Here is a 230686-nt window from a genome sequence, read left to right on the forward strand (position 1 = left end):
GCAAGAAACGCCTGCATGTAAGGGTTGGTTTCAGGAGTATTTTTTTCCGGCTTGCGCGCCACCAGACTCACAGAAAAGAAGCCATTGGCCTTACTTTCCAACTGCTGCTGATGTTGGCGAATATAGTCGAACACGGCAGGATTGTGCTTGCCGTGACGAATACTGGCTCCAATGGCGACCCGATCAAAATCGGCCAGATCCGGCGCATCATCTATCGCCGCCATGGTCACTTGCTGCCCCAAAGCGCCAAGTTGCTTTGCCATAACGTCACAGATCTTGCGGGTCTGACCATGCACGCTGGAATACAGCAGAAGAGTCTTGCTCACCTTAACCCCTAGTAGTTCAATCTCTTAGTACTGATGCCATCTTAGGTGATCCATTAGCTCATTTACATGAAACAGATCACGGGCAAAGGGCGAAACGCTATCCAAGCCGCGGAAATACCGAGTAGTTCACAAAAAATAACCGCTGTGGGAACCTAAGGATCACCGCCACCCAAGAAGCCGTTATGGCAGTGGAACCTTGGCGCTACAGCAGCTTTACAGCCGGATAATATTTTTCAACAAAGTTTTCTGGTTATCTCCAGGTTCTGGTATTAGCATAAGCTGATACTCTGCAGCCATTTTCGAAACAAGATGCAGCAACCAACCCGCAATCCCGAGGCCTTGCTACTGTGGATGACCTTTGTCATGTCCTTGGTATTTGCCGTCTGGCAGGCCCTGCTGAACAACTTTGTTATTGAAAGAGCACTATTCACCGGCGCCGAAATAGGCATGCTGCAAAGCCTCAGGGAGGTTCCCGGGTTTCTGGCTTTTAGCGCCATTTTTGTGCTGCTGTTGATTAAAGAACAGGCCTTCGCCCTGTTGTCGCTGGCGCTGCTGTGCATCGGGGTGGGCATTACCGGTTTCTTTCCCCAGGTATTGGGGCTCTATCTGACGACCATTTTAATGTCGGTCGGCTTTCACTACTTTGAAACCATCAATCAATCGCTGACCCTGCAGTGGGTCGACAAGTCCCAGACAGCAGGTTTCATGGGAAAGGCCATGTCATGGCGCGCCGCGGCCGCCTTGGGCGGCTACGGCAGCATCTGGTTGGTGATGACAGTCTTCAAGCTGGACTATGTCTGGATGTACAGCCTTATAGGGGCCTTGGGGCTTTTGATGGTAATCACTCTCTACTGCTATTTCCCCAAGTTCGATACCGGCGAAGTCCAGCACAAGAAAATCATCCTCAGAAAACGCTACTGGCTCTATTACCTGTTGACCTTTTTCTCGGGAGCCAGAAGGCAAATCTTCATGGTGTTCGCCGGCTTTATGATGGTGGAGAAGTTCGGTTACAGCGTCAGTGAGATCACGGCTCTGTTTCTGATCAACTATGTAGTCAACCTGCTGTTTGCCCCGGCCATAGGTCGCTTTATCGGCCGCATAGGAGAAAGGCACGCCCTGACCCTGGAATATATAGGCCTGGTGCTGCTGTTTATCAGTTATGCCCTGGTGGAGGACGGCCACATGGCAGCGGCGCTCTATGTGATAGATCACCTGCTGTTTGCCATGGCGATTGCCATCAAGACCTATTTCCAAAAAATTGCCGATCCCAAAGACATTGCCGCCACCATGTCGGTCAGCTTTACCATCAATCATATCGCGGCCGTGGTGATCCCGGTATTGCTCGGAGTGCTCTGGCTCAGTTCACCTGCGGCAGTGTTTTATATCGGTGCCGGACTCGCCGCCTGTTCGCTGTTGCTGGCACGCCTGGTGCCCAAGGCCCCGGCCCCCGGACGAGAACTCAGTTGGCACAAGGCCCTCGTTGCAGAAACCCAACAGCAGGAAGCCGGCTGAACTGCTGGACAACTAACTGAAAATTATGCATAAAGAAGCATAGTTTTCGCGAGAAGATAATCAGAATGGCAGAGGAAAAACTCCCCAGAGAAATAGAAGAGCCAGGTCAGGCATCGGCCCGCAAGAAGGCACTGCGCCTCGGGCGCCTGCTGGGACTCGCCTCTGAACAGGACTATAAACCTGCCAACGCCAGCGTTGCCGAACGGGCGGCCTTTCGCATCGACAAACAACAAGCCCAGTACCAACGCAACCTGGAAAACATCTACGCCATGGCACTGAGCTATACCCCGTCCGATGTGACCGGGGTGGAGCTGGATCCCGACTGGGTACATCAGTTCTTCCAAATGGCCGAGCAGATCCACAATCGCAAGATGCAGGATCTGTGGGCTCGGATACTCTCAAGTGAAATCATCAATCCAGGTAATTTCAGCCTGCGTACCCTGGCAACCCTGAAACAGTTGACCTTGAGAGAGGCACACATACTGGAAAAAGCGCTGGGGATGGCGGTCAAGGTCAACAATGAGAGCCGACTCAAGCTTATCAGTGGTTACAGAGTCAGCGGCGGCATAGGCCAGTATTTTCGTAAACACAGCGCGGTCAACCTGGGGTTGTCGCAATTCGGCATGCCCTACTCAAGCATACTCACCCTGGTGGATGGCGGCATACTGCACAGGGGCGAGTTCGAGACCGGCATATTGGACAGCAAGAGCCCGCTGCAACTGCAGATCCAACAGCAACACCTGAAGCTAACCCCAAAATCAGGCCACCTGCTGTTCAGCTACTACCGCTTTACCCCAGTGGGCGATGAACTGGCACTCTTGGTGCGTCCAAGGGAAGACGAAGCCTATATCAAGGCGCTGAAGGCCTTGTTTACCAAAGACTTCAGCATTAGCTAGGCATCAACTGAGCCTCAGGCGCTGGCCTGTAATCGCGTCGACGGGATCACTTCCAAGGCAGAGAGGTAATCCAGCAATGCCTGCACCTGGGTATTGAGATCGCCCTTGCTGGTATCTATAGTCAACTCGGCAGCCAGCGGCTCTTCGTAGGGCGCCGAAATCCCGGTAAAGTCACGGATCTCCCCCTTACGCGCCTTCTGATACAAGCCCTTGGGATCGCGGGCCTCACACACTGCCAGCGGCGTGGAAACATGCACTTCAATAAAACGCCCCGCAGCAAACCGGCAGCGAATAGCATCACGCTCGGCCCGGGTCGGCGAGATAAAGGCCGACAGTACCAGCAAACCGGCATCCACCATCAGGTGCGCAACTTCGCCCACTCTTCGCAGGTTTTCATCCCTATCGGCTGCGCTGAAACCAAGATCTTTGCAAAGACCATGACGCACATTGTCGCCATCGAGCAGATAGGTGTGAAACCCCGCCTCGAACAGTGCCCGCTCCAGGGCGCCTGCCAAGGTCGACTTGCCGGCGCCGGACAACCCGGTGAACCAAAGCAGCACAGGTTGTTGGCCCTTCTGGGCTGCCCTTGCCGCCTGATCGACAGCATGCTGATGCCAAACGATATCGGCATTGGGCTGGGTAGAATTCTTCATCGTCACTCCTTAAAGACCCGCATCAAAGGGGAACAGCATGGGCACCAGAAACAAAACTATCGCCGAGTAAAGCAACGACAGCGGCAGCCCCAAGCGCACAAAATCAATAAAGCGGTAATTACCGGCGTTGAACACCATCAGATTGGTTTGGTAGCCATAGGGCGAAATAAAGCTGGCGCTGGCACCAAACACCACTGCCAGAATAAAGGGCCGACTGTCGACCCCGAAGCTGGTCGCAATCGCATAGGCCACGGGAAAAGCCAGGGCCGCCGCCGCGTTGTTGGTGATGAGTTCGGTCAACAGCAAGGTCAGCAAATAAACCCCGACAAAGGCGCCAAAGACCCCAAAGCCGGAAAAGGCGCCGAGCAGAGTATCGGCCATCCCTTTGGCCAAGCCGGTATCCAACATCAGCTTGGCCAGACTTAGGGCGCTGCCGACAATCAACACCAGCTCCAGCGGGAACCGCCGTTTGAGCTCGCCCAGGGTCACGGCACCTATCGCCAGATAACTGAGCAACAAGAGCACCAGCCCCTTGGCCAGCGGCAGCCAGCCCAGCAGACTGGCAGCTATGGTGAGCACAAAGCCCGCCAGCACCCACTGACTGCGGCGACTGTCCAGCCTGACACTCAGGTCCAGGCCGCTGACGGCGGCAAAGTCGGTACTGAGACGCGGATTACGACCAAAGCCATCGCCCGGGGTCAACAGCAACACATCTCCGGCCTGCAGCACTATGTCGCCCAAGCCGCCCTTGAGTGGATGATGGCCGCGGCGAATCGCCATTACGGCGGCATCAAACTGCTCCCGAAATCGCGAGGCCTTGAGCGAAGAGCCCACCAAAGCCGAAGACGGCGCCAGCACGGCTTCCACCAGATTCTGGCCCCTGGCCTGCTGCTTGCCGAACCACTCCAAACCATCGAATTGATGCAGCAACTCCACCGACTCCACCGCGCCGCTGAAGCGCAGCACATCCCCCGCGGCCAGCACGAGTTGCGGCGGCACAGGGCAGATGCGAATGCCGCTGCGCTCGAGCTCAGCCAGATAGAGCTTTTTCAGGGCCCTGAGTCTATTGTCCTGCACGCTTCGGCCCACCAGGGTTGAGCCGGGCAACACCTTGGCTTCCAACAGATAGGGCAGACTTTCATCACCATGTTGCTCATCGCCATCGGGCAACAGGTGTGACAGCAATACCAAAAGCGCAATACCGGCCACCACCACGGCCAGGCCAATCAAGGAGAACTCAAAAAAACCCAGGGGTTTCAGCCCGGCGTTTTCAACAAAGGAGTTCACTATCAAGTTGGTCGAGGTGCCAATCAGGGTCAGGGTGCCGCCCAAAATCGCCGCGTAGGATAAGGGCAGCAATAACTTGGCCGGTGCATGCTGCTGATTGCGACGCACCACGCCAATCAACGAGGCCACCACGGCGGTATTGTTGGTGAAAGACGACAGCAACGCAGTGGAAAACCCCAGCTTGGCCATGGTCAGCCCCAAGGAGCCTGAGCCTATGACCTGGCTGAGCCTACCGAGCAAGGGCGTCTTCTCCAGTGCCGTGGTTGCCAGCACCAGGAGCACCAGAGTCACCAGACTGGCGTTGGTAAAACTGCCCAGCAGCGACTCAAGCTCCAGCATACCCAAGAGGTAACTGAGCAGCGCCGCTATGGTAAACAGCATGGCCGGTGATGCCAGACCACTGACGAGTCCGGCCACCAGCGCGAGCAGTATTAACCCCAGGATCCAGGTTTCAGACAATTCAGTCTCCCTGAGCGCGGATATCCAGCGCCTGCCAATGGGGGAAATGCTTACGAATCAAGGCATTGAGTTCCAATTCAAACTCACTGAAATGGGTCGTTTTTTCAGTTTCCCCAAGCGCCTGCTGCACCATACCGGCACCGACAGTGACATTGCTGATGCGATCGATAAAGATAAAACCGCCGGTATCGCGATTGTCATTATAGGCATCGAACACCACGGCCTCACTCAACTCCAGTTCAACCAGGGCTATGGTGTTGAGGCTCAGCTCGGCAACACTGTCCTGTGCCAGGGTATTCACATCTATGCTGTGCAGTATGCGGCTGACACTGGCTGGCACCTTTTTGGTTCCCAGCTTGATGTTGTATTGCTTGCCGGGTGTCAGCGGCTGTTCGTGCATCCACACCACCTTGGCCTGCAACCGGTTGGAAACGCCCACAGGGCTCGCCGCCGGCACTATCACATCGCCGCGGCTGATATCAATCTCATCACTCAGGGTCAGGGTCAGTGCCTGGCCGGCATAGCCCTGCTTGAGCTCACCATCGAAGGTGACAATCGAGGCGATAGTCGACTCTTTCCCCGAGGGCAGCACCTTGACCCTCTGGCCAACTTGCAGACTGCCGGAGGCCAAGGTACCGGCAAAACCGCGGAAATCCAGGTTGGGACGGCTGACATACTGCACCGGGAAGCGGGCATCGAAGGCGTGGTTAAAGCCGGTCACAGGCGCACTCTCCAGCATGGCAAGCAGGGTTTCGCCCTGATACCAAGGGGTGCGCGCCGAGCGGTTCACCAGGTTGTCGCCATCGAGTGCCGACAGCGGTACAAAGTGGATATCGTCCAACTGCAACTGGCCGGCAAACGCCAGATAGTCGGCCTTGATCGCCTCGAAACGCTCCTCACTGAAATCCAGCAGATCCATCTTATTGACGGCCACGATGAACTGCTTGATCCCCAAGAGAGAGCAGATAAAGCTGTGTCTGCGGGTCTGGGTCTGCACCCCGTAGCGACCGTCGATCAGAATAATCGCCAGATCGCAGTTGGAAGCGCCGGTCGCCATATTGCGGGTGTACTGCTCATGCCCGGGAGTGTCGGCAATGATGAACTTGCGTTTCTCGGTAGAGAAGTAACGATAGGCCACATCTATGGTGATCCCCTGCTCGCGCTCGGCCTGCAGGCCATCCACCAGCAAAGCCAGATCCACAGCTTCGCCCGTGGTGCCATGGCTCTTGGAATCCTTGTGCAGTGCCGCCAGTTGATCTTCATAGATCTGGGCGCTGTCGTGCAGCAAACGGCCTATCAGGGTCGACTTGCCGTCATCCACGGAACCACAGGTCAGAAACTTCAAAAGCGATTTATGCTGCTGATTTTTAAGATATTGCTCTATACCCTGCTCATTGACTTGTTGTGCAACCGACATTAGAAATACCCCTCACGCTTTTTCTTTTCCATCGACCCGGACGAATCCCTGTCGATGACCCGTCCCTGACGCTCACTGGAGCGGGACAGCAACATCTCTTCGATAATCTCTGCCAGTGTCGCGGCACTGGACTCTATGGCGCCGGTCAAGGGATAACACCCCAGAGTGCGAAAACGCACCCGGCGATACTCGGGCACTTCGCCTTCATTGAGCGGCATCCGCTCGTCATCGACCATGATCAGGCTGCCATCGCGCTCCACCACCGGGCGCTGCTCGGCAAAATAGAGCGGCACTATGTCGATGTTTTCCTGATAGATGTATTGCCAGATATCCAACTCGGTCCAGTTGGAAAGCGGGAAGACCCTGATGCTCTCCCCCTTGTTGACCTGACCGTTATAGGTGTGCCACAGCTCGGGGCGCTGGTTCTTGGGATCCCAGCGGTGATGGCGATCGCGAAAGGAATAGACACGCTCCTTGGCGCGGGACTTCTCCTCGTCGCGGCGGGCACCGCCAAAGGCGGCATCGAAACCGTATTTATCCAGGGCCTGTTTCAGGCCTTCGGTCTTCATCACGTCTGTGTGCTTGGCCGAGCCGAAGGTAAAGGGGTTCATGCCCATCGCCAGGCCTTGCGGATTCTTGTGTACCAGAAGCTCGAAACCGTACTTCCTGGCCGCCTGATCACGAAAACGTATCATCTCGCGAAACTTCCAGTCGGTATCCACATGCAGCAAGGGGAAAGGGATCTTGCCCGGATAGAAGGCCTTGCGCGCCAGATGCAACAGCACGGAAGAATCCTTGCCGATGGAGTACAACATCACCGGGTTGTCGAATTCGGCGGCAACTTCGCGAAAGATCTGGATACTCTCGGCTTCCAACTGTTCAAGGTGACTCAACACTGGCCCTGACATCTTATTTCTCCAATTGATTCAAAGTGCTGTAACAGCATCATGTTGTAGTTGCAGGCCATTGTTCGCCGCCTCGGGTTCAAACCAACTGAGGCTGTCTGCCAAAGCGACGACTTCGCCTATGATCATCAGCGCCGGCATCACTACCCGCGGGTCTTGAGCCAGAGTTTGCAACTGCTCCAGGGTGCCAATAACACGCTGCTGCTGCCTGGTCGTGGCCTTGGATACTATGGCCACCGGCGTCTGCGGGCTGCGACCATGGGCAATCAGTTGTTGCTGAATGAGCCCGGCATTGAGGATCCCCATGTACACCACCAGGGTGTTGGCCGGGTTGGCGTAGCCTTGCCAATCCATGGGGCGATTTTGCAGCTGGCAATGACCGGTAATAAAGCTGACCCCCTGGGCAAAATCCCTGTGGGTCAAGGGAATACCCGCATAGGCTGCGGTACCGCTGGCGGCTGTGATGCCAGGCACCACTTCGAAGGCGACGCCGGCCTGTGCCAGAGTCTGCAACTCCTCGCCGCCGCGACCGAAGATAAAGGGATCGCCCCCTTTGAGCCTGACCACGGTTTGGCGGGTAAAGGCCTTGGTCAGCAACAAACGGTTGATTTCACTCTGGGAAGCACTGTGCTCACCGGCCCGTTTGCCCACCGCGATGCGCTCGGCACCTTCGGGGATCAGCGCCAGGATCTCGGGACTGACCAAGGCATCAAACAGCACCACATCGGCGCGCTGCAGCAGGTGCCACGCCTTGACGGTCAATAGTTCAGGATCGCCGGGACCGGCTCCAAGCAGATAAACTTTGCCTTTGGCCCGCTTGCCGGGCAGTGTCAGTAATTCCATGCGCTATTCCCCATCTTGCTGATGCAAGCAATATAGCGGCTACACATATTCCACTATAAATAGAGAATCATTAGCTGTTATTACTTTTAGATATATAGAGGGAAATCGCGGTAACGGGAAAAATATCTGGGACTGAGAAATCTGTTAATAAAAAACATTACTTTTTATTTTCAATGGATTACAAAATAATAGCCGAACTGGGTTAATGAATTTTTTTATTGTTTACTACCGCTTTTAGCACTAACTTATGGCAAAAAATTATAGTTTTATCTCGGTGACAGCAGCTTGGGATGGGAATGTGCAGGCTAAAGCCAGGATGTTACACTCTCAAGCCGAAACAACAGCCGGGCACTCCATCAAGCCTCAGAGACAACAGGGAAGAATATGTATACCAAAATCCGTTCCAGCCTCAGCGGCCTGACATTGGCCCTGGTAATATTACCGTCCAGCCAACTCTCTGCCGCCGAAGACAATGGCCCTTCGCTGGTCGATCAAAGGGTGCAAGAGGAGCTGGAAACCTCAGAGCGGCCCTTTGTAATCACCCCGCACAAGGTCAATTACATACTACCGGTCACCTATAATCCTTCACCCAATATGGCCCCTTTTGAATCGAAAACGACTTCAGAAGATGAAACTTTGGATAAATATGAAGCCAAATTCCAAATAAGTTTCAAATTCCCACTGATGTACAACGTGTTTGGCGACAATGGTCACCTGTTTTTCGCCTATACCAATCAATCTTGGTGGCAGGTGTACAACAAGGACATCTCCTCGCCGTTTCGTGAAACCAACCACGAGCCCGAACTCTTTATGCTATTCAACAACGACTGGAAAATAGCCGGTTTCACCAACTCCTTCTGGGGCTTTGGTGCCGTACATCAGTCCAATGGCAAGTCGGGCGACCTGTCCCGCAGTTGGAACCGTATTTATGGCACCATGGTGTTCGACAAGGGCCCTATAGCGCTGGCGGCCAAGGTGTGGTGGCGGATCCCGGAAAGCGAGAAGGACTATGAGGGAGATCCCCGCGGAGACGATAACCCGGATATCACAGATTACCTCGGCCACTTCGAGCTGACCGGCGTCTACGGCATAGACGATCACAGATTCAGCCTGATGTTGCGTAACAATCTTCAGAGTTCCAACCGCGGCGCAGTGGAGTTTACCTGGAGTTACCCCATACTCGGCAACCTGCGCCTATATGCACAATACTTCAATGGCTACGGCGAAAGCCTTATTGACTATAACGATCACAATCAGCGTATAGGTATAGGGGTCGCCATCAACGATATCCTGTAAGCTATCAAGGGCGAGCTTAATGATTGCCTCTGTGCCATTTATAGGCCCTGAGGCTGGTATCAGGGAGAGATATGAAGCCGGGATTCCGTGAAATAGTTAGCTGCTTTATCCTGCTGTTGTTGATCTCCTGTCTGCAGTTGGGACGATTCCTGCTGCCTGAGCCTGCGAAAAAAGAGCTGTTGAGCCAAAGGCAGATGAAGACCGATCTGACTGTACTAGTCAAACAATTGCAGCAGCACTCAGCCTTTCTGGTACTGGATCCCGACATTGAATCCCGACTCGAGAAAAGACTGCAACGGCTGAAACAGGAATACCGAGACAGCATAGCTATCAATCGTTTCACCGCCGAAGTCAATAAGTTGCTGGGAGAACTTAAAGACCCCGGGGTCAGGGTCAGTCAAACGGCGCTGCCCTCCGGCGTCTTGCCCCTCAGGCTCAAGCCCATGGAAGACAAATGGCTGGCGCTCAATGACAAAGACGAGCCCCTTCAAAATGATACACCTTTTATCAGCCATATCGATGGCCTGCCCATCAGCCATTGGCAGAAGATTGCCAATCACTTTTTGCCGCCGGAGCAGCGAAATAGCGTACCTATGCAGATGCCTTGGCTGCAACAGCTGGATCTGCTAAGGCGGGAGATGGGGCTTAGAGTAAAAGATGAGGTGCTGCTGACGCTCTATGGGGCTGACCTCCAGCCGCAAAACATAGAGGTGAAAGTACCGCAGCAGTTTCTCAGTGCCCCTCTATCTATTCTGGCCAGTTGGCAGCAACTGGCGCCTGAGATTGCACTGTTTACCTTGACAGATCTCAATGCGATAGAGACTGACCCTCAGCTGCAACAAGATTTGCTGCGCGCGATGAGTCATCACATCCTGGTGCTGGATCTGCGCCATGCCCACGGCTTCAGCGACAGCCTGTTGCAGTTTCTCGGCAACTATCAGGATGGACTCAGCAGCCAACCACTGGGCTATGGCCGCTACCGCCGTTCACCACAGCTACGGCGCGACTTTCTGCGGCCGCTGCACTTTGAGCCGCTCACTCAATTCGCACCATTTCCGCCGGTACAGGCCGCACTGGACAATCAGCCACAGCCCAACCTGAGTCACTGGTATGCCCGCCCGATCCCCAAACTGGTTGCAGCGACCGTCCCTGACTCGGGACGCCTGGTACTGCTTATCGGCCCGGACTGCCGCCAGGAGTGTGAATGGATTGCCTATGCAGCCAAACGTTGGCGCAGAGCGCTGTTGGTGGGCGAACCGACCCGCGGCGATCTGGGGCGTTTACATCATTTTACCCTGCCGGCCAGTGGCCTTAAACTGAGTATCAGCGCTTCGCTTGGCTATGATGGCTATGGCCAATTGCTTTCAGGAATCGGCACAGAACCGGATCTGCAGCTCCCCACAGATGCCCCCTTGCAATGGCAGGGATTGCTGTCTCTCATCTCCCCGGAGCAGTGTCTGCGAAAGCCTACGGATGCTCAATCAGAACTAGCATTACCCAATACTCAATTAAGCTCGGCTACGCCCAGGTCAGCTGCTCGGCAGCACTGAACTGACGTATTGTTACCATTAGTTGACTCATTCAAAAAGTTGCTCGGCGAAAAACTGGGGGAGTGGAGACACAGATGAAGTTGAAGTTTGGAACAAACAATTCCCGGATAGCCCCATGAAAGGGTGATCGGGCTATCCGGGACACGGAGAGTGCTTTGAAGCTGCGCCAGCAAGCCAATCAAAGCTCGGGGTCACTCGCGACCGACTGCTGAAAAAACGGGGCAACCGATGCCATAAGGGCGAGCCGTCTTGATGTGTATTGCCGACTGCACTGCCTGCCGCTAAGCCGATGTTCCATAAAAACACCCGATACAGAATGGCATATCACACTTCCCCTGCGGGAACTTTGGATTATAAACCAGAAAACCACCCTGTGCATAACTCTGTGAACAAATATGTACTAAAGTATGAGTCCAGATTATCTAAAGGCACTAACAATCGACATTGCCAAAACTAACGCCCCAAGATGACCACAAGATGACAAGCCGGGCAACTTGTCCACAGGCAGAAAAAAGCCGCTGATGACAGCGGCCACAAATCAGATCTCGTAGTGCAATCCGCACTCACGTTTTAACCCGTTGAAACGTGTCTCTTCCTCTGTCATCCCCAGCTCCAGGGGTTTGCTCGAATGGGTATCCCCCACAGAGACATAACCCTGCTCCCAGAGGGGGTGATAGGGCAAGTCATAGCGCTTGAGATACTCATGCACCTGTTTATTGCTCCACTCGATAATCGGCAGCATCTTATAGCGCTTGCCGTGGATAGCCAAAATCGGCAACGCCTCCCGGGTCGATGCCTGGGAGCGGCGCAACCCGGCAAACCAGGTGCCAACATCCAGCTCAGCCAGTGCCCGCTGCATCGGCTCTACCTTGTTGATGCGGTTGTATTGCTCCAGCCCCTCAAGCCCCTGCTGCCAAAGCTTGCCGAATCTGGCCTCCTGCCAAGCGGCGCTCGTCTCGGCCCGATAGACCTTAAGATTGAGTCCGAGCCGCTCTGTCAGTTGATCGATAAATCGATAGGTCTCGGGAAACAGGTAGCCGGTGTCGGTCAAAATCACTTGTGTACCTTGCTGCACCGAGTTCACCAGATGCAGCATCACCGCCGCCTGAATGCCAAAACTGGACGACAAGGCATGGTTCCCCGGCAGATAGGCCAAGGCCCATTGGATCCGCTCCTCGGCACTTAATCCGCCAAGATAGCCATTGATGGCAGCCAGGGCGCTTTGCTGCTCAGAGGCCGGCGCATCCAGCAAGGCCAGCAGCGCTTCGGCGCTGTGCAATAAACTTGTGGTATCAGCCATGAAAGTCCCTCGCCGCGTCCAATACAGGTTTCACTATCCCGGCGCGCACCGTGAAATCACCGAAGCTCTCGCCGGTTTCGCGCTCGGCGGCGTAGCGACCAAACAGGGTATCCAGCTCACTGAGGATTTCGGCTTCCTGAATATTCTCGCGGTACATCTTGTTCAATCGGGTGCCTTCGAAGCTGGCGCCCAGATACATGTTGTAGCGCCCAGGGGCCTTGCCCACAAAACCAATTTCGGCGGCAAAAGGGCGGGCACAGCCGTTGGGACAGCCCGTCATGCGCACGACTATCGCCTGCTCACCTATGGAGTGCTTGGCCTGCAGCGCATCCACATGGTCGATAAACTCGGGGAAATAACGCTCGGCTTCGGCCATGGCCAGGGCGCAGGTCGGCAGCGCCACACAGGCGATAGAATGACCACGGGTTGCGGTGATTACCTGCCCCATCAGGCCATGCTTACGTGCCAGCGCTTCGATTTCAGCCCTATCCTCATCCGCCACTTTGGCGATGATGATGTTCTGGTTGGAAGTCATCCGAAAGTCGCCCTTATGTATCTTGGCGATTTCCCGAAGCCCGGTCTGCAACAACTTACCCTGGGTATCCTTCACCCGGCCACCTTCGATAAACAGGGTCAGATGCCAGTGGTTGTCTATGCCTTTAACCCAGCCATATCTGTCGCCGCGATCCCCAATGACAACCTCACGCTTGGGGGCGAACTTAACCCCGGCGCGCTTTTCAACCTCGGCCTTAAAGGCCTCAAAGCCGTGATCCACTATGGTGTATTTGAGACGGGAGCGTTTACGATTGCTGCGGTTACCCCAATCGCGCTGCACTGTCATCACGGCCTCGGCAAACTTAATGGTGTCTTCGGCCTTGATAAAACCAAAGTCATCGGCCAGCCGCGGGAAGGTTTCCACTTCACCATGGGTCGAACCCATACCGCCACCGGCCACCAGATTGAAGCCCACCAGCTCGCCCTCTTGCGCCACGGCAATAAAACCCAGGTCATTGGTGTAAACATCCACGTCGTTGTCCGGTGGCACAGCTACTGCCATCTTGAACTTACGCGGCAGGTAGGTCTTGCCGTAAACAGGCTCAACCGCGGCCGGCTGCTCGTCCTCTGTGCTGAGCAGCTTCTCCTCATCGAGCCAAATTTCGGCATAGGCACGGGTGTGCGGCAGCAGATGATCCGACAGCTTCTTGGCCCAGAAATAAGCCTGCTGATGCAGCTTGGACTCTACCGGGTTGGGGTTACACATGACGTTGCGGTTCACATCACCACAGGCGGCAATCGAGTCCAGCGCTTCCCTGTCCAGCCCCTGAATAATGGTTTTCAGGTTGCGCTTGGGGATGCCGTGATACTGGAATGTCTGCCGGGTCGTCAAACGTATGCTGTTGGAGCTGGTCAGCTCCGAGGCTATCTTGTCCACGCCCAGCCACTGCTCTGGAGTACAGACACCACCCGGCACCCGGGCTCGCAGCATAAAGCTGTACAGCGGCTCGAGCTTTTGCTCCTTACGTTCGTTGCGCAGATCCCTGTCGTCCTGCTGATAGAAACCGTGAAACTTGATCAGCTGCTGATCGTCGTCGCTGAAGGCGCCTGTCACGTCTGTGCCCAGGCCCTCGCGTATGGTGCCGCGCAGATAGTCACTGTCGGTCTTGATATGCTCGTTGGCGGATAATTTCTGCTCACTCATGGCCTTATCTCTTTATTCCTAGGTTCTTCAGCTCAGTAGACATCTTTCTGGTAACGCTTGGCGCTGCGCAGTTCATCGAGAAACGCTTCGGCGGCCTCGCTCGTCAAACCCCCTTGCTCCATGGCCACTTCCAGCAGTGCCTGGTGCACATCTTTGGCCATTCGCTCGGCATCGCCACACAGGTAGATATGGGCCCCGCGCTCAAGCCACTGCCACAGCTCTTTGGCCTGTTGTTTAATCTTGTGCTGAACATAAACTTTCTCCGCTTGATCCCGGGAGAAGGCCAGCGAGATCCGGCTCAGGGCGCCACTCTTGAGGTACTGTTGCCACTCGGTCTGATAGAGAAAATCCTGCTCGAAATGGGGATTACCGAAGAACAGCCAGCTGTCGCCGGCCACGCCCTCGGCCACTCTTTGCTGCATAAAGGCCCGAAATGGCGCGACACCGGTTCCCGGCCCTATCATGATCACTGGCGTCTGGGGGTCTTCGGGCAAGCGGAAGTGCTTGTTGGGTTCCACATACACCCGCACCTGGGCGCCCTCCTCGGCCCGAGCCAGGAAGTGAGAAGCGGCGCCGAAACGGCGTTGGCCATCACGCTCCTCTTCCACCAGCGCCACGGTAAGATGCACTTCAGACTCCACTTCACTCTGACTCGAGGCGATGGAGTATAGCCTTGGGGTAATGGGGCGAAGCTTGTCCAACAGAGCCTGGGCCGAATCCAGCTTGGCGCCATTGAGAGGGTAACGTTTCACCAGGTCCACCAGTTGGTGGCTGAGAATAAACCGCCGGGTCTGCTCCTTGTCTTGGCTAATAGTAAGCAGCTCGCCGCTCTCTACTGTTTCGGCCCAAAACTGCACCAGACCGGGATAGAGTTGAGTCAGCTCTTTGTGTTCAATCAGGGCATCACGCAACTCCAAAGACTCGGCGCCAAGCTGAACCCGGGTATCCGGCGCCAGCGCCAGCACTTCGAGAATTTCAGCCACCAGAGCCTCATCGTTATGGAAATAGACCCCCAGCGCATCACCCGCCTGATAGCTGATGGCCGACTCGCCCAAATCGATTTCCAGATGACGGATATCCTTGAGTGAATCGCGGCCCGTCAGTTTCTGGCTGACTATCACTTCAGCGCTGTAAGGGTTTTGCTTGTCATATTCCTGGCCGATATTGCCATTGATACCTGGATTGACGGTATTGATGGACACCACATTGGTCGCTGCGCCATCGGCCACCTGCAGCAGAGGCTTAACCCGCTCAAGGAGTTCGGTTTGCCAGTTGTCGCTCTGTGACTGATAGTCCACATCACAGTCTACTCTCGGCAGTAAAGGCTTGGCCCCGAGGGCACTCAGGCGGGCATCGAAGTCTTTGCCTGTCTGGCAGAAAAACTCATAGGAGGAATCTCCCAGAGAGAGAACCGCATACTGAAGCTTATCCAGCTTGGGGGCGCGTTTGGAGCCGAGAAACTTGTGCAGCTCAATGGCATCATCGGGGGCTTCACCTTCACCATGGGTACTCACTACGGCCACCAGCAGGGTTTCCTGCTTGAGGTTACGGACATTGTATTCGCCCATAGATGCCAGATTGACCCCATAGCCCAGACTCTGGGCCTTGGCGGCCAACGCCTTGGCGACACCCCGGCCATTGCCCGTCTGGCTGCCATAGAGTATGGTCAGAGTTTGCCCGCTCTGTTTTTTGGGGGGAGCACCCTCCTGCCCCTGAGCGCTGGCGGCCAGATAACCACTGACCCATGCCAGCTGCAGCGGGCTGAGCTCGGCGGTGAGTTGTTTAAGCTTATCCACTTGTGGCGCTGAGAGTGGCGAAGCCAGTGAAGTGAGTTCTTTCAGTAACATTGAGACGGCCCAGTGACAGAGTAATGTCAGCAAGCTTAGCCCCACCATCGAAAAGCAAAAAAGAATAATATTTAATTTTTTATATCAATAAGGAATATGCATGGTATAAAAATTAAGCTACAAAAGTGTGGCCTGGCGCAAAGAATTTGCTCTGACCAGTGGAGAAACACACCACATGAAGAATATGAGCTTGTTTCCATTGAAAGACTTGCGACAATGCCAAAAGCACGCTAGGTGCCATGAAGGGAATATCTGTACCCCACACCCAGGATTTCATTCATGAGCGGGCTTGGTTCCTGAAATTATTTCAGGAAGTCCCCAATGGAAAGGGAAAGACCAGTCCCCCGAGTCCAGGTCAACAGACTTGCATTCTTTCACTCTGCCAGCGGAGTTTTGGCGGGGTGAATTTTGTTTATCAACCATCAGGGAATAGTCATGCAGATTGGAATACCGAGAGAGAGTCTCGCCGGTGAAACCCGGGTCGCTGCGACCCCGGCAACGGTAGAGCAACTTAAAAAACTCGGCTTTGAAGTGGCGGTGGAAGCAGGCGCGGGTGCGCTGTCCAGCTTCAGTGATGCCGCCTTCGAAGCCGCCGGTGCCAGTGTGGTACCGAATGTATGGCAGGCCGACTTGATCTTTAAGGTCAACGCGCCAACCGAAGATGAAATCAGCCAAATCAAAGATGGAGCCACCCTGGTAAGTTTTATCTGGCCGGCCCAGAATCCTGAATTGGTGGAAAAGCTGTCACAGCGCAACATCAACGTGATGGCAATGGACATGGTGCCGCGGATCTCCCGCGCCCAGTCACTCGACGCCCTCTCCTCCATGGCCAATATCGGCGGTTATCGCGCCGTGGTGGAAGCTGCTCATGAGTTTGGCCGCTTCTTTACCGGCCAAATCACTGCCGCGGGTAAAGTCCCACCTGCCAAGGTGCTGGTGATAGGTGCCGGGGTTGCCGGTCTTGCCGCCATCGGTGCCGCCGGTTCATTGGGCGCCATAGTGCGCGCCTTCGATACCCGTCTGGAAGTGGCCGAGCAGATCGAGTCCATGGGCGGTGAGTTCCTCAAGCTGGACTTCGGCGGTGAAGACGGCTCTTCCAGCGATGGCTATGCCAAAGTAATGTCTGATGAATTCATCAAGGCTGAAATGGCGCTGTTCGCCGAGCAAGCCAAGGAAGTGGATATCATCATCACCACCGCACTTATTCCAGGCAAACCTGCGCCCAAGCTCATCACCAAAGAGATGGTCGACTCCATGAAGCCGGGTTCAGTGATCGTTGACCTGGCGGCCGCTACCGGTGGCAACTGCGAATACACCCAAAGCGGTGAACTCTTTGTGACCGACAATGGCGTTAAAGTCATAGGTTACACAGATCTGCCAGGCCGTTTGCCGGCACAATCCTCCCAGCTTTACGGCACCAACCTGGTGAACCTGATGAAGCTGATGTGCAAGGAGAAAGACGGCAACGCCAACATAGACTTCGAAGACGTAGTGATGCGCAACATGACGGTCGTCAAGGCCGGTGAAGTCACCTTCCCGCCACCACAGATCTCTGTGACCGCGGCGCCCAAGAAACCGGCAGCCAAAGTTGAGCCGAAAAAAGCAGAAGAGAAAGCGCCATCCAAGCTCAAGTATATTTTGGGCGCTCTGGGTGTGGCCGCCTTCGGTGCCGTGGCCTCGGTGGCTCCGGCTGAGTTCCTGTCGCACTTTACTGTATTCGTGCTCGCCTGTGTGGTGGGTTACTACGTGGTTTGGAACGTGACTCATGCGCTGCATACGCCATTGATGTCTGTCACCAACGCTATTTCCGGCATTATTGTGGTAGGTGCACTGCTGCAGGTTGGCCAGGGCTCGGCCCTGATGACCGCACTGGCATTTATCGCCGTGCTGATTGCCAGTATCAACATCTTCGGCGGTTTTACCGTCACCCAGCGCATGCTGAAGATGTTCCGTAAGGATTAAGGGGGTATATCGTGTCTCAAGGACTGGTAACAGCAGCCTATATCATAGCAGCCCTGTTCTTCATCTTAAGCCTCGCCGGCTTATCGAAGCAGGAGTCTGCAAAAAATGGAAACCTGTTTGGGGTTATAGGGATGGCGATCGCTTTGATCGCTACCATACTGAATCCCGAAACCAATGGGGTTCACTGGATCATTCTCGCCATGGTGATAGGCGGTGCCATAGGTATTCGTCTGGCGCTCAAGGTTGAGATGACAGAAATGCCCGAACTGGTCGCCATTCTCCACAGCTTTGTGGGTATGGCCGCCGTATTGGTGGGTTTCAACTCTTTCCTCGGCCTGCATCCACAGGCGATGAATGAAGTGATAGTCACTGTCGGTAATGACCTCAATGCCACGCTGGAAGCCGCCAAGGTTGCCATTGAACAGGCCGCCGCCTCGGCAGCGCATGAGCCCATGACGGGTGCCATGCTCAACATCCACCTGGTGGAAGTCTTCCTGGGGATCTTCATCGGTGCCGTGACCTTCACCGGCTCTGTGGTGGCATTCGGCAAGCTCAGAGGCATTATCTCCTCCAAGCCGATGATGTTACCTCATCGCCACAAGCTCAACCTGCTGGCGGTTGTGGTATCCCTGCTGCTGATGATTTACTTCGTCAACGTAGGTGGCAGCATCTGGCCTCTGCTTATCATGACACTGATAGCCTTTGCCTTTGGCTGGCACCTGGTAGCCAGCATAGGCGGCGCCGACATGCCGGTTGTGGTATCCATGCTCAACTCCTACTCTGGCTGGGCGGCCGCAGCGGCGGGCTTTATGTTGTCCAACGACCTGCTGATCGTTACAGGTGCCCTGGTAGGTTCTTCCGGTGCCATTCTGTCTTACATCATGTGTAAGGCGATGAACCGTTCCTTTATCTCTGTGATTGCCGGCGGTTTCGGTACCGATGGCGCCGTTTCCAGCGGTGATGAAGAGATGGGCGAATACCGTGAAACCACGGCCGAGGATGTGGCCGAGCTGCTGAAAAACTCCAGCTCAGTGATCATCACCCCCGGATACGGCATGGCAGTAGCCCAGGCACAATATCCCGTGGCCGAGATCACCCAGAAACTGCGTAATCTGGGGGTTAAGGTGCGCTTCGGTATCCACCCGGTTGCCGGACGTCTGCCGGGCCATATGAACGTGCTGTTGGCCGAGGCCAAAGTGCCTTATGACATAGTGCTGGAGATGGATGAGATCAATGATGATTTCGAAGATACAGATACAGTGCTGGTAATAGGTGCCAACGACACGGTTAACCCGGCGGCCACTGAAGATCCTTCCAGCCCAATCGCCGGCATGCCGGTACTGGAAGTGTGGAAGGCCCGCAACGTCATCGGCTTCAAACGCTCGATGAATACAGGTTATGCCGGGGTGCAGAACCCGCTGTTCTTCAAAGACAACACCCAGATGTTGTTCGGCGATGCCAAGGCCAGCGTAGAAGCGATTTTGAAATCGCTCTAAATAGCCAGCTAAACCCATAGTCAAAGAGGGAGCCCGATGGCTCCCTCTTCTTTTGCCGGCTCTACAGGTTTGAGCACTCAGGCCGTTATCTACTGCCACCAAGCTGTCTGTCTTTAGGGAAGGTGCGAATAAGTCCTCGTGACACTGAGGGGAGATTCACAAGGATAAGCTCAGCGTTGAGAATGGCATTAAACGCAATCTGGCAATGTGGCATCACTATACCTAAACAACCACTATGCCCACCTGCACCTCTTTCTCTTTCTTGCCAAGCTCCTTCAGGCTTCGCTCAACGCCGTTTTCGGCGGCTTCCTGCGCATAGGATCCAGGAAGTGCATACCTGCTGCTAAGACAGGTTATAATGGTCTCAAGCCCACCGAATCCCCGCCCGTTTGCTGTTTAATTTATAAACAACTCAATCATTGACCCTGCATGTAACGTCTGTTAGATCTACTCAGATTAGAAAAACGTAAAGGAGATGTGAAATGAGTATACGGATCTTACTTGCAATTCTGTTATTGGGGTGTTGGTCTCAAAACGCGATTGCGAAACCAGAAAGCGATGTGAAAAAAAAATACAAGCTCACGCTCAGTACTTTGGTTTTCAAAGTCCAGAGGCTTATCTGCACTTTTCGGCTGAATTAAATCAGCTGATGTCCGGCAAGAAAACCCTAGGAGAACCTCTTTTAAAAACGACTACTTACATCAACTCTTTGGGAGCTGGAACTACTTATTCCACACTTTCTGTTGAGCAAAAGAGTGAACTCTTTGCTTTGATAAAAGCACGTAGGCTAAACATGGCTCAAAGTCTTGGTATTCCTGAGTCTTCAATGGATAGACTTATCACTCAATATGCAACCTACTCTAGACTGAATGCAAAGTTGCATAACATTTCTTTGGATAAGGTATTTCAAACCACATCAGGTGAAGATGATGAAATTGAGCGGATAGAAGTCGAGGGACGTCTACTACAAAGTTGGGGAGGTTATGGCTCACTCATGATGTACGTAGGAATCACCGAGATGGCAATGCAATCGGGTATTTCTCAATACACTCCTTTCGTTGTTCGTTTTACCTCAAGAGAGTCTGAACAAACTTTTATGTATAACAATTATTCTGGTTCATGGAGTATCTCAAACGAAACTCCATGTATACAAGATAGTTGTCAAGGGTATCCTGTTCTAAATCCTTAACGAAAAGGATTGCAAAAAAGCCCCAGTAGAATTAATTACAGGGGCTTTTTTGTACTTAGAATTTCACCTGGAGGAACCAGTCAGAAGTTGTCTTAATTACTCTAGTGCGAGCCTTCGGCTCTCCCTCCGCTGCAATAACTTTACCTTGCACTTGGCACTGAGGGGAGATTCACAAGGACAAGCTCAGCGTTAAGAATGGCATTAAATGCAATCTAGCAAGGTGGCATCACTATGTCGAAACAGCCACTATGTCGAAACAGCCACTATGCCAAAACAACCACTATGCCAATTTTGCTCTGGGACTGACAAATCTTGGTTTCCATTCAGGCATGGAACAACCGGTTGTTGATCCATTTATCCCCCAAGGGTTGGTGTGGAAGAATCCCCGTTCAGGGCTCACGCACACTCAGTAGTCCCAGCTTGGCCTGCTCACCAAGCAGGGCCGCAAATATAGCTGCCCTACTTAGTTTCAGCCGTTAACCACCGAGGATCCGTTTCCACCAAGGCAAAGGTTCACCACAGTTGGGTGCCGGGTGATAACTGTCAGCCAGCGCAGGCACCGCCACCACATTACGGCAATCGGCTTGTTTCGCCGCACCTGTATCCCGGTCGAAATAGCCCTGCACCACGCCGTTGACCGGCGGCAATCTCAGCCCCAGCGGCGGCCGCTCGGCGAGGAAACGTTGATAAACCGTCATGGCACCACTGCTGCCATAGAACTGGGTCTTGCCGTTGTCATCACGGCCAACCCAAACGGCGGCAACGTTACGCTCGTCAAATCCGGCAAACCAAGAATCGCGGCGGTCGTTGCTGGTGCCCGTCTTGCCCGCCAGCATCACTCCGGGGAAGGCCGCCCCCAGGCGCGAAGCCGTACCGGACTCCACCACCTTGGTCATGGCGTACTGCACCAGATAGTTAGCCGCCGGCGTTATCGCCTCATGGCGTGGCATACTGGCCACAGGCAGAGGCTGGTTGTCGCTGTCCAGCACGGCAGTCACCGCATTGAGCTGACGATAACGGCCGCCGTCTGCCAGGGTCTGATATACCTGTGCCACCATCAAGGGGGAACCGTTTACGGCGCCGAGCAACATGGAAGGATAAGCCGGTACAGCCTCATTCCAACCAGCCTCCTTCAGCGTTGCGGCCACGGCATCGACGCCAACCATCATACCCAGATTTACGGTCGGCACATTCATCGACTTCTTGAACGCCGTCAACAGTGGTACCTGGCCGCGGAACTTGCGATCCACATTCTGGGGCGACCAGGTCTTGCCCTGCTCATTCTTGAGGGTAATGGCCTCATCTTTGAGTGGGCTGGCGAGATTAAACTTGTTGCCCTGAGCCAGCGCAGTGGCATAAACAAAGGGCTTGACCAGTGAACCTATGGGACGGCGAATTTCCACCGCCCGGTTGAACCCCTCGTAGCCCGGCACCTTGTCGCCCACCATGGCGGCGATCCCGGCGCTGTACTTGTCGGTCACCACCATGCCCACCTGCACCTCTTTATCTTTCTTGCCAAGCTCCTTCAGGGTTCGCTCAACGGCGTTTTCGGCGGCTTCCTGCGCCATGGGATCCAAGGTGGTATAGACCTTGACGCCGGACTGCTTCAGCAGCATTGCACCATAGCGGTTCTTGAGTTCCTGTTTGACCACGGCAAAGAAGGCCGGCAGTTTCTGATGCACAGGTTTGTCCGAGCGCCTTAATCCCAGCGGCGACTCTGCTGCCGCCTTGTATTGATCGACAGAAATTTTGCTGCCTTCCATCAAGAGCCTGAGCACCAGATCGCGCCGCTCCTGAGCCCTGTCAGGATAGCGCCAGGGGTTGTAGTAAGATGGCCCCTTGATGGCGGCGACCAGGAAGGCTTGCTGCGCCAGGGTCAGCTCTCCGACCGGGCGGCCAAAATAGAATTGCGACGCCAGCCCCATGCCATGCACGGCTCTGGATTTGTCCTGTCCCATGTAGACCTCATTGAGATAGGCCTCGAGGATTTCATCCTTGCTGTAACGAAAATCGATAATCAGCGCCATCAAGGCCTCTCTGGCCTTACGGATTAAGGAGCGCTCGCTGGAGAGGAAGAAGTTCTTCGCCAACTGCTGGGTCAGGGTCGAGCCGCCCTGTACCGTGCGACCGGCGCTGATATTGACCAGCAGGGCACGAGCGATGGCAAAGGGGTTCACTCCGTGGTGCTCATAGAAGCTGCGGTCTTCCACCAGAATAAGCGCTTCGACTATGTGCTCGGGGATCTGTTCGGTTGGTACAAATAGCCTGTCCTCACCATCGCCGGCGATGATCCTGTCCAGCAGTACAGGTTCAAGATGAAACACCGCCAGTTGTCGTTTGTCGCTCATGCGCGCCACCGAAGTAACGCCGTTGGAGTCAAAACTTATCATCACCCGCTGCTCTGCCTGGCTTCCCTCAGGATGCAGGAAGGGGCGGCGCCACAGCTCGATTCGGGTACTGGAGGCAGAAAACTCCCCCACCTGGCGCGGATTGGCCACCTTGCGATAGCCCAGCAGCTTAAGTTCGGCCATCAGTTGGGCGTGGCTCACCGCCGCCCCTGGATAGAGTGCCATGGAGCGACTGAACACCTGCGCCGGCAGGTGCCACTTCTGCCCTTCAAACTTGCGGGCGATGATCTGATCCAGGTAGATACAATAGATAGTCAACGCCGCTACCAGAATAAGGGTCAGCTTCCAGGTTATCGACCATAACCTGCGCCACAACCCGGGGCTTTGCTGCGCCGGCTTGCTCTTGCTGCTGGTTTTTCTGGTACTTTTTTTCGTGGTACTTTTCTTGGTGGTCATGCTTATCCCAAAATTTACTGCTGGATATTCAAGGTCTTTTTCTTGGTGAACTTGGTCGGCAAAGTATTGGCCGGATCGTCGGGCCACAGGTGTTTAGGGTAGCGCCCACGCATCTCTTTTTTCACTTCGACATAGGGCCCTTGCCAAAAACTGGCCAGATCGGCCGTCAGCGCCAAAGGGCGCTGCGCCGGAGACAAGAGTTCCATGGTTACGGTCAGTTCCCCTTGCAGCAGCCGCGGGCTTTCGGCCATGCCCAGCGCTTCCTGCAAGCGAACACTCAGCAGCGCCCGCCCGCCGGCATCATAGCGGATCGGTGCCCGGGTGCCCGTGGCCATTTTCCAATGGCTCGGCAGCCATTCATTCAACATCTGCTGCGCCTGCCACTCGAGGCGATTGAGCAGCAGCTGCTTGATATCCAATGCCATTAATCCCTTTAGCTGCTTGATATCACTCAAAAACGGCTCCAACCACTCCTCAAGAGAATCCAGCAGCGCCGGATCGCTGCTGTCCGGAAATAGGCTCGGATCTTTGGATCTTGCCAGTGCCAGCCTGAACTGGAGCTGCCTGACATCCTCATCCATATTGAGCAGCGTCAAGCCTTTACTGCGCAGCAGCGCCATAATCACCTGAGCCCTCAGCTTGGGATCCGCCTCTTTCTCGGCCTCCCGTTTGAGCACTATCTCCCCCAAACGCAGTTGGCGCTCGGCAAAGAAACGTCCCTTGGACTCATCCCAGCCCGCCTGCTGTTGCCAGGTACAGAGAAAGGCCAGCTCATTTTCCAGCAACCCCGCCGGTAACTCGGCCGCCAGGTAGATACGGCCGGCGCTGCGGCCCTCGGTTTCCTGGTAGTCGGCCACCACCAGAAACTCGCAGCCGCTGAGGCTGTCACCGGCATCGAGCACCACGCCGCTGCCATTGGCCAGTTGATAGCCCTCAACGCCTCTTGCCTTGGCTATCCTGTCAGGAAATGCCAACGCCAACAACAGGGCGCAATCGGCACGATTCGCCAATTTCAGAAAATCCGCCGCCTTGCCGTTAAGCCCCAAGTGTCTGAGCCAGTTGCCGACTTGTCTGGCCTCAAGGCCTTGAGTGGCCTGAGAAAGTTTATCCATGATATCGGCGTTGTTGCCCGCAAGGCTTCTGGCCTCCAATAAGGCAGCCAGCAGACAAGCCAGACCGGCGAGTTCGGGTTCGCCGCGCGCCTGCCCCAAACTCTGCGCCCGAAGCAGCATGTGCGCCAGCCGCGGCGCCGCCCCCAGTGCATAGGCCGCGCGGCCATGGGCGGTAAGCTTACGTTGCGGGTCTACCAATTGCAGCGACTGCAACAGCTGCCAGGCCACCGCCTCATTGGCTCTGGCCGGTGGTGTCAGTAAAGGCAAATCACTGAGGCTGCGCACGCCCCAACAGGCCGCATCCAGGGCCATGGAGAGCAAGTCGGCATGCAAGATTTCCGGTTCATCCGCCTGCGGCAAGCGGCCGTGCTCCTCCTGGCCCCAAAGCCTTAAGCAGAAACCCGCACTGGTGCGCCCCGCCCGCCCGGCTCTTTGAGTGGCCGATGCCTGGCTGATGCGCTTGAGTCCCAAACGGGTCACGCCGCTGCGGGGATTGAAACTGGCCTGGCGCTTGTAACCACTATCCACCACCAGAGTAATCCCCTCTATGGTCAGACTGGATTCCGCCAGGTTGGTGGACAGCACCAGTTTACGCTCACCGGCATTGGCTGGGGCAATCGCCGCATCCTGCTCTTTGGCACTCAATGAACCATAAAGAGGACAAATGCGCACATTGGCCGCAACCCTGGATTGCAGATAGTGCTTGAGGCGCTGAATTTCCCCCTGTCCCGGCAGGAAGGCGAGTATCGAGCCCTGTTGCTGCGCTTCGCTAACCCCCAAAGCGCAGGCCTGCTGAGGGTCCAGCAGCGCCAGCAACTGCCGCCCCATGTGTTCAAGCCAAGGCGCCATGCCTGTGCCGGCCCCCGAACCGCTGCGCCTCTGCGCCGAAGCGGCGCTGTAGGCGATAGTCACAGGGTAGCTGCGGCCCTCACTGGCAAGCAGCTTGGCATCCGGCATCAAGGTTTGTAACAGCAAGCCTTCGAGCGTTGCCGACATGGCCAACAAGTGCAAATCGTCCCGCAATGAGGCCTGCACTTCCAGTGCCAGCGCCAGACCGAGATCTGTGCTCAGATGGCGCTCATGGATCTCATCGAAAATGATCATGGCAACGCCCTTGAGCTCAGGGTCCTGCTGGATCATGCGGGTCAGTACCCCCTCGGTGATGATCTCGAGTCGGGTGTTACTGCTGACCTGACTCTCACCACGAACCCTAAACCCCACCTCTTGCCCCAGCGCCTGCCCTCTTTGGCGCGCCAAAAAGCCAGCGATGGCCCGCGCCGCAACCCGTCTGGGCTCAAGCATAAGGATCTTGCCGTCGATTTCCGGCCAGTCGAGCAGTGCCAAGGGCAGCGCGGTGGATTTGCCGGCTCCGGTAGGCGCTTCGAGGATAACTTGCCGACAACTGGCCAAGATTTGGCGCAGTTGAGGCAACAGGGATTGAATGGGTAAGTCGTTCAAGATTCAGGGCATGGCTTACAAAAACAGGCGCTCAGTGTAACCAGTTTCTGCCGCCGTGGCTAACCTAACGGGGGTGACTCGCTCAGCGCCAATAAGGGCCTGGGCTTGCCTATGGCGTAACCTTGAGCATAATCCACCCCCAGCTCCCGCAGTTTCGCCACTATGGCCTCGGTTTCCACAAACTCGGCAATAGTTTGAAACGCCATCTGCCTCCCCAACTGGCACATGGCGGCAATAATCGCCTGATCTGCCTTGTCTTCACAGAGATTGACCACAAACTGGCCATCAATCTTCACATAATCCACCGCCAACTGTTTCAGGTAAGCAAAAGAGGAAAAACCGGCGCCAAAGTCATCCATCGCCAGCTTACAACCCAAAGGTTTAAGCAGTTCAATCAACCTGTGGGCCTGCTCGAGCTGGCTGAGTACCGATGTTTCGGTGATTTCGATACACAGCTTATCGACCAACTCCGGCTCGGCCAGCAGACGCATCTCAAGCCAGTCCATAAACTCCTCATCCTCAAGCGAGGACGCCGAAAGATTCAGCGACACCAAAGACAGAGATTGCCACAACTCAAGATGCCGATTGCCCCAAAGCAGCAGATGATCTATCACCCAGCGATCCACTCTGGACGCCAGGTTATAACGCTCGGCCGCCGGCAAAAATATTGCCGGTGACAACATCTCTCCCTCCTCCTGATACATACGCAGCAAGATCTCCAGGTGCATACCACTATCTGTGGCTTCCAGCGGGCGGATCTCCTGGAAGTAAAGCTCAAATTTGTCGTTGGCCAGGGCACCTAGGACATCGACCGAGGCGGTCATTTCGCTGTAGAGCCGCTTGAGGCGGGGATCGCTGCTGTCGTAGAGTAACCAGCCGTTGCGCCCCTGCTCCTTGGCCAGTCGGCAGGCGGCATCGGCCTGGCCCATGACGGTATAGATGTCCTGCGCCAATGGTTCCAACTGGGCTATGCCTATGCTGGCCGAGACCCCGTGTTTGCGGTTTTCCCAGTTGAATTCATGATTAAACAGCTGCTGACAGATACGCTCGGCGATATGTTTGGCCGACTCTGGGTTACAAAAATGCATCAGGATCCCGAACTCATCGCCGCCGAGTCTGGCCACCAGATCCCCCTTGCGCACCAGCTGCTTGAGCCGCTGCGCCACCTGACACAAGAGCCTGTCACCCGCGATATGACCGCTGACATTGTTGATCACCCGAAACTGATCCAGATCCACGAAGGCAATACACACAGGTGGCGCCTGCTCCTCGCCGAGCACTTTGGCCAGCAGAGCTTCGAAATGCACCCGATTGGGCAGGCCAGTCAGCGCATCATAATTGGCATGGAATGACAGCTCGCTGGCCAGCCTGTGACGTTCACTGACATCTTCGGCCATCAACACCAAGGTACGCTTATCAGCCTTGCTGCGACTGATACTCAGCTTTTGCCAGGAGAGCTCCTGTCCATGCAGAAAACCAACCTCACACCAGGCCTGATTCAATACCCCATCGCGCACCACGGCCAGGGTATCGAGCAAAATCCCCTTGTCATCCTCACGCACCAAGGTCAGCAGATCCTGGCTATCAGCGGCTACCAGTGTCTGTTTGGCTATCCGGTTCATCATGGTCAGTTGGTTGCTGCTGTCCAACTGACCACAAGCCAGGGGTAACTGTTGGAACAGCTCCTGATACTTGCACTCACTGGCCAGCAGCGCCAAGGCGATACGGGTCAGTTCCATCGCCGAGCCTATCATGGCGGCCGCATGGCTAAGCTCATTGACAAAGTCCTCCTGCCAGCGCTTTTCACCACCGCATTGCAAGGCGCCTACGGCGATATGAGTATCCCCCAGATGCAGTGGCGGCAGAACCAGCAGGCTACGTACCTGCCACTGGCGTAAGAAACGTTTCTCTTCCTGAGCTTCCTTGGGAAGCTCCTCAATACTGTCCAGGGTCAGGAGTTTGGGATGGCGTAACAGATTGCGAAAAAAAGGCATGTTCCCTAATCCCCACTCACGGGTACCTTGCAGAGTATTGAATTGGGGTTTGAGGTAGAGATTACGGGTCTTGAGCCGCCCTGGCGCCTTTCCGGCCGCCAGCACAAACACCCCGTCACAATCCAGTTGCCGGGTAATGATCTCCAGGGCACGATCAACATTCTGCTCCAGGGTGATCAACGGAGAATCGCTGAAGACATCCACCAGGGCATGTTGCAATTGATTGGCTAGACTCACGGGCATAGTGGGGTCATTTCCTTACGACTGTTCCTGAACTGAAGAATCCATCTGATACCATTATGCTTCCATTTTAACGCAGTGAGTCAACTCTAATGCAAAATGGTATAAGCCACAGTATAGGTCAAGCACCTAACCGGAAACGAAAAATGAGCCCAATTACGCCTAAAAGACTATTTCTCGGATTTGCGCCAACCGCGGCAGAAAAAACCAGCCTACTGAAGTTGCAGCAAGCTTGTGAACAAGCTGATGAGCAGTCAGGCCCCGGTCTAAAAAAAGTGACTGCGGCCAATCTGCATTTAACCCTGGCGTTTCTCGGCCAGGTGACGGCAAAACAGCAGAGGGATTTACTCGCCGCCATTCCCGGCTTGCCCCTGAAACACTTTCGGGTGCGGCTCGAGCAACTCTGTTTCTGGCCCGGGCCGAAAATACTCTGCCTGACCGGCACAGCCGAAGATCCGGCACTGATGGCGCTCGCCAAGGCGGCGCAACAACTGGCGGACGACCTTGGGCTGCATAGCAGCGAATATGATTATCGCCCCCACATCACCTTGATGCGAAGGGCCGGCAACCTACCGAAACTCGAACATATTCCAACGCTCGATTTAACGCCAAGCGAGCTGCAACTCTACGAGTCTTTGAGTACTCCAACCGGCGTCGAGTACCGGATATTGGCCAGCTGGCCTTTAAGCGACTGAATCACTTAAGCGGCTTGTGCATCACCACGCAGTCAAGCACTATGCCTCTTGGGGAGTGGTATTGGCTTATCCCCTCACCGCAAAAGCCACAGCTACGATAGAAGTCGGCGGCATTGAGGGTAGACTCCAGCGTCAGCGCTGTCACGCCTCTTTCACGCGCCAAAGACTCGAGATGAGCGAGTAAGTCACGCCCGAGCCCTTGGCCCATGGCTTGTGGATGCACGAACAGGGCTTCAATTCGGTCGTTATCCAGCATGCCGGTCGCCAGTATTTTTCCCTGATGTTCGAGCAGATAAAAGTCTCTCTCCACCATAGTGAGAAAGGCTTGGGGCATCTCACCCTGGGTCCAAATTCTGAGCTCTTCCTCTGGGTAAAATCTCCGGCAACCGGCTTGAATCGCCAGATTGCGGATATCCCAGGCCGCTTGCGCGTCTTCCTTTCTCGCCTTGCGTAACTTCATCCTGCACTTCCCTTTGTTGAAAAAATAGCGATACACCTGCATTAAAAAGCCGCCCAGTGGGCGGCTTGGTTAGGACGTTAATTCCCTAAGGCTCAGTCCGCCAACAGTTCGGCTATGGTCAACATACCGTGAGTCGTGGCCCCAGCAGCCCAGAGGGCCGAAGCGTTGTCTTCAAATGCGGCGGCCAGATCGATATGCAGCCAATCAACCCCTTCATTGACAAAACGCCACAGGAAACCGGCGGCATTGGAAGCGCCACCGGCGCCGCCACCTTTTACAGGGCGGCTGTTGGCGGTATCGGCATAAGCTGATGGGCACATCTCTTTATGCCAAGGCTCCAGCGGCAAAGGCCAAACATTTTCAGCCACTAGAGCCGCCTTTTGCTGCGTCAACGCCAGCAATGGCTGGCTGGGGGAGAAGATGGCGTTGTAGTTGCGGCCAACGGCCATCACAGCGGCGCCGGTCAGGGTGGCGGCATCAATAACCCGAGTCGCACCGCTGGCGCAGGCGGCCTGCAGACCATCGGCCAGCACCAAGCGTCCCTCGGCATCAGTATTGACCACTTCAACCGTGGTGCCATTCTTGTAAGTCAGAATATCGCCCAGCTTATAGGCACGACCACTTATGAGGTTCTCGGCGCAGCAAAGGTAGAGTTTGACCCGCTTGTCGAGACCATTCTGAATCGCCAGCCCCAGCGCCGCAGTAACAGTTGCCGCGCCGCCCATATCTGCCTTCATGCCCAGCATGCCTTCGGAAGCCTTGATGCTGTATCCACCTGAGTCAAAGGTGATCCCCTTACCTACCAGCGCCACAGACACGGGAGCATCTTCCCCCAGAGGGTTGAAGTCCAGTTCCAGCAACGCAGGTGGCCTTTCGCTGCCGCGGCCAACCGCATGAATGCCTATCCACTGCTCCTGCAGCAAGGCTTCTCCTTCAACTATCCGGTAGCTGACCTTGTCACCACCGAGCTCGGCCAGCCAATTGGCCGCCTGCTGCGCCAGTTTCAGTGGTGGCAGGTTTTCCGGGGTTTCATTGATAAGGCTGCGGGCAAACGATGCACTGTAAGCCCTGCTGGTCAGCGCGCCCTTGAGCGCCTCATCACCGGCCCACTGGATCTCATGGCCGCCTTTGGCAGTGACAAAGCCCTGGGCAAAGGCCCACTGACTGTTGAGGTCCCAACCCTCTCCCGCCAAAGACACCTGATTGATCCCCTGGTTACGCAGCTTGCGGGCGGCCATCTGAATTTGTCGCAGGACATCGTTTCCCTGCAGGTGGATCTGAGCCTGCTCAGCATTGTAGGTTACATCGGCCTTGCCCCAATGGGCCGCTGGGGCCTCATGGGTCAGCACTATCTTCATGGATTGACTCATTTCGATTCCTTCTTCTTTTATATGTAGTGAACGCAAGGCGTCACAATTGCGTCCAGTGTACTGCATTCCTGCCCGGCACTTGAAGCCCCGCGCCGAGTGAGAATTGTTGCCAACTGTAAAGCCTGCTAGGCTTGGGAGTTTTCAATCACTTCAGGGAGATGGGGATGGAGTTTATCCCGCCACTGCAATCCGGCATTTTGATCCAAAGGTATAAACGCTTTCTGGCCGATGTCAGGCTGGATGATGGCACTGAAATTACCCTGCACTGCCCCAATACGGGTTCGATGAAGAACTGCCAGTTCCCCGGCGAGCGGGTTTGGTTCTCCTTTTCTGACAATCCCAAGCGTAAATACGCCCACACCTGGGAGCTGATGCAAACCCCTGACGGCGACCTGATTGGAATCAATACAGGCCGGGCCAATGCCCTGGTAGAGGAAGGGATCCAAACGGGTGTCATCAAGGAACTACAGGGATACAAGGGCCTCAAACGGGAAGTGAAATACGGTGATGAAAACAGCCGTATCGATATCTTTCTCAGCGAAGGGGCTGAGGCTGATTGCTATATCGAAGTGAAGAACACCACTCTTTTGGAAGAGGGACACGGTTACTTCCCCGATGCCGTCACCAGCCGAGGGCAAAAACACTTACGGGAACTGATGTCCGTGGTCAAAAGTGGCCAACGAGGGGTATTGGTGTTTTTAGTGCAACATACCGGCATAAAAACCGTATCAGCAGCCCGCCATATAGATTCAAAATATGCTGAATTATTGAACGAAGCCATAGATACCGGGGTAGAAGTGCTGGCCTATGCCACAAGCCTTGCCCCAGAAGGCTTCAGGGTGGAATCCAGGCTCGAATTTATCCGCTGAACCAGCTGTAAAAAGTGATAAAAAGTTGATTTAATCGGGTTTAGCAGACATATTCAAATAATTAGCAATAAGTAAATCGAAATATTTGCCTAGGTAGAGAGATTCTGATATAGATAGCGGCCGTTCATAAGAACGCCCTACGACGCAAATGGAAACAGGAGATGCGTTATGCCTGAAGGCACTAAAAAACTTGGTGTACTCGCTATCGCTGGTGTAGACCCTTACCAGGAAAAACCCGGTGAGGAGTACATGAACTCGGAACAACTGAGTCACTTCAAAACCATTCTTGAAGCATGGAGGAATCAGTTGCGTCAAGAGGTGGATCGCACTCTCACCCATATGCAGGATGAAGCTGCAAACTTCCCGGATCCGGTTGACCGTGCCGCCCAGGAAGAAGAGTTCAGCCTCGAACTGCGCGCCCGCGACCGCGAACGTAAGCTGATCAAGAAGATCGAAAAGACACTGCAGAAAATTGAAGAAGATGACTTCGGTTTCTGCGAATCCTGCGGCGTCGAAATCGGCATCCGTCGTCTGGAAGCCAGACCGACAGCCGATCTGTGTATCGACTGCAAAACGCTGGCAGAGATCAAAGAAAAACAGATGGCAGGTTAATCTCATCTGCCACAGCGCGGGGCCAAGTGTTACACTGGCCCCGCGATTTTTTTGTCACTCAGCCCTTGATGAACAACACTTCCTACATAGGCCGTTTCGCCCCCTCGCCTTCAGGCTCTTTGCATTTTGGCTCTCTTGTTGCCGCCCTCGGCAGTTATCTGCGCGCCCGCTCAAAGCAAGGGCAGTGGTTGCTACGAATAGAAGATATCGACCCCCCGAGAGAAGTCAGCGGCGCCGCCGATGACATAATGTATACTCTGGAAGCCTTCGGCTTGCACTGGGATGGCAAAGTGCTGTACCAGAGCCAGCGTTTGCAAGACTATCAACAACATATAGATGCCTTGCTGAAATCCAATCAAGCCTACTATTGTCAGTGCACCCGCAAACAGATCCAGCAAAGAGGCGGCATTTATGATGGCCGCTGCCGGGAATTGCAACTCAAACAAGGCGCCATTCGCATTCACAACCAAATGGCGGTTGCCCGGTTTATCGATGACCATCTGGGTGAAGTTTGTGTCGACCCGGCCTTCGCCGCAGAAGACTTTATTATCAAGCGCAGCGATGGCCTGTACGCCTATCAACTGGCGGTGGTACTGGACGACGCCTTTCAGGGCATCACAGAAATCGTCCGCGGCGCCGATCTCTTGGAGGCCAGTTGCCGACAGATAAGCCTGTATCGACAATTCGGGTTTCAGGAACCGAGCTTTTTTCATCTGCCACTGGCCAGCACCCAGGCAGGACTCAAGCTCTCCAAGCAAAACCATGCCACGCCGGTGGATAAACGCCATCCACAGCCGGCGCTGCTGGCGGCACTCGAGTTTCTCGGCCAGGCTGCTGTCACGCCCCAAGCCGATGTGACTCAGATGTTGGCTCAGGCGGTGGCTCAGTTTGATCCAGACTGCATTCCCAAACAGACAGAGATCCTCATCGGCCGCTGATATACTCATCGTCCGCTATTTGGTATATCATAGCCGCCAGTTTTTAACCCTTATTTTGCGTTAACGTTCCGAGGTGTCCCATTTTTCGCCGTATCAGTCAGTTTTGTAAGCAGTTGTTTGACGATAGTCAGACAGCCAAGGCTCAACAAGAAGACAACACAGACACAGGTTTAAGCCTGGAGGTTATTCCGCGCGATGGCCACAGCATTTCCCGCAGACAGATTAGCGAGAATGCGCTCAAGGTTTTGTACCGCCTGCATAAGTCTGGCTTTAACGCCTATCTGGTTGGTGGCGGCGTACGCGATCTGCTACTGGGACTGGAGCCGAAAGACTTTGACGTGGTCACCAATGCCACTCCGGAAGAGATCAAGAAGCTGTTTCGCAACTGCCGCCTGGTTGGCCGTCGTTTCCGCCTGGCCCATATCGTCTTTGGTCGGGATGTTATTGAAGTGGCTACCTTCCGCGGCCACCACGGCAACAGCGAAGAGAAGATTTCCAAGGTCAATTCGGCCGGACGACTGCTGCGCGACAATGTTTATGGCGACATAGATGAGGACGCCGAGCGCCGGGACTTTACCGTCAACGCCCTCTATTACAATATTGCCGACTACTCCATTCGCAGCTATGGCGGCGGTATTCATGATCTTAAGGCCAGAAGCCTGCGACTGATTGGCGATCCCGAAACCCGTTACCGAGAAGACCCGGTACGTATGCTGCGGGCCGTGCGCTTTGCCACCAAGCTTGGGATGTCCATCGACAAGCGCACCGCGGCCCCGATCAAGAGCCTGGCTCCGCTGCTGAAAGATATTCCGGCGGCGCGTATGTATGAAGAAGTGCTCAAGCTGTTCTTCGCCGGTAAGGCGCTGAACAACTATCAGATGATGCGCGAATACCAACTGTTTGCGCCAATATTCCCTCTGGTGGAAAGCCTGCTGCGGGACGATCCCAAGGGCCCGGCCGCCAGACTGTTGAGCGAAATGATGCACAACACAGATGTGCGCGTCGGTGAAGACAAGCCTGTGACTCCTGCCTTCTTCTATGCCGCGCTTCTTTGGTATCCGCTGCAAAACCGCGCCCAGGATATCGCTCTGGAAAGCGGTCTCAGCCCCTATGATGCCTTCTTTGCTGCCATGGGCGATGTGCTTGAGCAGCAGTGTCGCTCGGTAAGTATCCCCCGCCGCTTCAGCACTCCGGCGCGGGATATCTGGCAGTTACAGATGCGCTTTGAACGCTCTCAAGGGGGCCGCGCCTTTAAACTGATGGAGCATCCCAAGTTCCGCGCCGCCTATGACCTCTTGCTGCTCAGAGCCAATGCCGAAGGCGGCAATCTGGCCAAGCAAGCCAGTTGGTGGCAACAGTTTGTCGAGTCTGATGATGATAAAAGGCAACAGCTGATACGTAGCGGCAACAAAACCGGCGGCAGCCGCAACCGTAACGCCAATCAACGCCGGCGCCGTAAGCCTCGTCGCCCAAGCGAAAAACCACAGGCGGCCGAGTAAGATGACCGGAGTCTATGTGGCGCTGGGCGCCAACCTGGACTCTCCCGAGCGCCAGCTTGATAGTGCTTGCATGGCGCTGCAACAACTGCCGCGGCAAAACAGCTTTCGCGTTTCATCCTACTATCGTTCGGTTCCCATGGGCGATGTTCCCCAGCCTGACTATGTCAATGCGGTGGCCTATTTCGAAACCGAACTGGCGCCGCTGGAACTCCTTGACGCCTTGCAGGCAATCGAACTGCAACAGGGGCGACAACGCCTGGTGCGCTGGGGCCCCAGAACCCTGGATCTGGACTTGCTGCTCTACGGCGATGAGCAGATACAGACCCCAAGGCTCACAGTGCCCCACTACGGCATCAAGAGCCGCGAGTTTGTCCTCATTCCACTGGAAGAGCTCAATCCTTCACTGGTGCTGCCTTGCGGCACCGGCATAGCCACACTGATCACCGATGCCATGCGCCAATCGCTGCAACTGATCCATCCCTCAGGCTGAGAACCTGAGCCGGATCGTTGCAGTTCAAAGCCTCATGGCATATAACACCACTTCACTCGGTTAATAAGAAGAGCATTATGTCTAAAATCACCACAGCTACCCTGCGTAAATTCAAGCAGGAAGGTAGAAAGTTTACCGCTCTGACCGCTTATGACGCCAGTTTTGCCGCCGCTTTTGACAGCGAAGGTGTAGACGTCCTGCTGGTAGGAGACTCACTGGGAATGGTTCTGCAAGGGCACGATGATACCTTGCCGGTCAGTGTCGAGGAGATGGCCTATCACACCCGTTGTGTTCGCCGTGGCATCAGCCGCAGTTTGTTGATGGCCGATCTGCCCTTCATGAGTTATGCCACTCCCGAACAGGCGATGACCAATGCCACCAAACTGATGCAGGCCGGTGCCAACATGGTCAAGATTGAAGGTGGCCAATGGTTGCTGGAAACGGTTTCCATGTTGACCGAGCGCGGTATTCCCGTCTGTGCTCATATAGGACTGACACCACAATCGGTGCACGTATTCGGTGGTTTCAAGGTGCAGGGCCGCGATGCCGATAACGCCCAGCGGATCCTGGATGAAGCCAAGGCGCTGGAAGCGGCCGGGGCCCAACTCTTGGTACTCGAATGTATCCCGGCAGCATTGGCAAAACAGATAACCGAAGCGCTGCAAATTCCGGTAATCGGCATAGGTGCCGGCAAGGATACCGATGGCCAAATCCTGGTAATGCACGATGTACTCGGGATCTCCAGCGGCTATATCCCACGCTTTTCCAAGAACTACCTCAAGCAGACAGGTGAAATCCGTGAGGCCGTAAAGGCCTATATCGATGAAGTTCAGCAGGGACAATTCCCCGCAGAAGAGCACACCTTTAACTAAACCGGGGAGTTTCGCCAGATTATGCTGACCACAGCCAAGATAGATGAGATCCGCACCCGGGTGCGGGAGTGGCGCCAAAAGGGGGAAACCGTAGCCTTTGTCCCTACCATGGGCAATCTGCACCAGGGGCATGTGAGTTTAATCCTCGAAGCCGCGCGCCGCGCCGATCACGTGGTGGCCTCGATTTTTGTCAACCCATTGCAGTTTGGCAAGAATGAGGATCTCGATGCTTATCCCCGTACTCTGGGTGCCGATCAGCAAAAACTGACCGAAGCCGGCTGCGAGCTACTGTTTACCCCAACCCCTGAGCTTATCTACCCCAAAGGACTGGACGCCCATACCTTTGTGGAAGTTCCAGGGATCTCCGATGAGCTTTGCGGCGCCAGCCGTCCAGGGCATTTTCGCGGGGTCGCGACCATAGTCTGTAAGCTATTCAATATAGTGCAGCCGGATATCGCCCTGTTTGGTCGTAAGGATTACCAGCAGCTTTTGGTGATCAAGACCATGGTGAGCGACCTGTCGCTGCCCATCGAGGTCATAGGGGTAGAAACCGTTCGCGAGGATTCCGGCCTGGCGCTGAGTTCGCGCAACGGCTATCTCACAGAAGCCGAAAAGGCGCTGGCGCCCAAGCTCAAGGCCGCCATGGATAAACTGGCCGAGGCGATTGTACTGGGGCAGGATATCGACCAGGCCATCAGCGATACCAAAGAGTTCCTGCGCGCCGCCGGGCTTGAGCCCGACTATCTGGAAGTGCGTGAAGCTTCAAGCCTCAAACCTGTAAGCAGCGATGACAAGTCGCTGGTGATCCTGGCCGCCGCTTATCTTGGCAAGGCTCGCCTCATAGACAATATGACGCTGTCACGCTGATATCTTTTCTTTAGGGAGGGGAAATCTTCCCCTTTCTTCCGAAGACCTTTTCCAGGTCGCCAAAAAAATTTCCTTAGTCAAAAACTGGTCTTCAATAAAGGTTTGAGTCATATTGGTTACACTTGTTTTTGATATGTGACGAAAGGATTCCCACCCCAATGTTGCCCGGACAGCCCAGACTCTGGCTCTTTGCTGCGTTGCTGCTCGCTTGGCAAGTTCAGGCAGGTACCGTCTATAAATGTATCAAAGAGGACAAGGTGGTATTCAGCCAGCAACCCTGCCCGCAAGCCTTCAAACAGCACAGAATTGAATACCAGTATGGCGTGACCACGGAAACGGCCGAGGGAGAAAGCCTTGATCCGCTGCAATCCCTTTTAGAGAACGACAGCCTGCCCGAAGACAAGCTATTACAGCGACTGGAAGCCGAAGTCTATCGGCTACAGCAGGAAAACAGCTATCTGGAAATACTGCGAACCAGCGAGCTACAAAAGCAGGAGCGGCAACGCTATTGGCAGAAGCGGGAGCGGGAAGATCCCGCATTTGTTGAGCAACGCAGCAAAATAAACGCCCACTTTGATGAGCTCAAACGCGCCAATGATGACAAGATAGCCAAGCTGCAGCAACACAGACAGTTGCTGCAGCAAAAAAACTAGGCTCAGCCCTGAGTCAGCTGCGCAGCCCTATCCCACGAGAGATCAGATAATAGGCCAGCAACCACAGACCCGCACAAAACCCCAGCATCACCCCAATCGACAGCGGCACGCTCATATCGGCAAATCCCAGGAAACCATAGCGAAACACGTTGATCATATACACCACAGGGTTCAGCGCCGATACGCCACGCCAAAAGTCAGGCAGCAGCGACAGCGAGTAAAACACCCCACCAAGATAGGTCAGCGGCGTCAACACAAAGGTGGGGATGATGCTGATGTCGTCGAAGCTCTTGGCAAACACGGCATTGATAAGGCCGCCAAGGGCAAACAGCACTGAGGTCAGAAACACTGTGACTATCACCAATCCCAAGTGCTGCACACTGAGATCGACAAAGAACATGGCTACCAGGGTTACTATCAGGCCTACCAGCAAGCCACGGGCGACACCGCCACCGACATAGCCGGCTATCATCACATAATGAGGCACAGGCGCCACTATCAGCTCTTCCAGGTTACGTTGGAACTTGGCACTGAAAAAAGAAGACGCCACATTGGAATAGGAGTTGGTGATCACCGACATCATGATAAGACCCGGGGCGATAAACTCCATGTAGGACACACCGCCCATCTCACCGATGCGACTGCCCACCAGATTACCGAAGATCAGAAAATACAGTGTCATGGTGATCGCCGGCGGTACCAGCGTCTGTATCCAAATGCGGGTAAAGCGGGTAATTTCCTTGATTAAAATACTCTTGAAGGCAACCAGATACAGACCTCTCATACCTGGCCTCCTTGGGCATTTTCAACCAGTTTCACAAACAACTCCTCCAATCGATTGGCCTTGTTACGCATGGATAGCACCTCAACCTCCTGCTCAGTCAGTAAACCGAAGACGGCGTTCAGGCTATGGGACTTCAGCAAATCTACTTCCAGGGTCATTGGATCGGTAAGCCTGACGCTAATATCGCCAAGCTTGGGTACCTTAACAAGCGGCTGCTTGATATCCAACACAAAGGTTTCCATATCCAGTTTCGACAACAGGGATTTCATACTGGTGCACTCCACCAGCACGCCCTTATCGATAATGCCTATGTTGCGGCAGAGCATTTCCGCTTCTTCCAGATAGTGGGTCGTCAGTATGATGGTGACGCCCTCAGCGTTGATTTTTTTGAGAAACTCCCACATGGAGCGCCGCAGCTCTATATCCACCCCGGCGGTGGGCTCATCGAGGATCAAAAGTTTGGGCTCGTGCATCAAGGCCCTGGCTATCATCAAACGCCGCTTCATGCCGCCGGAAAGCTGCCGGGATTGGCTGTTGCGCTTGTCCCAGAGATCCAGTTGCCTGAGGTATTTCTCGGCCCGCTTGTGGGCTTCGGCTCTGGGCACACCGTAATAACCGGCCTGGTTAACCACGATTTGCAGCACAGTCTCAAACTGGTTGAAGTTGAATTCCTGCGGCACCAGGCCGATACACAACTTGGCCTGCTCCAGCTCTTTATCCAGATCATGGCCAAAGACCCGCACACTGCCGCCACTCTTGTGCACCAGCGAGCTTATGATGCCGATAGTGGTGGACTTACCGGCACCGTTGGGGCCGAGCAAGGCAAAAAAGTCGCCCTGAGCCACATTCAGGCTAATCCCTTTGACGGCTTCGACACCGCCCTTATAGGTCTTCTTAAGATTGTCCAGCTCCAACGCCAGAGCTTTGGTCGTCATAGATGTTTCTCCTAAAGAGCCTCCAATACCTGAGGTATCGGCAGCGGCCCGGGACGCAAAAAGCAAGACTCCCGCCGTGGCGGGAGTCTGTCTTACTATACAAACAAAGCCGAAATCACAGCTTGCTTACTCCTGCGGGATCACCTTGGCGATATAAGGCAGGTTGCGGTACTGCTCGGCGTAGTCGATACCATAACCGACCACGAATTCATCAGGAATAGTAAAACCGACAAAGTCTACCGGTACGTCGACTTCGCGGCGGTCCGGCTTGTCCAGCAGAGTACAGAGAGTCAGGCTCTTTGGCTCACGCAGCAGCAGCATTTCGCGTACCTTGTTGAGCGTGTTGCCCGAGTCAATCAGATCTTCGACGATCAACACATCACGATCGGCGATTTCCGACTGAACATCTTTGAGTATCTTCACGTCTCTGGAGCTGGTCATGGCATTGCCATAGCTGGAAACAGACATAAAGTCGATCTCTACATGGCCCTTAATCCGACGGCAGAGATCGGCCATAAAGACCACTGAGCCCTTGAGCAGGCCGACCATCAGCAACTTGTCGGCATTGGCATAATGCGCATTGATGCGCTCGGCTAATTCATCCAGTTTCTGGTTGATCTCTTCTGCCGAGATCATCACTTCGGTGGTGTGTTTCATATCACTCTCAATTGTCGATCTCACTGTCTTTGGGTTTGTCATAACCCCAGCGATCCGTTAATGCATGTTCGACACCCAGATGATCAAGGATCCGGGCGACCATGAAGTCTATCAGATCTTCAATGGATTTGGGATGGTGATAAAAGCCGGGTGCGGCAGGCATTATGATGGCGCCCAGTTGGCTGAGTTTCAACATATGTTCAAGATGAATGGCGTTGAAAGGTGTCTCTCTGGGCACCAACAACAACTGACCGCGCTCCTTGAGCACTACATCGGCGGCCCGCTCCAGCAGGCTGTTACTCATGCCGGTGGCCACCGCAGCCAGGGTGCCGGTTGAGCAGGGACAGATCACCATCTGCTTAGGCGCCGCCGAGCCGGATGCAGGCGGAGAGAACCACTCATCCTTGCCGAGCACCCTCAGCTCACCGCCATCGGGAAACAGTTTTCTGAGCTGCTCGGTGGCCTTGTCCGGCGCGCTACTGAGTTTGAGCCCATGTTCCGTTGCCAGCACCACCCGAGCGGCGCTGGACACCATCAGAAAAACCCGAAACTCGGCCTTGAGCAAGCACTCCAGCAGCCTCAGCCCATAGGGCGCCCCGGAGGCGCCGGTCCAGGCGAGGCTGATACTCTTAATCTGCTGATATTTCACGCTTTGACCTCGCCACTTCTGGCTTTAAGGGCCTGGAGCAACTTTTGATGCAGGCCGCCAAAGCCACCATTGCTCATGATCAGCACGGTATCGCCGGGCTTGGCTTCACCACTGACCTTGGCCACTATCTCATCTATGTCGTGCAAAACCTGCACCGGCAGCGGCGCCGCCTGCATGGCCGCGGCAATATCCCAATCGATATTATCCGCCTGATACAACACAGCCTCATCGGCCAGGGCCATGGAGTTGGCCAGTGTGTCTTTATGCACCCCTTGCTTCATGGTGTTGGAGCGGGGCTCGAGCACGACGGTGATTTTGCCCTGGCCCACCTTGGCGCGCATTCCCTGAAGAGTTGTGGCGATTGCCGTTGGGTGATGGGCAAAGTCGTCATAAACGCTGACACCCTCTACGCTGCCCAGCAACTCGAGACGGCGCTTGGGCGGGGTAAAGTCTGCCAGCGCCTTGAGTGCATCTACCGGCAAGACCCCGACATGACGCGCCGCGGCTATCGCCATAGTGGCGTTGTCTATGTTGTGACGCCCAATCAGGCCCCAGCTCAAAACGCCCTGGGATTCACCGCGGAAAAACAGTTCAAACTCGTGACCATCGTCTGCCAGCATCTTGGCACTCCAGTCACCCAGGCCCGCTTCATGGCTCAAGGTTTCCTGCTCACTCCAGCAGCCCTTGGCTATCACGCCGGCAACCACCTGGCTATCTTGCGGCCAGATCACCCGGCCATCCCCCGGCACGATTCTGAGCAGATGGTGAAACTGCTTCTGTATCGCCTTGAGATCGTCGAAGATGTCGGCATGGTCGAACTCCAGGTTGTTGATCACCAGGGTTCTTGGCTGGTAATGCACAAACTTGGATCGCTTGTCGAAGAAGGCGCTGTCATATTCGTCGGCCTCGACCACAAAGAAGGGCGACTCGCCCAACCTGGCCGAAATGCCGAAATTCTGCGGCACCCCACCAATCAAAAAGCCAGGTTGATAGCCGCAGGCTTCGAGGATCCAGGCCAACATGCTGGCGGTTGAGGTTTTGCCATGGGTACCGGAAACGGCCAATACCCAGCGTTCGGGCAATATATGGTCATGCAGAAACTGCGGGCCCGAGGTGTATTTCAGGCCGCGGTTGAGTACGGCTTCCACACAGGGGTTGCCGCGGCTCATGGCATTGCCTATCACCACGAGATCCGGCTCGGGATCAAGCTGTGACGGGTCAAACCCTTGAATAAGGTCTATCCCCTGCTGCTCTAGCTGGGTACTCATGGGTGGGTAAACATTGGCATCGGAGCCGGTGACCTTATGTCCCATGGCGCGGGCCAGCAGCGCCAAGCCCCCCATAAAAGTGCCACAGATCCCCAGAATATGTACGTGCATTAAGGCCATCCTTCTGCAGTGAGTCCGCTCGCCCCACGTTGGGCGAGTTTGCATGCCGCTCATTGTACCTATGCCACCGGCAAGACGCGAGAGGCCTCTGCCTGCTGTTCAGTTTTCTCTCATTTCCGCTAAGCAATGTGATTAATAGATAAAGGAATTTCCCAAAACCTGAACCGGTCACTGGTCAGGACAAGTCTGCGCGTTTAAAATGCCCGCAGCCTACGCAAATGCGATTAGCATCAGGAAAGCAGCATGCAGTTAACGGAAGAACTCCAACATCTCAGGCGCGAGCTTGAAGATCTCAAACTCAAAGAGACGAACCTGGAAATCAGGACAGATATCCGCCTCGACGCAATAGAGCAAAGAATCGATGCTTTGTTTATAGCGCTCAATCAGCTTGCCGAAGAGCAAGCTCAGCCTTTGGCGCATGAAGTTGCTGAGCCGTCAGCAATGCCTGGGCCCAATGAGCCTCAGGCCGAGCCAAAAGCTGCCGACTTCTCCTCGGAGTCACAGACCCAGCGCCAAGATGCCTGGCAGCGCAGGGCCGATATTCAGCCTATCGAGCACCCCAAGCCGGCACCAGCTGATACGGCAGCAACGCCAGTTGCAACCCAAGCGCAAACCGCATCAAAACAAACCGCCGCCCAAAGAGTACCGCCCCAAACACAAGAGGGGCGAGGACAGCAGACTCCCAACTGGGGGCGCAAGTTTGATCAGGCTGTGGCCGCTTTTTTTGCCGCTATGCTGAGCCCGCTGCTGGGGCTCTTCGCACAAGCCAAAGATTTTTATCAGCACTATCAAGCCAAAGGTCAGGGCCCGGTGTTTATGATGACCCTGGCCGGGATCATCGCCATGACCCTGGGCTTTGGTTATCTGCTGCAGTATTCCATGAACCACTGGCTGTCGGACACAGGAAAGGCCTTGACCGGCTTTGTCTGCGCCAATGGCATTCTGGCCTTGGGGGCCTTTATCCGCAAACGGCAACGAGCGATGGCTGATTTCGGCTCGGGTCTGGTGGGCCTTGGGCTGATTATCAACTATCTGTGTGCCTATTTTGTCGGCCCCTACTTCGAGCTGGTACCGGATGGCGTCAGCTATCTGCTGCTGTTGCTTATCACTGTGGCCGGTTACAGTCTGGCGCTGAAACTGGAAGCCAGAGTCATCAGCATAGTCGCCTTGCTGGGTGGATCCCTGGCACCACTGATGCTGCTTTCCGGCAGTCAGGCGCCTTTGATGTATCTGCCCTTCCTGCTGCTGATTGGTGGCTGCTCTTTACTCTTGAGTCACAAGATACGCTGGCCTGTGCTGCTGGAAACGACAGCCATACTGCACATCGCCTGTATCGAGAGTCTGAGTTTCTTTGTCGAGCTGCCGCTGCAAGGGCAAGGGATATTGGGAGTTCTGGCGCTCATCTCCCTGCATGGCCTCTTCTATGGTTATGGCCTTGGCAGCCTTTGGCTGTTTGGCCGGGAACGCCTCAGCCACAGACTGCTGGCTCTGCCGGCGGCCTTGCTGGCCTTTTTGGTCTATAGCCTGAGTCAGTTCAGCCCCCATGCCGGCGAGCTGCTGCTGGCCAACGCCGCCGTGCTTATCGGACTGTCGCTCTGGCTTAAACAAGACAAACAGCTGCAGACGCTATTGTGGTTGGCGACCGGTGCCTGTCTCGGTTTTGCCGCGCTCAGCCTGCTCAGTGGTGAGCTGCTGGGGCTGGTGTTACTGCTCGAAGCCTTGCTGTTGATGTGGCTAGGTTGCCGAGAGCAGCAAGCCTCGCTGCGAATCGAGGCCATCACCCTGCTGGTTCTGGGACTGGTCATCAACCTATTGGCCCTTGGCGATATGATCAATGAAGCGCCGGCGCTCTTGTCACTGCCGCTGCTGGCTTGGGGGCTAAGCACGCTTACCTTGTTTGGCTTTAACCAACTGCTGGGCAAACAGCCCGAACTCAGCCGCTGGGAGCAACAACTACTGCAGCTGGGACGCGAGCTGGCCAACGTGCTGCTGGTGTCTTTAGCCCTGGTTAGCGCCTGGCTGATAAGTGAAAGCTACTTCCTGGTGATCATTCCCGGATTGAGTCTGACCTTGCTGCTACTCGCGCGCAGGCAACAACTCAGGGTCAGCGAGGCCTTGGCCTGGGCCTTGTTGTTACCGCTGGCGGCACAGGTCATCTTCGCCGTTGTGGATGTGCATAGCCTGAGTTTCCGGGCTCAGCCGCTGTATGCGCAAATCGCCAGGGTAGAGCTGTTCCTCTGTCTGTTACTGGCCTGGTATGCATACCGGCGCTTCCATCCCAAAGGCGAACTTAGGCGTTTGGCCTGGTACGCTCGCCTGGCCTGCCTGGTGCTCTTGCCACTGCTGTGGCTGCCCAAAATCGCCCTTCGTTTTGAAGATTGGCTGGCCCCGGCCTTGTGGTTATCCTGCTTTGTCAGCTTAGTATTGGCCCGCAAGTTCAGGCAGCCGATACTGAAACGCGAAGCGGATGTACTGCTGGTGCTGGCTATAGCCCAAACCGCTTTTGCCTGCCTGACAGGACAATGGCCCGGGCTTATCGCACTGCTGCTGGGCAGTCTCTATTCTGGTCTGCTGCTGTGGCGCTATCCATCCTTGCCAAGGCTCTGGCAAGGCCCCTGCCGACTCGGCTGGCAGTTGTCACCCTTCTATGGCGCGCTGCTGCTGGCGGTGGTCAGCCACAGCCTGGAGGTCTTGTTCAGCCACACGTTGGCACTGAGCAGTGTGGTGCTGAGCGGCTACTTCTTTATCCTGCTCAGCCGCAAACCGCTCAAAGCTCTGCGCCCGGGTTACCTCTTTGCCTTTGCCAGCTTCTTTATCGCCTTGCTGCTGCCCTGGCTCAGTTGGCTCGACAGCCTGCAGTCGTTGCAGCTCGATGCCCTGACCCGGCCCTCTGAACCTTGGCTGATGGCGCTGGCACAAGCTTGCAACCTGGCCTTGCTGGCGCTGTTTATCCGTAAACGACCATTGGCCATGAGACGCTATCGTCAGCAATTGCCGACCAATATGGTGTTTATCGCCTGGCATGCCCTGTTGCTGCTGGCCTATCTGCCTCTGGCCTACCAGATGCCAACCGGATTCGATGCCACCTTAAGCACAGTGCTCATGGTGTCCCACGGCTGCTGGCTGATGTTCCTCAGCCTGCGTCCCGGCTGCCAGATTATGCTCAAACTGGCCGCGGGTCTGTTTGCCATCAGTTGCCTCAAGGTATTGCTGCTGGATATGGCCGCCGCCGATCTGCTGCAAAAGATCATCGTCTTTATGCTGATTGGTGCCTTGCTGCTCGGGGTGGCTTACTTCTACCAGAAGTCCAGAGCCCGGTTGCTGTCACAATAATGGCTTATATGACGGCTCGCGCGACAGCCACAAAGGCGCAAAGCCATTAACAAAAACCATTAAGAAAAAGCCATTAAACAAAAGCCCCCGTATTGGCGGCGGGGGCTTTTCAGACAGTTAGTCTGTGCTTACAACAGATCGGCTTGCAACAGATGTGTTTAGCGACCGACTCCCCCCTGGGAAGCTTCCAGCGCCTGGGCTACATCGCTGATGATGTCGTCTATATGCTCAATTCCCACAGAGATCCGGAGCAGATCTTCACTCACCCCGGCGCGAGCCAACTCCTCGGCGTTGAGCTGCCTGTGGGTCGTGGTGGCAGGGTGACAGGCCAGTGACTTGGCATCGCCTATATTCACCAGACGCAAGATCATCTGCAGCGCATCGATAAAGCGCCCGCCGGCCTCTTTGCCCCCCTTGATACCAAAACTGATGATACCGGATGCCTTACCTGAGGTGATTTTGTCGCAATTGGCCTTATAAGGGCTGTCTGCCAGGGCGCCATAATTGACCCAGCTCACCAGCGGATGGGACTGCAGGTAACTTGCCAGCGCTTCGGCATTACTGCAGTGGCGCTCCATCCGCAGGCTCAAGGTCTCCAGCCCCTGCAGCAGTAAAAAGGCGCTGTGTGGTGATAGAGCCGCGCCGGTATTACGCAGCGGCACCACCCGGCAACGGCCGATATAAGCCGCCGCGCCGAAGGCTTCGGTATACACCACCCCATGGTAGGAAGGGTCCGGCTGATTGAGTACTGTAAATCTGTGTTTATTGGCGACCCAGTCAAACTTGCCCGAATCGATGATCACCCCGCCCACTGTGGTGCCGTGACCACCGACATACTTGGTGAGCGAGTGGACAACGATATCGGCGCCATGTTCGAAGGGGCGGCACAACACAGGGGTCGCCACTGTGTTATCCACCACCAAGGGCACGCCATGTTTATGGGCAATTTCTGCCAAACGTGCAATATCGACAATATTACCGGCGGGGTTGCCTATGGATTCACAAAACACCGCCTTGGTGCGTTCATCGATAAGCGACTCCAGGGTATCGAAGTCATCAAACGACGCCATGCGCACCTCAACCCCCTGGCGCGGCAGAGTATGGGCGAACAGGTTATAGGTGCCGCCGTAGAGCTGGCTGCTGCTGACTATGTTGTCGCCCACTTCCGTCAGCGCCTGCAGCGCATAGGTGATGGCCGCCATTCCCGAGGCCAGTGCCAGCGCGCCAATGCCGCCTTCGATGGCCGCCATTCTGGCTTCGAGCACGGCGTTGGTGGGGTTCATGATGCGACTGTAAATATTGCCGGGCACCTTGAGGTCAAACAGATCGGCGCCGTGTTGGGTATCGTCGAAGGTATAGGACGTCGTCTGATAGATGGGCACCGCCGCCGACTTGGTGGTGGCTTCCGATTCATAACCATGGTGCAACGCCAGGGATTCCAGTTTCATCTCGCGCTCCTTGATGACAGATAATGCTGACTGAATGAGTGAGCAATCAAATTAACAGACAGACATCCAGATGTCCAAACAAAAAGAAACCACCCCTGAGGGTGGTTCTTGCCAGGCGCGATTAGCTGTCTTTTATGGCTTGGCCTTGAAGCTCGCCAGCCAACCCACTATCGCGCCGCCCAGACCGATGGCAAACACTGAATAGGCTATGATGCAATAGTGCGCCATATTCATGCCAAACAGTGACCAGTCATCTTCACCACAGCCGCCGGTAGGCGCGAACTCAAATGGCAGCCACTTATCCAGCGGCAAGCCCAGAGGGAAGTGTGGCTCGGTGGAGCAGGCAGAGCCTGCCGCCGAACCCGCCTCGGCAAAGAAGTCCATCGACTCATTCACTACCAGGTGCGCGGCGTCGTGGATATTCATCAGTTGAATCGACCAGGCCATTCCCTGGATCACGCCGTAGAGTGCCAGGGCAACCCCCAAGGCCTTGAGTAAATGATTCTTCGGATTGATCAAAATGATGGCACCGGCCAGCACTATGCAACATTGGCTGAAGCGTATGTAAACGCACAGTTCGCAGGGATCCATCTCCAGAAATACCTGAAAATAGCCCATGGCGGAAGCGAGCAAAAAAACCGCCGCGCCCAGCATTATGCTCCAGAGTATTCGCCCCTGTTGCCAGCGGGCCAGTGTGGGAACGGGAGCCTGGGTAAACTCCCGAAACAGCATACTCAATTTATTCATCAGTAACTCCTTACTTGGCGGCCAGTTCAGCCACCAATTCATCGAGCATCTGCATGCTGCGAATAGACTTGGTGTTGATCAAGTACTTGCCATTGACCACCAGTGCCGGGATCCCCTGGATCTTGGCGACGTCCACACCTCTGTCCCATTTGCTCAAAAGTTGTTGCACCTCAGGGCTATTCTTGGCCGCATCAAAACCGGCGCGATCCAGGCCGGCAGCTTTGAGGCCAAAGTCGATGACTTCATCGGCAGAGGCAAAGCGGGCCTTGTCGTCATGATACTTCTTGTACAGTGCCATCTTGACTGTCTTTAAAGCCTGCTCGGATTGGGTTTGGGCATAAGCCAGCACCAAGGCTTTTTCCATGCCGAATGGCGGCTTTGTGGTGATGTGATAATCATCGAAGGTCACTCCCTTGGGCAGATTTTTCACCATGCCGGGGATCACTGCCTTGTCGTACTTGTAGCAGAAGGGGCAGTTGACCGAATACACCTTCACCACTTGATTGGGGGCATCAAAGCTGGCGGCCCCCAGCAGTTGATAGTGTTCGCCTTCATTATATTTGGCGGCAGAAACAGAGCAGGACAATAACAGGGCACTCAGTGCCAACAGACTTTTCTTCATCATGATACGGACTCCAAACAGGCGGCAGCCCGGCTGCCGCCACAACAATAATTAACGATTAAACATGCTTTCAGGGTGAACCACAGTAGAGCGATAGCCAGGCTCGTGTTTCATCAAAGTCTTAACCTTGATTTCAACCTTGACCTCATTGCTCTTGGGATCCACTTCGGTGATCCAATGTTCGGGAGCCTTATCCCCTTCCAGCAGTCCGGCAGAAGCCGAGGCCATAAACATGGTCTTGTGATCTGCTTGCCACTCTGTGATGGAGGTGATTGGGCTATACCACTCGTACCCCCGCTCTTTGCCGTACTCCCAGGTCTGCTGCACTGTCATCTTGCCCATGTCGACTTTGTACTCGACGCCACGGGAATACTTCATGGTCGGCAGCGCAGGTTGTTCCAGACCGCGGCCATCGCCGTTGTCAAACACTGTGACTGTGCCTCTATCCGGTACCGGCCAGGCGGTGTGCTGAGTCCAGGTCCAGTCAAAGTTGCCTTCGCAGCCCTTGGCGTCACACTTGAGTGCCCGACCTTTGGTATCAACGGGTTTCAGTACCTTGGCGGCAAGTTCTCCTTTCCAGCCTTCGGGGGTGCCGAGGATCCACTTGACCTTATTATCACGGCCAACCTTAATCACTGCAGACTGGTGGCGTGAGCTGACAATAATGCTGTCATCGGCCGGGTCATAACCTATGGAGTTGATATGCAGCCAGTTGCGGCCGGTTCCGACCCCGGCAACATCGCCGTAGGGTTCGCTGGCCAGCTCTTCGGCGGTCTTGGTTTCACCGGCCTTGGAGACATCCACGTTCAGGCAAACCGCCCCCATATCCAATGACTTGAGCACAGTGTCACGCATAGGGTCGAGTATCTTGTTGAAGTCCCAAACCTTAACAACATCACCGTTCTGATCCACTTCAATCACATGGTCGCGCACTGTGTCGACCTTGAGGCCATCCGGCGTGACATAATCACGCTTACCCACCCTCAGCAGCAGGTGACCATTGGGCATTTCGGTGATCTCATGGGAGAAACCGTTGAAGCCCCGCGGGAGTTCGCGCTTGAAGATAGGCTTGCCGATAAAGTCATACTTGGCGTAGTAAGGCACCTGGAACCCTTGATGCAATTCAAACATCAGCCCCTGACCAAAGATCAGCTTGCCATCACGGGTCTGCTTGAAGGACATGGAGCCGCCCGGACGGTCATAGATAACATCGCTGTTCAGATGCCAACGCACATCGCCGTTGGTATCTATGATGTTCTGGGTCGGGATCCAGTCCCAGTGGTCACGGATATTGGGTGGGATCACCTGACCATCAACCAGATAGAATCTGTCTTCAAAACCTTTGGCGACTTTGACCGGCTCATACTCATACTGGGTGCGGGCATTGCCGTCGATATGCAGGTGAGGCAGTGCGCTGGTGCGGATCTTGTATTCCTCGGTCACTGACTTACCGGCCAGTTTGTAGCTGACCTCAACCCGGTTCAGATAATCGGGATAGAGGCCAAATACCGGAATACCGCTGTGGGTGTTGAGTTGAGTCAATCCCACAGGGTACTGAATATCAATCCCTTTCTTTCCCTTACCTTTTACTGTGACCTTGACGTCACTGATGGACTTGCCACCGAGATCGATCACCGCCACCAAAGGGCTGAACTTGTAAGGATCCACATAGACATATCCCAACTGTCCCTGAGGTATGGCACTGGAACTGGTACCCGGCAGATCGCCGCCGGCAATCACCTGGGTTGAGAAACCCGTCAATGTCAGACTGGATGCCGCCAACATTAAATAACACAGTCTCTTCATTTTCATCTTGTCACCTTCCAATTAGAGTTGATATTGCAGGGAATAAAAAATAGCGTCGTGATATCCTTGTTTTCCTAAGTTATTTTCTGCATACCGATAACTCAGGATAAAACTCAGATTTTTGGTAAAAGACCAATTAACAGATAAAGCTCCATTAAAACCAAAATCCTTTCCATCACCAGATAACACCAAATAATCATCTTCGCGATTAAAAAAGTGCTCTTGCCACCAGGTTAATTTAAAGTCTTGCTTAAATAGATTTAGCTTATGGCTTGCCAGAAAATAAACATAGCCACCGTTGAAACCACCTTCAAAGTCGGCATCAAAGCTTTTATAAGTGGCATCGACAAAATGTCCGGCCAGAGCAACTTGTAGATAGGTATCGCCATAACTCTTATCCCAGCTCAGTCCCAACATGGTGTTGGTTTCGCCCCAACTGGGTTTACTCTTATCAAACACTTGGCCGTAGAGGTTCCAATCTGTTTCCCCTAAGTTAATCTGACCTATCACATTGATCTCTGTGCCGTAGTAAGCTCCATCGTCCGGATCTTCCCACTTTACATGGCCATAAATATCACCATACTCGTTGCCAACGGCACCTTTCAGAGTGATAAAAGGATTATTGTCTTTGGCCTCGCCAAAATAATCCGATGCTTTGGATTGCCAATCCATCATCCCGGCTTCGACCGCCAACATAGCCGCCTGACAGTTGCCCCGAATTCAGATAATAAGTGCACCACTCATGGTTAAACGGTGAGGAGAGATCAACTGCCTGTTGGTGATACTCTGTAGTCGCCAAACAAACATGAGTAGTTACCATGAATTACAAGCAGTTGATCGAGGGACAACGATACCAGATTGAGGCCTATTTACGCGAGGGTTTCAGTTATCGGGAGATAGGAAAACGTCTGAAAGTCAGTCACAGCACAATCAGCCGGGAAGTAAATCGCAATCGAATTCGGGATAACCATTACTTGCCGGAAGTCGCTCAGGCGAAGGCACTAAAACGCCGTTGTCAGTCCGCGAAGTCTAGAATATCTGGACTGACCATCACCTTTGTTGAGTTCGGTCTCAATGAGAAATGGAGTCCGGAACAAATAGCCGGTGTCGGTAAAATCATCGGATATAACGTCAGTCACGAGTGGATTTATGGCTATGTCCAGCGTGATAAATTATGCGGCGGCAAGTTGTACAAACAGCTCCGCCAGAGTCACCGAAGATACCGTAAAGGTAACCGTGCGAAGCGTGTGATTATCCCGAATCGCGTAGGCATAGAGCATCGTCCCGCTATCGTGAACAAGAAAAAGCGGTTCGGAGACTGGGAAGCTGACACGGTTCTGGGCAAGCAAGGTACGGGCGCGATTGTCAGCCTGGTTGAGCGAAAAAGTAAGCTGTACCTGATACGCAAAGTGCCAGCGAAAAGCGCAGCCGATGTGGCCCGGGCCATGGTTGGTATGCTGTGGAAATATCGAGGTTATGTTCGAACTATCACTGCGGACAACGGCAGCGAGTTCTGTGACCACGAACAGGTCGCAGAAAAGCTTAAAACGGATGTCTACTTCGCTAACCCTTATTCGTCCTGGGAACGCGGACTGAATGAAAACTTCAACGGTTTGCTGCGGCAATACATACGGAAAGGCACCGATTTGCGGACGGTAACAGATAAGCAAATTAGTGAGATTGAACGGGCATTAAATGCCAGACCGAGAAAGTGCCTCGGCTTCAGGCAACCTATTGCGGTATTCAATGAATTACGCAAGGCAGCCTAATTTAGCGAGTGGTGCACTTCGGAGTTGAATTCGCGGCCACCAAGACAGACAGAAATAATTAATGGGCATAACAATTTATTGTTCATATTCAATCCTTCCTTCCCGACTCAAGTTAATTATTTACAGAAGCAGAAATGAATAGGTGAACTAAATCACATGAAAATGTGTATTTTATTTTTTTGTTAAAGGATTTAATAAGGATCATCAAAAAATAAAATTTTATTTTTTGATGAGCGGGATCACAAAGAGCTAATTAACACACAAAAACTTTTATTCTCCAACTTATAATAAACCAACACTTTCTTGAGTATTGTAAAATGGATAAGCCCGAGCATAACCGTATACGGGAAGCTATTTTGGATTTGGCAGAGTCTGTTATTGCCAAAGAAGGATTATTGTCACTAAAAGTATCAGACATCACCAAGGGATTGGGCATATCCACAACTCTGTTCTACAGCATCTTCAAGACCAAGGAAGATATTCTGGTAGCTCTCACCTGTCGCGCCTTTGACCAGGTACTTGGGCTTCGCTGGTGGCTCAATCTGGAGGGTTACTCAGGATTGGAGAAATTTATCGCCTATATTCTCAATGAGATCCAATTTACCGAGACCTACTGCCTGCGCAGCTCCATCTCCACCATCTCCTGCAACAGGTTGATCTTCAACAAGGCCAGTGCCACTTATCTTCGTAACCTGAATCGACTGGCCATGGATTATTGGGAAACTCCGCTCCAACTTCTGGCTCAAGCAAAAGAACAGCAGGAGATCTTGGCCAGTGATGTGCAGATCCAGCAGTTTTGCCATCTGTTATGCACCTATCTGAGAGGCCGAGAGTTAGTGGGAAACACCTACGCCGGTAAAGAATACAGCCAGGATGTCAGGTTTGATAATGCTCGGCTGCTCACTCAACTACTTAAAGAGTTGTGCCCTGGCAAAAGGCTAAATCCCCAAACCCTTGCCAGGGCGCAGCAGTTGCGTCGCGAATTACCCCAGCACAGAGCTCAACGCCAACAGCAGCTGAACACTTGAGCTAAACCAAAGTTCTTCGGTAATAGCATCGCAACCGAGATTTAAGCCGCACAGTGCACAAAATCAACATAGAAGTAAAAACATCTAGACGTCTAAATTGACAGGCGACTGGCTATCCCCTATTCTTTCGCCTAATTTGTCAGGAGATGATGCCGTTAAGACAATGCAATTCAGCGAGTTTGGCTGCTGCGGAGGGAATCCCCGGCCGAACGTGATTTACAGAGAGTAGATTTTGACCCAGAACAACACTTCTCCAGCCGTTAAAGCTCCGGCCTCATTTGTGGCGCTGCTGCCACTATTTCTGTTTCTGGCGCTGTTTATCGGTGCCGGGGTCTATTTCCAAAGCCAAGGGGTAGATTTTGCCTTTTATCAGTTGCCAAGTCCGATAGCGATATTACCGGCAATTGTACTGGCCATTTTACTGTCCAAACAAAAGCTCAACCAGACCATGAATACCTTTATGGCGGGGATAGGCCACAACAACATCATCGCCATGTGCCTCATCTACCTGCTGGCAGGTGCTTTTGCCGCAGTGGCCAGTGCCACTGGCGGGGTTGATGCCACAGTTGCCCTGGGGCTTAAGCTGATCCCGGCTAATCTGTTGTTGCCCGGCTTTTTCATTATCGCCGCCTTTATCGCCACCGCCATGGGCACCTCCATGGGCACGATCGCCGCCGTGGCTCCTATCGCCCTTGGGGTTGCCGATCAGGCAGGGATTGAGCTGCCACTGATGGCCGGCTCTGTAATGTCCGGCGCCCTGTTTGGTGACAACCTGTCTATTATCTCGGATACCACTATTGCCGCCACCCGCACCCAGGGCTGCGAAATGAGAGACAAGTTCCGCGAAAACCTGATCTTTGCCATTCCGGCAGCCATTGTGACCCTACTGCTGTTCGGTTTCCTCTCTTCCGGTCAAGCCGAACTGCCTCCGCAGGAGGTCGACTTTGTTAAGGTGTTGCCTTACTTGAGTATTCTGGTGCTGGCCGTCGCCGGGTTAAACGTATTTGTGGTACTGGCCATAGGTATTTTGCTGGCCGGAACCACGGGGTTTCTCACTCAGGACTATTCGTTGCTGACCTTCGGCCAAGACATCTATAAAGGCTTTGGCAATATGCAGGAGATCTTTATCCTCTCCATGCTGGTTGGTGGTTTGGCGGCCCTGATGCAGCAGCAAGGTGGTCTGAGTTTTGTCAGCCAACAGATTGAGAAACTGATTGCCCGTTTCTCCCGCGCCAAAGGCCAAGCCTCATGCCGCGCCGCCGAACTGGGTATGGCCGGAATTGTCGCCTTGACTAACTCCTGCGTGGCCAACAATACCGTCTCTATTGTGGTCAGTGGTGATATCGCCAAAGACCTGGCCGCCAAACATGGGGTGGCCCCCAAACGCGCCGCCAGTGTTCTGGATATTTTCGCCTGTATTATTCAAGGGCTTATTCCTTACGGTGCCCAGGCCTTGCTGATAGCTTCCCACTTCAAGATCTCGCCCCTGGAAGCGGTTGCCAATACCTGGTACTGCATGATCCTGGCCTTGGTCGCCGTGGTGATTGTGATACTGCGCCCCCGCAGTTAAACTAATAAATGCAAAAACCAAACCGGTCCCTGCGACCGGTTTTTTGTCGCTGCCGTTTGGCAAGCATTATTGAATACTGATGTTCAAACGAGCCACTGCATGCCCCCTTACGAGCAATATCACAAACAAGATCCGCAGCGCCTGGCATTTATGATGTCTCTGGTGGGCGTCAGTATAGCGGCACTGGGTATGGCCTCCTCCTTTTGGGCCGCTTATGACAGTGTGGGCAGCGCTATTTTCAGCATGCGTATGGACAGACTGGGTGATTACTTGAGCTCGCCGCTGGCCTATGTCTACAACATCTCGCTGCTGCTGGGCGGTGCCTGCTTCATCTTGGCCATGGGTGGCCTCTGGTGGCAAAAACACAGCGCGGCGGCCGGCTTGTTGTCAAGGTCAGGGATAGCGGTTGGCTTAGGGATAACAGCGCTTGGTGTGTTTCCCTACAATGAACTCTTTGCTCACCAGTTGGCGGCCATCTTCTTCATTACCAATACCTTGGTGATGTTTACTCTTTGCTGCTACTGCTTTGTTTCTCATCGAGCACTGTGTAACCTGCCGCTGTGCCTGTTTAGCCTTCTGGGAATAGTATCTGGTATTGGCCTATTATCTCAGCTGCAATGGCCATCAATGAATTATGCCTTTTGCCCGGCGCAAACCCTCTGCCTTTCGGTATGGTTTATGTGGCTGCACTCCATTGCCACTGTATTTGCCGGCCTCAGCCTATCAGCCACGGTTTATCGACTGTGGCACTGGTCGCAGCCGCTCAACGACTGATGACTGAAAAACCGTATAGGGATGACGCGACAGCGCCAAACTCATCTCAACAAGCCACAATCCGCCTCGCCCACTATCTGGCGCAATCCGGCCTATGTTCAAGGCGCGAAGCCGCCAGGCGCATCGAAGCCGGAGAGATTTTTCTGGGTGGCAAACTCGCCAAACACACAGACAGAGTCACCCTCGCCGCCGGGCAGCGACATTGCCTCGAAAAGCTGTTTTACCAAGGTGAACCCATATCGCCCCCTGAGCCGCACTCGTACCTCCTATTCAATAAACCCGTCGGCATAGATTGCCGCCTACTCAAAGATGACCCGAGCAGTCTATTGCATCTACTGTCCCAGGATAAACGCCTGTATCCGGCCGGAAGACTGGATAAAGATTCCCGCGGTCTGCTGCTGCTCAGTAACGATGGCGAGCTGACCCATAAACTGATGCACCCGGATTTCTGTCACAGCAAGTGTTATCGGGTTACTGTGGAGCGGGCATTTACTGACGAGTTTATCCATGCCTTGAGAGCGCCTATGGATTACGGTCATGGCCAGGTGCGGGCATCACAAGTCACGCCAGTTTCAGCAAACAGTTTTGAAATTATTCTGACTCAGGGCAAGAAGCGGCAAATTCGCCGTATGTGTCGGCATTTGGGCTACAAAGTCACAGATCTCTGCCGTACCCGGATAATGGAGTTAACACTTGATAGGCTTGCTGAAGGGGAGTTTAGGGAGCTCAGCCGCGCACAAATCGCTGCGCTCAAAGACGCAGTACAACTTTGACTAAACAGCAGTATATCTTTTTACGACTCTAGATTATTGGGCAAAACTAAGCGCCTGGTTAACTGTATCAGCTCAAAACAACCGTGTTTGTGGCAGCATACCCTCCCCAGACTCACTCCAACAAACCAGCACTCTCAGCCGAGTCGATAAAGCGCATTTATAGCAACCCATGGCACCACTTAGTTGAACGTGCCACAGGCGGCTTACTGGTCAGTCTGGGGTTAGCATTTTCCTCTGAGGGATCTTCCTTAGCAGCTTCACAACGAAGGCTGTCAGGGCTGACTGCCTTCGCCATTTTTAGGCTCGCTTGCCCGGGAGGTGACGGCTTTATCTTCCTTCTCACCGCCGGGTTGCAACTCGGACAGAAGATCGGCGGCCTGCGTCACGGCCGCCAGATTCGCCTGATGTTCTTCTTCCTCCACAGTCTTGGATTCGGCGCGCTCTTCTTTACTGCGCCTGGACTCGCCATTGGCCTTGACCTCGGAGTCATAGGGCAGATCCTCAATTCCCGGCAGTAAATCAGGAATATCACTGGGGCTGACATCCACTATCTGTGAGCGGTTCATGGTGATCTTGTATCTGGCATAACGCGGCGCCTGCTTGCCCTCTTTGAGTACGGCGACCAGATTTATCTGATAACGCCGCTCCACCGACTCGTTAGTGATCCTGCCATCAGTTTCGCTGTAAATTTTGGCCTTACCCCGCTCCAAATAACGGGCAAAGGGCACTAAGCTGAACACCACCTGCTCCTGCAATGTATTGTAACCCGCAAGAAATTCGGTATCTGCCACCTTGGTCTGAATACCATAGTGAAGAATCTCAGCGTCGACCTTATTTTGGCTATGGCGCCGCCTGAGGATCTCTTTGACATCATCAGGGAGATCCCGGCTGCGCATAAATTCAAGCCAAACCAACTGTTTGGCAATAAATTTCTGGTTGGTAGTATCCCTCAATATCCGGCTCCAACGGGGGCGTCCCCGTTGGATATAACGCCACAACGCATTACGGACATCATCTTTAAAGATCTCGCGCGCGCCGTAAATCAGCGCCAACACCAACACCAACACCAGGGTCACGCCACTAAATATCCCCTGCGCCTTAATAATCAAGGCAGATACCACCAACATCACCAGGGCGGTAGCCAATCCTGTGGTCAGCTTTTTAAGCCCTGTATTCAGGGGCTTAATCTCCTCTTTGAGCACCACCCCTTGCTGGATAAGCCGCCTGAGCAACAACATCTTGTTGGCAATACGATTGGGATCTTGCAGGGTTTGCGCCGAGTTATAGAGTCGCTCTGCCCGATAGTTATTCTCGACCCGGCAGAGGGTGATCACCTTATCCGAAACATGGTTGAAATCACTGTTTCTGGGACCATGGGCCAACAGCTTCAACAACTGCTGTTCACAAAACCAGGATAAGTAGTTATCGGCATTCTCAAAATAGTGTTTCCATCTGGCATCAGCCGGTTCGTTACGGCGAAACTTCTTCAGCAAAATCGCTGTCTGCTCGGTTAACTCCTCCAGCAAGGGATAAAAGTTTTCCGGTTCGGATTGCCGTGAAATCTCCTTGGCATCATTCTCCATCGCCACAACAAACTGGTAGGCAAACAGATTCAGATAAAGACGAAACTCTTCGACGGTACGCTTCTTCTGGCTTACAAACCTGGATTGTACCAGAGGCAGATGCAGACCATCCGAGTAGTAAGAACGCCGTCCGAGAATGGCGCTGAAGTAGTATTCCTCTTCATTCAGACTCTGCGGCCCTATGCCCATCTCCTTAGGCAGGGAAAAGTAGAGATCCAGCTTGCGCTGCTCCCCAACACCCATCAGATGACTGAATTTGATGGATAGATTTTCTTCCTGCTTGATACGTAGTTTGGACACAATAATGGAACACTATCAATGAATTGATGAAAGAACCTGACTATAGCCCAAGCAACACGGGAATGGGATAGCGCACAGGCGTTAACTGAAAGGAAACGGTGAAATCGTCAGCAAAAATTCAGCCGTCAATGGATCAAGCGGCAGCCACATACTGTGTTACTCGGTTGGAACAACACAATAGCATAGTCTTTGGCTTCATCGGCATCGAGAATTTCCAGTGCCAAATGATGCAGACCTTCATTACTGAGGTTGAAGCTGGAAACATAGGAAAGGTATTGCATATGGGCGGGCCTTTCGCCCTTGCCGGAGAGTTCCTGTTTATCTGTGACCAGGATTTGATAACGCCCTGCCTCTTCCGAAGCCAGTTGCCCCTGCATCAAAATACTACCGGCAGGAGTGCCATCCATATTGAAGTAGCGATAGTTAACCAGGGCTCGCTTGCCTTTGGTCTGCAGATCCAGCAGCAGGTAGTGCTGCGCATCTTCACCTTCGTTCAACTGCCGGTCGTAGAGTTCGGAGCTGCAATTAAGCGCCAAAGCGGGCGCGGTTTGGCTGAAACGATAGATCACCAACAAACAGCCGAGCAAAAAGATCAGGATCAGCAGATTTATCACCCAAAGCCAACGTCTAGCCACAGAGATCAACCTCCTTAAGCCAAGGTACACTGACAAATTCCTTGACCTGACGTCCATCGCTTATTTTGAGATTGCGTACTACAGACTGTCCCAGATACTCGCCTCTCAGTGTGAGGTTAAGGACTTGTTTGTCATGGGAAAGAGACACATATAATTTACGCCAAGGGCTGCTCTTGCACTGAGCCAATGCCGAGGTCAGCACCTTGCCCTGTTCGGTCAGCAACTGATTGTTGGTACGGGAATTGGAGTAGAAAAACAGCTCCATTCTCTGACCAGATAGCAGTGTCAATTCCTGCTTGTTCAGTGGGATGGTGGGTACCACTCTGGGTAAACGATACAGATAGAAGACACTGAGACCAAGCATGAGTATCAGTACCAAGCCCACCAGCAGTTGCTTGGGACCGGCGTTTAACCTGGACTCCAGCACTCCTGGGGGTTTACGGGCCACAGATGAGCGCAGCAGGTACCCCTGCCCCTTGACCGTTTCAATCAAAGACTCATATTCTGGCCCCAAAAAGGCACGCAACATACAGACAGCACGGGCTACAGACGAATCACTCAAAGGGGGATGATTGTCATCACCGGCGCGCAACTCAATACGGGAGACCAAACGTCCCTGATTAGCAAGCAGGAGTTTCAGCACCTGCAGCTCCGCCCGAGGAAGATGCCAACTGTCTCCCCTGCCTTTGTGTTGTAACTCACCGCTGGCTTCATCAAACCAGCAGTCGCCTATCTGCATCATCTTCCTCCTGTTTTATATGAACATGAGTGTATGCAAGAAATCTAATCACTACTGTGATCCTCATAACCCTGACACAGGAAAAAGTTTAAAAAGTGATCCTCCTCAGACAAGGAGGCAAGCAAGAGGGAAGCAAGTAGCGTTTTGTGAACCAGTTCCCATGGTTGAAGGCTTCGAAAACAGGCTTGAAGGTTGATAAACCAGCCGTTAATTAACATGAATAAAACAAATAAAGTGACCTTGCTCAACCACTAATCCCCAAAAAGGATTAAAAACATCAATGCTAATCACCTAAAGGAGTTCAAACCCCAGTCTTTGACAACTCAATATTCATGCGCGCTAAATCACAACCTTCATATCTTATCCCCCTAATCTGAATGCAACCGACCCGGTCGGGAAAAACAAAGACAACAAAGGGTGATAAATATGAGCATTAACAGACGTCAGGCCCTGGGCCAGATTATCGGAATTAGCGCCGCAGCAGCCGGAGCCAGCCTTACGGCCACTTGCGCCTTTGCTGCCACGGATGAGTCAGGAAACTATCGCCTGGAGCTGGGTGAAAAACTCAAATATGCTCCATTGGATCCTATGGAGACAGCCAAACTGGCTTATGAAACCGGCGGTGGCTGTATGCATCAGGTATTTCACGCCACTGTAACCATGCTGGCTAGGTCTGCCAGTGTCGATGCCGACAAGTTTGCCACTATTCCAACAGCGCTGGCCGGCTACGGTTTTGCCGGTGTTACCGGCCAAGGCACGCTTTGCGGTAACCTCAATGCGGTAGGTATGTTGGTTAATATTCTCGATGACATCAATGGCCAAAATGCCGCCGTCATAGGTTCCCTGTTCCGCTACTACGAGAATACCGAGCTGCCGCTGTCCAGCGATGAGTTCGTTGCCGGTATCGGCTCCACCGCCGAAAAGACTGCTCTGGTGGTCAAATCCTCGGTTGCCAACAGCGTACTGTGTCACTCCTCTATCAGTAACTGGTCCAAGGCCTCAGGCAAGACCTTCTCTGAAAAAGGTGAACGTTGCTATCGTTTGTCGGCCTCTATTGCCTATCACTTAGTGGAACTCTTGAACCGAGCCCACAAGGGTGAAGACTTGGGCGCCCTGCCTGAGAGTAAACCCAGCTCAGAAGCCCAGAGCTGTCAGAGCTGTCATGGCTCCACAAGTACCATGGGACCTGCCGCCAGTGTCAAGACAGACATGGAATGTACCACCTGTCATACCGGGCACTTTAACTGAGGATTATCCAATGAAAATCAGCTATCTGAGCCTGCTGCTCGGCTCGGCCCTGCTCTTGGGAGGCTGTGGCAGCGATGATGACAATAATGGTGGCGGAGAGATCACGCCACCGCCACCACCACCTCCGGTTGAGACCCCAAGCTTGGATATCGGCGAGGCCAGCAGTATTGAGTTGACCCTCAACAGCTTCGATCCCGACTCGGGAGAAGTTATCTTTGCCCTGCAAAACGCCGAAGGCAAGGCGCTCACCAATGCCGCTAAGTACCAAATCACCTACTTTGGTTATCCGGCAGAAGAGCAAGCTTCCACCAAGCCCAAGGCCTGGAAACGCTGGCATGTGACCTATGGTTACAGCTGCGATCCGGCAACCGAGTGCGCCGAGCCGCTGCAAGCTCTGGACAGTGCCGGCAGCTACAGCTTCAGTCCATCAGGGCTGGATTGGGATGCCAATGCTGCCACTGGCGCGGTTACCCGTTACAAGGTAGCCATAGAGGTGTTCGGGGCTGAGATCAGCAATGAAGTGACGCTCTATTCTCCCACTACAGACATAAACTAAACTTCACTAATCCCAAATGCCGCTGATCAATGAGAGCAACGGCATTTGGGACTCATCCTCTTCAAACTCAGTCATACGACAGGCCCAAAGGTGATTGCCTGGGCTCAGTTGAATAAGTGAATAGTCAGCCAAAATATCCATCTCAAGAACATGCAACCTGAGCTCCAATTTGCCCGACTGAGCCAAGGCCTTATTGATAGTCTCCCGCATTGCCATCAAGTACGGAGGGAGTTCTTCTTCAACTAATAGCAGTTTATCCTGATAGGGCTCAAGACTCATCAGATAGCTTAGTGAACCAAGCTCAACCTCTTCTATAGTGCCGGCCAGCTCAATAGCCGCCCACGGCTCATTATCATAGCGATAACTGACCTTCAGTCTGGTCTGCCCATTTTCTGTGGTTATCCCAAGCCTAAGTTTCTCTCCTCCCCCCGGTTCTTCGGCTTTGCCGGGGCTAATTAAACTCGCTTCACAATTGAAGTTTGGGTTTAGATATTTGGAAATCAAGGTGTCGACAGCCAGGATACCTGCAATAAATAACAGCAGTAACAACAGCAATATCCAGCTCCGATTTTGGCGTAAGCGCCGCGGTAGAGGCGACTCAGTCACAGCGCAGTGCCTCCTTCAACCAAGTATGCTCGGGGGCACAATCATTCATCTGGGACATGGTCAGCTTGTAAGCTTTAAAGTACTCCCCTTGGTCACTTTCTCCCTTGAGCACCATACTCAATACCTTACTGTCATCACTGAGGGAAATAGAAATTGTATGCCAGCTGTCGGGGCAAGGCGCCAGCCAGCCTTCAATGCTCTGAGTCAGTTCTTTCAATGCCGCCAATGCCTTGGGTTCGCCATAGAGACGCAAAAAGGTAGTACTGCCCGAAGGATGCACGAGTTTAATCACCTCATCCGGCGTTTCCAGATAGCGCAGCGGTCCGACTCTGGACGATAGAAAAAACAATACCAACCCACTCAGCAGTAACATCCAAAAAAAATGATACCAGGGTGCCTTTCCCTTTAAAAACAGAGAGATTGGTTTACTTTTTCGATTTTTGCTGTGCAACAAAAAACCTTGCCTGTCTATGGGCTCCAACAGGCGACAGTGCTCAGGTCCCAGGTATTGGCGGATACGGGCCACAGCTTGTTCCAATAAATGCTCTTGGTTGACGGGAATGCCCGCCTCCTGCAGCAATTGCATTCTGGAAACCACCTTGCCCTGATGGCTCAACAAAACACTCAACACACATTGTTCTATTTCAGACAAGACCCAAATCTTACCGGACCCAGTATGTTTGAGCGTGCCGGTATCGGCATCAAACCAACAGCAACCTATCTGCATGGCATTGCTCAGCAGCAAATGAATGGCGGCAGTATAAGGGAAAAAAACACCCATCCAGAGTGATCTGCATGGGTGTTTTTAGGCTTTTAAGAAAAGCGTGAACCGTCTCTCAGACTTTTCTCACGATTAAAACTTTGTTAATTAACAATATGATACATGCTTTTCTAGAATGTAGAACTGTTAAGCCAGAGATGTATCAGAATACTGGCGATATAACCCAGGGCGATAACAGGCGTCCACTTGAGATGAGCCCCAAAAGTATAAATGCCCCTAGCTTGCCCCATCAGAGCGACCCCGGCAGCACTGCCGATAGACAGCAAACTGCCCCCGACTCCGGCAGTCAGGGTTACCAGCAGCCATTGGCCAAGAGCCATATCCGGATTCATGGTCAATACGGCAAACATCACAGGAATGTTGTCTATGATAGAAGACAACACCCCGATGGCGATATTGGCATAAGTGGGATCCCACTGGGTGTACATGGCGTGAGACACCATATTCAGATAGCCCATAAAGCCCAAGCCGCCAACACAGAGCACCACGCCATAGAAGAACAGCAAAGTATCCCATTCGGCTCTGGCAATACGACTGAAGACATCGAAAGGCACAACGTTACCCAGTTGTTCCAAACGCTTTTCATCCTGCATCAGGCGCGCCTTCTCCTGCGCCCTTGCCAATGCTTTAGGGAAATTCTTCCTCAGGAAGAAGCCAAAGAACTGCAGCAGTCCAAGACCTGTCATCATGCCAAGCACAGGTGGCAGCCCCAACAATGAATGAGCACATACAGCCATAGTAATAGTAAACAGGAACAGCAGCACTATCCGCTTGGCGCCTGTCTTGGTATAAACTTTTTCAACCAAGGCATCGGATTTTTCCCTGGAAATAAACAGGCTCATAATCAGCGCCGGCACCAGGAAATTCACCAGTGATGGCAGGAACAGCTTAAAGAACTCGGAAAAGTGCACCATACCCTTTTGCCACACCATCAGAGTGGTGATATCCCCAAAGGGACTGAAGGCGCCACCGGCGTTGGCGGCCACCACTATGTTGATACAGGACAGGGTGATAAAATGGCGATTATCGGCGCCCATTTTCATCACCACGGCACACATCAATAATGCCGTGGTCAGGTTGTCGGCGATAGGTGATATAAAGAAGGCCAATAAGCCGGTAAGCCAGAATATCTGATACAAACTGAAGCCCTTGCCGACCATCCAACAACGTAAAGCATCAAACAACCTGCGCTCTTCCATCGCATTGATATAGGTCATGGCTACCAGTAAAAACAGCAACAGTTCGGCATATTCAAGCAAGTTATGCTTGAAAGCTGCCTCGGCCACTTCCGACATACCGTTTTGAGTATAGACATAACCTATCATGCCCCAGATGAGACCGGCGGCAACCAATACAGGTTTGGACTTCCTCAGGTGCAACTTCTCCTCTCCCATCACCAGCAAATAGGCGATGGCAAATAGGGTCAGTGCCAAATACCCCACGGTTGAGTCCGTCAGGTTCAGATTATTTACGGCTTCCGTGCTAGCCAGGACCGCAGGCGAAAACAGTCCGGACAAAATTCCTCCTAAGGCTGCGCAGCCCCCATGCAAACGCATCAACTTCATTTCAATGATCTCTCGGTAGGAAATTAACTAAAACCTAGCACAGAGACAAGAAAGCAAATCTTGATAAAACGCAAATTTCTGTAATTTAAGTGAGCAAGCCCAAGCCTTAAGCGGCAGATAACCGGAGAAAGATTGCCAAGGACTGGTAAAAAAACACCATAGATCACAAAAGCGCCCGTAGGCGCTTTTATCTGGTTCACACTTTTTTATCTCACGACTTTTTAGAAGGAGTACAGCAGTGTCATGTTGGTTTCAGTGTCAGTGCTCTTTTTATCGTCCAGCGGATCGCTGTTATAACGCACAATCACAGCAAACTTCATTGCCAGGGCGCCAATGATGTTGGCGGTCAGCGAAGTCTCGGAGCGGGCGTCTAGCTTGTCACCATAGTCGGCAATAAACATTTGACGGAATTTGGAGGTCTTGCTGATCTCCAGCTCATAGTTAATCACCCCGTGAGCCACCCAGCTGGCATCTGAGTTGTAACCCAAAATAGCCCGCTGCTCGCTGTCCAGGCGCTGATACTGGTAACCAGGACCTATCTCGGCATCCAGGAAGCTCTTGCTGCCCTGGAATACACGGTAGCCGTAACCGGCTGCGCTGTTAAATTTATAATCATAACCAGTAAAGGGATCGGCTTCGTAACTGGTGTTGGCAAACAGATAACTGCGCTCATCCAGACGGTAGTTGCCCTGAACGCCACCAAAATAACGCTTGGCAGTAACTTCTTCAGAATCTTCCTTATACAGACCTTCGAGCAGATACTGGTTTTCCCAGTTACCCAGTTCATGTTTCATCGCCAGGCGGGCCTTCACCGAAGAGGTATCAGTGTTACCTGTGGTCAGGGTGGCCCCCAACTCCGCCTCACCGGCAAATGTTTTATCACCTTCGACAAAGTCGGCCCCTGCGTGAGCAAATGGTGCGACCAGCAGAATGGCTGCAGCGCTAAGCAGTTTTTTCATTCTTGTGCATCTCCGTTCAAAGCAATCCCTAAAAAAACGGGCGCCATCTTAACATCTACAGCGAAAAATACGAAACAGCTCGCATTTTTCAGCCGAAAAACCTGATTGCGTACACCATATTGATAACAATGGCCCCCAATCAGGCCTTCAACCCGGCCGCAGACATCAGTAGTCGCAACAGCGAAGAGACGCTCAGCAAAGAAAGCACACTCAAGCACCAGAGCAGCAGCATCCAGCAGCCTGGACGGCTATCGAGCCAAGCCTTAGCGGGGGCCAACAGCCGGATGGCCCGGCCCCTCAAAGCATTAATGATAGGCATCATCGGCGCTCACCTTGCCGCGGAACACATAATAGGTCCAGCAGGTATAAACCAGAATAATCGGGATAATAAACAACGCCCCCACCAGCATGAAGCCTTGGCTCTGTGGCGGCGCCGAAGCCTGCCAGATGCTGATGCCCGGTGGAATAATATAGGGCCAGATGCTGATCCCAAGACCGCAAAACCCCAGTAACACCAAGAGCAGCGTCATCACAAAAGGTTGGTAAGTATCTTGCCTTTGCAGGCCCAGGTACAGATTCCAGCCCAGCAGCGCCGTCAATAAAGGCACGGGTGACAGGAAAATAAGGTTCGGCAGCGAAAACCAACGCTCGGCGATTTGGGGATGTGCCAAAGGCGTCCAGATACTGACCAGCACTATGGCCACCAGTAAGCCTATGAGCAAAGAGCGGCTCAGCAGAAACATCTGTTGCTGCAGATGCCCCTGGGTCTTCATGATCAGCCAGCTGCTGCCAAGGAGTCCGTAAGCGACCACCAGCCCGACACCGCATAAAAGCGGGAAAGGCGCCAACCAATCGAGCTGCGAGCCGGCAAAGCTGCGATCTATGACGGGGAAACCGGATATCACAGCCCCCAGCACCACCCCCTGGAAGAAGGTCGCTGCCACAGAGCCGATGGCAAATGCCCTGTCCCAGGCTTTTCTGTGGCCTTCAAACGCCTTGAAGCGAAACTCAAACGCCAAGCCTCGAAAGATAAGTGCCACCAGCATAAAGGTCAGCGGAATCGCCAAGGCATCGATAATCACCGCATAAGCCAGCGGAAAGGCGCCGAACAGTGCAGCCCCGCCCAGTACCAGCCAGGTTTCATTGCCGTCCCACACAGGTGCCACCGAGTTCACCATGATATCTTTGTCATGCCTGTCTTCAACCAAGGGCAACAGTATCCCCACGCCCAGGTCGAAACCATCCATGACTATGTACATCAAGGTGGCGAAAATAATAATCACAAACCAGATAACAGCCAGATCGATACCCATACTCAGCTCTCCTTATGCAACTCGTCGCTGTGAAACTGTGAAATTCGCCCGACCAACGCAGGGCTTTCGGATAAGACTTCCTCGACCTTGGGCCCCTGACGGATAAGATTGAGCAGATAGAGATACCCCAAACCAAACACCAGGCTGTAGACCACAAAGAACCCCAGCAGGCTAAGGCTCATATGCAGCTCGCCATGGGCGGAGACCGCATCCTGGGTGCGCATTACCCCATGAATGATCCAGGGTTGCCGCCCCACTTCCGTGGTTATCCAACCGGCCAACAGCGCTATGAGTCCCGATGGTCCCATGAACAGACTGAAGCGCAGAAACCAGCGGCTCTGGTACAGGCCACCACTGCGTCTGAGCCAAAGGCTGACGACACCGAGCAGCAGCATCAATATGCCCAGTCCGACCATGACCCGAAATGACCAGAAGACGATAGGGACATTGGGCCTGTCTTCCACGGCAAACTCCTTCAGCGCCGGCACCTGGGCCTGGCTGTCGTGCATCAGGATCAAACTGGCCAGCGCCGGGATCTTGAGAGCATAGTCAGTGGTTTCTGTCTCCATATTGGGCCAGCCAAACAGGATAAGCGGTGTCGGCTCCCCTGAGCTGTTGTCCCAGTGCCCTTCCATGGCGGCGACTTTGGCCGGCTGATGCTCCAGGGTATTGAGCCCGTGAATATCCCCAAGCAAGGCCTGCAAAGGTGCACAGGCGAGGATCATCCACAGCGCCATGGAGAACATCTTGCGCACCGCCGGGTTGTCGTTGCCTTTAAGCAAATGCCAGGCGCCCGATGCCGCCACCATCAAGGCGCAGCAGATAAAGGCGGCCACCGCCATATGCGAAAGACGCGGTATAAAGGAAGGGTTGAAGATGACCGCCAGCCAGTCTGTAGGTACCACTTGGCCGGCTTCAATGACAAAGCCCTGGGGCGTGTGCATCCAGCTGTTGGAGGCCAAGATCCAGAACATGGACATTAGGGTGCCGAGGGCGACCATGCAGGTGGAGAAGAAGTGCAGCTGATCGCCGACTTTTTTCCAGCCAAACAGCATCACCCCCAGAAATCCGGCTTCGAGGAAGAAGGCGGTCAGCACTTCATAGGTCAGCAAAGGGCCGGTAATACTGCCGGCAAACTCGGAAAAGCCGCTCCAGTTGGTGCCAAACTGGTAAGCCATCACCAAGCCGGAAACCACCCCCATACCAAAGTTGACCGCAAATACCTTGGACCAAAAATGATACAGCTGCTTGTATACCGGATTACGCTTTTTGAGCCAAAGCCCTTCCAGTACCGCGAGATAACTTGCCATGCCAATGGTGATGGCCGGGAAGATAATGTGAAAAGAAACCGTGAAGGCAAACTGTATGCGTGCCATTTCGAGTGCATCCAGTCCAAACATGAACCACCTCAAAGGGTCAATAAACCTGGCTGGCATCTTAAGGACAGAGACAAAACTATAATAGATACAGAAAATACGATTTTATATATAACAGATTGAATAATTGTTATGCTGGGTAAGGGCAATAAGGCAGAGTAAACCATGGCCAAATATGAAACCCTGATCCAGCAATTGAGGCAGCAGATACAGAGCGGTGTCTGGCAGGTGGGTGACCGCTTACCTTCACTCAGGGAGCAGACTCAGCAGAGCCAGATGAGTTTAATGACAGTGATGCATGCCTATCAGGTATTGGAGAGCCAGGGCTGGATAATCTCCCGCCCCCGCTCAGGTTACTTTGTCGCCCCTAAAGTGGCTGCGCCCAAGCCTCAAGGCCTGCACCAGTCCAGTGCTGTGACCCGCGCCGAGTCGGTGGATATCAACGCCTTTATCTTTGAAGTGTTGCAGGCCAGTCGCGATCCGGGGATCACAGGGTTTGGCTCTGCCTACCCGGATCCCGGGCTGTCGCCCCACAAACAGTTGAACCGGGCCTTGATTTCAAGCGCCAAGACCCTGGATTCCGCCAGCGCTCTGGACAATCTGCCACCCGGGAACCCGGCGCTCAGGCATATCATAGCCCAGCGCTACGCGGCGCAGGGAATGAGCATCTCGCCGGATGAAATAGTGATCACCGCAGGGGCTCTGGAGGCATTGAACCTGAGCCTGCAAGCGGTCACCCGTCCCGGGGATTGGGTGGTGATAGAAAACCCCGCCTTCTACGGCGCCCTGCAGTCGCTGGAGCGCCTCGGCCTCAAGGCGCTCGCCATTCGCACCCATCCCCAGGAAGGGATAGATCTACAGTCTCTGGCCCAGGCGCTGCAAACTCACAGGGTCAAGGCCTGCTGGTTAATGACCAACTTTCAAAATCCCTTGGGCTGCAGTATGAGCGATGACAAGAAGCGTCGTTTGCTGAAACTCCTGCAGGAACACGACTGCTTTTTGATTGAAGACGATGTCTACAGTGAACTCTATTTCGGCAAGGAGAAGCCCCTGCCGGCCAAGGCCTTCGATCCGGACGACAGAACTCTGCACTGCGGCTCCTTCTCCAAATCTCTGGTGGGCGGTTTTCGCGTCGGTTGGGTGGCCGCCGGCAAGATGGCGCTCAGTATTCAAAAACTGCAACTGATGAGCACCCTGGCCACCAGCACCCCGGTGCAATTGGCGCTGGCCCACTACCTGTCGACCCGCAGCTATGAGACCCACCTGCGGCAATTGAGACGCACTTTGGAACAACGAAAATTCGCCACCTGGCAGGCATTGAAGAGCCGCTTACCCGACAGTGTCAGAGTGCATTATGGCGATGGCGGCTATTTTCTCTGGGTAGAGTTACCCGAGGGGCGGGACACCACAGAGCTCTATCGCCAGGCACTCTGGCAAGGAATAAGCCTGGCGCCGGGGCAGATGTTCTCGGCGCACCGGGAGTTCAGCCACTGTTTTCGCATCAATGCCTCACTGCCTGGCGGACCAAAGTTGGAGCAATCAATCGCCAACTTGGCCAAGCTTATCAAAAAGGCGTTGTGATGACTCAAGAGCCATCCGGATAACACTCCGCCAACCTCAGCCCTATCATCCGAGTGTATCGTGGCCGCCAAAGATCAACACCAAGCATCCACCTCAGGTTTACACTCTGGAAACTAAAAGTAAAAAAGCCCGCGAAAGCGGGCTTTCAATACAGAGAACGGAATTACAGGTTGATCTGTGGGTCCAGTTCGCCGGTCTGATAACGCTTGTACATGGCCTGCAGTGACAGCGGCTTGATCTTGGAACCCATACCGGCACAACCGAAGGCTTCGTAGCGCACGGTACAGATGTCGGCCATGGCTTCCATGGAAGCCTTGAGGAATTTGCGTGGATCAAACTCAGTTGGGTTTTCGGCCAGGAACTTACGTACCGCACCGGTAGATGCCAGACGCAAATCTGTGTCGATGTTAACCTTACGCACACCGTGCTTGATGCCTTCAACAATCTCTTCCAGCGGCACGCCGTAAGTTTCAGGGATCGCGCCACCATACTGGTTGATGATCTGCAGCCACTCCTGAGGTACAGAAGAAGATCCGTGCATAACCAGGTGAGTGTTGGGGATACGGGCGTGGATCTCTTTAATACGGTCGATACGCAGCACATCGCCGGTAGGCTTGCGGCTGAACTTGTAAGCACCGTGACTGGTACCTATGGCGATGGCCAGGGCATCCACATGAGTGTCGGCCACGAAGCGGGCGGCTTCTTCCGGGCTGGTCAGCATCTGCTCATGGCTCAGAGTGCCTTCGGCGCCGATACCGTCTTCTTCACCGGCCATACCGGTTTCCAGGCTACCCAGACAACCGATTTCACCTTCAACAGAAACACCACAGGCGTGGGCAAACGCCACTGTCTTGCGGGTGACATCGACGTTGTACTCATAAGAGGCAGGAGTCTTGCCGTCAGACATCAAGGAACCGTCCATCATCACAGAGCTCATGCCGAGCTGGATGGAACGCTGACACACGTCAGGGTGGGTACCGTGATCCTGGTGAATACACACAGGGATATCCGGATACTGCTCAAGGGCAGCAGCCATCAGATACTTGAGGAACTGAGGACGGGCATACTTACGGGCACCGGCAGAAGCCTGCACAATCACAGGGCTGTCAGTGGCTTCGGCGGCCTGCATGATGGCACGCATCTGCTCCAGGTTGTTGACGTTGAACGCGGGGACACCGTATCCATGTTCGGCGGCGTGGTCCAGTAGTTGGCGTAGGGAAATAAGGGCCATTTTTTACTCCAGTAATAGGGTGAATTGCTTCACCGAGGTCGCTATCGCTTGGATTTAACTTGATGCTCCCGGCAAAGCCGGGAGCGGTTTCTTTATAATTCTTTTGCTGTTGCTCAGTTACCGCGGGCCTTGAGCATGGCCACCGCCGGTAACTCTTTACCTTCGAGGAACTCGAGGAAGGCGCCACCGCCGGTAGAGATGTATGACACCTTGTCGGCAATACCGTATTTATCCACGGCGGCCAGAGTATCACCGCCACCTGCGATGGAGAAGGCCGGTGACTCGGCGATCGCCTGGGCGATACGCTTGGTACCTTCGCCGAACTGGTCGAACTCGAACACCCCAACCGGGCCATTCCAGACTATGGTACCGGCTTGTTGCAGGATAGCTGCCAGGGCTTCGGCGCTGTCCGGGCCTATGTCGAAGATCATCTCATCGTCGGCAACCTCGGCCACTGGTTTCAAGGTAGCCACGGCGGCTGGGCTGAACTCCTTGCCAACCACCACATCGGTAGGCACGGGGATATCGCCGCCACGGCTCTGGGCATTGGCCACCAAGCGCTTGGCTTCATCGATAAGGTCGGCTTCATAGAGCGACTTGCCCACAGGATGGCCGGCGGCGGCAATAAAGGTGTTGGCGATACCACCACCCACCACCAGTTGATCTACTATGCCGGAAAGAGATTCAAGTACTGTCAGCTTGGTCGACACCTTGGAGCCACCGACAATCGCCACCAAGGGACGCGCCGGGTTATCCATCGCCTTACCCAGGGCATCCAGCTCAGCCGCCAGCAATGGGCCGGCGCAGGCTATCGGGGCAAACATGCCGACTCCGTGAGTCGAGGCCTGGGCGCGGTGAGCGGTACCGAAGGCATCCATCACATAAACATCACACAGGGCCGCCAGCTGCTTGGAAAGCGCCTCGTCGTTTTTCTTCTCACCCTTGTTAAAGCGGACGTTTTCAAACACCACCACTTCGCCTTGGGCAACTTCAACGCCTTCCAGATAGTCTTTTTCCAGACGCACAGGGCAGTCCAGCGCTTTAGCCAGATAATCCACCACAGGCTTGAGGGAAAACTCCTCATTATATTCGCCTTCGGTTGGTCGTCCCAGGTGGGACATCACCATCACGGCAGCCCCTTTTTCCAGTGCCAACTTGATGGTGGGCAGTGACGCCCGCAGACGCGCGTCGCTGGTGACCACGCCATCGGCCACAGGCACATTGAGATCTTCACGGATAAGCACACGCTTGCCCTGAAGATCCAGCTCTGACATCTTGATAATTGCCATTTTTACGCTTCCTTCTTAATCAAAAACAAATCTGTTTCACTAAGGGCGGCAGCTTCCCTGCCCCCTGAAATAATCTGTTGCAGCCTCTCAGGCGCTGCGGGCCTTGATCATCGCCAGCGCCGTATCCAACATACGGTTGGCAAAGCCCCATTCGTTGTCGCACCAAAGCAACAGCTTCACCAGTTGGCCATCACTGACCCGGGTCTGGGTGCCATCGACCACGCTGGAGCGCGGATCATGATTAAAATCGCATGATACCAGAGGCTCATCAGTATAGCCCAGAATGCCCTCAAGCCGCCCGTGGGTCGCCTGTTCCAGCACTTGGTTTACCTTGGCAATATCCACTCTGTCGTTGAGGGTCACAGACACATCTATGGCGGTGACATTAATAGTGGGCACCCGCACTGAAATGGCCTCGAACTTATCCTTCATCTGCGGCAGGATACGCTCTATGCCGCGGGCCAGCTTGGTGTCGACCGGAATGATCGATTGCCCGGCGGCGCGGGTGCGGCGCAGATCGTCGTGATAGGCATCTATCACCTGCTGATCATTCATCGCCGAGTGGATAGTGGTAATAGCACCGCTCTTGACTCCGAAGTGCCGGTCCAGCACATCGATGACAGGGACAATACAGTTGGTGGTACAGGATGCATTGGACACCACAGTGTGCTCGGCGGCCAACAGTTCCTGGTTGACGCCATAGACTATGGTGGCATCAACATCCGCCGAAGAGGGATGACTTATCAATACCTGGCGGGCACCGGCCTGAAGATGAGCCTCGCAGCTCTGTCTATCTGACAGGGCGCCAGTGGCTTCAAACACCAAGTCGATATCCAGCTCGCCCCAGGGCAGTTTGTTTGCCTCCGGCTCGGCCAACAGTCTGATACTGTCATCCCCCAGTTGCATCATGCCATCTGCAAGACTCGCGCGGCTATGGAAGCGACCATGGGTGGTATCATAGTTGGTGAGGTGAACTATGGCCTCGGGCTTAGCCAGTTCATTGATAGCAACGATCTGAATTTGCTGCCTTTTACCCGACTCGTATAAGGCACGGAGAATTGAACGGCCGATGCGGCCATAACCATTGATTGCGACTCTGATCATGGAGATCCTGTTCCTCTAATGAGGGATGCTGATTGGGTAACGGCCTGTCTTCCTGACAGGCCGTTGCACTTCCTGTGCGGCATTCCATTGCCTGGTTGCCGCACAGTCATTTCCAATCAGGCAGGCGCGGCTCAGGCGAGCAGAGCCTTACCGGCTTCAACCACTTTATCGACAGTGAAACCGAACATCTCAAACAACTGATTGGCAGGCGCTGACTCACCGAAAGTCGTCATGCCAATAATGCGGCCATTCAGGCCGACATACTTATACCAGTAATCGGCAATGCCCGCTTCCACTGCCAATCGTTTTGTGACATTGGCTGGCAGTACGGCTTCTTTGTAAGCCGCTTCCTGCTGCTCAAATACGTCGGTAGATGGCATGGAAACCACACGCACCTTGGCGCCAGTAGCGGCCAGCTCAGCCTGGGCCTTAACTGCCAACTCGACTTCGCTGCCGGTGGCAATGATGATCAGCTCAGGCGTGCCTTCACAATCCACCAGCACATAACCGCCCTTGGCCACATCGCTCAGCTGCTCGGCGCTACGTGGCATCTGGGTCAGGTTCTGACGCGAGAAGATCAGTGAAGTTGGGCCGTCTTTGCGCTCAATGGCGTACTTCCAGGCGATGGCAGATTCTACCTGGTCACATGGACGCCAGGTGCTCATGTTGGGAGTCATACGCAAAGAGGCAATCTGCTCAACCGGCTGGTGAGTCGGGCCATCTTCACCCAGACCAATGGAGTCGTGGGTATAGACTTGAATATTCTGCACCTTCATCAGCGCAGCCATGCGCATGGCGTTACGGGCGTATTCCATAAACATCAGGAAGGTGGCGCCGTAAGGTACAAACCCGCCGTGCAGGGCAATACCGTTGATGATGGCGGTCATACCAAACTCACGCACACCATAGTGCAGGTAGTTGCCGCTGGCATCTTCGGCCGAAATAGGCTTGGAACCTGAGTACATGGTCAGGTTGGAAGGCGCCAGGTCAGCACTGCCCCCTAAGAATTCCGGCAGTATTTTACCGAAGGCTTCCAGCGCATTTTGCGAGGCCTTACGGGAAGCGATATTGGCAGGATTGGCCTGCAGCTGCTCTATATAGGCGTTGGCATCGGCGTCAAAGTTGGCTGGCAGTTCACCGTTGAGGCGACGCTTGAGCTCGGCGGCCAGCGCAGGGTGAGCGGCTTCATAGGCAGCGAACTTGTCGTTCCAGCTGTTTTCGGCGGCCTTACCGGCTTCCTTGGCATCCCAGGCGGCATAGATTTCAGATGGGATCACGAATGGGTCGTGCTTCCAGCCCAGGAATTCACGGGTGGCGGCAATTTCAGCATCACCCAGTGGCGCACCGTGGCAATCATGAGAACCGGACTTGTTGGGAGAACCGTAACCTATTACGGTCTTGCAGCAGATCAGCGATGGACGCGGATCGGCCTTGGCGGCTTCAATGGCGGCGTTAATAGCTTGTGGGTCGTGACCATCGACACCGGCAACCACGTGCCAGCCATAGGCTTCAAAGCGCTTGGGAGTATCATCGCTGAACCAACCTTCAACATGACCATCGATGGAGATACCGTTGTCATCCCAGAAGGCGATCAGTTTGCCAAGACCCAGGGTACCGGCCAGTGAGCAGGCCTCATGGGAGATACCTTCCATCAGACAGCCGTCACCCATGAAGACATAAGTGTGGTGATCGACAATATCGTGACCGTCACGGTTAAACTGAGCCGCCAGAGCCTTTTCCGCAATCGCCATACCTACGGCATTGGTGATGCCTTGCCCCAGAGGCCCAGTGGTGGTTTCAATACCGGGAGCATAACCATATTCAGGATGGCCCGGAGTGCGTGAGTGCAGTTGACGGAACTGCTTGAGATCTTCAATGCCCAGATCATAACCCGCCAGATGCAGCAGTGAGTAATGCAGCATGGAACCATGGCCGTTTGACAGCACAAAGCGGTCGCGGTCAGCCCATTGAGGGTTCACAGGGTTGTGCTTGAGGTGATCCCGCCACAGGACTTCGGCGATATCTGCCATCCCCATGGGAGCACCGGGGTGGCCGGAATTGGCCTTTTGGACAGCGTCCATACTTAAAACACGGATAGCGTTAGCGAGTTCTTTACGGGAAGACATGCTCTCTCCTGCTTGATCTTAGAGGTCTTGGGCAAAATGGAGTCATATTTTCCCCTACCGGGCAGAAGGACGCAAATAAAATTCACCCTCTCACGACGGCAAAAGCAGCCCAGGCTTTGCTTTGTGTTTACATTTGCACCTCATTTACGAAGCTTACCGCTCACAAAGCTGTCAACTTGCCTATCCGCTGATCGCTTTCAATGCGGCTGCCTGGGTTAAAGCGCCATAGGAAAAACCCCATCCAGATACAGATGAACCTGATACATTTCAGCAAAATAGCTGAAAACAGTGGAAAAAGCTCTTAGTCATTTGGGCCGATTCCTGCGCCATGGCGCACAAATATTTGCGACAAGGGGTGTCATCCCCGTCGAATTCCACTAAAATGGCCGTCTAGATGTAGATGCTTCTACACGTTTGAATTCCACAGACGAGATTTTCCGAATTATGGCAAAACACTTGTTTACCTCTGAGTCAGTCTCAGAAGGACATCCAGATAAAATCGCCGATCAGATTTCTGATGCGGTACTCGACGCGATTCTGGCTCAGGATCCCAAGGCCCGTGTAGCCTGTGAAACCTTGGTCAAGACAGGTATGGTACTGGTAGCCGGTGAAGTCACCACCTCTGCCTGGGTCGATATTGAAGAACTGACCCGTAAAACCGTTCGCGAAATAGGTTATACCCACTCGGATATGGGTTTTGATGCCGACAGCTGCGCGGTACTGAACGCCATCGGCAAGCAGTCCCCCGATATCAACCAGGGTGTAGACCGTGCCGATCCCAAAGAACAGGGTGCCGGTGACCAGGGTCTGATGTTCGGTTACGCCAGCAATGAGACCGACGTGCTGATGCCCGCTCCTATCACCTACGCTCACCAGTTGGTTAAGCGCCAGTCAGAAGTACGCAAGAGCGGCGCTCTGCCTTGGCTGCGTCCCGATGCCAAGTCTCAGGTGACTTTCGCCTACGAAGACAACAAGATTGTCGGTATCGATGCCGTGGTACTTTCTACCCAGCATTGCGAAAGCGTCAGTCAGGCGGATCTGGTGGAAGGCGTGATGGAAACCATCATCAAGCCGGTATTGCCAGCCCAGTGGCTGAACAAGGACACCAAGTACTTCATCAACCCAACCGGCCGTTTCGTTATCGGTGGCCCTATGGGTGACTGTGGTTTGACCGGTCGCAAGATCATCGTTGATACCTATGGCGGCATGGCCCGTCACGGTGGTGGCGCTTTCTCAGGTAAAGACCCATCCAAGGTTGACCGTAGCGCCGCTTACGCTGCCCGTTACGTTGCCAAGAACATAGTGGCTGCCGGTCTGGCGGATCGCTGTGAAATCCAGGTGTCTTACGCCATTGGTGTGGCCGAACCGACCTCCATCAGTGTGGAAACCTTCGGTACCGGCAAAGTCTCGCAAGAATTGCTTATCCAGTTGGTACGTCAGCACTTCGATCTGCGTCCATACGGCCTGACCGAGATGCTGGATCTGGCGCGTCCCATCTATCAAGGCACCGCCGCTTACGGTCACTTCGGCCGTGATGAGTTCCCATGGGAGCAAACCAACAAGGCTGAAGCCCTGCGTGCCGACGCAGGTCTGTAATAGACTCAGCTTGTAAAAACCGCCTCAGGGCGGTTTTTTTATATCTATTTATCAGGCGATATCTCAGTAGCAGTGATCGAAATGGGCCGTTTCCATACAGAGGTAACCCAACTGCTCGGCCGATAGCGGCGTGATATCCAACACTTTCATTGGAGTGAATTCGGTGTCGGTCAATAGACGGATCTGCACCTGATAACTGTTGCTGCGCCCACAGTCGAAACAAACGCCCAAGGCTTGCAGCAGATAATGCGGCTTGCCATCGATTTGGGCTTCAAAGGCCTTTGCCTGTTCGCCCTGCAGCGCCAAAACAGACACCAGGTATCTAACATTATCCCAGGCAGAGAGCCTTAGCGACTCACAGACTTGCAATAGGGTTTCTGGCGTGTTTTGCATCTTGCTCTCCCGCGTCAAAGCGGCTGTTAGCCCTGCAGCAGATAGAAATCCCGGCCGCAAAGGGTGACAAAGTCCAGGGTGCGCATGCGGCCATCCCGGCTATGGGCACGTATAGACGCCTCGTTGTCCTCGGCGATCAGCGCCAGCCAAGGCGCACTGATGTTGGCTCTGGCGGCGCCGTAAAGCTTATCAAACACGCCCTTGCCACGATAATCAGGATGCACCCAAACCGGGCCGTAATTCAGAGTCTGCTGCCAGTTCAGCCCCAGGTCAAAGCGATTCTGGGCCAGTTGCCGACAGAGGGCCTGACACAAAGGCGAATGCTTGAGTTTATCCCAACTGCCGCTTATCAGATAACCGACTACCTTAGTCGCGTCCAACGCCAGCCATACATGACCGGAAGCCACCAGAGGTTCAAGCTCCTTGGCCGAAAAACCCTGCCCTTGCATGCCCTGTGTACGCTCTCTGGCACTCAATTCATCCTGGCCGAAGCGCTGCTCCAGACAAGCTATCGTCTCAACATCGGCCGCCTCGGCCTGGCGGTATTGCATGGTTTTCGGCATTAAAAAGACTCAGCAATAAAAGAAGCCGCATTATAGCCAAAGCAGGTTTGAGCCGCACTCGATTTGCGAAATTCCCATACTGCTTCCACACTTAAAGTTGAACTTAAGCCACTTCACTCAGGAAGAGACATGCTCCCGGATACCATAGACCCAGGCAAGAGCCTATTGGAAAATGAAAGCCACAGACTCAACCTTATTCGCTGGATGCATCAATGTGAGCTAATGAAACGTTACTACCAGGCCGACAAAGTCTTTGTGCTGCAAAAGACAGATCAGGGATTCGAAGTCATTGTCAGCGCCGCCGATGCCAGCCACAGGTTCCCGCCCGGCAAGGTATTCTCTGCAGATGAAAGTGTATTCCAGCGTATGGTCGATAGCCCACCCGAGGGCGTCAATCTGGATCTCACCCGCTCCACCAATGATGACAACCCAAAAGAGTTCAGCAATGTCCTGGGAATTCTATCCCGGCCAGTGCTCTGGCCCGACGGTTCAGTATTCGGTTGCCTGTGTGTCATCAATGCCCATGCCAGCGAGCAGCAGCACATAAGCCCTTATATGCTGGAACCGTTTCAAATTCTGCTACAGCAAGACTTGGCGCTCCTATGCCAAAGCCATAGAATCGAATCGCTATCCATGCGTGACCGGGATACCGGCATACTCAACCGTTATGGTTTCATTATGATGGCGCCCAGACAGCTCAATCTCGGTCGCCGCTTCGGTGCTCATTCAGGCATTATTTTTTTTGAGTTGGTACCTGGTGTGAATATGGATGCCGAAACGCTGGCACGTCATCATAAGGAACTCGGCAACCTGATCCTCAGTACCATAAGAACCGCGGATATTGCCGCCCACTACAACGACAGCCAATACGTCTTGCTGGTGTTTGTCGACCTGGAACGGGATCTGGAACACATTATCAAACGCCTTGAACGGCAGATGAACCAGTTTTCGGCACCATTGCAGTTGGACTCCAGCAGTTGCTTTTTCAGCCCGGATTCAGCAGCCAAGCTGGCACCCATGCTGGAAAGTGCCAGAGCAGGACTCAAGTCATCCAAACAAAAGAAAGAAACAGAAAAGCCTTGATTCAAAGCACAGAACAAGCATTAAAAAGACTTAGATCCAATAACCGATTCTTTGCATTTCATTAACGAGAACGGTTAGGTATCCTGAGGCAATCCCAGCCATCAAAAATACGATAACTATATGCATGCGCCACTGACGGAGAAAACCACTGGCTTAAGAGACCACCCCAACGACCCTTTAAAGCTCAGCCATTGGCAAAACCGCTTAACCACTGTCAGAGAAATATTTCATGCACAAACCGTATTACTGCTGCAGTATATGCCTGATACTCAAGTTCAGGTATTGAGCTACAGTTCGGCGGCTGAAATCCCAACTGAATTTGAAGATATTGCCTCTATGCTGCAACACTTTGCTGCTAACCCGGCCAAGACCATCAATTACCCACTTCATTGGTCCGATGGCAAGCTGTTTGGTGAATTACTGATCCTCAATGGCAAACCCAAGGTGGCGATAGAGCAGTTGCAGTCTTTGCTGGAACCTATGTTGGCGCTGCTCAAAAGTGAGCTTGGACAGTTGCAATTGATGGAGCAGATGGAGTCTCTGTCTTTGCAAGATGAACTCACAGGTATGCTCAATCCCAGGGGCTTTAATCTACTGGCACCAAGGCAGTTGAGTCTTAGTCGCCGTTTGGGCTCCCATGCCGGACTTTTACTGTTGGAAGGCAAGGAACTTAACTCAAACCGTATTGCCGGACTACAACAAGATAAGGCCCTGAAAATACTGGCAAGGGTGATACTGGAAAACATGCGTGAAGCCGATATCTGCACCAGGTTGAATAAAAGCCAATTCATTATCCTGGCATTTGTAGACAACCAAGCGCATTTGGATATTCTCACCAGCCGCCTAAAAAAGCAGGTCAGTCGCAGCGATTGCGGCCTACAACTGCTGGTTGGGAAAAGCTTCTTTGCACCTGACTCCCACTTCAAACTTTCACCTATGTTGGAACAGGCAGAGCAAGATCTACTGCAATATAAAACTTAACGCCAATCCGGCATAAGCCGCTTATGTTGAGTAAACCAAGCTACGAACTTGGGCGATTATTGCGGTTTTTGATCCTGTGCCTTGGCCCATTGGATAAAGATAACCACAGGATATGGCGACATAAATACCAAGCCCAAGCCTATCAGCGAGGCAATAGTCAACATTCCGCTGACCTCTAGCGCCATAGTGGTCAACATATAAAGCCCAATACCGCCAAGCAGCATTAACACTCCCATCCAATGTAACAACTTTAGAAGGCCTATCACTGAGTTAGCATTGGATATCACCCTTCTCCCCCTTTTTAATCCGCGTTATTCTTGTCACACTATAAAGGCTTTATAGACTAATGGAAAAATGACCATGATTAAGAAAACTCTCGTAGCTGCTGCGCTGCTATTTGGTCTGGCTGCCTGCCAAACCACCCCGGATACCCAAGGTCAGTTTCTGCCACTGGAAGGCAGCTGGCAAGTAGAAAGCATTATGGGACAACCGACAATAGATTACAGTCCCGCCCAGCTGGTTTTTACCAAGGATGGCAAATTGTCAGGTAACAACAGCTGCAATAACTTCTTCGGCACCTATTCCCAGGAAGGCTTGAAGTTAAAGCTCTCCCCCGCCGGCAGCACAATGAAAGCCTGTGTCGATGCACTGATGGCCCAAGAACAACTGGTGATGCAGGCCCTACCTCAGGTGACCCAAGGTGAAATCAGCAATGGCAAACTCTTGCTCAAGGGGGTTGACGGCCAGGTTCTGCTGCAACTCAGCAGCCTCTGATTTTTCCCTTCAGTCATAAAAAAACCGCCTTCAGGCGGTTTTTTCATTTATGTAACTCATATCAATTACGGCCATGCTCTATAGTGTCAACGGCATTCTGTTCAGCTATCAGAGCACTCTGCTGCATATCGGCATTGTAGTGTTCGATATCCAGTTCATTTTCCGACTTGGCAATCACTGTGGTAGCCACCAAGTCGCCGGAGACGTTAACCACAGTGCGGGCCATATCCAGAATACGGTCGATACCGGCAATAATCGCCACCCCTTCCAGCGGCAAACCTACTGTGGTCAGCACCAGCGTCAACATCACCAAACCGGCGCCGGGCACACCTGCAGTACCTATAGAAGCCAGCGTCGCTGTCAGAATAATAGTGATGTAGTCCACCCAGGTGAGGTCTATGCCAAAGGCCTGAGCCACAAACAGCGCAGTCACCCCTTGGTAGAGTGCGGTGCCATCCATATTGATAGTGGTACCCAGCGGTAGCACAAAACTGGAGATCTTCTTGTTCACCCCCAAGTACTCACTGGCACACTTCATACTGGCCGGCAAGCTCCCCGCCGAGCTTGACGTGGTGAAGGCGACAGCCATGGCATTGCTTATACCCTTAAAGAAATGCAATGGATTGAGACGGGCAAAGACACTCAAGACCAAGCTGTAGAAGCCGACAATATGCAGGAAACAACCGATATAAACGGCAACAATCACCTTAATGAGCGGCAACAACATCTCCATGCCATACTCACCGGCGACCCAAGCCATCAAGCCAAACACCCCGTAGGGCGCCAGACTCATCACCATATCGGTCAGTTTATACATAGCTTCTGCCAGGCTCTCGAATACCCGAATCGCAGGCTTGCCATGTTCCCCTATCAACACCAGGGCAATCCCCAGCGCTACCGCAAACACTATCACTTGCAGTATCTGCCCTTCGGCCAAAGCCGATACTGGATTGGTAGGCACTATGTTGATCAGGGTTTCCATCAAAGAGGGGGCCTGGGCAACCTTTTCGGTACCGATTTCAGGTGTCATGCTCAAGCCGGATCCCGGACGTATGACAGAACCGACAATCAACCCCAGGCTGATGGCAATGGAAGTGGTACCCAGGTAGAAAGCAAAGGATTTAAAACCTATCCGCCCCATCTTGGCGGTATCCTGCATTGAGGTCACCCCCACTATCAGCGAGCAGAACACCAAAGGCACTATCAGCATCTTGATAGTGTTGACGAACAAAGTCCCTATCGGCTTGAGATAGATGGCGTCTTTACCCAGCATCAGTCCTGTGCTCATCCCCAGAACCATACCTATCAGTATCTTCAGCCACAAAGGCAGCCCCGACCAGCGTGACCACAGACGGCCGATGCGTGAAGGTTCGTGTTTTGACATGTGTAAACCTTGATATTTGAAAAAGAGAGGGGCCATTTCCTTGGCAGATGGCCGAGATCAGACATCAAGGCCGGTGCGCGAGTTTAGCACAGAGCACCTTCCGCAAGGATGATCTGTATCACGCTGCCCGGTTCCTGAGGGAGTAACCATGAGTTGGCACTTGATAATCCGAGCAAAGCCGGAAGTGACACTTTTGATCCAGTCCCCTTTGCGCCTACACCTGACTGCTGATAAATTGTGCCCCGCCCCACAAACACTCCGAAGCAAACAGAACTCAAAGGAATAATTATGCTGCTAAGAAAAGGTACCCCAAAAGACACCGAGGCCCTGGTGGCCTTCAACCAGGCGATGGCACAGGAAACCGAAGGATTGGCACTGGATAGCGACACCCTGAGCCGTGGCGTCAGCACTCTATTGGAAAACCCCGCCAAAGGTTTTTATCTGGTGGCGGAGATCGATGGAGAGATTGCAGGCTCCTTGATGGTTACCTATGAATGGAGTGACTGGCGCGCCGCCGACTACTTCTGGATCCAGAGTGTCTATATCAAACCCGAGCACAGACGCAAGGGGATCTACCGCGCCCTGTATCAGGAGGTCAAAGCGCTGGCAGAGCGCCAGGGGGGCGCCGCCAGCTTCAGGCTCTATGTCGAGCAGGAAAACTCTCGTGCCCAGCAAACTTACCAGTCACTGGGCATGAGTCAGAGCCACTACTTGATGTATGAAGAAAAGCCCACCTAAGTTCAGGCGCAGATACTGGTAACCTTAATGGCCAGGCCACCCTGACTGGTTTCCCGGTACTTGGCGCTCATGTCCTTGCCGGTTTCATACATGGTGGCTATCACCTTATCCAGGCTGACTCTGGGCTCACAGTTACGCCGCAGCGCCATTCGGGCCGAGTTAACCGCCTTCACGGCGGCAATGGCGTTACGCTCAATACAGGGCACTTGAACCTGCCCGGCGACAGGATCGCAAGTAAGCCCCAGATTGTGCTCCATGCCGATTTCGGCCGCCATACACACCTGGGCTGGGCTGGCTCCCATCAGCTCGGCCAAACCGGCCGCCGCCATGGAGCAGGCAACCCCGACCTCACCCTGACACCCTACTTCGGCACCCGAGATAGAGGCATTACGCTTGTAAAGCCCACCTATGGCCGCGGCGGTCAGCAAAAAGCGACTGTACTCCTTCTGCCCCAAAGGACGAATGAACTTGTCAAAATAGGCCATCACGGCCGGAATAATCCCGGCCGCTCCATTGGTCGGCGAAGTCACTACCCGACCACCGGCCGCATTTTCCTCACTGACCGCCAGGGCAAACAGGTTCACCCAATCGACTATGACCATAGGATCGCTGGAAAGACGCTCCCCGGTTTGCAATTGCCGCAACAGTGCCGGTGCCCGCCTTGGTACTCTCAATGGCCCGGCCAGAATCCCTTCGGTATGACATCCCTTGTCGATGGCTTGCTTCATTGTGTGCCAGATATTGCCAAGACCACGGTAGATGCGCTCCTCTGGAGCCAACGCCTTTTCATTGGCCAGCATCAGCGCACTGATACTCATGCCGTGTTCGCGGCACAGTGCCAGCAACTCTTCGGCATTGGTAAAGGGGTAAGGTAAGCTCTGCTCACTCGCAACTTGTTTACCAAAGTCGGCCTCTTCCACCACAAAACCACCGCCGATGGAATAGTAGGTCTTGCTGGTCAATACCAGCTCACCGGCCCAGGCGGTGAGCCGCATGGCATTTTCATGCAGCGGCAGGGTCTCACTATGAAACTGCACGGCATCGGCCGGAAAGGCCACCTTGTGCCCGTGTCCGAGCACGAGTTCACCACAGGCCTGCACCTGCTGGATAAATGCCGGGATCGCATCTATATCCACAGCCTCCGGACTATTGCCCGCCAACCCCATAATGATGGCGATATCTGTATGGTGGCCCTTGCCGGTCAGCGACAGTGAACCATAAACATCGACACTTACCCGGGTTAGCCGACTCAAACGTCCTTCAAGATGCAGCTGCTCGACAAAATCCCGCGCCGCCTTCATAGGGCCTACAGTATGAGAGCTGGAAGGGCCCACACCTATCTTGAAAATATCAAAGGTACTGAACATGCTCACCTCAGTAACTTATCCTTGGAAGAAGGAGTAAAAAATGGCGGTCATGGACATCAAACCGGCCACTATCACAAAGATGTTGCTCAAACGACCGCGATAGGCTTTGAGTGCCGGTACTTTGTAAACAGCATACATAGGCATCAGGTAGAGAATGGCCGCGATCACTGGGCCGCCCAGAGCTTCAATCATCGTCAGGATACTGGGGTTGGCGATTGCCGCGCCCCAAACAGTCAGAAACATAAACAGCTGAATACCGCGATTCAGCCCCTTGTCGCTGCAACGCTCTCGAACGAATGGCAACTGTTTGGAGGCAATTCCCTTCAACCCTTCAGTGGCTCCCAGATAGTGGCCAAAGAAAGAGGAAACTATGGCCACAAACGCAACAACCGGCCCCACATAGCTGATAAACGCACTATCATGGATATTGGCCAGGTAAGACAAAATCGGCAAGTTGGATGCCTTGGCTTGTGCCAGCTGTGCCGGACTCATGGCCAGTACACAGGAAAACACAAACAGCATCACAAACCCCAGCAACATCATGGCAGTATTACGCAAGATCATATCGGCCTTCTTGGCCGCATTGGCGCCATGTTCCCGCTTCAGTGATACCGCAAACTGGGAAATTGCCGGAGAATGGTTAAAGGAGAAGATCAACACAGGGATGGTGACCCAAACAATACCGAGAAACTCTCCGGCCGAAGGAACCTGCATCAAGGCATCCAGCTTCCAATCGGGAATGAGATAGAGCGACATAAACAGCAAGATGCCAACCAGAGGATAAACCAGGAATTGAGTCACTTTGAGCATCAGCCGCTCACCGGCCACCATCACGGCCATCATACCGGCAATCAAAGCACCGGACAGTAACCAACGCGGCAAAGATGCCATCCCCAATTGATGCACCATAAAACTGTCAACCGTATTGGTAATACTCACGCCATAAATCAACACAATGGGGTAGATGGCCAAAAAATAGAGCCAGGTAATGGCGCGACCTGCGCCAACACCGAAGTACTCCTCGACCACTTGAGTGATATCACTGCCTTCAATCTTCGAGGCACAAACAAAGCGAGACAAGCCCCGGTGAGAAAGATAGGTCATGGGACCTATCAAAATGGTCAGCAACAACAGCGGCCAAAAACCACCGAGACCGGCATTCATAGGTAAAAACAGGATCCCGGCGCCCACGGCAGTGCCAAACAGACTCAGCATCCAGGTGGTATCCTGGGCCGTCCAGGCCAGTGAGCCTGACACTTGTCCCTTTCCCGGTGTGGTGGGGGTCAGTACTGCGTCTTGAACCTGCGTACCTGTGATCTCTTGTTGCATAAGGATTACCTTAACTTCGGCTTTAATTGGCGGCAAGCATAGCCAATCGCCCACCAAAGAAATTGATCTGAACCGCCATTCACGACACTGAACTTGAGCTCTACGTCATAACTGGGATCCAGATCGGCCTTTGGCTGTAATAAAATTTCAATTAAGCAACAAGTTGATTCCACCCCGCAAAGCCGTGGAAACACAGACGCTACCTTGAATGTCAGCCGGTAAAGCATCAGGTTTGCAGAGAAAAACAGCAACAGAGATCACCGGCACGTTCGAGATAAAAATATGACATGACTCAACAAGGCTGAATTAAAACCCGACAGTGGTCACGGTCCAAGTTGTAATTTTATTAACAAACCGGCAGCAGGCAAAAAAAATGCCGCTCATCGAGATGAACGGCATTGAAACTGAAAGAATAGCGCTTAACGCTCGAGCGTCAGTTCCATCTTGGATACGGTTGCCGCATCAATATCCGCTTCTTTGAACAGCAAGGGGCGGAAACGTTTCTCACCGGAGTAGAGCGCGGTCTGATCGGCAAACTCAGGACGCAGAATATTGCTGGTCTCTGAATAGGTCAGTATTCCTCTCGCCTCCGGGCCCTCATCGGTAAAGCTCACCGCCATCATCCAGCTGGAGCCATAACGAACCTGATAGCCCTTGGCGCTCAGACCGGAATCCAGCGCTTTGCCGCTCAGAATATCGGTTGCCGGTGCGTACGAATGCTGCGGGATCAGCGTATCATCACCACTGGTCTTGGTGGAAAATACGTTGAAACCACCCTCGGCATGATGACTGCCGGGCCAGGGCAAACGCACACCACTGGCGCTGCCATCCGGCAATGAACGCTCGACAAACTGTACACTGCCAAGGGGCGCATCAACGGCAAAACCGGCCGCTTCCAGGTTGAGCGCGGCATGTGCCAGCGCGGTGAGCGCCGAACCGTCAGAACTCAGCCCTGTGGGAGTGGTCGCTGGCTGCAAATAATCAAAGCCTTGGGTCAACATGGTTTTGTCATTGAACAGGTGGGCAAATTCCCGAAGCAAGGCGCCGCCTTTACTGTCGTTGTCCTGATGACCATTCCAGGCCTTGAGCGCCGTGCAGGCAGCGCTGATATCCTTGGCAAGGGTACCGACCATGACAGGTTCACTGCCCTTGGCCTCGCACTGGGCAATCAGATCATCCAAAACCATTTCGGCCAGATAGCTGCGGTTGTTGAGCACTGCCGCCTCCAGTTCATCCAGGTTGAACTTCTCATCACTACCGGCGGCATCACCAAGCAGCTTGAGCCCCATACGGGTTCTCATACTCAGTTGGCCACGCTCCGGGCCGTACATGGGGGAGAAATACTCCAGCGGCTCGGCCGGGTTAGTAGACCAGAAGGAGTTGTTGGAGTTTTGTACAAAGTCTGTGCGTTCCAACTTGGGCGCCCGCTCGAAAGGCGTGGGGCCATCGAAGGCGAACAGCGAGGTATTGCCCGGCAATATGGTAAAGCCCGCCTGCGCCTTGGCCGCCTTGATCTCAGGGGAGGTCTTCAGCAATACCACAGCCGCCTCGGATAATCCCGGCACGGTAGAGTCATCGATATAGAAGGCGTTGCCTTCCCTGTCGGCATACATGGTGTTGTTGAAGATCATGCCGTCATAGTCTTTAAATGCCTGCACAAACTCCTGCTTGTTAGCGGCCATGTTCATCGCCAGCCAGTGATCCACGGGATCCATGGTCGCCATGTTGGCATCCTGCAACATAAAGGCCTGGCCATCGTCCCAACCAAAAGGTGCCTGGGTGGCAGGCGCTTCTACTATAGGTCCCTTGGGAGTGGTATAGATATCTTTTTCGGCTACCAGCATACCCGCCGGACCGGCATTGACCAGCACCTGCACGGTTTCCTTGCTGATAGGCATAGGCTCACCGTCAAACAGATACTGCATTCGGTCGCCGGAAACCAGCTCCAGGTTATAGACCACAAAATGTTCGGCGGTGGAGAAGGTATGGGTCCAGGCGAGATCTTTGTTGAAACCAATATTGATTGGGCCCGGCATGCCTACCAGAGAGCCGCCCATCACATCCAGGTGACCGGGAATGGTGGCATGGGACTGCCAGAACCTCAGGTTACCCGTATGCGGGAAGTGCGGGTTCCCAAGCACCATGCCCTTGCCGTTTTCCGTCTTGTCTTTGCCAAGGCCCCAGCCGTTGGAGCCCAGTTCACCCGGGTTGGTCTCCGGGGTTGAAATATTGGCGGCTCTGGCAATCAGCTTGCTGTTGATGTCATTGACAAAAGCGGTCTGGGCGGCAGAGGCCGGAGCCGGGCCGACTATTCGCGGCAGATATTCATCACCATCACCCGGATTGGCGTAAAAAATAAGATCCAGGAAGTTGGCCGCCCCCGGTAACAGGGCAATTGAAAACAGGTAGGTCACCACATCTTCAGGTTCAATAGGCTTGACCCAGGGTTGCCCGGCACAGAAGGGCTCGGCCTGTTGCTTGCCTTCGGCCACATCGCTTAAATACCGGTTATAGCCGGCGACAAACCCGCTGATCAGTGCCCGGGAGTTTTCGCTGAATTCAGGCCATTTGACCTCGGCCTGAGCTCTGACCTTGAGCGCCTTGTAGGCAAAGTCGGAGATCAAGTTGCCATTGTCTTCCCGGGCCGGGATCCCTGTGGTGAAGTCCAAGCTGGCATGGGGGCCGAAATACATGGAACGCTCTGAGTTGGCCTTAACAAAACCATCGGCCAGGATACACAGATTATCCTGAGCCTGCACATAGCCGTTACCGAATCCCAGGCTTTCCAAATTGTCGGCTTGAATATGAGGTACACCGAAACTGGTGCGCCGAACGCTGACTGAGAGCTTGCCGTCCGGTGCAAATGCCTGCAGTGTGTTATCGACCGGAGGCGGGTTCTGATCGTTGTCGTCATCCGAACAGCCAACGAGTGCCAGGGTGCCTGCCAGCCCCATGGCGTACATGAGTTTGTTGAATTTCATTATAATTATCTCTTTTTTAATGCCATTTATCCGACAAGGCCCAGCCCCTTGAACAATACAACTCCCCAAAGCCATACGGGTTTGTCGTGGCGCCTATGTCGTGTCCCTCGGTGCATCTTGCGTTGTGATTTATGGCGCGTCACAATGACGCCCAACTCAAGGTCACACCTCCGACCATTTAAACAACGATTCAAACGCCCGTCTACATTAAAGATCCATTAAAAAAACAAATATGAAACAAAAACAGTTACAGATAGTGGTGGGTTCCACCAACCCGGTGAAAATCAAAGCCGCCGAGAATGCGGTTCGCGCCCTGCATCCCGACGCCGAAATCCACTGCCAAGCCATGAAGGCGCCATCCGGTGTGGCGGAGCAACCCATGACAGATGCCGATACCCGCCAGGGAGCCATCAACAGGGTCGAATGGTGCAAAGCTAATGCAGATGCCGATTACTATCTGGCAATGGAAGGTGGGGTGGATGATTTCCCCCAGGGGCCGGCCACCTTTGCCTATGTCGTCATAGCCACCAAAGAACGCCTCTGCGTCGGCCGCAGTGCTCACCTACCCCTGCCGCCCAAGGTTTATGCCGCGCTCAAGGCCGGTGAAGAGCTGGGGGATGTGATGGATTCGCTGTTCAATACCGTCAATGTCAAACAGGCAGGTGGCGCCATAGGGCTCTTGACCCAAGGGCAAGCTACTCGCGAGAGTATTTATCACTCGGCCTTGCTGCTCGCATCGGCGCCACTGCGTTACCCGGAGCTTTACTGATACCAGTCACCACTGTTATTAATAGGTGCTGTTACCAATGAGCAGCGCAATCAATCACAGTGGTGTTTACATTGACCGGCTTCCGCTCATTTCTTCCTATTACCTGTGAAGATGCCCGGCCCTTGCCCACCCAATCCATGAAACAAGCTGTTGCAAATAGATACAGACTGAGCTAACTTGAACTTAGCATTAGTTGCTTGTCGCAACCAATTTATCTTTTTGCGAGGTAACCCCTTAGATGTCCCTCAACATAAAGCCTCATGTCACTGAAACCGGCAATCAGCAAGAATCACCTCAGGATGATCTGACCCAGGTCAGTCCTGTACTTAGACAACTGTCACGTCACCTGGTACGGCAACTGGGCATGTTATCCGGCGCCTGTGGGCAACTGCCGCTGACCCCGGTGCAGGCACACACACTGCTGGAGCTGGGACAAAAAGATCTCAGTATCAAGGAGCTGGGAAACCTGCTCAATATCGATAAATCCAATGCCAGTCGTGCCGTCAGTCACCTGGTCAAGAAACAACTTGTGCAAACCAAGGCCAATCCCAGAGACAATCGCTGTCTGCAGGTCAGCCTAACCCCTGCCGGTCATAAGATGCTGAAACAGTTGGATACTCAGCAAGATAACCAATTTGCGGACATTCTTGCCCAGTTGGCACCGAGCGAGGTGACCCAACTGGAAGCCAGCCTGCGCTGCTACAACAAGGCGATTACCAAAGCCAAGAGCCAACAGGGGGTGGTCATCAGGGCACTACAGGCAGCAGATGATGCCGAGTTGGCCGCCGTGATACGCGCAGTATCGGCCGAGTATGGCCTGACTCCCGATAAGGGCTACAGTGTAGCCGACCCGACCCTGGATCACCTGAGTCGCCAATATAGTCAGCCAGGCAGCCAATATTGGATAATTGAAAAACAGCAGCAACTGCTTGGCGGTGCAGGTATCGCACCATTGCCCGGCGAAGAAGGCATTTGTGAGTTGCAGAAGATGTACTTTATGCCCGCACTGCGAGGCCTGGGGCTCTCCCGCCGTTTGGCACTGCAATGTCTCAGCTTTGCCCGCGAGCAGGGATATAAGGCTTGCTATCTCGAAACCACCCAACTGTTGCCACAAGCGCTTGGCCTCTACGCCAGCCTGGGCTTTACCACCTTACCCAAGCCCCTTGGCAATACCGGCCACAGCGCCTGCGAAATCCCCATGTTGTTGACGCTGTAACGAACTCAGCTGCCTAGGCGATCTTGGATGGCCAGGGTAATAATGCTGGCGCCAAAACCATTGGCGTCGGCCCAATCGACTATGGTCTTGCCGTCAGCTTCCACCACTTCCAGTTCGGTTTTTGACAAGCGCTTGGCAATAAACTCGCCGGTATCTTCGGCATTGCTGTGATAGGCAGTACGCAGCAGGCTTTCGCCGTCACAGGAGAGCCCGGAATAGATATTACGCAGCTTCACTCGGTTCTCTTTCAATTTCTTACGCAGGCGATTTTTGTCGTTGGACTTGACGTAATCACAGATACTGGCAGCCAAAAGATCTTCGGCTTTAGCAGTTGAAGGGGTTGACACTGAAGATACAGCAATCAGTGCAGCAATGGCCACGGGCAACAGACGCATCTGACACTCCTTTTTGTAATAGTTATTAAAACCAAGAGTCCCCGGCAGACAAGTCTGCCGGGGACTCTTGGCATAAGGATCGCTTCGTGGCCGGTGCCACTCACGTTTCAGGGTTCAAAAGTCTGTTACAATTTAACATTTTCTAATCATATTGATAAAGCGAAAACTCAACCCATTCACACTACTGCCACTTTCCTCATAAACTTGCTGCCAGCTGCCATCGTCCCATTCAGGAAAACGAGTGTCCCCTTCCACTTGTAAGTCTATCTCTGTCAGATACAGCCTATCAGCCTGAGGTAGGATTTCACGGTAGAGCTGACCACCACCTATTACCACCAACTCTTCGCAGTTTCCTGCCGCTTCCACTGCCTCTTCAAAAGAAGAAACCCGGGTAACACCTTCCGGGGCGTAGTCGCTCTGACGGCTGATCACTATGTTATGGCGTCCGGGTAGAGGACGACCTATTGATTCGAAGGTCTTACGTCCCATCACCACTGGCTTTCCCAAAGTCATCTGCTTGAAATGGCGCAAATCTTCCGGCAAGTGCCAGGGCATTTGGTTATCTTTGCCTATGACTCTGTCATGGGCCATGGCGGCAATCATGGCGATGCGCATATACGCTCCTTGTTAATATTGGATTAAATCACCGGGCGGGTACGGAAATACAACAGGCTGGGCATGGCAAGACCAACAGACAAAGCACCGAGAATAAACACGGTTTTCAGGCCATTGGTAACCACCTGCTCCCACAACTCAGTGCTGAGCTGTGACTGGGCGGTCAATTGCACCAGGGCAATCACAGTGTTGTAGGCATAAGAACCCGGGATCATAGGGATAATCGCCGCCACGGCATACAGCAGCGGCGGTGCCAGATGACGCCTGGCAAAGGCTATGGTCACCATGCCTATGATGCCGGCAGCGGCAAAAGTGGCCCACTCTATCGGCAAACCAAACTGCAACATCAAGGTCCGTGAGCTGTGGCCTATGGCTCCGGCCAGAGCACAATAAAGCAGATAACGCCTGGGAACATTGAACAGCATGGCAAAGCCCATGGCGGGGATAGCCGAGAAAAAGGCATCATTCAGCAGCAACAACAGAGTATCCATCACAGGAAAATCCCCCCAAGCTGCATGGCAATGGTAATGCCTATCACGGAGGAGACTGTCATCAAGGTCGCCTGCCCCCAGCGGGAGATCCCCACATTCATATGCCCTTTAACCATATCCGATATCGAGTTGATCATCGGAAAGCCGGGAACCAGCATCAGCACAGAGGCCGCCATCGCCAGCTCAGGGGTTTGGGTCACAGGATAGAGATACCCCAACTGGGCTGCCAAGCTGGTGACGAAGGCGGTCACGGCAAAGTTCACCAACACATTGAAGTGACGTTGCGCCATGGCCAGGCGCACAAACATGCCAATCACAGAAGCAAAGAAAGTGATAAAACATGCGGCCAGATCACCACCGAATAGATGACAAAAACTGCCGCAAGAGAGGCCTATCATGGGGATAAGCAGCCACTTGGGGTAGGTTTTGGGTTGCAGTCTGGCGAGGCGCTTGCGGACTTCATTGGGGCCATACAGACCTTTTTCGGCCAGCAGGCAGATGCGCTGCAGCTCGCACACCACTGTCATATTGATGCCGTGCTCGCGAATGCGTCGGGTGGTGGTGATACAACGACCGGAAACCAAGCTGGTGAGCACCAGCGAATTGGAGGAGATGGATAGCTCGACACTGGCCAAGCCAAGTGCCCGGCCCAGACGCTGACTGATCTCTTCAACCAGTTCAGATTCAGCGCCATAGGCCAGCAATAGCTGAGCAACCCGGACGACCTGCCGGGTGATATCGTTTTGGGTATCAGCGTACACAGGTGTTCAGGCTCGCTCAGATATTATCTTTGGTAAATAACCTCAACATCATAATCATCGTCGTCGAAGTCATCGTCGAACTCATCATCATAGTCTTCGTTGAGATCTTCCAGGCTATCCTGATGGTAGTTGTCCCATTTGAACTCAACATCGGCGTCAGGATCTTGTTGTTGCTCTTCCGCCGGCAGACTGCTGATAAAGTCATAGAGCTTTTCAGCCAGTTCCTTGGTGCCTTCACGGGTATAAGCCGAGATGGTGTAAACATCCCCTTCCCAGCCCATCTCCTTGACTATGCTGTCGACTCTTTCCTGCAGTTCTTCTTCCAGCAGCAGATCTGTCTTGTTGAACACCAACCAACGTGGCTTGGAAGCCAGCTTGGGCGAGTATTTCTCAAGCTCAGTGACAATCGCCTTGGCCGCTTCGGCAGGACTCGAGCCATCAATAGGCTCAATATCCAGGATATGCAGCAATACACGACAACGCTCAAGGTGTTTGAGGAAGCGAATACCTAAACCGGCACCTTCGGCAGCACCTTCAATCAACCCTGGAATATCCGCCACCACAAAGCTCTGCCCTGGGCGAGGATTTACTACACCGAGATTAGGCACCAGGGTGGTAAAGGGATAATCGGCCACTTTTGGTGTCGCGCGCGAAACCGCCCGAATAAAAGTCGACTTACCGGCGTTTGGCATACCGAGCAAGCCCACATCTGCCAGCAGCATCAGCTCAAGACGCAAGCTGCGCACTTCACCTGGCGTGCCCAGCGTTTTTTGTCTGGGTGCACGGTTCACACTGCTCTTGAAGCGGGTATTGCCAAGACCGTGGAAACCACCTTTGGCCACCAACAGCTTCTGACCATGCTGGGTCAGGTCACCGAGTACTTCGTCGGTTTCTTCATCAACCGCCCGAGTTCCCACTGGCACCTTGAGCACCAAGTCCTGACCACCTTTACCGGTACAGTCGCGGCCTCGGCCGTTTTCACCGCGCTCAGCCATATGGAAACGCTCAAAACGGTAGTCAATCAGGGTGTTGAGGTTTTCGTCAGCTTGCAGATAAACACTGCCGCCGTCGCCACCATCGCCACCGTCTGGACCACCATCCGGCACGTATTTTTCACGTCTGAAGCTGACGCAGCCACTGCCACCATCTCCAGCTTCAACTCTGATCACTGCCTCATCGACAAACTTCATACATACTCCTGGCACCACGGAATGAGGCAATTATACTGCCTAACCCTGCAAGGCGCCAAAAAACAGAAACTATGGCTCTCGCCCAAAACAAAAGCCCCACCAATGGCGGGGCTCAAAGCAATTCTGGTTTGAAGATTAATCTTCGATGCTAACGAACTTACGGTTGTTAGGACCTTTAACTTCAAACTTAACTTTGCCGTCAGTCAGGGCAAACAGAGTATGGTCACGACCGATACCTACGTTAACACCTGCGTGGAACTTAGTACCACGTTGACGAACAATGATGTTACCAGCCAGAACTGATTCGCCGCCGAAGCGCTTTACACCAAGACGTTTGCTTTCTGAATCGCGGCCGTTACGAGTAGAACCGCCAGCTTTTTTGTGTGCCATGAGTCAGACTCCTATTAAGCGTTGATAGCAGTGATTTTAACTTCAGTGAACCACTGACGGTGGCCCATTTTCTTCTCGTGGTGCTTACGACGGTTGAACTTTTGGATAGTTACCTTTTCACCACGGCCATGGCTAACAACAGTAGCCACAACTTTACCGCCTGCTACCAGAGGGGTACCCACCTGGACGTTTTCACCATCAGCGATCAGCAGAACTTGATCGAATTCGATAGTTTCACCAGTGGCAACTTCAATTTTTTCCAAACGAACAGTATGGCCTTCAGCAACACGGTGTTGCTTACCACCACTTTGAAAAACAGCGTACATAGCTATTTTACTCCGAAATTCTTAACACGCCGGCTCATCTCTATGAGGCTGGGTGCTACAAAAACTTTAATGACAATGGGCGCGGAGTTTACGCGAATAATCCCTTACAGGCAAGCCCTAATTGAAGCTCAAGAAAAAAAGACCGGATTAACTCGCACATTACTCCCTCTGCTACTGTCTTGTTCATTAATTTTAGGTAAACTTCGGTCTATTACAATACTTAAGCTTATCGGGAGCTGCCGATTCGGCGTTCCTTCATACCTAGAGTCTACTATGGATTTAACTGCTATCCGTCAGCTGGCTGACGCCGACATGCAAGCCGTCAATCAACTGATCTACAAACAACTCGAATCTGATGTTGCCCTGATCAATCAATTGGGGTTCTACATCATCAACGGTGGCGGCAAACGTATGCGGCCGTTACTGTCGATTCTGGCAGCAAGATCGCTCGACTATAGTGGTGAAGCACACCTGAAGCTGGCCGCTATCATAGAGTTTATTCATACAGCTTCACTGCTCCACGACGATGTGGTGGATGAATCCACTCTGCGCCGTGGACGGGAGACAGCCAATGCCCTGTTTGGCAACAGCGCCAGCGTGCTGGTCGGCGACTTTCTTTATACCCGCTCTTTCCAGATGATGACAGAGTTGGAGTCGATGAAGGTATTGCAGGTACTGGCCAACACCACCAACGTACTGGCCGAGGGTGAAGTGCTGCAGTTGATGAACTGCAACGATCCGGATACCACAGAAGCCAGCTATATGCGGGTAATCTACTGCAAAACAGCCAAACTATTTGAAGCCGCAACCCGTCTGGCCGGTGTGCTGGCCGGTTGCGACAGCGAAATGGAAACGGCGCTGGCCGACTATGGCAAATACCTGGGCACCGCCTTCCAGTTGACCGATGACCTGCTGGACTACACTGCCGACGCCGAAGAACTGGGTAAGAACATAGGTGACGACCTCGCCGAAGGTAAACCCACACTGCCGCTGATCTACGCCATCGCCCACGGTACAGAGCCACAGCGCCAGATGATCCGCCAGGCGATTGAACAAGGTGATGGCACCGAGCATATCGAAGAAATTATCAATGCACTCAACACCTGTGGCGCACTGGAATATACCCAGCAAAGGGCCTATGAAGAGGCCGATAAGGCCGTAGCGGCCCTTTCGGTACTGCCTGAGTCCGACTACAAGCTGGCGCTGATAAGCCTTGCTAAAATCGCCGTAGCCCGCAGTCACTGATAGGCTAAAGACGACGGATTAAAACCCATCAGTTGAATTTGTCGTTTAACCCAAGCAAAAAAGGAGCGCTCAAAGCGCTCCTTTTTGTTTTTGGTTTGTTGTTTATGGTGTGATTACTGCTCAAACACCAAGTTGTCGTCGCGATAGTCCACCTTGATCGGCTGACCTGGCAGCAACTCGCCTCTAAGCAGCTTTTGCGCCAGTGGGTTTTCCACCTCTTGCTGCAGTGCCCGCTTCAACGGCCTTGCACCATACACTGGGTCGAACCCGGCTCTGGCAATAAAGCTCAGCGCGGCATCTGTGATCTCCAGCTCGAACTCTTTCTCCGCCAAACGTTGGCGCAGCGACTCGACCTGAATCGCGGCAATACTCTTGATATGCTCGCTATCCAGCGGGTGGAACACCACGGTTTCGTCGATCCGGTTGAGGAACTCGGGGCGGAAATGGTGCTGCACCACATTCATCACCTGAGCCTTCATCTCATCGTAACTTTGGTGACTGAACTGCTCCTGGATAATGTCGGAACCCAGGTTCGAGGTCATAATCACCACAGCGTTACGGAAGTCAACCGTACGCCCCTGACCATCGGTCAGGCGGCCATCATCCAGTACTTGGAGCAGTATGTTGAACACATCCGGGTGTGCCTTTTCCACCTCATCGAGCAGGATCACTGAGTAGGGACGACGGCGCACCGCTTCGGTAAGGTAACCCCCTTCCTCATAACCCACATAGCCCGGAGGCGCCCCGACCAACCTGGAGACTGAGTGTTTCTCCATAAATTCGGACATATCTATCCGCACCATGGCGCTCTCTGTGTCGAACAGGAACTTGGCCAGCGACTTACACAGCTCGGTCTTACCTACCCCGGTCGGGCCGAGGAACAGGAAGGAGCCTATGGGCCGGTTAGGATCGGCCAGACCCGCGCGGCTACGACGAATAGCGTTGGCCACGGCATCGACCGCCTCATCCTGGCCGATCACCCGCTCATGCAGCGCATCTTCCATATGCAGCAGTTTTTCCCGCTCGCCTTCGAGCATCTTGGAAACCGGGATCCCGGTCGCCTTGGAAAGTACCTCGGCAATTTCAACATCCGTGACCTTGTTACGCAGCAAGGTCATATCCTGCATCTCGGCCTGAGACGCCAGATCCAGCTGTTTCTCCAGCTCGGGGATGCGGCCATATTGCAGCTCGGACATCCGGGTCAAATCACCGGCGCGGCGCGCCACTTCCATATCCAGTCTGGCTTGCTCCAGATCCGCCTTGATATGCTGAGTGCCCGCCAGTGCCGCTTTTTCTGTGTGCCAAATCTCATTAAGTTCGGCAGCCTTCTGCTCCACTTCCACCAGCTCGCTGCGCAGATGTTCGAGACGCTTACGACTGGCCTCATCGTTTTCCTTCGCCAACGCCTGCTCTTCCAGCTTGAGCTGAATGATTCGGCGTTCGAGGCGATCCAGCGGCTCCGGCTTGGAGTCTATCTGCATCCGAATGCTGGAAGCGGCTTCGTCGATAAGGTCAATGGCCTTGTCAGGCAGCTTACGATCTGACACATAACGGTGGGACATGGTCGCCGCCGCCACAATCGCCGGATCGGTAATTTCCACATGGTGGTGCAGCTCGTAGCGCTCTTTCAGACCACGCAGAATAGCGATGGTATCCTCGACACTGGGCTCATCCACCAGGACTTTCTGGAAGCGCCGCTCCAGCGCCGCATCTTTTTCAATATACTGACGATACTCGTCCAGGGTAGTGGCACCGACACAGTGCAGCTCACCGCGGGCCAGTGCCGGCTTGAGCATATTACCTGCATCCATGGCGCCATCGGATTTACCCGCGCCCACCATAGTATGCAGCTCGTCAATAAAGAGGATCACCTGGCCCTCTTCCTGAGCAAGCTCGTTGAGCACAGCCTTGAGTCTTTCTTCAAACTCACCCCGGTATTTGGCACCAGCCACCAATGCGCCGAGATCCAGCGACAATACTCGCTTGTTCTTGATGCCTTCAGGCACCTCGCCGTTGACGATACGCTGCGCCAGCCCTTCAACAATGGCGGTCTTACCCACACCGGGCTCACCGATAAGCACAGGGTTGTTCTTGCTGCGACGCTGCAGTACCTGCACCGTGCGACGAATTTCATCGTCACGGCCAATAACAGGATCCAGCTTGCCCTGCTCGGCACGCTCGGTCAGATCTATGGTGTATTTCTTCAACGCCTGGCGCTGATCCTCAGCATTGGGGTCATCCACCTTCTGGCCGCCACGCACGGCTTCGATGGTTTTCTCCATCAGCTCTTTGGTGGCACCGGCCTGCTTGAGACACTGTGCCAGGGTGTCGTTACCTTCCAGTGCCGCCAGAATAAACAGCTCACTGGAGATATATTTGTCTTTACGCTTCTGTGCCAGCTTGTCGCACAGATTCAGCAAACGTATCAGCGCCTGGGATAACTGAACATCACCGCCTGTTCCTTCCACCTGGGGCAAGCGCTCCAGTTCCTGACTAATCAAGGAACGCAGAGTGCTGACCTGGATACCAGCTTGGGTCAACAGCGGATGAATTGAACCGCCATCCTGATTCAACAAAGCCATCATCAGATGGACGGGTTCTATGAACTGATGGTCACGGCCAAGCGCCAGAGATTGGGCATCCGAGATAGCAAGCTGAAATTTATTGGTCATACGATCGAGTCGCATACAGCCTCCTGAAACTCTCAAAATGAGGTATTACTTCGTTAGCTTAAATATGAGGATGCTTTAACCGATTTCAAGTCAGACGAATAAAATAACCACTCAATCAGTAAGCCAAATCAACGAGGCCATGCGGCCGGTACGGCCATCGCGGCGGTAGGAAAAATAGTCTTTGTTGTTATAGGTGCAGATATCCAAGGCATATACCTGCCGGACACCCGCCCGCTGCAATCTGAGCCTGGCAAGCCCCTGCAGATCGCCGAGAAACTTATCCCCCTTGGCTACAAAGCAGTTGTCGGCCTTGGGGTCTTTATCGCAAAAAGCAGCACGTACTTCAGCGCCCACTTCGAAGGCCGTTTTGCCTATTGCCGGTCCGAGACAGGCGATAAGCTCAGAGCCGGGACGAAAACGGGCAATTCCCGCTTCGATAACGCCATCACACAGGCCACGCCAGCCGGCGTGCAGCGCCGCCACCTGGGTGCCTGCACTGTCACACAAAAGTACTGGCAGACAGTCGGCGGTCATCACCACGGCCACATGCGCCTTGCTGTCGCTATAACTGCCATCGGCAATCCTTAGGGAGTCACGCGCCAGATCGACGACCTCTGTGCCATGTACCTGCTCCAGCCATGCCGGCTCGCTGGGCAGAGCCAGCCGCTGTGCCAATAAAGCACGGTTGGCCTGCACAGATGCGGAAATGTCTCCCACATGCAGCCCCAGATTCAGGCTGTCAAACGGTGGCAGGCTGACACCGCCATGACGCTGGGTCATGGCGATTCTGACATTGGCCGGCAGCGGCCAGAGACAGCCGTACATGTTACAGATACTCCGGCGGATGCTCTTCGGTGTCTTTACGCAGCGCCTTGGTCAGCTCGACCATATCCTCGGGGATAGGTGCCTGCCAGCTCATCAGCTCACAGGTGATGGGGTGCACCAACTCCAGTCGCACCGCGTGCAGCGCCTGGCGCTTGAAGTTTTTCAGCACTTCGAAAAAGGCTTCACTGGCGGCCTTGGGGGGTTTTGGACGACCACCATAGACGGGATCGCCCACCAACACATGACCTATATAAGCCATATGCACCCGGATCTGGTGAGTCCGGCCACTTTCCAGCCTCAAGCGCAAGCGGGTATGGGCGCGGAATTTTTCCGCCACACGATAGTGAGTCACCGCCGGCTTACCACTGTGGTGCACCGCCATATGAGTACGCTTGGTGGGGTGACGCCCGATAGGCTCATCCACTGTACCACCGGCTGTCATGGTGCCCAGCACTATGGCTTCATATTCACGGGTAATGTCGCGCGCCTGCAGCGCCGCCACCAGATGAGTTTGAGCCTCAACTGTCTTGGCTACCACCATCAGGCCTGTGGTGTCCTTATCGAGACGATGGACAATACCGGCCCTGGGCACATGTTCTATCTCGGGGCAATGATGCAGCAGGGCATTCATCAAGGTGCCGTCACTATTACCGGCACCGGGATGCACCACTAAACCCGCCTGCTTGTTGATCACCAATATATGGTCATCTTCATAGACGATATTCAGATCGATAGCCTGGGCCTCGGCGTGCACCTCTTCTTCCAAAGTGGCTTGAACCTCTATCTCCTGAGATTCCAACACCTTCTCTCTGGGCTTGTTTACCACAGTACCATCGACGGACACTTTGCCATCGAGGATCCATTCCTTGATCCTGGTTCGGGAGTAATCGGGGAACAACTCGGCCAAAGCCTGATCCAATCTCAGACCGGTTTGGGTTGCTGATATCTCGCTTTTTAGATTAATCTCTTGCGTCATAGGAACCGTCCCCAGTTAATGGGGTCAAAAACTGTGTACTTTCTGGTACACTCGGAATCGGCCATTTTATCGTGAAATGGAAAAATTCTTAACTACAACTTACTCAAGAATCGAATTCAAGTATGCATAATATTGCCAAAGGCGCTGCCATAGCCTTTTTTTCGCTGGCCATTGTGGCCTGTAGCAGCAAACCGGAAGACGACTTAATTACCAGCAAGCAGTCTCCGGACGTTCTCTACTCCCAGGCCCGTACCTCTATGGAGCTGGGTAACTATACCAAGGCTGTGCGTTCACTGGAGGCATTGGATTCCCGCTTCCCCTTTGGTCCACACAAGACTCAGGTTCAGCTGGATCTGATTTATGCCTACTATAAGTTGGATGATACCCCGTCGGCAGTCGCCAACATCGACAGATTTATCCGCCTCAACCCCACCCACCCGGATATAGACTATGTCTACTATATGCGTGGACTGGTGAATATGCAGGCCGACAACTATTTGTTCCATGACATGCTCAATATAGACAGAAGCGACAGGGATCCTCAATTTGCCCTCGATGCCTTCAAGGACTTCGAACGCCTGCTCAAGACCTATCCCAACAGCAAGTATGCGGCCGACGCCCAGAAGAGAATGCAGCACCTGAAGAATCGTCTGGCGCTGTATTCGGTGAAAGTGGCCGAATATTATCTGAAAATGAATGCCTGGAGCGCAGCCGCCATTCGGGCACAGTCCGTAATGGAAACTTATCCCGGCACTCCATCGACAGAGCGCGCGCTTGAGATCATGGTCACCGCTTATGATGAACTGGGTCAGGAGCAGTTAAAGCAGCACGTACTGACAGTTATGCGTGCCAACTATCCGGGGAACGACCTCCTCAAGGATTAATCCCTTAACGCCCCACTTTAACGTGGGGCGTTTTGTTTCCAGAAGAAGATAAAACCTGCCTCCCCTTAAACCTCGAAATCCCGGCTTTACAGGCTGAGTTTTCGATTGGGCTAATTTACCCCTAGCCCAGCAATGACGCGGCTTTCGTTCAAAAGCTAAGCAATATGCGCCTTTTCGAGTAAAACTTGCTCAAACACGCGTTATTTTGAAATATTTCTCAGAAAAGAGTTGACTCAAAACCGTAAAAGTCTTTTAATGCACGCCGTCGCCCGAATAGCTCAGTTGGTAGAGCAGCGGATTGAAAATCCGCGTGTCCCTGGTTCGATTCCGGGTTCGGGCACCACCTTCAACTTTAAGGTGCTCAGGCGACTGAGGAAATTGCAAAGCAGTACAGTGCAGGTGTGGTGGAATTGGTAGACACGCCAGCTTCAGGTGCTGGTGCCCTCACGGGCGTGGAAGTTCAAGTCTTCTCACCTGTACCACTTTGCAATAATAGTTAGCTGTACGTTAGACTCTCAATGTGCAGGTGTGGTGGAATTGGTAGACACGCCAGCTTCAGGTGCTGGTGCCCTCACGGGCGTGGAAGTTCAAGTCTTCTCACCTGTACCAATTAACACATGAAAGAGTCGAAATGAAAACAGTGCAGGTGTGGTGGAATTGGTAGACACGCCAGCTTCAGGTGCTGGTGCCCTCACGGGCGTGGAAGTTCAAGTCTTCTCACCTGTACCAATCATTTAAACCTCGCGATGCGAGGTTTTTTTGTATCCAAAATTTGCCCCTCTCTCGTCTCACGCATTTCATACTTTTTTGCTATACCTTTTGTATGGCTCAACAAATTGGATTGACAGGGCCTCATCCAAGGACAAGTTCCCTTCTGGACCAAGGTTCTCAAGCATGAAGTTACAACTGAAACACAAGATGTTGCTCGGTATGGCCGTGCCTCTTCTCTTGATGCTGCTACTCTGTGGTATCGCCATCAATATCATGAACGAAATCGACTCAGGGGTAGAAAATATCTACAGCGACCGGGTTGTCCCACTCAAAGATCTCAAGAGCATAGGTGATGATTACGCCGTCTTTGTTATCGATGCTATCAACAAGGCCAATGCCGGAGACTTCAGTGCCGAACAAGCCAGTACCGCGCTCAATGAGGCCGACAGAAGCATCAAGCAGAAGTGGCAGGATTACACAGCCACTCAGTTGACCGCCAGAGAATCACAACTGGTCAATGAGGCCAAGCGGTTATTTATTCCCGCCGATGAACAGATAAAACGTCTGCAACATAAATTGGCCACCATGAGCGGCAATATCCAAGGCCAGCTCAATCAGGAGATCACTCCTCTCTATCAGGTAATAGATCCCATCAGCGGTAAGATTGCCGAGTTGGTCACCCTGCAATTGGATGTCGCCAAACAGGAAAGAGAGCAAGCCCAAAGCCTCTACTCTTCTTCCGTTGTGCTATTTATCTCTCTGGTCAGTGTCGCCATTATCGCCTGCTTACTACTCAGTGTTTGGGTCAACCGCAGCGTCATGTTACCCATAGGCGATATCCTCACCCAGCTGAAGAAAATTCGCAGCGACTCGGACTTAACCGTGCAGTTCAAAACCTTCAACGCCGACGAACTGGGGCAGATATCCGATAACTTAAGAGATGTGATATCTCACCTCAGAGGGATCCTCAATAATATCGCCAATGCCGCCAATACAGTCAGCGACTCGGCGACCGAGCTCTCCAGCTTCACCCAACAAACCAACGAGCGCATGCACAGACAACAGGCCGAGACAGAGCAGACGGCTACCGCCATGAATGAAATGACCGCCACAGTCTCAGAAGTAGCCCAAAGCACCACGGCCGCTGCCGACTCGGCTCACAGCGCCGATGCCAGTGCCGCCAATGGCGATGCAATAGTGCAGGAGTCGATTGCCAGCATGGTGGCACTCTCAGCGCAAATTCAGGGTACGGCGCAGGTGATCACTCATCTGGCCAATGAAAGCCAAAACATAGGCAGGGTACTGGATGTGATTAAGGGAATTGCCGAGCAGACCAATCTGCTGGCACTGAACGCCGCCATTGAGGCGGCCAGGGCCGGCGAGCAGGGCCGGGGTTTTGCCGTGGTGGCCGATGAGGTAAGAACCCTTGCCAGTCGCACCCACAGCTCAACCCAGGAGATTGAGTCCATGATAGCCACCCTGCAGACAGGTGTGCAGGAGGCGGTGACTGCCATGGAGCAAGGCATCACTCAGGTCGAGCAGGCCAACAGCAAGGCCAATATGGCCGGTGAAGCCTTGAAAGAGATAGTGGTGTCAGTCGACTCCATCGCCCAGCTCAATACCCACATTGCTACCGCAGCCGAAGAGCAAAGCAGTGTGGCGGAAGATATCAATCGTAGCATTATGGCAATCAGCGACATCACCCAACAATCGGCCCAGGCAGCCAACGAGTTGACCGAGTCGGTCAGCAACTTAAGCCATCTGGCGGAAAACATGCGCGCCGAAGTGGCCCGCTTTCGTCTCTAACTCTCTGAGGGCCCTTCGGGGCCTATTTTTTATTCCCTGTCAGCTCCAAGCCTTTTGTGAACCAAAAACCTTTGCCGCCATTCCTGACAGACTCCTCGAAAAAAGCCGTCTGCACAGCAGAGCAAGAAAGTGCCACAACCGCTAAAGACTACGACTGCAACTAAAACAAAACCGCGGACATTGCCGCGGTTTTTCATCTGTGACCGGATAACTAGATTTTGAATTGGCTCACCGCCTGGTGCAGATAATCAGCGCGGTGGCGAACCTCATCGGATGCAGTGGCATTCTCTTCTGCCGCCTGAGCCGACTCCTCGGCAATATCACGGATCACCACCACGTTCTTATTCACCTCAGCGGCCACCATACTCTGCTCTTCAATAGCGGCAGCAATCTGAGTGCTCATATCCATGATATTGGTGACATCGGCATTGATCTGCGCCAACAAGGTGCCAGCACTGGCCGCCTGCTGAGCGCTCTCACCGCCCTGCTTCTGGCTCTGCTCCATAATATCCACTATCGAATGGGTACGGCTCTGCAGAGTTTGAATGATGCTGGCAATCTCTTCGGTCGACTCTTGAGTCCGCATCGCCAAGCTGCGCACTTCATCGGCCACCACGGCAAAGCCTCGGCCCTGCTCGCCGGCACGGGCCGCCTCAATGGCGGCATTCAGTGCCAGCAGATTGGTCTGTTCGGCGATACCGCGGATCACATCCAGTACGCTGCCTATGGTTTGACTGTCTTTTTCAAGCTCGGCGACCACATTGGCAGAGTCGTTCAGTTGCTGGGCCAAAGACTGGATCTTATTGATAGTATCTTCAACCTCAACTTGGCCTTCCTGGGCATTGTTGTGGGTCTGTTCTGCCTTACCTGCGGCCAGTTCAGTATTCTTGGCAATCTCGTCTATGGTAGCCCCCATCTCGGTGATAGCCGTAGCAACCATATCGGTTTCATTGAGCTGTTTCGACACGCCTTCCGAGGCGCTGATGGCGTTGCGGGACAGCTCTTCACAGGACTGGCGCATGCCATCCACTGATTCGATAACCTGCTCGATCAGCTTCTGGAAACTCTCCACCATACTGTTGAAATGGCGTCCTATCATGCCCAGCTCATCGTTGGAGTCCACATCACAGCGCAGCGACAGATCTTTTTGAAGCTCGATGCGGGAAATGACATCCGTGATACGCTCAACCGGCCTCATAATACTGCGGATAATCATCACAGTACTGACCACCAACAACAACGCAATAAGACCAAATAATGCCAACCCCTGCATGAAGCTGTGCTGCTGCTCGTTTTCCACCTTGGCTATTGCCAATTCTTTCAGCTTGGTAGATGAGCTTTCCGTGGCAAAGATCGCTTCTCGCAACTGCCCCATCATGCCCTTGGACTCGTCGAGTCCCAGCTGCTGTTCCTTGGCCACCAAACTCTTGAAGCTTTGTTGGTACTTGCTCATCAGTTGCTCAATATTGTTACGAACACTGTAGTCCAGCAAACTGGCGCTCAAGGCTTCATTGAAGCGTTCAATATTGCTATCAAACTTATTGAGGTAGCTGAGATCCCGCCGCAACATAAAGTCTTTCTCGTTACGCCTCAGCTGCAGCATCAACACCATAAGCTCAGGCACGTTATGTTCTGCCACCAAGCTTTCGACATTATGCACCGCAGAGCGTAACTCACCGTAAAGACCAGTCTTGGGATCCAGGCCTATCTCCTGCTGCAATTTCACCACTTCGGTAAACAACTGGCGGTAGTTGGCTAAATCACGGTTAAAGCTGTTTATCGGCGCCTCGGGGAGATCATACTCCTTGAAGATCAGTGCCAGTTCTTGCATCAACTGCGCTGTAGCCTGTGCTTCCTGCTGATGTATCTCAACATACTTGAGATCCTGGCGGCCAAAAAAATCCTTCTCATTCTTGCGCATGCTTAATACTTCTTTATCCAGTTCAACCACTTTCTGGATGGCGATGGACAGTTCTGTCTGCACTGAGCTGGAATATTGCTGCAGTGCAAACATCAATACCAAGGCGCCGATCGAAACGGCGGCACTCAGCAACAACTTATGGCGAATAAGCATGGTGTTACCTCAATAAAAAGAGTCACTCTAAAAAAATAGTCGCAATTCTGTCCCAGTGTCAGTTGAGTTAATCCGGTAACAAAAATGTCATCTTATATTGTCAATGATTAACCTATTTAAAAACAGTCACTAGCCTTGTCACAGTGCAAAAAAAATTAAAAATTTTTCTATTAACTGAGTCAAAAAAACCGAAAGCGCCAAGCATCTGTCATTCAAGGAAGGTTTTAAGGAAGGTGCGAATAAGTCCGAGATGTGAGATCATCGTGTTGTAACCTGAACCCAGAATGAGTAACCGGATGAGCCAGCAACTGACTTTTGCCGACAGTGAGTTTTCCAGTAAACGCCGCCAGACCCGCAAAGAAGTTTTCCTTGGCAGAATGGATGACTTGCTTCCCTGGGACAAATTACTTGGCGTTATCGAGCCTGTGTATCCCAAGGCCGGTAATGGTCGCAGGCCCTATCCGCTGGAAACCATGCTGCGTATTCACTGCATGCAGCAATGGTACAACCTGAGCGATGAGGCCATGGAAGATGCCCTCTATGAAATCGCCTCCATGCGACAATTTGCTCGCCTGTCACTGGATAAAGCCATTCCAGACCGCACTACCATCATGAATTTCCGGCATTTGCTGGAGCAGCATGAACTGGCCCGCAAAATCTTCAGTACCGTTAATCACTGGCTAGCAGAGTGTGGCGTTCTAATGACCCAGGGCACCTTGGTGGATGCCACCATCATTCAAGCCCCCAGCTCTACCAAAAACAAACACAACAGCCGTGATGAAGACATGCACCAGACCAAGAAAGGTAACCAGTGGTACTTCGGCATGAAAGCGCACATTGGCGTGGACGCCAAAAGTGGCCTGACCCACAGTCTGGTGACCACGGCGGCTAACGAGCACGACCTCAATCAGGTTGGCAAGTTACTGCATGGCGATGAAGAATTTATCTCAGCCGATGCTGGTTATCAGGGGGCCGAAAAGCGCGATGAGCTCAGCGATGTCAGCGCAGACTGGCTTATCGCCAAGCGTCCCGGCAAAGTGAATGCATTGAAGCAACACCCGCGCAAGAACAAGCTGGCCATCCGTTACGAATACCTGAAAGCGAGTATCCGAGCGAAGGTTGAGCATCCATTTCGGATAGTAAAATGTCAGTTTGGTTTCGTCAAAGCCAGGTACAAGGGGCTGGCTAAAAACGACAGTCAACTGGCGATGTTATTCACCCTAGCGAACCTGGTTCGAGTTGACCAATTGATACGGGCACAGGCGAGATCTACCTGAAATGAGGAAATTGGCCTGAAACAGGGCCAAAATCAGCCACGAAGAGACGATTTTGGGCTGAAAATTGGAAAATTGAGCCACAGGACGTCGATAAAGGACGGTTTGGGGCGTCATATCGGGAGCTGCGGACCACTTAATCGCAGCTTCCTTAACCCGACAAACAGCGATTGCATGCGATATTCAAAAATCAGAAGTGAACCCAATAAAAATCTAAGGTTCCCCAATGACTCCCTTATCACAGGTTAGTGTCGTGCTCAGGTTGCCAAACACAATAGCTTTCCTGGGGGCTCCCCGGCCTCCCAGGGAACGGAAAGCAAACAACTGATTTCAGTGAAGCTTGTTTAAGGGATATGCAAATAACCAAATAAAGAAAACATCGAGCAGATTGATTAATCCACCAGATAAATTTTTTGGATTTTTTTTATTCTTTTTTAAACCTTTTAAGCGGGTCAAACTATCCAATTACCATGACTCGCCCAAACCATTAAGGACCAAACCATTAAGGACAGCCCAGTGAATGCCAGCCCACAGCTGACAGAAACCAGATACCAGCAAGAAGTGGACTTCCCGCTGGTGCAGCGTGCCCGTTTGGGGGACAAGCTTGCCTTCGCCGAGCTCTACCGCCTGCACCATGGCAGAGTCTATGCATTGTGTTTGCACCTGGCCGGCCAGGTGCCACTGGCAGAAGAGATGACCCAGGACTGCTTTATCCGAGCCTGGGAGAAGCTGGACCAATTCCGCGGTGAAAGCAAATTCAGTACCTGGCTGCACAGCCTGAGCGTCAATCAGGCATTGAGTAGTTTGAAAAAACAGCGCAGCTTCTGGGCCAGATTTCTGCCGGTGACCACAGAGGCAGACACAGAAGAATCAACCACAACCCACACGGAGGAAACCTCTGTATTGGAGCGCAAGATCCTCAAGTTACCCGAACGGGCCAGAGTCGTGTTTGTGCTGTTTGCCATTGAGGGCTACAGCCATGAAGAGATAGCCGCCATGATGGGCACAAGTACCGGCACCAGCAAGGCGCAGTACCACAGGGCAAGAAACTTGCTTCAGGAGATGTTGTCATGAACAAGCAGCCAACATTGGAACAACTGATAGAACAACTGCCACGGGAAAAAACACCCGAGCGCGACCTCTGGCCTGAAATCGCCGCCAGGCTGGAACAATCTCAGCCACCCAAGGCCGCAAAATCCAGCAACGGCTGGCGTAATCTGGCTATCGCCTGCAGTCTGCTGTTGGTATCCCTGCTCGGCTATCAGGGATTGCAGCAAACCCAAAGCCGTGTCGACCCACAGATGCTGGCCATGCTGGAGCAGTTACAGTATCAACACCAACAACAGGTGAAACAACTGGAAGCCAGTGTCAATTTCGGCCAATGGCAAAAGGTCAGCATGACCACGCCGCTCAGTCGCGGCATAGATGAACTCAGGGAAGCCGCAGCGCAGATATTCCAGGCACTAAAACAAGACCCGACCGATCAACAACTTTGGCAACTCTGGCTTTGGGTACAGCAAAGGGAGATAGAACTGCTCACCCGGGGTGAACAACTGCCCACTCAACTCGATCAACAAGGAATCAGCATATGAACAAGATATCACTAACCCTACTCTCTTCAGCCCTGCTGCTGAGCCCGGTATTGCATGCGGCCGAGAAGGTCGATCAAAGTGCGGCGCTGGAGTCCGGAGCTAAATTGAATATCAAGATCCAACGGGGAGAGGTGAAGATCCGCAGTTGGGACAAGGCTGAAGTCGCCATCAAGGGCAAGCTGGATGAGCTCAGTGAAGGCCTGGTGTTTGGTCAGCAGGGCGGCAGCTTTGTTATCGAAGACAAGCTGCCCAAGAGCTATAACAGCCGGGACAAAGACGGCTCAAAGCTGGAGATCTTTCTGCCCGCCACAGTCAATATGAAGCTTAAAGGCGTTTCCGCCGATTATGACCTGCAAGGATTGGAGGGTGAGATCAGCTCGGCCAATGTCAGTGGTGATATCAAGGGCCAGGATCTCAAAGGCAATCTGCAACTGACCACGGTATCCGGCAGTATCCACACCCAGAGCAACCAGGGTGAACTGTATCTGGAAACCGTTTCCGGCGACATTGAGGATAAACAGAGTCTGGGCAAGGTGAGTTATCGCCTGGTGAGTGGCAAACTGAACGCCGAGAGTGATGCCATAGAAGTGGAGCTGGATCAGGTCTCGGGCAAGAGTCAGTTGACCCTGAAGGCTCCCGAGTCACTCAAGGCCAGAACCGTCAGTGGCGACTTGAGTATTGCCATGCAGAGCCTGGCCGGCAATGCCCATGTCGATAGCGTCAGTGGCGATATTGAACTCAAGTTTGCCAAACTGCCGAATGCCGCCTTTGATATCAGCGGTGGCCCAGGTGGCAAGATTGACAACCAACTGACTCAGGACTCACCGAAAAAAGCCAAGTACACCAAGGCTGAATCGCTGCAGTTCCAAAGCGGTTCCGGCCAGGCCGATGTCAGTATCAACACCATCAGTGGCCGGATTAAACTGCAGCAATAATCAGCGGTATCGCACCAAGGCCTCCGGCTGGCCTTGGTGCTTTTTTTCAGCCTACCGAGGCTATCTCGGCTTCGGTCAGATAACGCCACTCGCCGGGTTCCAGTTCACTATCCAGCTCTATGGCGCCGATTGACTCACGATGCAGGGCTTCCACTTTATTGCCCACAGCGGCAAACATACGTTTCACCTGATGATATTTACCTTCGGTAATAGTCAGCAAGACTTCGGTCGGGCTAATCAGCTGCAACTGCGCCGGCCGGGTCAGCCCCTCTTCCCGGTGCAGCGCCAGGCCAGCGGCAAATTGTGGGATCAAGTCTTCAGTAACTGGGCTGGCCAGCCACACCCGGTAGCGTTTGCCGCATTCCTTCTTGGGAGAGGTTAGCTTGTGCGACCACTGGCCATCGTCGGTAATCAACACCAAGCCCGTGGTATCGGCATCCAGGCGCCCGGCAATGTGCAGGCTCTCGGGCTTTTCTATCTCCAGTAGACTGATGACCGAAGGATAGACCTCATCCACGGTTGAGCATATGGTATCGACCGGCTTATGCAACATCAGATATCTGTTGCCTATCAAGCTGATAGGTTCACCATCGAAACACACTCTCATGCCATCACGCACCTTGAAGCTGGAGTCCTTGACGATTTCACCATCGACACTGATTTCACCGCGGTGCAGCGCCTTCTTGGCCATGGAACGGGTCAGCTCTGTAGACTCACAGATAAATTTATCTAAACGCACTTGGCTATCCAACCTCTTGAGTTATGCCGTGTCAATTGCGCGCCATTATGGAGCCTGACAGGCTAAAGGGCAAAGACTGTCAAACGCTCACTCAAATAAGCGCCTGTAACCTTTGCTTACAACTCCCGCGGCGCCGAGGCTCGCTGTCATCGCTGCGGGACTTGTTTACATTCCCACACAGGCCTTAACATAGGCATCACTGCGGTTTTTCCCGAACAAACGGGTGTGCAGCCAATCTGATAAAAATGTCCCCTCGCGGGACACCAAAGAACAAAGAAAAGGAAACAGCATGAGAAAAGTACTCATTGGGGGATTGTGTGCCTCACTCATCGCAGGCCTATCTGCCTGTAATGACAAAACGGCTGAGACCCAGGCTGAAACAGCCAAACAGCCGGAAGTCGCCAAAACCGCAACTGCCGCCGCCGTCAGCCAAGCCCTGGGCTCGGGGATTGAATTTGCCAACTTTGACAAGTCTGTTCGTCCTCAGGATGACTTCTATACCTATGTCAACGGCGGCTGGATCAAGAACACAGAGATCCCGGCAGATCGCACCAGCACAGGCGCATTCTATGACCTCAGGGAAAAATCCCGTGACGATGTCAAAGCCATTATTGAAGAAGTGGCGCAGAGCAAAGATCTCAAGCCCGGCAGCGACGAGCAAAAAGTGGCCGATCTTTACCGCTCCTTTATGGACAGCGATACGCTCAACCAGCTGGGGATCAAGCCACTGGAGAGCGAGCTGGCAATCATAGATGCCATCAAAGACAAGCAAGCACTGGCGGCCTACTTCGGCAAGAGCCAAATTCTCGGTGGCGGCACGCCCATGGCCTTCTATATAGATGTTGATGCCAAGGACTCCAGCCGCTATGCCACCCATATCTGGCAATACGGCCTGAGCCTGCCGGAGAAAGACTATTACTTCAACGAAGGTGAGCGTTTCGTCAACATCCGCAAGGCCTTTGTTGAGCATATCGTCAAGATGTTCACCCTGGCCGGTTTTGCCGAGCCACAACAAAGCGCCGAAGCCATCATGAAGCTGGAAACCGCCATCGCCGCCAAGCATTGGGATGTGGTTGAAAGCCGTGACAGCACCAAGACCTACAACAAATTTGAGGTCAAAGAACTGTCAACATTGGCGCCGGACATCGACTGGAACGCCTACCTGACTGCGCTTGGCGCCGACAAGCAAGCCGATATCATCATCAATCAGCCCAGCTTTATCGAAGGCCTGAACCAGATAGTCAAAGACACAGATCTGGCTACCTGGAAGACATATATGCGCTGGCAGCTGTTGACCCACTTCGCCTCAGATCTGAGCGAGCCGCTGGATAAAGAAAACTTTGAGTTCTTCGCCAAGACACTCAATGGCCAGCAAGAACAGGAACCTCGTTGGAAGCGCGGTGTAGCCAAGGTCAACAGCCTGCTGGGTGAAGTCGTGGGTAAAGTATACGTCAAGCGCCACTTCGCCCCTGAAGCCAAGGAGCGGATGGAGCATCTGGTGGAAAACCTGCGCGGTGCCTACGCCGACAGCATAGATGAACTTGAGTGGATGGGCGCAGACACCAAAGTCGCCGCCAAGGAAAAACTGGCCAAGTTCAACCCGAAAATCGGCTATCCCGACAAGTGGGAAGACTACAGCAAGCTGACTATCAAAGCTGACGACCTGGTCGGTAACGAGATCCGCGCCGGTGAAGTGGAACATCAGAAGCAACTGGCCAAGTTGGGCAGCCCCATAGACAAGGGCGAATGGCACATGACGCCACAAACCGTCAACGCCTACTACAACCCGACCATGAACGAAATCGTGTTCCCGGCCGCCATCTTGCAGCCACCTTTCTTTAATATGGCTGCCGACGATGCCGTCAACTATGGTGGTATAGGTGCGGTTATCGGCCATGAGATGGGTCACGGCTTTGACGATCAGGGTGCCAAGTTCGACGGCGAAGGCAATATGCGCGACTGGTGGACCGAACAAGACCTGAAAGAGTTTGCCGCCCGCGGCAAGGCGCTAATCGCCCAGTATGACGGCTACTATGTGTTTGACGACCTGCACGTTAACGGCAGTCTGACCCTGGGTGAAAACATCGGCGATCTCTCTGGTGTCACCATAGCCTACAAGGCCTACAAAAAATCCTTGGCGGGCAAAGAGGCTCCGGTAATCGACGGTCTGAGCGGTGATGAACGCTTCTTCCTCGGATTCGCCCAAATCTGGCGTGCCAAGATCAAAGAGGAAGCCATGCGCAACCGAGTGGCCACAGATCCTCATTCACCGGCCAAGTTCCGCGCCATAGGTTCACTGTCCAATATGCCGCAGTTCTACAGCACATTTGACGTGAAGCCAGGTGACGGCATGTATATTGAACCGGCCCAGCGTGTGAAAATCTGGTAATTTTACGCTTGCCAACAAAGGCGCCTCAAGGCGCCTTTCTTTTTAGATGAATAAAGTTTCATTTGAGGTTCAGCAAGGGTTCAGAGCCAAGTGCTACATTGGAGTCAAAGCCACTTAGAAGTCATTCTGGATGCGAGGCCCCATGACCCGATTATTCCGCACTTTCCTGGTTTTCCTGTTATTGCTTTCGGCGCGCACCGCCTACGCTCAGCCTTCAGAATATGAAGCTGAACCAAGAGACGACAGCGGCTACAGCCAGCGCCAAAACTCGGCCCTCCCATTCAATGCCCTCAAGAAACAAAGCTTCAGCGCCCCAAGGCAGCCCGTTTCCAGCCTCAATGCCCTCTATCAGCAGGCACCTATGGCACAAAATGAACTCCACAGTCTCCTGTCACAGATAGCCAATCAGAGCCAGACCGAGCTGCAACTGGCCAAGGTGAAAGAGCGTCAACGGGCCGAAGCCAAGGTGGCGCACAAGCTGAATAACGACCCTGCCGCCCTAACAGATCTGGTGCGAGCCACCCTGATAGCCGACAGCCTTGATGATCTGCAGCTGGCCTTTGACACCCTGAATCAACAGGCCAATGTGCTGCAGGTCAAAGACAGGTTTGCCCAGCCCAAGGCCTCCGGCTATCGGGATATCAACCTGCTGCTGCAGCTGCCGAAAAGTGGCCTGATTGCCGAAGTTCAGTTGCACTTAAGGAAGATTGCCGCCATCAAAAACGGCGCCGAGCACCAAGTCTATGAAGCAGTGCAGGCGATGGAACATAAGGCTGCCCGCGAGCAAAGGCCTTTGAGCGAGCTGGAACTGGCAAGGATCCAGAAGCTGCGCCAGGAATCACACAAGCTGTACCACAAGGCCTGGTTGGGTTATAAACGCCAACAAACCCAGACTCTTGGCATAGAAAATACCATAGTCGCCTGACAAAGCTTGTCAGCGGCCAACAAGCCGCTATACTCCAGCGCATTGACCCTCGGCCAAAGCGTAAAATCATGCATGAAATCATAGAGCAACTGCAGGAACTGTCAGAGCAGGTTCCTGTACCGCTGGATCTGCCCGGCTTTGACGATCTGGTGGATATCGAAGAGCAAATACTCATCCCTTTGCCTGCGGAGCTGAAAGAATATCTGCTGCATGCCAGCGATGTTATCTATGGCAGCCTGGAGCCGGTGACCGCTGCCGATCCCCACTCCCACACCTATCTGCCGGAAGTGACCTCCTATGCCTGGTCGCTGGGAATGCCCAGAGATCTGATTGCCATCTGCCAAACCGGTGATGACTTTTACTGCATAGATCAGGAAGGTGTGGTCTACTTCTGGAACCAGGACGGCCTGGATGAAGAAGATTGCTGGGAGTCACTCTGGCAATGGGTCGAAGACGTCTGGCTGCAAAGCTGACACAGGTCGGCATTCCCTAGGCGCCACGCCATCAGACACATAGAAAAAACAGGAAGCATTATGTCCAAACAATATCCGCTCAACGCCATCGAGTTTCAGTGCCTGCGCCAATCTCTTGGCTTGGGCACCGCCCAGGCCGCCGAGTTGCTGAAAGTCGATGAAGCCGAGTTGCTCTCCTGGGAAACGGGCGAGGCGCAGGTAAGCGAACTGGCCCAGAAAAAACTGCTGGAAATCGACGATATTATCGAGATGCAGGTGCTAAACACCTGTGATGGTATCGAGGCCATGTTCAAGAAAGAACCCAAGCGCCGTTTGGCCTTTGTGGTTTATCCCACCCAGGCGATTTACACCCAGTACAACCCTGAGTTTTTAAGCTCGCTGCCACTCACTGAGCTGTACAACACCGCCGCCTGGCGGATCAAGAAAGAGTGCAAACTGGTACTGGAAGTGGATATCAGCCTGGTGCCACTGGATGTGGAATCCTACAAGGCCTTCAGAGAGCAGCAAGGCGGGCTGGGTGAGAGCCGCGAAAGCCGCGCCAAGTGGGCGGCCGCACAGCTCTGAAATATCACGGCCCCAAAATACTGCGGCTTTAAAACCAGAGTTTGATTAATCAGTTAAATTGGCGCTGGCTTTGTCCAGCGCCTTTTTCATGGCCGGACGCAGGTTAAGCCTGTCTCGGTAAGCCGCCAGTTTGGGCGGGATCTGTTGCTCAAAAATGGTGGCCCAGTTCAGGGTATGGGCCAGCAGTATATCGGCCACAGTCAATTCATCACCGAGCAAAAATGGGCTATCAGGCAGCCACTGCTCGGCAATGGCCGCGGCCTTGTTGAACTCCCATACGGCCGTGGCTTGAATCGCCGCCACCCGCTGCTCCTCCGGCAAGGCAAACCTGTGCTTGCCCATGGTCCATAACGGCTGCTCCAACTCGGTTATCACAAAGCTCAACCATTGATGATGATGCCCGGAGGCTGCCGTGCCTGGCTTGGGCAACAGACGCCCCTCACCGTAACGCTCGGCCAGATAGAGCATAATGGCCGCCGATTCGGTCAATACCAGACCGTCATCCTCGAGCACGGGGATTTTGCCGCAGGGATTAAGCGCCAGGAACTCAGGAGTGCGGTTCTGCTGCTTGGCCATATCAACAAAGTGAAACTCCCAGGGCAGTTCCAGCTCTTCCAACAACCAGGAAACCCGCAGCGCCCGGCTTCGCGGTGTGCCATAGAGTCGAATCATATTACTTTCCTTAAATTGCCCTGTCGCCATAGGCAATGGCTAACGCAGGTATGGTGGCAGAAAAGGCGCCCGCAGGCGCCATGATGATAAGGTCAACAACAAGATACTCCCACTGCCTCAAGCTTGTCACTCTGTCCCTGTTTCTCGGCTCTTGTCTCTCACTTCTTATCTCAACTCTCCAGCATCCGGCCCTTGCCAGTTTGCCATCAAGGGCCGGGTGCCTGCCTCAGAAGTTAAGACTGACCTTGGTGTAGATGAAACGGCCTCTGGGATTATGCACAGACATCACATAGCCATAGAGATCCGCATCACCATCGCCTATGGCAAACGGCGGCTCCTCATCCAACAGGTTGTTGACCCCGAGCGTCCACTTGAACATCTCGTTGAAACGATAGGAAGCCTGCAAGTCCACCAGGAACTGGGCATCCACCATACGTGACTTGTTCTCGGTAAAGTCGAGGGCGCCGTCGAAGTTGATGTCCGGCGTATCTTCAAATTCGCCTATGTAGCTGACATTGAGGTTGGCGGCAAAGTCGCCCATGGTCCAGTTAGTGCTGGCCAGCCAGCGGTACTGGGGATACTCATATTCGCCGGTATAATCCAGGCCGTCCTTTTCAAACTTGTCCAGATAGCTCCACTCAAGACCAAACTTGAGATCGCCATAGCTGTCCAGTTCCAGACCGTAGTGAGCCGAGATATCCAGGCCCTGTGCCTCCTGGGAGCTTAAGTTAACAAAGCTTGAGTGAATCACATCAAGCACCCCGAGCGGCTCGCCACCGGCAGGGGGCAGGCGCACACAGATAGCGCTGTTTTGATCATTACAGTTGGCGGCATAGATATCGCCCAGAGGCTGCTCATCTATCTTATTGTCCTGGGTGATGTTCCAAATATCGAAGCCGATATCGAACTTCTGGCTCGGCGCCCAGATCATGCCTATGTTCCAGGTTTCCGACTCCTCCGCGTCCAGATCCGGGTTACCGGCAAATACCGTGTTGTAATCCAGCACCTCACAGTCGGCCTCTGAGATACCCTGAGCGGCGCAGGCATAGGTGTCTTTAAAGAAGTTACTCTTTTCCGAAGGGCCCAAGCCTATCTGGGCCAGCGATGGCGCCCGGAACCCCTGGGCCCAGGAGGCGCGCATGCTCAAGTCTTCTGTCATGCCCCAATGGAACGCCACCTTGGGATTGGTGGTGGAGCCAAAGTCGCTGTAATGATCGTAGCGCCCCGCCAGTTGCAGCTCGAAGCTGTCAGTTACCGGAATGGAAAACTCCAGGTAGGCGGCATACTGATCGCGCTCGGCCGCGGCGGAAACAGCTTCAGTCCCGAAGATAAGCCCGCGCTGGAACTGCTCATCGGGCACATCGCTGACATCCTCTTCACGATATTCCATCCCGGCGGCCAGCATGATATCCCTGTCTGCCAGGGTAAAGGCATGCCCCGAAATGCTGGCATCATAGGCGGTAATATGTGACTTGCCCTGACGCACCAGACTGGTGGTAATGGCATCTATCACTTCGGGTGAGTTGATGGTGCCGCCAAAGGGGTTGTAGTTGCCGAGATTGATTTGCTCCTGCAGATAGTCCACCCGCACCCAGCCCTGGCTGCGATCCCCTGTCTGGGTCGACTCACTGCGCCCCTTTTGGGCCGAGACTTCCCAGTCCCACTCCTTGAAGCTGCCGCGCAGACCGGCCACCAATCTCAAGCTGTCGGACTCGATATCCCAGCGGCGGGGACCGGCATCCACTGTGCGGAAGCGGCCTATGTCAATGTCCTGACCAAAAGGATTGTTGGGATGTGAACCGGGAACCGTCAAACCGGCAGTTTCATCCAGCGGTGTGGCGGCACCACCGGCCTTGGAGGTATTGTGCTGAGCCGCCAGCTCCAAAAAGGCGGTCAGGGAATCACTCAGGTGATACTCAAACTGACCTATGGCGCCTATGCGCTCGGCCTCGGGGATCACCAAGTTATAGGGGCCATAATCGAACAGGCAGCTGCCGCTCGATGTGGCGGAATCGGCCGGACAAGCCGGATCTATGGTCTTGACACCATTGACATAGAAATACCCCGGAAAACCCCGGGAAGAACGGAAATCCTCCCCGCCCCAGGGCGACTGATTGGCGGTACCAAACTGCCCCATCTCATCGGCGCTCAGGGTCGAGTTGCTGAAATAATCCAGGATCACAGACGCGCTGCCCTTGTCACTCATGGTGCCCCACACCAGACTGGCGGTCTTTTCGTTGTAATTGGGGCCATCTGTGGCGCCATAGCCGAGATTGACTTCAATGCCTTCGATGTTTTTCCTCAGCACTATGTTGACCACCCCGGCAATGGCATCCGAGCCATAGATGGCCGAGGCGCCGTCCTTGAGTATATCTATCCGCTCAATGGCCGATACGGGAATGCTGTTGATATCGACAAAAGAATTGCTGACCCCTTCGGCAAAGGCACTGATGGAAACCCGGCGACCATTGATCAGCACCAGGGTCGCATCCGGCCCCATGCCACGCAGGCTGATGGCGGCGGCACCGTTGGCGGTAGAGTCCTGGCTGTTGCCGCGGGTGGAGAAAGTGCCGGCCCCGGCCGCCGGCATCCTTTCCAGCAACTGCTGCAGGTTGTCGTAGCCCATGTTGGCAATATCTTCTTTGCCTATGGATTGAATGGGCGATGGGCCTTCCATATCGGTACGTTTGATCCGCGAGCCTGTGACTTCGATGCGCTCCACAGACTCCTCGGCCGCGAAGGACTCTCCGGCAGAGGTCAAGGCAAGCGCCGCGGCGCAGGCACTCAGGGTGAGGTGAGGTCTATTCATAATCATCCCTAATTTCTTCAGTTGTTTTTATGGAAAACAACCACGACTACAAACTTCCGTGTTGTCATATATTTTTAACATTTACCAATTCAACTTAACTCTTTAATATCTAAAGTCAATGCCTCTAACTGGGGTAAATTTGATTTTACTGATATAGGAAGTCGTCATGTCCACAGCCGCCGCGCCACTGCTTCAGGCCCGCTTTGCCGATAATCTCGCCAATATGAGCGCCAAGCTGACCAAGCGTAAGCTAGTAGTGCGCCGCGGCCTGCTGACCCGCACCGAAAATACTGTGCCCTTGGATAAAATCACCGACATGGCGCTTATTCAGGGGCCACTGATGCGCCTGTTCGGTCTGAAGAAACTCAAGGTGGAAACCGCCGGACAATCCGGCAATAACGCCCTGATAAGCCTGGTTGGCATAGTCGATGCCGACGGATTTCGCGCCGCTGTGCTGGCACAAAAAGAGCATTTGGATCACAAGGAGCCCAACTCAAATGGACATGACAGCAACCATGAGCAGCTGATGTTACTCAGGGAGATCCGCTCCTCGCTGGTCAATATCGAATCCTTACTGGCCCGGGAAAAGAGCGCGCCATGAATGACACCATGCTGAATCGAAAAGGTTTTTCTTTCACTCACCTTAGGCACTTAATGGCCGCCATGGGCCCGGGCGTACTGGTGGCCGCAGCGGCCATAGGCGCCTCGCATCTGGTGGCTTCAACCCGTGCCGGCGCCGAATTTGGCTGGCAGTTGGCCTGGCTGGTGGTGCTGGTCAATTTGCTCAAATATCCCTTCTTTGCCGCCGGAGCCAGATACACGGCGGCGACCGGCGAGAGTCTGCTTGAGGGCTATCTCAAGCAAGGAAAGGGCTATCTGTGGCTGTTCAGTCTGCTCAATCTTGTTGCTGCCATTGCCAGCACCGCCGGGGTCAGCATGCTGAGTGCCGCCATGCTGACTCAGTTTGTGCCGCTCGGCATAGATATTCTGTCTTTTATCGTGCTCTGCGCCAGTTTGCTGCTGTTATTGCTTGGGCGCTACAGCCTGCTTGATCGCATGACCAAAGTTGTGATGGCGCTGTGACCCTGGGCACTCTGACAGCCGCGGCCATGATGCTGGGGGTGGAGTCTGTGCTGGATAAAGACTTCGTCTCCCCCTCTCCCTGGCAATGGGCTTATCTTGGTTTTTTGATCGCCATGATGGGCTGGATGCCGGCACCGATTGAAGTCAGCGCCTGGAACTCACTTTGGCTGCTGGAGAAACAGCGCATCAATCAACAGCAGGCCGCTCTGAGCGCTGCCCAGGCCAGGTTGGATTTCGATATCGGCTATTGGCTCACCGCCCTGCTGGCACTGGTGTTTCTCAGCCTGGGGGCCGGAGTCATGCATGGCTCGGGAGCCTCCTTTGCCGACTCGGGAGCCCAGTTTGCCGGGCAGTTGATCTCCCTCTACGCCAGCGTGCTCGGGGAGTGGAGCCGTATGCTTATCGCCTTGGTGGCGCTGCTGTGTATTTTCTCCACCACTGTCACTGTGCTCGATGGTTACAGCCGCACCCTGGATGCCGGTTGGCGCCTGCTGCTTGAGCGCCGCCCCAGCGGTAAACGCCTGGCTGGGATCATGCTGGTTATGTCGCTGCTGGCCTTGCTGCTGATCCTGTTCTTTAAGGGTGCCTTGCTATCACTGTTGGAATTGGTGATGATCCAGGCCTTTATGACTACCTGTATTTTTGCCTGGTTGAATCTACGGCTGATGAGTTCCAAAACCCTGCCGACTGAGGCCCGTTACGGCAGGGGCATGCAACTCTGGGGCTGGCTGGGACTCGGTTACCTGTTTGGCTTTGCGCTGCTGTTTATCTATTGGTATTGCTACATCAAATAAGGAAGTTGCATGAACTCCTCACCGCTGGCGCAGCCGCGCTTTTTAGGGCCAAACCTCTCATCGACAGTCAAAGGCATCACCATGGCCTGCCTGCTGGGATTCACTTTAAGCCTGAGCGCGGCGCCAGGGCCCGAACAAGAGCCGGCACCAGGTAAGGGTTCGGCGCCATCTGTCTGCCACAGCGAAGAGCTGACACGACAACTGCAGCTGATAATCAAGCAAAACCCCCTGCCCTTCAGCGGCGTAATCGAGTTGAGGCAAGGTAAAAAGACACTGCTGAGCCATGCGGCCGGAGAAAGCCAGGGCAAACCCATCACCTCTGATAGCCAATTTGTGCTGGGTTCACTGTCAAAGCAAGTGTTTGCCGTCTTGGTGATGCGGGCGATAGAAAGAGGCGATTTCAATCTCAATGACAGCGCCGCCACCCTGCTCGGCAAAGAGGCCGAACTGGATCCGGCCATCACAGTTGCCATGTTGCTGAGCCACACATCCGGCATAGGCATCCAAGGACAAGCCTTGCTGTTCACCCCGGGCAGCGATTTTAAATACAGCAATGACAATTATTGGCTGCTGGCCGAGATCCTCAAGCGAAAAGGCAGCAGCGGTACTCAATTGCTGCAGCGCTTCTTTGATGCCGAGGGGCTTGAGCTCAAGGCCCGCACCGGCAGTATTGAAAGTATCCAGGAACAGTTACCCCATCTGGCGATAGGAAGAACCGAGACAGACAGCGGCTTTGAGAGCGTGGCCGAGCAGTTGACCCTCACAGATAAGCTGTTGGCCAGCGGCGCCCTTATTGGCTCCACCTCTGCCTTTGCCGACTTTCAGCAGGCCCTGCATCAGGGGCAACTGCTTAGCCGTGGCGGCTATTTGCAGTTGCTGGCGCCGAGAGGCAAACGCCCCCATCGTTGGGGCGAGCTGAATTATGCCGCCGGAATACAACTGAGCCCTGAGTTGCCCCTGGAGTTCAGCCACAGTGGTTACATAGCGGGTTATATCAGCACTGCGATTTATTATCCGGACTCGGGCTTCAATCTGGTGGTACTGGAAAACACCTCTTGGTCACTCAAAGATATAGGCCGGGTGTTCGCCCTTCACGACAAGCTGCGACAGGCGGTGCGCGAAACGGCCGCGAACTGTCCACTGGAAAAAGCGGCAAATCTGCCCGGCTTTTAGGTATAATGCCGCAATATTGCGGAGCCTCCGCGCCTAACGCACCTAAGTCAATCGCCAGACAGTGTTAAAACTAAGCCGGGAGTCAAACCGGCCCAGGGACATTCATGACCAACAACGATATTCTGCGCCGCTTGCGCTTTGTCTTTAATTTCAACGACTCCAAGGTATTGCGTCTCTACGCCAAAATGAAGCGTGAAATGAGTGAAGCTGAGCTGGCCGGCCTGCTCAAGAAAGAAGATGAAGAAGGGTTCCGTCCCTGTGACGATCGTACCCTGTGCCAGTTTCTCGATGCCGTGATCATCGACAAACGCGGCCTGCGTCCCGGCAGTGGCATTCCGCAGCCGCTGCCCAGCCTGAACAACAACATCATCTTCAAGAAACTCAGAATCGCCTTGGAACTGAAAGAAGAAGATATTATTGCCATTCTTGAACTGGCCAACTTCCGTATCGGCAAGGCTGAGCTGAGCGCCCTGTTCCGCAATCCTGAGCACAAGCATTACCGCTACTGTGGTGATCAGTTGATGCGTAACTTTATCAAGGGCTTGTCACTTAAATACCGCGGCAAATAAGCCAACAAGCAACAGCAGCTATCTCCTTTGGAACCAGGCATCCGCCTGGTTCTTTGTTTTGTGTCATTCCCCCCCTTAGGCTCAGACCAACCCGGTTTGCCGCGTTTTAAACAAAATTTTTGCTCAAGCCCTCGCCCACAGGCAACAAAGATCACATTTCGTGGTAATCTATGCGGATTTAGATCACAGCCCGTCATCCACCAACAAAGAACATAAAAGGTTAGCCATGGACGATAATAAACGCCCCTTATATCTGCCTTTTGCCGGTCCGGCTATTCTCGAAGCGCCGTTGATCAACAAAGGTAGTGCATTTACCGAGGAAGAGCGTATTTTCTTCAACCTCGAAGGCCTGGTGCCCTACGTGATTGAAACGATCGAAGAGCAGGCCTCACGTGCCTACGATCAGTTCAAGAACTTCAGCAATGATCTGGACAAGCATATCTATCTGCGCAATATCCAGGACACCAACGAGACCCTCTTCTATCGTCTGGTTCAGAATCACATCACAGAGATGATGCCTATCATCTACACCCCAACCGTCGGATTGGCCTGTGAACGCTTCTCCAAAGACTACCGCCGTAACCGCGGCCTGTTTATTTCCTATCCGAATAAGGATCGCATCGACGACATCCTCAACAACTCCACCCGTCACAAGGTGAAGGTAATAGTGGTTACCGACGGTGAGCGTATTTTGGGGCTGGGCGATCAGGGGATCGGCGGCATGGGTATCCCGATTGGAAAGCTGTCGCTCTACACCAGCTGCGGCGGCATCAGCCCGGCTTACACTCTGCCCATTACCCTGGATGTAGGAACAGATAACCCGCATCTGCTGGAAGATCCCATGTATATGGGTTGGCGCCACCAGCGCATAGGCGGCGAAGAATATCTGGAATTTATTGAAGCCTTTATGCAGGCAGTTCATCGCCGTTGGCCCGAGGCCTTGATCCAGTTCGAAGACTTCGCCCAGAAAAACGCCATGCCGCTGCTGGAGCGTTACAAAGATAAATACTGCTGTTTCAATGATGACATTCAGGGAACCGCCGCCATCACAGTTGGCTCACTGCTCGCTGCCTGTAAGGCCGCAGGCACTCACTTGAGCCAGCAAAGGGTTGCCTTCCTCGGCGCCGGTAGCGCAGGCTGCGGCATCGCCGAAGCGATTATTGCGCAGATGGTTTCCGAAGGGATCAGTGATGAGCAGGCCAGACGTCAGGTATTTATGGTCGATCGCTGGGGACTGTTGCAGGACAATATGCCCAACCTGTTGCCATTCCAGCAAAAACTGGCGCAAAGGCGCGAAGAGCTGCAGCTGTGGAGCAACTTCGGTGACAACATCTCGCTGCTGGATGTGGTCAACAACGGCAAGCCGACTGTGCTTATCGGGGTTTCCGGCGCCCCTGGACTGTTCAGCGAGGAGATCATCCGCGCCATGCACAGCCACTGCCCAAGACCGATAGTGTTCCCGCTGTCCAACCCCACCAGCCGAGTTGAAGCTACGCCCAAGGATATTCTGCATTGGACCAATGGCCAGGCGCTGGTTGCCACCGGCAGCCCCTTTGAGCCTGTGGTCATAGACAACCAAACCTATGAAATCGCCCAGTGCAACAACAGCTATATCTTCCCCGGCATAGGCCTTGGAGTATTGGCCAGTGGTGCCAAGCGGGTCTCTGATGAGATGCTGATGGCCTCCAGCCGCGCTCTGGCAGAATGCTCGCCGCTGGCACTCAACGGCAGTGGTTCCCTGCTGCCTAAACTGGAAGAGATCCAGAAGGTCAGCAAGCACATCGCCTTTGCTGTCGGCAAGGTCGCCATCGAGCAAGGCCACGCATTGCCGACTTCCGATGAAATGTTACAACAGGCTATCGAGAGTAATTTCTGGCAGCCTGAGTATCGCCGCTACAAGCGTACTTCCTTCTAAGAGCGTCCGCCCATAAAAAACCGGCATTAAAAATAATGCCGGTTTTTTATTCAGCCATTGGCTATCACATCTCGAATACTGTTGAGTAAACGCCTATCGGTACGGGCCTTTTTCAACTTACGTACACTCTCTTTGAGCGCCGATTGTGAAATACGATCATATATGCCGCTATATTCCTGCTCGGCAATGGCCTCGTCGGTATCCGCCAACTGGGCGATATCCTGGGCCATCAAACTCAGTTGCAACCAGGCTGATGCGATAAAAAAGCCGTGAAAATCGGCTCTCGGCAGCAACTTGGCAGCACTTGGCGGCAACTTGTCCCAAGCCTGTTTGAACTCAGACTCCTTATCGTCCAGCAGTTGTTCAAACAGATTGTCATAGGCTTCTTTCAGCGCCGTCGGCAACTTATCCATAGGTAATACCTGAGAGCAGATATTGATGGCGGCGCTTCGCGCCTGCTGCCGGTACTGAGCATCAACTTGAGTCATTGTTTCTTCCGTCTAAAAGCGATTGGCGGCGAGTATAGCACCGGCATTAAACAGCAATCCATCTCCAATTGGCACCCTGGAAATACAAAAAGTCAGCCAAAGAACGGGGCCAACCGCGCTCAAAACCGGGAAACAGGCATAGGATGAAACCCGGCTTGCTAAGCAAATTTAACGATTTATTGCTGGTCAGCCTATGCCCTGGTGCGTATGCTTAGTAACATAATGTAAACATATCTCTATCGGTAAGCGTGAAGTCATACTTTTTGAAATCAGCCTTCGCTCTGCTACTTTTGTCCGGCATGGTTCCGCTCGCTCTGGCATTGGATAACCCCGAGGCAGATAAGTTATTCAAACTGCTTGAAAATGGGCAGGTCAATAATGTTGCCAAGGTGGAGCAAACTCTGGAGCAAATAGCCCAATTGTTGGCCGATAAAGATCTGGATCGCCAAGTAAGGCTCAGGCGCGCCCGCTGTTGGAGCTATGACACCAATAATAATGCCAAGGTTGATGCGGCAATAGATTACGCCAATACCCAAGTACAGATGGCTGAAAATCAAGCTTATCCGGAAGCCCTGACCGACTTTCACCTATGCCATGGTTGGTACTCTCAACTCAAAGGCAATATGGAGCAGGCCAAAGCCGACTATGACCAAGCCTTACAACAAGCCTACCAACTCGAAGACCGTCGGTTAATCGCGGATGCCCGCAGTATGCGTGGCGCCATGTATTCTTTTCAGGGCAATTTTGCACTGGCATTGGAAGATCTTCTCACCGCCCAACAGCTCTATGAACAACTCAAACTGGATTATTGGAGCCGCTACAACTTGGTTGATCTTGCTACCAGCTTCCGTCGTTTCGGCGATCCGCAGAGCGCACTCAACTATTACCGCCAATTGGAACAGGCTTATCGCCAAGGTGGCCATGAAGAGCAGGCCTATATTGTCAATGGTGAGATGGCCATAGCGCTCGAGGAATTGGGGGACTTTGAAGCGGCTGTGACCAAATTCCAGCAGTCTTACAACTATCTCAAACGACAAGGAATGACTATCGAAGCTGCAGGAGTTTCGGTCAATATGGCAGGTTCACTGTTGAAACTCGACAGAATAGAAGATGCCAAACAGGCGCTGGAGCGTGCCAAACCATTTGTGACCGAGCAACAGGGTGGCTTCTACAGTTTTATGCAACTCTACAGCGCCGATGTGTTGCTGCGCCAAGGTCAGGCGGAACAAGCTATGGTCCCCTTGGCCAAGGCAGAACAAAGTTTTCGGGATATCAGTAATGACAGGGGATTGGCCGAACTCTACCTGCTCAAAAGCGAAATATTTGCCGCACAGGGGCTTTGGCAAGAATCAACAAACGTGCTCAAATCATATATCTCCCTGCATTCTGAACTGGATAATAAGCTTCAGTCATACCGCACCACAGAGATGCGTACCCGCTTCAATGCCGACCGCATGGCAAAAGAAAATCAACGTCTGCTGGAAAGCGAGCGCCTCAAAGAACAGGAGGTGCAGATACTTCAGCAAAACCGCCTGTTGCAGCTGGCGGTGCTGATCCTTGCCAGCATCATTATTTTCATTATGGCGATTCTGGCCTATAAACAAACCGGAAAGTCACGTCAATTTCAGAAGATAGCCCAAACGGATCATCTCACTCAGTTGGCCAACCGACGCTATACCTATCAGAGGGGAGAAGCGTTATTCAATCAGGCCAAACATTCAGGCATACCTATGTCTGTTATTCTGTTTGATGCCGATAACTTCAAGGATATCAACGACCAGTTTGGTCATGATGGCGGAGATAAGGTACTGCAGCACCTGGCGAGCGTAAGCCAAACGCTTATTCGTGAGCAAGATCTACTGGGGCGGATCGGTGGTGAAGAGTTTCTGCTGCTGTTGCCGGAAACCAGTCGAGAAGAATGCCTGAAAATTGCTGAGCGTTTACGTCAAACCTTGGCAGAATCAAGCCCAGAGGCGCTTGCCGGCGAGTCCAGAGTCACTATCAGTGCCGGGGTGGCGACTCTCAATACCGAGTTACAGTTTTCAGAGCTGCTTAAACAGGCTGATAACGCTCTATACCGCGCCAAAAATAAGGGGCGTAATAGGGTAGAAAGCGCCTGAACCTCCCTCACCAATCAGTAATTCAGTGGCTATGCCATAACACTTCAGCCTCAGGCAGTGAGGGCTTTGCTCCAAACCATTCAAAATACAGTGCATCAAATTCGCCACTTAGCTGTAATGCCACCAGCGCCTTGTGCCAGGCTTTAACTCGCGCAGGATCTGTGCCACTGGAGAACGCCAGATACAACCGCAAGTGTGCCAATTCCAGCACAGGCCGCACTGCAGTCAACGGTTGATCCAATTGCCGCAAGACGCCCTTAACCGCGATCTCCGCCTGACACCAATAACGCACCCGCTTATGCAACAACTGTCTGGCCGAATACTGAGGAAAACCTGAGATTAGCAGCCTCTCATCCGCAATATCCCTCAACAATCTTTGCGCCGGAGAGTGACGATAAATAGCAATATTACCCGCCGCAGCCGCCTGTGACAGATCTGCCGGAGTGAAATCATCATCCATGCGGGCATAGAGCTGGATACGGGTTTCGGCAATCGGCCCAACAAAATCAAATTGCTGCCGTCGCTGTTCATCAATAGAAGTGGCAAATAACAGGATATTGGCATGATGAGTTGCCATATTAATGGCGCGGGCCCAAGGCAAGATCTCTATGACTGGCTCGTCATCGGCGGCGGTGACTTTGTAATTCAACGCCTTAACCAGGGCAACGGCATAACCATCAGTTCGTCCTTGGTATTCATAACTCATGGGGGGCCAAGCTTCTGTCAAAAGCCTCAGAGGCGCAAGTCTGGACTCGGGAGGCTCATTCCCGGCCTGGACGAAACCAGCAAGAATGCAGCCACACACAATCAAGCAGGCCCAAAACAGAGGCTTAATTGTCGGCATATGTTTATTCCCCCTCGGTTCCAGCATAGCATCGACAAAAACCAAAATCGCCGTTTGCGGCAACTGTGAGCGATTCAGCTTTACTGATATAATCAGGTTTTTTCCCGGTCAGCCTCTGTTAATGTCTGTTCCTCAACCACCACAATTTGATCCCTGTATGCTTGGTAAGCTTGCCCGCGACATAAAGGCTTGGGGCAAAGAGCTGGGTTTTGCTCAAGTTGGGATCACGGATACAGATCTTCGCCGCGAAGAGCCCAGGCTACAGACCTGGCTCGATAAGGGCTATCACGGTGAAATGGGCTATATGGCCAGCCACGGCATGATGCGGGCCCGCCCGGCCGAACTGCATCCCGGCACTTTAAGAGTCATCTCGGTACGGATGGACTATCTGCCGCCCCAAGCCGGATTTGCTCTCAACCTCAAAGACCCTAACCTCGGCTATATCTCCCGCTATGCCGGCGGCCGTGACTATCACAAGCTGATGCGTAATCGCTTGAAAAAGCTGGGCGAACGTATAGATGAAGCGCTCAAAGCCCTGCAACTTGAAGGCTGTGGCTTTCGGCCCTTCGTCGACTCGGCGCCCATTCTGGAACGGCCTCTGGCAGAAAAGGCCGGGATCGGTTGGACAGGTAAACACTCATTGATCCTCAACCATGAAGCCGGCAGTTGGTTTTTCCTCGGCGAACTGCTGGTGAACCTGCCGCTGCCCGTGGATGTCGCCATAGCCGAAGGCTGCAATACCTGCGTCGCCTGCATTACAAGTTGCCCAACTGGCGCTATAGTCGAGCCCTATGTAGTCGATGGGCGTCGCTGCATCTCTTACCTCACCATAGAACTGGCCGGCAGCATCCCACTGGAGTTTCGGCCACTGCTCGGCAATCGCATCTACGGCTGCGATGACTGCCAGCTGGTATGCCCCATCAACCGTGCCGCCCCCTTGACCGCAGAGACAGACTTTCATTTAAGGCCACAACTGAAACAGCCCAAGCTGCTGGAGCTGTTTGCCTGGAGTGAGGTCGAGTTTTTGAAGAATACCGAAGGCAGCGCCATCCGCCGCATAGGCCATCAACGCTGGCTGCGCAATATTGCGGTGGCACTGGGCAATGCGCCCGGCAGTGAAACCATAGTTGCCGCCTTGCAGGAGCGACTGACAGATGCCTCTGAACTGATCGCAGAACACATAACGTGGGCACTGGCGCAGCAGGCAGAAAAACTCAGCGGCAAGAACACAGCGCCCATTCCCGTCCGTAAGACGGATCGCCTGATCCGGATAGTGGAAAAGGGTTTGCCAAGAGACGCCTGAATTCAAGCCTAATCCAGGGTAAAACCCACCTTGATGGTGACCTGCCAATGAGCGATAACACCGGCTTCCAGGTGGCCACGGGTATCTATCACTTCAAACCAGCGCAGATTGTGCAGCGACTGACTGGCCGCAGCGATGGCATTCTTGACCGCTTCGTCCGAGCTGATGGGGGATGAACCTGTCAGTTCTATTATCTTGTATACATGGCTCATGGGGCTTCTCCTGATAGTTATCTGAGTCCGGTTGGTGACCTGAGTATAGACAGAAATGGTCAATGGCATATTTCCCTTGGTTTCTGTATATTTCTCAGTTGGATAACCATCAGAAAAAATCAAGGGATTGCCATGCAATTAAAACATTCAGGTCCAGGGATAGCCTCATTTGTCACCAGCATATTGAGTGGAATAGCCCTGTTTATTACTTTTATTGTTGCCGGAACCCTGGAAACAACAACACCGGGCGGCATGGATGAAAACTCCATGGAAGCGGTTCTTGTGGGGTTAATGATCATCTTTATGATGTTGGTCTGTCTGGTGTCTTTGGGGTTGGGTATTGGTGGCCTGGTACAAAAAGAGCGCCAGAAAATCTTCGCCATTCTGGGCACAATCTTTTCAAGCTTGATCATCCTGGGCACTGTGGGCCTGATGATACTGGGAATAAGCATGAGTTGAATCTTTACCGCGTTGAAGTCAATCAACATCAGGGGCGCATTGCGCCCCTGACTATTATTAACCACAGAGTTTTATCACCCGAGTCGACGTCGCAACTCCCTGGTGGCATCAACCATGTTCTTCAAAGCCGGTTCGACTTCTTCCCAGTTACGGGTCTTCAAGCCACAATCCGGGTTGACCCAGAGCTGACGCAGAGGAATTTTCTGCGCCGCCTTTTCAATCAGGCTTACCATGGCCTCCACTGTTGGAATATTGGGGGAGTGAATATCATAAACCCCAGGGCCGATTTCATTGGGATAGTCAAAGTCTTCGAAGGCATTCAACAACTCCATCCGTGAGCGCGATGTTTCTATGGTGATCACATCGGCATCCATGGCGGCAATTGCCGCAATAGTGTCGTTGAATTCGCTGTAGCACATATGGGTGTGAATTTGGGTCTCGTCTCTGACACCGGCGGCGCTGAGCTTGAAAGCGGCCACGGCCCAATCGAGATAATGGGCCCAATCGCTGCGTTTAAGCGGCAAGCCTTCCCTAAAAGCCGGTTCATCAATCTGGATAATGCCTATGCCCGCCTGCTCCAATGCCACCACTTCATCGCGTATCGCCAGGGCCAACTGAGTCGCTATCTGTTCGCGGCTGATATCCTCGCGGGCAAAGGACCAATGCAATATAGTCACGGGACCGGTCAGCATGCCTTTCACCGGCTTGTCGGTAAGACTCTGGGCATATTCGGCCCAGTCAACTGTCATCGCCTTGGGACGGGTCACATCGGCGTAGATCAGCGGCGGCTTGACGCAGCGGGAACCATAGCTCTGCACCCAGCCATGTTTGGTAAAACCAACACCGTTTAGCTGTTCACCAAAGTATTCCACCATGTCGTTGCGCTCGGCTTCACCGTGTACCAGCACATCTATTCCCAGCTTGAGCTGACGTTCTATGGTATCTCGGGTCACCTGTTGCAGTTGCTCTGTGTACACAGCATCGTCCAACTCACCCTTGCGCCAGCGGCTGCGAAGGTTACGAATGGCTGCCGTTTGCGGGAATGAACCTATGGTAGTCGTCGGCAACAAAGGCAACTTGAACCTGGCCTGCTGGGCTTGTCTGCGCACCTCAAACTCATGGTTTCGGTCATAATCGGCCGCGCTCAGGGCATCGATTCTGGCACTGAGCTGTTGATTACGCCCCTGCGCCCTGGCCGCGCGCCGATCCCGGCAACGGGCGACCACGGCTTTGGCATTTTCAGTCTCAGGCGCCGCCAAAAGCGCCTTGAGCTCCTGCAACTCGGTAAGTTTTTGCCTGGCGAATGCCAGCAGACTTTTAAGCTCGGGCGCCAGCACGGTTTCCACCTCGAGATCCACCGGGGTATGCAACAGAGAGCAGGAAGTGGCGAGCCAGAGCCTGTCTCCCAAATCACGCGCCAGTGGCGCCAACTGCTCGGCCACAAGATCCAGATCGGCGGCCCAGACGTTACGGCCGTTGATTACCCCAACCGATAACACCTGTTCGGGCGCCAATGCCCCGACAAAGGCCTGCAACTGCTCGGGCGCGGTGACCAGATCCAGGTGAATACCCGCCACCGGCAGTGCCGACAACAGACTTTGATGGTGGGCTACAGTGCCGTAATAGGTTGCCAGCAACAGCTTGAGCGGCGCCGACTTGAGTACGCCGTAGGCCTGATTGAAGGCCTGTTGCCAGTTGTCATCCAGCTCAAGTGCCAGCGCAGGTTCATCCAATTGCACCCATTCAACACCCTGGGCGGCAAATCGGGCCAGAATGGCTTGATAGCATTGCAGCAGCGCCGGCAGCAATGTCAAACGGTCAAACTCTGCGCCCACTGTCTTGGACAGATACAGGAAAGTGACCGGCCCCAGCAGTACCGGCTTGGCAGTGTGGCCCAGCGCCTGAGCCTCGGTCACCTCTTCAAACAACTGCTCCCAGGCAATATCGAAGCGCTGATCTTCGCTGAGCTCAGGCACCAGATAATGGTAGTTGGTGTTGAAGTACTTGGTCATTTCAGACGCCGGCGCATGCTTACCGCTGGGTGCTCGGCCACGGGCAACCCGGAACAGGGTATCGAGATTGACAGCGCCGCCGTCACTGTGACGCTCGGGGATTACCCCCAGAGTCGCACTCAGGGTCAGCACCTGATCATAGTAAGCAAAATCGCCGACCGGTAACAGCTCTACCCCGGCATCAGCCTGCCACTGCCAATGGATGCGCCTAAGCTCCTTGGCAACACTCTGTAGTTCGGCTTGGCTGGACTCACCACGCCAATACTTCTCCAAAGCAAACTTGAGTTCACGTCGACGCCCGATACGGGGAAAACCAAGACTGTTTAATCGCATAATGTATACCATCCTCTGTAAATTGTGCTGCAAGTGACTGGCGACGCCGTAATACAACAAATCAAACTGGGCGTCTGGACGTCTAGAAGTTTATTGTGTTAGTCTCAGCACAGGCAACCGAATTGAATTCAAGGGCAACATGAGCGGCATTCATGTGGAGAGGAAATGATAGAACTGAGACACCTTCGTACTCTGATAGCACTGAAAGAAAGTGGCAGCCTGGCCGGCGCGGCGAAGAAACGCTTTGTCACTCAGTCGGCACTGTCGCACCAGATTAAAGAGTTGGAGACCCGGATTAACTCCCAGGTATTTGTCCGCAAAAGCAAACCTCTAACCTTCACGCTTGAGGGCAGTCGCCTGCTGAGCCTGGCAGAAGAGATACTGCCTCGGGTACAGGAAACCGAATTTGTGCTCAAACGCGGTCTATCTGGAAGCTGCGGCCCATTAAAGGTAGGTATTGAATGCCACAGTTGTTTTCGCTGGCTGATGCCTGTAATGGAAGCCTTTCATCAGTCTTATCCTGATGCCAATCTGGATCTCTCAAGCCGCCACCTGTTCGACTCACTCAATGCGCTGGAAACCGGTGAGCTGGATATAGTGCTAACCTCAGATCCTGTGCCCGGCCATGCCCTTGCCTACCAGCATCTATTTGATTTTGAAGTGAGACTGGTGATGGCCAAAGATCATCCTTTAGCCGGCAACAGCTATATTTTGCCGCAACAACTGGCAGGGGAAGCTATCATCAGTTATCCGGTGCCGCTGGAAAGGCTGGATATTTTCCGTCACTTCCTCGAGCCGGCCGGGGTGGTGCCTGGCCCACAAAAACGCTGCGATCTTACCAATGTATTGCTGCAACGCATCGCCTGTAAGGAAGGAGTAGCCGCTTTACCCAGTTGGTCACTGACCGAGGCCCAGGGCTTAAGCCTGACCTCTGTAAAACTGGGGCAGGAAGGCCTGAAACGGCCACTGTTCGGAGCCTACCGCCGCGACAGCAGCAATAGAGTGCAATTGCAAAGGCTGCTGGAATTAATAGCCAAAGAGGGATTACAGCGCCAGGACAGGCACTGACTGAGCGGCAGCCACAGTCACTGATAGTCGGCGACAGTCACAAAAAGATTTAGAGTGGATTTAGCAGCAAGCCGCGCTGCGACAATACCCTTCTCAGTACCAGTCCGGGTGAATGGGGATCCCGGGTCTGTCTCAAGTTATGGGCGACCATAAACTCATTTTGCAGCTCATCATCCAACCCCAGAGATTCAAAGGCTTCCACCGTCAGTGTTTGCTGCTGAGTATCTATTAATGTCTTGATAATGCACAGCGGAAAGCACTGCTCGGCTTCGGCGTTGAGATAGGCAAACGCTGTCAGGGCTATTATCTGACCGAATACGCTGAATAGTGCCAGAGTCTGCACTTCGTCCGCGTCTATCTGTACCCCTTGCATCTGATGCAAACTATCCACAGATTCGATCGCCACTGACTCGGTCAAACGCCAATAGCCTTGTACCAGCTTGCGATATGGCTGCGGCAATTCATCGAGCCGCTCCTTAAGATAGAAACTAAAGGCATAACGGTAGATATTGACCTGTCCAAGGCGCACCAAGGCATCCTTGAGGCTGCGGTTTGGCTGAACGGAAGGTGAGAGCGCGTTATTACTGCGCCACAGCAGATGGGCTGCCAGCGCGGGATCGGTCGCGACAATATCAATCACATTGCGGATATCGCCATCAGCAATAATGGCCTTCTTAAGCGGGATCAGGATGCCGCGGCGACCTATCACCTGCTCTTCGTTGGCTATGATGGCACGCACTTGAGTAAAAACCTGCTGCTCAAGATCTGTCATGTGATTCTTTAAACCTGCTGTTATTTATTATGAAGGCACTATTGCCATTTATTATGGCAGAGAATTTACCCACAAAATGCCCACCAGGGTCAAGTTCAATCGATAATTAGCCCAGTTTTTGCCAAATAGAATCAAAAAGTAGCATCAAAAAGCGCCCGCCTCCTGCAGCTTGGAGAAGATGACTTGCGCCAAACGCGCATAGCCCTGTTGATTGAGATGCACAGTATCAGACTTGAGCTCGTTTGAACGCAAAAGCTCAGACAGAGTATCCTCCAACAAGATGGCGCCGTGCTTGTCGGCCAGTTCGGCATATAAAGGCAGAGGTGACAGCAACAGACTCTTTTGCGGCACAGCCAGCAGCACTACCGGAATTTGCCGGGCCTTGGCCTCAAGTAACATGGTCTCAATGTTTTGCGCCAATTGCGCCTGGCTGCGACCGCGGAGAATATCGTTACCGCCTTCAAGCAAAATAAGCAGATCCGGCTTGGTTTCATCCAGCAGCGCCGGCAAACGCTCAAGCCCGGCAGCCGATTGCTCACCGGAAATCCCGGCGTTGATCACCTCACAGCGGCACAACTCAGCCAGACGGCTGGGATAATCATGCCCGGCCTTGGCACCCACGCCTTGGGTCAGGCTGTCACCGAAGGCCAGCAGTTTGCCATTACTGCCGATATAAGCCAGCTTGGGTTCTGAGCACGCCAGCAAAAACAGCGACAACAGGGCTATAACCCCGCCTCTCAAACCATACCTAAAATCAGCTTTCATATTTCGGCTCTTGCCTCCTTGTCAGTGGGAGCTTTCCTGCTGAAAAAAGCCCAAGCCCTCAACTAAAACAGATCGAGATACGGGCAGCAAAAAGCCGGGGGAACCCGGCTTTCTATGAAAAGCGCCACAAGGACTTATCCGCACCTTCCTGAATCAGAAGCGATAGCTGACGCTGAACCTCAGCGCGCGGCCGCTGCCCGAGTAATAACCATCGCCCCAGGTACTGAAATAACCCGAGCTGGCGTATTGCTTGTCAAACAGGTTATCGACCCTCAGGCTGGCAAGCCAGGCATCACGGCTGTAGTTGAGGGCGATATTCCCCAGCCAGTAGCTGTCCAGTTTATCGTGCTGGTTACCATTGTCACCTTCCATATATCTGTCGCCCAGATACTGGCCCTCGACAAACAGCTGCCAATGCTGGCCAAAGTCCACACTGGTGTAGACACGCCCGGAATGCTCGGCCACCCAGGAGAGAGATTTGCCTTTGTTGGCGCCTTCAGTAAATTCGGCATCGATATAGTTGTACTCAAGTCCCAACTGCAGCATCTCATTGAGCTGCCAGTCCCAGTCGAGGCTGGCGCCATAACGACGGGAAGCATCGGCATTGACGTTGGCACCGGGGAAAGCGCCGCCGATAGGCATATCGGCACTGGGATCAAAGACAATTTCATCTTCCAGCGACAGCCGGTACAGGTTCAGACGCAGGCTCTGGTTGCTCAAGGTCCAATCCCAGCCGGCTTCAATGGAACGGCCGGTCTGCGGCTTGAGGCCGACGACTGTTGGCGGCGTATAAGCCTGCTCATCGACCTTGGCGAAACGGAAGCTCTCATCACCGCGAAGATAAAATCTGTGGCCTTCCAAGGGCCGATAGTTGAGTCCCAACTCAAGCGCATGAGCATCTTCATCCAGATCTATGCCATTGGGGTAAACCTTACCATCCTTAAGTTCATCCTTGACCTTGGCATAGCGTCCGCCCACCACATAGCTCAGGCTGTTGGTCAGCGGCACATTGGCCTGTAGATAAGTGCTGGTCATGGTTTGGGTATTGCTGCGCTGCATATAACTGAGATCGAACTCGGTTTCACCCCGTTGAATATCGGCGCCTATGACTATGCTCAGTTCACCATTGCGGGTTTGATAACGCCCCAGCGCCTTGGGATTGAATTCCAACAGCGAGCGCTCGTTCCGACCTGGGCTACCATAGCTGACGCTGGACACTAGAGTGTCACTGTAGTTAAGGTCCGCAACCAGAGCCCAGTTGGCATGCACCTGGCGCTGAATATGACCACGCCAGGCGGAAGTCATCTCATGGTTGTAATCACCCGGCGTCGATGTCGCCTGGCGTGGGTCGGCTTCAAACTGAGCCAGGGTCAGTGAGCCTGGAGTCTGGCGCTTGTTATCGTAGTAACTGCCTTCGACAAAGAAGTTGGTCGACTCTGAATCATATTGCAAACGCCCCAGTACCGAACCGGTTTCGTTGGCATTATTTTTACGGTAGTTGTCGCTCTCGTTGTAAGCAGCTGTCAAATAGTAACGCCAGTTGTCATTGATGGCGCCGGACAGATCGCCACGGCCTTCGTAGGTATCGAAGCTGCCACCTGAGAGGGTCAAGTTGCCACCGCTGGCACTGGGCGCCTTGGTGATAATATTGATCACCCCACCGACAGCCTGATCACCATAGAGCACCCCGGCGCTGCCGGAAAGGATCTCTACCCTTTCAATCTGATTGACTGCAATGGCACTCAGGCTCGGGGCGGCAATATCGATATTATTGAGTCGGCGCCCATCTATCAGTATCAGGGTGTTATTCACCGCTTGGCTGGCAGAAAAGCCGCGCATCGCCAGCACAGGCCCTGAGTTATTGTCAGATATTTGAATGCCACTGCGGCCACGCAGCAACTCGCTCAGATTGCTGGCACCACTTTGCTGAATATCAGCGGCATCTATGACCACCACATTGGCAGCAATATTAAGCGGCGTATCATCCTGACGGCCAATGACTACCAGCTGTTCATCCACGGCCTGGGACGTCACGCTCGCCATGACGGGAACTGAGGTAAATGCACCGCAAAGCAGCGCGAGGTGATTTAGTTTGAAACCCATTTTCCTTTGACTCCTGAAAGGGAAACGGGGCAAGAGTGCCACGGCAGGGAGAACCCCTTGGCTGCCGCATTTCGAGATCTGCCCACCGAAATCATCGAAATACCTCCAGGGCCGGTCTCCGGACTTTGGCTATGCGGTTGACCGCGCGAGACCCGACTTTTATGACGCCACTTGGGCGCGCCTGTCTCTCACCATTTACCGTTGCGGGGGCAGTGCCGGATTCTCACCGGCTTCCCGATTATCCCCGGTCTTCAATTCCGGGGCACCACGAAAGGTTGACTAAAATACTGTGCTGTCATTCTCGGCTCTGGCCGAGAGCGGGCATTATAGACGTCTATATGGATAAATGTCTAATTTTGACGCCGACTGACCGCTGCAGATTTACCCTAAAAAACAAAAAGGGAGCAGATGCTCCCTTTCCATTATCTTAGCTGTTAACCCAGCTCTTTGGGGTTACTGCCAAAGCGGTTGTCACCTACTTCGCTGTCCTGGCAGTAGAAAACCAGCAGCACGATCCAACCTATAACAGGGATTAGTCCCAACAGCTGCCACCAACCACTGCGGTCAGTGTCATGCAGACGACGTGCCGCAATAGCAATAGAGGGCAATAGCAGACCCAAAGAATAAATCAGCCCCAGCACTGTGGTACCCAGTGCATAGTCGATAGCACTGACAACCATACTGAAAATGATATAGAACAGAACAAACATCCAGTATTCTGTCCGACGAGCTCGACCGGTAAAGTCGGCGTATTTTTTGATGGCTCCGATGAAATGTTCCATGTTTTCTCCCAATAACAGATCCAAGATCCGAAAACGCCGCACCAATTATTGAATGGCTTAAGGCGACCAAAGTTTCATCAGAGTTTCTGACTCCCTGAAACAGCGAACAATTTTAACATACCTGAATGAACTGCAAAGTGACAGAAAAGAGATTTACCTTCCATTGGCCACAGAATCAGAGATATCTCACCCCATCAGTCGTCATTGTTTTACAGATATCACCAATAGATAGCGTATCGACGCTTTTTCATCTTATCTGCTCAGCGTAAAACCACGGCTGGCGGCCAGAGCCTGGATATCGGCTTCAATTTGATCCAGCTGTGCCTGGCGCTTTCGACCAATTGCTCCTGAGTTAGACTTGGATGCCAGGCTGCCAAGAATATAGCGCCAATGCAGCGCTTGTTTTTTACGCTGTTTACGGCTCAAAGGATTCAGTGGCGGCTGTGCTACGAGTGCCTTGAGCAAGGCGCTCGCAGCGCTGGGCCAAACACCGGGCAGCGATTCCAGGTTATTAAAAAGCCATTCCAGGCAAACCAATCGGCTCACTTCGGTGTGGATAAATCCTTTGTCCCCCAAAGGCATTTGCCGCCCCAATAACAAGGCGTTGAATTGCTTTTGAATTTCAGCACTCCAGGGTTTGCGTTGCAGCTCGGCCAGGTGCTGGGAGAAGACCATCTTCGCCAGCTCATGCTCAGCAAACAGGCTGCGAATGCCATCGAGCAGTGCCAGGGTAAACTCAGGGTAGCGGCGACCGAGCGCCAATTGCAATGAAAGCCCAAGACCAGAAACACCCTCGCCTTTACTTGGCTGCTCCCACTTGAGACAAACGGGAACAAACCAAGCAAGAAAACGCACCTGCCATTCAGGTCTGGCGGCGATATAGCCAAGGGCCTGCCGCCCCAAATAGCTACTGGCCGGGCTGGCCCGGTTGGCTTCAAGTAATGCCAGTAACTCGGCGGGGTTATCAGCCTCCAGTAACTGCTCAACTATTGGCGACAACCGCTCCCGAGCCCGAAGAAAGCGCAAACTCTGGACGGTTTTACCCACAAACTTTCCGCCAATGGCCAGCGGCAATAGCGCGATTAGAATCCCCCACAGCTCGAGCCAGGTATTTTGTTGTTCTCGATAGTACTGGATATCGGTGCGCGCTATGTCAGGTTCCTCCGGCAAATACCAAAGGCTCACAAACTCACCGACACTTTTTGAGTCACAAAGCAGGCCAGGGGGATCCCAGATCTGATGCTCACTGCCGTTCGGCAACTGATAATGCAGCAAGCAATCCCATTCATAACGGCCGATGCCCCAACGCCCCGGTGGAACGTATTGTTGAGCACGCCGGGCAATATAACCTTGGGTTTCAGCACCTCTCTCGAGCAGGATATTCACTTCCTGCCAGGATTGGACACTCTCTTTGACAAAATAGAGTCCAAGAGCCGAGAACAGCCCACCGGTCAGCGCAAACAAGCCGATAAAGGCCAGGTCTTTCCAGATTGCCCGTATCTTTCCCACCGGGTCCCCTTTGAATCAATCCTTTAAAGGCGCGGATTGTAGCAGATTTCAACAATCTGTTGAGGAACACTTCACAGTTTGCCATTGGGTTCTGCGCACGCCACAGAGTCATGCTATGCTCGGGCAAATTGCGAAAGGAGTAACAGCATGAAACGCCCTATCATTCTCGACTGCGATCCTGGCCATGATGATGCCATCGCCTTGATCCTGGCCCTGGCCAACCCTGAGCTGGATCTGCTGGCCGTGACCACCAGCGCAGGTAACCAAACCCAGGAAAAAACACTCAACAATGCCATGCGAGTACTTACTCTACTGGGCAGAACCGATATACCTGTAGCCAGCGGCGCCCCCAAGCCTTTGGCAAGGGAGCTGATCATTGCCGACAATGTTCACGGTGAATCCGGGCTCGATGGCCCTGAACTGCCGGATCCCGCCTTTGAACCTCAGCCAGTGATGGCTTGGGAACTGATGGCCGAAAAAATCCGCCAAAGCAGCCAGCCGGTGACTCTGGTGCCCACGGGCCCCTTGACCAATATCGCGATTTTCCTGAGTGCCTATCCCGAACTCAAATCCCGTATCGAACAGATAGTGCTGATGGGCGGCGCCGCCGGTATCGGCAACTGGACCCCTGCCGCCGAATTCAACATTTTTGTTGACCCGGAAGCGGCCGACATGGTGTTCAAGTCAGGGATCCCTATCGTCATGGCCGGTCTGGACGTGACCCATGAGGCGCAGATCATGGAACAGGATGTGGCCCGTTTCCGCGCGATTCCCAACAAGGTTGCCAAGTGTGTTGCCGATCTGCTGGAATTCTTTGTTATCTACCACAAGGATCCCAAGTGGGGCTTTGATGGCGCACCACTGCATGACCCCTGCACCATAGCCTGGCTGCTCAAGCCTGAGTTGTTCATCGGCCTGGACTGCCATGTGGCCATCGAAACCCAGAGCGAGCTGACTGTAGGGATGACTGTAGTCGACCGTTACCACCTGACCGGTAAACCCGCCAACGCCAAGGTGCTGATGCATCTGGATCGTGAAGGCTTTGTGGATCTGCTGGTTAATAGCCTCTACGCCTATCAGGATTAAAATATGAGCAGACTAGTGATAATCGGCAGTGCCAACGCCGATCATGTGATGGAATTCAGTCACCTGCCCGAGCCAGGGCAAACACTGATGAGCCGCAGCTACCGGTTGGAACATGGCGGCAAGGGCGCCAATCAAGCGGTCGCCACCGCCAGACTGGCACAGCCTGGCACCCGAGTGGACTTTATCTGCCATCTTGGGGACGACGCCATTGCCGATACCATGATTAAGAGTTGGTTGGACGATGGCATTCACCCACAGGGGTTGAAGAAAATGCCGGCAATGGCGACCGGCAGTGCGATGATTTTCATTGGTGATAGCGGTGAAAACTGTATCGGAGTGGCCGCAGGTGCCAACGCCAGCCTGGAGCCTGAAGATGTCCATTGTCATCAAGACCTGTTCAAAGGCGCCAGCCATCTGTTGGCACAGCTGGAAACGCCGTTGGAATCAGTCAAAGCAGCGCTGCAACTGGCCAAGCAAAAGGGCACAGTGACTATCCTAAACCCGGCACCCGCCGGCCCCTTGGCTGACGATATGCTGGCCTTGGTGGATATCATCACTCCCAACGAGACCGAGGCAGAAGCCCTTAGCGGTATCAAGGTAGAAGATGAAGCCGGCGCCGCCAGAGCCGCTGCAGCGCTGCAAGCCAAAGGGGTGGGCACAGTGGTGATCACCCTCGGCAGTCGCGGCGCCTATGTGCGTCATCCCGAGTTTGAGGGCCTGGTGCCTAGTTATCCGGTCAAGGTGATTGATACTGTGGCCGCAGGAGACACTTTCAATGGTGCCCTGATGGTGGCCTTAAGTGAAGGACTGACCATAGAGCAAGCTGTGGATTTTGCCAATAAGGCCGCCTCCATAGCCGTGACCCGCCATGGTGCCCAGCGCGGTATACCCTACCGCCGCGAGCTATAATCAAGCCATTAACACCACAAAAACGGGAGTCATAGACTCCCGTTTTTTATACTGACTGCTAGTCAAATTATTCGCCTGAATGGGCTTCTCTATGAGCCTTGAGCTTATTGGCAAACTCCTGCTGCAGTTGCTCCATTTTGGGCAGCAGCCCCTGGCTCAGCGATTGGGTCATCATCATGGACTCCTGCATCACAGCCGGCATCTTGGCGACCATGGAACGCCCTGTATCACTGGAATAAAACGCCAGCATATCGGCAATTTCCTTGTCACTGTAATGCTTGACATAAATATCTGTCAGTGGCTGCTTCAGTTTGTCCCAGCCCAGTTCCTGTTTGAAGATCTGCGTGCTCTTACGGGCAAACTCTTCAAATAAAGGCTTTTCACTCTCCTTGATATTGAACTGTTGTTGCATGCCCAAAATCATCTGTTCCATCTGGGTGTATGCCGTGTCCATCATGGAGTCCATCTGCATTTCCAGCAGCAGTTGCTCCACCTGGGCCCGACGAGCGCTGTCGTCGGCCAACGCCAAAGGGCTTGTGAGCAATATGCCGCCCAGAACAAGAGATGACCAAAAACCAGGACCTTTCATGAGTGCCTCCGTGGCAAGTATTGATTCGGCTGTCAGTCTATCACAGCCCAAGCAACTGTCAGCTGCTCCTGCCACGGCTGACAGTTAAAATTCTGAGATTAATTCTCATTTAAGCTAGATACCGTTATGATTAACCCAGGCGGGAGCCTGCGGGGCTCTCGTACTGTCGAGAGAAATATCGACCCTAAAACCAGAAAAGGAATTGAAAATGAATAAGTTAACCAAGAGACTCGCGGGTATTACCCTGTTGGGAGCCGGCGCCGTTATCAGCAGTACTGCCAGCGCCGACGAATGCAGCCTGACCATCACAGCCAACGATGCGATGCAATTTGATACCAAAGAACTCAGCGTTCCCGCCAGTTGCAAGACGGTAGAACTGACATTGACTCATTCCGGCACCCTACCTGTGACAGCCATGGGCCACAACTGGGTTCTGAGCAAGAGCGCCGATATGCAGGGCATTGCCACTGATGGTATGGCAGCGGGCGCCGATGCCGCCTATGTTAAAGCCGGTGATGAGCGGGTCATTGCCCATACTCCTCTGGTTGGTGGCGGCGAATCAGTCAGCATCAGCTTCAGCACCGAAGGCATGACACAGGAAGAAAGCTATAACTTCTTCTGCTCCTTCCCCGGCCACTGGGCCGTAATGCAAGGCAGCTTCAGTATCAAAGGCTAAATCTACGCGCTTTGGGCCCTGATAAGGGCTCAAAGAAGCACTTCCCTACCGTAAGACATAAACCTCCTCTAGTCATCATTGGCCAAAGCCCACGGGGTACTGCAATGTTTGCCCGCCAACCTTGAACGCCCGGCCACAGGGGTATGTGAGCTGTTGAATCGGGCGCGCCTTCAGGCTCTGCAACTCTCAATCCCCCTGCGCTAGCTAAAAAAATCCCCGCAACTTGGCGGGGATTGTTGTTGATGGCAAAGCTTACTTAACGATTTCCATCTCTTGCAGCAGGTTGTCTGCATTATCCAGATACTTCATCACCCACAGCATGTAACGGCTGTCCACCTGAATGGAGCGGTTGATGTTATCGTCGTAGTTCCAGTCACCTATGATGCTCTCATAAACACCGTCAAACAGCAGTCCCACCAGCTCGGCACGGCCGTTGAGGGTTGGCGAGCCTGAGTTACCGCCTGTGGTATCCAGAGTTGAGAGGAAGTTGACCGGTACCGAGTCAATATCCTTGAAGTAGAAGTCACCATATTGCTTGGCCTTGATAAGCTCCAGCTCTTTCTTGGGAGCATCGAAAGGCTCAACCCCTGTGTCTTTCTGCACTATGCCTTCCAGACGAGTGAAAGGTACGGCGTAGAGACCATCTTTGGGTGAGTAGCCCTTCACATGGCCCACTGTCACCCGCAGGCTGGAGTTGGCATCGGCATACACAGGTTTACCCTGCTCACGGTTGTAGGCAATGATGGCTTCCATGTACTGAGGACGCACCTTCATCAGCTCACCGGCCAACTCTTTCTTTTTCTGCTCCAGCTGCATACCTGTGTCATAGAAGGCCACAGCAAACTGGATCATAGGATCTTTCGAGGCCTTGAAATCGGCAACCGACTTGTCCATCCAGGCCAGACGCACATCTTTGTTATCCAGCTTGGTATTCTTGTACATCTTGTCCAGAGTCTTCTTCAGCTTGGCCTCATCGAGCTTGTTGCCTATGCCGAAGTACTTGTCCAGCGCCGGCAGCCGCTCAGACTTGGGCAGCGCTGCATAACGCTTGAGCATCTCAAACACCAGCGCCTTGTCGACACTGGCGGCATAACGGCGATCGATACGCTCCATACCGGCCTTGAAGCTGATCATGTCACGCTCCTGGAAACCCGGCTCGCGCTCCATGTCCGGCAATGCCTTTTCATTGGCCAGACGATAGAGTTCGCGGGCCGTTGGCAACATAGTGGTATACCCCAGATAGCCCAGGATAATGTCACGCTGCTGATCTGCCAGGCTTTGGGCGACCAGCTTGTCCAACTGTGCCAACACCTCACCATACTGGGCCTTGCGGCTGCTGTCGGCATCGATCCAACTCTTGAGCTTGGCTTCCAGGGTACGCTTGTCTTCCAGCATGGTCGACTTACCATAGAACTCGATCATCGAGGTGAAGTTCTTGGCATAGTTGGCCAGACCGGCGATCAGGCTCTCGTACTTGATGCGCTCATCACTGCCTTCCGGGGCCGTCTCTTTAATGATCTCGATAAAGCGCTCACGCAGCTCCTTGCCTTGTGGGTAAGACCACTCAAACTGGTTTTCCACTTCGTTGCCGGTGCGGTATCTGTTGGTGCGGCCCGGGTAACCGGCCACCATCACAAAGTCCCCTTCCTTGACCCCTTTGGCCGACACCTTGAGGAAGCTCTTGGGCTCGTAAGGTACGTTATCCTTGGAGAAATCGGCCGGCTTGCCATTTTTGTTGACATAGGCGCGGTAGAAGGAAAAATCGCCCGTATGGCGCGGCCACATCCAGTTGTCGACATCACCGCCGTACTTACCCACGCTGGCCGCCGGGTTATACACCAGGCGAACATCACGGATTTCCAGCTGCTTCACCAGATAGTACTCAAGACCACCGTGGAAGCTGTAAACCTGACAGCGATAGCCATCTTCTTTTTCACACTGGGCCACCAGTGACTTCTCGGCCGCCTCGACGCCCTTGTAGAAAGCGTCGCCCTGCTTGTTGTCCAGGCCTTGCTTGACCTTGTCGGTCACATTGGTGACCTCTTCGGTGACATATACCCGCGAGCCCGGAGTTGCCGGCAATTCTTCGGCAAAGTTTTTCGCCAGGAAGCCATCACGCAGCAGATTCTTCTCCGGGGTGGAGTTGTACTGGATGGAGCCGTAGGCACAGTGATGGTTGGTTACCACCAGCCCCTTGGGCGAAACGAAAGACGCGGTGCAGCCGCCCAGGCTTATCACGGCATTCATCGGGAATTCGGTCAGCTTGGAAATAGACTTGGCGTCTATTTCCAGTCCTTTGGCCTTGAGTTCATCGGCCATGGCCGGCAATTGGTAGGGCTGCCACATGCCCTCATCGGCCTGAGCACCAAAACTGGTGGCTATGGCCGTTGCAAGTAACCATTTTTTCATTCTAGTAAGTCCATTCGCTGGTATCAGTTCAATTTGTTGTTTTTGTGCAACAAAAAAGCCGGGCACAAGTCCCGACTTTAACACAGACTACCAAGCGGCTACAGACTCGGAAAAATTCCCTTACAAAGGGCTTCGCTTAGGCCCCCAGCGTCGCATACAACTGGGCAGCTATAATGCCTATCCCCAGGAGGGCCATCAGTGCCATCGCCGGTTTGCCACCGGCAACTTTGTAGCCTTCCGGCGACTCACGCCGCTGTTTCAGTGCTATGGCTATCGGCAGGAAGATGATGATCACCACTAAAGGCACGGCGGCAAAGCCCAGCAGCGCCGAAAAACCTTCTGGCAGATACAGGGCGCAGGCCAGCGGCGGAATAAAGGTCAGCAACCAGGTCTGCAGGCGGCCGACAAAGTTACTCTTGGCGCGGATAAGCTCGGCGCTGAAGTCAAACAGGCTCAGGGTCACTCCAAGAAACGAGGTGATCAACGCCAAGTCGGCAAACAGCCCAATGCACTTGCTCACCAAAGGCTGCTCGCTGATCGCCTGCAAGGCACTGATGAGTTTCGACAGTGAACCGCCAAAGCCATGAATGGTATCACCGCCGACAGTACCCAGGGTCACCAACAGCCAAAGCAGATAGCAGGCCAGCGGAATGCCGGAGCCTATCAGCAGCACCTTGCGCAGGGAAACCGTGTCACCATCAAGATAGCGCACCAGAGTGGCAATACAGACATGGAAACCAAAAGAGGTAAACACCACAGGCACGGCGGCAAGCCACACCTTGGCATAGGAATCGGTCGGCGCCTGCTCCAGTAAGGTATTCATATTCACCTCAGGCAGCAAAAACAGTACCACCAGCACCAGCATGACTATCATGGCAGAAAACAGCCCGCGGGAGAGCTTATCGACCCAGCCGACTCCCAAGGCGGCAAAACTGCCCAGAGCCAGGGTAAACAAGAGTACCGCATCCTGGCCATCCAGGGTCATATCGAACCAGGCCTTGGCCTTGAGCATCAGTAGCTCGGCGCCACCGGTCAGGTAGGCGGCGGTCAGGGCAAACAGCAGGCTGAGAAAAGCGGCGCTTTGAATCAGTTGCCCCGTCTTACCCAAGGCTTTACCTGTAATGACATGCAGGTTATCCCCCACGCCGGAGCGCAGATTGACTTCCAACATCAACAGTGAGGTGTAGGCGGAAATGCCCCAAATGACCAACATCAATAGCAGTGCCGGAAGCAAGCCCATGGCAGCTGTTGCCAGTGGCAAGGCCAACATACCGGCGCCAATCGCAGTACCCGCGACTATGGCTACAGAGCCCAATATTTTTAAGTTCACTAAAATTCGTCCTGTTCTTTTGTCTTGTTATCTTTAAGGTCAGATTTACCCAAGGGGAAAGGCGAATTGTCAGCGCAGCTGGCAAGCTGTAACGTCTTGGCCGCAGATGAAATTCCGCCTTACGGAGTTTCATTGGCCCCAACAGCTCAGCAAACAGAAGAGGTATGCCACCAAGCCACTGGGGCTAACTAAATCGTGGACAGCGGAATTGGGGACTGCAAAGATGCAAACTCAACACTGAGGCTCTTTCTCAAAAATTAACTTAACCGGGACATTAACAGAGCCACAGCCCTTGGGCAAGCGGGGAAGCGCGACTATCGGCCAGTTACCTTATGCTTCTACTTGATTCCTGATGCAGGGCTATCAAACGGAAACATAAACCATTTTCTCGACCTTCAGCGGCGTAAAAATCGCGCCACACTCTTTCCCAGACAAAGAAATCTCATTTTTATCGAAATCAGAGCAGTGTTGCCATGGCGAGCTTTATGGTTATAATGGCCGCCTCTGTCTTAGGGGAGTAGCTAACCTGGGTCCCGCCCAGGGGTAAGCATCAACACACTTGGCCTCATGCCATGGTGCTTACAGCAAGTTTAGGCTTGCCAGGCAAGACCTGAGCACGGTATACCGCACAAATATAAAGGGGTGGGCGGTGGACTGTGCTTGGAATTTTGCCACCCCGAAGGAACGCCCATTTTGGAAGCACTCATCGCCTCAACTCTCACTGTCGCCGTAGCCGAAATCGGTGACAAGACTCAGCTGTTGGCCCTGTTGTTGGCCGCTCGTTTCAAAAACAAGACCGCAATTATCTCAGGGATCCTTATCGCCACCCTGCTCAACCATTTTGCCGCCGCCTGGCTGGGCCAATGGGCCATGGGTTGGCTCAGCGCCGATATCGGCCGTTACCTTGTTGCCGGCAGTTTCTTTGCCATCGCCCTCTGGGTGCTGGTACCCGATAAGGTCGATGCCGAAGAGAGCCGCTTCTACCGCTATGGCCCCTTCGTAGCTACCTGTTTGCTGTTCTTTATCGCCGAAATGGGTGACAAGACCCAGGTCGCAACCGTGGTGCTGTCGGCCAAATACGATAGCCTGCTGATGGTAGTAACAGGCACCACTGTCGGCATGCTGTTGGCGAATGTTCCCGTGGTGCTGGCCGGCCATTTCAGTGCCGACAAGCTGCCCATGACCTGGATCCACAGAGGTTGCGCCCTGCTGTTTGCCCTCTTGGGGATAGCCACCCTGTTGTGGGAGTAGGAAAACCGCTGACAACGCAAAAGGGGCAGCTCAAGCTGCCCCTTTTACTTCCGGCGTGCAACTATCAGCTGACCAGCATCTCTTGCACCCGGCGGCCATAGTCGGCATCGGCCTGGCTGAAGTGGCCTATCATTCGCTGCTGCACATCCTGAGTCGCTTGACTCAGAGTACCGCAGATATTACTGATAAGCCTGGCCTTTTCCTCTTCCGGCAACAGGCGGTAAAGGTTGCCTGCCTGGGTGTAGTCATCCTGGCCATAACGGCTGTATCTGTCGGCTTCACCATCCAGGCGCAGTGGCGGCTCTTTGAACTCGGTCGCATCCTGCAGGCCGCTTGGCTGCGAGTTGGGGCCATAGTTTGCCGACGCATCGCCACCTGTCTGACTTCCATGGTAAGGGCACTGAGCCCCGGCCATGGCACCGGCACGTTGATGGTGATTGGCCTGAGTCGCGTGAGGACAGTTCACCGGCAACTGGTTATAGTTGGCTCCTATCCGATAACGCTGGGCATCGGCGTAGGCAAACAGGCGAGCCTGCAACATCTTGTCCGGCGACGCGCCAACACCGGGAACCAGGTTACTCGGCGCCAGTGCCACCTGCTCCACTTCGGCGAAGTAGTTCTGTGGCAGACGATTGAGCTCCAGTATCCCAACCTCGATCAGCGGGTAGTCCTTATGTGGCCATACCTTGGTCAAATCAAACGGGTTGATATGGTAAGTATTGGCATCGGCTTCCGGCATTATCTGTACCTTGAGCTTCCAACGGGGGAAATTACCATCCTGGATTGCCGCCACCATGTCGCGCTGGGCATGATCCGGATCGATTCCCTTCACCTTGGCGGCCTGCTCTTCAGTCAGGTTAGCTATCCCCTGCTCTGTCTTGAAATGGAACTTGACCCAGAAGCGCTCACCCTTGGCATTCCAAAATGAGAAGGTATGCGAGCCAAAGCCATGCATCTGCCGATAGTTGGCCGGAATGCCTCGGTCAGACATCAATACAGTCACCTGATGCAAGGACTCAGGGTTGAGCGACCAGAAGTCCCACATCGCCTGAGGATCTTTCAAATTAGTGTGCGGATTACGCTTCTGAGTGTGGATAAAATCAGGAAACTTGATGCCATCACGCAGGAAGAAGGTGGGGGTGTTATTGCCCACTATGTCGTGATTGCCGCGCTTGGTGTAGAAACGTACTCCAAAGCCACGGGGATCACGCTCGGCATCGGCGCTGCCCATTTCACCGCCTACGGTCGAGAAACGAACAAAGGCCTCGGTCTGGGTACCAACACCCTGGAAATGTTCGGCTATGGTGTATTGGCTCATATCATTGGTCACAGTGAAGGTACCATAAACACCTGTGCCCTTGGCATGCACTACCCGTTCTGGGATCCGCTCGCGGTTGAAGTGGGCCAACTTTTCAATCAGGTGCCAGTCCTGCAGCAACAGCGGACCACGCTCTCCGGCGGAGAGGGAATTCTGATCGTCTGCGATAGGGGCGCCGCTCTGGCTGGTGATATATTGCTTCTGACTCATCTCGTGCTCCTTAGTCCTTTGTTTCGTTTAACCAGTTTTCAATCACATCATATATGGTAGCCATAGGTGCTCCCTTGAGCAGTCATATTGGCGATATGGTCATCTTAGTCAAACAACCACGCTTTAAAAAACGATTAAAACTGATTATCACAATCCCGTTTATAGATTGCTTTGAGTTTGAGATTGAGAAACGGGGATAAAGAAATGCATAACCGAGATGACAGTGACTGCCAGTCAAGATGAAAAACGGCTAAAAGCAGAACAAGAAGATATTGTCACGAAAGAAACAAATGTTATAGAAACCGGCACCATGAGATTACTCGGGCGCCGGTGGTTTGCCAGCTTACTTATCATCTGATTTTTCAGCGTTTATTTGATCACTTGACGGCAATTCAGGCGCAGGGATGCGATAGAGTTTAACCAGGTAGTAGGCATCGATAAGCACTATAAAGAAGTTCACCAAAGCCACAGGATATGCAGCAATGGCCACACCATAGGCAACAAACAGCGCCGCTCCAAGCAGGTTCCACCAGCGCAGCCGTTTGATATTGGACATCATCAGAGAGATGGCCACCACTACTGATGCCAGATATCCGACCCACTCCCATATATTGATTGTATCCATCCAAGATCCCCTATTTCACAGCAGTGACAGTCTTCGAATCATGACACCCCTGAATGCCAATTCCCGAACCCTCGCCTATAAGGATAGTCGCTAACAAACAGGAGCAAAAATGAATACTGGTGCTAAAACATCGGCTTTGGGCCTGTTGGCAATCTACCCAATTGCAACTAGGCCCGTTGCCCATGCGGGTGAAATAATCTTGAAAAACAAACTGATAAAATGGCCTTAATCTATGCTTTTACGCAAGCGCCTCACTAGCATATGGCCCTAACGCTTGATCACGGCCGCGGTCATACGGGAGATACAGGTCAGCTCACCGGCGCTGTTATGAATAAGCACTTCCCAGACAGAGCTGCGTTTCCCCAAATGTACCGCTTTGGCGGTTGCCTTAAGTTCACCATTGCGAGCTGCCCGCAGGTGATTGGCGTTGATCTCCTGACCGACACAATAGTAGTTTTCAAAGTCCACCGCAAAATTGGCGGCATAGCTGGCCACCGTCTCTGCCAGTGCCACATTGGCACCACCATGTACTATTCCAAGTGGATTGTGGATAGCCGGAGACGCCGGCATGCTGGCCACCATATAGTCATCACCTATCTCAGTGATGCGGATCCCCAGTGTCTGCATCAGGGTGCCCTTGCCACTCATACCAACATCCAGTTTGGCACAATCTTCCAGGGTGATGGGGCGAAACCAAATACTCATCTTATTGTTATCCTTAGTACTCCAATAGGAAAATCAGTGTACTTGGCCGCCAGCATCCAAGTAAACCCGGCCAAGCAGATAAGCTTGCACCGACACAACTTCAATGAAAGGTAAAGCATTGGGCAACCTCCTCCAGCTTGAATGATTGCGATGTTCTGAAGTTATCTCCCCCTGTCATCAAAAATTAATTTTTGCGCGATGTGTTTATAAAAAAAGCGGCCAGCTGGCCGCTTTCATCTATTCGGGTTATCAGAATTGAGCAACAACAGGATCAGAGCAAAGCTCGGTTTCCAGCTCACAAACCTGATAAGTCACACTCTCGGCTTCAGTGCTGAAGCGATCACGGAACTGGCCATCGTTGGCGGTGGTCGCAACCTGCTCACCATCGCGGAAAATCGCCACTTCATCACCCAGGGCACCATTCCAGTTCACATCGACCATGGCGCTGCCACGACGGGACTTGAGGGCGCGGCTGATATCGGCAGAAATGCTGTGGGCAAATACCTGCACTTCCATGCTGACGCTGTCGCTGAGCTCAGTGGCATCGGTCGCTGTCAGGGTAACTGTGTAGGTACCAGCCTCGGCATACACATGTTGAGGGTTTGCCTCACTGGAAACAGAGCCGTCACCGAAATCCCAGTGGTAGCCGGCGATATCATCATTGATATCAGAGCTACTGTTGCTGAAGCTGACACTCAGACCTTCGGCTTGATAGTCAAAGCCGGCATTAGGTGCTGAAGGACCAGCTTCACCCAGCGCAGTGATCACCATACCCCAGTTGTTCAGGGTGCCATTGTCACCACCGGCGTGGTCAGTCACACTCAGAGTCCAGGTACCTTGGGCAATTTCACCGTTGAAGTCACTCAGATCCCAGCTCTTGACGATATCATCATTACTGCTGCCTTCGCGATTATGCAGCACCACTTCGGTACCGGATGGCGAAGTCAGGGTCACTGTCAAATCACCAATCCAGGTGTGGCTGATATTGACGTTGCTGTTGACCCCGAAGATCTGCAGCGGATCGGCGATCTCAATGGTGCTGGTCACTGTAGTGTTATCGGCAATAGCCACCGGGGTATCATTGCTGTATGGGAAGTCGTTCAGCCCTTGAGGGATGATTTCCAGGCTCACCACACTGCTCTTTTCAATACTGCCGTCATTACCCGATACCGTGATGGCGTAATCGCCCCACTGAGTCTCGGCGGTGCTGGCGACGTTCAGGCTAAAGCTGTCACCGGCACCAACGCTGGTGGCAGACAAAGATACCCCTTCCAGAGCGGGTTCCATACTGACACTCAGCTCAACACTGCCATTCCAACCGGCGACACTACCGACACTGAAGTCATAGCTGGTGCTTTCACCGGCTTCAATGGTGCGGGCAGCCGGGGTCACGCTGAAGCGATAACTTGGGCTTGGGTTGGCTTGATCGAGTGCGTTGGCCGCGTTCAGACGGGTACCGGCAACACTCTTGCCAGTCATGGCCGCATTGGCATCACCCGAATTCATCAACAGTGCTTTCATCTCAAACGGTGTCAGATCCGGGTTGATGGACCACACCAGAGCCGCCACCCCGCTCACCATAGGCGTAGCCATTGAGGTGCCAGAGTAGCTCTCGTAACCACCACCTGGAACCGTTGACAGAATGGCACTACCAGGCGCCGCCATGTCTACGCTGGTAGCCCCCCAGTTGGAGAACCATGAGATACCATCCGAGCTATCGGTACTGGCAATAGACATCACTATGTCCGATTCATAGTTGGACGGATAATGGGGGCTGGCATCATTGTCACTGGTATCGTTACCGGCCGCTGCCAGGAACAAAATACCTGCTTCACCGGCGGCTTCGATGGAATCCTTCAGCGCCTGGCTGAAACCACCGCCCCCCCAGGAGTTGTTGGTGGCCTTGATATCGACGCCATGATTCACCTTGAGATCCGTCATATAGTCAATACAGGCGATGGCATCGGCGGTAGAACCTGTACCGGCAGGAGTCAGGAACTGACAGCCAATAATCGTCACGTCCCAGTTTACCCCGGCGACACCCAGGCCATTATTTCCCTTGGCGCCGATGGTTCCTGCTACGTGGGTACCATGACCGTTACCGTCCATAGGATCGCCGTTATTATTGGCAGCACTGAAACCGTGAATATCATCAATCACACCGTTGCCGTCATCATCTATGCCGTTACCTGGAATTTCGCCCGGGTTGACCCACATGTTGGCCTGCAAATCAGGATGGTTATAATCAACCCCGGTGTCGATAACCCCGATGATCACATCCGTGCTGCCTGTAGTGACATCCCAAGCTTCGGGAGCATCAATATCGGCGTCAGCCACACCACCGGTTTGCCCAGTGTTATGCATGCCCCAGAGCTCAGGGAAACGAGGATCATCCGGCATGCCTATGGCGCGCAAAATGTAGTTGGGTTCAGCATATTTAACCGCCGGATGGCTGGAGATCATCTTGATCGCCTGCTCAATATCGGCTCCTTGGCGCAGATTCAGCTTTGCCAGACGGCCATCGAGCAAACGGGCAAATTTGTCATCTATACCATCGGCATTGGCATCACGCAAAGTACCACGTACCAGGCGCTGAGCCGCGGTGCGCTCCTCCTTGGTGGCATTATCCTTGTAAACCACCAGGATAGAGTCTTTGGCGTAACGGATCTCGTTTTTAGCCATTGCAGGCGCACTACCAAGCGCCATAACCCCAGCGACAGCTACTGCCAATGGCGAGAATTTTTTCAACATATTCGGGCTTCCTATAGTCCTTATAATCCCTTGATATCCGGAACGGCTTGCATCTGCGGCACTTCCTTGAAACGACAGGCAAACAGTGACCAGCGAGTGAAATCCGGCGTTTATTTATTGCAAATAGATTGTTACCGCAATGAAAACAATAGCGATAGTAGCAAACGGTAAAATACGACTTTAATACTAGACGTGTTAGGTATGAACAAACTTAAAAATCGCCAGAAATAAAACCCAAATCATTGTTTATAAAACAAAATAAATCAATTCACCATTATTGCAAAAAGCAATATCGACTAAAGCCTAAATAGCCTTTAACTCCGATTGCGACCCCGGCTCAAGGCGCGTAACTTTTGTTGCTGATTTGTACCACTCTGGTTCAATCAAGGATATGTACGAAAAGGAGTCTTAGGTGTCGGTACTCGCAAAAATCCTGTTTGGTTCGGCCGTTTTGTTGACCAGTCTTGGTACAGCAGCGACAGAACGCCAGGTGAATGCACTACAGGAGTTGCCAGTCACCCTCCAGACGCTGCTGGAAACTCAGGGACGCGATAACTTGGTCGACCTGATGCAACAAGGCAGTTTCAACCAAGCCATCATAGTTCAAGCCGGAATTGACAACAGCGCCATCCTCACCCAAGCCGGGTTGGGAAATCAGGCGCAAGTAGTACAACTCGGGGTCAATAACCAGGTTGAAATGATGCAGGTGGGTGACGCCAATAAGGCAAACATCACTCAAATAGGCAATAACAATCTGGTGCAACTCAACCAGCTTGGCAGCGCCAATTTTTCGATACAACAAATTGCCGATGCTGCCACTATCAGCATCACGCAGTATTAAAAACACAGGGAGCGTTTAATGAAATCTCAAGCTAAAAAGTCACTGATTGCACTGGCTATCACAACGGGTCTGGGTATGAGTGCCCAAGCTTTCGCCGGCAGTGTCAATGAAATCTCAGTTAACCAACAGAGCCGCAGCACTGTAGGTCAGGAAGTCTATGCCGAGCAAACCGGCATTCTGAACCTGACTGTCATCAATCAAGAAGGTTCTGCCCAGGAAGCCACTGTGGTTCAAGACGGTGTTTGGCACGAAGCCTATGTTGATTCCAAGGGCGACGAAAACAAAATCACTGTAGCTCAGAATGAAGACTGGCACGTTGCCAGCGTCGATGTGGATGGTAACGTCAACACCGCAACTGTCGCTCAATCCGGTTTCTTCAACGAAGCCAATGTTGAGCTGATCGGTGACAACAACAGCGCCGAAGTAAACCAAAACGGTGACACCAACTTTGCAGTATTCCGTGTCAACGGCAACGACAACTTTGGCTACATCAGCCAGAACGGTAACAACAACGAAGCTGGCATGATAGCCGTTGATTTCAGTCCCAATGTAGGCAACGGCAACTCTGTGACCGTACTGCAGGAAGGTAACGCCAACATAGGTGGTGTTCGTGGCGTTGACGGTGATAACAATAGTATCGAAATTGATCAGGCAGGCGCTCTGAACACTGGCTTTGTTTATGCCCTGTCCGGCTCTGAAAACAGCATCGAAATGATGCAAACCGGCACAGCCAACACCGCAGTGCTCGAATTCACCACAGGTGATGACAACGACGTTGAAATCTATCAGAAAGGTGACGGCAACACGGTGGGCGATCTGCTGGTTGCCGATATTCAGGGTAGCGATAACCTAGTCGATATCCAGCAGGAAGGCGACACCAACGGCGTTGAATTTCAAATCTGGGGTGACGACAACAACATCGACCTGGAGCAGGATGGCAGCACCAACTTTGCCACTGCCGCCGCCTATGGCACAGACAACAGCATGGACCTGACTTCACAGGGTGATTACAACGAACTGGTCGCTTTCACCACAGGTGAAGACAACCAGATCGAAATCCATCAGGAAGGCACTGAAAACTTTGCTTATGCCGAACTGGAAGGCGATAACAACGAAGTGGATATGGAGCAAGACGGCAGCGCCAACGAAGCTCTGGTCACAGTGGTTGGCTACAACAATACCGATATCGAAACCACTCAAAGTGGTGAGCTCAACCTGGTTGATCTGCTGATCCTGGGTGATGACAACCTGGCTCAAATCGTTCAAAGCGGTGACAACAACTGGGTGAGCGGTGTTGAAGGCGGCGCCTTCGCCGTGGTTGGTACAGGTAACAGCCTGATGATCACCCAAAGCGGTAACGAAAACCTGGTTGTCGGTTCTCAGGCCGGCGCCAGCAATGCTATCAGCGTAACCCAAAGCGGCGACTACAACGTTGCCACTGTTATCCAGAACTAATCACTCTGGTGCTTTATGCGAAAGGGAGCCTCTTGGCTCCCTTTTTATTTGTCCAATCGCCAACTGAGCGTGAGTCATTATGGCTTGAAAACTCATGGTTCCAGCGGTTTCCAGGAAACCCCATACCATAAGCATCGAATAACAAGGCGAGTATTCGCCGCTGGCACGGCGGCTAGCATTGCTTTAAGCCTTAAATCCCTCACCAATACTTGCCGGGCTTTTGACCACAGACGTAACCCATCACCTGCGGTGCGCCTCTCGCACAGGCGATCCTGTGACACGGCGAGAGTTGCGCAGCAACATGCTTTCGAGCGCGAGCCAGGGACGGTGAGCTGGCCGTTAAACAGGGAAGTTGTTGTGAACCCATCCCTTATCTCCATGGACGGAGTGTATACCGACATTTGTCTGGAACAAATGCGGTGGTAGCCTCGACGAAAACATCTGACCTACATGGACGTAGGAAATGCCGAATTTGTCAGGAACAAAATTCGGCCCTGTTTTCGACGGTCACAGTTCCGCCTGTGCCTGGGAAATAGGCGTATGTCTGTAGGTATATAAGCAATTTCAAGCAACGCTATGATTGCAGAATTGCACCAATTCCCCCTTCGGAGCCGCCGCTGGCGTTGTTGCAAATTGGCGTAGCCGAGACAGGGATGTCGAGGCTCGAAGGTCGAGCAAGGCGAATGTTGCGAAGCAACAAGCTTATGAGCGCGAGACAGGGATGGTGAACTGGCCCTTGTGCATGGACTCATTTGCCCACGACTTTCGCCGCGGGCACAGCAGCTATCATAGCTTTGGCTGAAAGCCATTACCGAGACACAAAACAGCACCAAGCAGCGGTGACTGCCGCACTCTGAGAGGAATTTTCCACTAACTTGGCTTACATAAAAGCCATCAAAGCATAAACAAGCCCCATTCGGGGCCAAGTTCAAGCTAAATCCAGCGACAAATCAACTGATGAGATCGAAGTGACTTTGGTAAGTCTGGGCCCAACGTAACAACTCGACTCGATTACGAGACTGGGTCTTGCGGAAGATCGATGAGATATGCGCCTTAACCGTATGTTCGCTAATACACAGACGCTGGGCTATCTCTTTATTCCTGGCGCCGCTGGAAACCAGTTGAATAATGGTTCGCTCACGCCGGGTCAACATCTGCAGCATGGAAACTGTATCGGCCGACATCTCATTGCCTGTATCCAGAGTTTTGACCAACTTACGGAACATCTTGCTGATAAGGGTTCTGTCGTACCAGAGCTCATCGGCCACCATCTTGCGCAGACCAGTAAGCATAAGATCGATACGCTGATCTGAGTAGAGCACTCCGCGGATCCCCAGCAACATAGCCGATTCCTGATCCAGTGACCCTCTGTTGACTTGATAAAGAGCGACTGGAACGTGAGAAACCAGACGACTGGCCAATAAAGGGATCCCCTTATTATCCAGCGCAGCCCCCTTCTGAGAGATTAGATAAAAAGTACTATCACTCTTCTGCGGTTCCAGCTGCTCCGGATGGCGTACTATACGGGTCTTAAGACCGATGGACTCGGCCAGTATGGCCAAATGACAAGGGGCGGCTATTTGATTTATAAAAACCAACTCATTGATACTACTCATTTTTACTCTTCTCCCTGAAAAGTCTTGCTTATATCCCTAAAGGGATAGCTTCCTTAATCACTTTAAGCGCTACTACACAAAAAGCATCAGACGATTCTGACCAGATAGTGTCCGGTTTTCATCACCATAAAGTATTATTCTAACAATCTTTAACGACTTTTCTGACAAAAGATTGTAAAGAGTGTATCCAAAACTCTTTGTTCCAACTGTCAATCTATGCCTAAATGCCGCAGTTGACGGTCATGAAATGAGGATAAGAAGAACAAGGCAGCGATAGCACCGACAAGGGCCATTAGCATATCCGACTGGGTATCCCAGACGTAACCTTGGGTGCCGAGAAAAGCCTCGGCGCCGGTTCCGGTGGCAACGGCGACCCACCATTCAATCAGTTCATAGAAGGCCGATAAGGCCAAGGCAAAACAACTGACCAGAAAAGCACACCAGGCACCAGGTTTCACCGCTTGATTACGCAGCAGTATCTCCCTGGCAATCATTGCCGGGATAAACCCTTGCGCCAAATGACCCAACTTATCGTAGTTATTGCGCTCAGAGCCCATCCACTGTGCCAAAGTATCGAACAGCGGCACCTCGGCATAAGTGTAGTGGGCGCCGACAAACAGTATCAGGCAATGCACCAAGATCAGGCCATAAAGCAGCGGGGTCAACGGAAAACGTTTGCGGGTAAAAAACAATATCGGCAGTGCCAACATACCCGGCAGCGCTTCCAACCACCAAGTGAAATCATCTTTGGGGGCAATGGCCGACCAAATAAGTACCGCAAAATAAATGACCAGCCAGATAATTGTGTTTTTCAAGCCACTTTCCTTATGCCAGTGATTGTTCTCAATTAGGGAAAAATACTTTAGCCATCTAGCCCTCCACTTCATCTGAAAAAAGTGCTACTTTGGTTGGGCATGAGCGAAAATATCATAGCATACGTACATTAGTTAATAATCAAGAGGGTACCTATATCATGGCGAAACACTCGCTGGACAAGGATAAAATTAAAATCCTGTTGTTGGAAGGCGTCCACCAATCAGCCGTTGATGTGCTGGAAAGGGCTGGCTACACCAATATCGAGTATCATAAGGCATCACTTTCCGGCGCTGAACTGCAGCAGTCGATCAAAGATGCCCATTTCGTCGGAATCCGCTCCCGTACCCAACTGACCCAAGAAGTCTTGCAACGAGCTGAAAAGCTGGTTGCCATAGGATGTTTCTGTATCGGTACCAACCAGGTCGATCTCAAGGCGGCCGAGCAACTGGGTATTCCAGTATTCAACGCGCCCTTCTCCAATACCCGCAGCGTGGCCGAACTGGTACTCGGTGAAATCATCATGTTGCTGCGCGGTATTCCGCAGCGCAACGCCCTGGCCCATCGTGGTGGCTGGCTCAAGAGCGCCAATGGCAGCTTCGAAGCCCGTGGCAAGACCCTTGGGGTCATAGGTTATGGTCATATCGGCACCCAGCTTGGGATCCTTGCCGAAACCTTAGGGATGAAAGTGATCTTCTTCGATATCGAAGATAAGCTGCCGCTGGGTAACGCCCAGCAGGTTCACTCCATGGAGCAACTACTGTCTCAGGCCGATGTGGTCAGCCTGCATGTGCCCGAAACACCTCAGACCAAAGAGATGATTGCCCAGGCCGAACTGGCGATGATGCGCAAGGGCAGCATACTGATCAATGCTTCCCGCGGTACAGTGGTAGATATCGACGCTCTGGCTGTCGCCCTCAAAGAGCAACAGTTGGCCGGCGCCGCTATTGACGTTTTCCCGGTTGAGCCCAAGTCCAATACTGACGAATTCCAAAGCCCGCTGCGCGGTCTGGACAATGTGCTGTTAACCCCACACATAGGTGGCAGCACAGAAGAAGCCCAGGAAAACATAGGTATTGAAGTTGCCGGCAAACTGGCCAAATACTCAGACAACGGCTCTACCCTGTCGGCAGTTAACTTCCCGGAAGTATCGCTTCCGCAGCATAAAGATGCCTCCCGACTGCTGCATATTCACCATAACCGCCCCGGTATTCTGATCAAGATTAACCAGGCGTTCTCGGAGAAAGGCATCAACATTTCAGCCCAGTACCTGCAAACCACACCGACCATAGGTTATGTGGTGATGGAAGTGGATACCACTCAGGCGGAAGAAGCACTAACAGAACTCAAGTCTATCGAAGGCACTATCCGCACCCGATTGCTGTTCTGATTTTCACAGGGCGCCTTATTACCCTTGGCGCCCTGTTTATTTCTGTCAAATCCGCTACAATCGCAGATCTCTTAATGCCTTCAATCTCAGGATCTTGTTATGAGCATTTGCGTTTCTCAGCCCGATTGGCCTCTGGATGCCGGCATTCCGGATCTGCTTATTTCCCGCCTCTCTCACTTGGGTCTACTTGCCGTTACCGGTGAACAGGGCCGTAGCTTTATCCACGGTCAGGTCACCACAGATATCAGCTCTCTCACGACAGAGCAGTGGCGCTGGGGCGCTCACTGCGACCCCAAAGGCAAGATGCTTTCAAGCTTCAGAACCTTTACTCTGGGTGATGCCCTGATATTGATGATGCCAAGAGATACCCTGGCAGCTGACTTGCCGCAATTGAAGAAGTATGCGGTATTCAGTAAGGCCGAACTGGTCGATGTCAGTGACGATTACAGCCTCTTGGGTGTTGCCGGGACCAAGGCTGCCACTTGGCTGGCAGAGCAGCTCCCGGGCTTCAACGCCGAACAACAAGTCAGCGTCATCGAAGGCGGCGTAGTGCTGCAAGATGGCGAGCGCTTTATTCTGGTACTGCCCAAGGCCGAGGCCGAGGCCTTGTGTCAGCAACAGCTACTAGTCGATGCCAGTGCCTGGCAAGAGCTGGAAATCCTCGCCGCCTATCCTAACCTGCCGGCGGCACATATGGGTCAGTTTGTGCCGCAAATGTGCAACTTGCAGGCAATTAATGGCATCAGTTTCACCAAGGGTTGCTACATGGGCCAGGAAACCGTCGCCCGAATGAAGTATCGCGGCGGCAACAAGCGGGCCCTCTATATCCTCAAAGGTAAAGCCACTGTCGATGTCAGCCCTGAAACCTCGCTGGAGAAGGCGCTGGATGGCGGTTTTCGTAAGGGCGGCAGCATTATTGAAGCCGTACAACGAAATGGCGAGTTGCTGCTGACCGCAGTGTTGGCCAATGACACAGAAGTCGGCGCCAAATTCCGTATCGCCGATGATGAAAACAGCGAACTGACGGTACTGCCTCTGCCTTACTCTCTGGAAGAGCAGGAGTAATAATGAGTAAGCCAATAAAGGCGCCGTCGGCGCCTTTATTTTTATCCACAGTTTGTTGCTATTCGGTGCCGGACTCGGTTTCCATATGAGTATCACGCACCTCAATCACCTGGGGCAGTATCTGTTTGAAGAACTCCACCAGTTCAGGATCAAAGTGTTTCCCCGCCTCTGACTCCAGTAGCGCCATGGTATCTTCTATGCTCCAGGCCTTCTTGTAAGGTCGAATCGAAGTCAGGGCATCGAAGACATCGGCAATGGCGACTATTCGTCCCTCAATAGGAATATCTTCGCCTTTCAAACCATTGGGATAACCTGAGCCATCCCACTTTTCGTGGTGGGTCAGCGCAATGCGCCGGGACATCTGCAGTAGAGGATCCGGGTGTTCACCAATAATCTCGGCGCCGATTTCGGCGTGTTGTTGCATGATTCTCCACTCTTCGGCATCCAGCTTGGCCGGCTTTTTCAGCACTGCGTCCGGCGTACCTATCTTGCCAATATCATGCATGGGCGCCGCGTTATAGAGTAGTTCACAGAAGTGTTCCGGCAACTGGGCCTGCTGCGCCAGTAGCTTAGCGTAGTGGCTCATGCGAATAACGTGTAAGCCGGTTTCGTTATCCTTGTATTCGGCTGCGCGGCCCAGGCGACGAATGATCTCGAAACGGGTCTGTTCCAGCTCGTGGGTGCGTTCACGCACCTGTTGTTCCAGCAAGCGCTGCTGATCATAGAGGGCCAGATGGTTACGTACCCGCGCCTTAACTATCGGGGCACTGACAGGTTTGGTGATGTAGTCGACGGCTCCCAAATCAAACCCCTGGGTCTCATCGGCCACTTCAGAGAGAGCGGTGACAAAGATCACCGGAATATGGCAAGTCATAGGCTCTTGCTTGAGACGCTTACAGACCTCATAGCCATTCATACCCGGCATCATCACATCCAGGAGGATTAGATCCGGAGGATTCTTCTGCGCCAACGCCAAGGCTCTTGGGCCATCTATCGCCACCTTGAGCTTATAGTCATCGCCGAGGATCCCGAGCAGAATATCAATATTCTCCGGTGTATCATCCACCACCAGTACAGTGGCTTTTTCCATCTCAATCTCCCTCTTACTCCAGGTTCCGCATCGCTCTTGGACGTCACTGGTATATCCTGTGACCCACATTACCTATTGAGTATAGCCAGGGTCACTCAGTCTCGTTCAGCTCTTGCTGCAGCTCGCGGACAAGATCGGCAGCATCATCAAACTGATAGCTGCCAACCATGCTGCTGACAGGTTTCAAGCGCTGCCACAGCGGTTTACTCACCCGGCGACTCAATGCTTCCAGTTGGACGACGGCTTCGGCATCAGCATCTTCCAGACTGCTTTGCAGTTGCTCCAAAGCGGTTTTAAGCGTCTCGGTATCCATCTCCTCGGCGGCATCAGCTTCCGTCTGAGAAGCGCTTTGCGGCTTATCCCCCATCCAGTCCGCAATGGCGTCGACAATAACGGCGACCCGCTTTTCCACTGCCTGCAACTCTTGCTCACACTCTTCGCCGGCTGCCAACTTGGCTTCCAATTGCCGCGCCTCTTCCACCAAAGGCTCAGAGCAGAGATTACCGGCCAGCCCCTTTAGGGTATGCGCCGCCCGAACGGCTTCTTCCTGCTGTTGCTCCTTGAGCGCCTTGCGAATCCGTTTGCCGACATTGCCCTGACTACCTAGGAAACGCTCGAGGATACGTCGATAGAGGCGCTCGGAATGCTGCACCAGTTGTAGTCCCCGGTCGATATCCAGGCTCTCTTGTTCCGGCCAGCTCACCAGATCCTCAGAATCATCTCCATCGGCCATACCTGTGTTATTATTCCCTGCAACTGGGGCTTGTCCCCCTCCCAGATACTGCAACAACACCTGATACAAGAGGCTGACTTCTATCGGCTTGGCAATGTGATCATTCATGCCGGCCCTCAGGCACATCTCCTTGTCGCCGGCCATGGCATTGGCCGTCATGGCGACCACAGGTAACTGCTCAAGCCCTGGCATCTTGCGCAGCGCCTCTGTGGCCTGATAGCCGTCCATTACTGGCATCTGGCAGTCCATCAGCACAAGATCAAACTGCTGCTGCGCCAGCTTCTCCAGCGCTATCTGGCCGTTTTCTGCGATAGACAAGTCTATGCCTACCTGCTCGAGAAACTCGGTCGCCACCTCCTGATTCATCTCATTGTCTTCCACCAGCAGCACGCGTTTGCCAACAAGAGCCGCCAGTTGCAGCGATTCGAGATCCAGTACCTTGCGCCTGACGGGAATATGCCCCTGACGTCCAAGCGCCAACATAATGCCGTCGAGTAATCTGGAGGCACTGACCGGCTTGGTGATATAGCCGTTGATCCCGAGTTGCTCCAACTGTTCGATAAAGTCACTGTTGGCGTGGGCCGATACCATGAGGATCAGCGGCGGCTCCTTTAGCTGCAATATTTGCCGGGCAGTTTCCATACCGTCCATCTCAGGCATTTTCCAATCGATCAGGGCCATCTTGTAGGGCTTGCGCTTCACCTTATCCAGCGCCTCCATGCCGCTGCGGGCACAGTCGACGGCAAAGCCCATGCTCTCGAGCGTAGTGCGCAAGATATCTCTGGCGGTGCCGTTGTCATCGACCACCAGAATGGGCATACCTTCCAGTTCCTGCTCGACATTCAGCTTGTCGTTTTCCGCCACTTTGAGCCGCACGGTAAAGAAGAAGCAACTGCCGTTGCCAAACTGGCTCTCGACACCGATTTCACCCTCCATCAGTTCCACCAGCTGTTTGGAAATCGCCAGCCCAAGCCCGGTACCACCGTATTTACGGGTGGTTGAGGTGTCTGCCTGGCTGAAAGACTTAAACAACCTGGCCTGCTGCTCGGCCGTCAGACCTATACCACTGTCGCGCACTGCGAATCTCAGGATCACTTCATCCTGCTCGCGGCTAAGCTCAGTTATCGACAGCATCACTTCGCCACGCTCGGTAAATTTAATGGCGTTGTTCATCAGGTTAATCAACACCTGACTGAGGCGCAGCGGATCCCCTTCCAGATAACTGGGCACACCAGGGGCCACGGCAAACAACAGCTCCAATTGTTTATCAGCGGCACGTTCCGAGAACATATCCCCGAGATCTTCCAAAATACTGTCGAGCTGGAACGGCACCACTTCGATATCCAGCTTGCCGGCCTCAATCTTGGAGAAGTCGAGAATGTCATTGATGATCCCCAGCAGGGATTGCGACGCCCGTTCAATTTTTTCCACATAGTTACGCTGTTTGTTATCCAGTTTGGTCTGCAGGCACAGTTGTGACATACCGATAATGGCATTCATCGGGGTGCGTATCTCGTGGGACATATTGGCAAGAAAGTCGCTCTTGGCCTTGTTGGCGGCATCGGCCTCATCTTTGGCCGTCATCAGCTCATTGGACAAGAGTTTCAAGCGGGTAATATTGGCAATGCTCATGACCACTGAGCGTTCACGATCACCTTCTTCCTCAATTTCAGAAGCGTTGACAGCCATCCACATAGGCTCGCCCGAGGCACTGAGCAGGCGCCACTCGCCGCTGACACTGTGATCGTCACTCTGCTGCAGGCACTCGTACAACTCGCTGACTTTGCTTCTGTCTTCCGGCAGCATCAGTTCGGCAAACGAGCGACGTTTAAGCTGTTCGGCGCTCATTCCCATATCACTGCAGAATTGGCCGTTACAATCCATTATGGTGCCGCGATCATCCAGATTGACTATGCCTATGCCTGCGTTATCAAACAGGGCGCGGAAATGGGCCTCACTCTGAGCCAGCTCGGTTTCCATCTTTTTACGGCCGCTGATATCGGTCAGATAACCGTTCCAAAGCATGCCATCCTGCTGTTTACTGCCTTTGGCACCGGCCTCAAGCCAACGTACCTCGCCGGAAGGATGACGGTAGCGAAACTCTTTGATCCACTGCAGCCCCCCTTCACCGGAAAGCAGCCGAATAATACTGTCTCTATCTTCAGTAACGATCCGCTCGGCCACCAGTTCAAAATCGGCCATTACCTCATTCTTGTGGTGGCCCAAAGTGGCAATGGCTGCACTGGAAAGGAAGGTGAATCTGCGTTGCTGCGGGCCTTGCCAAAACAGTTGATACACAGTACTGGGCACAGACTCAGTGATGGTTTCCAGTTGCTCCCGCGACTGCTCCATCTTTTCCTGAGCCAGCTTGCTGTCGGTAATGTCGTTGAGGCTACCATCGAACCAGAGAGGATTCCCATCTTCGTCGTAACTGGCCTTACCCTTTTCATGGATCCAACGCACGCTGCCATCCCGGTGGCGAATGCGATACTCAACATCAAAGGCTTGCTGCTCGGCCAGAGCCGAGTTTATGGTGTCAATACACAGCTGCTTGTCTTCATCTATGACCAGGGAGCCATAACTGCGCTTCTTGCTGTCGATGAAATGCCAGGCCGGATAACCGCTTATCTCTGTGATATTGTCGCTGACATACTCCATGGTCCACTGTTCATCGACCCTGGTACGATAAACGGCGCCGGGGATATTGGATACCAGACCGCGAAAACGGCTCTCGCTCTCGCGAATTTTACGCTCTACCGCCAGTTGCTCGGTCAGATCCCGAATCGATGCTGCTACCTGGCGTTTGCCCTTATGATCGGCCGGTAACAGGCTCAAACCTATCTGCACCGGAAACTGGGAGCCATTACACTTGAGTGCCTGCAGCGCCTTGCCCTTGGCCATCATGCGATCCTTACCGTCAGTCACAAAGGTATGACGCTTGGCCGCATGCTGCAAACGATCCACTTCCGGCAACAATTGATCTATGTTGAGCTTGAGCATCTCCTCGGCGTTATAGCCGAACAGCTCCTGACAACGGCTGTTGGAGAACACCAGCATGCCATTTTCATCGACAATCAGCATCGCCTCTGGCGCCGCTTCCAGCACTGCGTTGGACCAGGCCGCGGCGGAAAACTGCTCGGTAACATCGTTGAACAGCATTTCCACCGAAATCAACTTGCCTTCCTCATCGAGTAAGGGCTGCATAAACAGATCCAAACGTCTCAGCCCACCTTCGGCATCGGCCAACTCCACCTGATGCGGCGGCACAGACTCGCCGGCCAGCGCCTGTTCCATATACTGCCAATTTGCTTCGTTGATGCTGTTGCTGGAAAAGAGCCGTTGATACTTGCGCCTGAGCACCTCTGGGGAGATGCCCAACACCTTCTCCACCCCATCGCTGGCCTGCACTATCGCACCGTAAGGATCCATAGAGCAATAGAAGGACTTGTCACTCATGCCGTCGATAAGCTTGGCAAATCTGTTGCCTCGGGAGTCGAGCAGTGCCTGTTCTCTCTCCTCGAGGATTTCAGCCATCTCATTGAATTTATTGCTGAGAGTCGCAATTTCCCGCACTACGCCTTCAGGCTTTTGTAAACGTTTTATCAATCCCTTGCTGAAATCCACTATCCCGGCTTCCAACTGCTCCAGGGGCTGGGTGAGACGCTTGGCACTCCAGTAACTGGTCACCAGCAACAATATGGCCAACAACAACAGGTTGATTGTTAACGAGCTGAAATCCTGAAGGAAAGCGCGTAACAACTGTTTTTGTGGGGTAATCACCAACACCCGCCATTCCAGTGGCGCCACTCTGGCAACACTGGCAAGGTACTGCACACCATTGAGGTCACTCAGTGCTACTTCAGGAGTGTCGGCGGCGTAGATATGTTGTGCCGCTTCCTTTCCAGCGGCGGTATTGACGAGCCAATCTTCCAATTTGGCATTGCGGCTAAGGTTATTGTCCGGGTGATAGATGAGCCGCCCCTGGTTATCCAACACCAACAGCTTTTTGGGATCGATTCCCAAGCGAATCGGCAAGCTGGAAAGCGCCAGATCTGTGGTTATGACTCCCAAAGGTGCAGCTTCACTGCCAAAAGGCTGTGAGAAGGTGATCATCAAGGCATTGCCGGCCCCCTCGTCGAAATAAGGAGGAGCCCAATAACCGTCAGGATGCTTAAGCGCCTCGGTCCACCATCCCCATTCGCCGCTGGTGTAATCATAGGCTTCCTGACCTATGTCCATAATCGCAATAGAAAGATCCTGGCGAAAAGCATAGGGCGCGAAGCGTTTTTGCCCGGGCAGAAATCCGGGCTGAAAGGCAATGGCGCTGCCATAAAAATTGGGGTTGCGCTGCAATCTGTCTTTAAGCAGTTGATAAAGATTGTCAGCTTGCTGCAGACGCTCGAATGACTCAAGATGCCCCAGGCTGTAGGCCAGAGTTTGGGTATTGCGCTGCGCCAAAGACAATTCAAATTCGAGCCGCTTGGCAGCAAAGTCGGCTTTTTCGGCCAGATCGGTAAAGAAGGCCTTTTCTTCATCCTGATAGTTATACCAGCCGGTGATCCCTGAGATCACAGTCATGATAATGATCAAGGGAACAGCTATTTGAAACAGAATGCGGCTGCGAAAAGTCCTGAGTGTCTTGCTATCCGGCATAAATCTGCCTCTCTGACTATATCCTTGTATCTCTGCAACAGCAGAGCCTCTGTCAGGCACACCCTCTTGGGCAATCAATGCCGAAGTACATCAGGCGACTGAAGACAACCAACTGATTACAGGTCAAAAATTAATCTTGTTATTTAAGCATTAGCCATAATGTTACACAAGTAACTCTGCGCGAATTTACATAAAATTCATCCATCGGCGAGCGCCGGATAATACACTGCCGGCTAACAGCAAACTAAACTCACGGCGTGAAATAGACTCTTGCTGACATGGCGTATAACACTGAGCTATCAGCCCCTTTCCGCCAGATAGCCCAGTAATATATCAGCAGCGGCTACCGAATAGGAGCCGGCAAATAGTGACAACCTTAAACCGCCTGCCAGGTTAACCAGGATAAGGCGGTGTGAAGACTGTTTGCATCCCTTGACAGCTATCAGCTATCAGCCTGAGCCATGGCCTCATCACTGCAGCCACGCAGACGCTGAAAATAACTGCGGGTTTCTGCCAGCACCAGATGGCGCAGACCTATAATGGCAATCAGATTGGGTATCGCCATCAAGCCGTTGACTATGTCGGCGAGCAGCCAGATGAGATCCAGCGTGATAAAGGCGCCCGAGGCGATAAGTCCGAGAAACAACCAGCGATAGAGCGGGATCCAGCGGCCCTTGGTGAGATAGCTCCAGCAGCGATCGCCATAATAGTTCCAGCCAAGAATGGTGGTAAAGGCGAAACACACCAGCGCTACGGTTACCAAATACTGGCCAATCAGCGGCGTGGTAGCACTGGAGAAAGCGGCGCTGGTCATGCCAGCCCCGGCGCTATCGCCATTCCAGACACCGGTAAGAATAAGCACCAAACCCGTCATAGTGCAGATGATAATGGTATCGAAGAAGGTGCCCGTCATGCTCACCAACCCCTGCTCAACCGGCTCCTTGGTCTTGGCGGCTGCCGCCGCTATCGGAGCACTACCCAAACCCGACTCGTTGGAGAATACCCCACGAGCAATCCCGGTTTGAATCGCCAGGGCGATACCGGCCCCCAAAAAGCCACCGGTCGCCGCCACTGGATTGAAGGCGGAATGCAGCACCAGTGCTATCGCATCCGGGATCGCCTCACTGGCGCTCAGCAGCACCCAAAGACAGGCAACCACATAGCCTATAGCCATAGTGGGCACCAACTTTTGCGCCACAGCCGCAATCCGTTTAACACCCCCTAAGGTCACAGCAGCCACCAGCGAGGTCAGTACCACAGCAGTGATCCAGGCTGGCACATCAAAGGCGATGGTCATAGCTTCGGAAATCGCATTGACCTGGGCAAAAGTTCCTATACCGAAAAACGCCACCCCAACACCGAAAACCGCAAACAGCTTGGCCAACCAACCGAGCCCCAGGCCTTTTTCTATGTAGTACATGGGGCCACCGGCGATATTACCGTGGCGATCTGTGGTACGAAACTTAAGCGCCAATAGGCATTCGGCGTACTTGGTGGCCATACCAAAAAGGGCAGCAACCCACATCCAGAACAGGGCGCCGGGGCCACCGAGTTTGATGGCAGTAGCCACCCCGACAATATTGCCCGTGCCTATGGTGGCCGACAAAGCAGTACAGAGCGCGGCAAAAGAGGAGAGCTCCCCCTTGCCATTGGCGGGTTTGAACAACAACTGCAGCGCCAGCGGCAGACGCAACAGTTGAATGAATCCCAACCTGAAGCTCAGATAAATACCGGTTCCCACCAGCAAGAGTAAAGTGGCAGGTCCCCAGACAATGCTGTTTATCTGGGTAAGAAGTGCATGAAAATCCATAGATTCCTCAGTTATTAAACATCAAAATTAATAAACGGAGGAGGAAAAGAAATGGCTGCGAAACCGCGGCAGCAGAGGCCAAAAGCGAAAGTTCACCAGAGGCAAGGCGGTGCAATCATCCTCTCCTCTGTCCTTTTGCCTGAGCGTTTCGCGCTGGCCTAAGCCGGCACTTTCGCCTTCGGCGCCGGGGCATGCCCGGTCTCTCCAGAGGCTCGTCCAGTAACAGTCCACGCCGTCAATGCTGACCGGCACCTGAAAGAGTACCTCCAACCGGGTTAACCGGTGGAAATTGCCTCGTCGGTGTGGGGGCGATTCCCCACTCTCCTGCTACCTTCATCCGAACGGATTGCCACGTTATTCGTGGCAGGTGACACAGTTTGCGCCTAAATGGCCTCCGGCTCAAGGGCCAAAACCGACTCTCGCCCTGTTTACTGCAAAAATGTTGATCTTGGGCTAATCCCAAGCAACAGAACTTAGTTCGGTTCACGCGGCAACAACAGCCGAAAGTCGAGTTCACCGATTGAAAAAACTTGTTATGCTGTAGCAGATTACTGCGGTTCACAGGAGTTCAAATGCAGAGCCAGGTGTTGCTGGAAGGGGTAAGCAAAGGATTTTTGGACGGCGATCGCCCCCACAGGGTGCTGGAAAATCTCAGCCTGGAGATCAAACCCGGCGAGACGGTGGCATTGACCGGCCCCAGTGGCAGCGGCAAGAGCACACTGCTGAATCTGATAGCCGGTTTTGAGCACCCGGATCAGGGGCGCATCCTGCTGGCAGGTCAAGACAGCAGCCGCTGGCAGGACAAACAGTGGAGCGCCTTTCGCCGCCGCCATCTGGGGGTGGTGTTCCAGCAATTCAACCTACTGACGCCGCTCAATGTTCGCGACAATATTCTTTTTCCCCTGTCGCTGCTCGGTGAAGGCTGGCAAGCCTGGTGCGATCACCTTGTGCAGGCACTGGGGCTAACGCCACTGTTGAACCGGGAAGTCGAAAGCCTCAGCGGTGGTCAACAGCAGAGAGTAGCCATTGCCCGCGCCCTGGCCCATAGGCCTGAATTGCTGCTGGCCGATGAACCGACAGGCAACCTGGATGCCGCCGCCGGTGATGAGGTGATGCAGCTTTTGTGCGCTCTCGCCGCCGATGCCGGCAGTGCCATTCTGATGGTCACCCACAGCGAAACGGCCGCCGCCTATATGCAGCGCCGCTGGCACCTGCAGCAAGGGCGCATTCATGAATGACACAGGGGCGCTGACCACAATCAAGTTGGCTTGGCAGGCCCTGAAAGTCACCCTGGCCCACTATCGCAAGGCACCACTGCAAGCCGGCGCCATACTGCTGGGAGTGGTGTTGGCGGTGACTCTGCTGATTGGCGTCAAGGCCACCAACGACAACGCCATCAACAGCTACCGTGAGGCGGGCGAAGCCCTGGGACAACAGGCCAGCCTGTTTATCACCCCCAAGGCCCGCGGGGCCAGCCTCGATGAAGCACTCTATTTTCAACTGCGCCAAAGCGGCATCCAGGCACTGCCGGTGATCAGCGGCGTCGTTGACGACGCTCAGGGTCGCCAGTGGCAAGTGGAAGGCAGCGATATCATTGCCGCCCTCGGCACCTTCGAGCAAAGGGGCAATGGCCGCAACCATCTGCCCTTGAATAGACTGCTCGCCGGTGAGTCCATCATTGTCATGAGTGACAGCCTGCATCAGGGACTCAAGGCGCCGCCAACCCTGTCCTTCGGTGGACGCACGCTCGAAGTGCTGGCGCTCGCCGACTCACAGCAGCTCGGCAACCGCCTCTATCTGGATATCTCACTGGCCCAGCAGCTATTAAAGCGCGAAGGCACCCTCAGCTATATCGCCCTCTTTGGCGAGCCGCAAAGGCTCAAAGCACAACTCAAGCAAAGCGGACTGCCGCTGGGCAAGCTGAATATCAGCGAGCAGGACAAGGGCGCCGCCCTGACCGCGCTCACCCGCAGTTTTCATTTGAATCTCAACGCCATGGGGATGTTGGCCTTCGTGGTGGGGCTGTTTATCGCCTACAACGGCGTGCGCTACAGCCTGATGAAACGCCGCCGTTTGTTGCTCTTGTTACTCAAGCAGGGCCTGGGACGACGCGCCCTGATGCTGGCGCTGCTGCTGGAGTTGTTGCTGCTGGTGTTCATCGGATCGGCCAGCGGCTTTATTCTGGCGCTGCAGCTCAGCCAGTGGCTGCAGCCCATGGTGGCGCTGACCTTGGAGCAGCTCTATGGTGCGACTCTGCTGCCGGGGAACTGGCGCTGGCAATGGCTGGCCGAAGGCGCCGGTCTGACACTTATCGCCGCACTGCTGGCCTGCGTGCCCCTGTATCTTGAGCTGTGTCATCAGAGCCTGGCGCAAAATACCCAGAGCCAATGGCATGCCCACAGACACAGAAGCATGCATAAACGCCTGTTTCTCATGGGGGTTGCGCTGCTTGCCCTGACGGCGCTGCTTTACCCCTTGAGCCAAACCCACCAACACAGCTTGGGCTTAATGGGGCTCTTGACCCTGGCTATCCCGCTGCTGTTGCCGCAACTGTTGCAGTCTTTACTCGGGCTATTGGCGCGGCTGTTTCCGTCCGGACTCAGCAAGTACGCCATCGCCGATACCCGAGAGCTGGTGGCACCGCTGGCGCTGGCCATGATGGCGCTGCTACTGGCCCTGTGTGCCAATATCGCTATGAATACCCTGGTAGGCAGCTTTGACAAGACCCTCAGAAGCTGGCTCGACACCCGCCTGCATGCCGAGCTTTATATCCGCCCGGGCGCCGGCAATATGGCAAATCTGGAGCATTTTCTTGAGCAGCAAGCCCCCGGATTGGCTCATTTCTACCATTGGCAGGCGCCCTTCTATGCCAAGGGGAGCGGCAATACGCTGGAGATAAACCTTATCAGCCGGGACGCCGACTCTATCGCGCGCACCACGGCCCTGAAGACCCCGGCCCAAGTTACTTTCCAGGAACAAGTTGCTTCCAAGGAACAGGTGCAAGGAGCCCAAAACCAGCAACAGCAAGCGCTGCAGACTGTGATCCAAGGCCAGGCTCTGGCTATCAGCGAGCCCTTGGCGCTGACGCTGGGGCTGGCGCCAGGCGACCAGCTCAGCCTCTGCCCGGATAAGGAATGTAAGACACCACTGACCCTGCCCATCAGCGCCATCTATTACGACTATGGCAATCCCAAGGGTGAGGTCCTGCTAGCACAATCCCTCTGGCAAGAGCTTAAGCTGCCAACTGAAGCCGTCAGCCTGGCTGTGAGCGGCATAGCAACAAGTGCAGAAAGGGCCAAGGGGGCAGGACTCACAAGCATTGCCGCCCTAGAGCGCGCCCTTATTCAAGAGCTCGGACTCAGCCCGATACAGGTCTACAGCCAGCAAAAAATTCGCGACGAGGCGATTCGGGTCTTCAACAAGACCTTCAGCATAACCCTGGTACTCAACACCCTGACCTTACTGGTGGCCGCCGTGGGGCTTTTCAGTGCCGTGCTGATGCTGACCCAGTCCCGCCAGGCGAGCTTCGCCATGTTACGCTCGCTCGGGCTTACCCGTGGCCGGCTTTTGTCTATGTTGCTGTTGCAGATGCTGCTGGTGGTGCTGCTCACCTGTCTGTTGGCCCTGCCCATGGGGGCGATTCTCGGTTACCTGCTTATCCATAAGGTGACGCTGCAGGCCTTCGGCTGGACCATAGCCATGCAGTGGGACTGGCTGGCCTATGGCCGGGTGGTGCTTTTGTCGCTGCTGTGCTGCATCCTGGCGGTGATAGTTCCCCTCTATTGGCAGAGCCGCCGCTCTCTGGTCTCCAGCCTGCAACAGGAGGTGCTCTAATGCGATTGATTACAATGCGGTGGCGTGCCGTAGTGCCCTTGTTAGTGGGTCTACTGCTGGGCGGCGCTGTGCTGAGCGGCTGCGATAAGGCTCATCAAGACCAGGCTCAGCAGCAAGACTCTCGGGCCATGAGCCGGGTGATGGGTACAGCGAGCGAAGGCTATGCCAAAGTCGAGCCGGGCGCGGCGCTGCAATTTCCGGAAGATCACCTGCCCCACCCCAGGTTTCGTCAGGAGTGGTGGTATCTGACCGCCAATCTGACCACGCAAAGCGGTGAGCCCCTCGGGCTGCAATGGACTCAGTTTCGTATCACCCTCTCCCCGGATGAACCTGAATCCAGCTCTCCCTGGGCGACGAATCAGCTTTATATGGCTCACAGCGCACTCAGTTTTCAAGATAGTCACCAAAGCGCCGAGCGCTGGGCCAGGGGCGCGCTTGCCGCGCCCCAAGGCAAAGCAGCCCATCCCCAGGGAGCCCAGGACAAAACTCAAGCCGGAGCCATGGGCTTGCCGCTCAGGGTCTGGCTCGATAACTGGCGCTGGCAAAGCCAGGCGGCAAGCGGTCCCAATAGCGGGCTGTTTCCCGCCAGTTTACAGGTCAGCGAAGAGGACTTTGCCTTCGAGTTGCAACTCGATAGCCAAGCCGAGCTGCAGATCCAGGGAGACAAGGGTTTCAGCCGTAAAAATGCCGCCGGCACTGTAGCCTCTTACTACTACAGCCAGCCCTTTATTCGGGTCGAAGGCAGAGTGCGCCACAAGGAGCAATGGCTGCAGGTATCCGGCAATGCCTGGCTCGATAGGGAGTGGAGCTCAGAGTTTCTCAGTCACGGCCAACAGGGCTGGGACTGGTTCGCCTTACGGCTCGATGACGGCTCGGCCCTGATGCTGTTTCAGCTCAGAGAGCAGGAAAACAAAGCCTTTTTCAGCGGCAAGCGCATGTATCCCGACGGCAGTGGCCACCCGCTGGCGCTCGATGATATCAGCCTCAGCGTCAAGAACTGGCAACAAACGGCCAGCGGTCGCTACCCTGTCGCCTGGCAACTGGAGCTGCCGGGAGAGTCTCTGTCACTGACTCTGGAAGCCCTCAATCCCAATGCCGCCATGAACCTGTCTATCCCCTACTGGGAAGGGCCAATCACCATCAAGGGCACACAAACCGGCGTGGGTTATATGGAGCTGACCGGCTATTGAATAACCCACTTTAGGTAGTAAACAAGAACTATTCTCAAAATGACATTGCATTAGTATTGCAGGAGTCAAGCGGCTAATCTGTTTAAATTTCAAACTTGGATTCAGATCACATTGAAAATGTTGATCCGGATCGCCAATCGCTTTCATTACCTCTCAAGAGGTATACCCACATTTTTAATGAGGTCTAGACTTTGATTCAGTTCCGGTGACTCGGCCCATGCCGTGCCTGTCGCCCTTACCTGTCGAGGTGAGCCTCAATGAAGCAACAAACAGAGATGGAATACCATGTCACCAGTCTGGTGGTGCATGCCGCTCCGGGAACCCTGGATGCGGTAACCACTGCCATCCAGGCCCTTGAAGGCGCCGAAGTCCATGCCAGCAGCCCAGAAGGCAAATTGGTAGTCACCCTCGAAGGCGAAAGCCAGGGCGAGATCCTGGATAACGTCGAAGCAATCAACCGTCTGCCCGGGATACTGTCCAGCAGTCTTATCTATCATCAGGTCGATTCTGAGCCTGTCAGTCAAACAAAAGAAATAAAGAGTGAGGAAACACCATGAGCATAAGCCGCCGCGAGTTTCTTAAAGCCAACGCCGCCGTTGCCGCCGCCACGGCCGTTGGAGTCACTCTGCCAGTGAAAGTCGTCGAAGCCGCTGAGCAGAAAGACAATATCAAATGGGACAAGGCCCCCTGCCGATTCTGCGGTGTCGGCTGCTCTGTGCTGGTAGGCACAAAAGAGGGCAAGGTCGTCGCCACCAAGGGCGATCCTGAGAGCCCGGTCAACAAGGGCCTGAACTGCATCAAGGGCTACTTCCTGTCGAAAATCATGTACGGTAAAGACCGTCTGACCACTCCACTGCTGCGGATGAAAGACGGCCAGTACGCCAAAGACGGTGAGTTCACCCCCGTGAGCTGGGACAAGGCCTTCGATGTGATGGCAGAAAAGTGGAAGCACTCGCTCAACACCAAGGGCCCGACATCTATCGGCATGTTCGGCTCTGGCCAGTGGACCATTTGGGAAGGCTACGCCGCCTCCAAGCTGCACAAGGCAGGTTTCCGCACCAACAATATCGACCCCAATGCCCGCCACTGTATGGCTTCGGCCGTGGTCGGCTTTATGCGTACCTTTGGTATCGATGAACCCATGGGTTGTTATGACGACCTGGAAGCCGCCGATCACTTTGTGCTCTGGGGCGCCAACATGGCCGAGATGCACCCCATCCTCTGGGCCCGCCTGTCGGATCGCCGTCTGAGCCACCCCGACGGTAAGGTGCATGTACTGTCTACCTTCGAGAACCGCTCGTTCGATTTGGCCGACAACCCGATAGTGTTCAAGCCTCAGTCCGACCTGGTGATCCTCAACTATATCGCCAACTACATCATCCAAAACGGCGCGGTCAACAAGGACTTCGTCAACAAGCACACCAAGTTTGCTCTGGGTGTGGATGACATAGGTTATGGCCTGCGTCCGGATCATCCGCTGGAGAAAAAAGCCAAGAATCCGGGTAACGGCAAGTTCAGCGATATCAGCTTCGATGAGTACGCCAAGTTTGTCAGCCGCTACACTCTGGAATACGCCAGCGAGATGAGCGGCGTGGAGAAAGAGCGCCTGCTGGAGCTGGCCAAGGCCTATGCCGACCCCAAGGTTAAGGTGATGAGCCTGTGGACCATGGGTATCAACCAACACGTGCGTGGGGTTTGGGCCAACAACATGCTCTATAACCTGCACCTGTTGACCGGCAAAATTGCCACTCCGGGTAACAGCCCCTTCTCTCTCACAGGCCAACCTTCTGCCTGTGGTACCGCCCGTGAAGTCGGCACCTTTGCCCACCGTCTGCCCGCCGATATGGTGGTCAACAACGACAAACACCGCGCCATCACAGAAAAGGCCTGGCAGCTGCCTGAAGGCACTATTCCGCCCAAGCCGGGTTTCCATGCCGTGTTGCAGAGCCGGATGCTGAAAGACGGCAAGCTCAACTGTTACTGGACCATGTGTACCAACAATATGCAGGCCGGCCCCAACATCAACGATGAAATCTATCCCGGTTTCCGTAACCCGGAAAACTTTATCGTGGTGTCAGATCCATACCCAACAGTCACCGCCATGGCGGCCGACCTGATCCTGCCTACCGCCATGTGGGTCGAGAAAGAAGGTGCCTATGGTAACGCCGAGCGCCGCACCCATATGTGGCACCAGCAGGTGAAAGCCCCCGAAGGCGCCAAGTCGGATCTGTGGCAGCTGATGGAGTTCGCCAAGCGCTTCAAGGTAGAGGAAGTCTGGCCCGCCGAGTTGATTGCCAAGAAACCTGAATACGCCGGCAAGAACCTCTATGAAGTGCTGTTCGCCAACGGAGTGATCAACAAGTTCCCCGCCAGCGACTGTCAGGCCGAACTCAACGATGAATCTGAACACTTCGGCTTCTATGTGCAGAAGGGGATCTTCGAAGAATACGCCGCCTTCGGTCGCGGCCATGGTCACGATCTGGCTCAGTTCGACCGCTACCACGAAACCCGCGGTCTGCGTTGGCCGGTAGTGGATGGCAAGGAAACCCTGCGCCGCTTCGTTGAAGGTTCTGACCCTTACGTTAAACCGGGTTCAGGCTATCAGTTCTACGGCAAGCCGGATGGCAAGGCGGTGATCTTCGCCCTGCCCTATGAACCGGCCGCCGAGGAGCCCAACAGCGAATACGATCTGTGGATGAGCACAGGCCGGGTGCTGGAGCACTGGCACACAGGCTCTATGACCGCCAGGGTGCCCGAGTTGTACCGCGCCTATCCGGATGCGCAGATCTTCATGCATCCTGATGATGCCAAGAGCCGTGGCCTCAAGCGTGGTGATGAAGTCATCGTCGCCTCGCCTCGCGGCGAAGTGAAGACCCGGGTTGAAACCAAGGGCCGTAACAAGCCGCCCAAAGGTGTGGTGTTCATGCCCTTCTTCGATGCCCGTCAATTGGTCAACAAGCTGGTACTGGACGCCACCGACCCGCTGTCCAAAGAGACAGACTTCAAGAAGTGTCCGGTCAAAGTGATGAAGGCGTGAGGCAGCAGTAATGGGTGACAAACGCAATAGTGTCAATAACATCAATCGTCGCCAGTTTCTGGCGACCACGGCCAAAGCAGGCTGTGTGATGGGGTTGGCCGGGCTGGGGATATCAGCGCTGGCCAAGTCCCAGTCGCTGGCGCCCCAGGCGATACGTCCCCCTGGCGCCCTCGCCGAGGACGCCTTTCTCTCGGCCTGTGTTCGCTGTGGCCTCTGTGTCGAGGCCTGTCCCTATGACACCCTGAAACTGGCGCGTTGGTTTGAAGGGGCTGCCACAGGCACGCCTTTCTTCAGCGCCCGCAGTATCCCCTGCGAGATGTGCGAGGACATTCCCTGTACCCGCGCCTGTCCCAGTGGGGCACTGGATACCGGCCTCGAGAAAATCGAGGATGCCAGAATGGGCACAGCCGTACTGATCGATGAGAAAAACTGCCTTAACTTCAAAGGCCTGAGATGTGATGTCTGCTACCGCGTCTGCCCGCTCATCGATGAGGCCATCACCCTTGAGCGTGCCCGCAATGAGCGCAGTGGCCACCACGCCATGTTTATTCCTACCGTGCATGCCGATATCTGCACCGGCTGCGGCAAGTGTGAACATGCCTGCGTTTTGGAAGAGGCGGCGATCAAGGTGCTGCCGCAGAAGCTCGCCAGCGGCAAGACCGCCGAGCACGACACTTACATAGACACGGAAAAGACCACCCTGGAGATGCTCAATCAAGGGTTGCCCGGACTGGGTAACGGAGGGGCAATATGAGTCGGAAAAAAAGCTCAGACGCCTTTGCCGCCGATGCCATTGCTACCCTGGGCTGGTGGAAGGCACACAGGTTCCTGCTGCTCAGACGCCTGTCACAACTGAGCGTTTTGCTGCTGTTTGCCATAGGGCCACTGTTTGGCCTCTGGCTGCTGAAAGGCAACCTGTCGACCAGTCTGTTACTGGACACAGTACCGCTGGCCGATCCGCTGGTGACGCTGCAGAGCCTGGCCAGTGGCCATCTGCCGGAACTGAGCCTACTGCTCGGCGCCGCCATTGTCGCCCTGGGTTATGGCCTGCTGGGTGGACGGGTGTTCTGCAGCTGGGTCTGCCCGGTCAACATGGTGACAGATACGGCCGCCTGGCTCAGACGCAAGTTGGGCCTGCCCAGATTACCCGAGCTGCCAAGGTCGCTGCGCTACTATCTGCTGGTATTGGTGTTGCTCTTGCCCCCACTGACCGGCCTGTTGGCCTGGGAGTGGCTCAACCCGGTTCCCGTGGCCTACCGAGCCTTGTTGTTCGGTGGCTTCAGTGGCCTGTGGCTGCTGCTGGCGATACTGCTGCTGGATCTGTTCGTCAGCGAGCGCGCCTGGTGCAGTCACCTGTGCCCCAGTGGCGCCCTCTACAGCCTGCTGGGCAAGCTGCGACTGGTCAATATCGAGGCGGTAAGAGCCAACGACTGCAACAACTGCATGGACTGTTTTACCGTGTGTCCCGAACGGCAGGTGCTCAAACCCGCCCTCAAGGGAAGCAACCCTACGATAACCAGTACCGATTGCACCCTCTGCGGCCGCTGTATCGATGTCTGTGCCAAGAAGGTCTTTGAGTTTGATACGCCATTAACCCGGCTCTCACCCAAGGGTGAAGCCAAAGACAAATCCAACAAAATAGATTGCAACCGAATTGCCACCAAGGCGGAGAACAAGCAATGAAAAAAACACTCAGCGCAGCCGCGATGCTGCTGGCACTCAGCGCCTGCTCAGGACAGCAGGCAGAAACGGCTCAGCCGGTTAACGTCAGTTCTCTTGGCGGTGGCGATGCAGAGATTAGCTCTGTACGCCCGGCCGATGCCATGCCTTCCTACCCAATGCGTGGCAACGCCATAGAGCGTAACTATGCCGAGCAGCCGCCACTCATTCCTCACAAGGCCGACTACCCCATCAGCCTGAAGAAAAACAGCTGCATGAACTGCCATGACTGGAACAAGGCCAAGCGTATGAAGGCAACGCCTGTGGCCAAGTCCCATGTTATCGACGACAAGGGCACCCTCAATGGACAGAACTATTTCTGTACCCAGTGCCATGTACCTCAGGCCGATAACAAGCAGCCGCTGGTGGAAAATAACTTCAGCACTGGCGCTGCCAACTGATAGCGAGAAAAACCGGGTCGCTGCTTCCTGGAGGCGCCCCGGTTTCAAGGTACAGCCCCAAAGGGATTGGGGCTTGCCTGCCCTTTCCAGCCCCTCACTTTGATGCCTCAGTTTTTCTGAAAAATGGCAATCCGTCGCTCATCGACAAAACATAAGTTCAAAGCAAACGTCTCACAGAGCCAGTCCAATGTTGCACGATGGAAGAAGCTGCAATGGGTAGGATCCCGGGTATAGTGCCAGTCATAAAACTGGGCTTCACTCTGCCAGCGGTCAGTCATTATGCCTAAATAGCCCCCGGGAACCAGACGTGCCAGCAGCGCGCTTATCTCGGCGGCAGGCCTGTGCAAGTGCTCGAAACACTCGCTGGAGAGAATAAAGTCATACTGCGCCTGCAATGGATTGGGGAAAAACAGCGGGTCGAAATCGTCACACGCTATCCCTTCCCTGGCCAGGAGTTTTGATAGTGTCGGCCCAGGGCCACAGCCAAAGTCCAGTCCCTGCATGCCCGGGCGCAGAAAGGTCATCGCCGGCGTCAACAAGTGCTGCAAAAAGCCCACATAGCCGGGATCGTCAATGCTGTTCTCGTGGGTATCGTAAAACTGCTGCTCCTCATTCAAGGGCAGCAAATGCGCAGGGTCGAGAAAGATGAGCCGACACTCTTGGCAGAGAAAATAACGTCTGGCAACCCTGGCGGGAACTGTCTGTTTAGGCTGGGTGTTGGCACACAAGGGGCATGGATTCATCGATGACTCGGTTCACTTTAACGGCTTTGGTTTAACGGCTTTGGTTTTACAGCCTTGGCCTAAAGGCTTTAACTCAGAGCCTTAACTCATAGCTCTAATTCAGAGCTTTAGCTCAGTGCCTAGCTCATTACTTTGACTCGGCGGTTGGCTATCGGGATACTTTCCCGCAACAGTCGCCGCCAAAAACTGCGCCTACTCTAACAAACCCCACCCCCGGCTCCTAGAGCTTAATCGGCAAGACGCAACAACCATTGTACCCAGGATTCAGGCAAAAGTCGTAGAGTTTCCCCCCACAGCTGCCGCGGGCTTTCGTCCTGGCGACTTTTCGGCATGCAGTGAAATCATCCCTGATGGCGCCACTCTGGCATCCCAGCCTCTCTCGTAAGCCTGTCACTACGCGCCCAAGAGGGGCTCAGCGTCCTACGGATGATTCCCGGCGAACATACTGTCAAACATGCACGCGACCTTAGGTTTACACTCCACAAAATCACCACAACCATATGATAGATAATATTTTTTTAATAAAATCTGTTATAGAAAATAAGTTTGGGCATTATCCGTTGCGCAAATCCTGTAAGATGTGGGCATCGCGCATGGTGCTGTATCTGATAGTTTTTTGGAAAAATGAGTTACATGGCCATGCGTGTCTACTGAATTGAATAAAAAGGGAATTGTCCGAATTTCCATGGAAACCCGAATTCAGATAATAAGTGCACCACTCATGGTTAAACGGTGAGGAGAGATCAACTGCCTGTTGGTGATACTCTGTAGTCGCCAAACAAACATGAGTAGTTACCATGAATTACAAGCAGTTGATCGAGGGACAACGATACCAGATTGAGGCCTATTTACGCGAGGGTTTCAGTTATCGGGAGATAGGAAAACGTCTGAAAGTCAGCCACAGCACAATCAGCCGGGAAGTAAATCGCAATCGAATTCGGGATAACCATTACTTGCCGGAAGTCGCTCAGGCGAAGGCACTAAAACGCCGTTGTCAGTCCGCGAAGTCTAGAATATCTGGACTGACCATCACCTTTGTTGAGTTCGGTCTCAATGAGAAATGGAGTCCGGAACAAATAGCCGGTGTCGGTAAAATCATCGGATATAACGTCAGTCACGAGTGGATTTATGGCTATGTCCAGCGTGATAAATTATGCGGCGGCAAGTTGTACAAACAGCTCCGCCAGAGTCACCGAAGATACCGTAAAGGTAACCGTGCGAAGCGTGTGATTATCCCGAATCGCGTAGGCATAGAGCATCGTCCCGCTATCGTGAACAAGAAAAAGCGGTTCGGAGACTGGGAAGCTGACACGGTTCTGGGCAAGCAAGGTACGGGCGCGATTGTCAGCCTGGTTGAGCGAAAAAGTAAGCTGTACCTGATACGCAAAGTGCCAGCGAAAAGCGCAGCCGATGTAGCCCGGGCCATGGTTGGTATGCTGTGGAAATATCGAGGTTATGTTCGAACTATCACTGCGGACAACGGCAGCGAGTTCTGTGACCACGAACAGGTCGCAGAAAAGCTTAAAACGGATGTCTACTTCGCTAACCCTTATTCGTCCTGGGAACGCGGACTGAATGAAAACTTCAACGGTTTGCTGCGGCAATACATACGGAAAGGCACCGATTTGCGGACGGTAACAGATAAGCAAATTAGTGAGATTGAACGGGCATTAAATGCCAGACCGAGAAAGTGCCTCGGCTTCAGGCAACCTGTTGCGGTATTCAATGAATTACGCAAGGCAGCCTAATTTAGCGAGTGGTGCACTTCGGAGTTGAATTCGCGAATAATTGTCACACAGTTTAGATAGAGGAACTTTTTTGAATATTCATGAAGAATCTTATTACATTGTTTACCCAGACTATGAATTTGATGAATATAAAACTGACTTAATCCCAACATCATATACTGCCAATACTAACTGGGATTTTGAAAAGCTAAATGTGGAGTCGGAAACCCTCTCTTTTGTATCAAAAAATGATAACTTAAATTTCCTAATGGAAGATTACGCCTTGGCGTTTAGTGTTCCAAACTTCATAGTGACATCAAAACTTAAAGAGCTTATTGAATCAGGTATTTATGGTAGCCAGTTTGTCCCAGCAATTATTCAGGACAAGCAAAACAACTCAGTTAAAGGGCTGTGGGCACTCAATACATTTAAGACGTTAAATTGTATTGATCTGAATAGAAGTAAATTCTACATGCCAGGTAATGGCTCGACTAACATTGATGGATTTACGATTCATGCAGATATGGATAACTATCGTTTTCGTGAAGATGTCTTAGATGCAATACCAGAAGCTGAGCGATTGATTTTCCAAGTTGCGGGTACATCATTAGGGGAAATATTCGTCCATCAAAAAGTGGTTGATATATTTAAAGAACATAATGTAAAAGGAATAAATTTCTTTAAAGTCAGTGAATTCGTGGATGGTGAACAATATTAGGGAAGATGCGAATAAGTCCTCGTGGCCTTTTCTTTTGTAGAGAGTGGCTTACCATTCCTGGCTATTGCTCGTAGCCAGTCGCTACAAGACACTCGCCGCTCCCGAGGGCATGGTTCGGTAGAAATGGGGCGGTATCCACTCGCCCCTTTCCAAACCTCCGCCCCCTGCACTCAGTGACGTAGCGGCCCTGACCTATGGTTAAGGGTTAGGCACAATTGAACTTGTGTAAAGCTCCCTTCAAGTTAACCCCACTACTCATTGGGTAACAACGGCATCATCTGTGCGCCATAACGGCTCCCAGCTACTGCTGTGATGGGAAACGCCTCTTCGATGGCCGCCAGCTCGTCTCGGCCCAGAGTCAGAGCGCAAGCCTGAATATTATCCTCAAGATAACGCCGCCGTTTGGTGCCAAACAGAGGGATCAGATGCTCATTGCGGCTGAGCAGCCATGCCAGCGCCAGCTGTGACGAACTGCAACCTCGGCTTTCAGCCAGTGCCTTGATGGCATCCACCAGTGCCAGATTACGTTCAAAGTTCTCCCCCTGAAATCTGGGATGAGAGCGCCTGAAATCATCGGCAGTAAAGTCGTCTATGCTGCGAATAGCACCACTGAGAAAGCCCCTCCCCAGAGGGCTGTAGGCAACAAAACCTATTCCCAGCTCTTGGCAAAGCGGTAATACCTTGCTTTCAGGATCCCGGCTCCAGAGAGAATATTCACTCTGCACCGCTGTAATGGGATGCACCTTGTGGGCGCGGCGCAGCCTGTCGCTGTCCACTTCACTCAAGCCCAGATAGCGCACCTTGCCCTGCTGCACCAACTCGGCCATGGCACCGACAGTTTCCTCTATCGGTACCTCGGGATCCATTCTGTGCTGGTAATAGAGATCGATATAATCTGTCCCCAAACGCTTGAGGCTGGCTTCCACAGAGCGGCGGACATACTCGGGGCGGCCATTGACGCCGCGCTTGTGCACATCTGCTTCATCCCTGACTATGCCAAATTTACTGGCAAGAAAGATCTGCTGCCTACGGCCTTTGAGCGCTTGTGCCAACAGTTCTTCATTGCGAAAAGGTCCGTAAACATCGGCGGTATCCCAAAAGTTGACGCCGCGCTCCAGCGCCAGATCCAGCGTTGCCAAGGACTCTGCATCACTGGCCGGACCGTAAAACTCGCTCATTCCCATGCATCCCAGCGCCAGCGCCGATACTTCCGGTCCCTTGCTACCCAGTTTTCGTGTTTTCATCTGTTACCTCCATTGAACTGCCAACAGCATCTTTGTTTTTACCTTTGGGATAAATAACGCTATAACAGCCAGTGTATTCCAAAATCACGAACAATCATGGATAGACTGCAAACCCTGAATATCTTTCGCCGGGTCGCCGAAACGCGAAGTTTCACCAAGGCCGCCAATTTACTCAATCTACCACGCTCGACCGTAACCCAGGCGGTGCAGCGGTTGGAGCAGCAACTCAAGGTACAGTTGCTGGTACGCACCACACGACAGGTCAGGTTGACCGAACAGGGCGAACAGGTGTTGGATAAGGCCTCGGCGCTGCTGGCAGACTGGGACGATCTTCAGGGCCTATTTGCCAAAGAAAGCTGCCCGGCGGGGCTACTTAGGATCAACATGCCGGCCAGACTCGCCCGATTGCTTATCTTGCCGGCCTTACCGGAATTTCATCAATGTTATCCGGACATAGAGCTGGAGCTTGGCGTTTCGGATCCGCGCATCGATATCATAGGTGAAGGGGTCGATCTGGCACTGCGGGCCGGCACACTGGAGGATAGCAACCTTATTGCCAGAAGTTTGGGAAGCTTTGAGATAGTCACGCTGGCAAGCCCGGATTATCTGGCGCGCTTCGGAGTTCCGCAAACGCCTTCGCAACTCAGTAACCACAAGATGGTGGGCTATCTGTTGCCCTCAAGTGGTCGTATCGAGCCGCTGGAGTTCAGGCAAGAGGGGAAATACCATCAATACACCTTGCCCCAAAGCATAAGAACCAATGGTACAGATGCCTATATTGCCGCCGGATTGGCAGGCTTTGGTCTTATCCAGGTACCCACTTATGGTATAGCGCCACATTTGCAAAGTGGCGCTCTGGTGCCAGTGTTACAGCAGTATCCGCCGCAAGCCATGCCACTGTCGTTTATCTATCCACGCAAACGCCACCCCAGCCACAGACTGAAGCTGTTTATCGACTGGCTGGTGCAACGCTTCGGCGACAAGTTACCACATGAGGCCGACTCGGTACCGCTAACCTGGGACAACTGATTTGCCTCAGTTCAGCTAAACCGCACTCAGACTAGAGTAACGACCCGCTTGCCGGGCAACAGGCTATTTCCCGGGGGCTTTTCCCGCTTCCAGCAAAGGCAAGCCGGCCTCGGTTGGAATATAGATGCGCTCGCCCTTGCCTTCCTGCAGCCCCTTGATCCACACGTAACGCAGATAGGCTTCATTGCCCTTGAGTGACTCGCCGATAATCTTGTTGGCCTCGGCAGCCGCCTTGGCCCGCTCGATATCGGCCTGCCCTTCGGCCTTAGCTCTGGCGATCATTGCCCGTCCTTCCGCTTCAGCCAGGGTGACTTTGGCCTTGGCCTGCATCAGGGCCGCCTGTTCCCGAGCCTTGGCTTCCTCAATCAGGATCTGCTTGCTCCACTCTGCTTCCTTCAAAGCGGCGATGCCGTCCAGCTCCAGCTTATAGACCTTGTATTTAGGCCAGGCCCAAAAGGCCAGTAAGATCAGCAGTATGGCAACGGCTGTCATCAGAGCCAGGTTGCCGAGGGCTACGGCTTGTTTGTTTTGGTACATGGGCGCTCCTGCCACTTGAGATTATGCGGCATTTTAAAACATGGAGCGCTGTGGCACCACTTGGCTTTTCCCAATAAAAAACCGCACCCCAAAGGCGTAATGCCGATCAGTTAAGACAGATCGCTTGACGATCTAACTGAAAGGAACACAATCCGATGACCCATGTCATCGGATTTTTTTGTGCAACTTTCAGAAGCTTTGGCGCGTACTTATATCAATCATCTTACCGAATTCACCTGTCTGGCTGATGTACTTGAGCTGGAAGCAGTTGTCAGGGGCATAAGTAATCTGAAAAACACTATTAAGAGGCGACATTAACGTTGCATATATTACGGCCACCTTGGGTGGCCGTTTGTATCCAGTTATCTTGTGATGAAATAGGCAGTGTGCCCTATTTATTGATGATGACTCGTAATTTCAAGCCGCTTATTTCATCAATGTAAGCCGCCGTAGCGCCCAATATTGATAGCTGATCATCTGACATCTTCATTTTTGATATTGCAGGCTGAACAATGGCTATGCCTAATTTAAATGAAGCATATCTAGCAACTTTTGCAAAGTGAATAAGATCTTCATATCGGCCCTTATCGATCCTAGATGACTTGCTCTGTTTAAGCCTAGCGCGTTCCCTGTCCATCAAACGCAAAATTAGCTTCTCTTTATCAGCGAACCACTTGATGCTTTTTTCAGCTTGTCCAGCAACTTGGTACACGTCATCAACTCTTGCTCCAGGAATCGCAATACCATCTTTCTTTGAACAATACTTGCAATGGAAAAGGTCAATGGTAAGTTCTTTATCGTCTATATTTTTAATTGCCACGATATCAGCAACTTCACCAGCGCCATCATCGTCAAACACCAAATCATAATCATCTTGTATTTGTCGAATCGTGTGGTATTGAATTGAATTTTCGAGCTTATCCGGAGTTTGAGATTCAACCGAAATATCCACGCCAGACCAATCCCAGTCTTCCGTGTTGTTACGCTCATAAAGATATGCATACTCTTCATTTGGGTAATATCTGAATCCTCCATCAACAACAGAAGTATCTGCCATAAATATGGTGGGTGGATTCTCGTTAAAATATTCAGATAACTGAAGTGTTTGTTCTCCAAACTTAATATCTAGGTTGTCGTGTGAGTTGAAAATTGCTTCGCCTTTTGTCGCTATAGTCGCAGTAATCTGACTATCGCCATGCTCGGTTCGCAAAGTGATGTTTAGGCTGTTAGCGTTACCATCTTGCACCTCTGCAACTAACAGCTCACAGTTAATTAAGTTGCATTCCCAATTGGCAGAAGCGACTGTTACCTTTGTTTCATTTTTACGAAGCAACGGCACGGGCCACTCAATGGAAAGAGGGGGGATATTTGGATAAGCTTCAAGCTCTTCGGTCTGCATAGCTGTTTTCATTACTTCGTTGGTGTCGATCGAGTCATCTAGGATCTTGGAACCGACTCCTTTGCACCATGCAATCCACTTATCCAGTGAATCGCTGTCCATCGCCCAGATCTTGCCTTTATAGGAACAACCAATACTTACGAGCTCACCTTTTTCATACCCTTTTCCAAAGATATTTGATTTCGTCGCTCTATTGGCTTCGATATCGGGGATCTGTTCGTTGATCTCAGTGCCAGTGTGCATCGAGTAACGTAGACCTTTCTTGTTTTTGTTTAAACCGACATTTTGAAGCTTCAAGCGTTTCAATCCAGCAAGGCTTCTAAAAACATGCTCTCCTTGAATTTGCGAAGCATCTTTCGCTACCAACTTTACAAGTCTTTTGACCAAGCCGTCTTTTGCTGACGAGTGAATAAATAACAGGTCGGTGTTTTTATCGTAATAAGCAATGTACAAGTCCCATGATTCATCAAAGAGTTCTCTAGAACTGGTCCAGCCGACGGGGAGGTAAGACTTAACAGAGAATGCTAAGGTGTTTTGCTCGTCGTTTATAACGGAATCTACAATTTGAAACTGCTTTTGGGAGAACTTCTGAAATTTATCTGGAGTCCAGGTGGCAAACTGCATTCTATAAACAGTCGTGCTGATACTAGGAGTTAAACCAAGATCAAGTAGCTTGCTTTGGCTTGAAAACTCAGACCTAAATGCTTGATAGTCTTTTTCATCGCTTATCTTTCTTGAGCTAATATCACTTATAACATTGTTCCAGTCAGAGTTTTCTTTATATAGCTCTTCCAAGCTTTCGTTCACATTTGGGTTGGCAATGTTAGCAATGAACTTAGCATCCCCAACATTTTTAGTGGTTCGAGTAAAGCGGCCAGTAAACTGAAGCATTATGTTGATGCTTTTATGAGGATCATGAATCGCAGATATTTTCAACTGCGGTAAGTCAAAACCTTCACCCAGCATGTCTACACATACAATTATTTTGTGCTTTCGATTTTTTATTTCTTGTAGAACTTCAGCTTTCTTTTTGACTTTACTGTTTATTAAAACGGGATTTAGGTCTTTTTCCTTGGCATACAGCTCAAATACTTGCGTAGCTCTTTTTATGGTGCTGGCTCTAGCCATTACAATATGGTCAAGCCCGTCTTTCAAATCAGCTCTGAGCAATTCAATAGCCTTGTCTGCAATAGCCTTGTCCGAAAGTTCATCAACAAATTCTCTGACAGGATGAAAGTGTATTGGTTTGAAATACCCTTCATCTTGCGCTTTCTTTAATGGATAGTTGAATATAATTCTACCTTCAACTCTGGAACCGTCATTTCTAAAGGGGGTCGCAGTAAATTGAAAAACTGATTTGCTCTTAAATCTTGCTTTTACTCTTGCCCAGGTTGCAGCGGTTATATGGTGTGCTTCATCTACCACAAGGTGAGAACAAGCAGCGGTTAGTTTATCTAAAAAGCCATTCGTAAACTTTGATAGTGCGGATGCAGAGGCGACGATAACATTAGACTTTAATAATTCCTGTAAATCGCCTTTATCATTCACACCATGTTTTATTGTCGCAACTATAGGGTTGGCCACTTGGTCATTTACTAACCCTAGTTGTCTTAAAAGACCAAGCTGAACAAATTTTTCTTTTGTTTGTTCCCGTAATGGATCTGAAGGCACAACTACTAGAGTTTTTTTGAAATGACCAGCTACAACGATGGATAGAATTGTCTCCGTCTTTCCGGTTCCTGTTGGCATCACTAGAGTAGCAGCACTAGTATCGTCCGATCTTTCGAAACCAAGAGCAGCAAAAACCCCACCTATCTGAGGTGGCCTCAACCCTTCAATGTCGTTAGCGGTATTTTCTTCCCTAAATAGGAAGTTTGAATTACACCAAGATTCGTGTATGTCTTCATGAGAAAGGCGCACATCATCTAGTGGCAACCAAGTCAATGTACTAGAGCCGATTTTGTGTTCGATTTTTTGTGCCACCTAAGCCTCTCTGTCAAAAGATGTGTTTTGGTTAATTTACCATCAATCATAGGGTTGCGCTATTTAGACAGCAGGGGAAGGTGAGGTCTATCTGTTAAGCAGCCACTTGGTATTGAACAGTGCCTTTGATTCTATTGCTATCAGTGAAATGAATTTAGCCGCTGAATTGATATCAAGCTTACCCAATAACTGTCTGACGCTGTTTGACAGAGGCTTTTATTCGTTGGGACTTTTGCACGCCTGGCAACAGGCTCAACCTAACAGTCACTGGCTGCTGCCGTTGAAGAAAGGGACACAATATGAAGTGGTACGCTCTTTAGGAAAACACGACCAACCGGTGCGGTTAACCACCACGCCTCAAGCCAGAAAGAAGTGGCCTATGCTGCCTGACAATATTGAAGCTCGCTTACTGACGAAGACGATAAAAGGTAAGTCGGTTTCCATTTTGACGTCATTAACGGACCCATTGCGTTATCCGGGGGCAGAGATAGCGGATTTATATGCCCATCGATGGGAGATAGAAGTGGGCTATCGGGAGATGAAGCAGCATCTTCTGGAGAGTCGCTTTACGTTACGCAGTCAATTGCCAGAGCTGGTTATCCAAGAATTGTGGGGAGTACTGTTGGCCTATAACCTCATCAGATACAAGATGGTGTTGATGGCTAAAAGCTTACCGTCGTTACATCCGAACCAATTAAGCTTTAGAGATGCATCGAGTTATATCATTTTTAAACTGACTCAGCTGTCATCTCAAACGCCTGGGAATGTCCCGAGAGATGTCTTGGACATAGTGCGTAATGCGAGGCAGTTCAAGCTTGATGGGAAACGGGATAGAGCCTATCCACGTGCGTTAAAAATGAGTAAAAACAAGTATCCCATTAAGCCTAAGAAAATGCCGTTCACACTAATTGAACGGCATTACGGTTTTTGCCTGAAGCAGCTTGGCTATTCGGCGGCCAAACGCTCCAGCACATAGGTCAGCACACCGCCGGCACGGTAGTAGGCAACCTCCATACCGGTATCCAGGCGGCTGAGCAGCGCTATGGTTTTGGACTCTCCATTGGGATAATGGATCTGCGCCTGCAGCTTCTGGTTTGGCTTAAGCTCGCCATCCAAGCCGAGAATATCCACTGTCTCATCTCCAGTCAGGCCCAGAGTCTGACGGGTTTCCCCGGGCAGAAACTGCAATGGCAGCACGCCCATACCCACCAAGTTGGAACGGTGAATACGCTCAAAGCTCTCCACTATGACCGCCTTGACCCCGAGCAACAGCGTACCCTTGGCGGCCCAGTCACGGCTGGAACCTGTACCATATTCTTTACCGGCAATAACCACACTCGCCTGCTTTCTGGCGCGATAGGCCATGGCAGCGTCATAGATAAAGCGCACCTCAGATTCGCCCTGCATCCGGGTAACACCACCTTCATGCCCGGGCACCATCTCATTGCGGATACGGATATTACCGAAGGTACCGCGCATCATCACCTCGTGATTCCCGCGGCGTGAACCGTAGGAGTTGAAGTCCTTGTCGGCTACACCATGACTGCGCAGATAATCGGCTGCCGGACTGTTTTTGGGGATCACCCCGGCCGGGGAGATATGATCTGTGGTGACAGAGTCTCCCAGTAGCGCCAGAATCGCGGCCCCCTTAATGTCGTCGGCATTACCGCCGTATTCGGCTTCGAAGAAGGGCGGTAACTGAATATAGGTGGAGGCGGGATCGAAGGCATAGGTTTTGCCCGAGCCCGAGTCGATGGCGCGCCAAGCATCATCGCCATGAAACACATCGGCATACTGCTGCTGAAACAGGCTGCGACTCACCTTGCCCATTACGGCGGCTATCTCGGCATTGCTGGGCCAAATGTCTTTAAGGAAAACCGCTTTACCATCGCGGCCTTGGCCTATGGGATCGCGACTGAGATCGATACGGCTGGTTCCCGCCAACGCATAGGCTACCACCAGAGGAGGCGAGCAAAGCCAGTTGGACTCCACCAAGGGGTGGATCCGCCCTTCGAAGTTACGGTTACCGGAAAGCACTGAACCCACATGGATCTTCTGTTCGCTGACCGCTTTGGTGACCGCCTCCGGCAAGGGACCCGAGTTACCTATACAGGTAGTGCAACCATACCCCACCAGGTTAAAGCCCAGGCTATCGAGCGCCGTTTGCAATCCGGCCTGTTGCAGATACTGGGTCACCACCTTGGAACCTGGGGCCAACGAAGTCTTGACCCAGGGTTTGCGCTCCAACCCCAGTTCCACCGCCTTTTGTGCCAGCAACCCGGCGGCCAGCATCACCGCCGGGTTGGAAGTATTGGTACAACTGGTAATGGCGGCAATCACCAAATCGCCATGGTGCATGGCAAGCTCGCTGCCTTCGAGTACAAACGCCTGCTCAAGCTCGCTGCGCCCCGAGAGACGAATGGCATCTTCGGCCGCCTGTTTGAGCTGACTGACGGCAACTCTGTCCTGGGGCCGCTTGGGCCCGGCCAGGCTGGGTTCAACACTGGCAAGATCCAGACTCAAGGTATCGGCAAACTCGGGGGCGCTATCGCCAGTCTCTCGCCACAGCCCTTGGGCCTTGGTGTAAGCCTCCACCAAAGCAACCGTCTGTTCATCTCGGCCACTGAGGCGCAGATACTCCAGTGTCTGCGCATCCACCGGGAAGAAGCCACAGGTTGCACCATATTCCGGTGCCATATTGGCAATGGTGGCTCGGTCGGCCAGCGGCAGCTGATCCAAGCCATCACCATAGAATTCGACAAATTTACCCACTACCCCCTGGCGGCGCAGCATCTCCACGACTCTGAGCACCAGGTCGGTGGCTGTAATGCCTTCACTGAGCTGCCCCTTGAGCTCGAACCCCACCACATCCGGGATCTGCATTGAGATGGGTTGCCCCAACATGGCCGCTTCGGCTTCGATACCACCAACACCCCAGCCAAGTACCCCCAAGGCGTTGATCATAGTGGTGTGGCTGTCAGTGCCCACCAGTGTATCTGGATAGACCCAAGTGGCTCCTTCTTCGCCAAGCCCCTGCCAGACACCTTTGGCCAGATACTCGAGGTTTACCTGATGGCAAATGCCGGTGCCCGGAGGCACCACGGAGAAGTTATCGAAGGCGCCCTGGCCCCACTTGAGAAATTGATAACGCTCGAAGTTGCGCTGCATCTCAATCGCCACATTGTCCCGATAGGCATCCGGATTGGCGAACTTGTCGATGCTGACCGAATGGTCAATCACCAGATCCACCTTGGACAGAGGATTGATCTTTTGCGGATCGCGCCCTTTGGCCACCAGCGCCGCCCGCATAGCGGCCAGGTCGACTATCGCCGGGACGCCGGTAAAATCCTGCATTAATACCCGCGCCGGATGATAGGCGATCTCCTGCTGACTGCCGCGGCCGCGCCCCTTGGCCAGCGCCTGCAAGTCATCGATATCACAATGGTCGGTATCCAGATGCCGCAGAATGTTTTCCAGCAGCACCTTGCAACTCTTGGGTAATGCGGCAACCTCGGCAATTTCCGCCAAGGGCCCTTCATTGAGGCTGTAGTATTGGAATGAGGTGTTTTTGACTGTCAAGGTGCGTTGCGCCTTGGCTTGATATTTGACTTTGGACATCACTACTCTCCCTAAGTTGAGTTGTCGTTCCGTCAACCAGCTTAAGTTATGCTCAAATAAGGTACAAGGGCACCTGAGGCTGCCGAAGGATTTTTAAGTGTAATCTCAGTCACTTTGCGCTAGTTTAGAAACGAGCCCAAGCAGGGGGCGATAAGCTGGGAGCGATACAGATGAAGAAACACAAGAATGAAGCGGCTCTGTTGAAACTGGCGTTGGAGATAGGTTTGGGATACTCGCTCAAGCGTGGCTTTGCCCCTCTTGGGGATAAAGTGCCGGAGAAAGAGAAAGTCGAGTGCGTCTATCGCCTCTTGGTGCAGGATAAACTGATAGGACCTTTGCCATCAGACAAGGAAGATGGCCCCAATATGAAACATAGGCTGGTAATGTGGATCAGCGGCAAATTGCCCAAGGAGCACCCACTATTGCAATAACCTTGCATCATGCAGGATATAACTATGCCAAAATAGTTAAAATAACAAAAAGAAACCCGGCACGGGCCGGGTCACTTTAAACTGCTTTGGCTTTTTTGTGGAACATCAGCTTCCAAAAACTCTGGGACTTGGCTTTGACTGGCTTGGCCTTGTGTTCCTGAGTTTCAGTGGCAGTTTGCCACAGAGAGCTAACCCACAAACCTTGATATGCTTTCATCGATATTTCCTCTTTACTTGGGACGCTGATCAAATTAACGCCGCCACAGCTATTAGTAAAATGAATTAATTCCATAGCAAGAATTCCAAATGAGCATGAACGTACCTATCAAGACCTTACACTGCTTTCTGACCCTGGTGGAAACCGGTAACTTTACCCGTGCCGCCGAGCAGTTGTACCTGACTCAGCCAACCTTGAGCAAGATGATCCAGCGCCTTGAAGAATCCCTGGATCAACAACTCTTGATCCGCAGCAATCAAAAGGTAGAGCTAACGCAAGCCGGAGAGATATTCCATGCCAGTGCCTGCCAGATAATAGGTCAATGGCACAGAATGGAGCAGGACTTGAGTAACTTAAGTGGCCTCAAATCCGGCCACCTGCGCCTCGGGGTCTGCCCCATGATGAGCAGTCTAACCATAGATCTGTTGACCGAGTTTCGCCGCACCTATCCGGCAGTTGAGTTACAGATGCATGAATACGGCGGCTTTGGTTGTGAGCAAGCGCTTTTGGCCGACACCCTGGACATCGCCTTCACAGCCCTGCCTACCACCCATGGAGAGCAGTTGTCTTCATCGCCGCTGCAAGGTTATCCGCTAAAGGTCTGCCTGCCGGTAGGTCACCCACTGACCAGCAAGCAGGCGATAGAATGGCGGGATCTGGCCGAATATCCTTTCATCCTCTACAACGAGGACTTTTCACTGGCAAAGTTATTGACCCGCCTGAGCCGCGAGGCCGGAGTCACGTTGAATATCGCTTTTCGCAGTGGTCAATGGGACTTCCTCGGCGCCATGGTGCAGGCCGGAATGGGGCTGGCGCTGCTGCCGGAGCCCATCTGCGACAAGCTCGGCGAGCAAACACTCAGTTATCGACCTATGGCGAGTGAAATCACCTGGCAGCTGGGGCTGATTTGGCGCAACAACCTACCCTTGACCCCGGCCGCCGAGGCCTTGGTTGCCCTCAGTAAAAAGGGGTTGTGAGCAAGCAGGCTGTTAGCTTGCCTGTTCCTCATCGGTTGGGATAACCAGCACATTGCTGCGTACGCGCCGCAAGATCTGCTCGGCGGTATTGCCTATCACCCGCCCCATCAACCCCTGGCGCTGACGGGCACCAATCACCAAATAGTCGCTCTTGAGCCTGCAGGACAACTGATACAGACAGAGGTCCGGATCGCCGGCAATGATATGGATCTGCTCTTTGGGAAGCCCCGTCAGCTCCAACAGGGTTTGATGTCTGCGCCAGGCCGACTTGACCATTTCATGCAGGTTGAGCACTTCGAGATCGCGGATCACTTTAGGTACCCGAATAATATGTGCCAGATGTAACTTGGCACCACTGGCCTCGGCCAATTGGCGACCATGTTGCAACACCAATTGATTGAGGCGCTGTTTTTGCTGACTCTTGGCATCGAGATCCACAGCCATCAAAATACTGGATGCCTTCTTGATCGGGTTATCGCTGAGCAGCATCAAAGGCACCTTGGTACTGCGAATAAGATGCCAGTCGGTCGGCAGAAAATGCTCGCTCTGGTGCACTGTTTTAACCACCATATCAAAGCCATAGCGACCGGCATGGCTGCTGACATGTTCGTAGAGATATTTACTCCAGATGATATGCAGCGGCACATCCTCTGCATCCAACGTTTTAAGATGGGCCGACACCTCAGCTTGCTTCTCCTTCATCAGCCGCTGTTGAGCGGCCCCGGCAAGCCGTGGGCTGTAATACTCGTCACCAGAGAAATATTCGTAGCAATAAGCAAATACTTGAGGTTGCATCCCCAGTAATTCCGCTACTTCCAGTCCCTTGGCAATCGCATCAGTGTTAGCCTCTTCATGTTGTTCAATGATAAAAAGCTTACCCATTTGTTTTCTCCAAACTTTCTGGTAATTGTCTACTTTTTAGACTCTAATCTGGTGCAGAATAAACCATACTGATCCCGATCAACAATTGCACCTATGGGGGATACTCTATGTCGATGGATAGTCTGTTGATCGCCTTGTTCCTGATCTTGCTGTTCTCCCGGGTGCTGGGAGAGTGCTGCAACCGTATTGGCTGGCCTGCGGTAGTGGGGGAAATAGGGGCAGGCTTGTTGCTTGGCCCTTCCGTACTGGGGTGGCTGGAACCAACCCAAGTGCTGGCCAATATCGCCGAGCTCGGGGTAATACTGTTGCTATTTTCCATCGGCGCCGAAACCTCGATACAGCGCCTCTACAGCGCCGGACGCCAGGTGGCGGCTGTGGCCATTATCGGCATAATCGCCCCACTGCTGCTCACCGGCCTGGCAGCCTTCTATTGGTTGGAACTGTCGCTGTTTGCCGCCCTCTTCTACGGTTGTACCTTGACGGCCACCAGCATAGGTATCTCCCTCAGGGTGCTCAGCGACAGTGGCCAGCAACAATCCAGTGCCGGTCATCTGATCCTGGGAGCGGCGGTATTTGACGATATTGCCGGGGTGATACTGCTCAGTTTGCTGTTCAACTTTGCCAGCGAAGGCCAACTGGCACCGCTGGCAATCATTAAACTCTGCGGCTTACTGCTGCTGTTTCTGCTGCTGGCGCCCCCCCTTGGCAGGATGTTAATTTACCCGTTACGAGTGCTCAGCTATCAATCCCAAACCCCCGGCTACGAGGCCGTGGTCATGCTGACACTGATCTGCCTGTTTGCCTGGCTGGCACACCTTTTTGGCGCCCCGGCGCTGCTCGGCGGTTTTGTCGCCGGTTTGGCGCTATCAAGGCAGTTTATCTGGCCCTGGCAGAAGTATCTGCAAAACCCCTTTCCCTTTACCCACAAGCTGGAAAAATCGATGCAGCCACTGACCGATGTATTCGCGCCTGTGTTCTTTGTCTATGTGGGGATCAGCCTCGACTTAAGCCAGTTGAACCTCAGCCCCTACAGCCTGTTACTCTTGCTGGCGATGATACTGCTGGCATTTATCGGCAAGCTGGCCGCCGGTTTAGTGGTCAACGGCACTTGGCGGCAAAAGCTGATAGTCGGCAGTGCCATGGTGCCCAGAGGTGAAGTCGGTTTGGTCTTTGCAGAAGTGGGGCGACAGTTGGATATCATTCCGGCCAAGGTATTTACCGAATTGGTGTTGGTAATAGCCATCACCACCCTGCTCGGCCCCTTGCTGCTCAGACGCCTGTTGCCCAAGGAGGGCGAAGCATAAAAAGCCGCGCCATATGAGGCGCGGCATTTTCAGCTACCAGATAACTTCAGCTTACCGGCTCAGTTACCTTTCAACTCTGTCTCGAGGAAGTCGGTCAGCGAGCGGTACAAATGGGTGCGCACCTTATCGCCCCGCATCGAGTGCTTGGAGCCGGGGTAATCTATCATGCGGAACAACTTGCCTTCATCCTGCAGCGCCTTGTAAACCCGGGTGCTGTTCTCGAACAATACATTGTCATCGGCCATGCCGTGATACATCAGCAAGCCTGAACGATACTTGCTCACATAGGGGAAAACACTGCTGGCCTCGTAGCCCCGGGCGTTGTCGTCAGGATGGCCGAGGTAGCGCTCGGTGTAGTGGGTGTCGTACAGGGCCCAGTCGGTTACAGGGGCGCCACTGATGGCCGCCTTGAAGTAGTCGGGCGCCTTGAACAGGCTCATCAGCGCCATATAGCCGCCATAGCTGTGACCATAGATGGCGATGCTGTCGGCCTTGACCCAGGGCAGAGTCCGCAGGAAATCGACACCTGTCTTCTGATCTTCCACTTCGGCCTCACCTAGATGGCGGTAGATCACCTGCTCGAAGGCCGTGCCTCTATGCGCCGAACCCCGGTTATCCAGCTGGAACACGGCAAAGCCCTGCTGCAACAGATATTGGGTGTAGTAATCCTGCTCACTCCAGCTATTGACCACCAACTGGGCGTGAGGCCCACCGTAAACCCGCACCACCACGGGGTATTTGGCCTTACTATCGAAATTCACCGGCTTGAACAGACGGTATTGCAGCGCCTTGCCATCTTTGGCCTTGAGGGTGCCAAACTCCGGCAACTGCCACAGCCCGGCATAGTCATACAGAGGGTGTCCGGCCTTGACGGCGTTCTCTTCCACCCAAGCCAGATGCTCACCGCTTTGGTTGTGCAGACTCACCTGGGGAGGCTGCGATAGGCTGTTAAAATAGTCGAGGTAAACAGATTCCTTGTCGGCAAACACGGCGTTATGCATGCCGCCACGCCGGCTGATGCGCTCTATCTCACCGCCATTGAGGCTGACCCGATACAAATGGCGCTCGACCACACTGTCTTTACGACCACTGAAATAAACCCAGCCCTGCTTTTCATCTAGGTGTTCTATCTCGTCGACCACCCATTTCCCCTGAGTCAGTTGCCGCTTGACCTTGCCCTTGTCATCAAACAGATAGATATGGTTGAAACCATCACGCTCGGATGCCCAGATAAAGCCGGGCTGCTGCTTAAGAAAATAGAGATCGTGGTTGAGGTTAACCCAGGCATCGCTGCGCTCGGATACCAGAGTCACGGCGCCTTTGCCCTCGCGGCTGTCTACCTGGCGCAGATCCAACTGCTGCTGACTGCGATTCTGCCACTGGAACGACAAGTGCTTGCTGTCCGGCAGCCATTTCACCCGCGGCAGATAGATATCTTTCTCACTGCCGAGATCCATCCATTGGGTCTTCCCGGACGCCAGCGACACCACCCCCAGGGCAATCTCAACATTGGGCTTACCGGCATAGGGATAACGTTGCTCGGTCAGCTTAATGCCATCGGCATAGATCTCATTGCGGGTCACCAGCTCCACACCCGACTCATCGATGCGGGTATAGGCGATAGCCGATTCATCCGGCGCCCACCAGTAACCTGTCATACGGTCCATCTCTTCCTGAGCCACAAACTCGGCCATGGCGTTCTTGATGGCCCCGCCGCCATCCTGGGTCAGCGCCGTGAGCTTATGGTCTTTCAGCTGGAGTACATAGAGGTTTTGTTCGGCCACAAAGGAGACAAAATTGCCCTTGGGCGACAGCTTGGCATCTGTGGCAAAGGCGTCCCCAGTGGGCAGCAGAGTCACCTTGGCATCGGCCAGGCTGAAGTAGTAGAGCTTGCCGGCCGCCGGGATCAGCAGTGCCTGGCTGTCGTCGGCCCAGAAGTATTCCATGATCCCCTGGCCATACACTCGCTGCCGCTCGCGGCGGGCCTTCTCTTCATCGGAAAGTTCACCGGCTTCAAGCCTGGAGGCATCCAGCAGCAGACTGACCTGGCCGGTGGCGACATCCATTTGCCAAAGATCGTAGAAATATTGATTGTCTTTACGGCCGGCAAGATAAGTGACCCGCTTGCCGTCGGGAGAGAGTTTCAGCCCTCGGGGGCTGGCACCGGCCAGTGCCGGTGAAGAATAGAGGCGCTCAACCGTTAAAGGGGTTTTGCCACCTTCCAGAGCGAAGGAGTGGCCGCTGGCCAGTGTCAGAGGTATCGCCATAAGCGCCGAAGCCATCCAAGTTTTTTTCATTATTATTTCCGGAATTATAAGAGACAAGAGCCACGGCATCCGGCCACAGCCCAAAAAACAGCCCTCATTCTGCCCCAATTGACAAGGGATCGGCAAACCCGTGCAATTGGCCGCTGAAATATCGCCGGTTCTCGGTTATGATCCTGTCCCAGAAAAAGCTCAGACCTCTTTTAAGGAAACAAGATGCAGACTCTGGCCCAAACCCTCAAACAACAGGCTGTCAACCCAGCCCTATCCCAATTACTTCTCACTCTGGCCCAAAGCTCAGTCGCCATCAGCCAAGCGGTAAGACACGGCGCACTGGCCGGTGTGCTGGGCGCCACCACCCAGGAAAACGTTCAGGGTGAAACCCAAAAGAAACTGGATGTGATCACCAACGAGATGCTCAAAGATGCCCTCAAGGCCGAAAACACAGTGCGCGCCCTGGCATCGGAAGAGGAAGATCATATTGTTGAAGTCGGTGACAGCGGTGAGTTTCTGGTATGTTTCGACCCACTGGACGGCTCTTCCAACATAGACATCAACTCACTGGTGGGCACCATTTTTTCTGTACTGCCGGCACCCGAAGGGGAGATCAGCGAGCAGAGTTTCCTGCAAAAAGGCAGCGAGCAACTGGCAGCAGCCTATGTGCTCTATGGCCCATCGACCATGCTGGCCCTGACCACAGGCCAAGGGGTACAACTCTTTACCCTGAATCCGGAAACCGGCGAGTATCTGTTGACCAATGAAGCGGTAAGCATTCCCAAAGACACCGCCGAGTTCGCCATCAATATGTCCAACCAGAGATTCTGGGAAGCACCGATGCAGACCTATATTGCCGATCTGCTGCTCGGCAAAATAGGCCCGAGAGAGAAGTCGTTCAACATGCGCTGGATTGCCGCCATGGTGGGCGATGTGCACAGAGTATTGAGCCGCGGCGGCATCTTTACCTACCCAACTGACAACAAGAATCCGGATAAGCCCTACAAGCTGAGACTGATGTACGAAGCCAACCCTATGGCATTGCTGGTTGAACAGGCCGGCGGCAAGGCCAGCACAGGTTATCAGCGCATTCTCGACATTCAGCCAGAGCAAATTCACCAGCGGGTAGCTGTCATTCTGGGCTCGGCCAATGAAGTCGATGCCTGCCTCGAGTACCATCAGCAGGATTACAGCGGCGAGCCTGAACTCTAAACGCCGCTTGGGGCTGCCGGGGTCGGCAGCCTTGAATTGACGGTACAATCCAAGGCCTGAGACAGATAGCCTTAGATGAACTGTTGGCAATTAGTCTTAAGACCGCGGCCTTTCATTGGCAAGCCGTCAAATCGCGCTATAATACGCGCCACACTGAACTTCAGGCTGGACCTGAAATAGATTTATACACAGTCTAAGGATACTTCCATGAGCTTAAATGCAGTGCCTGCGGGCAAATCCCTGCCAGATGACATCTACGTGATCATCGAAATCCCACAAAACCACGACCCTATCAAGTATGAAGTGGACAAGGACACAGGTGCCTTGTTTGTGGATCGCATGATGACTGCGCCTATGTTCTATCCTTGCAACTACGGCTATGTGAACCAAACTCTGAGCCTGGATGGTGATCCGGTAGACGTGCTGGTTCCTACCCAGTACCCACTGCAGCCAGGCAGCGTTATCCGTTGTCGTCCAGTTGGCGTACTGAAAATGACCGACGAGTCAGGTGAAGATGCCAAGATTGTTGCCGTACCACACGAGAAGATCTCCAAGGAATACGGTCATATCCAGGATGTGAACGATCTGCCTGAGCTGCTGAAAGCCCAGATCAAACAGTTCTTCGAACACTACAAGGATCTGGAATCCGGCAAGTGGGTTAAAGTTGATGGCTGGGAAGATGCCGAAGCCGCCCGCGCCGAAATCCTGTCAAGCGCCGAGCGTTACAAAGGCTAAGTTGCCCTGTAACCCGAGGATAAGCATAAAAGCCAGCCAACCGCTGGCTTTTTTATTGGCATTTCACAACTTCAAGTGCATGAGTTTAAGTGCATAGGTTTAAGTTGGTTACCAGGAAGAGTCCCCCGCATATCAAGGCTCGCAGCTCCCTAGCCTTCCCCCCTATTCCAATCCAGTTTTGGCCCACTTTATGACCCTCACTGGAAACTGTTTCTCAAAACCAAACTTCCAGACTTCAGACAATGGGTTTCAAACAGGGTAAAGGGGCAAATACCACATATGGTAAAGCATGCAAACCTAAAGTCACGCAAATGAGAAGTCACAGGCAAAAAAACAATCATAATTACCCAAAAAACAACCTCTGCCATAAAATCGCCAAGCTTTTGACAAAGTTAGTTAATTTGACGCTGTTAGTTAACCTTTCCAGGAGACACTATGAATAAGTTACTGCCGTCTGTACCTCTGCTAAGCGCGTTGGCTTTGATGGCATTTCATTGTTTGGGGAATGAAAAACATTTCCACGAGATATCCTTCCACCAAGATGCAACTCAACTGCAAGTACAGTGTTCGGTGCAGCAACCACAACCTAGATTGATAGTGAAGGTGCCTCAACCTTTTGCCTACAGCCAAGATCCCAGTGTGCTGGTGTTAAGAACCGCCGATGGCGAAACCCTGCAACTGGACAGCATGAGCTCATTAACGACACTCACCACCCAAGCCTGCCCAGATAAAGATCTCTGGGCCGAACTGACCTCACTCCACAGTGATCCAGTATCGCTTGAGGTGATCTCGTTTCGCTCAGGAGGCTCTTTCTCATCAGCTATCCAGATGAGTGATTTTCAAAACCGGCTGGCACAGCTCAAATCCTGCTGTCAGCCATAAAAAATCCGGCAACTAGCCGCCCCGATTAATTAGCCACTTTTTCAAATAATCAGCCGTATTTTATTCAAGATTTCCCTAAAAAAACAAAATTACGGTTTATCCCGCAAACTATAGTTACAACGAGGGCTTCTGGAGGATTTCTTAAAAATCTCTCTGAAGCCCTTAATTCCATTGTTGTTCGCTTAACTGACCGACATTAGATAAATAGCCGGATTTTCTATAAGGCGTTAACCGCCTCTGTCTGATGTCCTTTCTCAGTTTGATCCACTATGGTCAGTACTGCAGCATCGCCCACCACATTGCAGGAGGTCAGCACCATATCTATGATTCTGTCCAGCGCCGCCACTATAGCAAAAGCTTCCACGGGTAAGCCCAGTTGATGGATTAGCACACCTATCATCACCATACCGCCGCCGGGAACACCGCCGGCGCCCACCGACAGCAAAAAGATACTGAATATCAGAGTTGGCAGCTGTTCGCTGGAGATTGGCTGACCAAAGGCGTTGGCAACAAAGAAGATGGCGATAGTGATATAAATCGACACGCCGCCCATATTCATAGTGGCCCCCAGAGGCACACCGAACCCGGCGACCGCCTTATTGACCCCGAGCTTTTCGGTCAAGGTTCGCATAGTCACCGGGATAGTCGCATTGGAGCTGGCAGTCGACAGAGAAAACAGGATCTGCTCTTGGGTCTTGGCACGAAAACTCTTGGCGCTGACCGGGGTAAACACAGCCACAGCCAGAGGATAAACAATGAAAATCCACAGCAGCAACATAGTCAAAATGATGGCCATATAACCCAGCACACTGAGAAAGACTTTGGCTTCCAGAGTGGCCCCCAGTTTGAACATCAGCGCAAACACCCCAAATGGCGCCAGCTGCATCACAGTCATGATGAGCTTCATCATGATCCCATTGGCGACTTGAAAGCCTCTAACCGCTGCGCTGCCGGCTTCATCCAGCGACTTGATAACTCCGCCAAGCAGCAGCGCCATAAAGATCACCTGCAACATGTTGCCCGACATAAAGGCATCGACAGGGTTACTGGGCACTATGCCGACAATCAGGCTGATCAAATTGGGCAATTCGGTCGCGGTAATGGCCACATCCTGGCCACCACTCATATCCACTCCGACACCGGGCTGCAGCAATAACGACACACATACCGCCGCCAGGATGGCGACCAGAGTATTGATGATATAGAAGCTGAAGGTCTTGCCGCCCAAGCGGCCAAAGCTCTTGAGATCCTGCAATTCGCAGACACCGCAGACTATGCTGACAAACACCAGCGGCATCACCAGCATCATGATCATATTAACAAACATGGTGCCTGCCGCAGTGGCTACCTCGACCAGAGTGCCGGAAAAGAAGCCGATATGTCCCAGCCCATATTGCACCAAAGAGCCCAACAACAGGCCGCTGAACAGACCCATAAAGATCCGTCCGGAAAGAGATTTGAGTATCGCCATTGTACGTTCCAATTTGGCATCGTTCCTGATGCACAACTATCTTCCCTGTTCGCTCTTGGAAGGGATAGTGAAACATGCTACTCAAAAATTCAATGGCAAAATGCTTAAAAAGTGCCTTTGCAACATGCTTTAAAATTCACAAACCCAACCCAAAGCAATGTTTTATAAGGATTTTAATTTTTACCAAAAAAATTCACCATGGAATACCGAGTTTACAACCGCACAATACATCAACAAGTTGGCAGCATATACAAAATACTTTGCAGTGAATAAACCTAAAAACAATGAAATATCAGAATTAATCACCAGAAACTACAACCAAGGCAGTGAGCTTATTAGATGACTAGCCCTTTTACTGCAGATCCTGCTTGTTAATTTCGTCATCAAAGTGACTTTTCCGGCTTACTCAACCCCCAAGCGACAAAAGCCGCCACTGAAAAAATCATTGAAATAAACCATAGAGAAAGTGGTTGCAGAAGCACCAAAGCAAGCAGGAGAAAACCCGCAGAGCGCGATTGGATAAGATAGTCTCACAGACAAAAAGGGCAAAAAAAAAGCCGGTGGGGCGCACCGGCAAATCAAGCAACATATTACCTGAGAGGCTCAGGAAAAACGCCTGACGATGCAGGCGGTCACCACAAGAAAAGGCCATCGGGTGATGGATAGACTCAAAAACGGCAGTAACCCTTGTGGTCAGGTCATCTACTTGAATCCAAATCGGTTAAATTAAACAAAAATCAACGCAAACAAAGGCGCGCCAAGCACCATGGCGATACCGGTAAAGATCATCGTCAGGCTGGCAATCACGCCTTCCTGCTGGCCAAACTCGCTGGCTTTGGCGGCGCCGGCACCATGGGCAGAAGCGCCGAGAGCCACTCCTTTCCCAAGAGAGGTCTTGATCCGCGCCAATTTAAACAGCGGCTCACACACCAACATACCTATCACGCCGGTGAGCAACACCAGCATGGCGGTCAATTCCGGCACGCCACCGAAGGCACCAGTGGCCTCCATGGCAAAGGGCGTCGACACTGAGCGCACCAGTACGCTGTGGCTCAGCTCGCTCGGCAAAGGCACCAATTTGACCAACAACCAGGATGACACCAAGCCCAACATGAGTCCGGCCATAACCCCAAGGCTAATGGTGATCGGATAACGGCGGATCAACTTGCGCTCGCGGTAAATAGGTACTGCGAAAGCTATTGTCGCCGGGGCCAGCAATGCCATCAGCCAATGGGTGTACTCAAAATAGGTCGGCAGCGGAATAGCCAACAGCAGCACCACGGCCAGCACGGCCAAAGGCGCCAAAAATATCGGTGCCAACCACCAGCTACGATGCCTGCGATATAAAGCCTTGGCGCCGTAATAACAGATAAGAGTGATCAGCAGACTCAAAAGAGCAAGCAAGGTATGAGACATAGGGTTACCCTTGCACTCCATGCTTGGCCAGTTGGCGTTTCAAATTGAGGCGCCGCTCAAAGCGAAACACCCTATCCACCACAAAACCGGTTCCAAGCAATACCGAAGCGCTGCCGAGCACCAGGGTCAACATAATATTGAAACCATACTCCTCCAGCAGGGTTTCATACTTGAGTACTGAAATCACCGGTGGAATAAAAAACAGCAAGAGATCGCCAATCAACCAGGCAGCTCCCAGTTGCAAAGCCTTTTCCGGTATAAGCTTGAGCCCGAGCGCCAACAACACTACCAGCATCCCAAGCACACTGCCGGGAATGGGAGAATGCAAAGCGGCGGCCAAGGCATGAGTGGCCCATGCCAGCAAACAGATAGCCGCAATTTGCAGCAAGGTCACGCTTATGTGTTTGCCTTGGAGCCAAATGACTTTCGCCACTCTGTGAGGAGAAGCCGGGCGTTTGCTGAAAGAGTGCATATCTTTACCGAATAACTTAACTGGAGTTTATTCTAGTCTTGCAATATAAATAAAAAAAATGAATATTAAGCATAGTTTGCATTCCATAAGGTTATTCAATTGGATCTGAAAGTTGTTCGCTACTTTATTGAGATAGTGGATGCCGGCGGATTTGCCAAAGCGGCAGAAAAGATCCACCTGACCCAACCCGCGCTGTCCAAGTCTATTCGCCAGTTGGAACAGGATCTGGATCTTGTGCTCTTGGAAAGGGGCAAACGCGGCAGCCAGTTACGTCCCACTGCAGCCGGAGAGGTCGTCTACCGTCACGGCCAGGAACTATTGAATGTACGTCGCAACATGCTCAGAGAGCTGGCGGCACAGCGCAGTCTCAACTCGGGTGAACTGCATCTGGGACTGGCCCCCCTCGGCAGTGCCGAACTCTTTGCTCCTGTCATCGCCCGCTTTCGCAGCCGCTATCCCAAGGTGCAGATGCATCTCTTGGTTCGCGGCGGCGTCGAGCAAACCGCTGCCCTCAAGAAGGGTGAAATCGAACTGGCGACCGGGATCATCTCCTTTGAGGATGAGTTTGATGGCATCAGGATCCGCCGCGATCCCATGGTGGTAGTATTGCCAAGACAACATTCTTTGGCCAATAGCCAAGAGCTGACCCTCAAGGCATTGGCAGATATTCCACAGATACTGTTCGAACCCGAATATGCCCTGCATGAACTAGTGATAGATGCCTGCCAGAGAGCGGGCTTCAGTCCCAAAGATGTGACTCGGGTCAGTCATCCCGACTTTGGTATCGCCCTGGTGGCAGCAGGCACAGGTGCCATGATACTACCCAGCTTTATTGCCGAGCGCCACGCGGTGGCCGGGGTGATAAGTATTCCTCTGGCCGCCTCCGATCTGATCTGGGAGCTGTCACTGTTCTGGCGCCGGGGGCAACCACTCTCTTTTGCCGCCCAGGCCATGGTCGAGCTGGTCAGACAACAGCTGGCGCTGAACTGAGATCCCGACGCTTCAAGTGCTGCAGCCGAATTAATTTTCGCCAACCGAGTCACAGCGTACCGTTACAGCAGTACAAACTCATTGACACCCTCTTTTCACGCCGCTAAGGTGAATCACACTTTTCCGGGCCCGCTTGGCCTGGGTTCATTGACACAACCCGAGATTCGCAATGCGGCCAATACACAAGCTTTATCTCTATCCCAAGCCACAGTGGCTTGGGCGGGGATAATGACCTGAACTTCCCTCTCCTGTGAGCCATTGTGGCTTTGTTGTCAGGTTTCGTTACCGGTTATCCGGCTCTCTTGGGGCCCCCTCAAACCAAAACCCTGGGGACCCAGTACGAAAATGCTTGTTGAGAATGTAATAAAATGAAGAATAACAAAACCTTCGGTAGCATGCTGATCATTGCAGGCACCACGATAGGCGCCGGGATGCTGGCGCTACCGCTGGCTTCTGCCGGTCTGGGTTTCGGGGTCGCCTCGATACTGATGCTACTGCTCTGGGGATTGATGAGTTACACGGCGCTGTTAATGCTGGAAGTGCATCAACATGCCCCGGCTCATGCCACTCTGCACACCTTGGCACACAAACTGCTCGGCCGTAAAGGGCAGTTACTGGCCAGCCTGGCAATGATGTTTCTACTATATGCCCTGTGCGCCGCCTATATTGCCGGTGGTGGTGCCCAGCTCCACGATAAATTGGTTCGCTATGCCGATCTGGCGCTGCCGCCACAGGTGGGCGCCATTGGTTTTGCACTACTTATCGCCCTGGTGGTGGCCATAGGTACCCACTCGGTCGATATGATTAACAGGGTGTTATTTGCCTTGAAGATTATTGCCCTGGTCATCATGCTGACACTGCTGTTACCTCATGCCCAAGGGGGATACCTGTTGGAGCTGCCGTTGCAGCAAGGTTTGGTCATCTCGGCGCTGCCGGTAATCTTTACCTCTTTTGGTTTTCACGGCTCTATCCCCTCTGTAGTGCGCTATGTGGGACTGGATCTCAAGGCGCTGAAGAAGATCATGCTAGTCGGCTCGGCTATGCCCTTGTTGGTCTACCTGCTTTGGCAACTGGCCAGTCAGGGGGCCTTGAGCCAAAGTGAATTGATGGCTTCCAAAGAACTGCCCAAATTCATCAACAGCCTGGGACAACTGCTGCATAACCCCATGATAGGCCAGACAGTATCCATATTTGCCGATTTGGCACTGGCCACCTCCTTTTTAGGAGTCAGCCTGGGACTATTTGATTTTATGGGTGATATTCTGCGCCGCAACGACAGTACCCGTCACAGACTACAAACCGCGGCCATCACCTTTTTGCCGCCATTGGGATTTGCCCTCTTCTACCCTCAGGGCTTTATGGCCGCCCTGGGTTATGCGGCGATTGCCTTGGTGATACTGGCGGTATTCCTGCCTGTTGCCATGGTCTGGAAACAACGATGCCAACCTATGCCGGCGGGCAGCTACCGGGTCGCAGGGGGAAAACCCGCTCTGGTATTGGCGGCGCTGTGCGGGGTGGTGATCATCCTCAGCCAACTGCTGCAGATGGCCGGAATTCTAACCAAGGTCGGCTAACCAAGGGATTGTACGGAGTAGGCAAACTGGCCGCCGTCCATTCTTAAAGTAAAACGCAGCGCTCAGTCTGCGTTTTTTCTTGGTTCAACATTCAGTTGATTGGTTCCAGCGACACCCTAAAGCGACTGGCTGACAGCTGGGAAAAAACCAGGTCAAACCCTTCGGGGATCTCTTGCTCACTGATAACGACACGCTGATCCAGCTGCTGCTCCAGGGCCTGTTGACGCCGTTGCTGTCTTAGCTGCATTGCGCTCCTGCCACTGATAAAACTGGCACCACCCAGCAAGACTCCAACCAGCACCAATATGTTGAGCACCATGGGATTGCCTATTTGCAGCGCACTGGCGTCATCCAGCAGCCACCAGAGAATGGAGGCACTCAGCAGTAATACCCCCAAGGCCAACTTGGCTATTGCGCTCAACGCATTATCTGTCGGCAATCTCAATTGAATATCGGCGGGTAAGTCAGCAAGGGTCACAGTCAGGAACGACGGCTCATCCTGTGCTGAGGCACTCTGGGTATCGGGCATAAATCATCCTTAATTTGAATGGAATAGGCTAAGCATGCGGGTCGGTATAGAACCAATTTAATGACATCCTGTCCTTATGTCAGTGAGCACTGAGGTTACAATGCGTCAATTCATTATACGTAAGCATAAATAAGCGCTGCAAACTCAATATATTATTAACTCAAACTCTGCTGAAGTTCTGTGCATTTTGTGACCCTCATAGTGCCAGCTGTACTCTTGACCCTGTCAGGGACCGCAGACACAATAGCGCCGGAGATCCATTTGACGGAGCCCGTGGTGAGCGGTCAGCAACAGATACCAGAGCTGAAATTGGGACTGGCCATGTGGTCCCATAACCAGTGGCAGCAAAGCCTTTATGGAAAGGGGACGCCTCAAGCAGAGCGTCTGGCGCGCTACGCTGAGGTTTTCAATACGGTAGAGGGCAACACCAGCTTTTATGCCACCCCATCGGCAAACAGCGTCAGTAACTGGCGCGATGCCGTGGGTGAGGACTTTCGCTTTACCTTTAAACTGCCACAGGAGATCACTCACAAGTTGCAACTGAGGCACTGTGACGATGAACTCAAGCAGTTTCTGCAGGTGATGTCGCCACTATTTGCCAAGACAGGCCTGTGGAAGATTCAGTTGCCTGGCTATTTTGGCCCTGAAGCCCTTGGGTCACTGGATGCCTTTCTTGGCAAGCTGCCAACTGAGTTGCCTCTCGGGGTCGAGGTGCGCCACCCGGCCTTCTTTGCCAAAGGGGAAGCCGAGCGTCGGCTCAACCGCTTGCTGCTGCAGCGCTCCGCCAACCGCATCATAATGGACACCCGACCGGTATTTGCCGCGCTGCCAAACAGTGCCGCCGTCATCGACGCCCATGAAAAGAAACCCAAAGTACCTGTGCATGCCATAGCCACCGGCCGCTATCCCACAGTGCGCTTTATCGGTCACCCGGAACTTGAAGCCAATCAGGACTTCTTCAAGCCTTGGCTGGACAAGCTATGCCAATGGCTGGAAGAGGAGCGCCAACCCTATCTGTTCATCCACACCCCGGATAATGCCCTGGCACCTGAGCTGGCCATCTGCTTATATCGTCTGCTCAGTGGCCGCTGGCAAGCCAAACACAGCCAACCTCTGCCGGTGTTACAGCTGCCTCAAGATGCAAGGAATCACAACAAGCAACTGGGCCTGGAACTCTGAAAAGCAAATTTGTTATCCCATAAACATAAAAATGCCGTTCAATCAAAATGAACGGCATTCAACACCATAGGCATCATTTTCTGGCGCCGATCGGGATCATTATGTGGGCATAGGGTGTGCCCTTCCACATCACATAGGGACCACCTTGAGCCGGGTCGGTCGGCAAACTGTCGAGCATGGCGGGATCAGGCACCAGAATCATTAGGTGCGGGCCTTCGACTATCCATTGATTATCCGCGGTTTCCATTTCGGCGTAGGGGTCGATATTACTGGCCCCACCATCACCGGCCAACATGTAGGAAATACCGATCTCTTTTGCCTGAAAAGGTTTTTTCTCCATCCATGCATTAGCCCATTCCATCCAGGGACCGTCCATACACATGGGAGCCGTTCCCTTAAGCTGCGGTGGCGTAGGAAAGCAAGTGTAATTGCCATCCCCTTGTTGCAGCACGTTTTTATCCCAGTCGACAACGGTAACATTGGCGCGTATGGTGGGCGGCGCAGCACTCAGGGCGTCATCCAACATCACCTGCTGTGCTTCAGTGAGTGCGGCATGGGTGACGCTGGCGAAGGAAGATAGAGTCAAAGTTAACATTAGAGCTGAAGTTTTCATCAAACCAGCCTCCAGGTTGAACTCGGATACAACAACACCGAGATCTCCAGTATAGTTTCTGCAGAAAAAATCGATTTTGCCCCGTAAATTCAATATATTGGACTAAGATAAAATCAAAATCCCAGGAGGAGACAAGATGTTTTCTCTGTCCCAAACCTTATCTATCTTCGCCGCTTTACCGGATCCGGTATTTATTCTGACCCGCAGTGGCCGTTATGCCGCGGTACTGGGAGGTGCCGACAGTCGCTACTATCACGACGGCACAGCCTTGATAGGACAATACATCTCCCAAGTCATCCAACACCCCAAGTGCGAGTGGTTTCTGGGCCAAATAGCACAAGCCTTGTTGAGCCGCCGTCTCTGTGTTGTGGAATACAGCCTTGGCAGCAACGACGTCAAGGGACTCACAGATCATGGCCCCGCCGAGCCCATCTGGTTTGAAGGCCGGATCCAAGCATTGGATTTCCAAGTCGATGGTGAAGATGCCGTGGTATGGGTCGCCAGCAATATTACCCGCCGCCATCATTTGGAGCTGGAACTCAGGGAAAGATGCGAGCGCGATCCGCTTACCCGACTTTACAACCGCCGTAAATTACTCCAATTACTGACAGAAAATTTGGCCCGATTTCAACGTTACCGAACCCCGACCAGCATATTGATCTTCGATCTCGATAACCTCAAGAAACTCAACGACAGCTCGGGTCACCTAATGGGCGACAAGGCGATAGTTACTTTGGGAGAGGTCTGCCTGGCCGGTCTCAGAGCCCAAGATAGCGCCTCCCGTTACGGCGGCGATGAATTTGTCATTCTTATGCCCCACACTGCTGCCGAGCAGGCACAACCGATTGCTGAACGTTTGCGAAACGAATGTGCCCGGCGCCTCAGAGCCTTGGGAATTGCCGCTGAATGCGCCAGTATCAGCGGCGGCCTGAGCGAATTTCAGTGCAGTGATACCGATATAGATGCCGTGGTTTCCAGGGCCGATGGCGCCCTTTACCAAGCCAAAGCACAGGGCCGCAATCGGATTGTGTTGGCCAAGGGGCCAGAGTGCACTGAATCCCCCTAAAAAACATGGGCAAACAAAAAGCCGGCACTTGGCCGGCTTCTTCATTGCATAGACTCGTCTAATTCGAGCGACTGAACTTAAGCCTGTGGGCGCATGGCCGGGAACAGGATCACGTCACGAATGGTGTGAGTGTTGGTAAACAACATCACCAGACGGTCGATACCTATGCCCTGACCAGCTGTCGGTGGCAGGCCGTGCTCCAGCGCCGTGATATAGTCTGCGTCATAGAACATGGCTTCATCGTCACCGGCATCTTTGGCTTCAACCTGAGCCTTGAAGCGGTTGTCCTGATCTTCGGCGTCGTTAAGCTCGCTGAAGCCGTTAGCCACTTCACGACCACCGATGAAGAACTCGAAGCGGTCGGTGATGAAGTCGTTGTCATCGTTGCGACGAGCCAGTGGCGAGATGTCCGCTGGGTAGCCGGTGATGAAGGTAGGCTGCATCAGTTTAGGCTCGGCAGTTTCACCAAAGATCTCTTCCAGCAGTTGACCACAGGTCCAGAAAGATTCGATTTCCAGCCCTACGTCTTTGGCCAGCTTACGCATAAACTCAAGATCCTTGACCTCTTCATAGGTCATGGCCTGAATCGTGGCGTTGTCTGGGTTGTAGTGCTGAATCGCTTCCAGCATGCTCATGCGGGCGTAAGGGCCGCCAAAGTCTATGCTGTGCTCGCCGTAAGGCAGCTTGGTGTCACCCAGCAGATCCTGAGCGATGGAAGACAGCATCTCTTCGGTGAGATCCATCAGATCGCGGTAATCTGCGTAGGCCATATAGAATTCCATCATGGTGAATTCTGGGTTATGGCGTGGCGACAGACCTTCGTTACGGAAGTTACGGTTGATTTCGAACACTCGTTCAAAACCACCGACAACCAGACGCTTGAGGTACAGCTCAGGCGCAATACGCAGATACATGTCGATATCCAGCGCATTGTGGTGAGTGATAAATGGACGCGCGGATGCACCACCTGGGATGACATGCATCATAGGGGTTTCCACTTCCATAAACTCTTTTTTCACCATAAAGTTACGTATGGCTGAAACCACTTTGGAGCGCATGACGAAGGCGTCACGGGAATCCTGGTTGACGATCAGGTCAACATAACGCTGACGGTAACGGGTTTCCTGATCGGTCAGACCATGGAATTTCTCAGGCAGCGGGCGCAGCGCCTTGGTCAGCAGCTGATACTCCTCCATATTAACGTACAGGTCGCCCTTACCGGACAGGTGCAGAGTGCCTTTAACACCAACTATGTCGCCGATATCCAGGCCCTGATAGCGTTCTTTCAGATCAGCCTGTACTTCTTTGCCGGCATAGGCCTGAATGCGGCCGGATACGTCCTGCAGAACCAGGAAGGGGCCGCGCTTGGCCATGATCCGACCGGCAATGGCGGTCTTGAAGCCCAGAGACTCGAGTTCTTCTTTGCTCTTATCGGCGAACTGCGCCTGCAGCTCGGCAGCCTTGTGGCTACGACGGAAAGTGTTAGGGTGACCATTGGCCGGGCAGCCCTGGCGTACATGTTCCAGCTTGGCGCGACGTTCCGCGATCAGCTTGTTCTCATCCAATACTTGTTCAGTCATTTTCCGCTTCTTCTCTGTTACAGCCCGGACTTCAGGCTGGCTTCAATAAATCTGTCCAGATCACCGTCCAACACGGCCTGGGTATTACGGGTTTCCACCCCGGTGCGCAGATCCTTGATGCGGGAATCATCCAGCACGTAGGAGCGGATCTGACTGCCCCAGCCGATATCCGACTTGGCATCTTCCGCCGCCTGCTTCTCGGCGTTTTGCTTTTGCATCTCCAACTCAAACAGCTTGGCTTTCAGCTGTTTCATAGCCGTGTCTTTGTTCTTGTGCTGTGAACGGTCGTTCTGGCACTGCACCACGGTATTGGTCGGAAGGTGGGTAATACGCACCGCAGATTCGGTTCTGTTAACGTGCTGACCACCGGCACCCGAGGCGCGGTACACGTCAATACGCAGATCGGCCGGATTGATGTCGATATCGATGGAATCGTCAATCTCAGGGTAAACAAACACAGAACAGAATGAGGTATGGCGGCGACCACCCGAGTCGAAGGGCGATTTACGTACCAGACGATGCACGCCGGTTTCGGTTCTCAACCAACCATAGGCATATTCACCACTGAACTTGATGGTGGCACTCTTGATACCGGCCACATCGCCGTCTGAGACTTCGATAAGTTCAGGGTTGAAGTCATGCTCTTCACCCCAGCGCAGATACATGCGCAGCACCATATTGGCCCAGTCCTGTGCTTCAGTACCGCCGGAGCCGGACTGAATGTCCAGATAGCAGTCGGAAGCGTCTTGTGGGCCCGAGAACATACGGCGGAATTCCAGCTCTTCCAGACGCTTTTCCAGATCGCCCAGTTCACTGTTGGCATCATTGAAGGTTTCTTCATCTTCCTCTTCAATGGCCAGTTCCAGCAGCCCCTCGACATCTTCGAGGCCCGCATCCATATCGTCTATGGTCTTAACCACAACTTCCAGCGCCGAGCGCTCTTTACCCAAGGCCTGAGCACGCTCTGGCTCATTCCATACTTCGGAGCTTTCCAGCTCGCGGCTTACTTCTTCCAGACGCTCTTTCTTGGCGTCATAGTCAAAGATACCCCCTAAGGAGCATAGTGCGGTCGGCAAGCTCCTTGATTTTGTTTTTTACCGGATTGACTTCAAACATGCGATTTCAACTTTCTTTGGTGTTAAGGACGTAGCAAACGAGGGATTTTAACCCAAGCAGCCGCTGAAACCTATGCCACTGCGGACAGAAGCTTGATTTTTTTTCGCCGGCGCCGCATTCCGCGTCTGTTCCGGTAAAGCATCTGGCACACTCTAGCTAATTCCACGGTGAAAAAACTGTGACAAAAAATCAAATATGCCAACTCAATCAGCAAATAAACCAGTGGTAATACCGAGCAGCAGCCTTCAATGACAAACTATACCTGCAGCCATCTAGCTGAAAATACCGCTGTCAGGGAGTCAATGATTTTGCAGTAGAAACATAGCCTCGGAACCAATTTTACGTGTCCTTCTCAAGAGCAAATCATCTCGAATCTGCTGCCGATATTCTTCATATTTCAGGAAAATAGCGACTTACTCCAGCGTGCTTTCCCCGACTGCCCGCATTGAAACCCTCAGCGACAACTTCACCTCAGTTTAATGTGCAGATGTGTGTCAGAAAGATCTCCTTCCGAGCCAGATCACACTGAGCAAAATCCATTTTTCAGACAAGTGCACAGAGTCACCAAGCTTTGTGAATTCCCCGGCAAAAGCCTGTTCCAGCTCAATGAAGCAACACACTCGATCGATATACTGCATAGTTATCAGCTTAATTAGTCCCTACTTCACCGCCATCAAGGTGAGCAAATAACAAGGCTGCCCATGTTTGAGATCTATATCGACGGCCAGGCCGTCAGCGCCTTTGAGGGCGAGACCCTGTTGCAGGCGGCCCAGCGGGCCGGCATCGACATTCCTTGTCTGTGTCACCATACAGACGCCCACGCGGCTACCACAGAAGGCGCTGATGAACACCTGTGCCAACTGACCCGGCTCGACCAGATAATGGCCGACGGTGACAGACCGCTGCTGGCCTGCTCGACTCCGGCGATTGCCGGGATGCAGCTCAAGAATCATACCCAGGCAGTGCACAGCCATCGGCAGCAGACGCTGAAACGGATATTGAAAGATCACTTCGCCGATTGCGAAGCCCCCTGCCAGCAAGCCTGCCCGGCAGGCGTTGATGTGCAGTCTTACCTGTATCACATAGGTCAGGGCAACCATACAGAAGCGGTGCGGATCCTCAAGCAGACCCTGCCTTTGCCACTGTCTATCGGTCGGGTCTGCCCGGCATTTTGTGAAAGTGCCTGTCGCCGCGCCCTGATCGATGAGCCACTGGCGATACGTCAGCTAAAACGCCACGCCGCCGATCTGGACTTGGCCGATACCGAACCCTATCAGCCGCCCAAGGCCGCCCCCAGCGGTAAGAAGGTGGCCATAATCGGTGCAGGTCCCGCCGGGCTCAGTGCCGGTTTCTTCCTCGCCAATCAGGGCCATGAAGTGGACATCTTTGAGGCCGCTCCCAAGGCCGGTGGCTGGCTAAGATACGGCATTCCAGAATATCGCCTGCCCAAGGCGATACTCGATAAAGAGATAGCGCTGCTGGAGCGCAGCGGCATTCGCATTCACACCAACACAGCCATAGGCGAGCAGATACGGCTGCCGAAACTGGTCGAAGAGTATCATGCCCTCTGTCTGGCGATGGGCGCGCAAAAGGCTGTGCCACTCAACTATCCCGGCAGCGACCTTCCCGGCTGCTATCTCGGGGTCGACTACCTTAAAGATCTGGCAATGGATCACCAGTTGGTCACTGGTAAGAAGGTCGCCGTTGTCGGCGGCGGCAATACTGCTATCGATTGTGCCCGCAGCGCCAGACGCCTCGGCGCCGAGGTGACACTGATCTACCGGCGTACCAAAGAGGAGATGCCGGCCGAAGCCTTTGAAATTCATGAAGCTGAGCAGGAAGGTATCCACTTCCTGCTACTGACCAATCCTGTGGCCAACCATGCCGCCAGTGACGGCCGTCTTGCACGAGTCACGCTGGAAAAAATGTCTTTGGGTGAACCGGATGCCTCCGGCCGCCGCCGACCTCAGCCCAGCGGCGAAACCTTCGACTGCGAGTTTGATACCCTGATCGCCGCCGTGTCCCAATCACCGGATCTGGCCTTTCTGCAACAGGCCGAAAACCGTCTGCTGCAAGGTGCTCCGGCGCTCAGCCGCTGGAATACGATCAACGGCTGCGACATCAGCATGAGCACTGGGCTGGAAAAACTGTTTGTTATCGGTGATGTGCGCCGCGGCCCCGCCACTGCGGTGGAAGCGGTCGCTGATGGTCGCCGCGCCGCCGAGGCCATAGACGCCCTGTTCAATAAGGGGCTCAGTTGCCCACTGACGCCAGTGGAGTTCAATGCCAGCAAGGCGATAGGGCTCAAGTCCCAACAGGATTTACCCAAAGATCTTTTCCCCTCACAGGTGAAAAGTGCCAGAGTCAAGATGCCGGAACTGCCGGTGGCCGAGCGCCTGAGTAACTTTGCCGAAGTAGAGCTGGGACTGACGCCGCAAATGGCCGAAGCCGAGGCCAAACGCTGCCTCGAATGTGGCTGTCAGGCCAATATGGACTGTCGCCTGCGAGACTACGCCAGTGAATACAAGGTCAGCAGCCAGGGCTTGCTAGAGCAAGATAGCAGTGGCGAATCGGCACTGCTGGCCAGACACTTTGCCCAAGACTTGAGTGCGCCCTTTATCCGTTTCGACGCCAACCGCTGCATCAGCTGCGGTGCCTGCGTTGACATCTGCCACCGCCGCAGCGGCCACAAGGCGATCAGCTTTGAGGCCGACCAATTCTCGGCGCTGCCAGGAGGCAATAGCGAACGCCGGGCCCCCAGAGCCGGTTTCAGCGTCTCCATGGCCGACAGCGATTGTGTTCAGTGCGGCAACTGCCTGCAGGTATGCCCGACCGGCGCCTTGGTAGATGCCCGCCACAAGACCCAAGGACAAGCCCCCGACATCAAGGTGACCAGCACCATCTGCACCTATTGCGGCGTCGGTTGTCGCATCCGCTTCAAGGTAGACACTAGCCAGAATCGTATCCTTGCGGCCGAAGGTGATGTGCGCTCACCTGTGAACCAGGGCATGCTCTGCGTCAAGGGTCGCTTCGGCTTCGACTTTATCAACAGTAAAGAGCGCCTAACCCAGCCACTGATACGCCGTAACGGCAAGTTGGAACCCTGTAGCTGGCAAACGGCCATCAGCTATATTGCCGCCCACTGGCAAGAACAATTGGAACAGTTTGGCCCGAGTTCATTCGGCGCACTGACATCCGCCAAGGCCACCAATGAAGAAAACTTCCTGCTGCAAAAGCTGTTCAGAGCCATTATCGGCAGCAACAACATAGATCACTGCGCCCGCCTGTGCCATGCCTCCACTGTGACCGGGCTCTACGATGCCCTCGGCAGCGGCGCCATGACCAATGACATTCCCGGCATAGAGGATTCAGATCTCATCTTTATCCTGGGCTCGGACACCGACTGTGCCCACCCCATCATTGCCTCGAGGATCAAGTCGGTCGTCAATCGCGGCAAGGCCAGACTCCTGGTCGCCGATCCCAAGCGGGTCAGCATAGCCGACAGCGCCGAGCTGTTTGTGCGTCATCGCCCCGGCACAGATGTGATGCTGCTCAACGCCATCATGCAGCAGATACTGCTCAACGACTGGCATGACAAGGCCTATATCCGCAGCCGCACCACAGGCTTTGAGGCCTTGCGCGAAGAGCTGTTGCGGCCGGATTACAGCCTGGAGCAGGCCGCCAGGGTGACAGGCGTCAGCAGCAGCGAAATAGCGGCCATGGCCGAAATGCTGGGCACCGCCAAAAAGACCGCCCTCTACTACGCCATGGGGATCACCCAGCACACCACTGGCCATGACAATGTCACCGCCATTGCCAATTTGCAGCTATTGCTGGGTAACCTCGGGCTCGACGGCGCCGGGATCAACCCTTTGCGCGGCCAGAGCAATGTCCAGGGTGCCTGTGATATGGGCGCCCTGCCCAACTATTTCAGTGGCTATCAACGTCTGGATGACGATGCTGCGCGGCTGAAACTGGCGCGGGCCTGGGGCACTGACAAGCTGAGCCCTGAGACAGGCATTCCGGCCTCTCATATGATGCAGGCGATTTTGGATGGCCGGCTGCAGAGCCTGTTTGTGATGGGCGAAAACCCGGTACTGAGCGACCCCGACCAGGCTCATGTGCTCAAGGCGCTGAATAAGCTGCCATTTTTGGTAGTGCAGGATATATTTCTCACCGAAACTGCCGAAATGGCCGATGTGGTATTGCCGGCAGCAGCCTTTGCCGAAAAGCGCGGACATTTCACCAATACCGAGCGCCGGGTTCAAAGGTTGGAAGTCGCCTTGCAATCGCCAGGTAGTGCCCGCCCGGACTGGCAGATACTGCAACTGCTGGCCAATGCCATGGACGCCGACTGGCACTATGGCGATGAACAGGCAATTTGGCAGGAAGTCACGGCCCTGACTCCCAGCTACGCCGGGATCAGTTGGCACAGAACCACGGATAACCCAGCCGGGTTGCAATGGCCCTGTCCAGATGAGCTGCACCCGGGTACCCGGGTATTGCACCGCAACAGCTTTACCCATGGCAAAGGGCGACTGCAGCCGGTCAATTATCGTTTACCGGCTGAGCTGCCGGATGATGACTATCCCTTGATGCTGTCGACCGGACGCCTGCTGGAGCAGTTCCACACCGGCACCATGACCCGTAAAACCGCCGGACTGGACGAACTCGGCTCCCCCAGAGTGATGATCTCGGTTGAGGATGCCGAGCGTTTGGGCGTCGGCAAGGACGACTGGCTCAAACTGGAAAGCCGCCGCGGTGAAATCTTGATTCAGGCCTTTGTCAGCCGCCGGGCACAACCTGGCGTCTTGTTCCTGCCGTTCCATTTCGTTGAGGCGGCAGCCAACAAGCTGACCATCAATGCGCTGGATCCCGTGGCTCACATTCCCGAGTTCAAGGTATGCGCCGTAAAGGCTGAGCGCGCCGAGGCGCCTTTGGCTTCCTAAACTTAAACTGAGTTCCATAAAAAACGGCGCCTGATTGGCGCCGTTTTATTTTTCTTTAGTTGCTCATTCCTGCAACTGAGCTCTCAAGCAAGATTAGACTCTGAACTGATTGACCAGTTGTCCCAGGTTATCGCCACTGTGGGACACTGTCTGGCTGACTCTGGCCGCTTCTTCGCTGGAATGCAACAGCTCGGCGACTATCTCCTGAATCGCATAAACGTTGCGGTTGATCTCCTCGGTCACCGAACTCTGCTCTGTGGCAGCGGTGGCAATTTGAGTACTCATATCATTGATGGAAGTCACCGAGCTGGTCACCGCCCCCAGACTTTCGGAAATCAGCCTGGAAGATTCGACACTGCGATGGCAGCTTTGCTGGCTCTCTTCCATGGCCGCCACCGCCTGACTCACCAGACGATGCAACTCACTGAGCATCTCGTTGATCTCCAACGTACTGGCCTGAGTGCGGCTCGCAAGACTTCTCACTTCATCGGCCACCACGGCAAAGCCGCGTCCTTGCTCACCGGCACGGGCCGCTTCAATGGCTGCATTGAGTGCCAACAGGTTGGTCTGTTCAGCGATGCCGCCTATCACAGACAGCACGCTATTAATTTTCTGCGACTGTTCATTAAGCGACTGAATATGATCGGCGGCGCTGTTGATCTCTGCCATCAAGGTGGAGATTTCGGTCAGCGAAGTATCGACACACTCCTGAGCCTTAGCCACTTCATCAGTAGCCGTGTGAGTCGCTTCTGCGACCTGAGTAGTATTCATCGCCACTTCCTGGGCAGTGGAAGACATCTCGGTAATGGCGGTCACCACCTGATCGGTTTCATTGTTATGGTTGGCCAACTGCGCCGCTATCGCCTGAGTCTGGGAGTGAATCGAGCCAGCCGCATCCTGCACTTCATGAGTGGCCGTAGTGACATCACGAATGATACGTTGCAGCTTGTCGACAAAGCGATTAAATGCCTGCCCTAACTGGGCAATTTCATCTTCACCGCGCACCTGCAAACGCTTGGTCAGGTCCCCTTCCCCTTGAGCGATATCATTGAGGTTATCCAGCATGTTGCGAATAGGAGTCACTGTTCGCTGAGCAGCAAACAGAATAAGCATAGCTGTGATCAGAGTGATGACTATGACTATCATCAGCGTCAACCATAACTTTTCTTCCATATCTGCCAATGCCGTCTGCCGATACTCTGCTACAGAAGCCTCAATATCATCCACATAAGCGCCGGTACCGATAATCCAGTCAGTTCCGGGGATCATCGCGGCATAACCTATTTTTTCCACCAACTCATTGGTGCCGGGTTTTTGGTAGTAATAAGTAAGGATACCGTCACCATTGCGGGCTGCATTCAACAAACCCACTATGATCTTGGTGCCTTTGGGATCTGTCATGCCGATCTGATCTGTTCCTTCCAGATTAGGCAGTAAGGCATGAAACAAATTTTTGCCATTACCGTCGTAAACAAAGAAATAACCGGCGCTGCCAAAACGCACATCCCGTAAGGCCGCCTTATAGTCTCCGCCCTGACCGCGCTGAAAACTGACAATCTCTTTGGCGACTTCGGTCACATGCACCAACTCCTGACGCCGCTCGTTAAGCAGCTTTTCTCTGAAGTTGGTAATTTCGCTTTCCAGCGCATCCGATTCTACTGTCCAGGACGCCAGCATCAGCACAATGGAAACCGTCAATAATGGTAACAGGGCAAGTAAGAGTAACTTATTTCGTAAACTTAGACTGGACACTTAGGTTTTCCCCCAGGAAATGGAATCTCTACAAATTATAGTAACTTTGTTTACCTTAAGTTCAGACAAAAAAATGCCCGAGATCAAAATAAAACCATTTGTTTACATAGAGAGAGTCAAAACAGCGCCCATAGCCGCAAAGCCGAATACCAAAAATACCAAAGGTAAACGCCATAGCTTAAGCAACATAAAGCCGGTCAACACCATGGCGATATCAATCGGACGGGTCACGGCACTGGTAAATACCGGCTGATAGAGAGCGCTCACCAGCAGACCAACGACAGTGGCATTAATCCCCATCACCATGGCCGCCATTTTCGGGCGCTCGGCAATTCCCTGCCAGCCGCGGATCACCGCCAGCAACAACAGGAAACCGGGCAGAAAGATGGCTAAGGTTGCCACTAAAGCGCCAACAAGAGCATTTTGCGGCCACAATTCAGCCCCCAAATAAGCCGCCAAACTGAACATGGGGCCGGGAACAGCCTGTGCCAGTGCATAGCCGGTAAGGAACCTATCATGATCTATACTGTTTGCCAGCTGACTCTCAAGCAAAGGCAGTACCACATGGCCGCCGCCAAATACCATAGAGCCGGTCTGATAAAACTGTTTGAATAGTTCAGCCAGAGGATGAGCAAGTAAGGGACCTGTAAGCAGCAATAAAAATAGAAATATCAGTAAAGCACTCCAGTTAAGCTGCATGCTTCCCGGCTTGGCCGGCGCTGGTGCATCACGATTGAGCCAGAAAAATCCGACAATGGCACCGGCAAACAACAACAGCAACTGGGTCAAATTCCCTGGCCATAACAGCAGGATCACTGTACTCAACAAGGCCAACACCTGAGTGGTGCGGTTGCGACAAAATTGCTTGAACATCCCCCAGGCGGCATCGGCGACCACCACTACAGCCAATAACTTGAGCCCGGCAATAACCCCCTGAAATAAATCACTGGAGAGGTATTGATAGCTGCTGACAGCCAACAGAAACATCAATAGAAACGAAGGTAAGGTAAAGCCGATAAAGGCCAGTATCGCCCCGGGAAGGGCACCGCGGCGGTAACCTATGGCAAAACCGACCTGACTCGATCCCGGGCCGGGCAAAAACTGACTCAAAGCCACCAATGACGCATAATCTTTATCATCAAGCCAGCCTAACTCTTCGACAAAAGTCTTGCGAAAGTAACCTATGTGCGCCGCCGGGCCGCCAAAACTCACCAGTCCCAATGAAAAGAAACGAACAAAAATCTGCCACATCTGTGTTAGCTCTATACTTGTTTGATCTGGCTCCATTGTATGACATAAGTGTGACACTTATCTTATATTCATAGGCTTAGTCTGTAGGCGTACGGCAAGACAAACAAATGAACAGGCAACTGAGAATCAGTCATAGCCTCTCAACTAGCTGTAATTAAAACAAAATAGCGGTAAATCTTCCCTGAATCGCGACCTCCCAACACGCCGGCAAGTGTATCCGTTCAGAATCAACCACGTATCTTGGCTGTCTTAAGACCACCGCCAGGCGCAAACCCGCAACATAATTCAAACAATTAATATTTATTCAAAAGTGATTAACAAGGATTATGCCCATAAGCCCAAACCAACCAGGCTAAAAATAAACCACAACAAAAACAATCACCAATCAAAATGCTAACCAAAATACACCAACTGTCATTAAGCTGACTAGCAACACTTTTGACACTCGTCAATTTTAATTGCATAGATATTCACAAAAACATCAAATACAATCACCACAAAAGAACCAAAAACATAATACTTTTGTAGCATTTTGTAACTTGGTTAAATTTTTACAGACTTTTAACAAGTGTTTATTTAGATTCAATGAAAGTTCGCAGGAAGTAGAAGTAAGCTATGAAGCTTTGGTGGTACGCGATATTGATGCTTGGCCTTCAGTTGCACCTGACTGCAGCAGCTGAAGAAAATGCGACGGAAACTATCCCTGTGGATGAGTTCAGACTCGCCCTCGCCCTGGGATATGGTCGGCTGGACAATCCCAGAGTGCATGCCAAGCCGATAGAAACTTTCCTGCTACCATCCTGGAGCTACTACTCAAAACGCTTCTATCTGGAAAACTTTACACTGGGCTACAGCCTTCATGAGTCGGACAACTTGCTATTCGACCTGCAAACCAAGCTCAATGAGGATGGATTCTTTTTCGAGTTTGATGGGCTTAACAAGTTGTTTTTAAGCGACATCATAGGCTTCTCTCCCTACAAGGCGCAGGTCATACGCCCCAACAGTAACAGCGAACCTATCCTTAACGAAATCAAGCGTCACATCTCCTATCTGGGCGGAGTTTCCGTCACCTGGGTCACGCCCTACACAGATATCAATCTGGGCATGTTTCACGACATTTCCGGGGTACATGACGGCAACGAATTGCAGTTCAGATTAAGAAAGAGCCTGCTCTACTCATGGGGGGCTCTGGGATTTGAGCTGGGCGCGATTCGCAAGAGTGAATCCCTGGTGCGTTACTACTATCAGCTAAGACCTGAAGAAAGCGGCCCGCTGAGACTAAGCTATTCTCCCTCGGCCAGTATCAATTATCACGCCCGCCTGCTGGTTAATCTGCCACTGTGGCAGGATATTAACCTGGTAGCGGTAACCGAATACACCTGGCTTGACTCGGGGATCACCGACAGTCCCATGATAGACAAGGATGGCTATCTCTCAGGTTTCATCGGTTTGAGTTATCGGTTTTGAGGCTTCTATGAATCGATGGTTACTGTGGTTACTCATGCTGATAAGTCCCTGGGCAAGCGCCTTGGGGGAAGATCTTTGGCTGGCGCCGGATACCTGCGCCATGACCAATCAGGAATCCGAGTGCAAACTGCAACTGCAACTCGAGTTTCACAGCCAACAGCCTCGCTCTCTGTGCCTGTGGCTGGCCCACAGCGCAGCACCTTTGACCTGTTTTCATCAACGCCGAGACTTCAGTTATAAACTGCAGCTAAGCCTGGCCCGGGATACACTTATCGAGCTCAGGGATCAGCAAAACCGTACCGTTGCCAGCCGCTTGCTCAGAGTGGCTATCTATGAGCCCGCCAGCCGCAGACGGCGGGGCCTGAGTTGGGATCTGCTATGAAAGAAAAAATACTCCTGATCGAGGATGATCTGCCACTGGCAGAGCTGATCTGCACCTATCTGACCAACGAAAATTTCGAGCTGGTTCATCTGGACAATGCCGAAGCCGCACTCGCCCGTCAGGACAGTGACAGTTTCAGCCTGATCCTTTGTGATGTAATGCTGCCCGGTGAAGATGGCTTTTGCATCTACCCTCGTTTGGCGGCCTGTTATCCCTGCCCACTTATCTTCCTCACCGCCCGCGACAGTGAGGGCGATCAGATCCTTGGGTTGGAGCTCGGCGCCTGTGATTACCTGCTCAAACCTGTGGTGCCTCCCTTGCTGCTGGCACGAATACGTACTCAACTTCGTAACCGCCAACAGCTGCCAGGACGTAAAGCTTTGTGTCTGCACGATCTACAGCTTGACCCTAACCAGCAGCAGGTGTTTCTGGCGGGCTCGGCGCTGACCTTTACTACCAAGGAGTTTGAACTTCTGTGGGTGTTTGTTATCAACGCCGGACGAATATTATCGCGGGAGTACCTGTTTGAGCAGTTTATTGGCCGTACCTATGATGGCTTGGACAGGGCCATAGATTTGAAGGTCAGCAGGCTGCGTAAACGCCTGGATGAACTAAAGATAAGCGGTCTGCAGATCACCACAGTGCATGGCAAGGGCTACCTGTTCAACTACCAGCCCAATCAGGCCATGACCAGGGCTCGGGCATGAAATTTCAGTTCTATCGGCTGTTCGGTTTTCTGCTACTGTCCTGCTCCCTGCTGCTGTGGAGTTTTGACCAGTTGACAGAACAATACCGCAGCGAAGAAGCCAGTTATTTAATCTCGGTGGACGACTTATTGCAGACCCGGGGTCAAGGCGCGCATCTCTCGACTCTTACCGCCGGCAGCCTGGCACTACCCACTAGCCTGAGGCAGTTACTCAATGAGGGACAAACCCTGGCACTGCGTCACTCCAGCGGTGAGCTCTACTACTACAAGCAAGGCTCAGGCACTGAGCTACTCAGGTTTGGCCCGGTAACAGAGAAGCAAGATAAAGAGGATACCACCAGTTTGATCTTGCTCGGTTTCTACTCCAGTCTGGCCCTGGTTGCCATCATGCTTATCTGGCCTGTGTTTCGCGATCTCCATACCCTGCAACAAAGCGCCATTCGCTTTGGCCATCAACCTTCGCTGCAACCGCTAACCATACGTAAAAGCTCGGCTATCTTTCCGCTGGCTCAGGCGCTTTATAGCATGAGCCACCAGATAGTGAGTTTTGTCCAGATGCATAAAGAGTTATCCCATACCATCTCCCACGAAGTACGCACTCCGCTCGCGCGGATGCGCTTTGCCCTTGAGCTGAGCAAGCAGCAGATGGAGCCTCAATACGCAGCGCGCCTGGCCCAGGACATAGATGAGATAGAACAGTTGGCTGCCAACTATCTCTCTTTTGCCCGCCTGGAGCATAAACAGGGAGAGCTGTGTCATGTATCACAATCCATCGCAGACTTTATGCAGACTCTAGAGCAAAAATACAGCCTCTATGGCCGTGACTTCCAGATAGGATTTCACTCTGTGCCGGGCCAGGCACAATTCGATAAGACAGCAATGAATGTGGCCTGCCAGAACCTGATCCAAAATGCCATGCGTTTCGCCGAAAAAGAGATACAGGTGAGTTTCGAGCAAAGCGAAAGCCATAACTGCCTCAGAGTCGAGGATGATGGCCCGGGCTTTGAAGACAAAGGGAAAAAACTACTGGCGGCCTTTGCCAGAGATGCCAAACAGAGTGATGGCAGCGGCTTTGGCCTGGGGCTTTATATAGTGCGCAAGATTGCCATCTGGCACGGCGGCCGACTGGAGCTGAGCCACTCGCAAACTCTGGGCGGCGCCGCCATCAGCCTGTATTGGCCAAGAGAATAGACGCCACTGTCTTAGTCACGGCTCAGCAACACCAATACCTCATAATGATCCGTGTGCGGAAACATATCGAACAGCTGCACCTTGCGCACACGATAACCACTGATGGCCGCCAGATCTTTGGCCAAAGATTCAGGGTTGCAGCTGGAATAGAGCAGATGCGGCGGCGCAAAGGTCGAAATGGCCTGGCAAAGCTCGGCCCCTATACCACGTCTCGGCGGATTGACTATCATAAGTTCCGGTACTTGGCCTGCCGACTGCGCCGCGGCAAAACTGCCCGAATCCAGCGCCTTGAAGTCCACCCGCTCAAGCCCCAACTTTTCGGCGGATAACTTGGCGCAGGCGATGGCTTCGGCCTCGATTTCGATACCTGTAAGCTCTGTGTCTTTGCTGGCGCAGTGCAGCCCAAAACCGCCGACACCACAGAAGAGATCCCAAATCGACTCAGGCTTCAGCTCACTGACCCAGTCTTTGGCGCTCTGATAGAGGGCCGCCGCTACTTGTGGGTTGGTTTGAAAGAAGCTCTTGGGGCGGATATAAAGAGGCACGCCATTGAAGGACTCCTCCAGACGCTGCGCCTCGGTGAGAAAAATCTCCTGCTCACCTTCGAGCCTGGCCATATGAACCGGCTGCAGATTCACAGATACCAGCTTGATGGCAGGAAACTCGGCCAGCAGCTTTGGCAGTTCACGCTCTATCCGTTCGATGGATTGCCTGGAGCGCAACACAAACCTGAGCATAAAGTCGCCGCTGATTTCGGCGCGGGTCAACAACACAAACTTGAGTTCGCCCTTGGCCTTATCTACCCGATAGGGTGGGATCCCGGCCTGACGCACAAACAGCTCAAGCCGATGCAGCAGGGCCTGCATATCGGCAGGATAAAGAGGACAATCGCACAGGCTCACGGCCTCACCACTCGGGGAAACTATCCCCAGAATGGGTTGATGGGCGGCCCCGAGTGCCACCATCTTGGCCTTGTTGCGAAAACCCAGGGACGGCCCGCTGACCGGGGCTAAGAGTTCAAAGGGGGTAAAGGGGCTGAGCAACTGCGCCAACTGCTCACTCTTGGCGGCCAGTTGTTGCACCATTGGCGTTGCTATGTGAGTACAGGAGCGGCACTTGCCCTGCGCAAAAAAGTCACATCTCACTCTAATATATCCCAAGTTTCCAATTCAGCCCGGCGGCAAAAGCGGCACACTTTAGCCTGTTTCACCCTAAAAATCATCCCAGCATCAGCTTGTCGACATCCGCTTTGGGGCTGCGTTTGCCAAGCACCTTGCTTATCTCTGCCGTCACCGCTTTGGCAGTGGCACGAAAGGTGGTTAACTTACCGCCGTAGAGCGTCAGCAATCTGGGATGGGAATAACGCTGGTACAACTGTACCTCCCGCGGCCGACCAAAGGCATCGCCATCACCCTTAGGCAGCACCCGCATGCCACTGAAATGCGCCAATACCTTGGCTTCAAGCGCCTCTGTAGTGACAGCACCCGTGAAACTGCCAGAGCCTCCAAAATAGTGCCGATAGATCCCCAGCAGATAAGCTATCTCCTCTCGGGTGATCTGCGGAACAGGTCCCTGGCAGAGGGTTTCCGTGGTGCCTATCAGCGTCTTGCCGTACCAAGGCATCACGAATACCACCCGCTCATCGAAGCAGGACTCCAGATAGAGCACCCCGGGCGGCGCAGGAATATCCAGAAGCAAATGACTCCCCTGTACCCAGTCTATTGCCGTCTGGGCTATGGGCGGTGTCACCCGCGCCAGCAGTTCGTTGACAAAGGCGCCGGCGGCGTTGACCAGAAAGCGGCAGTGCAGCATTTTGTCGCCATCCGCATCCCGGTAACTCAGCTTACATCCCTGAGGCTTATGCTCTATTGTCAAACACTCGGCGCCCTCGCGGATATCGGCACCGAGCAACCTGGCGCTGTCGGCCACCGCCTTGGTCAGCAAGGCATCATCCGTCTGGGCATCCCAGTATTGGAACATATGGGTCATTCCGGCCAGCTTGAGTCCGGGAAAGCTCCCCCAAGCCCTGGCAGGCAGGCTACGAAAACGGCCCAGGCGGTCAAACTCGCTCAGCAAGCCGTAGAGGCTGAGGCCGGCCCTGAGGGTCAAGGCGCCGCGGCGACTGTCACGATAAACCGGGATAAAGAAAGGGACGGCCTTGACCAGGGTTGGCGCCAGACGCAATAACTCACGCCGGGCCCGCAGCGATTCACGCACCAGATCCAGTTGCCCGGATTCGAGATAACGTAAGCCGCCATGGATCAGTTTGCTGGACTGGGAGGAGGTGCCTGCCGCCAGAGTGGACTTTTCCAGTAGCACCACGGAATAACCGGCCGCCGCCGCGCACTGCGCCACCGCCACGCCGGAGATGCCACCACCTATGATTGCCAGATCGACCTGTTCCATCAGCCTCTTTCCGTTAACGTTCCAATTGCTGCCACAGGGTGTCACACAAGCTTTTCAGTTGTTGCAGCTCCGCCCGCGGCATGGCGCTGCGACACAGCATCTGCTCGGGCACATCGGCGGCGCGCGCTTGCAAAGCCTGGCCGGCATCAGTGAGCGTCAATACCCGCACCCGCTCGTCCTGTTCACTGCGGCCTCTTAACAGCAAACCTTTAGATTCCAGGCGTTTGAGCAAGGGCGTCAAAGTGCCTGAATCCAGATGCAAACGCTCACCCAGCGCCTTGACACTGATGCCCTTGTGTTGCCAAAGCACCAGCATAGCCAGATATTGCGGATAGGTAAGATCCAGGGCATCCAGCACAGGCCGGTAGGCCCGCACCATAGCATTGGCGGCGCTGTATAGCGAAAAGCAGACCTGGTTTTCCAGGCACAGGGGTTCGTTTGACATATGCAAACCCTAAACACAATTTAATTGCGCACAATATACTTGCTTCCGGAACAAATATCGATCTATCATTGCCAGCAATTAGATTGTACGCAATTTAAATTAAGGAAACTACTATGCTCTATCACACTCAAGCCACAGCCAAAGCCGGCCGCAACGGCGAAGTAGTCACCCATGACGGTGCCTTGTCATTGACCCTAAGCTATCCCAAGGAGATGGGCGGGACAGGAACCGGAGCCAATCCGGAACAGTTGTTTGCCGCCGGATACGCCGCCTGTTTCTCCAACGCCATTTTACATGTGGCGCGCCTGGACAAAATCAAGCTTGCCAGCGCTCCTGTCACCGCAGATGTCGGCTTGATCAGTCAAGATGGCGGGTTTGCGCTGCAGGTATCTCTGGCTGTCACTCTGCCGCTTGCACAAGCTGAGGCTGAAGCCTTGGTGCTCAAGGCCCACAGTGTTTGCCCCTACTCCAATGCCACCCGCAACAATCTTAATGTAGGGCTCACAGTGAATGATATTAAGATCAACTGAAGCTCTGATATTATTCAGTCAATTACTTGGCAAGATATAAATAGATGTCGCAGTAATTAACCTTTTATTTCCTGCGACATTTTTCCGTCACCTACTCTGTATTCTGACGCTACAATTCAGAAAAAACTGATATTCATATAAAATTGATTTCCTCTGAACAATCGATTAAATTTGCGCCTCAAAAGTGGACAAGATCAATAATAAAGTCATAGTCAAAGGAGAATGATATGCGTGCCCTGATTCTGGGGTTACTGCTGTTTACCGGCGCGACCCAAGCCACCTGCGATAAAAGCGTCCTGCTTGGCAATGTCGATTATGCCAAGAACAGCTCTTATTTCAGTAGTCGGGATTCTTTGCAACTGGATAAAATTGTTGCTGATAATAGCGACAATTCAAGCGGCTATCTGTTATTGGAATTCAATATGGATAAGTCTATCGGCGATGAAGAGTTACAAAAATATAATATGTGGCTTGCCAATAGACGAATTGAAAGGGTTAAAGAATATTTAACCGCAGCACACTTCTCTCGCCCCATAGTCACTCGTATCCGCACAGCAACCCATAAAGACAATCGCGAAGTGAGTCTGCATTGGTGTAATAACCAACAGATGATGGCGACGATTGAAAAGCCAAGCGCCGCCGAATAACTAAGTACTTTCAAGATCCACAAATGTATGCCCCTTAGGGAAGGTGCGAAGTGGCTTACAGGCCCGTAAGCCGATGCAAGCACACATGGGACTTGTTCGCACCCTCCTTAGGCATTGCGCTAGAGTTTAAAACGGCCGACTTCACAGCGCAGCGAATCTGACAACTTTGCCAACTCCTGCGCTTTGACTGTGGCGCTGTTGGCCTCCTGTGACAGGGTTTGAGAAACCTCACGAATCGACTCGGTATTACGGTTGATTTCGCTGGTGACAGAGGTTTGCTCTTCGGCCGCTGTAGCTATCTGGCTGGCCATATCGGATATCTGGGTAATTGCTTGGCTTATCTGCGCCAGACTGGCACTGGCCGATTCGGCATCCATCACACTGGTTTCGGCCATCTGATGACTCTGAGCCATGGAGTTCACTGCCTTGGAAGCGGTTTTTTGCAAGGTCTCAATCATGGTCTGGATCTCTTGTGTCGACGCATGAGTGCGCTGCGACAACACCCTGACTTCATCAGCCACCACGGCAAAGCCACGCCCCTGCTCACCGGCTCTGGCAGCTTCGATGGCGGCGTTCAAAGCCAACAGATTGGTCTGCTCGGCAATACCGCTGATGGTCAACAAAATGCTGTTGATCTTCTGCGAGTGCTCGTTGAGCTCACCGATGATCTGACTGGCGGTATCCACTTCCTGCGCCAGGCTACGAATCGACTCCTGGCTCTGCAGCACCTGCTGTTGTCCACTGCCGGCCAGACCAACCGCCGACTGCGCAGTCTGTGCCGTCAGCTCGGCATTACTGGCGATCTCCTCGGTGGCGCTGGCCATTTCGGTTACAGCGGTTGCCACCATAGTGACTTCGTCCTGCTGCACTTCGATGCTCTGGCTGTTACTCTCGGCCGAATGGCGGGTCTCCTGTGCCTGGCCTCCCAACTGCTGGGCTATGTCACTCATACGAGAAATCATGCCGTGCAAGCGTTCAACAAAACGATTAAAGCCGGCAGCGAGCATGCCTATCTCATCGTGCTGATTACGGGTCTCGATGCGGACTGTGAGGTCCCCTTCCCCTTCAGCAATATCGTTGAGCGCCTTGGCCAGACGTTCCAGATCGCGGAACTGGCTCTTGAATACCAATACCAGCAACAGACCAAAACCTACCAAAAACAACACGCCCACCGCAGACATCCACCATGCCAGCTCGGTGGCCTCGGCCATGATGCTTGCCTTGTCCATCACAAACATCAGTGCCCAATCTGTATGAGGCACAGCCGCCACGTAAAACAGCTTGCTGCTGCCGTCGAATGCCATCTCATCCAGGGTATTGGCGCTGATCCTTGCGCTGAGCCACTGAGGATTGAAGGCGCTGCCAAGACGGCTGAACTGCTGACCATTCAGCTCCTTGTCCGGATGGCTGATAATCAAGCCTGAGCGCTCAAGCATCACGGCATAGCCGTCACCCGGCACCTTGAGGGTTCGCACCGCATCTGTCAGTTGATCTATGGTGAGGTTAGCCGCTGCCACGCCCTGCAAACGGCCGTTATTCATTACTGGCTCGGCTATAGTGACCACCAGCTTTTGCAATGTGGCACTGACATAAGGCGCCGTCATTATCATGGCTCCTTCCCGCTTGGCATCCTGATACCAAGGGCGAACCCGGGGATCATAGCCAGCCGTATTCAGGCTGGGATCCTGACGGTACATATTACCCCGCTCATCGCCGTAGTAGGTCAAAGCAAAACCACTGGCCTCATGGGCCTGCATCAGAAAAGGGGTAATATTAATCTCAGGATTCCGCTGCAGAGTGCCCTTGAGACTGCTGACCGCCTTTTGTCTGTCATACATCCACAGCCCTATGCCGCCGGCAAAGGTGGTCGCCAGCTGATCGACCTCATGCTGGGTTCTCTGCATGGCATTATCACGAATAGAGAAGGAAGAAAGGCCAACCAGGGCGGCAACCGTAAGCAAAACTGCGCCCAAACTGACCAGCAGTAAGCGGGTTTTAAGCGTGAATTGCATAAGAAGTCCTATAGAAAATGTTGTGGGCAATAAAAGTGTAGCGGCAAAAATATAAATTACTGAAGTTGTTAAGCGCGTTGACACTGTTCGAATGCACTTTCATTACTCAAAGCTTAACAAATATCCATGTGTCTCACTTTAGGGACTTTTTCGAGTCTGCTAACAGTTTTGATGCTGCTTTTTCATGAATACCAAAGCTTTGGAGTAAAGTATTCGTAGGGCACTTGTAGCCTGAACCGGGCTATGGGTCATTCAGATACAATTTAATCCCTCTTACACAGGTAAGCTTATGTTAAGAACCTTCTTTCTCTGCCTGTTACTGAGTTTCAGCGCAGGCCTTACCGCAACCGAATATTCGGCGTCGCAGATCCAGTGGCAACAGGAGGATCAGCAAGGGCAGATCAAAATTCCTTTATATTTTGTCTGGTCCAAGACCTGCCCCCACTGCGCTGAAGCGCATCCATTCATTGACTCTCTGCCGGAGCGCTACCCCTGGATAGAGCTGCACTCTGTGATGGTGGGCGCCGAAGGCACTCAAGAGCTGTGGCAGCAGTTGGCCACAGAGACAGGAACAGAAGCCCGTTCTGTGCCCTATATGGCTACCTGTGGCAAGGCGATAGTCGGTTATTCCAGTGAAGAGGTAACAGGTCAATTCCTGCTCAACCGCCTCAAGAACTGCTACTTGCAGGCGGGCGGCCAGTTGAGCCCGGAAGATATGCCGGGACAAGCAAGTACTCAGGCAAGCACGAGCTCAACCCAGGCGCCGTTGTTTGGCACCTGCGCCAATGATGGTGGTGACGGCACTTGTGATGCCACGGCTCTGGCGGCAGAGCCGGAAGTGCAGCCAGTAGAGTTGCCTCTGGTTGGGGTGGTGACACCTGAAACCATGTCACTGCCAATCCTGACACTGGTACTGGCCGGTGTCGATGCCTTTAACCCCTGCGCCTTCTTTGTGCTCTTGTTCCTGTTGTCCATCATGGTCAATGCCAAGAGCCGCAGCCGTATGCTACTGGTTGGTGGCATCTTCGTGTTCTTCTCTGGCTTTATTTACTTCCTGTTTATGACCGCCTGGCTCAATATCTTCCAGCTATTAGGCGCCGGCAGTGATGGCGGGATGATTATTCTGGCGGCGGGGATCCTGGCGCTGATAGCAGGCACTATCAACATCAAAGACTACTTTTTTACCAAGGGGGAAGTGACCCTCTCGATGTCGGCGGAAAACCGCAGCGGACTTATCAAGCGCATGGGCAAGCTATCCAGCGCCTCCAGCCTGGCGACCATGATAGCCGGCACCACAGTACTGGCGATTCTGGCCAACGCCTATGAGCTCTTGTGTACTGCCGGTTTCCCTATGATCTACACCAGTGTGCTCTCCATGCATAACCTGCCGAGCTTTGAGCGCTATATGTACCTGGTGCTGTACAACATTGTCTATGTGATCCCACTGGCCATCATAGTGATCGCTTTCAGCATGACGCTCGGTA

189 protein-coding genes, 4 tRNA genes, 2 pseudogenes and 3 riboswitches (2 of these 198 only partly in view) are annotated in these 230686 nt (G+C 53.3%); of the genes and pseudogenes, 94 read left to right on the forward strand and 101 right to left on the reverse strand.

What is annotated here, in order from left to right; all coding sequences use genetic code 11:
* On the reverse strand, window positions 1-326 hold the 5' portion of the coding sequence (hemG, locus tag WKR14_RS16200) for a menaquinone-dependent protoporphyrinogen IX dehydrogenase (protein ID WP_039033119.1). The gene continues 217 nt to the left of window position 1, outside the view; only the first 326 of its 543 coding nucleotides appear in the window; the start codon lies at window positions 324-326; its stop codon lies beyond the left edge, outside the window.
* Between the two features lie 309 nt (window positions 327-635).
* Between hemG and WKR14_RS16205 the strand changes: the two genes are divergently transcribed.
* Both WKR14_RS16205 and WKR14_RS16210 read left to right on the forward strand, forming a co-directional pair.
* Entirely contained in the window at window positions 636-1838 is a 1203-nt protein-coding gene (locus WKR14_RS16205; protein ID WP_186265365.1) for an MFS transporter, read from the forward strand.
* Between the two features lie 65 nt (window positions 1839-1903).
* On the forward strand, window positions 1904-2734 hold the full coding sequence (locus WKR14_RS16210) for a TIGR03899 family protein (protein WP_039033117.1): 831 nt from the start codon (window positions 1904-1906) through the stop codon (window positions 2732-2734).
* A 14-nt stretch (window positions 2735-2748) separates the two neighbouring features.
* On the opposite strand, the gene cysC is transcribed toward WKR14_RS16210, so the two are convergent.
* The 5 genes from cysC to cobA are packed head-to-tail and all read right to left on the reverse strand — an operon-like array spanning window position 2749 to window position 8298.
* Window positions 2749-3387 (reverse strand): adenylyl-sulfate kinase, encoded by a 639-nt coding sequence (gene cysC, locus WKR14_RS16215; protein WP_025009979.1) that lies wholly within the window; start codon window positions 3385-3387, stop codon window positions 2749-2751.
* 9 nt (window positions 3388-3396) lie between these two features.
* Window positions 3397-5133, reverse strand: coding sequence for an SLC13 family permease (locus tag WKR14_RS16220; RefSeq protein ID WP_071475796.1), 1737 nt, complete (start codon window positions 5131-5133; stop codon window positions 3397-3399).
* A gap of 1 nt (window position 5134) precedes the next feature.
* Entirely contained in the window at window positions 5135-6550 is a 1416-nt protein-coding gene (gene cysN, locus WKR14_RS16225) for a sulfate adenylyltransferase subunit CysN (protein WP_339086919.1), read from the reverse strand.
* Window positions 6550-7458: a sulfate adenylyltransferase subunit CysD gene (cysD, locus tag WKR14_RS16230; protein WP_218997204.1), complete on the reverse strand. Its 909-nt coding sequence runs from the start codon at window positions 7456-7458 to the stop codon at window positions 6550-6552. The genes cysN and cysD overlap by 1 nt, the downstream gene beginning before the upstream one ends.
* A gap of 18 nt (window positions 7459-7476) precedes the next feature.
* Entirely contained in the window at window positions 7477-8298 is an 822-nt protein-coding gene (cobA, locus tag WKR14_RS16235; protein WP_165565539.1) for a uroporphyrinogen-III C-methyltransferase, read from the reverse strand.
* Between the two features lie 384 nt (window positions 8299-8682).
* Between cobA and WKR14_RS16240 the strand changes: the two genes are divergently transcribed.
* On the forward strand, window positions 8683-9594 hold the full coding sequence (locus tag WKR14_RS16240) for a phospholipase A (protein WP_206194641.1): 912 nt from the start codon (window positions 8683-8685) through the stop codon (window positions 9592-9594).
* A 71-nt stretch (window positions 9595-9665) separates the two neighbouring features.
* A complete protein-coding gene (locus WKR14_RS16245; RefSeq protein WP_339086924.1) occupies window positions 9666-11144 on the forward strand; it encodes a S41 family peptidase in 1479 nt (492 codons plus the stop codon).
* Between the two features lie 538 nt (window positions 11145-11682).
* Here the strand turns inward: WKR14_RS16245 and WKR14_RS16250 are convergent.
* Genes WKR14_RS16250 through WKR14_RS16260 form a run of 3 tightly spaced genes read right to left on the reverse strand, consistent with a single transcriptional unit; the run spans window position 11683 to window position 15990 of the window.
* On the reverse strand, window positions 11683-12444 hold the full coding sequence (locus WKR14_RS16250) for a phosphoadenylyl-sulfate reductase (protein ID WP_339086926.1): 762 nt from the start codon (window positions 12442-12444) through the stop codon (window positions 11683-11685).
* A complete protein-coding gene (gene cysI / locus WKR14_RS16255) occupies window positions 12437-14143 on the reverse strand; it encodes an assimilatory sulfite reductase (NADPH) hemoprotein subunit (protein WP_165565542.1) in 1707 nt (568 codons plus the stop codon). Before cysI ends, WKR14_RS16250 begins: the two co-directional genes overlap by 8 nt.
* A 32-nt stretch (window positions 14144-14175) precedes the next feature.
* Entirely contained in the window at window positions 14176-15990 is a 1815-nt protein-coding gene (locus WKR14_RS16260; RefSeq protein ID WP_339086929.1) for an assimilatory sulfite reductase (NADPH) flavoprotein subunit, read from the reverse strand.
* Between the two features lie 435 nt (window positions 15991-16425).
* On the opposite strand from WKR14_RS16260, the gene pntA reads away from it, so the two are divergent.
* The 3 genes from pntA to WKR14_RS16275 all read left to right on the forward strand — a co-directional run bounded on the left by pntA (window position 16426) and on the right by WKR14_RS16275 (window position 20637).
* Window positions 16426-17952: a Re/Si-specific NAD(P)(+) transhydrogenase subunit alpha gene (gene pntA, locus WKR14_RS16265; RefSeq protein WP_101053670.1), complete on the forward strand. Its 1527-nt coding sequence runs from the start codon at window positions 16426-16428 to the stop codon at window positions 17950-17952.
* A gap of 11 nt (window positions 17953-17963) precedes the next feature.
* Window positions 17964-19448: a Re/Si-specific NAD(P)(+) transhydrogenase subunit beta gene (pntB, locus tag WKR14_RS16270; RefSeq protein WP_101053672.1), complete on the forward strand. Its 1485-nt coding sequence runs from the start codon at window positions 17964-17966 to the stop codon at window positions 19446-19448.
* A 520-nt stretch (window positions 19449-19968) separates the two neighbouring features.
* Window positions 19969-20637 (forward strand): hypothetical protein, encoded by a 669-nt coding sequence (locus tag WKR14_RS16275; protein WP_339086932.1) that lies wholly within the window; start codon window positions 19969-19971, stop codon window positions 20635-20637.
* Between the two features lie 476 nt (window positions 20638-21113).
* Here WKR14_RS16275 and mrcB read toward each other — a convergent pair whose 3' ends face one another.
* The 3 genes from mrcB to WKR14_RS16290 are packed head-to-tail and all read right to left on the reverse strand — an operon-like array spanning window position 21114 to window position 28248.
* Window positions 21114-23441, reverse strand: coding sequence for a penicillin-binding protein 1B (gene mrcB / locus WKR14_RS16280; protein ID WP_101053676.1), 2328 nt, complete (start codon window positions 23439-23441; stop codon window positions 21114-21116).
* 14 nt (window positions 23442-23455) lie between these two features.
* A complete protein-coding gene (gene hrpB, locus WKR14_RS16285) occupies window positions 23456-26011 on the reverse strand; it encodes an ATP-dependent helicase HrpB (protein ID WP_339086935.1) in 2556 nt (851 codons plus the stop codon).
* Window positions 26012-26070: 59 nt separating this feature from the next.
* Window positions 26071-28248 carry a putative bifunctional diguanylate cyclase/phosphodiesterase gene (locus WKR14_RS16290; RefSeq protein ID WP_165565547.1) on the reverse strand — a complete coding sequence of 726 codons (2178 nt, stop codon included), beginning with the start codon at window positions 28246-28248 and terminating at the stop codon, window positions 26071-26073.
* A 143-nt stretch (window positions 28249-28391) separates the two neighbouring features.
* Between WKR14_RS16290 and thpR the strand changes: the two genes are divergently transcribed.
* Window positions 28392-28940: an RNA 2',3'-cyclic phosphodiesterase gene (gene thpR / locus WKR14_RS16295; protein ID WP_165565548.1), complete on the forward strand. Its 549-nt coding sequence runs from the start codon at window positions 28392-28394 to the stop codon at window positions 28938-28940.
* A 1-nt stretch (window position 28941) separates the two neighbouring features.
* Here thpR and WKR14_RS16300 read toward each other — a convergent pair whose 3' ends face one another.
* Together WKR14_RS16300 and pepB are read right to left on the reverse strand one after the other, a co-directional pair.
* A complete protein-coding gene (locus WKR14_RS16300; protein WP_339086938.1) occupies window positions 28942-29400 on the reverse strand; it encodes a GNAT family N-acetyltransferase in 459 nt (152 codons plus the stop codon).
* Between the two features lie 92 nt (window positions 29401-29492).
* Complete coding sequence (pepB, locus tag WKR14_RS16305; protein ID WP_101053688.1) at window positions 29493-30770, reverse strand: aminopeptidase PepB; 1278 nt, start codon at window positions 30768-30770, stop codon at window positions 29493-29495.
* Window positions 30771-30934: 164 nt separating this feature from the next.
* Between pepB and sfsA the strand changes: the two genes are divergently transcribed.
* From sfsA to WKR14_RS16345, 8 genes are all read left to right on the forward strand, one after another.
* The gene (gene sfsA, locus WKR14_RS16310) at window positions 30935-31639 is read left to right on the forward strand and encodes a DNA/RNA nuclease SfsA (RefSeq protein ID WP_101053691.1); all 705 of its coding nucleotides are present in this window, start codon (window positions 30935-30937) and stop codon (window positions 31637-31639) included.
* 168 nt (window positions 31640-31807) lie between these two features.
* Window positions 31808-32251 (forward strand): RNA polymerase-binding protein DksA, encoded by a 444-nt coding sequence (gene dksA, locus WKR14_RS16315; RefSeq protein WP_101053694.1) that lies wholly within the window; start codon window positions 31808-31810, stop codon window positions 32249-32251.
* 68 nt (window positions 32252-32319) lie between these two features.
* Entirely contained in the window at window positions 32320-33189 is an 870-nt protein-coding gene (gene gluQRS, locus WKR14_RS16320) for a tRNA glutamyl-Q(34) synthetase GluQRS (protein WP_101053861.1), read from the forward strand.
* A 113-nt stretch (window positions 33190-33302) separates the two neighbouring features.
* Window positions 33303-34688: a polynucleotide adenylyltransferase PcnB gene (locus WKR14_RS16325; protein ID WP_224866146.1), complete on the forward strand. Its 1386-nt coding sequence runs from the start codon at window positions 33303-33305 to the stop codon at window positions 34686-34688.
* A 1-nt stretch (window position 34689) separates the two neighbouring features.
* A complete protein-coding gene (gene folK, locus WKR14_RS16330) occupies window positions 34690-35178 on the forward strand; it encodes a 2-amino-4-hydroxy-6-hydroxymethyldihydropteridine diphosphokinase (RefSeq protein ID WP_101053701.1) in 489 nt (162 codons plus the stop codon).
* Window positions 35179-35255: 77 nt separating this feature from the next.
* Window positions 35256-36050, forward strand: a complete 795-nt coding sequence (gene panB, locus WKR14_RS16335; protein WP_101053703.1) for a 3-methyl-2-oxobutanoate hydroxymethyltransferase — start codon at window positions 35256-35258, stop codon at window positions 36048-36050.
* Between the two features lie 21 nt (window positions 36051-36071).
* Window positions 36072-36917, forward strand: a complete 846-nt coding sequence (gene panC, locus WKR14_RS16340; protein ID WP_339086942.1) for a pantoate--beta-alanine ligase — start codon at window positions 36072-36074, stop codon at window positions 36915-36917.
* Window positions 36918-37075: 158 nt separating this feature from the next.
* A complete protein-coding gene (locus WKR14_RS16345; RefSeq protein WP_101053709.1) occupies window positions 37076-37570 on the forward strand; it encodes a DUF4124 domain-containing protein in 495 nt (164 codons plus the stop codon).
* A 13-nt stretch (window positions 37571-37583) separates the two neighbouring features.
* Here WKR14_RS16345 and WKR14_RS16350 read toward each other — a convergent pair whose 3' ends face one another.
* The 5 genes from WKR14_RS16350 to mpl all read right to left on the reverse strand — a co-directional run bounded on the left by WKR14_RS16350 (window position 37584) and on the right by mpl (window position 41974).
* Entirely contained in the window at window positions 37584-38354 is a 771-nt protein-coding gene (locus tag WKR14_RS16350) for an ABC transporter permease (RefSeq protein ID WP_071475780.1), read from the reverse strand.
* Window positions 38351-39289 (reverse strand): ABC transporter ATP-binding protein, encoded by a 939-nt coding sequence (locus tag WKR14_RS16355; protein ID WP_101053712.1) that lies wholly within the window; start codon window positions 39287-39289, stop codon window positions 38351-38353. The genes WKR14_RS16350 and WKR14_RS16355 overlap by 4 nt, the downstream gene beginning before the upstream one ends.
* A 126-nt stretch (window positions 39290-39415) precedes the next feature.
* Window positions 39416-39946, reverse strand: a complete 531-nt coding sequence (gene hpt / locus WKR14_RS16360; RefSeq protein WP_025010043.1) for a hypoxanthine phosphoribosyltransferase — start codon at window positions 39944-39946, stop codon at window positions 39416-39418.
* A gap of 7 nt (window positions 39947-39953) precedes the next feature.
* Entirely contained in the window at window positions 39954-40595 is a 642-nt protein-coding gene (locus tag WKR14_RS16365) for a flavin prenyltransferase UbiX (protein ID WP_165565551.1), read from the reverse strand.
* Complete coding sequence (gene mpl / locus WKR14_RS16370) at window positions 40592-41974, reverse strand: UDP-N-acetylmuramate:L-alanyl-gamma-D-glutamyl-meso-diaminopimelate ligase (RefSeq protein WP_339086945.1); 1383 nt, start codon at window positions 41972-41974, stop codon at window positions 40592-40594. Before mpl ends, WKR14_RS16365 begins: the two co-directional genes overlap by 4 nt.
* Window positions 41975-42226: 252 nt before the next feature.
* Between mpl and WKR14_RS16375 the strand changes: the two genes are divergently transcribed.
* A complete protein-coding gene (locus WKR14_RS16375; RefSeq protein WP_339086946.1) occupies window positions 42227-45316 on the forward strand; it encodes a DUF2339 domain-containing protein in 3090 nt (1029 codons plus the stop codon).
* 158 nt (window positions 45317-45474) lie between these two features.
* Here WKR14_RS16375 and WKR14_RS16380 read toward each other — a convergent pair whose 3' ends face one another.
* The 5 genes from WKR14_RS16380 to WKR14_RS16400 all read right to left on the reverse strand — a co-directional run bounded on the left by WKR14_RS16380 (window position 45475) and on the right by WKR14_RS16400 (window position 50635).
* The gene (locus WKR14_RS16380) at window positions 45475-46764 is read right to left on the reverse strand and encodes an O-acetylhomoserine aminocarboxypropyltransferase/cysteine synthase family protein (protein ID WP_101053722.1); all 1290 of its coding nucleotides are present in this window, start codon (window positions 46762-46764) and stop codon (window positions 45475-45477) included.
* Between the two features lie 132 nt (window positions 46765-46896).
* Window positions 46897-47511, reverse strand: a complete 615-nt coding sequence (locus WKR14_RS16385; RefSeq protein ID WP_101053725.1) for a disulfide bond formation protein B — start codon at window positions 47509-47511, stop codon at window positions 46897-46899.
* A gap of 10 nt (window positions 47512-47521) precedes the next feature.
* Window positions 47522-48136, reverse strand: coding sequence for a thiol:disulfide interchange protein DsbA/DsbL (locus WKR14_RS16390; protein WP_226565676.1), 615 nt, complete (start codon window positions 48134-48136; stop codon window positions 47522-47524).
* A gap of 48 nt (window positions 48137-48184) precedes the next feature.
* Window positions 48185-49945 (reverse strand): aryl-sulfate sulfotransferase, encoded by a 1761-nt coding sequence (locus WKR14_RS16395; RefSeq protein WP_101053728.1) that lies wholly within the window; start codon window positions 49943-49945, stop codon window positions 48185-48187.
* 15 nt (window positions 49946-49960) lie between these two features.
* The gene (locus tag WKR14_RS16400; RefSeq protein ID WP_339086950.1) at window positions 49961-50635 is read right to left on the reverse strand and encodes a hypothetical protein; all 675 of its coding nucleotides are present in this window, start codon (window positions 50633-50635) and stop codon (window positions 49961-49963) included.
* A 122-nt stretch (window positions 50636-50757) separates the two neighbouring features.
* Between WKR14_RS16400 and WKR14_RS16405 the strand changes: the two genes are divergently transcribed.
* From WKR14_RS16405 to WKR14_RS16425, 5 genes are all read left to right on the forward strand, one after another.
* Complete coding sequence (locus WKR14_RS16405; protein ID WP_115389073.1) at window positions 50758-51708, forward strand: IS30 family transposase; 951 nt, start codon at window positions 50758-50760, stop codon at window positions 51706-51708.
* A gap of 317 nt (window positions 51709-52025) precedes the next feature.
* A complete protein-coding gene (locus WKR14_RS16410; protein ID WP_165565555.1) occupies window positions 52026-52736 on the forward strand; it encodes a TetR/AcrR family transcriptional regulator in 711 nt (236 codons plus the stop codon).
* Between the two features lie 232 nt (window positions 52737-52968).
* Window positions 52969-54306 carry a Na+/H+ antiporter NhaC family protein gene (locus tag WKR14_RS16415; protein ID WP_101053737.1) on the forward strand — a complete coding sequence of 446 codons (1338 nt, stop codon included), beginning with the start codon at window positions 52969-52971 and terminating at the stop codon, window positions 54304-54306.
* Window positions 54307-54405: 99 nt separating this feature from the next.
* On the forward strand, window positions 54406-55080 hold the full coding sequence (locus WKR14_RS16420; RefSeq protein ID WP_101053739.1) for a hypothetical protein: 675 nt from the start codon (window positions 54406-54408) through the stop codon (window positions 55078-55080).
* 59 nt (window positions 55081-55139) lie between these two features.
* Window positions 55140-55853 (forward strand): RNA pseudouridine synthase, encoded by a 714-nt coding sequence (locus WKR14_RS16425; RefSeq protein ID WP_339087760.1) that lies wholly within the window; start codon window positions 55140-55142, stop codon window positions 55851-55853.
* Window positions 55854-56125: 272 nt separating this feature from the next.
* Here the strand turns inward: WKR14_RS16425 and WKR14_RS16430 are convergent, their stop codons facing one another.
* The 3 genes from WKR14_RS16430 to WKR14_RS16440 form a co-directional block, all read right to left on the reverse strand.
* A complete protein-coding gene (locus WKR14_RS16430) occupies window positions 56126-57736 on the reverse strand; it encodes a hypothetical protein (protein ID WP_339086953.1) in 1611 nt (536 codons plus the stop codon).
* Window positions 57737-57861: 125 nt separating this feature from the next.
* Entirely contained in the window at window positions 57862-58371 is a 510-nt protein-coding gene (locus tag WKR14_RS16435; protein ID WP_286995387.1) for a hypothetical protein, read from the reverse strand.
* The gene (locus WKR14_RS16440) at window positions 58364-59110 is read right to left on the reverse strand and encodes a winged helix-turn-helix domain-containing protein (protein WP_101053742.1); all 747 of its coding nucleotides are present in this window, start codon (window positions 59108-59110) and stop codon (window positions 58364-58366) included. The genes WKR14_RS16435 and WKR14_RS16440 overlap by 8 nt, the downstream gene beginning before the upstream one ends.
* 426 nt (window positions 59111-59536) lie before the next feature.
* Between WKR14_RS16440 and WKR14_RS16445 the strand changes: the two genes are divergently transcribed.
* Both WKR14_RS16445 and WKR14_RS16450 read left to right on the forward strand, forming a co-directional pair.
* Complete coding sequence (locus WKR14_RS16445) at window positions 59537-60358, forward strand: cytochrome C (RefSeq protein ID WP_101053745.1); 822 nt, start codon at window positions 59537-59539, stop codon at window positions 60356-60358.
* A gap of 10 nt (window positions 60359-60368) precedes the next feature.
* Complete coding sequence (locus tag WKR14_RS16450; RefSeq protein WP_165565556.1) at window positions 60369-60914, forward strand: hypothetical protein; 546 nt, start codon at window positions 60369-60371, stop codon at window positions 60912-60914.
* Between the two features lie 6 nt (window positions 60915-60920).
* Here the strand turns inward: WKR14_RS16450 and WKR14_RS16455 are convergent, their stop codons facing one another.
* From WKR14_RS16455 to WKR14_RS16485, 7 genes are all read right to left on the reverse strand, one after another.
* Entirely contained in the window at window positions 60921-61469 is a 549-nt protein-coding gene (locus WKR14_RS16455) for a hypothetical protein (protein ID WP_165565557.1), read from the reverse strand.
* Window positions 61470-61512: 43 nt separating this feature from the next.
* On the reverse strand, window positions 61513-62301 hold the full coding sequence (locus WKR14_RS16460; protein ID WP_101053754.1) for a winged helix-turn-helix domain-containing protein: 789 nt from the start codon (window positions 62299-62301) through the stop codon (window positions 61513-61515).
* Window positions 62302-62411: 110 nt separating this feature from the next.
* Complete coding sequence (nhaD, locus tag WKR14_RS16465) at window positions 62412-63866, reverse strand: sodium:proton antiporter NhaD (protein WP_226565310.1); 1455 nt, start codon at window positions 63864-63866, stop codon at window positions 62412-62414.
* Window positions 63867-64087: 221 nt separating this feature from the next.
* Window positions 64088-64825 carry a DUF481 domain-containing protein gene (locus tag WKR14_RS16470; RefSeq protein WP_101053760.1) on the reverse strand — a complete coding sequence of 246 codons (738 nt, stop codon included), beginning with the start codon at window positions 64823-64825 and terminating at the stop codon, window positions 64088-64090.
* Between the two features lie 139 nt (window positions 64826-64964).
* Window positions 64965-65147, reverse strand: coding sequence for a DUF2474 family protein (locus WKR14_RS16475; RefSeq protein WP_240904979.1), 183 nt, complete (start codon window positions 65145-65147; stop codon window positions 64965-64967).
* Window positions 65131-66138, reverse strand: a complete 1008-nt coding sequence (gene cydB / locus WKR14_RS16480) for a cytochrome d ubiquinol oxidase subunit II (RefSeq protein WP_101053763.1) — start codon at window positions 66136-66138, stop codon at window positions 65131-65133. Before cydB ends, WKR14_RS16475 begins: the two co-directional genes overlap by 17 nt.
* Window positions 66139-66140: 2 nt before the next feature.
* A complete protein-coding gene (locus tag WKR14_RS16485) occupies window positions 66141-67538 on the reverse strand; it encodes a cytochrome ubiquinol oxidase subunit I (protein ID WP_101053766.1) in 1398 nt (465 codons plus the stop codon).
* Between the two features lie 141 nt (window positions 67539-67679).
* Here WKR14_RS16485 and WKR14_RS16490 point away from each other — a divergent pair, with 141 nt between their 5' ends.
* Complete coding sequence (locus tag WKR14_RS16490; RefSeq protein WP_339086959.1) at window positions 67680-69095, forward strand: PLP-dependent aminotransferase family protein; 1416 nt, start codon at window positions 67680-67682, stop codon at window positions 69093-69095.
* A gap of 163 nt (window positions 69096-69258) precedes the next feature.
* Here the strand turns inward: WKR14_RS16490 and fba are convergent, their stop codons facing one another.
* The 4 genes from fba to tkt all read right to left on the reverse strand — a co-directional run bounded on the left by fba (window position 69259) and on the right by tkt (window position 74845).
* A complete protein-coding gene (gene fba / locus WKR14_RS16495) occupies window positions 69259-70326 on the reverse strand; it encodes a class II fructose-bisphosphate aldolase (RefSeq protein WP_039033070.1) in 1068 nt (355 codons plus the stop codon).
* Window positions 70327-70439: 113 nt separating this feature from the next.
* A complete protein-coding gene (locus WKR14_RS16500; RefSeq protein WP_224866138.1) occupies window positions 70440-71615 on the reverse strand; it encodes a phosphoglycerate kinase in 1176 nt (391 codons plus the stop codon).
* A gap of 87 nt (window positions 71616-71702) precedes the next feature.
* Window positions 71703-72719, reverse strand: a complete 1017-nt coding sequence (gene epd / locus WKR14_RS16505; protein ID WP_101053776.1) for an erythrose-4-phosphate dehydrogenase — start codon at window positions 72717-72719, stop codon at window positions 71703-71705.
* A 131-nt stretch (window positions 72720-72850) separates the two neighbouring features.
* Window positions 72851-74845 (reverse strand): transketolase, encoded by a 1995-nt coding sequence (gene tkt, locus WKR14_RS16510; protein ID WP_286995392.1) that lies wholly within the window; start codon window positions 74843-74845, stop codon window positions 72851-72853.
* Window positions 74846-75289: 444 nt separating this feature from the next.
* Between tkt and metK the strand changes: the two genes are divergently transcribed.
* Window positions 75290-76441 carry a methionine adenosyltransferase gene (gene metK, locus WKR14_RS16515; RefSeq protein WP_071475766.1) on the forward strand — a complete coding sequence of 384 codons (1152 nt, stop codon included), beginning with the start codon at window positions 75290-75292 and terminating at the stop codon, window positions 76439-76441.
* 63 nt (window positions 76442-76504) lie between these two features.
* On the opposite strand, the gene WKR14_RS16520 is transcribed toward metK, so the two are convergent.
* Window positions 76505-76834, reverse strand: a complete 330-nt coding sequence (locus tag WKR14_RS16520) for a hypothetical protein (RefSeq protein ID WP_025886942.1) — start codon at window positions 76832-76834, stop codon at window positions 76505-76507.
* 26 nt (window positions 76835-76860) lie between these two features.
* On the reverse strand, window positions 76861-77397 hold the full coding sequence (locus WKR14_RS16525; RefSeq protein WP_339086963.1) for a hypothetical protein: 537 nt from the start codon (window positions 77395-77397) through the stop codon (window positions 76861-76863).
* Between the two features lie 129 nt (window positions 77398-77526).
* Between WKR14_RS16525 and WKR14_RS16530 the strand changes: the two genes are divergently transcribed.
* Window positions 77527-78480: a deoxycytidine triphosphate deaminase gene (locus WKR14_RS16530; protein ID WP_101053788.1), complete on the forward strand. Its 954-nt coding sequence runs from the start codon at window positions 77527-77529 to the stop codon at window positions 78478-78480.
* 120 nt (window positions 78481-78600) lie between these two features.
* Window positions 78601-79461 (forward strand): diguanylate cyclase domain-containing protein, encoded by an 861-nt coding sequence (locus WKR14_RS16535; protein ID WP_224866136.1) that lies wholly within the window; start codon window positions 78601-78603, stop codon window positions 79459-79461.
* Between the two features lie 56 nt (window positions 79462-79517).
* Here WKR14_RS16535 and WKR14_RS16540 read toward each other — a convergent pair whose 3' ends face one another.
* Window positions 79518-79697, reverse strand: a complete 180-nt coding sequence (locus WKR14_RS16540) for a hypothetical protein (protein WP_101053796.1) — start codon at window positions 79695-79697, stop codon at window positions 79518-79520.
* 124 nt (window positions 79698-79821) lie between these two features.
* Here WKR14_RS16540 and WKR14_RS16545 point away from each other — a divergent pair, with 124 nt between their 5' ends.
* Entirely contained in the window at window positions 79822-80235 is a 414-nt protein-coding gene (locus WKR14_RS16545; RefSeq protein WP_101053799.1) for an META domain-containing protein, read from the forward strand.
* 61 nt (window positions 80236-80296) lie between these two features.
* Here WKR14_RS16545 and WKR14_RS16550 read toward each other — a convergent pair whose 3' ends face one another.
* A complete protein-coding gene (locus WKR14_RS16550) occupies window positions 80297-81619 on the reverse strand; it encodes a dicarboxylate/amino acid:cation symporter (RefSeq protein ID WP_039033182.1) in 1323 nt (440 codons plus the stop codon).
* 288 nt (window positions 81620-81907) lie between these two features.
* Here WKR14_RS16550 and WKR14_RS16555 point away from each other — a divergent pair, with 288 nt between their 5' ends.
* Window positions 81908-82357, forward strand: coding sequence for a GNAT family N-acetyltransferase (locus WKR14_RS16555; RefSeq protein WP_101053802.1), 450 nt, complete (start codon window positions 81908-81910; stop codon window positions 82355-82357).
* 2 nt (window positions 82358-82359) lie between these two features.
* On the opposite strand, the gene WKR14_RS16560 is transcribed toward WKR14_RS16555, so the two are convergent.
* The 3 genes from WKR14_RS16560 to WKR14_RS16570 form a co-directional block, all read right to left on the reverse strand.
* Window positions 82360-83724 (reverse strand): L-serine ammonia-lyase, encoded by a 1365-nt coding sequence (locus WKR14_RS16560; RefSeq protein ID WP_101053806.1) that lies wholly within the window; start codon window positions 83722-83724, stop codon window positions 82360-82362.
* Between the two features lie 15 nt (window positions 83725-83739).
* Window positions 83740-85053 (reverse strand): aromatic amino acid transport family protein, encoded by a 1314-nt coding sequence (locus WKR14_RS16565; RefSeq protein ID WP_101053809.1) that lies wholly within the window; start codon window positions 85051-85053, stop codon window positions 83740-83742.
* 419 nt (window positions 85054-85472) lie between these two features.
* Window positions 85473-88034, reverse strand: a complete 2562-nt coding sequence (locus WKR14_RS16570) for an acylase (protein ID WP_286995394.1) — start codon at window positions 88032-88034, stop codon at window positions 85473-85475.
* 232 nt (window positions 88035-88266) lie between these two features.
* On the opposite strand from WKR14_RS16570, the gene yjjX reads away from it, so the two are divergent.
* Both yjjX and WKR14_RS16580 read left to right on the forward strand, forming a co-directional pair.
* On the forward strand, window positions 88267-88803 hold the full coding sequence (gene yjjX / locus WKR14_RS16575; RefSeq protein ID WP_101053814.1) for an inosine/xanthosine triphosphatase: 537 nt from the start codon (window positions 88267-88269) through the stop codon (window positions 88801-88803).
* 238 nt (window positions 88804-89041) lie between these two features.
* Window positions 89042-90019 (forward strand): bifunctional helix-turn-helix transcriptional regulator/GNAT family N-acetyltransferase, encoded by a 978-nt coding sequence (locus WKR14_RS16580; RefSeq protein ID WP_101053818.1) that lies wholly within the window; start codon window positions 89042-89044, stop codon window positions 90017-90019.
* 5 nt (window positions 90020-90024) lie between these two features.
* Here the strand turns inward: WKR14_RS16580 and WKR14_RS16585 are convergent, their stop codons facing one another.
* The 7 genes from WKR14_RS16585 to rplU all read right to left on the reverse strand — a co-directional run bounded on the left by WKR14_RS16585 (window position 90025) and on the right by rplU (window position 94187).
* On the reverse strand, window positions 90025-90414 hold the full coding sequence (locus WKR14_RS16585; RefSeq protein ID WP_101053820.1) for a DUF3718 domain-containing protein: 390 nt from the start codon (window positions 90412-90414) through the stop codon (window positions 90025-90027).
* 132 nt (window positions 90415-90546) lie between these two features.
* Window positions 90547-91029 (reverse strand): type 3 dihydrofolate reductase, encoded by a 483-nt coding sequence (folA, locus tag WKR14_RS16590; RefSeq protein WP_101053823.1) that lies wholly within the window; start codon window positions 91027-91029, stop codon window positions 90547-90549.
* A gap of 23 nt (window positions 91030-91052) precedes the next feature.
* Window positions 91053-91520, reverse strand: coding sequence for a threonine/serine exporter family protein (locus WKR14_RS16595; RefSeq protein ID WP_263619378.1), 468 nt, complete (start codon window positions 91518-91520; stop codon window positions 91053-91055).
* Window positions 91520-92281 carry a threonine/serine exporter family protein gene (locus WKR14_RS16600; RefSeq protein WP_101053828.1) on the reverse strand — a complete coding sequence of 254 codons (762 nt, stop codon included), beginning with the start codon at window positions 92279-92281 and terminating at the stop codon, window positions 91520-91522. The genes WKR14_RS16595 and WKR14_RS16600 overlap by 1 nt, the downstream gene beginning before the upstream one ends.
* Window positions 92282-92304: 23 nt before the next feature.
* Window positions 92305-93471, reverse strand: coding sequence for an Obg family GTPase CgtA (gene cgtA / locus WKR14_RS16605; protein ID WP_101053831.1), 1167 nt, complete (start codon window positions 93469-93471; stop codon window positions 92305-92307).
* A 135-nt stretch (window positions 93472-93606) separates the two neighbouring features.
* Window positions 93607-93861: a 50S ribosomal protein L27 gene (rpmA, locus tag WKR14_RS16610; protein ID WP_011760936.1), complete on the reverse strand. Its 255-nt coding sequence runs from the start codon at window positions 93859-93861 to the stop codon at window positions 93607-93609.
* A 14-nt stretch (window positions 93862-93875) separates the two neighbouring features.
* The gene (rplU, locus tag WKR14_RS16615) at window positions 93876-94187 is read right to left on the reverse strand and encodes a 50S ribosomal protein L21 (protein WP_025012063.1); all 312 of its coding nucleotides are present in this window, start codon (window positions 94185-94187) and stop codon (window positions 93876-93878) included.
* Window positions 94188-94460: 273 nt separating this feature from the next.
* Between rplU and ispB the strand changes: the two genes are divergently transcribed.
* Window positions 94461-95432, forward strand: a complete 972-nt coding sequence (gene ispB / locus WKR14_RS16620) for an octaprenyl diphosphate synthase (RefSeq protein ID WP_101053833.1) — start codon at window positions 94461-94463, stop codon at window positions 95430-95432.
* A 113-nt stretch (window positions 95433-95545) separates the two neighbouring features.
* Here ispB and clpB read toward each other — a convergent pair whose 3' ends face one another.
* The 3 genes from clpB to rluD all read right to left on the reverse strand — a co-directional run bounded on the left by clpB (window position 95546) and on the right by rluD (window position 99905).
* Entirely contained in the window at window positions 95546-98119 is a 2574-nt protein-coding gene (clpB, locus tag WKR14_RS16625) for an ATP-dependent chaperone ClpB (RefSeq protein ID WP_101053837.1), read from the reverse strand.
* 96 nt (window positions 98120-98215) lie between these two features.
* The gene (gene pgeF / locus WKR14_RS16630; RefSeq protein ID WP_101053840.1) at window positions 98216-98929 is read right to left on the reverse strand and encodes a peptidoglycan editing factor PgeF; all 714 of its coding nucleotides are present in this window, start codon (window positions 98927-98929) and stop codon (window positions 98216-98218) included.
* 1 nt (window position 98930) lies between these two features.
* Window positions 98931-99905: a 23S rRNA pseudouridine(1911/1915/1917) synthase RluD gene (gene rluD / locus WKR14_RS16635; protein ID WP_025012060.1), complete on the reverse strand. Its 975-nt coding sequence runs from the start codon at window positions 99903-99905 to the stop codon at window positions 98931-98933.
* 122 nt (window positions 99906-100027) lie between these two features.
* On the opposite strand from rluD, the gene WKR14_RS16640 reads away from it, so the two are divergent.
* The 6 genes from WKR14_RS16640 to WKR14_RS16665 all read left to right on the forward strand — a co-directional run bounded on the left by WKR14_RS16640 (window position 100028) and on the right by WKR14_RS16665 (window position 103306).
* Window positions 100028-100789, forward strand: a complete 762-nt coding sequence (locus WKR14_RS16640; protein ID WP_101053843.1) for an outer membrane protein assembly factor BamD — start codon at window positions 100028-100030, stop codon at window positions 100787-100789.
* 267 nt (window positions 100790-101056) lie between these two features.
* Window positions 101057-101132: transfer RNA gene (locus tag WKR14_RS16645), tRNA-Phe, on the forward strand.
* Window positions 101133-101184: 52 nt separating this feature from the next.
* Window positions 101185-101271 (forward strand) — tRNA-Leu (locus WKR14_RS16650).
* A 40-nt stretch (window positions 101272-101311) separates the two neighbouring features.
* A tRNA-Leu gene (locus WKR14_RS16655) sits at window positions 101312-101398 on the forward strand.
* 33 nt (window positions 101399-101431) lie between these two features.
* A tRNA-Leu gene (locus tag WKR14_RS16660) sits at window positions 101432-101518 on the forward strand.
* Window positions 101519-101683: 165 nt separating this feature from the next.
* Window positions 101684-103306 carry a methyl-accepting chemotaxis protein gene (locus tag WKR14_RS16665; RefSeq protein ID WP_101053847.1) on the forward strand — a complete coding sequence of 541 codons (1623 nt, stop codon included), beginning with the start codon at window positions 101684-101686 and terminating at the stop codon, window positions 103304-103306.
* Window positions 103307-103517: 211 nt separating this feature from the next.
* Here the strand turns inward: WKR14_RS16665 and WKR14_RS16670 are convergent, their stop codons facing one another.
* Window positions 103518-105380: a methyl-accepting chemotaxis protein gene (locus tag WKR14_RS16670; protein ID WP_101053850.1), complete on the reverse strand. Its 1863-nt coding sequence runs from the start codon at window positions 105378-105380 to the stop codon at window positions 103518-103520.
* Between the two features lie 296 nt (window positions 105381-105676).
* On the opposite strand from WKR14_RS16670, the gene WKR14_RS16675 reads away from it, so the two are divergent.
* From WKR14_RS16675 to WKR14_RS16690, 4 genes are all read left to right on the forward strand, one after another.
* Window positions 105677-106657 (forward strand): IS5-like element ISEc68 family transposase, encoded by a 981-nt coding sequence (locus WKR14_RS16675; RefSeq protein WP_000082736.1) that lies wholly within the window; start codon window positions 105677-105679, stop codon window positions 106655-106657.
* Between the two features lie 513 nt (window positions 106658-107170).
* Window positions 107171-107728, forward strand: a complete 558-nt coding sequence (locus WKR14_RS16680) for an RNA polymerase sigma factor (RefSeq protein WP_371873330.1) — start codon at window positions 107171-107173, stop codon at window positions 107726-107728.
* Complete coding sequence (locus WKR14_RS16685; RefSeq protein WP_044735059.1) at window positions 107725-108246, forward strand: hypothetical protein; 522 nt, start codon at window positions 107725-107727, stop codon at window positions 108244-108246. The genes WKR14_RS16680 and WKR14_RS16685 overlap by 4 nt, the downstream gene beginning before the upstream one ends.
* Window positions 108243-109181 (forward strand): DUF4097 family beta strand repeat-containing protein, encoded by a 939-nt coding sequence (locus WKR14_RS16690; protein WP_101053854.1) that lies wholly within the window; start codon window positions 108243-108245, stop codon window positions 109179-109181. Before WKR14_RS16685 ends, WKR14_RS16690 begins: the two co-directional genes overlap by 4 nt.
* A 46-nt stretch (window positions 109182-109227) precedes the next feature.
* On the opposite strand, the gene rsuA is transcribed toward WKR14_RS16690, so the two are convergent.
* Window positions 109228-109920, reverse strand: a complete 693-nt coding sequence (gene rsuA / locus WKR14_RS16695) for a 16S rRNA pseudouridine(516) synthase RsuA (protein WP_054744570.1) — start codon at window positions 109918-109920, stop codon at window positions 109228-109230.
* A 289-nt stretch (window positions 109921-110209) separates the two neighbouring features.
* On the opposite strand from rsuA, the gene WKR14_RS16700 reads away from it, so the two are divergent.
* The 4 genes from WKR14_RS16700 (at window position 110210) to WKR14_RS16715 (ending at window position 114271) form a co-directional block, all read left to right on the forward strand.
* Window positions 110210-112309 (forward strand): M13 family metallopeptidase, encoded by a 2100-nt coding sequence (locus WKR14_RS16700; RefSeq protein ID WP_339086980.1) that lies wholly within the window; start codon window positions 110210-110212, stop codon window positions 112307-112309.
* 142 nt (window positions 112310-112451) lie between these two features.
* The gene (locus WKR14_RS16705; protein ID WP_339086981.1) at window positions 112452-113234 is read left to right on the forward strand and encodes a RelA/SpoT domain-containing protein; all 783 of its coding nucleotides are present in this window, start codon (window positions 112452-112454) and stop codon (window positions 113232-113234) included.
* Window positions 113235-113302: 68 nt separating this feature from the next.
* Window positions 113303-113707 (forward strand): SMI1/KNR4 family protein, encoded by a 405-nt coding sequence (locus WKR14_RS16710; RefSeq protein ID WP_226565332.1) that lies wholly within the window; start codon window positions 113303-113305, stop codon window positions 113705-113707.
* Window positions 113708-113767: 60 nt separating this feature from the next.
* The gene (locus tag WKR14_RS16715; RefSeq protein ID WP_025888809.1) at window positions 113768-114271 is read left to right on the forward strand and encodes a DUF4447 family protein; all 504 of its coding nucleotides are present in this window, start codon (window positions 113768-113770) and stop codon (window positions 114269-114271) included.
* 45 nt (window positions 114272-114316) lie between these two features.
* Here WKR14_RS16715 and WKR14_RS16720 read toward each other — a convergent pair whose 3' ends face one another.
* Together WKR14_RS16720 and WKR14_RS16725 are read right to left on the reverse strand one after the other, a co-directional pair.
* Window positions 114317-114943 (reverse strand): glutathione S-transferase family protein, encoded by a 627-nt coding sequence (locus tag WKR14_RS16720; RefSeq protein ID WP_028780886.1) that lies wholly within the window; start codon window positions 114941-114943, stop codon window positions 114317-114319.
* A gap of 226 nt (window positions 114944-115169) precedes the next feature.
* Window positions 115170-117752: a TonB-dependent receptor gene (locus WKR14_RS16725; protein ID WP_071237085.1), complete on the reverse strand. Its 2583-nt coding sequence runs from the start codon at window positions 117750-117752 to the stop codon at window positions 115170-115172.
* A 166-nt stretch (window positions 117753-117918) separates the two neighbouring features.
* Here WKR14_RS16725 and WKR14_RS16730 point away from each other — a divergent pair, with 166 nt between their 5' ends.
* The 5 genes and pseudogenes from WKR14_RS16730 to WKR14_RS16750 all read left to right on the forward strand — a co-directional run bounded on the left by WKR14_RS16730 (window position 117919) and on the right by WKR14_RS16750 (window position 123286).
* Window positions 117919-118353, forward strand: coding sequence for a PH domain-containing protein (locus tag WKR14_RS16730; protein ID WP_339086984.1), 435 nt, complete (start codon window positions 117919-117921; stop codon window positions 118351-118353).
* Between the two features lie 8 nt (window positions 118354-118361).
* Window positions 118362-119629: pseudogene (locus tag WKR14_RS16735) on the forward strand (Nramp family divalent metal transporter).
* Between the two features lie 9 nt (window positions 119630-119638).
* Window positions 119639-120802 (forward strand): serine hydrolase domain-containing protein, encoded by a 1164-nt coding sequence (locus WKR14_RS16740; protein ID WP_101056880.1) that lies wholly within the window; start codon window positions 119639-119641, stop codon window positions 120800-120802.
* A 104-nt stretch (window positions 120803-120906) separates the two neighbouring features.
* On the forward strand, window positions 120907-121371 hold the full coding sequence (locus WKR14_RS16745) for a DUF1456 family protein (RefSeq protein ID WP_025009045.1): 465 nt from the start codon (window positions 120907-120909) through the stop codon (window positions 121369-121371).
* Window positions 121372-121597: 226 nt separating this feature from the next.
* Entirely contained in the window at window positions 121598-123286 is a 1689-nt protein-coding gene (locus WKR14_RS16750; RefSeq protein ID WP_101056879.1) for an NAD-dependent malic enzyme, read from the forward strand.
* A gap of 50 nt (window positions 123287-123336) precedes the next feature.
* Here the strand turns inward: WKR14_RS16750 and WKR14_RS16755 are convergent, their stop codons facing one another.
* Window positions 123337-123774, reverse strand: coding sequence for a DUF3069 domain-containing protein (locus WKR14_RS16755; protein ID WP_071477365.1), 438 nt, complete (start codon window positions 123772-123774; stop codon window positions 123337-123339).
* 263 nt (window positions 123775-124037) lie between these two features.
* Between WKR14_RS16755 and WKR14_RS16760 the strand changes: the two genes are divergently transcribed.
* Complete coding sequence (locus WKR14_RS16760; protein WP_339086987.1) at window positions 124038-125894, forward strand: tetratricopeptide repeat-containing diguanylate cyclase; 1857 nt, start codon at window positions 124038-124040, stop codon at window positions 125892-125894.
* Between the two features lie 22 nt (window positions 125895-125916).
* Here WKR14_RS16760 and WKR14_RS16765 read toward each other — a convergent pair whose 3' ends face one another.
* Window positions 125917-126621 (reverse strand): substrate-binding periplasmic protein, encoded by a 705-nt coding sequence (locus WKR14_RS16765; RefSeq protein WP_404829461.1) that lies wholly within the window; start codon window positions 126619-126621, stop codon window positions 125917-125919.
* Between the two features lie 274 nt (window positions 126622-126895).
* Here WKR14_RS16765 and queG point away from each other — a divergent pair, with 274 nt between their 5' ends.
* Complete coding sequence (queG, locus tag WKR14_RS16770; RefSeq protein ID WP_232788338.1) at window positions 126896-128041, forward strand: tRNA epoxyqueuosine(34) reductase QueG; 1146 nt, start codon at window positions 126896-126898, stop codon at window positions 128039-128041.
* 8 nt (window positions 128042-128049) lie between these two features.
* On the opposite strand, the gene WKR14_RS16775 is transcribed toward queG, so the two are convergent.
* Window positions 128050-128253 carry a dodecin gene (locus WKR14_RS16775; RefSeq protein WP_025009040.1) on the reverse strand — a complete coding sequence of 68 codons (204 nt, stop codon included), beginning with the start codon at window positions 128251-128253 and terminating at the stop codon, window positions 128050-128052.
* Window positions 128254-128385: 132 nt separating this feature from the next.
* Here WKR14_RS16775 and WKR14_RS16780 point away from each other — a divergent pair, with 132 nt between their 5' ends.
* The gene (locus WKR14_RS16780) at window positions 128386-128712 is read left to right on the forward strand and encodes a hypothetical protein (protein WP_096140927.1); all 327 of its coding nucleotides are present in this window, start codon (window positions 128386-128388) and stop codon (window positions 128710-128712) included.
* 74 nt (window positions 128713-128786) lie between these two features.
* Here the strand turns inward: WKR14_RS16780 and metE are convergent, their stop codons facing one another.
* Complete coding sequence (gene metE / locus WKR14_RS16785; RefSeq protein WP_339086991.1) at window positions 128787-131057, reverse strand: 5-methyltetrahydropteroyltriglutamate--homocysteine S-methyltransferase; 2271 nt, start codon at window positions 131055-131057, stop codon at window positions 128787-128789.
* A 165-nt stretch (window positions 131058-131222) separates the two neighbouring features.
* On the opposite strand from metE, the gene WKR14_RS16790 reads away from it, so the two are divergent.
* Window positions 131223-132125 (forward strand): LysR family transcriptional regulator, encoded by a 903-nt coding sequence (locus WKR14_RS16790; protein WP_339086993.1) that lies wholly within the window; start codon window positions 131223-131225, stop codon window positions 132123-132125.
* 49 nt (window positions 132126-132174) lie between these two features.
* Here WKR14_RS16790 and WKR14_RS16795 read toward each other — a convergent pair whose 3' ends face one another.
* From WKR14_RS16795 to WKR14_RS16815, 5 genes are all read right to left on the reverse strand, one after another.
* Window positions 132175-132897 (reverse strand): HDOD domain-containing protein, encoded by a 723-nt coding sequence (locus WKR14_RS16795; protein ID WP_165565581.1) that lies wholly within the window; start codon window positions 132895-132897, stop codon window positions 132175-132177.
* A 144-nt stretch (window positions 132898-133041) separates the two neighbouring features.
* Window positions 133042-133662, reverse strand: a complete 621-nt coding sequence (locus WKR14_RS16800) for a GDSL-type esterase/lipase family protein (RefSeq protein WP_339086996.1) — start codon at window positions 133660-133662, stop codon at window positions 133042-133044.
* A 153-nt stretch (window positions 133663-133815) separates the two neighbouring features.
* Window positions 133816-135765: a TonB-dependent receptor gene (locus WKR14_RS16805; RefSeq protein WP_339086998.1), complete on the reverse strand. Its 1950-nt coding sequence runs from the start codon at window positions 135763-135765 to the stop codon at window positions 133816-133818.
* A gap of 91 nt (window positions 135766-135856) precedes the next feature.
* Window positions 135857-136050: riboswitch (cobalamin riboswitch) on the reverse strand.
* Between the two features lie 149 nt (window positions 136051-136199).
* On the reverse strand, window positions 136200-136547 hold the full coding sequence (locus WKR14_RS16810) for a DUF805 domain-containing protein (RefSeq protein ID WP_039035572.1): 348 nt from the start codon (window positions 136545-136547) through the stop codon (window positions 136200-136202).
* A 252-nt stretch (window positions 136548-136799) separates the two neighbouring features.
* Window positions 136800-138056 carry a hypothetical protein gene (locus WKR14_RS16815; protein WP_339087000.1) on the reverse strand — a complete coding sequence of 419 codons (1257 nt, stop codon included), beginning with the start codon at window positions 138054-138056 and terminating at the stop codon, window positions 136800-136802.
* A gap of 147 nt (window positions 138057-138203) precedes the next feature.
* On the opposite strand from WKR14_RS16815, the gene rihA reads away from it, so the two are divergent.
* Complete coding sequence (gene rihA / locus WKR14_RS16820; RefSeq protein ID WP_071237068.1) at window positions 138204-139142, forward strand: pyrimidine-specific ribonucleoside hydrolase RihA; 939 nt, start codon at window positions 138204-138206, stop codon at window positions 139140-139142.
* A gap of 3 nt (window positions 139143-139145) precedes the next feature.
* Window positions 139146-140051: a ribokinase gene (gene rbsK / locus WKR14_RS16825; protein WP_339087003.1), complete on the forward strand. Its 906-nt coding sequence runs from the start codon at window positions 139146-139148 to the stop codon at window positions 140049-140051.
* 67 nt (window positions 140052-140118) lie between these two features.
* On the opposite strand, the gene WKR14_RS16830 is transcribed toward rbsK, so the two are convergent.
* Complete coding sequence (locus WKR14_RS16830; RefSeq protein WP_198552061.1) at window positions 140119-140640, reverse strand: DUF2059 domain-containing protein; 522 nt, start codon at window positions 140638-140640, stop codon at window positions 140119-140121.
* A gap of 208 nt (window positions 140641-140848) precedes the next feature.
* On the opposite strand from WKR14_RS16830, the gene azu reads away from it, so the two are divergent.
* Entirely contained in the window at window positions 140849-141316 is a 468-nt protein-coding gene (gene azu, locus WKR14_RS16835) for an azurin (protein ID WP_101056868.1), read from the forward strand.
* 252 nt (window positions 141317-141568) lie between these two features.
* Here azu and WKR14_RS16840 read toward each other — a convergent pair whose 3' ends face one another.
* Both WKR14_RS16840 and WKR14_RS16845 read right to left on the reverse strand, forming a co-directional pair.
* Window positions 141569-143725 carry a S46 family peptidase gene (locus WKR14_RS16840; protein WP_339087006.1) on the reverse strand — a complete coding sequence of 719 codons (2157 nt, stop codon included), beginning with the start codon at window positions 143723-143725 and terminating at the stop codon, window positions 141569-141571.
* A 136-nt stretch (window positions 143726-143861) separates the two neighbouring features.
* Window positions 143862-145055: an aromatic amino acid transport family protein gene (locus WKR14_RS16845; RefSeq protein ID WP_101057442.1), complete on the reverse strand. Its 1194-nt coding sequence runs from the start codon at window positions 145053-145055 to the stop codon at window positions 143862-143864.
* A gap of 500 nt (window positions 145056-145555) precedes the next feature.
* A riboswitch (yybP-ykoY riboswitch) is annotated at window positions 145556-145728 on the forward strand.
* A 20-nt stretch (window positions 145729-145748) separates the two neighbouring features.
* Between WKR14_RS16845 and WKR14_RS16850 the strand changes: the two genes are divergently transcribed.
* Window positions 145749-146306: a TMEM165/GDT1 family protein gene (locus WKR14_RS16850; RefSeq protein WP_101057444.1), complete on the forward strand. Its 558-nt coding sequence runs from the start codon at window positions 145749-145751 to the stop codon at window positions 146304-146306.
* Window positions 146307-146370: 64 nt separating this feature from the next.
* Here the strand turns inward: WKR14_RS16850 and katB are convergent, their stop codons facing one another.
* The 4 genes from katB to WKR14_RS16870 all read right to left on the reverse strand — a co-directional run bounded on the left by katB (window position 146371) and on the right by WKR14_RS16870 (window position 151915).
* On the reverse strand, window positions 146371-147834 hold the full coding sequence (katB, locus tag WKR14_RS16855) for a catalase KatB (RefSeq protein ID WP_224866117.1): 1464 nt from the start codon (window positions 147832-147834) through the stop codon (window positions 146371-146373).
* A 343-nt stretch (window positions 147835-148177) separates the two neighbouring features.
* The gene (locus WKR14_RS16860; protein ID WP_101057450.1) at window positions 148178-148459 is read right to left on the reverse strand and encodes a YgjV family protein; all 282 of its coding nucleotides are present in this window, start codon (window positions 148457-148459) and stop codon (window positions 148178-148180) included.
* Window positions 148460-148726: 267 nt separating this feature from the next.
* A complete protein-coding gene (locus WKR14_RS16865; protein ID WP_101057452.1) occupies window positions 148727-149164 on the reverse strand; it encodes a PaaI family thioesterase in 438 nt (145 codons plus the stop codon).
* A gap of 249 nt (window positions 149165-149413) precedes the next feature.
* Entirely contained in the window at window positions 149414-151915 is a 2502-nt protein-coding gene (locus tag WKR14_RS16870; RefSeq protein ID WP_335923287.1) for a S8 family serine peptidase, read from the reverse strand.
* A 412-nt stretch (window positions 151916-152327) separates the two neighbouring features.
* On the opposite strand from WKR14_RS16870, the gene WKR14_RS16875 reads away from it, so the two are divergent.
* Together WKR14_RS16875 and WKR14_RS16880 are read left to right on the forward strand one after the other, a co-directional pair.
* Complete coding sequence (locus WKR14_RS16875; protein WP_101057456.1) at window positions 152328-152756, forward strand: curlin; 429 nt, start codon at window positions 152328-152330, stop codon at window positions 152754-152756.
* Window positions 152757-152774: 18 nt separating this feature from the next.
* Complete coding sequence (locus tag WKR14_RS16880) at window positions 152775-154211, forward strand: curlin (protein ID WP_101057458.1); 1437 nt, start codon at window positions 152775-152777, stop codon at window positions 154209-154211.
* A 950-nt stretch (window positions 154212-155161) separates the two neighbouring features.
* Here WKR14_RS16880 and WKR14_RS16885 read toward each other — a convergent pair.
* Both WKR14_RS16885 and WKR14_RS16890 read right to left on the reverse strand, forming a co-directional pair.
* Window positions 155162-155827 carry a helix-turn-helix transcriptional regulator gene (locus tag WKR14_RS16885; protein WP_101057461.1) on the reverse strand — a complete coding sequence of 222 codons (666 nt, stop codon included), beginning with the start codon at window positions 155825-155827 and terminating at the stop codon, window positions 155162-155164.
* A gap of 209 nt (window positions 155828-156036) precedes the next feature.
* Window positions 156037-156642 (reverse strand): DUF2238 domain-containing protein, encoded by a 606-nt coding sequence (locus WKR14_RS16890; protein WP_224866114.1) that lies wholly within the window; start codon window positions 156640-156642, stop codon window positions 156037-156039.
* A gap of 158 nt (window positions 156643-156800) precedes the next feature.
* Between WKR14_RS16890 and serA the strand changes: the two genes are divergently transcribed.
* Together serA and ygfZ are read left to right on the forward strand one after the other, a co-directional pair.
* Window positions 156801-158030: a phosphoglycerate dehydrogenase gene (gene serA, locus WKR14_RS16895; protein ID WP_101057465.1), complete on the forward strand. Its 1230-nt coding sequence runs from the start codon at window positions 156801-156803 to the stop codon at window positions 158028-158030.
* A gap of 99 nt (window positions 158031-158129) precedes the next feature.
* Window positions 158130-159095 (forward strand): tRNA-modifying protein YgfZ, encoded by a 966-nt coding sequence (ygfZ, locus tag WKR14_RS16900; RefSeq protein ID WP_165565587.1) that lies wholly within the window; start codon window positions 158130-158132, stop codon window positions 159093-159095.
* Between the two features lie 58 nt (window positions 159096-159153).
* Here the strand turns inward: ygfZ and WKR14_RS16905 are convergent, their stop codons facing one another.
* From WKR14_RS16905 to WKR14_RS16915, 3 genes are all read right to left on the reverse strand, one after another.
* Complete coding sequence (locus WKR14_RS16905; RefSeq protein WP_101052889.1) at window positions 159154-160185, reverse strand: response regulator; 1032 nt, start codon at window positions 160183-160185, stop codon at window positions 159154-159156.
* Between the two features lie 91 nt (window positions 160186-160276).
* Entirely contained in the window at window positions 160277-165571 is a 5295-nt protein-coding gene (locus WKR14_RS16910; RefSeq protein WP_226565682.1) for a PAS domain S-box protein, read from the reverse strand.
* A 442-nt stretch (window positions 165572-166013) separates the two neighbouring features.
* Window positions 166014-167381: an alanine/glycine:cation symporter family protein gene (locus tag WKR14_RS16915; protein ID WP_101052885.1), complete on the reverse strand. Its 1368-nt coding sequence runs from the start codon at window positions 167379-167381 to the stop codon at window positions 166014-166016.
* A 117-nt stretch (window positions 167382-167498) separates the two neighbouring features.
* Window positions 167499-167599, reverse strand: a riboswitch (glycine riboswitch).
* A 354-nt stretch (window positions 167600-167953) separates the two neighbouring features.
* On the opposite strand from WKR14_RS16915, the gene WKR14_RS16920 reads away from it, so the two are divergent.
* The 8 genes from WKR14_RS16920 (at window position 167954) to WKR14_RS16955 (ending at window position 177562) form a co-directional block, all read left to right on the forward strand.
* Window positions 167954-168619 (forward strand): ABC transporter ATP-binding protein, encoded by a 666-nt coding sequence (locus WKR14_RS16920; RefSeq protein WP_028779415.1) that lies wholly within the window; start codon window positions 167954-167956, stop codon window positions 168617-168619.
* Window positions 168612-171215 carry an ABC transporter permease gene (locus WKR14_RS16925; RefSeq protein ID WP_339087015.1) on the forward strand — a complete coding sequence of 868 codons (2604 nt, stop codon included), beginning with the start codon at window positions 168612-168614 and terminating at the stop codon, window positions 171213-171215. Before WKR14_RS16920 ends, WKR14_RS16925 begins: the two co-directional genes overlap by 8 nt.
* Window positions 171215-172405 (forward strand): lipocalin-like domain-containing protein, encoded by a 1191-nt coding sequence (locus WKR14_RS16930; protein WP_339087017.1) that lies wholly within the window; start codon window positions 171215-171217, stop codon window positions 172403-172405. The genes WKR14_RS16925 and WKR14_RS16930 overlap by 1 nt, the downstream gene beginning before the upstream one ends.
* Window positions 172406-172662: 257 nt before the next feature.
* Entirely contained in the window at window positions 172663-172962 is a 300-nt protein-coding gene (locus WKR14_RS16935; RefSeq protein ID WP_257623157.1) for a chaperone NapD, read from the forward strand.
* Complete coding sequence (napA, locus tag WKR14_RS16940) at window positions 172959-175442, forward strand: nitrate reductase catalytic subunit NapA (protein WP_101052881.1); 2484 nt, start codon at window positions 172959-172961, stop codon at window positions 175440-175442. Before WKR14_RS16935 ends, napA begins: the two co-directional genes overlap by 4 nt.
* A 10-nt stretch (window positions 175443-175452) precedes the next feature.
* Window positions 175453-176196, forward strand: coding sequence for a ferredoxin-type protein NapG (gene napG, locus WKR14_RS16945; RefSeq protein ID WP_107353112.1), 744 nt, complete (start codon window positions 175453-175455; stop codon window positions 176194-176196).
* Window positions 176193-177125: a quinol dehydrogenase ferredoxin subunit NapH gene (napH, locus tag WKR14_RS16950; RefSeq protein WP_234555856.1), complete on the forward strand. Its 933-nt coding sequence runs from the start codon at window positions 176193-176195 to the stop codon at window positions 177123-177125. The genes napG and napH overlap by 4 nt, the downstream gene beginning before the upstream one ends.
* A complete protein-coding gene (locus WKR14_RS16955) occupies window positions 177122-177562 on the forward strand; it encodes a nitrate reductase cytochrome c-type subunit (RefSeq protein ID WP_071238475.1) in 441 nt (146 codons plus the stop codon). Before napH ends, WKR14_RS16955 begins: the two co-directional genes overlap by 4 nt.
* Before the next feature lie 107 nt (window positions 177563-177669).
* On the opposite strand, the gene WKR14_RS16960 is transcribed toward WKR14_RS16955, so the two are convergent.
* Entirely contained in the window at window positions 177670-178305 is a 636-nt protein-coding gene (locus WKR14_RS16960; protein ID WP_339087021.1) for a class I SAM-dependent methyltransferase, read from the reverse strand.
* A 797-nt stretch (window positions 178306-179102) separates the two neighbouring features.
* Between WKR14_RS16960 and WKR14_RS16965 the strand changes: the two genes are divergently transcribed.
* Both WKR14_RS16965 and WKR14_RS16970 read left to right on the forward strand, forming a co-directional pair.
* Window positions 179103-180053: an IS30 family transposase gene (locus WKR14_RS16965; protein ID WP_001107060.1), complete on the forward strand. Its 951-nt coding sequence runs from the start codon at window positions 179103-179105 to the stop codon at window positions 180051-180053.
* A 70-nt stretch (window positions 180054-180123) separates the two neighbouring features.
* Window positions 180124-180750: an imm11 family protein gene (locus WKR14_RS16970; protein WP_339087023.1), complete on the forward strand. Its 627-nt coding sequence runs from the start codon at window positions 180124-180126 to the stop codon at window positions 180748-180750.
* Window positions 180751-181001: 251 nt separating this feature from the next.
* On the opposite strand, the gene WKR14_RS16975 is transcribed toward WKR14_RS16970, so the two are convergent.
* Entirely contained in the window at window positions 181002-181994 is a 993-nt protein-coding gene (locus WKR14_RS16975) for an aldo/keto reductase (RefSeq protein ID WP_339087025.1), read from the reverse strand.
* A gap of 96 nt (window positions 181995-182090) precedes the next feature.
* Here WKR14_RS16975 and WKR14_RS16980 point away from each other — a divergent pair, with 96 nt between their 5' ends.
* Complete coding sequence (locus WKR14_RS16980) at window positions 182091-183023, forward strand: LysR family transcriptional regulator (RefSeq protein ID WP_339087027.1); 933 nt, start codon at window positions 182091-182093, stop codon at window positions 183021-183023.
* Between the two features lie 63 nt (window positions 183024-183086).
* Here WKR14_RS16980 and WKR14_RS16985 read toward each other — a convergent pair whose 3' ends face one another.
* Both WKR14_RS16985 and WKR14_RS16990 read right to left on the reverse strand, forming a co-directional pair.
* Window positions 183087-183560, reverse strand: coding sequence for a hypothetical protein (locus tag WKR14_RS16985; protein WP_339087029.1), 474 nt, complete (start codon window positions 183558-183560; stop codon window positions 183087-183089).
* A 391-nt stretch (window positions 183561-183951) separates the two neighbouring features.
* Entirely contained in the window at window positions 183952-186942 is a 2991-nt protein-coding gene (locus tag WKR14_RS16990) for a DEAD/DEAH box helicase (protein WP_339087031.1), read from the reverse strand.
* A 94-nt stretch (window positions 186943-187036) separates the two neighbouring features.
* Here WKR14_RS16990 and WKR14_RS16995 point away from each other — a divergent pair.
* Window positions 187037-187834, forward strand: a pseudogene (locus WKR14_RS16995) (IS4 family transposase); the annotation flags it as partial.
* A gap of 53 nt (window positions 187835-187887) precedes the next feature.
* On the opposite strand, the gene acnA reads toward WKR14_RS16995, so the two are convergent.
* The gene (gene acnA, locus WKR14_RS17000; RefSeq protein WP_287589800.1) at window positions 187888-190560 is read right to left on the reverse strand and encodes an aconitate hydratase AcnA; all 2673 of its coding nucleotides are present in this window, start codon (window positions 190558-190560) and stop codon (window positions 187888-187890) included.
* Window positions 190561-190730: 170 nt separating this feature from the next.
* On the opposite strand from acnA, the gene WKR14_RS17005 reads away from it, so the two are divergent.
* Window positions 190731-190991 (forward strand): DUF5062 family protein, encoded by a 261-nt coding sequence (locus WKR14_RS17005; protein ID WP_025008966.1) that lies wholly within the window; start codon window positions 190731-190733, stop codon window positions 190989-190991.
* Window positions 190992-191067: 76 nt separating this feature from the next.
* On the opposite strand, the gene WKR14_RS17010 is transcribed toward WKR14_RS17005, so the two are convergent.
* Window positions 191068-191283, reverse strand: a complete 216-nt coding sequence (locus WKR14_RS17010; RefSeq protein ID WP_146225973.1) for a hypothetical protein — start codon at window positions 191281-191283, stop codon at window positions 191068-191070.
* Window positions 191284-191303: 20 nt separating this feature from the next.
* Here WKR14_RS17010 and WKR14_RS17015 point away from each other — a divergent pair, with 20 nt between their 5' ends.
* Entirely contained in the window at window positions 191304-192185 is an 882-nt protein-coding gene (locus WKR14_RS17015) for a LysR family transcriptional regulator (RefSeq protein ID WP_101052909.1), read from the forward strand.
* Window positions 192186-192197: 12 nt separating this feature from the next.
* On the opposite strand, the gene WKR14_RS17020 is transcribed toward WKR14_RS17015, so the two are convergent.
* Window positions 192198-193067, reverse strand: coding sequence for a universal stress protein (locus WKR14_RS17020; protein WP_101052870.1), 870 nt, complete (start codon window positions 193065-193067; stop codon window positions 192198-192200).
* Window positions 193068-193174: 107 nt separating this feature from the next.
* On the opposite strand from WKR14_RS17020, the gene WKR14_RS17025 reads away from it, so the two are divergent.
* Window positions 193175-194371 carry a cation:proton antiporter gene (locus tag WKR14_RS17025; RefSeq protein WP_101052868.1) on the forward strand — a complete coding sequence of 399 codons (1197 nt, stop codon included), beginning with the start codon at window positions 193175-193177 and terminating at the stop codon, window positions 194369-194371.
* A 59-nt stretch (window positions 194372-194430) separates the two neighbouring features.
* On the opposite strand, the gene WKR14_RS17030 is transcribed toward WKR14_RS17025, so the two are convergent.
* A complete protein-coding gene (locus tag WKR14_RS17030; protein WP_335917908.1) occupies window positions 194431-196668 on the reverse strand; it encodes a S9 family peptidase in 2238 nt (745 codons plus the stop codon).
* Between the two features lie 183 nt (window positions 196669-196851).
* Here WKR14_RS17030 and WKR14_RS17035 point away from each other — a divergent pair, with 183 nt between their 5' ends.
* The 3 genes from WKR14_RS17035 to WKR14_RS17045 all read left to right on the forward strand — a co-directional run bounded on the left by WKR14_RS17035 (window position 196852) and on the right by WKR14_RS17045 (window position 199458).
* Window positions 196852-197841 carry a class 1 fructose-bisphosphatase gene (locus WKR14_RS17035; protein WP_101052864.1) on the forward strand — a complete coding sequence of 330 codons (990 nt, stop codon included), beginning with the start codon at window positions 196852-196854 and terminating at the stop codon, window positions 197839-197841.
* 207 nt (window positions 197842-198048) lie between these two features.
* Complete coding sequence (gene ppa / locus WKR14_RS17040) at window positions 198049-198576, forward strand: inorganic diphosphatase (RefSeq protein WP_025008962.1); 528 nt, start codon at window positions 198049-198051, stop codon at window positions 198574-198576.
* Between the two features lie 435 nt (window positions 198577-199011).
* A complete protein-coding gene (locus WKR14_RS17045) occupies window positions 199012-199458 on the forward strand; it encodes a hypothetical protein (RefSeq protein ID WP_234555864.1) in 447 nt (148 codons plus the stop codon).
* Window positions 199459-199675: 217 nt separating this feature from the next.
* On the opposite strand, the gene WKR14_RS17050 is transcribed toward WKR14_RS17045, so the two are convergent.
* From WKR14_RS17050 to WKR14_RS17060, 3 genes are all read right to left on the reverse strand, one after another.
* Complete coding sequence (locus WKR14_RS17050; protein ID WP_101052907.1) at window positions 199676-200923, reverse strand: dicarboxylate/amino acid:cation symporter; 1248 nt, start codon at window positions 200921-200923, stop codon at window positions 199676-199678.
* A 732-nt stretch (window positions 200924-201655) separates the two neighbouring features.
* Window positions 201656-202345 carry an LrgB family protein gene (locus WKR14_RS17055; RefSeq protein ID WP_025008959.1) on the reverse strand — a complete coding sequence of 230 codons (690 nt, stop codon included), beginning with the start codon at window positions 202343-202345 and terminating at the stop codon, window positions 201656-201658.
* Window positions 202346-202349: 4 nt separating this feature from the next.
* On the reverse strand, window positions 202350-202817 hold the full coding sequence (locus WKR14_RS17060) for a CidA/LrgA family protein (protein WP_101052860.1): 468 nt from the start codon (window positions 202815-202817) through the stop codon (window positions 202350-202352).
* A gap of 99 nt (window positions 202818-202916) precedes the next feature.
* Between WKR14_RS17060 and WKR14_RS17065 the strand changes: the two genes are divergently transcribed.
* Both WKR14_RS17065 and WKR14_RS17070 read left to right on the forward strand, forming a co-directional pair.
* Window positions 202917-203807: a LysR family transcriptional regulator gene (locus tag WKR14_RS17065; protein WP_101052858.1), complete on the forward strand. Its 891-nt coding sequence runs from the start codon at window positions 202917-202919 to the stop codon at window positions 203805-203807.
* A 368-nt stretch (window positions 203808-204175) separates the two neighbouring features.
* Window positions 204176-205381 (forward strand): aromatic amino acid transport family protein, encoded by a 1206-nt coding sequence (locus WKR14_RS17070; protein ID WP_226565619.1) that lies wholly within the window; start codon window positions 204176-204178, stop codon window positions 205379-205381.
* Between the two features lie 91 nt (window positions 205382-205472).
* On the opposite strand, the gene WKR14_RS17075 is transcribed toward WKR14_RS17070, so the two are convergent.
* A complete protein-coding gene (locus WKR14_RS17075) occupies window positions 205473-205910 on the reverse strand; it encodes a hypothetical protein (protein WP_101052854.1) in 438 nt (145 codons plus the stop codon).
* A 321-nt stretch (window positions 205911-206231) separates the two neighbouring features.
* Between WKR14_RS17075 and WKR14_RS17080 the strand changes: the two genes are divergently transcribed.
* The gene (locus WKR14_RS17080; RefSeq protein ID WP_234555866.1) at window positions 206232-207089 is read left to right on the forward strand and encodes a DUF72 domain-containing protein; all 858 of its coding nucleotides are present in this window, start codon (window positions 206232-206234) and stop codon (window positions 207087-207089) included.
* A 73-nt stretch (window positions 207090-207162) separates the two neighbouring features.
* On the opposite strand, the gene WKR14_RS17085 is transcribed toward WKR14_RS17080, so the two are convergent.
* Window positions 207163-207702 carry a hypothetical protein gene (locus WKR14_RS17085; protein WP_101052852.1) on the reverse strand — a complete coding sequence of 180 codons (540 nt, stop codon included), beginning with the start codon at window positions 207700-207702 and terminating at the stop codon, window positions 207163-207165.
* Window positions 207703-207838: 136 nt separating this feature from the next.
* Here WKR14_RS17085 and WKR14_RS17090 point away from each other — a divergent pair, with 136 nt between their 5' ends.
* Complete coding sequence (locus tag WKR14_RS17090; protein ID WP_101052850.1) at window positions 207839-208768, forward strand: GGDEF domain-containing protein; 930 nt, start codon at window positions 207839-207841, stop codon at window positions 208766-208768.
* Between the two features lie 77 nt (window positions 208769-208845).
* Here WKR14_RS17090 and lysS read toward each other — a convergent pair whose 3' ends face one another.
* Window positions 208846-210348 carry a lysine--tRNA ligase gene (gene lysS, locus WKR14_RS17095; RefSeq protein ID WP_028779438.1) on the reverse strand — a complete coding sequence of 501 codons (1503 nt, stop codon included), beginning with the start codon at window positions 210346-210348 and terminating at the stop codon, window positions 208846-208848.
* A 17-nt stretch (window positions 210349-210365) separates the two neighbouring features.
* Window positions 210366-211464, reverse strand: a protein-coding gene (gene prfB, locus WKR14_RS17100) for a peptide chain release factor 2 (protein WP_162206727.1) whose coding sequence is annotated in 2 segments (ribosomal slippage) — window positions 210366-211388 and window positions 211390-211464 — 1098 coding nt in all. Because the reading frame shifts where the segments join, the coding sequence is not laid out codon by codon here.
* Between the two features lie 701 nt (window positions 211465-212165).
* Between prfB and fdhF the strand changes: the two genes are divergently transcribed.
* Entirely contained in the window at window positions 212166-216413 is a 4248-nt protein-coding gene (gene fdhF / locus WKR14_RS17105) for a formate dehydrogenase subunit alpha (protein WP_339087034.1), read from the forward strand.
* Between the two features lie 93 nt (window positions 216414-216506).
* Here the strand turns inward: fdhF and WKR14_RS17110 are convergent, their stop codons facing one another.
* Window positions 216507-218165 carry a methyl-accepting chemotaxis protein gene (locus WKR14_RS17110; protein ID WP_101052844.1) on the reverse strand — a complete coding sequence of 553 codons (1659 nt, stop codon included), beginning with the start codon at window positions 218163-218165 and terminating at the stop codon, window positions 216507-216509.
* 102 nt (window positions 218166-218267) lie between these two features.
* Complete coding sequence (chrA, locus tag WKR14_RS17115; RefSeq protein WP_101052842.1) at window positions 218268-219416, reverse strand: chromate efflux transporter; 1149 nt, start codon at window positions 219414-219416, stop codon at window positions 218268-218270.
* A gap of 615 nt (window positions 219417-220031) precedes the next feature.
* On the opposite strand from chrA, the gene WKR14_RS17120 reads away from it, so the two are divergent.
* The 4 genes from WKR14_RS17120 to WKR14_RS17135 are packed head-to-tail and all read left to right on the forward strand — an operon-like array spanning window position 220032 to window position 223162.
* Entirely contained in the window at window positions 220032-220883 is an 852-nt protein-coding gene (locus WKR14_RS17120; protein WP_101052840.1) for a MipA/OmpV family protein, read from the forward strand.
* A 7-nt stretch (window positions 220884-220890) separates the two neighbouring features.
* Window positions 220891-221265, forward strand: a complete 375-nt coding sequence (locus tag WKR14_RS17125; protein WP_101052838.1) for a DUF3019 domain-containing protein — start codon at window positions 220891-220893, stop codon at window positions 221263-221265.
* The gene (locus WKR14_RS17130) at window positions 221262-221972 is read left to right on the forward strand and encodes a response regulator transcription factor (RefSeq protein ID WP_101052836.1); all 711 of its coding nucleotides are present in this window, start codon (window positions 221262-221264) and stop codon (window positions 221970-221972) included. Before WKR14_RS17125 ends, WKR14_RS17130 begins: the two co-directional genes overlap by 4 nt.
* Window positions 221969-223162, forward strand: a complete 1194-nt coding sequence (locus WKR14_RS17135; protein WP_226565622.1) for an ATP-binding protein — start codon at window positions 221969-221971, stop codon at window positions 223160-223162. The genes WKR14_RS17130 and WKR14_RS17135 overlap by 4 nt, the downstream gene beginning before the upstream one ends.
* A gap of 11 nt (window positions 223163-223173) precedes the next feature.
* Here the strand turns inward: WKR14_RS17135 and rlmC are convergent, their stop codons facing one another.
* The 3 genes from rlmC to WKR14_RS17150 all read right to left on the reverse strand — a co-directional run bounded on the left by rlmC (window position 223174) and on the right by WKR14_RS17150 (window position 226013).
* A complete protein-coding gene (gene rlmC / locus WKR14_RS17140; RefSeq protein ID WP_224866087.1) occupies window positions 223174-224307 on the reverse strand; it encodes a 23S rRNA (uracil(747)-C(5))-methyltransferase RlmC in 1134 nt (377 codons plus the stop codon).
* A gap of 73 nt (window positions 224308-224380) precedes the next feature.
* The gene (locus tag WKR14_RS17145; protein ID WP_101052830.1) at window positions 224381-225568 is read right to left on the reverse strand and encodes an FAD-dependent oxidoreductase; all 1188 of its coding nucleotides are present in this window, start codon (window positions 225566-225568) and stop codon (window positions 224381-224383) included.
* Window positions 225569-225581: 13 nt separating this feature from the next.
* Complete coding sequence (locus WKR14_RS17150; protein ID WP_101052828.1) at window positions 225582-226013, reverse strand: MarR family winged helix-turn-helix transcriptional regulator; 432 nt, start codon at window positions 226011-226013, stop codon at window positions 225582-225584.
* Between the two features lie 113 nt (window positions 226014-226126).
* Here WKR14_RS17150 and WKR14_RS17155 point away from each other — a divergent pair, with 113 nt between their 5' ends.
* Window positions 226127-226543 carry an organic hydroperoxide resistance protein gene (locus WKR14_RS17155; RefSeq protein ID WP_165565608.1) on the forward strand — a complete coding sequence of 139 codons (417 nt, stop codon included), beginning with the start codon at window positions 226127-226129 and terminating at the stop codon, window positions 226541-226543.
* A 227-nt stretch (window positions 226544-226770) separates the two neighbouring features.
* Entirely contained in the window at window positions 226771-227190 is a 420-nt protein-coding gene (locus WKR14_RS17160) for a hypothetical protein (protein WP_101052824.1), read from the forward strand.
* 119 nt (window positions 227191-227309) lie between these two features.
* On the opposite strand, the gene WKR14_RS17165 is transcribed toward WKR14_RS17160, so the two are convergent.
* The gene (locus tag WKR14_RS17165) at window positions 227310-229202 is read right to left on the reverse strand and encodes a methyl-accepting chemotaxis protein (protein WP_339087035.1); all 1893 of its coding nucleotides are present in this window, start codon (window positions 229200-229202) and stop codon (window positions 227310-227312) included.
* A gap of 289 nt (window positions 229203-229491) precedes the next feature.
* Here WKR14_RS17165 and WKR14_RS17170 point away from each other — a divergent pair, with 289 nt between their 5' ends.
* On the forward strand, window positions 229492-230686 hold the 5' portion of the coding sequence (locus WKR14_RS17170) for a cytochrome C biosynthesis protein (protein WP_165565610.1). The gene runs 206 nt beyond the window's last position; the window shows 1195 of its 1401 coding nt (coding positions 1-1195); its start codon is at window positions 229492-229494; its stop codon lies off the right edge, out of view.

Origin of the sequence: Shewanella chilikensis (genome assembly GCF_037953065.1) — a bacterium.
GTDB lineage: Bacteria > Pseudomonadota > Gammaproteobacteria > Enterobacterales > Shewanellaceae > Shewanella > Shewanella chilikensis.

Excerpts from the sequence above, each read along its gene's own strand:
- WKR14_RS16205 (WP_186265365.1), top strand. The coding sequence starts at position 636 with ATGCAGCAACCAACCCGCAATCCCGAGGCCTTGCTACTGTGGATGACC.
- WKR14_RS16210 (WP_039033117.1), top strand. The coding sequence starts at position 1,904 with ATGGCAGAGGAAAAACTCCCCAGAGAAATAGAAGAGCCAGGTCAGGCA.
- cysC (WP_025009979.1), bottom strand. The coding sequence starts at position 3,387 with ATGAAGAATTCTACCCAGCCCAATGCCGATATCGTTTGGCATCAGCAT.
- cysN (WP_339086919.1), bottom strand. The coding sequence starts at position 6,550 with ATGTCGGTTGCACAACAAGTCAATGAGCAGGGTATAGAGCAATATCTT.
- cysD (WP_218997204.1), bottom strand. The coding sequence starts at position 7,458 with ATGTCAGGGCCAGTGTTGAGTCACCTTGAACAGTTGGAAGCCGAGAGT.
- cobA (WP_165565539.1), bottom strand. The coding sequence starts at position 8,298 with ATGGAATTACTGACACTGCCCGGCAAGCGGGCCAAAGGCAAAGTTTAT.
- WKR14_RS16240 (WP_206194641.1), top strand. The coding sequence starts at position 8,683 with ATGTATACCAAAATCCGTTCCAGCCTCAGCGGCCTGACATTGGCCCTG.
- WKR14_RS16245 (WP_339086924.1), top strand. The coding sequence starts at position 9,666 with ATGAAGCCGGGATTCCGTGAAATAGTTAGCTGCTTTATCCTGCTGTTG.
- WKR14_RS16250 (WP_339086926.1), bottom strand. The coding sequence starts at position 12,444 with ATGGCTGATACCACAAGTTTATTGCACAGCGCCGAAGCGCTGCTGGCC.
- cysI (WP_165565542.1), bottom strand. The coding sequence starts at position 14,143 with ATGAGTGAGCAGAAATTATCCGCCAACGAGCATATCAAGACCGACAGT.
- WKR14_RS16260 (WP_339086929.1), bottom strand. The coding sequence starts at position 15,990 with ATGTTACTGAAAGAACTCACTTCACTGGCTTCGCCACTCTCAGCGCCA.
- pntA (WP_101053670.1), top strand. The coding sequence starts at position 16,426 with ATGCAGATTGGAATACCGAGAGAGAGTCTCGCCGGTGAAACCCGGGTC.
- mrcB (WP_101053676.1), bottom strand. The coding sequence starts at position 23,441 with ATGACCACCAAGAAAAGTACCACGAAAAAAAGTACCAGAAAAACCAGC.
- WKR14_RS16290 (WP_165565547.1), bottom strand. The coding sequence starts at position 28,248 with ATGCCCGTGAGTCTAGCCAATCAATTGCAACATGCCCTGGTGGATGTC.
- thpR (WP_165565548.1), top strand. The coding sequence starts at position 28,392 with ATGAGCCCAATTACGCCTAAAAGACTATTTCTCGGATTTGCGCCAACC.
- WKR14_RS16300 (WP_339086938.1), bottom strand. The coding sequence starts at position 29,400 with ATGAAGTTACGCAAGGCGAGAAAGGAAGACGCGCAAGCGGCCTGGGAT.
- pepB (WP_101053688.1), bottom strand. The coding sequence starts at position 30,770 with ATGAGTCAATCCATGAAGATAGTGCTGACCCATGAGGCCCCAGCGGCC.
- sfsA (WP_101053691.1), top strand. The coding sequence starts at position 30,935 with ATGGAGTTTATCCCGCCACTGCAATCCGGCATTTTGATCCAAAGGTAT.
- dksA (WP_101053694.1), top strand. The coding sequence starts at position 31,808 with ATGCCTGAAGGCACTAAAAAACTTGGTGTACTCGCTATCGCTGGTGTA.
- gluQRS (WP_101053861.1), top strand. The coding sequence starts at position 32,320 with ATGAACAACACTTCCTACATAGGCCGTTTCGCCCCCTCGCCTTCAGGC.
- folK (WP_101053701.1), top strand. The coding sequence starts at position 34,690 with ATGACCGGAGTCTATGTGGCGCTGGGCGCCAACCTGGACTCTCCCGAG.
- panB (WP_101053703.1), top strand. The coding sequence starts at position 35,256 with ATGTCTAAAATCACCACAGCTACCCTGCGTAAATTCAAGCAGGAAGGT.
- panC (WP_339086942.1), top strand. The coding sequence starts at position 36,072 with ATGCTGACCACAGCCAAGATAGATGAGATCCGCACCCGGGTGCGGGAG.
- WKR14_RS16345 (WP_101053709.1), top strand. The coding sequence starts at position 37,076 with ATGTTGCCCGGACAGCCCAGACTCTGGCTCTTTGCTGCGTTGCTGCTC.
- WKR14_RS16350 (WP_071475780.1), bottom strand. The coding sequence starts at position 38,354 with ATGAGAGGTCTGTATCTGGTTGCCTTCAAGAGTATTTTAATCAAGGAA.
- WKR14_RS16355 (WP_101053712.1), bottom strand. The coding sequence starts at position 39,289 with ATGACGACCAAAGCTCTGGCGTTGGAGCTGGACAATCTTAAGAAGACC.
- hpt (WP_025010043.1), bottom strand. The coding sequence starts at position 39,946 with ATGAAACACACCACCGAAGTGATGATCTCGGCAGAAGAGATCAACCAG.
- mpl (WP_339086945.1), bottom strand. The coding sequence starts at position 41,974 with ATGCACGTACATATTCTGGGGATCTGTGGCACTTTTATGGGGGGCTTG.
- WKR14_RS16375 (WP_339086946.1), top strand. The coding sequence starts at position 42,227 with ATGCAGTTAACGGAAGAACTCCAACATCTCAGGCGCGAGCTTGAAGAT.
- WKR14_RS16380 (WP_101053722.1), bottom strand. The coding sequence starts at position 46,764 with ATGAAACTGGAATCCCTGGCGTTGCACCATGGTTATGAATCGGAAGCC.
- WKR14_RS16385 (WP_101053725.1), bottom strand. The coding sequence starts at position 47,511 with ATGAATAAATTGAGTATGCTGTTTCGGGAGTTTACCCAGGCTCCCGTT.
- WKR14_RS16390 (WP_226565676.1), bottom strand. The coding sequence starts at position 48,136 with ATGATGAAGAAAAGTCTGTTGGCACTGAGTGCCCTGTTATTGTCCTGC.
- WKR14_RS16395 (WP_101053728.1), bottom strand. The coding sequence starts at position 49,945 with ATGAAAATGAAGAGACTGTGTTATTTAATGTTGGCGGCATCCAGTCTG.
- WKR14_RS16400 (WP_339086950.1), bottom strand. The coding sequence starts at position 50,635 with ATGTTGGCGGTCGAAGCCGGGATGATGGATTGGCAATCCAAAGCATCG.
- WKR14_RS16405 (WP_115389073.1), top strand. The coding sequence starts at position 50,758 with ATGAATTACAAGCAGTTGATCGAGGGACAACGATACCAGATTGAGGCC.
- WKR14_RS16410 (WP_165565555.1), top strand. The coding sequence starts at position 52,026 with ATGGATAAGCCCGAGCATAACCGTATACGGGAAGCTATTTTGGATTTG.
- WKR14_RS16420 (WP_101053739.1), top strand. The coding sequence starts at position 54,406 with ATGCCCCCTTACGAGCAATATCACAAACAAGATCCGCAGCGCCTGGCA.
- WKR14_RS16440 (WP_101053742.1), bottom strand. The coding sequence starts at position 59,110 with ATGCAGATAGGCGACTGCTGGTTTGATGAAGCCAGCGGTGAGTTACAA.
- WKR14_RS16445 (WP_101053745.1), top strand. The coding sequence starts at position 59,537 with ATGAGCATTAACAGACGTCAGGCCCTGGGCCAGATTATCGGAATTAGC.
- WKR14_RS16450 (WP_165565556.1), top strand. The coding sequence starts at position 60,369 with ATGAAAATCAGCTATCTGAGCCTGCTGCTCGGCTCGGCCCTGCTCTTG.
- WKR14_RS16460 (WP_101053754.1), bottom strand. The coding sequence starts at position 62,301 with ATGGGTGTTTTTTTCCCTTATACTGCCGCCATTCATTTGCTGCTGAGC.
- nhaD (WP_226565310.1), bottom strand. The coding sequence starts at position 63,866 with ATGAAGTTGATGCGTTTGCATGGGGGCTGCGCAGCCTTAGGAGGAATT.
- WKR14_RS16470 (WP_101053760.1), bottom strand. The coding sequence starts at position 64,825 with ATGAAAAAACTGCTTAGCGCTGCAGCCATTCTGCTGGTCGCACCATTT.
- WKR14_RS16475 (WP_240904979.1), bottom strand. The coding sequence starts at position 65,147 with ATGATGCCTATCATTAATGCTTTGAGGGGCCGGGCCATCCGGCTGTTG.
- cydB (WP_101053763.1), bottom strand. The coding sequence starts at position 66,138 with ATGGGTATCGATCTGGCTGTTATCTGGTTTGTGATTATTATTTTCGCC.
- WKR14_RS16485 (WP_101053766.1), bottom strand. The coding sequence starts at position 67,538 with ATGTTTGGACTGGATGCACTCGAAATGGCACGCATACAGTTTGCCTTC.
- WKR14_RS16490 (WP_339086959.1), top strand. The coding sequence starts at position 67,680 with ATGGCCAAATATGAAACCCTGATCCAGCAATTGAGGCAGCAGATACAG.
- fba (WP_039033070.1), bottom strand. The coding sequence starts at position 70,326 with ATGGCCCTTATTTCCCTACGCCAACTACTGGACCACGCCGCCGAACAT.
- WKR14_RS16500 (WP_224866138.1), bottom strand. The coding sequence starts at position 71,615 with ATGGCAATTATCAAGATGTCAGAGCTGGATCTTCAGGGCAAGCGTGTG.
- epd (WP_101053776.1), bottom strand. The coding sequence starts at position 72,719 with ATGATCAGAGTCGCAATCAATGGTTATGGCCGCATCGGCCGTTCAATT.
- tkt (WP_286995392.1), bottom strand. The coding sequence starts at position 74,845 with ATGTCTTCCCGTAAAGAACTCGCTAACGCTATCCGTGTTTTAAGTATG.
- metK (WP_071475766.1), top strand. The coding sequence starts at position 75,290 with ATGGCAAAACACTTGTTTACCTCTGAGTCAGTCTCAGAAGGACATCCA.
- WKR14_RS16520 (WP_025886942.1), bottom strand. The coding sequence starts at position 76,834 with ATGCAAAACACGCCAGAAACCCTATTGCAAGTCTGTGAGTCGCTAAGG.
- WKR14_RS16525 (WP_339086963.1), bottom strand. The coding sequence starts at position 77,397 with ATGCCGAAAACCATGCAATACCGCCAGGCCGAGGCGGCCGATGTTGAG.
- WKR14_RS16530 (WP_101053788.1), top strand. The coding sequence starts at position 77,527 with ATGCTCCCGGATACCATAGACCCAGGCAAGAGCCTATTGGAAAATGAA.
- WKR14_RS16535 (WP_224866136.1), top strand. The coding sequence starts at position 78,601 with ATGCATGCGCCACTGACGGAGAAAACCACTGGCTTAAGAGACCACCCC.
- WKR14_RS16540 (WP_101053796.1), bottom strand. The coding sequence starts at position 79,697 with ATGGGAGTGTTAATGCTGCTTGGCGGTATTGGGCTTTATATGTTGACC.
- WKR14_RS16545 (WP_101053799.1), top strand. The coding sequence starts at position 79,822 with ATGATTAAGAAAACTCTCGTAGCTGCTGCGCTGCTATTTGGTCTGGCT.
- WKR14_RS16550 (WP_039033182.1), bottom strand. The coding sequence starts at position 81,619 with ATGTCAAAACACGAACCTTCACGCATCGGCCGTCTGTGGTCACGCTGG.
- WKR14_RS16555 (WP_101053802.1), top strand. The coding sequence starts at position 81,908 with ATGCTGCTAAGAAAAGGTACCCCAAAAGACACCGAGGCCCTGGTGGCC.
- WKR14_RS16560 (WP_101053806.1), bottom strand. The coding sequence starts at position 83,724 with ATGTTCAGTACCTTTGATATTTTCAAGATAGGTGTGGGCCCTTCCAGC.
- WKR14_RS16565 (WP_101053809.1), bottom strand. The coding sequence starts at position 85,053 with ATGCAACAAGAGATCACAGGTACGCAGGTTCAAGACGCAGTACTGACC.
- WKR14_RS16570 (WP_286995394.1), bottom strand. The coding sequence starts at position 88,034 with ATGAAATTCAACAAACTCATGTACGCCATGGGGCTGGCAGGCACCCTG.
- yjjX (WP_101053814.1), top strand. The coding sequence starts at position 88,267 with ATGAAACAAAAACAGTTACAGATAGTGGTGGGTTCCACCAACCCGGTG.
- WKR14_RS16580 (WP_101053818.1), top strand. The coding sequence starts at position 89,042 with ATGTCCCTCAACATAAAGCCTCATGTCACTGAAACCGGCAATCAGCAA.
- WKR14_RS16585 (WP_101053820.1), bottom strand. The coding sequence starts at position 90,414 with ATGCGTCTGTTGCCCGTGGCCATTGCTGCACTGATTGCTGTATCTTCA.
- folA (WP_101053823.1), bottom strand. The coding sequence starts at position 91,029 with ATGCGCATCGCCATGATTGCCGCCATGGCCCATGACAGAGTCATAGGC.
- WKR14_RS16595 (WP_263619378.1), bottom strand. The coding sequence starts at position 91,520 with ATGGATACTCTGTTGTTGCTGCTGAATGATGCCTTTTTCTCGGCTATC.
- cgtA (WP_101053831.1), bottom strand. The coding sequence starts at position 93,471 with ATGAAGTTTGTCGATGAGGCAGTGATCAGAGTTGAAGCTGGAGATGGT.
- rpmA (WP_011760936.1), bottom strand. The coding sequence starts at position 93,861 with ATGGCACACAAAAAAGCTGGCGGTTCTACTCGTAACGGCCGCGATTCA.
- rplU (WP_025012063.1), bottom strand. The coding sequence starts at position 94,187 with ATGTACGCTGTTTTTCAAAGTGGTGGTAAGCAACACCGTGTTGCTGAA.
- ispB (WP_101053833.1), top strand. The coding sequence starts at position 94,461 with ATGGATTTAACTGCTATCCGTCAGCTGGCTGACGCCGACATGCAAGCC.
- clpB (WP_101053837.1), bottom strand. The coding sequence starts at position 98,119 with ATGCGACTCGATCGTATGACCAATAAATTTCAGCTTGCTATCTCGGAT.
- pgeF (WP_101053840.1), bottom strand. The coding sequence starts at position 98,929 with ATGTACGGCTGTCTCTGGCCGCTGCCGGCCAATGTCAGAATCGCCATG.
- rluD (WP_025012060.1), bottom strand. The coding sequence starts at position 99,905 with ATGACGCAAGAGATTAATCTAAAAAGCGAGATATCAGCAACCCAAACC.
- WKR14_RS16640 (WP_101053843.1), top strand. The coding sequence starts at position 100,028 with ATGCATAATATTGCCAAAGGCGCTGCCATAGCCTTTTTTTCGCTGGCC.
- WKR14_RS16665 (WP_101053847.1), top strand. The coding sequence starts at position 101,684 with ATGAAGTTACAACTGAAACACAAGATGTTGCTCGGTATGGCCGTGCCT.
- WKR14_RS16670 (WP_101053850.1), bottom strand. The coding sequence starts at position 105,380 with ATGCTTATTCGCCATAAGTTGTTGCTGAGTGCCGCCGTTTCGATCGGC.
- WKR14_RS16675 (WP_000082736.1), top strand. The coding sequence starts at position 105,677 with ATGAGCCAGCAACTGACTTTTGCCGACAGTGAGTTTTCCAGTAAACGC.
- WKR14_RS16685 (WP_044735059.1), top strand. The coding sequence starts at position 107,725 with ATGAACAAGCAGCCAACATTGGAACAACTGATAGAACAACTGCCACGG.
- WKR14_RS16690 (WP_101053854.1), top strand. The coding sequence starts at position 108,243 with ATGAACAAGATATCACTAACCCTACTCTCTTCAGCCCTGCTGCTGAGC.
- WKR14_RS16700 (WP_339086980.1), top strand. The coding sequence starts at position 110,210 with ATGAGAAAAGTACTCATTGGGGGATTGTGTGCCTCACTCATCGCAGGC.
- WKR14_RS16705 (WP_339086981.1), top strand. The coding sequence starts at position 112,452 with ATGACCCGATTATTCCGCACTTTCCTGGTTTTCCTGTTATTGCTTTCG.
- WKR14_RS16710 (WP_226565332.1), top strand. The coding sequence starts at position 113,303 with ATGCATGAAATCATAGAGCAACTGCAGGAACTGTCAGAGCAGGTTCCT.
- WKR14_RS16715 (WP_025888809.1), top strand. The coding sequence starts at position 113,768 with ATGTCCAAACAATATCCGCTCAACGCCATCGAGTTTCAGTGCCTGCGC.
- WKR14_RS16720 (WP_028780886.1), bottom strand. The coding sequence starts at position 114,943 with ATGATTCGACTCTATGGCACACCGCGAAGCCGGGCGCTGCGGGTTTCC.
- WKR14_RS16725 (WP_071237085.1), bottom strand. The coding sequence starts at position 117,752 with ATGAATAGACCTCACCTCACCCTGAGTGCCTGCGCCGCGGCGCTTGCC.
- WKR14_RS16730 (WP_339086984.1), top strand. The coding sequence starts at position 117,919 with ATGTCCACAGCCGCCGCGCCACTGCTTCAGGCCCGCTTTGCCGATAAT.
- WKR14_RS16740 (WP_101056880.1), top strand. The coding sequence starts at position 119,639 with ATGAACTCCTCACCGCTGGCGCAGCCGCGCTTTTTAGGGCCAAACCTC.
- WKR14_RS16745 (WP_025009045.1), top strand. The coding sequence starts at position 120,907 with ATGACCAACAACGATATTCTGCGCCGCTTGCGCTTTGTCTTTAATTTC.
- WKR14_RS16750 (WP_101056879.1), top strand. The coding sequence starts at position 121,598 with ATGGACGATAATAAACGCCCCTTATATCTGCCTTTTGCCGGTCCGGCT.
- WKR14_RS16755 (WP_071477365.1), bottom strand. The coding sequence starts at position 123,774 with ATGACTCAAGTTGATGCTCAGTACCGGCAGCAGGCGCGAAGCGCCGCC.
- queG (WP_232788338.1), top strand. The coding sequence starts at position 126,896 with ATGCTTGGTAAGCTTGCCCGCGACATAAAGGCTTGGGGCAAAGAGCTG.
- WKR14_RS16775 (WP_025009040.1), bottom strand. The coding sequence starts at position 128,253 with ATGAGCCATGTATACAAGATAATAGAACTGACAGGTTCATCCCCCATC.
- WKR14_RS16780 (WP_096140927.1), top strand. The coding sequence starts at position 128,386 with ATGCAATTAAAACATTCAGGTCCAGGGATAGCCTCATTTGTCACCAGC.
- metE (WP_339086991.1), bottom strand. The coding sequence starts at position 131,057 with ATGCGATTAAACAGTCTTGGTTTTCCCCGTATCGGGCGTCGACGTGAA.
- WKR14_RS16790 (WP_339086993.1), top strand. The coding sequence starts at position 131,223 with ATGATAGAACTGAGACACCTTCGTACTCTGATAGCACTGAAAGAAAGT.
- WKR14_RS16795 (WP_165565581.1), bottom strand. The coding sequence starts at position 132,897 with ATGACAGATCTTGAGCAGCAGGTTTTTACTCAAGTGCGTGCCATCATA.
- WKR14_RS16800 (WP_339086996.1), bottom strand. The coding sequence starts at position 133,662 with ATGAAAGCTGATTTTAGGTATGGTTTGAGAGGCGGGGTTATAGCCCTG.
- WKR14_RS16805 (WP_339086998.1), bottom strand. The coding sequence starts at position 135,765 with ATGGGTTTCAAACTAAATCACCTCGCGCTGCTTTGCGGTGCATTTACC.
- WKR14_RS16810 (WP_039035572.1), bottom strand. The coding sequence starts at position 136,547 with ATGGAACATTTCATCGGAGCCATCAAAAAATACGCCGACTTTACCGGT.
- rihA (WP_071237068.1), top strand. The coding sequence starts at position 138,204 with ATGAAACGCCCTATCATTCTCGACTGCGATCCTGGCCATGATGATGCC.
- rbsK (WP_339087003.1), top strand. The coding sequence starts at position 139,146 with ATGAGCAGACTAGTGATAATCGGCAGTGCCAACGCCGATCATGTGATG.
- WKR14_RS16830 (WP_198552061.1), bottom strand. The coding sequence starts at position 140,640 with ATGAAAGGTCCTGGTTTTTGGTCATCTCTTGTTCTGGGCGGCATATTG.
- azu (WP_101056868.1), top strand. The coding sequence starts at position 140,849 with ATGAATAAGTTAACCAAGAGACTCGCGGGTATTACCCTGTTGGGAGCC.
- WKR14_RS16840 (WP_339087006.1), bottom strand. The coding sequence starts at position 143,725 with ATGAAAAAATGGTTACTTGCAACGGCCATAGCCACCAGTTTTGGTGCT.
- katB (WP_224866117.1), bottom strand. The coding sequence starts at position 147,834 with ATGAGTCAGAAGCAATATATCACCAGCCAGAGCGGCGCCCCTATCGCA.
- WKR14_RS16860 (WP_101057450.1), bottom strand. The coding sequence starts at position 148,459 with ATGGATACAATCAATATATGGGAGTGGGTCGGATATCTGGCATCAGTA.
- WKR14_RS16865 (WP_101057452.1), bottom strand. The coding sequence starts at position 149,164 with ATGAGTATTTGGTTTCGCCCCATCACCCTGGAAGATTGTGCCAAACTG.
- WKR14_RS16870 (WP_335923287.1), bottom strand. The coding sequence starts at position 151,915 with ATGTTGAAAAAATTCTCGCCATTGGCAGTAGCTGTCGCTGGGGTTATG.
- WKR14_RS16880 (WP_101057458.1), top strand. The coding sequence starts at position 152,775 with ATGAAATCTCAAGCTAAAAAGTCACTGATTGCACTGGCTATCACAACG.
- WKR14_RS16885 (WP_101057461.1), bottom strand. The coding sequence starts at position 155,827 with ATGAGTAGTATCAATGAGTTGGTTTTTATAAATCAAATAGCCGCCCCT.
- serA (WP_101057465.1), top strand. The coding sequence starts at position 156,801 with ATGGCGAAACACTCGCTGGACAAGGATAAAATTAAAATCCTGTTGTTG.
- ygfZ (WP_165565587.1), top strand. The coding sequence starts at position 158,130 with ATGAGCATTTGCGTTTCTCAGCCCGATTGGCCTCTGGATGCCGGCATT.
- WKR14_RS16905 (WP_101052889.1), bottom strand. The coding sequence starts at position 160,185 with ATGGAAAAAGCCACTGTACTGGTGGTGGATGATACACCGGAGAATATT.
- WKR14_RS16910 (WP_226565682.1), bottom strand. The coding sequence starts at position 165,571 with ATGCCGGATAGCAAGACACTCAGGACTTTTCGCAGCCGCATTCTGTTT.
- WKR14_RS16915 (WP_101052885.1), bottom strand. The coding sequence starts at position 167,381 with ATGGATTTTCATGCACTTCTTACCCAGATAAACAGCATTGTCTGGGGA.
- WKR14_RS16920 (WP_028779415.1), top strand. The coding sequence starts at position 167,954 with ATGCAGAGCCAGGTGTTGCTGGAAGGGGTAAGCAAAGGATTTTTGGAC.
- WKR14_RS16925 (WP_339087015.1), top strand. The coding sequence starts at position 168,612 with ATGAATGACACAGGGGCGCTGACCACAATCAAGTTGGCTTGGCAGGCC.
- WKR14_RS16930 (WP_339087017.1), top strand. The coding sequence starts at position 171,215 with ATGCGATTGATTACAATGCGGTGGCGTGCCGTAGTGCCCTTGTTAGTG.
- WKR14_RS16935 (WP_257623157.1), top strand. The coding sequence starts at position 172,663 with ATGAAGCAACAAACAGAGATGGAATACCATGTCACCAGTCTGGTGGTG.
- napA (WP_101052881.1), top strand. The coding sequence starts at position 172,959 with ATGAGCATAAGCCGCCGCGAGTTTCTTAAAGCCAACGCCGCCGTTGCC.
- napG (WP_107353112.1), top strand. The coding sequence starts at position 175,453 with ATGGGTGACAAACGCAATAGTGTCAATAACATCAATCGTCGCCAGTTT.
- napH (WP_234555856.1), top strand. The coding sequence starts at position 176,193 with ATGAGTCGGAAAAAAAGCTCAGACGCCTTTGCCGCCGATGCCATTGCT.
- WKR14_RS16955 (WP_071238475.1), top strand. The coding sequence starts at position 177,122 with ATGAAAAAAACACTCAGCGCAGCCGCGATGCTGCTGGCACTCAGCGCC.
- WKR14_RS16960 (WP_339087021.1), bottom strand. The coding sequence starts at position 178,305 with ATGAATCCATGCCCCTTGTGTGCCAACACCCAGCCTAAACAGACAGTT.
- WKR14_RS16965 (WP_001107060.1), top strand. The coding sequence starts at position 179,103 with ATGAATTACAAGCAGTTGATCGAGGGACAACGATACCAGATTGAGGCC.
- WKR14_RS16975 (WP_339087025.1), bottom strand. The coding sequence starts at position 181,994 with ATGAAAACACGAAAACTGGGTAGCAAGGGACCGGAAGTATCGGCGCTG.
- WKR14_RS16980 (WP_339087027.1), top strand. The coding sequence starts at position 182,091 with ATGGATAGACTGCAAACCCTGAATATCTTTCGCCGGGTCGCCGAAACG.
- WKR14_RS16985 (WP_339087029.1), bottom strand. The coding sequence starts at position 183,560 with ATGTACCAAAACAAACAAGCCGTAGCCCTCGGCAACCTGGCTCTGATG.
- acnA (WP_287589800.1), bottom strand. The coding sequence starts at position 190,560 with ATGTCCAAAGTCAAATATCAAGCCAAGGCGCAACGCACCTTGACAGTC.
- WKR14_RS17005 (WP_025008966.1), top strand. The coding sequence starts at position 190,731 with ATGAAGAAACACAAGAATGAAGCGGCTCTGTTGAAACTGGCGTTGGAG.
- WKR14_RS17010 (WP_146225973.1), bottom strand. The coding sequence starts at position 191,283 with ATGGAATTAATTCATTTTACTAATAGCTGTGGCGGCGTTAATTTGATC.
- WKR14_RS17015 (WP_101052909.1), top strand. The coding sequence starts at position 191,304 with ATGAACGTACCTATCAAGACCTTACACTGCTTTCTGACCCTGGTGGAA.
- WKR14_RS17020 (WP_101052870.1), bottom strand. The coding sequence starts at position 193,067 with ATGGGTAAGCTTTTTATCATTGAACAACATGAAGAGGCTAACACTGAT.
- WKR14_RS17025 (WP_101052868.1), top strand. The coding sequence starts at position 193,175 with ATGTCGATGGATAGTCTGTTGATCGCCTTGTTCCTGATCTTGCTGTTC.
- WKR14_RS17030 (WP_335917908.1), bottom strand. The coding sequence starts at position 196,668 with ATGAAAAAAACTTGGATGGCTTCGGCGCTTATGGCGATACCTCTGACA.
- WKR14_RS17035 (WP_101052864.1), top strand. The coding sequence starts at position 196,852 with ATGCAGACTCTGGCCCAAACCCTCAAACAACAGGCTGTCAACCCAGCC.
- ppa (WP_025008962.1), top strand. The coding sequence starts at position 198,049 with ATGAGCTTAAATGCAGTGCCTGCGGGCAAATCCCTGCCAGATGACATC.
- WKR14_RS17045 (WP_234555864.1), top strand. The coding sequence starts at position 199,012 with ATGAATAAGTTACTGCCGTCTGTACCTCTGCTAAGCGCGTTGGCTTTG.
- WKR14_RS17055 (WP_025008959.1), bottom strand. The coding sequence starts at position 202,345 with ATGTCTCATACCTTGCTTGCTCTTTTGAGTCTGCTGATCACTCTTATC.
- WKR14_RS17060 (WP_101052860.1), bottom strand. The coding sequence starts at position 202,817 with ATGCACTCTTTCAGCAAACGCCCGGCTTCTCCTCACAGAGTGGCGAAA.
- WKR14_RS17070 (WP_226565619.1), top strand. The coding sequence starts at position 204,176 with ATGAAGAATAACAAAACCTTCGGTAGCATGCTGATCATTGCAGGCACC.
- WKR14_RS17075 (WP_101052854.1), bottom strand. The coding sequence starts at position 205,910 with ATGCCCGATACCCAGAGTGCCTCAGCACAGGATGAGCCGTCGTTCCTG.
- WKR14_RS17080 (WP_234555866.1), top strand. The coding sequence starts at position 206,232 with ATGTGGTCCCATAACCAGTGGCAGCAAAGCCTTTATGGAAAGGGGACG.
- WKR14_RS17085 (WP_101052852.1), bottom strand. The coding sequence starts at position 207,702 with ATGAAAACTTCAGCTCTAATGTTAACTTTGACTCTATCTTCCTTCGCC.
- WKR14_RS17090 (WP_101052850.1), top strand. The coding sequence starts at position 207,839 with ATGTTTTCTCTGTCCCAAACCTTATCTATCTTCGCCGCTTTACCGGAT.
- lysS (WP_028779438.1), bottom strand. The coding sequence starts at position 210,348 with ATGACTGAACAAGTATTGGATGAGAACAAGCTGATCGCGGAACGTCGC.
- fdhF (WP_339087034.1), top strand. The coding sequence starts at position 212,166 with ATGTTTGAGATCTATATCGACGGCCAGGCCGTCAGCGCCTTTGAGGGC.
- chrA (WP_101052842.1), bottom strand. The coding sequence starts at position 219,416 with ATGTGGCAGATTTTTGTTCGTTTCTTTTCATTGGGACTGGTGAGTTTT.
- WKR14_RS17120 (WP_101052840.1), top strand. The coding sequence starts at position 220,032 with ATGAAGCTTTGGTGGTACGCGATATTGATGCTTGGCCTTCAGTTGCAC.
- WKR14_RS17125 (WP_101052838.1), top strand. The coding sequence starts at position 220,891 with ATGAATCGATGGTTACTGTGGTTACTCATGCTGATAAGTCCCTGGGCA.
- WKR14_RS17130 (WP_101052836.1), top strand. The coding sequence starts at position 221,262 with ATGAAAGAAAAAATACTCCTGATCGAGGATGATCTGCCACTGGCAGAG.
- WKR14_RS17135 (WP_226565622.1), top strand. The coding sequence starts at position 221,969 with ATGAAATTTCAGTTCTATCGGCTGTTCGGTTTTCTGCTACTGTCCTGC.
- WKR14_RS17145 (WP_101052830.1), bottom strand. The coding sequence starts at position 225,568 with ATGGAACAGGTCGATCTGGCAATCATAGGTGGTGGCATCTCCGGCGTG.
- WKR14_RS17150 (WP_101052828.1), bottom strand. The coding sequence starts at position 226,013 with ATGTCAAACGAACCCCTGTGCCTGGAAAACCAGGTCTGCTTTTCGCTA.
- WKR14_RS17155 (WP_165565608.1), top strand. The coding sequence starts at position 226,127 with ATGCTCTATCACACTCAAGCCACAGCCAAAGCCGGCCGCAACGGCGAA.
- WKR14_RS17160 (WP_101052824.1), top strand. The coding sequence starts at position 226,771 with ATGCGTGCCCTGATTCTGGGGTTACTGCTGTTTACCGGCGCGACCCAA.
- WKR14_RS17165 (WP_339087035.1), bottom strand. The coding sequence starts at position 229,202 with ATGCAATTCACGCTTAAAACCCGCTTACTGCTGGTCAGTTTGGGCGCA.